The following is a 178151-nucleotide window of genomic DNA, read 5'->3' as shown; positions in this document are numbered from 1 at the left end:
GCGGCAGCAGCGGTGGCTGCGGCAGCAGCAGCATCGGCGGCGGCAGCGGCAGCATCGGCGGCGGCAGCGGTGGCAGTGGCAGTGGCAGTGGCGGCGTCCATCGCTGTGGCCACCGCGCTGCCAGCAGCCCGACCAACGACCGTCACCCCGCCAATGGCCACCGCGGTCGCGGCCGCCACCGAGCTTCCCCTTCTGCGCGATGGCGGCCGGGCATGCACGCACGCAGCTACCTGAGCCGGCTCAGCCACCACCCACTTAGCCATCACCCGGCCCGCCCCCACCCTCTCAGCGATCACCCGGCAAGTCCGCGCCCTCTCAGCGATCGCCCGCTCAGCCACCGGCCGCACAGCGAGCGCTCGGTCACGCACCAGCCGCCCAGTCAGGACCCGGGCAGTCACCAGTCGCTCGGTCGTCGCCTGCTCGGTCACCGTCCGCTGAGTCATGGCCCCTCGCACCGGATCGCAGACCGACCGCGCCCGACCCCGAGGCAGGCTGCAACGCACCTCCGCCCCCAGCCCCGGCACCGATCACCACGCGACTTGGTGAGCAATCCGGCAATCTGGCTGCTCCGACGCTCACTCGCCTGGTTCCGGTGCTGTCTGCAAGCCGGTCTCCCGCACTCGCCGTTTCCTCGGCCGCAAGCCGGGCTCCTGCTCCGGTCACCAGAATGGGCGCCACCCTGGCTGATGGCCCGGCCACAGGATTGGCGAGAGAACAGCCTCACCCACGAGTTCCTGCCATGGCCCCCGAGCCGACCGCCCATCCGCCGAACGCAGCTGGCGTTGTTGATCGCGACCGTATTGGTACTCCCACTGCCCGGTCTGATCGCGGGACCGGCTCGAGCCGCCAGCACACAGGAGGCCAGCGCCCACCTTCTCGCCACGCAGGCCAAGGCGGCCACCCCGAACGAGAGCGAGACGGCCACCCCGAACGAGAGCGAAGCGATCCTCCCAAACCCGAGTGAGGCAATCGGCTCCAACGAGGCCGAGACAGCCGCCGCACACAATGGCGCCGCACGCACCAGCGTCGCGCGTAATGACGTCGCACGCGCTGCCGTCGCGGAGCTGCCCGGGCAGGCACCCGTGGCACAGGAGGGCCGGCTGGCCTGGCCCTTGTCACCGCGGCCGCAGGTCACGCGGTACTTCGAGGCGCCCGAATCGCCGTATGGGCCGGGGCATCGAGGGGTCGACCTGGCGGCGGCGCCTGGGCAGGAGGTCCTCGCCGCGGACGTGGGCGTCGTCGTGTTCGCGGGGCAGGTCGCGGGCCACGGGGTGGTGTCCCTGGACCACGACGGTGGCCTGCGCACCACCTACCAGCCCATCACCCCGACGGTCACCACCGGCCAACAGGTCTACCGCGGACAGCCGCTGGGCACTGTCACACCGGGTCATCCGGGCTGTTCCGTCGCCGCTTGCCTGCACTGGGGCGCCCGCCGCGGCGCGGAGTACGTCGACCCCCTCGCCCTGACCGGCGCGCCCGGCCGGGTGCGCCTCAAGCCGTGGGGAGGTGGGCCCTGACTCCAGAAGCCGCAGCCTCAGCCCGGCACGCGGCAGCTAGGTGGCCGGCTGCTCGACGAGCTTGGCCCGCAGCCGCATCACCGCGCGGGTGTGGAGCTGGCTGACGCGGGACTCCGTCACGCCCAGGACCTTGCCGATCTCGGCGAGGGTGAGGCTTTCGAAGTAGTACAGGCTGACCACGATCTTGTCCCGCTCGGTCAGCTGGGCGATGGCCTCCGCGAGCTGCCTGCGGTTGTCCTGGTCGACGAGGACGGCGACCGGGTCGACGGCGCCGTCGTCGGGGAGGGTGTCGACCAGCGAGCCGCTGTCCTTGCCGGCCGAGACCAGGTCCTCGAGCGCCACGACGCTGGTGAGCTGCAGCTGCCCGTAGAAGTCGCGCAGGTCGTCGAGGCTGACGCCGAGTTCGGTGGCCAGCTCGGAGTCCGTCGGGGCGCGGTGCAGGCGCGCGCCGAGGCGCTCCAGGGCGCGCTCGGTCTCCTTGGCCTTGCTGCGCACGGCTCGCGGCACCCAGTCCTGGGCGCGCAGGTCGTCGAGGATGGCGCCGCGGATGCGCTGCATCGCGTACGTCTCGAAGCGCAGGCCACGGGCCGGCTCGAACTTCTCGATGGCGTCGACCAGGCCGAAGATGCCCGACTGCACGAGGTCGCCCACGTCGACGTGCGTCGGCAGGCCGGTGCCGACGCGGCCCGCGACGTACTTGACCAGCGGCGCGTAGTGCAGCACGAGCCGATCGCGCGAGGTCTGGTCCGGCTGGTCGGCGAACTGCTGCCACAGCGCCTGGATCCCCGCGTCGACGTCATAACCAGGACGCCCGTCGGCGGTGACGGCGTCCTCGGCGCCGGGGGTGCTCACCCCGGTTTCCGTGGCAGGAGGCGTGGAACTCATTGCACGGTCGTTCTCGGCATGCGGGTCAGTATGGTCTCCGTGCTCGTGCGGATGCGCGTGCGCCGCCGGTTCGGCCCCGGCTTTTCCGGCCGAGTCGCCACCGGCCTCGTCAGGCCCGTGGGTGGGCTCGGTCATGGATCGCCTTCAGCCGATCGACGGTCACGTGAGTGTAGAGCTGGGTCGTGGCAAGCGTAGCGTGACCGAGCAGTTCCTGAACGCTCCTGAGATCGGCACCTCCCTCCAGCAGATGTGTTGCGGCCGAATGCCGCAGTCCGTGCGGCCCCATGTCCACCGCGCCCGGCACCGCGGCGACCGCCTCGTGCACCACTCGCCGCGCGGCCCGCGGATCGAGCCGGTTGCCGCGAACGCCCAGGAAGAGCGCGTGCGCGGCCCGTTCCGAGACCAGTTCCGGGCGCCCTGCCTCGAGCCACGCGGTGAGCGCCCCGGCCGCCGGGACGCCGAACGGGACCATCCGTTCCTTGTCCCCCTTGCCGATCACGGAGACGACGCGCCGGGGGAAATCGACCGCGCCGACGTCCAGTCCGCACAGTTCCGACACCCGAATTCCAGTCGCATACAGCAGCTCGACGATCGCGCGGTCACGCAGGGCGACCGGATCACGCTGGGCGGCGCCGGCCTCGGACGCCCGCATCAGCTCGTCCGCCTGGTCCTCCCGCAGCACCCCCGGCAACGTCCGGTGCGCCCGCGGCGCGGCGAGCCGCCCGCCCGGATCCGCCTTCAGCACGCCTTGGCGGTGGGCCCAGGCCGTGAACGTGCGCGCCGACGCGGCCCGGCGGGCCAGCGTCGTCCGACCAGACCCTCCTGCGCGCTGCCTGGCGAGCCAGGCTCGCAGCAGCCCGATGTCGAGTTCGGCGAACCCGCGCACCGGGCCGTCCTCCCCCTCGGTCAGGAACGCCAGCAGGGACACGACATCGCCGACGTACGCGCGCACGGTATGCGGCGACAGGCCACGCTCCAGCGTCAGATGCCGCTCGTAGTCGGCGACGACCGACCGCACGGCCGGCGGCAACCCCTCCCGGAGCGCGTGCAGATCCACACGCGGCGGGCCCTTCCGGTGCCCGGCCGGTCGAGCGGCTGCGTCGCGGCGGACGCTCCCTGACGGCATGGCGATCACGCTGCGCGAACTCCCGCCATTGGTCAAGCATCGCCACGCGGGGCGGGCCGTTCACGACGGGTTCCCTTGCGGCGCCGAGCGGATGATCCGGCGCCACCCGGTCGCCCCGCGCATGGCGAACCCGTCGAGTTCCAGCTCCGGCAGCACCGCTCTGACCCGCGAGACCGGGATCCCCGACTCCGCGGCGACCTCGTCGGCCGACCGGCCGGCGCGCGGTACCAGCGCCTCGTAAACGCGCATGGCCTCTTTTCCGAACCCGTCCGTCGGACGCGGTTGCGGGGTGGCTTCCTTCGGCGGCGGGCCGAAGCGGCCGACGGTGTCCAGCACTTCGTCGACGTTCGCGACGAGCGTGGCCTTGCAGTCGCGGATCAGGTCGTGGCAGCCGGCCGACGTGCGTGAGTGGACCGGGCCGGGCATGGCCATCACGACTTTGCCGAGTGCGCCCGCCGTGGTCGCGGTGTTGCGCGCGCCGCTGCGGCGGCCGGCCTCGACGACCACGGTGCCGTCGGTGAGGCCCGCGATCAGCCGGTTGCGGACGAGGAATCGGTACCGCGCGGGCGGCGTGCCGGGCGGGTACTCGCTGATGACCGCGCCATCGTGGTCGGCCATCTTCTTCAGCAGTCCTTGGTGACCGGCCGGGTAGTCGACGTCCAGGGCGCACCCCAGCACCGCGACGGTCACGCCGCCGCCCGCGAGCGCTCCGCGATGGGCGGCCGCGTCGATGCCGATGGCGGCACCGGAGAAGAGCGGCACTTGTCGCGATGCCAGGCCGTAGCCGAGTTCTCCCGCGTTGTTCTGGCCGTAGTTCGAACACATCCGCGCGCCCACGACGGCCACGGCGCGATCCGCCACCAAGCCGAGCGACACCGATCCCCGCACCCACAACGCCAGCGGCGGAGCGACGTCCGCGACGCCGTCGTGAGTGGCGACCGTGAGCGAGTGCAACGGCCAGGCCGGCCAATCGTCGTCCCCGGGGATCACCAGGCGGGCACCGATCTTGGCGGCTTCCGCGAGATCCTGCTCGGCGAGTTCGACGTCTTTGCGGGCCGCGGTCTCCTTGCGCACCTTCGCTGGGCAGTCACCGGTGCGGACGCGCTCCGCGGCCTCGACGGGACCGCGCGCTGCCACGAAGGCGACCAGCGCCGGCGCGGGCGGCTCGGCGACGCGCAACAGGTACGCGCTGGCAAGGCGCTCGGCTTCGCGGGAAGTGGCCTGACCGGCTGCCCGGGGCGCGATGCTCATGCGGCGCTCCCTCTGGGTCCTGACGCGGGCTGAACGGCGAGGGGGTGCAGCGGAGCGGAGGCCAGGGCACGCACGGGGCCGAGGCGCGCGCGGACTTGGGCGGGGTCGATTTCCCGGCTTGCGGGCGGCTGCGGGACGAGGTGCAGGTGGCGCGGCTTGCGCGTGTCGGCGTGCTGGTGGCCGGCAGGGCGAGGACGGGTGGGGTGGGTCATGGGAACTCCATTCAGGGAATCGGGACTTGCAGTGAAGCGAGGTAAGCGACAGTGGGCGGTGTGCGAACGCGGGACCGCATAGCAGGGGCCGGGCGGCGAGACGGCACGGGCGACAGCGGGCGGCCCGTGAAGGCGAGCCTCGGGGCGAACACGAAGCGGAACGCACGACAGCGAGCGGCGAGCGAGCAGGAGGCGGAGCGAGCGACGGCCGGTGGCCTGCGAAGGCGAACGGCGCGCGAGCGCGAAGCGGAACGCATGACAGCGAGCGGCGCGCGAAGCCGAGCGGCGCGCGAGCCGGCGGAGGAACGCACGGCAGAGCGCGGCGAGCGAAGGCATGCGGCGAGCGAGCACGAGACGGAGCGAGCCACGGACGACAGCCCGCGAGGGTGGGAACAGCAGTGGCGGGAACAGCTGAGGTGGGCCGGCGGATCATGCGACTGCCCGTTCGCGGAAGTCGAGGGCGGCGGAGACGTGGTCGGCGGTGGGGTGGGGGGTGCCGGCCAGGTCGGCGAGGGTCCAGGCGATGCGGAGGCAGCGGTCGGCGCCGCGGGCGGTCAGGGCGCCTTTGGTGAGGGCTCTGTCCAGTAGGGCGGTGGTGGTCGGGGGCAGCAGGAACTCGCGGCGCAGGGACGGGCCCGGGACTTCCGAGTTCGACTGCCAGCCGTGGGCTTGCCAGCGGTGGGCGGCGCGGTCGCGGGCCGACTGGACGCGGGCGCGGACCGTGGCCGACGGTTCCGGGGTGGGGGTCAGGTGGGCGGACATGGCGGTCAGCGGGCGCAGGCTGACGCGGAGGTCGACGCGGTCCAGCAAAGGGCCGGAGAGGCGCGCGAAGTAGCGGCGGCGGGCGAGAGGTGAACAGGTGCAGTCGATCTCGCGCGGCTGGGCGCAGGGGCACGGGTTGGTCGCCATCACGAGCTGGAACCGCGCGGGATAACGGACCGCGCCCTTCACCCGCGCGATGCGGACCTCGCCCTCTTCGACGACGGTGCGCAGCGAGTCGAGCCGCTCGGGGCCGAATTCGCAGACCTCGTCCAGGAAGAGCACACCCCGGTGGGCCCGGCTGATCGCGCCGGGCACGGCGAGGCCGCTGCCGCCGCCGATCAGAGCCGCGACGGTGATCGAGTGGTGCGGGGCGACGAAAGGCGGGACGGTGACCAGCGGCGACGACTTCGACAACGTGCCGTCCACCGAGTGGACCGCCGTGACCTGGAGCGCCTCCTCCGGTGAGAGCGGCGGCAGCAGGCCCGGCAGCCGCTTCGCGAGCATGGTCTTCCCGACGCCGGGCGGACCGGTCAGGAGCAGGTGGTGGCCGCCCGCGGCCGCGACCTCCAGCGCCCACCGCGCCTCCGGCTGGCCGACGACGTCGATCAGGTCCGGCACCGCGGGCGGGTCCGGGAGCGCCGGTTCGGGCCGCGGCTCCAGCTCGCCCTCGTCCTTCAGCCACGCCACCAGGTCGGCCAGGCGCGAGACCCCGGCGACCTCCAGGTCCTCGACCAGCGCCGCCTCCCCCAGCGACTCCGACGGGACCAGCGCGCGCTCGTACCCCGCGGCCCGCGCCGCGAGCAGACCGGGCAGGACACCGCGGACGGGCCGGATCCGGCCGTCCAGCGCCAGCTCGCCGAGCAGGATCGTGCGCAGCAGCTTCGTGGCCGGCACGGCGCCGGTGGCCGCCAGCACCGCCGCCGCGATGCCGAGGTCGTATCCCGAGCCCACCTTGGGCAGGTTCGCCGGCGACAGCCCCAGCGTCACCTTGCCGTCGGGCCACGGCTGGCCCGAATTCCGCACCGCCGAGCGCACGCGGTCCTTCGCCTCGCGCAGGCCCGCGTCCGGCAGGCCGACCAGCGTCACGCGGCTCAGCCCGCCGCCCAGGTCCGCCTCGATCTCCACCACCCGGCCCTCGATCCCGAGCAGGGCCACCGACCACGCCTTCGCCAGCGGCATCAGAACGCCCCCGGGAGGTGCCGCACCGTCGGCTGCCCGCCGACCGGCGCGAAGACCGTGACCACGTCGTACCGCGTGCGGCACCAGCCGATCCGGAACGCCCGCAGCCACTGCTCCGCCGCCTTGCGCACGCGATCGACCTTCTCCGGCGTGACGGACTCGGCCGGGGTGCCGTAGTCGTCGCCAGAGCGGGTCTTCACCTCGCAGAACACCACCCGGTCGCCCTCGGCCAGCACCAGGTCCAGCTCGCCTTCCCGGCAGCTCCAGTTCCGGCTCAGCAGGACGAGCCCCGCCTCCTGGAGGTGCCGCGCCGCCAGGTCCTCACCCCAGCGGCCGAACTCGCGACGCCACAGCGCGCGCCGCCGAAGACTGTCCTTCATCGTGGCCCCCTCACCCGTCCCGCGACCATCACGGAACGTGTGAAACCACATTCGCAAAGTAACCAGGCCCGCCACCAGAGCCGGAAAACCAACCTGTGGACAACCGGGCCACTGTGGAAAACCCACGCGACAACCGGCACCCGAGCCCGAAACTGTCAGACCCCTGTGCTCGGGAACGCGCTGAAGGCCGCCCGGAACAGGTCCGGACGGCCTTCAGCGCGCAGGAAGAATCAGCCCGAGAACGGGCCGTCCTCGGGCAGCCGGAGGTCCGGCTTGTCGAGTTCCTCCACGTTGACGTCCTTGAACGTGATGACCCGGACGTGCTTGACGAACCGGGCCGGGCGGTACATGTCCCAGACCCACGCGTCCGACATGCGGACCTCGAAGTACACCTCGCCACCACCGTCACGCACCTGCACGTCGACGGCGTTGGCCAGGTAGAACCGACGCTCGGTCTCCACCACGTACGAGAACTGGCCGACGATGTCGCGGTACTCGCGGTACAGCGAGAGCTCCATCTCGGTCTCGTACTTCTCGAGATCCTCTGCGCTCATGAAATCCGCGCCCCTCCTCGCGTTCGTCTTGCTGCTCCGGCGGCGGAGCGTTCATTCTTACCCACCGAGCTGGCCAGGGCACGGACCGGCACGCTCGGGTTCTCCAAGGCAGCGTAGGTGAGCACGACCGGATGCGGTGGGGTGAGGCCGTGCCGGGCCGCCGCGGTGGCCACATTCGTGTAGGACCAGCGGTGCGCCGGGCTGGGCCCGTGCTCGTCCAGCGCCGCCAGGTGGTCGGCCGTGCTGTAGCCCTTGTGCACGTCGAAGCCGTAATGCGGCAGCTCGCCGTGCAGGCCCTTCATGATCCGGTCCCGGGTCACCTTCGCGAGCACCGACGCGGCCGCGATGCTGGCCACGCAGCGGTCGCCCTTGATGACGGCGACGTTGGGGGCCGGGATGCCGGGGACCGGGAAGCCGTCGGTGAGCACATACCCGGGATGGTCGCGCAGCGCGGCGACCGCCCGCCGCATGCCCTCCAGGTTCATCACCCGGATGCCGAGCAGGTCGACCTGTTCGGACGGGATGACGATCACCGCGTAGTCGACCGCGCGCTTGAGGACCTGGTCGTAGACGCGGTCGCGGGCCTTCGCCGTGAGCATCTTCGAGTCGGTCAGCTCCGGCAGCCGGGCGCCGTCGCCGGGGCGCAGCACACACGAGGCGACCACCAGCGGCCCGGCACACGCGCCGGCGCCGGCTTCGTCCACTCCGGCGACGGGCCCGAGGCCGCGACGGTCGAGCGCGCCCTGCAAGCCCCACAGCAGTTCGCCGCGCACCACGGCGCGCGGCGGCCGGAGTGGTTCGGCCGGGGGGCGGGGAACGGGAACGGTCACAGCTGCACTACCCGTCTGACGACTCTGCTCGGGCGGAGCACGCTAGCGTCTCCGGCCGGCCGCCTTGCGGATGCCCGTCTTCACACGCCGTCCGAGGAAGAGCGTGGGGACGGCTCCGGCGATGCCGACACCGAGCGGCAGGCCTTCCTGCCAGGCCGGGGCGCCGAGCGCGACCGGCTGGGCACTCGCCTGCGGGTTGTGGTCGGTGATGCCGCCCCAGCGGCTCGGCGGGAGCACGATGATCCGGGCCTTGCCGATCACGTCGTCGACCGGCACCGCGCCGTTGGGACCGCCGCCGCCCTGGTACCGCGAGTCGGCGGAGTTGTTGCGGTTGTCGCCCATCACCCACAGCGCGCCCTGGGGCACCTTCACCGGGGCGAAGCTCTCCTGGACCGCGTGGTCCGGGTTCTCCCAGTGGACGTACGGCTCGTCGAGCGCCTTGCCGTCCACGATCACGCGGTTCTGCGGATCGCAGCACTGCACGGTCTGGCCGCCGGTGGCGATCACGCGCTTGACGAAGTCGCGCTCGTCCGGCGGCGCGAAGCCGACCAGCGAGCCCAGCCCGCGCAGCGCGCGGACCACGATGTTGCCCGACTCCTGGGGCATGATCTCGTTCTCGGTCCACGCGGGCGGGCCCTTGAACACGATCACGTCGCCCGGCGACGGGTCGGTGAAGTCGTACGTGACGCGGTCGACCAGGATGCGGTCACCGGTGCAGCCGGGACAGCCGTGCAGCGTGGCCTCCATGGACCCCGAGGGGATCATGTAGACCTTGGCCAGGAACGCCTGGATCAGGATCGTGAGCACCAGTGCGATCACGATCAGGATCGGCAGCTCCTTCCAGAACGACCGCTTCTTCGAGGACTTGCCTCGCCGGTGGGAGCCCCGACGCTCCTCGGAGCGGGACAGCCGGGGCTGGTCCTCGTCCGAGCGGTCGGGGTCATCCTCAGCGGCGTTCTGGGGCACGGGTTCGACCACGTCGCCAGGCTACCGGTAACCGCTCCGCCACTCAGCGGGCAGAGGTGGTCTCGCGGTTCTCGCGGCGCTCCTTGATCTTGGCCTTCTTGCCGCGCAGGTCGCGCAGGTAGTAGAGCTTCGCGCGCCGCACGTCGCCGCGCTTGAAGACCTCGATCTCGGCCAGGTTCGGCGAGTGCACCGGGAAGGTGCGCTCGACGCCGACGCCGAACGAGACCTTGCGGACCGTGAAGGTCTCGCGGATCCCGCCGCCCTGGCGACGGATCACGACGCCCTGGAAGATCTGGTTGCGCTCGCGGTTGCCCTCGATGACGCGGACGTGAACCTTGAGCGTGTCGCCCGGGCGGAAGGCCGGGATGTCGGAACGCAGTGACTGCGCATCCAGCGCGTCCAGGGTGTTCATCGGTGGTCCGTCCTCGTCATTTCGTATGGCTTGGGTACTACGTCTCCCCGGGCGCGCAGCACTGCTGCTGCGTCTCACCCAGGGGCTGATGGCGGGCTCGTGAACGAGGCGGTCCACTCACGCCAACCGGTCAAGTATGGCAGAGGCGCGGGTGCTCGCTTCGCACGGGGTCTAGCCGAGGTCCTCGCCGAGCCCGTCGAGAACCTCGTGATCACGACGGTCCAGGCTACCCTCCGGCAACCGGGCCAGGAGATCCGGGCGGCGCCGCGCGGTCCGGACGAGCGCCTCGTCGCGTCGCCACCGGTCGATCAGCGCGTGGTTGCCCGAGCGCAGCACGTCCGGCACCGCCAGTTCGCGCCACACCTCGGGGCGGGTGTAGCTGGGGCCTTCGAGCAGCCCGTCGGAGAAGGAGTCCTCGGCCGCCGACCGCGCGTTGCCGAGCACGCCGGGCAGCAGCCGGACCACGGCCTCCACCATCACCAGCACCGCGGCCTCGCCGCCGACCAGCACGTAGTCGCCGATCGAGACCTCGTCGACGGGCATCCGCCGCGCCGCGTCGTCGACCACCCGCTGGTCGATGCCCTCGTAGCGGCCGCAGGCGAAGACCAGGTGCTCTTCTTCGGTGTACGCGTGCGCCAGCTCCTGCGTGAACGGCCGCCCGGCCGGCGTCGGCACGACCAGCCGGCTGCCCTCGCCGCAGACCTCGTCGAGCGCGGGGCCCCAGATCTGCGGCTTCATCACCATGCCGGGCCCGCCGCCGTACGGGGCGTCGTCCACGGCGCGGTGCACGTCGTGGGTCCACTCGCGCAGGTCGTGCACGCCGACCTCGATCAGGCCGCGGTCGATGGCGCGGCCGAGCAGCGCGGCGCGCAGCGGGTCGAGGTACTCGGGGAAGATCGTGACGACGTCGATGCGCACCGGGTCACCAGTTCCAGTATTCGGTGGCCTCGGCGTGCCAGGGCGACGGCACCTGCTGGTCGATCGCGAAGGCCATGCCGAGGCCCTTGGCGATCTTGATGTCCCGGCGCAGGGTCTCGCGGATCGGCGCGCCGGCGGGCAGGCCGTTGTTGTCAGACCACGATTCGCTCTGCGTGACGCAGGTCCGCGCGCCGAACCGGGCCGAGCTGCACGGCGCGGGCGCGCCCCAGGTCTGCGCGTGCCGGAACTGGAAGCTCTTGCCGCTGCTCTGCTCCGTGACGGTCCCGTTCGCGACCAGCCGGTAGTCCTCCGACGGCACGGTCCACTGGACGTAGTGCTGCCGCCCGCCGTCCGACGGGAGCGGGGTGCAGGCCGTGCCGTGGCAGAGTTCTTCGCTGGTCACGCGCTGGGTGTAGTACGTGCCGTTGCCGCCCCAGCCGTCGAGCAGCACCCAGTCGCCGTCGCGCAGGAAGTGCTCCGCGTACGACGGCGGCCAGGTTTTCGGGTCGCCCCAGGAGATCTGCGACTCGGTGGCCGACTGCGGCGACCAGGCCCACTGGAACGCCTGCTCGCCGGGCGGCGCGTACTGGCCCGCGCTGCGGCTGAACATCAGGGAGAAGTCGCCGTACACCGGCGCGGCGGCCTGGGCCGCGGGCGCGGTCAGCGACGCGCAGCCGAGCACCACGGCACCGAACACCAGAAAGCGGGACACGGCGGCGCGGGCGCGAAGGGAAAGGGTCAACTCAGTCCTCGTCCAGGAGGCCTTCCGGTGGGTCGAGGACCACCCGCCCGCCCGCGACGTCCACCGTCGGCACGATGGCCAGCACGAACGGGACCAGCACCTCGCGGCCGTCCACGTCCAGTTCCAGCAGCTCGCCCGCGGGCGAGTGCACGACCTCGACCACCTTGCCGACCACGGTGCCGTCGGCCAGCTCGGCACGCAGGCCGGTCAGCTCGTGGTCGTGGAACTCGTCCGGGTCGTCGATCGGCGGCAGGTCGGCGGTGTCGACCACCAGCAGGGCGCCGCGCAGGGTCTCCGCGACGTCCCGGGTCAGCACCTCGTCGAAACGCACCAGCAGCCGCCCGCTGTGTTCGCGGGCGGCTGCGATGGTGAGTTCCCTCTTGCTGCCGTCACGCAGCTTCGTCGTGACCGCCGAACCGACCTTGAACCGCTCTTGCGGCGAGTCCGTGCGCACGTCCACCGCGAGTTCCCCGCGGATCCCGTGCGCCTTGGCGATCCGGCCGACTACGACGTCCATCCGAATACGGCCGGGTCAGCGGTCGGTGTCGACGACGTCCACCCGGACGCCGCGGCCGCCGATGCCGCCCATGACGGTGCGCAGGGCGGTCGCGGTACGACCGCCCCGGCCGATCACCTTGCCGAGGTCATCGGGGTGCACGTGCACCTCGAGCGTCCGGCCACGGCGCGTGGTCAGCAGCTCGACCCGGACCTCGTCCGGGTTGTCGACGATCCCGCGCACCAGGTGCTCGAGGGAGTCAGCGAGAAAACTCACTCGGACTTCTCGCCCTCAGCGGCTTCCGCCTTCTCGGCCTCGGCCTTCTTCGGGGCGGACTTCTTCTTCGGCGTGGTGGCCTCGGTGGAGGGCTCCTCGCCGGCCGCGGCCAGCGCCGCGTTGAACAGGTCCTGCTTGGACGGCTTCGGCTCGGCCACCTTCAGGGTGCCCTCGGCGCCCGGCAGGCCCTTGAACTTCTGCCAGTCGCCGGTGACCTCGAGGATGCGCTGGACCGGCTCGGTCGGCAGCGCGCCGACGCCCAGCCAGTACTGCGCCCGCTCGGTGTCGACCTCGATGAAGCTCGGCTCTTCCTTCGGGTGGTACTTGCCGATCGTCTCGATGGCCTTGCCGTCCCGGCGGGTGCGCGCGTCGGCGACGATGATGCGGTAGTACGGCGCACGGATCTTGCCGAGGCGCTGCAGCTTGATCTTGACGGCCACGGGTGTGGGTACTCCTCAGTTCTCTCTGGTGCGAGTGTGAGCGCCCGTCAGCCGAGTGGGGACACGGCCGAGGGCACCCGAAGGTCAGGAGCTCCCGTGCGGTGAGAGGGTCCGACGGAAGCAGGCAAGCGAACATTCTGCCAGACGGCCGTGACGTGCCTGCACACAGGCCGGGAACAGTGCCGGGAAAAGCTCAGAACGAGGACAGCCCGAGCGCGCCGAACAGGATCGCGACGGCGGGCAGGAAGTTGTTCACCGCGTGCGCCACGACGCTGCCGGCCAGCCGTCCCGTCGCGAACCTGGCGAGGCCGATCGGCACGGCGATGACCAGCAGGAGCGTGGTGCGCAACGGCTCGAGGTGGCTGGCCGCGAACACCGCCGTGGACAGCAGGAACGCGGCGATCCGGCCCCAGCGCTCGCTGCGCCACTGGAGCCGTTCGACCGCGCCCCAGAGCAGCCCGCGGTAGATGATCTCCTCGCAGATCGGGCCGGCCAGCCACAGGTAGACGAACATCACCACGGCCGCGGACACCGACATCTTCCGGTCGTCGATCAGCGCGCTGATCGCGGACGTCGCGTCCGCGTTGCCGACCAGCTCGGTCCAGACGTAGGCGCTCAGCGAAGTGAGCACCAGCCCGAGCAGGCCGAACTTGAGGCCGGCCTTCACGTCCGACCAGCGCCAGCGCAGGCGCAGGTCGATCACCGGGCCGTTGCCCCGCAGGCTGGTGGCCAGCACGGCGACGCCGGCGGCGATCATCGTCGGCAGCATCGTGCCGAGCAGCACCGTCCGGATGGGCAGCGGCTGACCGGGCGCGGGGTCGCCGACGAGCACGCTGACGAACGCGGCCGAGGCCAGCAGCACGGCCTCGACGAGCAGGAAGGCGCCGAACCCCCAGCGGTGCGGCGGGAACTCGCGCGGCAGGCCGGCCAGTTCCTCCGCCGCGTCCGGAGTGCCCGGAAGTGGTTCCCGTGGCTGGGAAGTCGTCACGCCGGCCCTCCGGTGATCGCTCGGCTCACCGTCCGAGCCTAGCCGCCGGCAAGACTTCGCACAGTACGCAGTCGATCACAGCCGATGATCAATGCCCGACGAGCAGCAGCACGGCGGGCGGCAGGTTGTTGGCCGCGTGCGCGACCACACTCGCCCCGACCCGGCCGGAATAGTGCCGCGCCAGCCCGAGCACCAGGCCCTGGCCGAACAGCGCGATCGTGCGCGTCGCCTCGCCGTGCAGCTGCGCGAACACCAGCGCGGTCAGCACGAGCACCACCCACGACGGGACGCGGTACGCGGCCAGCGCCTTCCAGAGCGTGCCGCGGACCAGCAGCTCCTCGGTCAGCGGCGCGGCGATCACCACGATCAGCGCGGCCGGGACGAGCCACGCCGGGCTGCCGTCGGCGTTGTCGGCGAGGTCGGTGAGCGGGCTGTCGGACACCGCGTCGGCGCCGTAGACGGCGATCTCGGCGAGGTTCAGCACGTAGCCGACCACCAGCGCGAGCGCGCCGAAGGCGAGGCCGATCCGCACGTCGCGCCAGGTGGGCACCAGGCCGAAGTCACGGCGGATTCCCTCGCCGTAGCGCAGGGAGCCGAGCACGGGGCCGAGGCCCAGCATCAGGTTCGGCAGGAACGCCAGCAGGAGCAGCGGGCCGGCCGGCAGCTGCAGCGGGTCGAGTTCGCCGGTCTGGCGGTTGAGCGCGACCGTGGTGATCAGTGTGACGAGGTGGTAGCCCGCGACCCCGGCGAAAAACGCCGCGAAGCCCCAGTGGGCGCCCAGCACCCGTCTGCCACCGTCGTCGTGAGCCACGGCCGCAACGCTAAAGCCTTGAGCTGGCAAGGAAAACAGCGGGGTCAGGCGAAGACCGCGCCGCCGAGGACGATGTGGGCCGGGTGGCGCAGGACGGACAGGTCGGCCCGCGGGTCGGCCGGGTAGACGATCAGGTCGGCCGGCGCTCCGTCGGCGATGCCGGGGTGGCCCAGCCACTCGCGGGCGGCCCAGGAGGCGCTCGCGAGGGCCTGCTCACGGGACATGCCGGCGTGGTGCAGGGCCTCGACCTCGTCGGCGATCCGGCCGTGGGCCACCATGCCGCCGGCGTCGGTCCCGGCGAACACGCGCACGCCCGCCTCGACGGCCGAGGACACCATTTCGCCGACGCCCGCGTGCAGGGCCCGCATGTGCGCCGCGTAGACCGGGTACTTCTTGGCCTGGTCGGCGATGCCGGGGAAGTTCTCGATGTTGACCAGGGTCGGCACCAGCGCGACTTCGCGCCGCGCCAGCTCCGCGAGCTGGTCCGGGTTCAGCGCCGTGCCGTGCTCCAGGCAGTCGATCCCGGCGGCGATCAGGCCCGGGAGCGCGGCCTCGCCGAAGACGTGCGCCGTGACGCGCGCGCCCAGCCCGTGCGCGATCCCGATGGCCTCGGCCAGCACGTCGTCCGGCCAGAGCGGCGCGAGGTCGCCCTCGCCGCGGTCGATCCAGTCGCCGACCAGCTTCACCCAGCCGTCGCCGTCACGCGCCTGCTCGGCGACGGCCTCGGGCAGCAGCGCCGGGTCGTCCAGCTCGATGGCGAAGCCCGGCACGTACCGCTTCGGCAGCGCGAGGTGCCGTCCGCAGCGGATGATCGTGGGCAGGTCCGCGCGGGCCTGCAACGGCCGGACGTCCAGCGGGAGCCCGCAGTCGCGGATCAGCAGCGTGCCCGCTTCGCGGTCGGTCACCGCCTGTTCGGCGGCCTCGGCGACCCCGACCGGGCCACGCGGGCCGAGGCCGGGGTGACAGTGCGCGTCGACCAGGCCGGGCAGGAGGAAGCCCTCGTCCACCAGCGTCTCGGCGCCGCGCACCGGCGTGAACGAGATCCGGCCGTCCTCGATCCACAGCTCACGCGGCTCGCCGTCGGGCAGGACGGTGCCGCGCAGGTGCAGCGCGCCCACCTCAGTTGTTCTTGGGGTTCTTCGGCAGCTTGAACTTCGTCGGGTCGAAGCCCGGGACGTCGTTCATCCCGCCGAGCTGCGACAGGTCCGGCATGCCACCGCCCTGCGGCGGCATCGGCATCCCGCCCGGGGGCAGCATCGGCATGCCGCCGGGCATCCCGCCGCGGACCTTGGGCTGGGTGGGGCCGCGCCCCTTGCCCTTCTTCCCCTTCTTGCCCTTGCGGTTCTTGCTGCCGCCGCCACCGCCGCCGAAGCCGAACCGCCCGGCCATCTGCGCCATCATCTTGCGCGCCTCGAAGAACCGGTTGACCAGGTCGTTCACGTCGCGGACGGCGACGCCCGAGCCGTTCGCGATGCGCAGCCGGCGGGACCCGTTGATCAGCTTCGGGTCGTCGCGCTCGGCCGGGGTCATGCCGCGGATGATGGCCTGCAGCTTGTCCAGGTGCTTGTCGTCGACCTGGGCGAGCTGGTCCTTCATCTGCCCGGCGCCGGGCAGCATGCCGAGCAGGTTGCCGATCGGGCCCATCTTGCGGACCGCCAGCATCTGCTCGAGGAAGTCCTCCAGGGTCAGCTGGCCGCTGGACAGCTTCTCCGCGGCCTTCTCCGCCTGCTCCTGGTCGAAGTGCTGCTCGGCCTGCTCGATCAGGGTCATCACGTCGCCCATGCCCAGGATGCGCGAAGCCATCCGGTCCGGGTGGAACGTGTCGAAGTCCTCGAGCTTCTCGCCGTTGGACGCGAACAGGATCGGCTGGCCGGTGACCTCGCGGACGCTCAGCGCGGCACCACCGCGGGCGTCGCCGTCGAGCTTGGTCAGCACCACGCCGGTGAAGCCGACGCCGTCGCGGAACGCCTCGGCCGTGGTCACCGCGTCCTGGCCGATCATCGCGTCGACCACGAACAGGATCTCGTCGGGCGAGACCGCGTCGCGGATGTCGGCGGCCTGCTTCATCAGCTCTTCGTCGACGCCCAGCCGTCCGGCGGTGTCGACGACCACGATGTCGTGCTGCGCGTGCTTGGCCTCTTCGATGGCGCGGCGGGCCACGTCCACCGGGTCGCCGACGCCGTTGCCCGGCTCCGGGGCGAACGTGGTGACGCCGGCGCGCTCGCCGACCACCTGCAGCTGCGTGACGGCGTTCGGGCGCTGGAGGTCGCAGGCGACCAGCATCGGCGCGTGGCCCTGCTTCTTCAGCCACATCGCCAGCTTGCCGGCCAGCGTGGTCTTGCCCGCGCCCTGGAGGCCGGCGAGCATGATCACCGAAGGCGGGTTCTTGGCCAGGTTCAGCCGGCGGGTCTCGCCGCCGAGGATGCCCACGAGCTCCTCGTTGACGATCTTGATCACCTGCTGGGCGGGGTTCAGCGCCTGCGAGACCTCGGCGCCCTTGGCCCGCTCCTTGATCCGGGCGATGAACTCCTTGACCACCGGCAGCGCGACGTCCGCCTCCAGCAGCGCGATGCGGATCTCGCGCGCGGTGGCGTCGATGTCGGCGTCGGACAGCCTGCCCTTGCGCGAAAGCGTCTGCAGGGCAGAGGTGAGCCGATCGGAGAGGGTGTCGAACACGGGTGTGCACGCTCCAGCTGGGTCGTCGTTGCGTACCGGGCTCACGCGTGGCGGGCCCCGGCAACCTCCGAGGGTAGCCGCTCCGGCCGATCGGCCTCGCGGGTACGCGAACCTTCCCCGGAAGGTTACTACGCCCATGCGTAATAACCTGAGGACCGACTCTGAGCCAAGGCAAGAAAATTACTCGACTCCCTCGCGAAAATCGTTAAACATCTGCGTATGACTTCTTCCACGGTGCGGCGTCCGACGCTCACCGAACCGGCCGCCGACACCGACGAGAACGTGCCGTTCGGCCGCATCGCCGCGCTGTTCCGGCCGCACCGCGGGCCGATGGCGGCGCTGTTCGCCCTCCTGGTGCTCCAGGCGGGGCTCGGCGTGGTCTCGCCGTTCCTGCTGCGCGCGATCCTCGACGACGCGCTGCCGCACCGGGACACGCTGCTGATCAGCCTGCTGGCGGCCGGGATGATCGCCGCCTCGCTGGGCAGCGGCGCGCTCGGCGTGGCGACCACCGGCCTGTCCAACACGATCGGGCAGCGGGTGATGAACGAGCTGCGCGTGGCCGTCTACGGGCGGCTGCAGCGGATGTCGCTCGGCTTCTTCACCCGGACGAAGACCGGCGAAGTGCTGTCTCGGGTGTTCAACGACATCGGCGGCGTCGACAACGTGATCACGACGACCGCCGGGTCCGTGGTGCAGAACGGGACCGCCACCGTCGCCATCGCCGTGGCGCTGGTGGTGATGGACTGGCAGCTCGCCCTGCTCTCGCTGGTCGTCGTGCCGTTGTTCCTGCTGTTCACGCTGCGGCTGGGCACCAAGCGGCGGGCGCTGGCGCGCGGCCGGACCCGGCGGATGGCCCGGCTGACCACGCTGGTCGAGGAGTCCCTCTCGGTCACCGGCGTGCTGCTGGCGAAGACGATGGGCAACGAGCGGGACATGCGGGCGCGCTTCGCCGCGGAGTCGAAGGAGATCGCGAGCCTGGAGCGTGACGCCGCGCTGGCCGGGCGCTGGCAGCGGGCGTCGCGGACGATGAGCCTGACGATCATCCCCGCGCTGGTCTACTGGATCGCCGGGCTCGCGCTGGCGGGCGGCGCGACGCCGTTCTCGCTCGGCACCGTGGTCGCGTTCACCAGCATGCTGAACCGGCTGCTGGCGCCGGCCACCGCGATGCAGTCGGTGGGGCAGAACGTGGCGACGTCGAAGGCGCTGTTCGGGCGGATCTTCGAGGTGCTGGACCTGCCGGTGGAGATCGGCGACCGGCCGGGCGCGCGCGAGCTGGAGGTGGGCGGCGGCCGCGTCGCCATGCGCGGGGTGTCGTTCCGCTACGACGAAACCGGGCCGTGGACGCTGCACGACATCAACCTCGACGTGCCGGCCGGGACGACCACGGCGCTGGTCGGGTCCACCGGCTCGGGCAAGACCACGCTGGCGTATCTGGTGGCGCGGCTTTACGAGGTGACCGAGGGCTCGGTGTGCGTGGACGGCGCCGATGTCCGCGACGTCACGCTGGCTTCGCTGGCCAAGGGCGTCGGGCTGGTTTCGCAGGAGACCTATCTGTTCCACGCGACGGTGCGGGAGAACCTGCGCTTCGCGAAGCCGGACGCCACCGACGAAGAGCTGGAGAGAGCCGCGAAGGCCGCGCACATCCACGACACGCTCACGGCTCTGCCCGACGGTTACGACACGGTCGTCGGCCAGCGCGGTTACCGGTTCTCCGGCGGGGAGAAGCAGCGGATGGCGATCGCGCGGATCCTGCTGCGCAGCCCGCCCGTGCTGATCCTCGACGAGGCGACGAGCGCGCTGGACAACCGCACGGAGCGCTCCGTGCAGGCGGAGCTGGACCGCCTCGCCGCCGGGCGCACCACGCTCACCATCGCGCACCGGCTGTCCACTGTGGAGCACGCGGACCAGATCGTGGTGCTGGACGCCGGCCGGATCGCCGAGCGCGGCACGCACGCGGAGCTGCTGGCGCTCGACGGCCGGTACGCGCGGCTGGTGCGCGGGGAAATCGCCTAATGTGACCATATGACCGAACTCGATGCGCCCGCCCGCGCCGACGAGCTGGCGTCGCTGGCGCGCGTGGTCCGCGAAGGGGTCGGCCGGCTCAACTGGCGGATGCGCACCGAGGCCGACGCGCCGGCACCCGGCCCGACGGTGCTGGCCGTGCTTTCGCGGCTTTACCGCGGCGGGACCCACACCCCGGGCGAGCTGGCGGAGGCCGAACGGATCCACCCGCAGTCCCTGACGCGCGTGCTGGCGTCGCTGACTTCGCGCGAGCTGATCACGCGGGCCCCGGACCCGTCGGACGGGCGACGCTCGCTGCTGGACATCACCGCCGCCGGACGGGCCGTGCTGCGGGAGTACTCGGTGCAGCGGGAGCGGTGGCTGGCGTCGGCGATGGACCGCACGCTGAGCCCTACCGAACAGCAGCTGCTGCGGCTGGCCTCGGAGCTGCTCGTGCGTGTCGCCGAAGCCTGAAACCGTTGGCAGGCAATGAGAAACGGGGCCCCGGGAACCGACCCCTCCCCGGACCGGTCCCAGGACCCCGCGTGGCCCCCAGGGGTTCCGGGACGCGGCCGCTCCCCAACGGCCGGCCCCGGAACCTTGGCGGAAGGACTCACCTCCCCGGGAGCCTTCCGCCGCGTGCACACCGGCGGGACCTGCTCGCCCCGCTCGCCGGACCCCCAGTACCGGGCGAGTGGCTTTCCGCCGTGTGTTGGGGAGAAGCCTGCCCGAGACGGCCGCGCGTGGGCAGCGTGAAGACCCCCAAGAAGGGCTACGTAGAACTACTCAATCCCCGCCTCGACGCCGCTTTCCGCGCCGCCGCCCTGGCCCGTGCGGCCATCGCCGCAGCCGCGCGGGCCGTCTCGACCGGCGCGGGGTCCGAGTCGACTGTCCTCTGCTGCAACGCCATCAGCAAGCGGGTGACGCCTTCGTCCTGTTCGCGCCCGGTCGGTCGTTCGACGTCGCCGCCTTCCGCCTTCGCGCGGACCAGCGCCTCCAGTGCTTCGCGGTGCTCGTCGGTGTACGAGGCGAAGTCGGCACGCAGCTCTTCGATCAGGTTCACGGCGCGTCGCAGCTCGCCGCGCCGGAGATCGACGTCCTCGTGGAGGAACGGGAAGTCCAGCCGCCGCACCTCGTCGGGCCAGAGCAGGGTTTGCAGCACGATCGTCTGGTCGCGAACGCGCAACGCGCCGAGCGTCTCGCGACGCCGCAAGGCGACCTTCACGACGGCCACCCGCTGCGTCTCGAGAAGCGCCGTCGCCAGCAGCACGTACGGCTTCGTCCCCGCGGGCTCGGGCTCCAGGTAATAGCTCTTCGCGAAGCAGACCGGATCGATGTCGTCGGCCGGCACGAAGCCGTGTACGTCGATCGTGTCCGGCGAAGGCGAGGGCAGGCGCGCGAGGTCGTCTTCGGTGAGCACCACGACGTCGCCGCCCGGCACCGGGTACCCCTTGACGATCTCCGCGTCCGGCACGTCCGCGCCGTCGACCTCGCACACGCGGCGCACCCGGACGCGCCCGCCGTCCGGCTCGTGCACCTGGTGCAGCGGGACGGCGTGCTCCCCCACCGCGCTGTACGCCTTCACCGGAATGGCGTAGTCGCCGAATCCGATCGTGCCCTTCCACACCGCGCGCATCCCGACACCTCCGCAGCTCCAAGGCTAGGGAACGACGTCGTCGCGGCGACAGCTACAAACGGGTGTCAGGCCCCGCGGATTCGCTCACACATTCGAACGACGGCTCGGCCTCGGCGAGGGCCTCCGCCGAACAGCCCACCGCGCACGCCGCCGCCTGGAGCACTTCGGTGACCACCTCGACGTCCACGGTCGCGGCCGCGGCCAGCGCGCCACTGCGGGCGTCCACCCGCCCGGCGAGCCCGGCCAGCGCGTGGGCGAGCGCGTGCTGCCCGGCGACCAGCTGGGTGACGACCTCGGAGATCTCCGCGAGCGTCGCCGTCTGCCCGTCACTGCGCAACGACCCGGCCAGCTCTTCCGCACACGACCGCAGATGCGCCGCGACCACTGTCGGCGGCAGGGAAAGCCTCGGGAGATTCCGCTCGGGACCCTGCACCGCCCACCCCCGCCCTCCGCACAGCTGCTCCGGACCCGCGCCATATTGCCACCGGCGTCGGCCGGTGCAGCCACGACACCCCGAACGTGTGACGGCGGCTCTCGCGGTGGCCGGGGTTCTTGCTGTCTACGGTGACGTCATGGCTGATCACCTGCTCGTCACCACGACCACGCCCGACCGGGAATCGGCCGCGAAGATCGCCTCGTCGGCGGTCGCGGCGAAGCTGGCCGCCACGACGCAGGTGCGCGGCCCGGTGGCGTCCTACTTCTGGCACCTCGGCGAGGCCGGCGAGGTGCCAGAGTAGATCGCGACGTTCAAGACGACGGACGCGCGGTACGACGCGCACATCGTCGCCGAACACCCGTGGGACAAGCCGGAAGTGGCCGCCATCGAGCTGGCGCGGGGGTCTGCGGACTACCTGCGATGATCCGTGCGAGCGGCCGGGACGACGCCACTCCGCTGGCCAGCTCGTGCGCGCGCGAAGCGTCGCGGCGGATGCGTTCCGGCAAGAGCTCCTTCACGGGTTAAGAAGAAGCAGCGAGCACCGCTTCCTCCACCTTGGCCCGCCAGGCGGCGTCGATGCGGCCTGAGCGCGGGGTCACGGCGAAGGAGTCCACCACGGCGCCGCCGAGGGTGGCGACCTTCGCCCAGCGGACTTCGGCCTCGCAGCGGCGGAAGGCGCCCGCCACGCGGAAAAGCAGGCCGATGCGGTCCGCCGCGCGCAGTTCGAGGACCACGGTGTCCGAGCCGCTCGTCTCGTCGTCGAACCACAGCACCTTCGGCGACACCGACCGGGCCGACGGCGACGAGTAGTCGCGCTCCTTCGCCGCCAGGCGTTGCGTCAACGGCATCGTGCCCGCCACCGCGCGCGCGAACTGCTCGCGCAACAGCGCCGGGTCCGGTAGCGAACCGAACTTCGGCGACGCCGTGAAGACGCCCGCGCGGCCGCCGTCGTGGCCGCGCAGGATCGCGGCGTGCACCTCCAGCGAGTTCAGCGCCAGCACGCCCGCTGCGGGAGCCAGCAGCTCCGCGCGCGCCGGCACGGCCAGCACCACGGTGACGACCTTGCCGTGCGCGGTGATCCGGACCTCGCCGGTACCCGAGCGGACAGCCGCGGCCACCAGCTCGCGCTGCTCGGCGTCCATTGGCTCCGGCGCCGAGAAACCCTTGCCGTGCAAGACTTCCTCGCAGCCGGAGACCAGCTCGGCGAGCAGCCGGGCCTTCCAGTCCGTCCAGACGCCGGGGCCGGTGGCCAGCGAGTCCGCCTGCGTCAGCGCGTGCAGCAGGTCCAGCAGCACCACGCTGCTGTCCAGCGTCTTCACCACGCGCGAGACCGTCGCCGGGTCGCCGATGTCGCGCCGGGTCGCGGTGTGCGGCAGCAGCAGGTGGTGGCGCACCATGGCCGAAACCGTCGCGACGTCGGCGTCCGGCAGGCCGAGCCGCTTCGCGACCTGGGCGGAGATCTTGGCGCCCAGCTCGGAGTGGTCGGCGTCGCGGCCCTTGCCGATGTCGTGCAGCAGCGCGCCGATCAGCAGCAGGTCCGGGCGCGCCACCGTGGTGGTCAGCTTCGAGGCCTCGACACACGCCTGCACCAGGTGCCGGTCCACCGTCCACTGGTGCACCGGCGAGCGCGGCGGCAGGTCGCGCACCGCGCCCCACTCCGGGAACAGCCGCGCCCAGAGCCCGGTCCGGTCCAGCGCCTCGACGGCGTCGACCAGGCCCTCGCCCGCACCCAGCAGCTCCACGAGCGCGTTCAGCGCGTCCGGCGGCCACGGCGCGCGCAGCTCGGGCGCCGATTCCGCCAGCGCGCGCAAAGTGCCGTGCGCGATCGGCTTGCCGGTTCGCGCCGAAGCGGCCGCGACCCGGAGCAGCAACGCCGGGTCCTTGGCCGGCACCGCGTCCCGCGCGAGCGAGACCTCCGCGCCGTGCAGCACGACGCCCTCGGCCAGCGGCGTCCGCGAGGGACGCCGCCCGAACCGGGCCTTCGGTGGCTCCACAGTGGACCGCAGCGCCACGTCGACCGCGTACGCGATCGTCCGGCCGGCCCCGGAAAGCTTGCGCGCCAACGTGAACCGGTCGCCGAACCCGAGCTCGGACGCGACCAGCTGGGCCTCCGGGGCGCTGAGGATGTCCCGCTCCCGCCGCAGTTCCCGACGCAGCTCGGTGCGAACGTCGAGCAGCAGTTCCTTGGCCGCCAGCAGCTCCTCGCCCGGGCGGGCCGTCAGCTGCGCGGCAGCAAGCGCTTCCAGCACGGCGAAGTCACGCAGCCCGCCCCGCCCGTGTTTCAGGTCGGGCTCGGCCGACTGCGCGATCTCGCCGCTGCGCCGCCACCGCCCGCGGACGGACTCGGCCAGCTCGTCGAGCCGCTTGCGGGCCGTCCGCCGCCACTGGTCGCGCGCCGCGGACGCCAGCCGCTCGGCCAGCTCGGCGTCACCGGCGAGGTACCGGGCGTCGATCAGGCCGAGCGCCGTGCGCAGATCCTCCGAAGCGACTTTCAGCGCTTCGCCGGGAGTCCGCACCGAATGATCCAGCCCGACCCGCGCGTCCCACAGCGGGTACCACAGCGCGTCGGCTATCTCACCGACGCGCGAGTTCCCGTTGTGCACGAGCACCAGGTCGAGATCGGAGAACGGCACCAGCTCCCGCCGCCCGAGACCGCCGACGGCGACCAGCGCGACACCCGGTTCCGCGGTGTCCACGCCGGCCGCCGAGGCCCCCTTCCCGAGCCAGAATTCGTACAGGTCGACCAGGGCCGCCCGCAGTGCGGACGCCCCCAGCCGGCCGTGCCTGCCCTCGAGCAACCGCTCGGTGGCCTGAGCGAGCTCACCCCCGTGCGACATGTCCTCGCGCCTATAGCGCGTCCGTGCCGCGCTCGCCGGTCCGTACCCGGATCACGGTCTCGACCGGCGTCACCCACACCTTGCCGTCACCGATCTTGCCGGTGTGCGCGGCGGTGGTGATCGCGTCGAGGACCTTCTCCACGCCCCCGTCGTCGGTCACGACCTCGATCTTGATCTTGGCCACGAAGTCCACCGAGTACTCCGCGCCGCGGTAGACCTCGGTGTGGCCCTTCTGCCGGCCGTAGCCCTGCACCTCGGTGACGGTCATGCCGAGCACGCCCAGCTGCTCCAGCGACGAGCGGACGTCGTCGAGCGTGAACGGCTTGACGATCGCGGTGATCAGCTTCATGCCTTCGTCTCCTCGAGTTTCGTGGCCGCGTTGCCCGTGGCGGTCTTCGTCGGGATGCCCGAGCCGGCGCCGAAGCCGCCGCCCATCCCGCTGAAGTCGTAGGCGCTTTCCGCGTGCTGCGCCTCGTCGATGCCACTGACCTCGTCCTCCGTGCTGACCCGGAAGCCGCCGGCCTTCTTGATGATGAAGCCGATGATCAGGGTAAGGACGAACGAGTACGCGAGCACCGCCAGCGCGGCGACGGCCTGACGGCCCAGCTGGGTGAACCCGCCGCCGTAGAACAGGCCGTCGGCCCCGGCGGAGTTGACGCTGGTGGTGGCGAAGAAGCCGATCAGGATCGTGCCGACCAGGCCGCCGACCAGGTGCACGCCCACCACGTCGAGCGAGTCGTCGAAGCCGAAGCGGTACTTGAGCGAGACCGCCAGCGCGCACAGCAGCCCGGCGATCAGGCCGATCGCGATGGCCCCGAGCGGGCTCACGAAACCACACGCCGGGGTGATGGCGACCAGGCCGGCGACGGCGCCCGAGGCGGCGCCCAGCGTGGTCGGCTTGCCGAACTTGAGCTGCTCCACCACGAGCCAGCCGAGCACGGCGGCGGCGGTGGCGACGGTGGTGTTGGTGAACGCGACCGCGGCGAGGTCGTTCGCGGCCAGCGCGGAGCCGGCGTTGAAGCCGTACCAGCCGAACCACAGCAGGCTGGCGCCGAGCAGCACGAACGGCACGTTGTGCGGGCGCCCGGTGTCCTTCGGCCAGCCCTTGCGCTTGCCGAGCACGATCGCCAGCGCCAGTCCGGCCGCGCCGGCGTTGATGTGGACCGCGGTGCCGCCGGCGAAGTCGAGGGCCTTGAGCTGGTTGGCGATCCAGCCGCCGGCCGCGTTCGGCCCCATGAAGCCGTTGAACGAGAACACCCAGTGCGCCACCGGGAAGTACACGACGGCGACCCAGATGACCACGAACAGGGTCCAGCCCCAGAACTTCGCGCGGTCGGCGATCGCGCCGGAGATCAGCGCGGGGGTGATGATCGCGAACATCAGCTGGAACATGGCGAACGCCAGCACCGGCAGCGCGTCCGGGCCGGGCCACGGCACCGCGGGCGGGCCGCTACTGGCCAGCCCGGCCAGCTTGCCGACGGTGTCGGCCATGCCCGCCAGGTCGAAGTTGCCGACCAGGCCGCCGAACGCGTCGTTGCCGAAGGCCATCGAGAAGCCGAAGAGGACCCACAACACCCCCACGACCGCCAGCGCGATGAAGTTCATCATCAGCATGTTCAAAACGCTCTTCGCGCGGACCATCCCGCCGTAGAAGAACGCCAGTCCCGGTGTCATGAGCATGACCAGCGCGGCGCTGGCCAATACCCATGCGGTGTCTCCTGCGTTCAGCACATCGTCCTCCCGTGCCCTGGGGTTACTGCCCGGGAAGTTTTGGACTCCGGTGTTTCACGAGGCGGCAGCTGAGGTTTCGCGTGCGTGAACTGTCGGGTCGGACTTGTTACGGGCAGGTTTCCGGTCGCCTGGGCTGAAGTGTCCGGTTGCGAAACGTCGTGGTCGAATAGCCCCATGACCTCCGCCCGGCCCGGAAATGACCCACTGCCACCCCGGGTCGTGCGCGCACTGCGGTGTTCGGTGTGCGGCCGCCCGGTCGGGCTAACGGATCGCACGCTGCGTTGCGGTTCCGGCCACTCTTTTGATCTAGCCAGACAGGGTTACGTGAACCTGTTGCACGCGCGCATTCCGGCCGGCACCGCCGACACGGCGCCGATGGTCGAGGCCCGCGCCGCGTTCCTTTCTTCCGGGGCGTACGCGCCGCTCGAAAACGAGCTTTCGCGGGTGGTTTCGGGGACCGCCGGACTCGTCGTCGACGCGGGCGCCGGGCCCGGCCACTACCTCTCGCGAGTGCTCGAAGCGGCGCCCGAAGCGGCCGGGCTCGCGCTGGACGTCTCGGCCATCGCGCTCCGGCGGGCCGCGCGGGCGCACCCGCGGCTGGGCGCCGCGGTGTGGAACCTGTGGGAGCCGTGGCCGGTGGGCGACGGCGTCGCGTCGGTGGTCCTCGACGTCTTCTCCCCGCGCAACGCCGCCGAGTTCCGCCGGGTCCTCGAGCCCGGCGGGCGGCTGGTGGTGGCCGCGCCGCTGCCCGGGCACCTGGCCGAGCTGGGCGATCTGGTGCTGTCGGTGGACGAGCGGAAGGAAGAGCGCCTGGAAACGGCGCTCGGGGACCACTTCACGCGGGTCAGCCGGGCCGACGTGGTGCACACGGCGCCGTTCACCGCCCGGCAGGTGCACGACGTCGTGGCCATGGGCCCGGCCGGCTTCCACCTCGACCGTGACGACCGCCGTTCCCGCCTGCTGGCCGCCGAGGGCCGCGACGTGACGCTCGCCGTCGGCGTCAGCGTGTGGCGTAGGAAGGACGCGTGACCTCCGCTTCGCTGCTGGCTGACGCTTCGTGGGTGCGCGCCCGCGTCGACAGCGCAGCGAAGCTGTACGGCCACGCGCCGGCCGACGTGCTCGGCACGATCTGGTGGTACTCGTTGTCTTCGGTACTGGTGGCGCCGACGCTGGAATCCCTCGCCGCGGAGGTGCTCGACCCGTCGCTGGACGCCGTGGAGCTGGACCTGACGGCGGACGGCCGGTTCCTCGGCGCCAGCTCGCGACGGCCGTTGCGCGGCCCGCTCGGGCCGGCCTTCGCCGATTCACTCGGCACGGCCATCGCGACGATCGCCTCGGTCACCTCCGCGAACCCCCGGGCGTTGGGCGCCATCGCGACGGACTCGATCGCCAACCGGCTTCTCTGGGCTTCAGCGCCGGAACGCGCGGAGGAGGTCGTGGCTTCCATCGGGCTCGGCCTGCCGCGCCCCCGCTACGTGACTGTCGGACGGACGCTCGCCGTGAAGCGCGCGTCGTGCTGCCTGATCTACGAAGTGGGCAACCCGAAGTGCGTCAGCTGCCCGCGTCAGAAGCCTGAAGAACGCGAAGCCCGGCTTCGGGCGGCGCTGGGCTGACGCCAGAAAGCTCGGCCACCCTTCGGGAAAGATGGCCCCGCCCCGGCCCGGTGGGTAGCGTGGCCGGCGATGAGTGAACGCACCTGGGGCTTCCGCACCCGCGCCCTGCACGCGGGCGGCACGCCCGACCCCGCGACCGGCGCCCGCGCCGTGCCGATCTACCAGACGACCAGCTTCGTGTTCGAGGACGCGGCCGACGCCGCCAACCTGTTCGCGCTGCAGAAGTACGGGAACGTCTACAGCCGCATCGGGAATCCGACCGTGGCGGCGTTCGAGGAGCGGATCGCCAGCCTCGAGGGCGCGATCGGCGGCGTCGCGACGGCCAGCGGGCAGGCCGCGGAGTTCCTGACGTTCACCGCGCTGGCCGAGGCGGGCGAGCACATCGTTTCGGCGAGCGGGCTGTACGGCGGGACGGTCACGCAGCTGACCGGCACGCTCGCTCGGTTCGGCGTCGAGACGACCTTCGTGCGCGGCGGCATCGAGGACTACGCCGCGGCCGTCACGGACAAGACCCGGCTGATCTACACCGAGGTGATCGGCAACCCGAGCGGCGAGATCGCCGACCTCGCGGCGCTGGCGGACCTCGCGCACTCCCACGGCATCCCGCTGGTGGTCGACGCGACGCTGGCCACGCCGTACCTCTGCCGCCCGATCGAGCACGGCGCGGACATCGTGCTGCACTCGGCGACGAAATTCCTCGGCGGGCACGGCACCACCCTCGGCGGCGTGGTCGTCGAGGCGGGCACTTTCAACTGGGGCAACGGCAAGTTCCCGCGGATGACCGAGACCGTCGAGTCGTACGGCGGTCTCAAGTACTGGGAGAACTTCGGCGAGTACGCCTTCTGCACGCGGCTTCGCGCCGAGCAGCTGCGAGACATCGGCGCCGTGCTGTCGCCGCACTCCGCGTTCCTGCTGCTTCAGGGCGTCGAGACCTTGCCGCAACGGATGGACGCGCACGTGGCGAACGCGCGCGCCGTCGCCGAGTACCTGAAGGCCGACCCGCGGGTGGCGTGGGTCGGGTACGCCGGGCTGCCGGATCACCCGCAGCACGAGCTGGCCGCGAAGTACCTGCCCGCGGGCCCGGGCGCGGTGTTCTCCTTCGGCGTGAACGGCGGACGCGCGGCGGGCGAGAAGTTCGTCGAGTCGGTCGAGCTGCTGTCGCACCTGGCGAACGTCGGCGACGCGCGCACGCTGGTCATCCACCCCGCGTCCACCACGCACGCGCAGCTGTCCGACGACCAGCTCGCGGCGGCCGGCGTCGGCCCGGACCTGATCCGGCTTTCGGTGGGGCTGGAGGACGTCGACGACATCCTCTGGGACCTGGACCAGGCACTCGACAAGGCGGTGGCGTCATGACTCACGAGGTCGGTGCCGTCGAGCGGCGGCGCATCCTCGGCCGCACGCGCTCGGTGACGGTCGTGGGCGCGTCCGCGAACCCCGCGCGCCCGAGCTTCTTCGTGGCCACCTATCTGCTTTCGTCCACGCGGTACGAGGTCAACTTCGTCAACCCGCGCCTCGACACGCTGCTGGGGCGGCCCGTGTACCCGTCGCTGAAGGACGTGCCGGGCGGGGTCGACCTGATCAGCGTGTTCCGCAAGCACGACGACCTGCCGTCGGTGGCCGACGAGGCGATCGACGCCGGCGCGCGGACCCTGTGGCTCCAGCTGGGCCTCTGGCACGAGCCGGTCGCCGACCACGCCCGCGCGGCAGGCCTGGACGTCGTCATGAACCGCTGCGTGAAGATCGAGCACGCCCGCTTCGCCGGCGGCTTGCACCTCGCCGGCTTCAACACGGGCGTGATCAGCTCGCGGCGCCAGTCGGCCCCGTAACGGCGCTGGTCCGGGCCGTGAGAGGCTGGCCGTATGGCTAAACCCTCCGGGCTGCAGATCAGGAACATCATCGCCGCCGTGCTGATGGCGGCGGCGTTCGTGTGGAACCTGGTGATCGGCGGGCCGTGGTGGGTCACCGCGATCGTCGGGGTGGCCTGCCTGCTGTCTTCGTTCTCGGCCTACCTGAACCGGCCCAGTGCCCGGCCGTGAGCCGGTCCGCCCCGCTGCTTGAACGGGGCGAACCGGACCGTCCTCAGCCCGCGGTCTCCTGGAACCGCGTGGTCACCGCTTCCCGGCCGCGCTTGGTCAGCTCGCCGAACAGCCGCAGGCGCGCCAGCCCGCCGTCCGGGTGGATGTCGAGGCGGACCTCCGTCACCTGCGGCCCGTCGTCCGGCAACGCGAAGCGGTGGCGGGTGTCCGGCTGCAGGCGGGTGCGCGGCAGCAGCGGCACCCACTCCCCCTCGTCCAGGCGGCCGCTCACCGACGCCCAGCCCGGCGCGTTGCCCTTGAGGTTGCTGGTGTCCAGCTCGGCGAAGCGGACGATCCCGGCGCCGGCCAGGCGGACCGTCGCCCAGTCGTTGCCGTCGTCGCGGCGGCGCGCGGTCTCCCAGCCCTCCGCCTGGTGGGCGGCCAGCCCGGGCGAGAGCATGTTGTTCGGCGACGAGTAGAACATGTTGCTGCAGCCGGTCACGACCGCGCCGTTCTCCAGCGCCGCCAGGTCCAGCGAACGCGGGTCCAGCAGCGCCGGGTCCGGCACCGGCGAGCCGTGCACCCGCAGCCGCGCGACGCCGCCGTCCGGGTGCTGGGTCAGGCGGACGTGCGTGTACCGCCTCGGCGAGGACACCTTGTAGAAGTTCTCCGTGTGCCCCAGCGCGGGCGCCCGGTCGACGAGCGTCTCCCAGTCCGCCCCGGCCAGCTCCGCCGCGCTCGGGTAACCCGGCACCGCCGTCGCCTCCACCGAGACGAACGGCGGGTAGTTGCCCTTGAAGAACGCCGTGTCCACCACGACGCCGGACACCACCCCGCCCAGGCCGAGCCGCAGGACCGCCTGGTCGTCACCGGGCTCGCGGTGCCGCCGCGTCTCCCAGCCGTCGTAGACCTGCCCCTTCGGGCCGAAGGTCTCGGCGCTGTGCGCGGGCTTCCACGGGTTGACGAGGTTCTCCTTCTCGGCGAACAGCTCGTCACTCGCCCACATCACCGTGCCACCGAACCGGCGCGAGGCCAGGTCCGGCTGGGCGGTCCACTCAGGACGGTCGTCCGACACGTTCTCCTCCATTTCAGCAGTTCCCCCTCGTCAGCAGTGCGCCACGCGGTTCGTCGCCGGTCACCCGCGAACCACGCAGCCAGGTGCTCCGCACGACCCCGGCGAGCGGCCGCTGGTCGTAGGCGCTCACCGGGTTGCGGTGCTTGAGTTTCGCGACGTCCACGACGAACGCCTCGTCCGGCGCGAACACGCAGAAGTCCGCGTCGTAGCCGACGGCGAGGTGGCCCTTGCGAGTCATCCCCACCTGCGCCGCGGGCCGCTCGGCCATCCACCGGACGACGTCGGCGAGCGAGAAGCCCCGCTGCCGCGCCTGCGTCCAGATCGCCGGCAAGCCCAGCTGCAGGCTGGAAATCCCGCCCCAGGCGAGGCCGAAATCACCGGTGTCGAAGCGTTTCAGCTCCGGCGTGCACGGCGAGTGGTCACTGACGATCGTGTCGATCACCCCGTCGGCGAGGCCCTGCCACAGCAGCTCGCGGTTGGCCGCCTCGCGGATCGGCGGGCAGCACTTGAACTGCGTGGCGCCGTCGCGGATCTCCTCCGCGGTGAAGCTCAGGTAGTGCGGGCAGGTCTCCACCGACAGCGGCAGGCCTTCCGCGCGCGCGGACGCGATCAGCGGCAAGGCGTCCGAAGAGGACAGATGCAGCACGTGCGCGCGGGCGCCGGTCCTCCGGGCCGCCTCGATCACGTGCGTGATGGCCAGGTTCTCCGCGCCGCGCGGGCGGGAGCCGAGGAAGTCCCGGTACTTCTCGCCGTGCGGATCGGGCGCCGACTCGATCGCGTGCGAGTCCTCGGCGTGCACGATCATCAGCGCGTCGAACGTGGCCAGCTCGCGCAACGCTCCTTCCAGCCCGGCGGCGTCGAGCGGCGGGAACTCGTCGACGCCGGAGTGCAGCAGGAAGCACTTGAAGCCGAACACCCCCGCGTCGTGCAGCTCGCGCAGGTCGCCGGTGTTGCCGGGGATCGCGCCGCCCCAGAAGCCGACGTCGACGTGCACCCGCCCGCCGGCCGCCTTGCGCTTGACCTCCAGCGCGGCCGCGTCGACGGTCGGGGGCAGGCTGTTGAGCGGCATGTCCACGATCGTGGTGACCCCGCCGGCGGCGGCCGCGCGGGTCGCCGTCTCGAAGCCCTCCCACTCGGCGCGGCCGGGGTCGTTCACGTGCACGTGGGTGTCCACCAGGCCCGGGAGCAGGACCTCGTCCTCGCCCAGCTCGAGGACTGTGTCTCCGGGCAGGTCCGCCAATCCGGGCTCCACGGCGACGATCCGGCCTCCGTCGACACCGATCGTCGCGGGGCCTTCGGCTCCTTGCCCCGTCACCGCCCGTGCGGCGCGCACCACGAGGTCCATCTGCGGGCACACTCCTCACGCCCGCCGGAATCCGGCAGGCAATTTCACGCTACGGAAAGTCTGTTTCGCCAACCGAGATTAACCACGCGGTTCGTCCCTCGTCAACGTCACGCCGTCCACGTTACGGTCAGCAAGTGGAGCTAGAAGCGGAGTTCACCAGCGAACCGTTCCAGGGTGAGGGCGCCCCGCCGGAGCACGCCCTGCGCGCCCGGGACGCGGCCAGGGAAGCCGGGCTGGACACCGATTTCGGCCCGCTCGGCACCCTCGCCCGCGGTGACGCCGACCAGCTCTTCCAGGCCCTCCCGTCGATCGCGAAAGCCGCGCTGGAAGGCGGCGCCACCCGCGTGACGCTGCAACTGCGCCGCATGGACGAGCACGAGCCCCCACCCCCGGTCGAGCTGAACAGCGCGCTGTCCCGCCTGATCGCCGACGTCGAGCGCGAACTGGGCGCGAAGCTCGGCGATCTGGAGCGCCCGGACAAGCAACGAGCGGTGCGGCTATTGCGCGAGCGCGGGGCTTTCAGCCTGCGGAAATCGGTGTCCGCGGTCGCCGAAGCGCTGGGGGTCACGCGGTTCACGGTTTACAACTATCTCAACCGCGAAGTGGACTGACCAGCGCGTTCAACAAAATGTTGACGGCCGGCCACCCGCGCCGTACGGTCGGCTGACCACCTGCTCCCCCGCTGTGAGGAGATCCCGTTGCCACTCGCTCTCGCCGAGTTCAACATCGCCGGAGCCGCCGAGGTGCGGCCGGCACTGACGGCCTGCCTGGCTGTGCCGCGGTGGGTCGACGCCGTGCTCGGCGGGCGGCCGTATCCGCGCTTCGACGCGTTGCTCGAGGCTGCCGCGAGTGCCACGCCGCTGCGTCGTGACGAGGTCCGTGAGGCGATCGCCGCCCATCCGCGGATCGGGGAAAAGCCCAAGGGCACCGGGGAAGACGCCGGGTGGTCCCGCGGCGAACAGTCCGGTGTGGACAATGCGGACGAGTTCGCCGCCGCGAACGCCGATTACGAACGGCGGTTCGGCCACGTCTTCCTGGTCTGCGCCGCCGGCCGCAGCGGCGCCGAGCTGCTCGCGAACCTGCGCTCGCGGCTGGGCAACGACCCCGAGACCGAGCTGGACGTCGCCGGCGCCGAGCTGGCCAAGATCGCGCAGCTGCGCCTGCAGAAGGCAGTCACTGCATGAGCCTCGTGACCACCCACGTCCTCGACACCGCCGCCGGCAAGCCCGCCGCGGGCATCCCGGTGCGGTTCGAACGCGGCGACGGCAGCCCGATCGCCGACGGCGTGACCGACGAAGACGGCCGCATCCGCGACCTCGGCCCGGAAACCCTCGACCCCGGCGTCTACCGGCTGATCTTCGACACCGGCGCGTACCTCGGGCCGGACGCGTTCTTCCCCGACGTCACCCTCGCCTTCCGGATCACCGACGGCACCGCGCACCACCACGTGCCGGTGCTGCTGAGCCCGTTCGCCTACTCGACCTACCGTGGCAGCTGAAGGGAACCTGACGTGGGAATCTCCTTGGGCCCCAACCAGTACGGCAAAGCCGAGGTCCGGCTGGTCACCGTGCGCCGCGAAGGCGCCGTGCACCACCTGCGCGACCTCACCGTCTCCACCGCGCTGCGCGGCGAACTCGAGGCGACGCACCTGACCGGCGACAACAGCGCCGTGCTGGCCACCGACACGCAGAAGAACACCGTGTACGCGTTCGCCAAGCAGCAGGACGTCGGCGAGATCGAGGACTTCGCGCTGCGGCTGGGCCGGCATTTCGTGGACACCCAGGAGAAGATCACCACCGCCCGCATCACGATCGCCGAACACGGCTGGGAGCGCATCCCGGTCGGCGGCGCGCCGCACGATCACGCGTTCAGCCGATCCGGCGGCGAAAGCCGCACCACCACCGTCACGGTGCACGGCGACCGCGCCTGGGTGGTGTCCGGTGTGGACGGTCTGACCGTGCTCAAGTCCACCGGCTCGGAGTTCCACGGCTTCCCCCGCGAGGAATACACCACGCTGGCGGAGACCGACGACCGCATCCTCGCCACCGCCGTCACCGCGCGGTGGCGTTATCAGGGCAGTACCGACATCGATTGGGCCAAGAGCCATCAGGAGATCCGGCGGACGCTGCTCGAGGCGTTCGCCACGAAACACAGCCTTTCGTTGCAGCAGACCCTGTACACGATGGGCGAAGCCGTGCTGCTCGCGCGGCCGGAGGTCGCCGAGGTCCGGCTTTCCCTGCCGAACAAACACCATTTCCTCGTCGACCTGAGCCCGTTCGGCCTCGAGAACCACAACGAGGTGTTCTACGCCGCCGACCGACCGTACGGCCTCATCGAAGGCACCGTGGTCCGCGACGAAGCCGAAGAGCCCGGCCCGGCCTGGACCGAAGCCGTGCTCTAACCCCCGTCCCCACCGGGAGAGCGCATGTCCGAACGCCCGGATCACCCCTCAAATCATCCCGTCGACGCGCGGCCGCCGTTGCCGCAGCTCGTGCTCGGCGGCATTCAGCACGTCGCGGCCATGTACGCCGGCGTCGTGGCGCCACCGCTCGTGATCGGCGCCGCCGTCGGGCTCAGCCCGGGGCAGCTCAGCCTGCTGATCAGTGCCTCGCTGTTCACGGCGGGGCTGGCCACCCTGCTCCAAACCCTCGGCCTCTGGCGCTTCGGCGCGCGGCTGCCGCTGGTCAACGGCGTCACGTTCGCCTCCGTCGCGCCGATCCTGGCGATCGCCGAGCAGCACAAGTCCGGCGGCGCGCTGGGCGTGGTCTACGGCGCGACGCTCGTCGGCGGCCTTTTCGTGGTGCTGGCGGCGCCGTTCTTCTCGAAGCTGACGCGGTTCTTCCCGCCCGTGGTGACGGGCACGGTGATCACGCTGATCGGCGTCTCGCTGCTGCCCGTGGCCGTGCAGTGGATCTCGGCGCAGCGGCCCTCGGCGCGGCCGTCCGGGCTGCTGCTGGCGGGCGTCACCTTGCTGGCGGTGCTGGTCTTCACCCGCTTCCTGTCCGGTTTCTGGAGCCGCATCGCGCTGCTGCTCGGGCTGGTCGCGGGCACGCTCGTGGCGTGGCCGCTGGGCGAAGTCGACACCTCGACGCTGAAGCAGGCGCCGGTGTTCGGCATCGTGACGCCGTTCCACTTCGGGGCGCCGGTGTTCGACGTGGCGGCGATCGTCTCGATGGCCATCGTGATGCTCGTGGTGATGGCCGAGAGCACCGCGGACCTGCTGGCGCTGGGCGAGATCGTCGGGCGGCCGACCACCGGCCGGACGCTCGCCGACGGCCTCCGCGCGGACGGGCTGGCCACCGCGGTCAGCACGGTCTTCGGCGGCTTCGCGTGCACGGCGTTCGCGCAGAACATCGGGCTGGTTTCGCTGACGCGCATGGTGAGCCGGTACGTCGTCGCGGCCAGCGGCGTGGTGCTGGTGGTGCTCGGGGTGCTGCCGGTGACCGGCGGGGTCATCGCGCTGGTGCCACAGCCCGTGCTCGGCGGGGCGGGGCTGGTGCTGTTCGGCAGCGTCGCGGTGAGCGGGGTGCGCACGCTGGCGAAGGCGTCGTTCGAGCATCCGGCCAACGTCGCGATCGTCGCCGCTTCGCTGGGCATCGGGCTGATCCCGATCGCGCTGCCGGACTTCTACTCGGGTTTCCCGGCCGCGCTGCAGGTGGTGCTGAACTCGGGCATCAGCGCGGGCTGCCTGACCGCCGTGGTGCTCAACCTGGCCTTCGGCGAGCGCTTGATAGAACGCTCTAGCGCGAAAGAGCTATCCTCGGTTTCGTGACAGGGACGAAGGACCGCATCCTGGCCGCCGGGGCCGAGCTGTTCCGGCAGGGCGGCTACGCCGGCACCGGCGTGAAGCAGATCGTCGAGGCGGCGGGCGCGCCGTTCGGCTCGTTGTACCACTTCTTCCCCGGCGGGAAGGAGCAGCTCGGCGAAGAGGTCGTGCGCAGCTCGGGAATGCAGTACATCGCGCTGTTCGACCTCTTCGTCAAGCCGGAGGCGGGCCTGGTCGACTGCATCGAGGCGTTTTTCGCCGCCGGCGTCACCTCGCTGCTGGAGACGGACTACGTCGAGGGCTGCCCGATCGCGACCGTCGCGCTGGAAGTGGCCACCACCAACGAAACCCTCCGCCAGGCGACGGCCGACGTCTTCACCGCGTGGATCGACGCGGGCACCGAGCGGCTCGAGAAGTTCGGCCTGCCGCGCGAATCCGCCCGCACGCTGACCATCACCCTGATCACCAGCCTGGAGGGCGCCTTCGTGCTGGCCCGCTCGATGCGTTCGACCGAGCCGATGGCCGTCGCGGGCACCGCCGTGGTCGACGTCGCCCGGCGGCTGCTGGCGGAGCTGGGCTGATACTGGCTTCAGCCGCCGTCGGCCGGCGTTCGCCCCGACAGGGCGAAGACGGTTCGGAGGACGTTCGAATCGCCCCGGAACCCGCCGGCGGCGACCGCCTGCTCGACACTGATCGCTCCCGCGGCGAGACCGACGACCACGTCGGGAGCGGCAGTGAACACCGAGGCCGGCTCCCGATCGGGCAGGAATGTGCTCGGACCGTCTCGTCAATCCTCAGGACCATGCGGAAACCGTCCGTCTCGATGCCGAGTTCGACGGGCGGCGAGGCGGTCGCGCCGCGGAGGAGGGCAGGCAGCGCGAGGGTCAGCCAGCGCGGCTGGAAGGCGTCGTCGCCCTGGCCGGTCGCCAGCAGCGGCACACCCCACCGGCCGAGCGCCTCCATCGGCTCTCGCAGCCCCGCCCCCCACGAGGTGAGGGTGTAGACGACCCCCTCCTCCCCGAGACGACGTTCGACGATCCCGTTCGCCTCCATGGCTTTCAGCCGCTCGGACAGGAGATTCGTCGCGATGCCCTCGAGCGACTTCTTCAGCTCGGTGTACCGCATCGGACCCCGCGGTCCTACGAGAGGGGATTGACGTGGAGCTGAGCATCAGCTGGCCGGCCGTGGCGGCCGCGTTCGTGGTCGGAATGGCGATCGCTTGGATTTGGTACAGCGACTGGGGGCTGGCCGGCTGGGTCTGGCGGAAGCTGACCGGAGTGACCGAAGAGGACTCCGCGAGGGGCGGCAAGGGCCCGTTCGTTGTCCTGGTGGTGTCGCGCCTATCAGCTCGTGCTGTTCCTGGGCATGGCGATCCCGATCGGGTTGCTGCAGTAGTCAGCGGTATTCCGGCTTCCATCGAGACTCGCGGATCAGCTGGGCCAGTTCGTCGTCCGAACGCTCAGGCGCGACGCCGTCCTTCACTGCCTGCACGGCAACAGCCGTGGCGATGCGCGTGGCGATCTCCGGGACGTCCTCCCACGCCGGGAGCAGCGGCTCGTCGGGGTCAGACAGGGCCGGGGAAGCCTCGCCGAGGGTTTTGGCGGCGACGCGCATCATCTCGTTCGTGACGCGGGTGGCGCGGGCGGCCGTGACGGCCAGGCCGATCGCCGGGAAGATGTAGACGTTGTTGCACTGCGCGACACGCCGCTTCTTCCCGTTGCGCTCCACCGGGGCGAACGGCGAGCCGGTGGCGACGAGCGCGCGGCCGTCGGTCCATTCGTCCAGCTCGTGCGGGTGTGCCTCGGCCCGGCTGGTGGGGTTGGACAGCGGGAAGATGATCGGCCGGTCGGTCTTGCCCGCCAGCTCGCGCACGATCTCCTCGGTGAACGCGCCCGCCGCCGTCGAAAGGCCGAGCAGCACGCCGACGTCGACCTGGTGCACGACGTCCGCCAGCTGCACCCCGGCCCAGCCCTCGACGCGGGCGGCCGGCTGGGCGAAGCGGCGCTGGCCGTCGGACAGGTCGGTGCGGTCGTCGGTGAGCAAGCCCTTGATGTCGACCACCCAGATCCGCGAGGCCGCTTCGGCGTCGGAAAGGCCCTGCGACACCATTTCCTGTCGGATCATCTCCAGCACGCCGATGCCGGCCGAGCCGGCGCCGAGCATCACCACCTGCTGCTCCGACAGCGGCCGCCCGGCGGTCTGGGCCGCGCCGTGCAGCGCGCCGAGCGCGACGGCGGCGGTGCCCTGGATGTCGTCGTTGAAGGTCAGCAGCCGGTCCCGGTAACGGTCGAGGATCGGCAACGCGTGGGTGGTCGCGAAGTCCTCCCACTGTAACAGCACGTCCGGCAGCTCCTCGCGCACGGCGGCGACGAACTCCTCGACGAACGCGTAGTACTCGTCGTCCCCGATGCGCCGGTGCCGCCAGCCGAGGTACTGCGGGTCCTCGCGCCGTTCGACGTTGTCCGTGCCCACATCCAGCACGATCGGCAGCGTGCGCGCGGGGTCGATGCCGCCGATCAGCGTGTACAGCGAAAGCTTGCCGATCGGGATGCCCATGCCGCCGATGCCCTGGTCGCCGAGGCCGAGGATGCGCTGCCCGTCGGTGACCACGATGACGTCGACCTCCCGCTCCGGCCGGTTGCGCAGCACCTCCCGCAGCTCCGCGCGGTCGGGGTAGGCGACGAACAGGCCGCGCGGGCGCCGGTAGATCTCGCTGAACCGCTGGCACGCCTCGCCGACCGTGGGCGTGTAGACGATCGGCATCATCTCTTCGATGTGCTCGCTGAGCAGCCGGTAGAACAGCGTTTCGTTGCGGTCCTGCAGGGCGCGCAGGTAGATGTGCTTGTCGAGGTCGTCGCGGCGGGTGGAGAACTCGTGGTAGGTGTGCTCGACCTGCTCGTCGATGGTCTTCTCGGCGATCGGCAGCAGCCCGAGCAGGCCCAGCTCGCGCCGCTCCTCGTGGGTGAAGGCCGTCCCCTTCGTCGTCAACGCGTCGAAGAGCCTCGCTCGTCCCTTGTGCGCCATGGCTTTCCCCGTCTGCTCCACATCGGACACCGACGGTGCACGACCCTGCCACAGAACCCCGTCACGTGCCGGTGATGTGCTCCGGCCGCACCGGCACGCGTTCCAGCGCCAGCCCCGTCGCGGCGCGGATGGCGGCGGCGATGGCCGGGGTGGACGAGATGGTCGGGGGCTCGCCGACGCCGCGCAAGCCGTACGGGGCGTTCGGGTCCGGGCGCTCCAGCACGTCGATGGCCATCGGCGGCATGTCGAGCACGGTGGGGATCAGGTAGTCGGTGAACGACGGGTTGCGCACCTGGCCGTCGACCACCTGGATCTCCTCCATGACCGCCAAGCCGAGGCCCTGCGCGGAGCCGCCCTGGATCTGGCCGAGCACGGCCTGCGGGTTCAGCGCCTTGCCGACGTCCTGCGCGCAGTCCAGCGCGACCACCTTCACCAGGCCCAGCTCCACGTCCACGTCCACCACCGCCCGGTGCGCGGCGAAGCCGTACTGCACGTGCGCGTTGCCCTGGCCGGTCTCCGGGTCCAGCGGCTGCGTCGGCCGGTGGCGCCACTCGACAGTCTCGTCAAACGACGCCGAATCCAGCAGCGAAGCCAAGTCGCCGACGACCGAACCCGCGACGTCGACCAGCTTGCCACCCACCACACGCGTGCGCGCGGGCAAGGCCTGGCTCTCCAGCAGCCGGGCGCGCACCGCGGCGCAAGCGGCCTGCACGGCGCCGCCGGTCACGTAGCTCTGGCGCGACGCCGAGGTGGAGCCGCCGTTGCCGATCGAGGTGTCCATCGGCAGCACGGTGACCTGCTCGACGCCCAGCTCCGTGCGCACGATCTGCTGCATGATCGTCACGAGCCCCTGCCCGACCTCACACGCCGCCGTGTGCACGGTGGCCGCGGGCTCGCCGCCGACGAGCTGCAGCCGGACGCGCGCCGTCGAGTAGTCGTCGAAGCCCTCGGAGAAGCAGACGTTCTTGATTCCCACCGCGTAGCCGACCCCGCGCACCACCCCCTCGCCGTGCGTGGTGTTCGAGACGCCGCCGGGCATGTGCCGCAGGTCGAAGTCGCGCTCCGCCGGAAGCGGACGCGCGCGCAGGCGTTCCAGCAGCTCCGCGACCGGCGCCGCCGAGTCCACCACCTGACCGGTGGGCATCACCGAGCCCTCGCTCATCGCGTTGCGGATGCGGAGGTCCACCGGGTCCAGTCCACACGCGACGGCCAGCTTGTCCATCTGTGACTCGTACGCGAACGCCGCCTGCACCGCGCCGAAGCCACGCATCGCGCCGCACGGCGGGTTGTTCGTGTACGTGCCCCAGCAATCGACGGCGACGTTGTCCACTGTGTACGGACCGACCCCGAGCGTCGCGGCGTTCGCCACCACCGCGCCGGTCGAAGACGCGTACGCGCCGCCGTCGAGGAAGAGCCGCGCGCGGACGTACACCAGACGCCCGTCCGAAGTGGCGCCGTGCTCGTAGTACATCTTCGCGGGGTGACGGTGCACGTGGCCGTAGAACGATTCCTCGCGGTTGTACACCATCTTCACCGGCTTGTCGGTGTGCAGCGCGAGCAGGCACGCGTGCACCTGCATCGACAGATCCTCGCGCCCGCCGAACGCCCCGCCGACGCCGCCGAGCGTCAGCCGCACCTTCTCCGTTGTCAGCCCGAGCGCGGCGACGATCTGCTGCTGGTCCACGTGCAGCCACTGCGTCGCGACGTACAGGTCCACGCCGCCTTCGGTGTCCGGCACCGCGAGCCCGGACTCCGGGCCGAGAAACGCCTGGTCCTGCATGCCGACCTCGTACACGCCGGACACCACGACGTCGGCCGAAGCTTCCGAAGAGCCGCGCCGGATCCGCACGTGCCGGACGACGTTGCCGCCCGCGTGCAGCGAAGCGCCGACACCGTCGACAGCCGCTTCGGAGTCCGTGATCGGCTCCAGAACTTCGTAGCTCACCTTGATGCGCTTCATCGCCCGGCGCGCGGTCTCCGGATGGTCCGCGGCGACGAGCGCGACCGGCTCGCCCTGGTACCGGACCACGTCGTCGGCCAGCACCGGCTGATCGGCGTGCTCGAGGCCGTAACGGTTGAGGCCGGGCACGTCCTCGTGCGTGAGCACCGCGTAAACCCCGGGCACCGCAAGGGCTTCCGCGATTTCGATGCCGGTGATCCGGGCGTACGGGTGCGGGCTGCGCAACGTCGTGCCCCACACCATGTCCTCGTGCCACAGGTCCGAGGAGTAGGCGAACTCACCGCGCACCTTCACCGTGCCGTCCGGCCGCTGGGCGTTCGCGCCGACACCGTTCGAAGTGCCGGTGAGCGGCAAAGTGGTGGTCATCGGTCCCCCCGCAGCCGCGCGCTCGCGCCGGCCAGATCACGCGCGATCACGGACTCGTCCTCCTCGCGCAGCGCGCCGTTCTCCACCACGGCCTTGCCGCCGACGAACAACCGGGCCAACGGCGGCGTCGCGCCCAGCACCAGCGCCGCGACCGGGTCGGTGATGCCCGCGTAGTTCAGCCCCGACAGGTCCCACACGGCCAAGTCGGCGAGCTTGCCCACCTCCAGTGAGCCGAGGTCCGCCTCGCGGCCGAGGCACCGCGCGCCGCCCATCGTGCCCAGCCACAACGCTTCCCGCGTGGTCAGCGCCTTCGGGCCGCCACGCTGGCGAGCCTGCAACAACGCCTGGTGCAGTTCCTCGCCGAGGCCGCCGGACTCGCTGGACGCCGCCCCGTCGACGCCGAGGCCCACCGGCGCGCCCGCGTCGAGCAGGTCGCGCACCGGGGCGATGCCCGTGCCGAGGCGGCCGTTGGACGTCGGGCAGTGCGCCGAGCCGGTGCCCGTGGCGCCGAACCGGCGGATCGCGTCGGCGGAAAGGTGGACGGTGTGCGCGAGCCAGACGTCGCCGGCCAGCCAGCCGAGCTTGTCCGCGTACTCGGCCGGGGTGCAGCCGACCTCGGCGAGGCACTGCTGCTCCTCGTCGAGCGTCTCGGCCAGGTGCGTGTGCAGCCGGACGCCCTTACGCCGGGCCAATTCGGCCGCGCCGGACATCAGCCGCTCGGTGACGGAGAACGGCGAGCACGGCCCGGCGGCGATGCGCAGGTGCGCCCCGGGCGCGGGATCGTGGAACCGGTCGATGGCGGCCTCGGTGCCGAGCAGCGCGTCCTCGGTCGTCTCGACCAGGTTGTCCAGCGGAAGTCCGCCGTCGGACTCGCCGCGGTCCATCGAGCCGCGCACCAGGTGCAGCCGGACGCCGATCCGCTGCCTGGCCGAGACCAGCGCTTCGACCTGGTCACCGCCGTCACGCGGGAAGACGTAGTGGTGATCGGCGACGGTCGTGCAGCCGGTCAGGGCGAGCCGCGCCATCCCGGCCGTGCCCGCGGCATGCGTGATCTCCGCGTCGAGCCGGCCCCACACCGGGTACAACGCGACGAGCCACTCGAACAGCGTGTGGTCGGCCGCCATCCCGCGGGTCGCCCACTGGTAGAGGTGGTGGTGGGTGTTGACCAGGCCCGGGGTGACCAGGCAGCCGGACGCGTCCACGTGCTCGTCTATGTCGTCCGAGCCTGCGTAGCGGCCTTCCCCCACAACGGCGATGCGGTCGTTCTCGATCAGCACGTGACCGCTCGCGTACTCCGGGCCGCTGACGGTGGCGATGGCAGCGTTCGAGACGAGTGTCTTCACTGAGCACCGCCCGCGGCGGCCGAGCGGACAGCGTCCAGGATCTTCTCGTAACCCGTGCAGCGGCAGAGGTTCCCGGCCAGCGCCTCGCGGATCTCCTCGTCGCTGGGCTTCGCGACGCGGTTCAGCAGATCGTGCGCCGCGACGACCAGCCCCGGGGTGCAGAAGCCGCACTGCACGGCCCCGGCGTCCACAAAGGACTGCTGCACCGGGTCGAGCCGGTCGCCGTCGGCCAGGCCTTCGACGGTACGCACCGCTCGGCCCTCCACCTGCCCCGCCGCGACCAGGCACGAGCACACCGGAACGTCGTCGAGATAGACCGTGCAGGAACCGCATTCGCCCTGCTCACAGGCGTTCTTCGAGCCGGGAAGACCCAGCCGCTCACGCAGCACGTACAGCAGGCTCTCGCCCTCCCAGACGTCGTCGGCCTGGCGGCTCTCGCCGTTCACGGTCACGTTCACGCGCATTCGCGGTCACTCCCCCGGTGTTCGTCCCAGGCCCAGGTCAGCGTCCGCCGGGCGAGGACGGACAGGGCGTGCTTGCGGTATTCCGCGCTCCCGCGGACGTCGTCGATCGGCGCGGCGGCCCCGGCCACCAGCTCGCCGAACCGGCGCTTGAGTGAATCGGCCAACGGCTCCCGCGAGCCCCACGGCAACTTGGCGGCCAGGAAGTCCTCGGCCTCACGAGCCCGCCGCGGCGTCGGCGCGGCCGAGCCGACGGCGGCGCCGGCCTCGGTCTTCTCCGGGCGCAGCGACAAGGCGAACGAGCAGACGGCGATCACCATCGCGTTGCGCGTGCCGACCTTCGCGAACTGCTGCGGCCCGGCCGAAGCCGGCAGGTGGACGGCGATGATCAGCTCGTCGGGCTCCAGCGCGTTGCGCTTCACCCCGAGGTAGAACTCGTCGGCCGGGACGAACCGCGTGCCCCGGACCGAAGCGACCTCCACCCGGCCGCCGAGCGCGAGCAGCACCGGGTGCGTGTCACCGGCGGGCGAGGCGGCGCCGAGGTTGCCGCCCACCGTGCCGCGGTTGCGGATCTGCGGCGAGCCGACCGTGCGCGACGCCATGGCCAGCGCGGGCAGGGGCTCCCCCAGCTCGGTGATCACGCGCGCGTACGGCACGCCCGCGCCGAGCCGGACTTCGCCGTCGGCAATGGACCAGCCCACCAGCTCGCTCACCCGGTTCAGGTCGAGCAGCGCGGCCGGGCGGCGGTGGTCGAAGTTCAGCTCGACCATCACGTCGGTGCCGCCGGCGATGGGCACCGCGTCGGGGCGCTCGGCCTTGACGGCCAGCGCCTCGGCGAGGCTCTCGGGACGCAGGAAGTCCACGTGCGGGCTCCTCTTTTAGGCTGGACAGCCCAGTAGACGCCGAAACGCAGCGGGCGGCAACGGTGCCGCTCCATGAAAGCCAGGGCAGCGGAACACCACCCGTTTGTGCTTTCCTACAAGCCTGATGACCACCGTCAAAACGCTGCTGGCCCTGCCCGGGCTGCGGCCGCACCCGAACACCCCGGCCGCCCTGCTCGACCGGCCCGTGACCCGGATCTACGTGACCGAGCTGCCCGACCCCGGCCGGTACCTGTCGGCGGGCGAGCTGGTGCTGTCCGGGCTGCTCTGGTGGCGCACGCCGGGTGACGCGGAGCCGTTCGTGGCCGCGCTGGCCGCCGCCGGGGCCGCCGCGTTGGCCGCTTCGGGCGCCGATTCGGACGGCATCCCGGACGACGTCGTCGAGGCCTGCGCCCGGCACCGGATCCCGCTGCTGGAAGTGCCGCCCGACCTCTCGTTCGCCGTGGTCACCGAGCAGGTGGTGCTGGCGCTGGCGGCCGCCGCGGACGGGGCGCGCAAACGTTTGCTGACCGCCGCCGCGGAGGACGCGCCGCTGCCGGTGCTGCTGGAGCGCGCGGCCGTCGAGCTGGGTGCGGCGTGCTGGGTGCTCTCGGCCGTGCCCCGGGTGGTCGCGGGGACGGCGGCGCTGCCCGGCTCGCCCGCGGAGCCGGTCCGGCAGTTCGCCGCCGCGCACGGCCGCCCGACCGCCGCCGCCGGGCTGACCGTGCTGCCGGTCGAGGGTCGTCACGCCGTGCCGTGGCTGCTCGCCGTCGACGGGCCGTTGAGCGCTTCGCAGACCGAGCTGGCGGAAGAGCTGGCCGGGCTGATCGGCCTGGCACGAGCCCGTTCCCGCCTTCCCGAGGAACTGCCGGAAACCGGAACCGTGCGAGCCGTCGCGCTGAGGACGGACGGCAGCGCGGAAGCCGCCGACGTCCTGGCGGAACTGCTCGCGGAGACGACGTTCACCCTCACCGGCCCGGCTCCCGGTGAGGCCCACGCCCTCGTCGCCGAAGACGGTTCCTGGCCGGAGGACTGGGCCGCCGAGGCGACGGCCGCTCTGTCCACAGTGGAACCCCTGCTCACGGCACGGCGGCTGCTGGCCGGGTTCAGCGACCCCGGGCCCGTGGCGGAAGCCAAGGGGGTGCTGGAAGTCGCGCGTCACGCGCTTTCCGTGGCGGCGAACCGAGAAGGCCCCGTGGCGGTGGTCCCGGCCGCCGACGTCGGCGTCCACCAGCTGCTGCTGGCCGGCGTCTCCGCCGACCTGCGGGCGGCCCTGCGGCGACGGCTGCTGGGCCCGCTGCTGGACTACGACGCCGAGCAGCACTCCGACCTCGTCCGCACCGTGCGGGTGTTCCTGGAGTGCTCGGGCTCGCCGACCAAGGCGGCGAAGGCGTTGCACATCCACGTCAACACCTTGCGCTACCGGATCGGCCGGGCGGCCGAGCTGCTGGGCGTGGACCTGGGAGACTTCGTCGCGCAGGTGGACGTTTACCTCGCGCTGGTGGCCGGGAAGGACTCGTGAGTGTTCATGAACCGTCATGAACACTCACGAGTCTTTACAGCGCTTTGGCGGCCCGGTCGGCGACCAGCTTCAGGAACCGGCCCGGGTCGGCCAGCTCGCCGCCCTCGGCGAGCAGCGCCATGCCGTACAGCAGCTCGGCGGTCTCGGCCAGCGACGCGTCGTCCGGGTTCGCCGCGCGGGCCGCGCGCAGGCCGGTGACCAGCGGGTGCTCCGGGTTCAGCTCCAGGATCCGCTTGATCTGCGGCATTTCCTGGCCCATCGCGCGGTACATCTTCTCGAGCGTCGGCGTGAGGTCGTTCGTGTCGCCGACGATGCACGAGGGCGAGGTGGTCAGCCGCGAAGAGAGCCGGACCTCCTTGACGGTGTCCTCGAGTGTGGTCGTCATCCAGGACAGCAGGTCGGTGTACTCGCTCTGCTGCTCCTCGGACGCCGGGTCCAGCTCCACCTCGCCCTTGGCCACGGACTGCAGCGGCTTGCCGTCGAAGCCCGGCACCGAGTCGACCCACATCTCGTCGACCGGGTCGGTCAGGATCAGCACCTCGTAACCCTTGGCGCGGAACGCTTCCAGGTGCGGCGAGTTCTCGATCGTCGTACGCGACTCGCCGGTGATGTAGTAGATGTGCTCCTGGCCGTCCTTCATCCGCGAGACGTAATCGCGCAGCGAAGTCGGCTTCTCGGCGTCTTCGGTGGAGGCGAACGAGGAGATCTCCAGGATCGACTCGCGGTTCTCCGGGTCGTCGAGCAGGCCCTCCTTGACCGCGCGGCCGAACTCACGCCAGAAGGTCGTGTACTTGTCGGCGTCCTCGGTCATCATCGTCTTGACCGTGGCGAGCACCTTCTTCTCCAGCCGCCGCCGGATCATCCGGATCTGCCGGTCCTGCTGCAGGATCTCGCGCGAGACGTTCAGCGAAAGGTCCTGCGCGTCGACCACACCCTTCACGAAGCGCAGGTAGTTCGGCATCAGCGCTTCGCAGTCGTCCATGATGAACACGCGCTTGACGTAGAGCTGCACGCCGCGCTTGCTGTCGCGCATGAACAGGTCCGGCGGCGCCTGCGCCGGGACGAACAGCAGCGCCTGGTACTCGAACGTGCCCTCCGCCTGCATCCGGACGGTCTCGAGCGGGTTGTTCCAGTCGTGGCTGATGTGCTTGTAGAACTCGTGGTACTCGTCCTCGGAGACCTCCGAGGACGGCCGCGCCCACAGCGCCTTGCGCGAGTTGACCGTCTCCAGCTCGGGCGCCTTCTCCGCCGTGTCTTCGGCGTCGGGCTCCAGCGGGTTCTGCTTCACCATCCGGACCGGCCAGGTGATGAAGTCCGAGTAGCGCTTGACGATCTCGCGGACCTTCCACGGCGACGTGTAGTCGAAGAGGTGGTCCTCGTCGTCGGCCGGCTTCAGGTGCAGCGTGACGGCGGTGCCTTGCGGCGCGTCCTCGACCTGCGCGATCGTGTAAGTGCCCTCGCCCTCGGACTCCCAGCGGACGCCCTCGTCCGTGCCCGCGCGGCGGCTCACCAGCGTGACCTTGTCCGCGACCATGAAGCTCGAGTAGAAGCCGACGCCGAACTGGCCGATCAGGTCCTGCGAGCCGGCCGCGTCCTGCGACTCCTTGATCTTGCGCAGGAACTCCGCGGTGCCGGACTTCGCGATGGTGCCGATCAGGCCGACCACGTCGTCCCGGCTCATGCCGATCCCGTTGTCGCGCACGGTGAGCGTGCGGGCCTCGGTGTCGATCGCGATCTCGATGTGCAGGTCGTCGGTGTCCGCCTGCAGATCCTTGTCCCGGTACGACTCCAGGCGCAGCTTGTCCAGCGCGTCCGACGCGTTCGAGACCAGCTCCCGCAGGAAGATGTCCTTGTTCGAGTAGATCGAATGGATCATCAGCTGCAGCAGCTGGCGTGCCTCGGACTGGAATTCCAGCGTTTCGACCGACATGTCTTCCTTCCCACCCCTGCACAGAAAGTCCGGCGGGAATTCTACCCAGGCACGTTCAGGCGAGACGGCGGGCGTAGCGGTCCAGCGTCGCGGCGTCGAACGGCAGCTCGGACTCCTCCAGCGCGCCGCAATGCAGGCCGCCGAGCAGGTACCGCGCGAGCGCTTCGGCCGTGGCGGGCTCGTCGAGCACTCCGCCCGATGTCTGGTCGGCGTAGTCGCGAAGCCGCTTCGCCGCGTCCGGGAAGCCTTCGCGGTAGAAGGCGTACGTCGCCGCGAAGCGCGTTGGCAGCTGATGCGGGTGCAGGTCCCAGCCCTGGTAGAAGCCGTTCTCCAGCGAGCGCCGGACCAGGCGCTGGTGCTCGGCCCAGGCCGCCGGCAAGGCGTCGCCGACGGGGAGCTTGTTGGTGGAGCCGTCGGACAGCCGCACGCCGGTGCCCGCGGCCGCGACCTGCATGAGCTGCTTGGCGAAGTCCGCGGCCGGGTGCTCCATGCTCTGGTACGCGGCGGCGATGCCCAGCCCCGCGCTGTAGTCGTAGGTGCCGTAGTGCAGGCCGGAACAGCGCCCGGCCGCCGCCTGGATGATGCGCGCGACCGACACCGTGCCGTCGTGGGCGAGGATCGACTGCGCGGTCTCGATCTGCACCTCGAAGCGCAGCGCGCCCTCGGCGAGTCCGTACGCGGATTCCAGGCGCGCCAGCACATCCGCGGCCACTTCGACCTGCTCGACGGCCGTCACCTTGGGCAGCGTGACGACGAAACCCTCGGGCAGCGGGCCGTTTTCCAGCAGGCCGGAGAGGAACAGGTCGAGGGTGCGGATGCCACGCCGTCGCGTCGCGGCCTCGAAGCTCTTGAACCGGATCCCGACAAACGGTGTGCCGCCGGTGGTCGCGAGCGTCTGCCCGGCGGCCAGCGCGGCCGCGTCCTCGGCGGCGTCGCCCGGGTGGCCGTAGCCGTCCTCGAAGTCGATCCGCAGATCCTCGATCGGCTCCGTGAGCAGCTTGGCGCGCACGCGTTCGGCGACGTCCGGGGTCAGGCCGAGCCGGTCGCCCTCCTCGATGAACACCCGCATGGCCCGCTTGCCCCAGTCGGCGACCAGGCGGGTGCGGTACTGGGACGCCGGCACGTACACGGTGTGCACGGGCCGGCGACCCGGCGGCTCGCCGGGGTACAGCGCCGCGACGCGCGCGTCCGCATCCGCGAGACGCGCATCGGCGCTGGTGTAAACGTCCTCGGCGAGCCGGCCGCCCATTACTTGATGCGCTCGTAGGCCGGGAGCGTGAGGAAGTCCGGGAACTCCTCGGCCAGCGCGACCTGCTCGAACAGCTCGACCGCCGGGGCGAGCAGCTCTTCCTTGACGTCGGTGGCCAGCTCGCCGCGGACGTCGGCCAGCACGCCGCGCACCAGCTCCGCGGTCACCCGGTCGCCGGTGTCGAGCACAGTGCCGTTCTTGACCCACTGCCAGACCTGCGAACGCGAGATCTCGGCGGTGGCGGCGTCCTCCATCAGGTTGTGGATGGCCGCCGCGCCGTTGCCGCTGAGCCACGACGCGATGTAGCGGATGCCGACCTCGACGGCGGCGCGCAGGCCGGCCGCGGTGGCGCTGCCCGGCGTCGAGGCGACGTCGAGCAGCTGGTCGGCGGTCACGCTCACCTCGTCGCGGGTGCGCTCCAGCTGGTTCGGCTTCTCGCCGAGCACCTGGTCGAACTCCTCGCGGCACAGCGAAACCATGCCCGGGTGCGCGACCCACGAGCCGTCGAAACCGTCGCCGGCCTCGCGCGCCTTGTCGTCGTGGACCTTCTTGAACGCGCCCTCGTTGACGGCCGGGTCCTTGCTCGGGATGAACGCCGCCATGCCGCCGATCGCGAACGCGCCGCGCTTGTGGCAGGTGCGCACCAGCAGCTCGGTGTAGGCGCGCATGAACGGCGCGGTCATGGTGACCGAGTTGCGGTCCGGCAGCACGAACTTCTCACCGGCGTCGCGGAAGTACTTGATCACGCTGAACAGGTAGTCCCAGCGGCCCGCGTTCAGGCCCGAGGCGTGCTCGCGCAGCTCGTAGAGGATCTCTTCCATCTCGAACGCGGCCGGGATGGTCTCGATCAGCACGGTCGCGCGCACGGTGCCGTGCTCGATGCCCAGCTCCTTCTCGGCGTGGGTGAACACGTCGTTCCACAGCCGCGCCTCGAGGTGGCTCTCCATCTTCGGCAGGTAGAAGTACGGGCCCTTGCCGCGCTTGAGCAGCTCGGCGGCGTTGTGGAAGAAGTAGAGGCCGAAGTCGACCAGCGCGCCGACGCCCTTGCGTCCGCCGAAGGTCAGGTTGCGCTCGTCGAGGTGCCAGCCGCGCGGGCGGACCACGATGGTGGCGTGCTCGACGTCGTCCTTCAGCGCGTAGCTCTTGCCGCCGCTCTCCAGCGTGATGTCGCCGCGGACGGCGTCACGCAGGTTGACCTGGCCGGAAACCACGTTCGCCCAGTGCGGGGTGTTGGCGTCCTCGAAGTCGGCGAGCCACACCTTGGCGCCGGAGTTGAGGGCGTTGATGGTCATCTTGCGGTCGGTGGGGCCGGTGATCTCGACCCGCCGGTCCCGCAGCGCCGGCGGCGCCCCGGCGACCTGCCACTCGCCCTCGCGGATCGCCTGGGTCTCCGGCAGGAAGTCGAGCCGGCCGGTGGTGCGCGCCTCTTCGCGGCGCTTGCCGCGGGCGAGCAGCAGTTCGTCCCGGCGGCCCGCGAACGCGTCGTGCAGCCCCGCCAGGAAGGCGAGGGCTTCCGGCGTCAGGATCTCGTCGCCGCGCTCGACAGAGCCGCCGAGGACCTGGACTTCAGACATGCGAAACACCCCGAGTCGTTCTTTGGATAACGTCCCTACGGTTTTTACCTGACGGACTATAGTTTCTGCATAGCGGAAGCTCAAACGACAGTACCCGGACCTGTGAGGAGCACCACGGTGGCGGCTGAGAAAAGCGGGCGAGACGGCGGCGTCCAGTCCCTGCAACGCGCCTTCGAGCTGCTGGAACACCTCGCCGACACCGGCGGGGAGGCCAGCCTCTCGGAGCTCGCGACGCTCTCCGGGCTGCCGATGCCGACGATCCACCGGCTGATCCGGACGCTGGTCGACCTCGGCTACGTCCGGCAGAACACCAACCGCCGGTACGCCCTGGGCGCGCGGCTGATCCGCCTCGGCGAGAACGCCAGCATGCAGTTCGGCGCCTGGGCGCGCCCGCTGCTGGTCGAGCTGGTGGAGGAGGTCGGCGAGACGGCCAACCTCGCCGTGCTGGAACGCGACGAGGTGGTGTACGTGGCGCAGGTGCCGTCGAAGCACTCGATGCGGATGTTCACCGAGGTCGGCCGCCGGCTGCTGCCGCACGGCACCGGGGTCGGGAAGGCGATGCTCGCGCAGCTGCCCGCCGACGAGGTCACCGCACTGCTCGACCGCACCGGCATGCCCGCCTACACCGAGCACACCTTCACCGACCCGGCCGCGCTCGCCGCCGAGCTGACCCGGATCGCGGACCAGGGCTACGCACTGGACGAGGCCGAGCAGGAGCTGGGCGTCCGCTGCATCGCGGTGGCCGTGCCCGGCGCGCCCGTGCCCGCCGCGGTCTCGGTGTCCGGCCCCTCGGGACGGCTGACGGCGGACGCGGTGGCGCACATCGCGCCGGTGGTGCAGAAGATCGCGGACCGGCTCTCGCAGCAGCTGCCGCCCGCCTGAGCCGGCCCGCTACTAGGCAGGGCAATCGGCAAGGCCGTCCACGAGTTCACCGGCCAGCAGGTCCATCAGCAGCCCGTCGTGCCAGGTGCCGTCGGGGCCGCGCTCATAGGACCGCATCACGCCGACCGGCCGGAAGCCGAGCTTCTCGTACACGTGCACAGCCCGCGTGTTGGCCACCGCCGGATCGATGGTGAGCCGGTGGTGGCCCTGCGCGAACAGGTGCGCGGCGAGCACGCGGATCGCCTCGGCGCCGAAGCCCCGGCCGTGCCACCGCGGGTCGACGGCGATGTCGATGCCGGCGTGCCGGTACTGCGGTTCCAGCTCCTCGAAACTCTGGATCAAGCCGACAGTCTCGCCGTCGAACTCGATGGCATAGCTGGAAAACCCCGCTTCGGCCGCCAGCAGCCCGTCGGCCTCTTCCTCCGCGTCACCCCACCATTGGGCCACTTCCGGGGTAGCGAGAATGTCCCGCGCCCGATCGCGGTCCCGTTCGGTGAGCGGGCGCAGGCGGACGCGCGGGCCTTCGATGATCCCGGCCATCGGCAGCTCAGCTGCTGGGCTTGGGGTCCACCTGCACGTCGTACTTGGCGTTGCTGCCGTCGACCGACTTGATCGTGGCGGTGAGCCCGTACTTGGTCGACCCGGCCGCCAGCTCGCAGCGCATCTGCTCGCCCTGCTTGGCGTTGATCGGGCCCGGGCAGGTGATCGAGTCGGGACGCTGCCCCACCGACTGCTGCAACGCGTCGGCGATCCCCTTCTCCAGGTCGGCCTTGGCGATCTGGCGGTTCACTTCGACGTTGGCCGAGCAGCCGCCGAGCACGAGGCCCGCGCAGCAGAGCGCGAGCGTGACTGTCCTCATCGGACGGAACATGGAGCGTAAGCCTCCTCAGGCCCAGACGGAACGGGGGACGCGGTCGAGCAGGTCGCACCGCAGGTCGAGCGCGGGCACGAGCTCACGTGGATCGCGGTGGTCGGCGACCCGGTCGAGGAAGTCGAGTTTCCCGCCGAGCAGGGTGAACCCGCGGTGCTGCCGCTGGTCGGTCTTCAGGAACTCGATGACGGCGGGGGCGAGCACGGCCCTGGCGAACCGCTCGTCGCCGGTCCGCACCTCGTAGCGGTCGTCGAAATCCGGGTCGCCCACCCGCAGATCCCCTTGTCCCAGCCCGGCGTTCACCCGGCTCGCCAACGGGACCGCGGGGGTCACCTGCAGCGCCGGACCGGCCACCGGGGTACGCACCCAGATCGCCCGCACGTCGTTCCACCCGGAGTCCAGCGCCCGCACCTTGAACACCGCGGCCAGGAACGGCCATCCGCGATGGGTGCCGGTGATCACCTGGTGTGCCTCGTACGCGTTGAGCCGGCCGAGGAGCGGATCCCGCGGATCGGCGATCTCCTCGACCACGGTCCGCCGGACGTGGTGGTCCCCCTCGCCGAACAGCGAGCAGTACGAGTCGTTGCGCTCCTCGTACCGCCAGCCCCGCCGCTCGGCCTCCTGCCCGAGCCGCGCCATCGCCTGCTCGCCCCGCGCCTTGAGGGAACGGTTGTTCCACACGACGAACCACGTGACGGCACCGGCGATCAGCACTGTCCCCCCGATCACGATCACCAGGATCAGGGCAAGGCTCACGGGCGCGGCTCCCGGTCGCCGAACACGGTCAGCTCGTCGACGTCGTCCTCGACCGCCGCCGCCGGACGCCGTCCGGGCGGGGGCGGCACCGTGGTCACCACCACCGGCCGCGGCGAACCGAACAGCTCCTCGTCGGAAGCCAGCACGCGGTCCAGCAGTTCGGTGTCGCCGAGGTTGCGGGCCACCACCTCGGCCTGCAGCCTGGCCGCGCTCGCCTGCGCCTCGGCGATCGCCTGCAGCACGTCCGAGGAAAGCACCTCCGGCGCCGTCGCCGAGGAACGCTCGCTGAAGGTGACCGAGGTGATCCCGCCGCCCGCGCCGGCCACCACGGTGACCACGCCGTCGGCCGAAGTCGCCTCTCCCTGCACGTCCTTCAGCTGGCCGGCCATGTGCTGGTAGGCCTCGGCGCGGCTGCCGTTCTCCGCCGCCGCGGTGTCGATCGCTTCGATCCGCGCCAGTAACTGCCGGGCTGTCTCGTTCATCGGGTGGTCTTTTCCGGTTCGATGGTCGCGAGGAACTTCTGGAAATCGTCGATCACGTACTCGAACTGGTCTTCCAGCAGTGCGGACAGCACCACGTGCAACACCGCCGAGCGGTGCTGGTCGCGCTGGTCGCGCATCGCCATGAACACCTGGAACTGCACGAGATCGGCCGGGGCGCCGTTCAGCAGCACGGTGAGCTTCACCGCCTGGGTGAGGCCGGGACTCTCCGGCGAGCCGACCTCGTTGCGACGGCCCAGCTGGACGCCCTGCGCGCCGGCCACGCGCAGGTGCTCCACCGCCTCGTCGCCGATCTCCGCCAGGTCGGGGTTCTCGCGAACCTCACCGGTGATGGAGATGTTGGCGGTGAACCCGTTCTTCGCCGTCACCGGGTTCAGCGCCACGAATGCCGCGTCCGGGGTGCCGATCTCGTCAGGATCAACCGATCGCCAGCCCTCGGGCAGCGAGAACTCGATCGGCACCGGAAGGGTTGCTGCCACTGCGTTTCTCCGAATCTGAGGTTGGGATCAGCCAAAGCCGAGGGCGTGCCCGATGGCTCCGGCCGCTTTCTTGGCGCCGCCGACGGCGTCCGAGGCCACGTGGCCGACGTCGCCCGCGACGTCTTTCGCCGTGTCCACGACTTCTCCCGGATCCACGCTGACGTCGAAGCCGATCTTGCCGCCGATGCCGAGTCCGAGGCCCACCGAGGCACCGACGTGGAACTTGCCGTCGTCGCCGTAGCCGACCTGGCCGCTGGCCTCCGCGCCCACCCCGGCCCACGCCTCGCCGTGCGCACCGGCGGTCACACCGGCGACTTCCGCACTGGCGTTCGCTTCGGCCCTGGCCCCGGCGAACGCCGACCCGCTGGCCTGCGCACCCGCCCAGGTGAGCTTGCCCTCGGCCTGTGCCTCGGCGCCGACGATCGCCTGCGCGTCGCCCTTCGCGCCCACGTGGTCACCCAGGTGCAGCTCGCCTTCGGCGCTGCCCTTGGCCAGGTAGGCCTCGGCGGACGCGCCGGCACTCACGCCGAGCACGCTGGCCCCGGCATGCGCCTCGGCGGACGCGCCGAGCACCGAGCCCTCGATCTTCCCGCTGCCGCCCGCGGTGTCGGAGCCGAACGCGCCGCCCAGCGAACCGTGCGCCACGTCCACGCCCGCGGACGCCGACACGGTCTTCTCGGAGGTGTCGATGCCGAGCTTTTCGAGCAGCGGGCCGAGCTTGTCGGTGAGCAGCCCGTCGGACTGCGAACCCCACTCGCCGCGGTAGCTCTTGCCGCCCTTGCCGGACTGCCAGCCGCCGGGGTCCTCCTCGACCCACTGCTTCTTCTTCGGGTCCCACTTCTTGACCTTGGTGCGGTGCTCGGCCCCGAAGTCCTTGCCCCCGAACTTCTTCGTGTAGGTGCCGTCGGCGTTCTTCTTGAAGCCGAGTTCCTTCGCGACCGCGTCGCCGGCCCGCCCGAGACTGCTGCGCGCGGCGTCGAGGATCTGCTGGGCTTCCTTGGAGCCGGCCTGGCCGGGATCGGTGAACGGGGCCGGCACGTCACCCGACGCGGTGGCCTTCCGGACCAGGAGGCTGTGCTGCGCCGCGGCCGTGCGGGACGCCGCCTGCGCCTGCGTGTAGACCTCGATCGCCCGCTGCGCCTCGCTCTGGCTGTGGGTGAGCACGTCGCCGTAGTCGGCCAGCGCGGTGGCCCCCTTGCCGAGCACGCCGACCGCGGACTGCCAGCTCTTCGGCTCCTGGCCGAAAACCTCGCGGAACCGCGCACTCGCTTCGCCGGTCCACTGCTTCGGGTCGATCCCGCCGAGACCCTCCGAGATGCCGGACATCTTCTCCAGGTTCCCGACGAGGTCCCGCAGGTCTCCGGAGATCAGGTGCGCTTCGCCCGGGATCAGCGCCTTCGGATCCGTGGTCTGCCCGAGTTCCGCGGCCATCAGTGCACCGGCCCTTCGCCGTCGCGGTCAATGGTTTCGGCGGTTTCGGCGACGTGCGTGGGATCGGGGCCGAGCTCGTGCGCACGGACGCCGCCGGCCCAGCCACCGCCCGGGATGCCGATCTCGTTCAGCTCGTTCGGGCCGAGCCCGGCGCCGAACGGCCCGGGCCGATCATCCGGCCCGGTCCCGGACGGACGGCCCCCGATGTCGACCGGCTCCAGATCGCCGCCCGAACCGAATACCCGGCCCATCCCGCCGCCGACCGGGCCGAGCGGATCCGGCTCGAACCCGGACGGGCGGATCCCGATGTCGACCGGCTCCAAGTCGCCGCCCGAACCCAGTACCCGGCCGATCCCGCCGCCGACCGGGCCGAGCGGGCCGCCGAGGACGTCGCCGATGCGGCCCTCGACGCCCTTGCCCACCGCTTCGGCCGCCGAACCGATCGCGGTCCCGAGGCCGCCGATCTCACCGGTCGCCGATTCGTCCGCGCCGAGGTATTTCTGCGCTGCCGTGCGCAGGCCGTCGCCGTGGCCCTCGGCCTTCTTGACGAGCCCTTCGACCTCGGTCTTGACCCCGTCGATGAAGGAGCCCCACGCGCCCTGTACTCCGGGGTGCCCGTAATCGCCGCTCGGCCCCTGCCACACCAGGCCGCCCGCGCTCCCGACCACGTCCCCGATCTGATTGGCGGTCCGGAAGAGATCCCCCGGAACCGCACCGAAACCACCGGTCATCGCACCCCATTCACCGTGCCGGCCACGTTCCGCATCACGGTGACAGAGGCATCCGGACAAGCTGGCGAGATCGGGACTTAATCACCCATTCGGGTCAGTCACCTTCAGCCGAGCAGGGCGTCGACGAAGGCGCCCGGTTCGAACGGAGCCAGGTCGTCCGGCCCTTCGCCGAGGCCGACCAGTTTCACCGGCACGCCCAGCTCGCGCTGGACCTGGAAGACGATGCCGCCCTTCGCGGTGCCGTCGAGCTTGGTCAGGACGATGCCGGTGACGTCGACGACCTCGGCGAACACCCGCGCCTGCGCGAGGCCGTTCTGACCGGTGGTCGCGTCGAGGACCAGCAGCACCTCGTCGACCTTCGCCTGCTTCTCGACGACTCGCTTGACCTTGCCCAGCTCGTCCATCAGGCCGGTCTTGGTGTGCAGCCGGCCGGCGGTGTCCACCAGCACCGCGTCCACGCCGTCCTCGATGCCGCGCTTGACGGCGTCGAACGCGACCGCCGCCGGGTCCGCACCCTCCTTGCCGCGCACGACCGTCGCGCCCACCCGCTCGCCCCAGGTCTGGAGCTGGTCGGCGGCGGCGGCGCGGAAGGTGTCCGCCGCGCCGAGCACCACGGTGCTGCCCTGCGCCACGAGCACCCGCGCGAGCTTGCCGGTGGTGGTGGTCTTGCCGGTGCCGTTGACGCCGGCGACCAGCACCACGGCGGGCTGCTTCTGCCCGTCCACCTGATGCGGCAGGGCGCGGACCGCGCGGTGGCCGTCGGTCGACAGGGCGGCGGTCAGCACCTCGTGCAGCACCGCGCGCGCCTCCGCGGACGAGCGCACGGCCTTGCGGCTCAGCTCGTCGCGCAGCCGCTGGACGATCTGATCGGTCGTGGCCGCGCCGAGGTCGGCGACCAGCAGCGTGTCCTCGACCTCCTGCCAGGAGTCCTCGTCGAGGTCACCCGCGCCGAGCAGGCCCAGCAGGCTCTGCCCGAACACCGAACGCGACTTCGACAGCCGCCCGCGCAGCCGCTCCAGCCGCCCGGTGGCGGGGTCGATCTCGTCGATCTCCTCGGCCACCGTGTCCACCGTGTCCACGGCGGGTTCGGGCAGTTTGACGTCGCGCACCGTGCGCTGGCCGGAGTCGCGGGGCACGGCGGCGTCGTCGCCCACCGCGGGCTGGCCGTCGACCTCCGGCCGGTCCTCGACCGGGTGCACGGGGTCCTCGACGGATTCCGCCTCGCCGCCCGGGGCCAGCGCGATGCCCCCGGACGCGGTGTAGCTGCCGCGCTTCGGCTTCGCCTCGACCTCGCGGGCCTTGTCCAGGCTGATCCGCCGCCGGCGGGCGATGAGCAGCCCGGACACCAGCACGGCGACCAGCACGACGACGGCGACGACAACAATCCAGAACCAGGTGCTAGACACGCGTCCATCCTTTCATCCGCCCCGCCGCCGCACCGGGTACCCCACACGCGGGGCGCCCATCAAGCCAAGGGATCACCGGCCGAGTTCCGATTCGGCCAAGACTTCACGGCCCGGCTTGCGCCGCCGGGACGGCTTGGCTAGACCACTCCGGATGACTACGCGCGCCGGCCACCGGTTCCGGGTTCTCGGGCTGCTGTCCGGGACCTCGGTCGACGGCATCGACGTCGCCGTCGCGGAGCTGCGCGCCGACGGCGCCACGGTGGTGCTCACCCCACTCGGCGAACTCGACGTGCCGTACGCCGAAGAGCTGCGCGAGGGCCTGCTCGACGCCCTCCCGCCCCGGCCGAGCAGCGCCGAACAGCTGACCGTCCTCGACACTCTGGTCGGGCAGGCCTTCGCCGAAGCCGCGAGCCAGGGCATCGAGCGGTACGGGCCGGTGGACGTGATCGCCTCGCTCGGCCAGACCGTCTACCACTGGGTTTCCGGCGGCGTCGCGCTCGGCACACTGCAGCTCGGCCAGCCGGCGTGGATCGCGGAGCGGACCGGCGTCCCGGTGATCGCCGACCTTCGGATCCGCGACATCACCGCGGGCGGGCAGGGCGCTCCCCTGGCGAGCACGCTCGACGCGCTGTGGCTGCGCGGGCTCGCCGAGGAGACCGGCCGCCCGGTGGCCGCGCTGAACCTCGGCGGGATCGCGAACATCACCGTCGTCGGCCAGAGCGACGCCGCCGTGCTCGCGTACGACACCGGCCCGGCGAACGCGCTGCTGGACATCGCCGCCGCCCGCGTCACCGACGGGGCACAGCACGCGGACCTCGACGGCCGCCTCGCCCTCGCCGGCACCGTGCGCCCGGACCTGCTGGACCGGCTCGTCGCCGACCCGTACTTTGCCGCCGCAGCACCGAAATCCACCGGCAAGGAGCACTTCCACAGCGGCTATCTCGACGCGGCGCTCGACGGTCTGCCGCCGTTGTCCGCCGAAGACCTGCTCGCCACCCTCACCGAGCTGACGGCCGTCACCGTCGCCGCGGAATGCCGGCGGCACGGCGCCGCCACGGTCGTCGCGTCCGGCGGCGGGGTCGCGAACCCCGCCGTGCTGGCGGCGCTGGCCCGGCACCTGCCCGGCGTCGCGCTGCGGACCAGTGACGACCTCGGCTTGCCGGGCGCGGGCAAGGAGGCGTACCTGACCGCGTTGCTCGGCTGGCTGGGCTGGTGCGGCGTCCCGGCCTCGCTGCCGTCCGCCACGGGCGCGCGCGGGCCGCGGCTGCTCGGCGCGCTGACGCCCGGCGCCGCCCCACTCGACCTTCCGGCCCCACTGGGGGGCACCGTGACCCGGCTACGGGTCGCGGAAGTAGGCGCAGGACGGTAGGAGAACTCCATGAACCCAGTCGATCTGGTGATCGTCATCGTGTACCTGGCGGCGATGCCGATCATCGGCGTGCTGGTCGGGCGCAGGCAGAAGTCCGCGAACGACTACTTCGTCGGTGAGCGCAGCATGCCCTGGTGGGCGGTGACGCTCTCGGTGGTGGCGACCGAGACGTCCACCCTCACCGTGATCTCGACGCCCGGCCTGGTCTTCGGCAGCGCGTTCCTGTTCCTGGAGGTGGCCTTCGGCTACATCCTGGGCCGGCTGGTCGCGGCGTTCGTGCTGCTGCCCCGCTACTTCAAGGGCAACTACGTCAGCGCGTACGAATTCCTCGGCCGCCGCTTCGGGCGCGGGCTGCAGGGCACGGCGTCGGTGACGTTCGTGGTGACCCGGCTGCTGGCCGAGGGCCTGCGGCTGTTCGCGGGCGCCATCCCGATCAAGGCGATCCTCGACCACTACGGCATCCACACCGCGTACTGGCACATCGTGGTCCTGCTGACCGCGCTGACCCTGATCTACGCGTTCGTCGGCGGCATCAAGTCGGTGATCTGGGTCGACGTGATCCAGTGGTCGCTCTACATCCTCGGCGCGATCGGCGCGGTCATCTTCCTGTCCACGAAGCTGCCGGACGGCTGGACCTCGATCGCCTCGGGCCAGGGCCGCTTCCAGCTCACCGACTTCGCGTCGAACATCATCACCAGCCCGTACGCGTTCATCGGCGCGGTGGTCGGCGGCGCCTTCCTCTCGATGGCGTCGCACGGCGCGGACCAGCTGATCGTCGGACGGCTGCTGTCGACCAAGAGCCTGCGCGACGGCCAGCGCGCGCTGATCGGCTCGTCGATCGTGGTGTTCATCCAGTTCGCGCTGTTCCTGGTGGTCGGCGCGATGCTGTGGGTGTACACGGGCGGCAAGACGGGCGCGACCGCCACCGCCGTCGCGGCCGGGAAGATGTCCGGCGACGACGTATTCTCCAACTTCATCGTCAACGACCTGCCGGTCGGGCTGGCCGGGCTGCTGATCGCGGGCATCCTCGCGTCCACCATGGGCGCGCTGGCCTCGGCGCTGAACGCGCTGTCCACCTCGACCATCGCCGACCTCTACCAGCGCTTCACCCAGCGCACGGTGGCGGACTCGAAGCTGCTGCGCCACGGTCGCATGTGGACACTCATCTGGGCCGTGGTGTTCGCGATCTTCGCCTCCCTGTTCACCAACTCGAAGGACCCGGTGATCCAGCAGGGCCTCGGCATCGTCGGCTACACCTACGGCGCGCTGCTCGGCTCGTTCTTCCTCGGCCTGGTGGTCAAGAAGGCCCGGCAGTCCGACGCGGTGGTCGCGTTCGCCTGCTCGGTGGTCGGCATGGCGTTCCTGATCCTGTTCGTCAAGTTCGACAAGGCCACCACGGCGGTGCACCTCCAGTTCGGCGCGGCGACGAAGACCCTCGTCCCGCTCGCCACCTACTGGTACACCTTCGTCGGCGTGCTGATCTCGATGATCGTCGGCGGCCTGCTCGCGCTGCGCCACCGCGGGCCCGACCCGCGCGCGACCGAAGTGGACAGCCCGCCGCAGGAGGAAGTCCCCGTCTGAGGCCGTCGCGAAAGAAATCCGCTCCTCCGGTGAACCGTTCCGGGGCGGGCGCCCGTGTCTGATCACGAGCGCCCGCCTGGTGGAGGCGGGCCCGGGTCGAGGCGGGGACGATGAAGCGGATTTCGATGGCACTGGCGGTGGGCTCGATGGTTCTGCTGGGCGGCGCGACGGCGTGCGCTTCAACCGACGGCTCGACCGCGGCTGGGGCTGGGGCTGGGGTCAAGCCGGTGGCCCAGACGGCGGGGGCGCCCGAGATCGTCGAGGTGCCCGCGGCGGTCAAGGTGCCCGGCGCCGCCCGGCACCTCGGCACCTACCAGGGCAAGGGCGTGCAGATCTACGGCTGCACCAACGGCGCGTGGACCCTGGCCCAGCCCGCCGCGATCATCTCCGACGGCGGCAAGCCGATCGCGCTGCACAGCAAGGGACCGGTGTGGACGTCCACAGTGGACGGAAGCACGGTGGCCGCGACGGCGGTGCCGGGCGCGGCCGTGCCGCACCCCGACGCCGTCCCGGAGCTGCTGCTCAAGGCCGACACCACCAGCGGCAAGGGCCTGTTCGCGAACGTCACTTTCGTGCAGCGCCTCAACACCAAGGGCGGCCTGGCCCCGAAGGGCGCCTGCGCCGCGGGCGACCAGACCGCCACGCCGTACACCGCGGACTACGCCTTCTGGGCCGCGAGCTGACCTGGTGACGACAACGGCCCGGCGCCCTCGGATTCGAGGGCGCCGGGCCGTTGCCCAGTGTCGGAGCGCTCAGGGCTGGCCGTGGAACGAAAGACCCTTGCCACCGCAGCCGATCAGCCCGCTGCCGGCGGTGCCGCCGTCGTAAGCGCACTGCCAGCCGTCGACGGTCAGGACGTGCGCGGTGCCCTCGGCCTTGGTGGGGGCCTGGGCCAGGTAGTCGGAGAGCACGTCGATCGCCTCGGTGCAGCCGACCGTCCCGGCCGGCATCGCCTCGGCCACCACGTCGATCTTCCCGGTGGGACCGTCGATCTGGCCGCAGTCGACCGTCTTGCCGAGCCCGCCGCGCGGCGCCGGGCCGGAACCGTCCTGCCGTTTGCCCGCGGTGGAGCCCTGGCGCTGGGGCGCGCGGGCCTGCGGCGGCGGGGTCTTTGCGTCCGGCACAGCCTGCACGGACGACGGCGCGGCCACCGGCGCCGACGACGTAGCGGTCGGCGCGGCCGGCGTCGAACTCGCGTTCCACGAGAGCTGTCCCGCCGCGGTGCCCCCGCCACCGCAAGCGGTGAGCGTCAAGGCAACGCCGAGCAACGAGCCGGAAATCAGCGATCGGGCCACCATCGTGCGCATTTCGGATCCCCTCCTGGACTGGTTCTTCGAACGTCCAGGAAGACGCCTGCCGCACCGTCGGAGTTGACCGGTGCGGCCGAAGGCCCGCGCATCCTGCCCCTTCGGGCACGAATCCCTCACGGGGGCCAACCCCGGCTCAGGAAGCCGGGAGAGTAGCCACCGCATCCTTTCCGGACAACAAAAGAGGGCCTCCCGGCCATGGCACGGGAAGCCCTCTTCGTTGCTCAGCTCAGGAAGCCGGGACCGGCTCCTCCTCCGTGGCACGCAGCCGTTGCGAGATCACCTTCGTGATGCCGTCGCCCTGCATGCTCACGCCGTACAGGGCGTCGGCGATTTCCATGGTGGGCTTCTGGTGGGTGATGATGATCAGCTGCGAGGAGTCCCGCAGCTGCTCCAGCAGCCCGATCAGGCGGCGCATGTTGGTGTCGTCGAGCGCGGCCTCGACCTCGTCCATCACGTAGAAGGGGGACGGGCGCGCGCGGAAGATGGCGACCAGCATGCCCACCGCCACCAGTGACTTCTCGCCACCGGAGAGCAGGGAGAGCCGCTTGACCTTCTTGCCCGGCGGCCGCGCCTCGACGTCGACGCCGGTGGCCAGCAGGTCGTTCGGCTGGGTCAGCACCATCCGGCCCTCGCCGCCGGGGAACAGGACGCTGAAGACCGTCTCGAACTCGCGGGCGACGTCGGCGTAGGCCGAGGCGAAGACCTCCAGGATCTTCTCGTCCACCTGCCGGATCACCGCCTCCAGGTCCTTGCGGGTGTCCTTGAGGTCTTCGAGCTGGGTGGACAGGAACTTGTACCGCTCCTCCAGCGCCGCGAACTCCTCCAGCGCCAGCGGATTCACCTTGCCCAGCAAGGAAAGGTCCTTCTCCGCGCGCTTGGCGCGGCGGGCCTGGGTGTCGCGGTCGTACGGCATCGGGGGCGGCGGGGTGACGTCCTCGCCGCGCTCCTTCGCCGCCTCGTACTCGGCCGTCTCGCCGGCGCTCGGCGGCACCGGCACGTCCGGGCCGTACTCGGCGACCAGGTCGTCCAGGCCGATGCCGAAGTCCTCGGCGATCTTGGCCTCCAGCGTCTCCAGCCGGAGCCGCTGCTCGGCGCGCAGCACCTCGTCACGGTGCACGGCGTCGGTCAGCTTCTCCAGCTCGCCGGACAGCTCGCGGACCTTGCCCCGCACGGCGGTCAGCGCCGTCTCCCGGGTCTGACGCTGGGCCTGGGCCTCGTCGCGCTCGGCGGCCGCGCGCTGCACGGAGTGCTCGATCCGCTCCAGCGCCAGCTCACCGGCGTCGACCACGGCGTTCGCGATCTCGGCGCCACGTTCACGGGCCTCGCGCGCCTTCGCCAGCCGCTCGCGGGCCTGCTGCTCGGCGTGCGCGGCGCGGCGAAGCGATTCGGCGCGACCGGCGATGCTGCGCGCCCGCTCCTCGGAGGTGCGCTGCGCGAGCCGCGCCTCCATCTCCTCCTGCCGGACCACGGTCAGCTGCGCCACGGCCTCGTCGCGCTCGGCGGTGTCCGGATCGTCCTCCACCGGCTGCTCGGCGACGGCGGCGAGCCGCTCTTCCAGCTCGGCCAGCTGGGCGAGCGCCTGCTCCCGGCTCTGCTCGACCTTCGCGCGCTGGCCGGTGAGCCGCTCCACCTCGGCCTGCGCGGACCGCGCGGCCTGCTGCAGCCGGTTCAGCCGCTCCGACGAGCGGGCCTTGCGGACCTTCGCGTCGCCGAGGGCGTCCTTGGCCTGGCTGACCTCTTCCCGGCGGGCCTGCTGCTCGGCGCGGGCGCCTTCCAGCTCGGCGGTGAAGCGCTCCACCGCGCGCTCGGCGGTGCGCAGCCGGTCCCCCGCCTCGTCGACCGCGGCCTGGACCTCGATCACGCTCTCGCGCGCCGCGGACCCGCCGGCCACCCAGCTGGCGCCGAAAACGTCGCCCTCGGCGGTCACCGCGCGCACTTCCGGATGGCTCGCGACGAGCTGGCGCGCCTGCTCCAGCCCGTTCACCAGCGCCAGCTTGTCGAGCGCGTGCTCGACCGCGGGACGCAGCTGCTCCGGCGCGCTGACCACCTCGCGGGCCCAGCGCGCGCCGTACGGCAGCATCGGCCAGGAGCTGGTGTCCACAGTGGACGGATATCCGCCGAGCACGATGCCCGCCCGGCCGGAATCGGTGTCCTTCAAGTACTTCAGCGCCTGCAGCGCCTGCTCCCCGCCGGCGACGGCGACGGCGTCGGCCACCGGCCCGAGCGCGGCGGCCAGCGCCACCTCGTGCCCCGGCTCGACGGTCAGCAGCGCGGCGACCGAGCCCAGCAGACCAGGCAGCTCGTGGGACGCGCCGAGCAACGCGCCCGCGCCGTCCTTGCGCTTGAGGCCCATCGACAGCGCCTCGACCCGGGCGCGCTCCGAAGCGATCTCACGCTCGGCGCCGCGCTCGGCCTTGACCAGCTCTTCGACCCGCGCCTTGGCGGCGTTGTTGGCCTCGACCGCGCGGTCGTGCCGCTGCATCAGATCGGCGTCGCCGGACTCCTCGGCCCCGCCCTCGGCCTGCTCGAGCTCCAGCTCCTCGACGGCGATCTCGGCGCGCTCGGCGGACTCTTCGAGGGAGACGGTGAGGCGGTCGATCTCGTCCGCGGTGGCGCCGTTCTTACTGCGCAGCGCCTCGACCTGGCCGGTCAGCTTGGCCATGCCCTCGCGTCGGTCGGCGATCGCGCGGACCGCGGCCCAGTGCGCGCGCTCGGCGGCCTGCACCCGTTGTTCGAGTTCTTCGCGCCGCAGCACGGTTTCGGCCAGCAGTTCGCGGGCCTCCATGACGGCCTCGTTCAGCTCCTGCTCCCGCTCGGCCACCTGCTCGGCCTCGGCCAGCAGCTCTTCCGGGTCACGGCCGCCGGTCGGCGCCGAGACGTCGGAAGAAAGGTGCCGCTGGCGCTCCACGGCCAGCCGCACAGTGCCGCGCAGGCGCTCGGCCAGCGCCGAAAGCCGGTACCAGGTCTCCTGCGCGGTCTGCAGCTTCGGCGCGTCCTCGGCGAGCGAGGCCTCCAGCTCGGTCTCCTCGGCGGCGACGATCTCCAGCGCCTGCTCCACCTCGGCCCGGCGCTGACGGGCGGTGCGCTCGTCGGCCTCTTCCCTGGCGATGGAGCCGCGCTGGGTGACCAGGTCGTCGGCGAACAGGCGCAGCCGCGAGTCCCGCAGCTCCGACTGGACCCACTGCGCCTTGCGCGCGATCTCGGCCTGCTTGCCCAGCGGCTTGAGCTGGCGGCGCAGCTCCGTGGTGAGGTCGCCGAGCCGGTCGAGGTTGCCCTGCATGTTCGCGAGCTTGCGCAGGGTCTGTTCCTTGCGCTTGCGGTGTTTCAGGACGCCCGCGGCCTCTTCGATGAACGCGCGGCGCTCCTCGGGCTTCGACTCGAGGATCGCCGCCAGCTGCCCCTGCCCGACGATGACGTGCATCTCGCGGCCGATGCCGGAGTCCGACAGCAGCTCCTGCACGTCCATCAGCCGGCAGCGGTCGCCGTTGATCTCGTACTCGCTCGCGCCGTCACGGAACATCCGGCGGGTGATGGAGACCTCGCCGTATTCGATGGGCAGCGCGCCGTCGGCGTTGTCGATGGTGAGCGTGACCTCGGCCCGGCCCAGCGGGGCGCGGCCCGCGGTGCCGGCGAAGATGACGTCTTCCATCTTGCCGCCGCGCAGGTCCTTCGCGCCCTGGGTGCCCATGACCCAGCGCAGCGCGTCGAGGACGTTGGACTTGCCCGAGCCGTTCGGCCCGACCACGCAGGTGATCCCGGGCTCGAAGCGCAGCGTGGTGGCCGAGGCGAAGGACTTGAAGCCCTTCAGCGTCAAGCTTTTCAGGTGCACTTGGTGCGGACCCCTCTGGCCTCGGGTACTGGCTCTTCAATCGGACCAGGCTACCTGGGCACCCGCGGTCACCGTGGGAGGCCGCCGGGCCGGGCGCGCCTAGCACAGGACCGGCCACCACGGCAACCCCTCTGGTCCCACGAGTCACGGCCGACCGGTCTGCCCCCGGCCGGGGTCAGCGCTCGGTGAAACCCGTCAGCCCGCCCTTGGCCGGGGCCCAGCGCTCGACCACGTGATCCACGCTTCCGGGTGATTTCCCCGAACGAAGAGCGGCCAACAGCCGCTCACAGTGGTCTCGTACACCCTCCGCTACCACCTCAACACGGCCGTCGGGCAGATTGCGGGCGAAGCCGATCAGGCCGAGTTCCAGCGCGCGGCTCCGAGTCCACCAGCGGAAACCGACACCCTGGACCTGTCCGTGCACCCAGGCCGCCAGCCGGACGGGTGTTTCTTTTTCACTCACCAGGCCATTCTGCCGGAGGCCGCCGGATGCGGACAGTGACCGCCTCAGGTTGATAGCTGCGCGAATGGGGCATGGCCGGTGATAACCTCCCCGCCGAGGTCAGCGTCCAGGGCCGCCGGAGTCCAGGGAGTCCACTGCGTACGCCACAGGTGGCACGCCCGGATCGACAATGCTTCACGACTTCCAGCGTCACGTCCCGTAAGGAGCCTGCATGTCCCGTCCCGACGGGCCGGATCCGAGCACCCGAATCTCCGTCGCCCCGCCGAAGGGCGCGAGCGGCCGCGTGAACCGCGCCGGCTACGCCATCCTCGGCGTCGGCGGCCTGGTCGTGGCCACCGCGTTCGCCGCCGTCGCCGAACTGGCGGGCCCGGGCAGCACAGCGGCCGACAGCGGCAACGTCCCCGGCGGCGGCCAGGGCACCCTGCCCGGCAGCTCGCAGGTCGTGACCGGCAGCGCGGTCCCGGGCGCCCCGGCGACCGGGCCGGCCACCCCGAACGGCTCCACCACGCCGTCCACCCCGACCACGGTGGTGTCCGTCGGCGCCGACGGCGTGCCGACGACCTCGGTCGTCACCCCGCCGGCCAACCCCGGCCCCGGCAACCCGCCGCCGGGCGGCGGCCCGACGGACTCGACCACCGGGCGGAGCGACCCGCCGCCGTCGACCCATTCCGTCACCCCGACTCCGCCGACCTCGCCGACCAAATCGTCTTCGCCGACGTCGCCGTCGGAGCCGTCCAGCAGTAGCAGCAGCGGTGGCGGCGGCAGCACCAGCGGCGAGCCGCCGAGCAGCAGCGGCAACTCGTCCACTTCGGACAGTGCGCCCTCGAGTCCCGGACGCTGAACCACGCCGGAAGGCCGCCCCGCGGGGCGGCCTTCCAGGTGTCTAGACCTCGAACCGGTAGCCCATGCCGGGCTCGGTCAGCAGGTGCCGCGGCCGTGAGGGCTCCGGCTCCAGCTTCCGCCGCAGCTGCGCGAGATACACGCGCAGGTAGTGCGATTCCGTCTCGTACGACGGTCCCCACACCTCGTGCAGCAGCTGCTTCTGCGCCACCAGCCGGCCGCGGTTGCGGACCAGCAGCTCCAGCACTCCCCACTCGGTTTTGGTCAGGTGGACCTCGCGGCCGTCGCGGCGGACCTTCTTCGCCGCCAGGTCGATGGTGAACGAGCCGGTGTCCACCACCGCCTCCGCGCCGTCCGAGCCGGCGACGGCCGAGCGGCGCACGGCGGCGCGCAGCCGGGCCAGCAGCTCGTCCATGCCGAACGGCTTGGTGACGTAGTCGTCCGCGCCCGCGTCGAGCGCCTGCACCTTGTCGGCCGAGTCGCCGCGCGCGGACAGCACGATGATCGGCACCGTGGTCCAGCCGCGCAGCCCGGCGATCACCTCGGTGCCGTCGAGGTCCGGCAGGCCCAGGTCCAGCACCACGACGTCGGGCTTGGTCTCCGCGACGGCCTTGAGCGCCGCCGTGCCGTCGTGCGCGGTGATCACCTTGTAGCCGCGGGCGGTCAGGTTGATCCGCAGCGCGCGCACGATCTGCGGCTCGTCGTCCACCACCAGAACGGTGGCCGCCCGGTCCGGACTCACAATGCCTCCTGTTCCACGGCTTCGTCGATCAGCAGCAGGTCCTTGTCCGGATGCTGCCCGGTGTAGGCGGGCAGCGAGATCACCACGGTCAGCCCGCCGCCGGGCGTGTCCTCGGCGCGGATGGTGCCGCCCATCGCCTCGGTGAAGCCCTTGGCGACGGACAGGCCGAGCCCCACGCCGGGTGCCGAGTCCCGGTCGCCGCCGAGGCGTTGGAACGGCGCGAAAGCCGAGTCCGCCGTGCCCTTCCGCAGCCCGCGCCCGTGGTCGACGATCCGCAGCTCCACGTGGTCCGAATGCGCGCTCGCCCGGGCCGAGACGGGCGTGACCGGGGTGTCCGAAGCTGGGGCGACGCCGTGGCGCAGCGCGTTGTCGAGCACGTTCGCGATCACCCGTTCCAGCAGCCCGGGGTCGGCGAGCACCGACGGCAGCCGCGCGTCCACCGCGACCTTCACCCCGCGCGAGTTGTCCACATTGGACAGCGCGTGCGCGAGCACCTCGTCGTAGCCCACCGGGCGCAGGTGCGGCCGCACCGCGCCGGTGGCCAGCCGCGAGGAGTCCAGCAGGTTGTCGATCAGCCCGGCCAGCCGGTCGGCCGACTCCTCGATGGCCTCCATCAGCTCGCCGGTGTCCTCATCGGACAGTGACAGATCGGGTGCGCGCAGGCTGCCGATGGCGGCCTTGATGGAGGTCAACGGCGTGCGCAGGTCGTGCCCGACGGCCGAGAGCAGCGTGGTGCGCAGCTCGGTCGCCTCGGCCTTGCGCTCGGCGGCGGCCGCCGCGGCCGCCATCCGCTGCTGGCGCAGCGCGAGCAGCGCCTGCCCGGCCACGGCCTCCAGCACCCGCCGGTCGGACGCCGGCAGCGCCCGCCCGCGCAGCGTCAGGTGCACGTCGGCGGTCACGGCGATGTCCACGTCGGCCTCGTCCGGGTCGGCGCACGGGTGCGGGCCCGCCACGGCGACCTTCTGCCAGTCGCCGTCCTTCTTCTCCAGCAGTGTCACCGAAGTCAGGCCGAAGTTCTCCCGCACCTTCGCCAGCAGCTTCTCGATCGGGTCCACATGCGTCAGCACGGTCCGGGCGTACGACGCGAGCAGCGAAGCCTCCGTCCGCGCCCGCGCCGCCTGGCTCCCCCGCCTCGCCGCCGACGCGACGACCAGCGCCACCAGCACGGCGACCACGATCATCACGACGAGCGTGACCACGTTCTGAGGGCTGTGCACGTTCAGCGTGTACAGCGGGGGCGTGAAGAAGAAGTTCAGCAGCCCGGCCCCGAACACGGCCGCGATCAGCGCCGGGCCGAGGCCGCCGACGAGCGCGACGATCACCGTCGCCAGCACGTAGAGGATCACGTCGGTGGAGAACTCCACCGCGTCGCGCAGCACCACGCCGAGCCCGGTCGCGGCCAGCGGCAGCAGGAAACTGAGCACCCAGCCCAGCACCAGCCGGGACGGGGCCAGCGGGCTGGTGCCGAACCGCGCGCGCAGCCGCCCGCCCGCGTAGGAGTGGGTGACCATGTGCACGTCGATCGAGCCCGACTGCTGGACCACCGCGGCGCCGATGCCCTCGTCGAACAGCCGCGCCACCCGCGAGCGGCGCGAGGTGCCGATCACCAGCTGCGTCGCGTTGACGCCGCGGGCGAAGTCCAGCAGCGCGGTCGGCACGTCGTCGCCGACGACCGTGTGGAAGGTGGCGCCGACCTCGTCCGCGAGTGTGCGGGAGCGGGCCATCGCGCCCGGGCCGGTCTTGAACGAGTACCGCCCGGACAGGCCGTCGCCGCTGAGCACGTGCACGACCTGCAGCTCCGCGCCCGCGCGCGTGGCGATCCGGCTCGCGCGCCGGATCAGCGTCTCGCTCTCCGGGCCGCCGGTGACCGAGACGACCACGCGCTCGCGGGCCTCCCAGGTGTCGGTGATCTTCTGCTCGGCGCGGTACCGCTGAAGCGCGACGTCGACCTGGTCGGCGACCCACAGCAGCGCCAGCTCGCGCAGCGCGGTGAGGTTGCCGGGGCGGAAGTAGTTGCCGAGCGCGGCGTCGATCCGCTCGGCCGGGTAGACGTTGCCGTGCGCGAGCCGGCGCCGCAGCGCCTCGGGGGTGATGTCGACCAGCTCCAGCTGCTCGGCCCGGCGCACCACCTCGTCCGGCACCGTCTCCTGCTGCGCGACGCCGGTGATGCGCTCGACCACGTCGTTGAGGCTCTGCAGGTGCTGGACGTTGACCGTGGACAGCACGTCGACGCCGTGGGCGAGCAGCTCGTCGACGTCCTGCCAGCGCTTGTCGTGCCGGGCGCCCGGCACGTTGGTGTGCGCCAGCTCGTCGACGACCACGACCTCGGGCTTGCGCGCCAGGATCGCCTCGAGGTCCATCTCGGCGAATTCGTGCCCGCGGTGGGTGACGGTGCGCCGCGGCACGACCTCGAGGCCGTCGAGCAGGTCCGCGGTCTTCTTGCGGCCGTGGGTCTCGACGAGCCCGACGACCACGTCCGTGCCGCGCTCGGCCCGCCGCCTCGCCTCGCCCAGCATGGCGAAGGTCTTGCCGACGCCCGGCGCCGCGCCGAGGTAGATGCGCAGCTCTCCCCGGCGCGGCTTCGAAGGCCCCGTCTTCTCCGGCCCGGTTTCGGTGCTCACGCTGTCAGTGTGCTCCAGGCGCGGCCGAATGCACGGCCAAGTTGAGCTGGAGCACGTTCACGCCGGGCACGCCGATCCCGTCGCCCGAAGTGTTCGCCTCGACCAGCTGACGCACCCGGTCCTCGGGCAGGCCGGTGTTCCGGGCGACGCGGGCGATCTGCAGGTCCGCGTAGGCCACGCTGATCGACGGGTCCAATCCGGACGCCGAGGCGGTCACCGCGTCGGCCGGCACCTGGGCGGGGCTGACGCCCTCCCGTTTCGCGATGGCGTCCTTCCGCTCGGTGATCGTCTTCACCAGGTCCTCGTTGTACGGGCCCTTGTTGGACGCGCCCGAGGTCGACGGGTCGGCCGGGCCGAGCGCGTCCTTCGAGCCCGCCGAAGGCCGGTTGTGGAACCACGGGTCCCGCGCCGGGTCCGCCGCGACCGGGTCGATCCCGATCAGCGAGGAGCCCACCGCCTGGCCGTTCTGCGTGACGATCGAACCTTCGGCGTTCGACTCGAGACCGGGGATCCGCCCCACCGCCCACACTGCGAGCGGGTAGACCAGCCCGAGCAGCACCGTCATCGCGATGAGGACCCGCAGGCCCGCCCACGTCTGCTTCACCAGAGTGTTCACGTTCTTCACCCGATTCCCGGAATGAGCCGCACGAGCAGGTCGATCAGCCAGATCCCGAGGAACGGGCTGACGATCCCGCCGAGGCCGTAGACGAGCAGGTTGCGCCGCAGCAGCTCGGACGCCGAGGACGGCCGGTACCGCACGCCGCGCAGGGCCAGCGGGATCAGCGCGACGATGATCAGCGCGTTGAAGATGACCGCGCTCAGGATCGCCGACTTCGGCGTGGCCAGGTGCATGATGTTCAGCGCGCCCAGCTGGGCGAAGATGCCGGTGAACATCGCGGGCAGGATGGCGAAGTACTTGGCCAGGTCGTTGGCCACGCTGAAGGTGGTCAGCGCGCCGCGGGTGATCAGCAGCTGCTTGCCGATCTCCACGATCTCGATCAGCTTCGTCGGGTCGGAGTCGAGGTCGACCATGTTGCCGGCCTCCTTCGCGGCCGACGTGCCGGTGTTCATCGCGACGCCGACGTCCGACTGGGCCAGCGCGGGCGCGTCGTTCGTGCCGTCGCCGGTCATCGCGACCAGCCGGCCGCCCTCCTGCTCCTTCTTGATCAGCGCCATCTTGTCTTCGGGCTTGGCCTCGGCGAGGTAGTCGTCGACGCCCGCGTCCTCGGCGATGGCCTTGGCGGTGAGCGGGTTGTCGCCGGTGATCATCACCGTCTTGATGCCCATCGTGCGCAGCTCGGCGAACCGCTCCTTCATGCCCGGCTTGACCACATCGGACAGCCGGATCACGCCGCACACGTTCGCCCGGCCGCCGTCGGTCTCGGCGACCACCAGCGGGGTCCCGCCCTGCTGGCTGATGGCGTCGACCACCCGCTCGGTCTCGTCGGGCATGTCGCCGCCGCGCTCGCGCACCCACTGGCGCACGGCGGCGGTGGCGCCCTTGCGGACCTGGCGCCCGCCGACGTCGATGCCGCTCATCCGGGTCTGCGCCGTGAACGGCACGAACTCGGCCAGCTTCTCGTTCTCGTCGGCCTGGCCCGGCAGCCCGTGCTCGCGGGCGATCAGCTCGACGATGCTGCGGCCCTCGGGGGTGCCGTCGGCGAGGCTGGACAGCCGGGCCGCGCGAGCCAGATCGTCCTGAGTAGACTCGCCGACCGGGATCAGCTCGGTGGCCTTGCGGTTGCCGAAGGTGATGGTGCCGGTCTTGTCGAGCAGCAGGGTCGAGACGTCGCCCGCGGCTTCCACCGCGCGCCCGGACGTGGCCAGCACGTTGCGCTGCACCAGCCGGTCCATGCCCGCGATGCCGATCGCGCTCAGCAGCGCGCCGATCGTCGTCGGGATGAGGCAGACCAGCAGCGCGGTCAGCACCACCACCGACTGCTCGCTGCCCGAGTACGACGCCATCGGCTGCAGCGCCACCACGGCGAGCAGGAAGATGATCGTGAGCGTGGCGAGCAGGATCGTCAGCGCGATCTCGTTCGGTGTCTTCTGCCGCGAAGCGCCTTCCACCAACGCGATCATGCGGTCCACAAAGGACTCGCCCGGCTTGGTGGTGATCTTCACGACGACCCGGTCGGACAGTACCGTGGTGCCGCCCGTGACGGCCGAGCGGTCGCCGCCCGACTCGCGGATGACCGGGGCCGACTCGCCGGTGATGGCGGACTCGTCGACGGTCGCGATGCCCTCGACGACGTCGCCGTCACCCGGGATGACCTCCCCGGCCTCGACCACCACGAGGTCGCCGATCCGCAGGTCCACGCCCGGCACGCGCTCCTCGGAGCCGTCCTCGGTCAGCCGCCGCGCGACGGTCTCCTTTTTGGACTTCCGCAACGACTCGGCCTGCGCCTTGCCCCGCCCCTCGGCGACGGCCTCGGCCAGGTTCGCGAACAGCACCGTGAACCAGAGCCAGATCGCGATCAGGATGGTGAACACACTCGGGTCGGTGATCGCGAAGACGGTGGTCAGCGCCGAGCCGGCCCACACCACGAACATGACCGGGTTCTTCAGCTGGTGCTTGGGGTTCAGCTTGCGCAACGCGCCCGGCAGCGAGGTCCAGAGCTGGCGCGGGCTGAACACCCCCGCCCCGACGCGGCCCGCGTTCTCCGCGTGGTGCTGCTGACCCTCCAACGGGGTCCGTTCTTCCGTGACTGTCATGCCAACGCCTCCGCGATGGGCCCGAGCGCGAGCGCGGGAATGAACGTGAGAGCCGCGACGAGCACGATGGTGCCGGTGAGCATCGTCCCGAAGAGCGGCCCGGTGGTGGGCAGCGTGCCGGCGGTCTCCGGGACCTTCTTCTGCGAGGCCAGCGAACCGGCCAGGCACAGCACCGCGATGATCGGCACGAACCGGCCGAGCAGCATGGCCACCGAGAACGACGACTGGAACCAGTTGCTCGTCGCGGTCAGGCCGCCGAACGCGCTGCCGTTGTTGTTGCCGGTGGAGGCATAGCCGTAGAGCACCTCGGACAGCCCGTGCGCGCCGCTGTTTCCCAGCGCGCCCAAGGTGTCCGGCAGCATCAGCGCGATCCCCGAGCCGATCAGCACCACGGTGGGCATGGCCAGCATCGAGATCGCCGCGCAGGTGACCTCGCGTTTGCCGAGCTTCTTGCCCAGGTACTCCGGCGTGCGCCCGACCATCAGGCCGGCCAGGAACATCGCGATGATCGCCATCACCAGGATGCCGTACAGGCCGGTGCCGACGCCGCCCGGCGAGATCTCGCCGAACAGCATGTTCAGCAACGGCCCGCCGCCGCCGAGCCCGGACAGGCTGTCGTGCGCGCCGTTGACCGCGCCGGTGGACGTTCCTGTTGTGGTGTCAGCGAAAATCGAGGTCAGGCTCAGGCCGAAGCGCTGTTCCTTGCCTTCCATGTTCGCGCCCGCGGCCAGCGCCGCCGGGCTGTTCGTCAGCGCCTCGGAAAGCCAGGTCACCGCCAGCATGGCGGCCCACAGCCCGCCCATCACCGACAGCAGCACGTAACCCTGCTTCTTGTTGCCCACCAGCCGGCCGAACGCCCGGGTCAGGCTGACCGGGACGACCAGGATCAGGAACAGCTCCACCAGGTTCGACCACGCGTCGGGGTTTTCGAACGGGTGCGCGGAGTTGGCGTTGAAGATGCCGCCGCCGTTGGTGCCGAGTTCCTTGATCGCCTCCTGGCTCGCCGCCGGGGCCAGCGCGATGGTGCTGTGGCTGCCGTCCGGGTTCGTCACGGCGACGCCGGAGTGCAGGCTCTGCACCACGCCCAGCGCCATCAGCACGATCGCGAAAAGGAAGGACATCGGCAGCAGCACCCGGATGGTGCCGCGGGTCAGGTCCACCCAGAAGTTGCCCAGCCGGTCGGTCTTCGACCGGATGAAGCCACGCGTCACCGCGATCGCGACGGCCAGGCCGACGCCCGCGGAGAGGAAGTTCTGCACCGTCAGCCCGGCCATCTGCACGAAGTGGCCCATGGTCGTCTCGGGCACGTAGGACTGCCAGTTCGTGTTGGTCACGAAGCTCACCGCGGTGTTGAACGCGACCGCCGGCGAGACCGAGCCGCGCCCGAAGTTCCACGGCAGCAACGGTTGCAGCCGCTGAAGCAGGTACAGCAGGACGATCGAGGCCAGCGAGAAACCGAGGACGCCGGCGGCGTAGGTCGGCCAGCGCTGCTCGGAGCCCGGGTCGACCCGGACCAGCTTGTAGAAGCCCTTCTCGACCCGGGAGTGCTTCTCGGCCGAGAAGACCCGGGCCAGGTAGTCGCCGAGTGGTTTGTAGACCACCGCCAGCGCGACCAGCAGGAGACCGACCTGAATGAGGCCGGCCGTAGTGTCACTCATTTTTTCGGTCCCTCCACGGGAAAAAGCATGTCGGGACGCATCAGAACTTCTCCGGCCTCACGAGCGCGATGAACAGGTAGACGATCAGGCCCAGCGCCAGCAGACCGCCGACGATGTTGGCCGCGGCCGACGCGCCGCTCACAGCTTCTCCAGCCCGCGCAGCGTCAAAGCCAGCACCACGAACACGCCGATCAGCAGAACGGCGTACAGCAAGTCGGCCACTAGGCACCTCTCAAGACAGGTCACCCGAGTCGGGTGACCGGCGGACGTGCCGTCACTCTGCGGTCCCGGCCCAGGCCGGCGGGCCGCGGCTGACGGCTCCTTGACGCCGTCCATACGGCCGTTTACGCGTTCTTGACGCCGGGTGACCCCCGCCACCGCCGGGTCTTCCACCCGTGGGGAAAAACCCGCCTGTGACTACACGTGGTCACTTAGTGACACACACCACAGCAGGTAGTGGAACGACGACAGAGCGTGCAATTCGGGCAGACAAGATGTTCCAGCCGTGTTACACCTGTGTTTCAGATAGTTGTACTGGCTAAGCAAATATGGAGGCAACCAGATGTGCGGAATCGCCGGCTGGGTTTCCTACGATGCTGATCTGACCCAACACCAGGAAGTCGCCGACGCGATGACCGAGACCATGGCCTGCCGCGGCCCGGACGACCGGGGCACCTGGGTGCGCCGCAACGTCATCCTCGGCCACCGCCGGCTCGCCATCATCGACCTGCCGGGCGGGCGCCAGCCCATGAGCCTGCGCACCCCGCGCGGGGAGATCGCGATGGTCTACAGCGGGGAGGCGTACAACTTCACCGAACTCCGCGAAGAGCTCACGAAGCTCGGTCACACCTGGGAAACCGACAGCGACACCGAAGTCGTCCTCCACGGCTACCTGCAGTGGGGCGACGAGGTGGTCGACCACCTCAACGGCATGTACGCGTTCGCGATCTGGGACGAGCGCGACGAGAAGCTCGTGATGATCCGCGACCGGATGGGGATCAAGCCGTTCTACTACTACCCGACCCGAGACGGCGTGCTGTTCGGCTCGGAGCCGAAGGCCATCCTGGCCAATCCGCTGGCCAAGCGCGTGGTCGACAGCGACGGCCTGCGCGAGCTGTTCACGTTCACCAAGCGCCCGGGCTGGTCGCTGTGGAAAGACATGAGCGAGGTCGAGCCGGGCACGATCGTCACCGTCTCCCGTGAAGGCATCCGCACCCGCACGTACTGGAAGCTCGACGCGAAGCAGCACACCGACGACCAGGAGACCACGGTCGCCCGCGTGCGGGAGCTGATGACCGACATCGTCCACCGCCAGCTGATCGCCGACGTGCCGCGGTGCGTGCTGCTCTCGGGCGGCCTCGACTCCAGCGCCGTCACCGGGCTGGCCGCCGCGCGGCTGGCCGAGCAGGGCGAGCAGCTGCGGACGTTCTCCGTCGACTTCTTCGGCCAGGAGGAGAACTTCAAGCCGGACGAGATGCGCGACACCGCGGACTCGCCGTTCATCCGCGACGTCGCGAACCTGGTCGGCTCGGCGCACAAGGACGTGATGCTCAACCCGGCCGAGCTGAGCGACCCGGCCGTGCGCCGCAAGGTGATCACCGCCCGCGACATCCCGGCCGGGATGGGCGACATGGACACCTCGCTGTACCTGCTGTTCAAGGCGATCCGCGGCGAGTCGACGGTGGCGCTGTCCGGCGAGTCGGCCGACGAGGTGTTCGGCGGCTACCGCTGGTTCCACGACGAGCAGGCGGTGAACGCGGACACCTTCCCGTGGCTGGCCTTCCGCAGCAGCATGACCGAAGGCCGGGAATCGCTGCTGACCAAGCAGGTCACGACCGCGCTGGACGTCGACGCCTATGTGGCCGACCAGTACCGCACCGCGGTCGCGGGCGTCGAGCACCTCGACGGCGAGTCCGCGGTCGATGCCCGCATGCGCACGGTCTGCAACCTCCACCTGACCCGGTTCGTCCGGGCCCTGCTCGACCGCAAGGACCGCGCTTCGATGGCCGTGGGACTGGAGGTGCGCGTGCCGTTCTGCGACCACCGGCTGGTCGAGTACGTCTACAACACCCCGTGGTCGCTCAAGACCTTCGACGGCCGCGAGAAGAGCCTGCTGCGCCACGCCACCAAGCACGTGCTGCCGGACTCGGTGCGCGACCGCGTGAAGAGCCCGTATCCGTCCACTCAGGACCCGGGCTACGCCGCCGCGCTGCAGCAGCAGGCCAAGGAGGTGCTGGCGGAGCCCAGCAGCCGGGTCTTCGACCTGGTCGACCGCGAGTGGGCGCACCGGGTGTCCCAGCTGGACCCGGCGACGATGGCGATGACCGATCGCGGCGGCCTGGACCGGATGCTCGACCTGTACCACTGGCTGGACATCTACTCACCCGAGCTGCAGCTCGGGTGATCCCCGGCTGAGGCGACAGCACGGCCCGCCCTCCTTCCTCGTGAGGGCGGGCCGTGCTGTTTCTCCCGGCCTGGTCACAACTCCAGGCGGGCGTCTACTTCCTCGCCGTGCACATCGAGGTCGGCGCCGGTGCCGCTGAGCAGCCGGCGCGCGGCCGCGTTGTCCACTGTGGTCGAGGCGATGAACCGGGCGGCGCCGCCGTCGCGGGCCGCTTCCAGGAGTACTTCAGCCACTCGCTTGCCGATGCCGCGGCCGCGGCACGAACGGCCGAGCCACACCCCGGCCTCCACTTCCACGGCCGACGCGCCGTGCACCGGCTGCAGGCGCGCGGCCCCCGCGGCCCGGCCGTCGACCTCGATCAGCCAGGTGGTCTCGATCGCCGTGTCCGGGTCGAGCGAGCGCCGCCGGTGAAACGCCAGGAACGCCTCACGCCGCTCGGGGGTCCAGCCCGGCGGCCCGTCGAGCGGGGGCATCACCTCGTGCGGTTCGGCGTCGGCGACCGCGGCCTCGAGCAGCCGGGCCAGTGTCGCCTCGTCGAGCGGGGTCAGGACGATCTCGAAGTCAGAAAGTCCGGTCACCCGGGAAGCTTGGCACGCCGCTCCCGGGAATGCGACCTGGTAATGCGGCTTACCACCATGGACTGGGCCGCGCGCACCAGCCGGACGTACGCCGACCACCGCACCGGCGCGCGAACGTGGCCGGTCAGGGCCAGTTCGGCGCGGTCGAGCAGCTGCTCCAGCACGGCGTCGTGCAGCGGCCGCCAGAACAGCCGCCAGCTCAGCCCGCGGGATCGCCCGGTCAGGACGTGGCTCACTTCGCAGCCGTCCCCGGTTTCGCTCACGCGGAACTCGTGGTGCCCGCGGATCCCGCGCGGCTGGGTGAACCGGAACCGGATCGAGTGCCGGTCGAAGGACTCCACCACGTAACGCACCGGGCCGTGGCCCGCGGCGAGACCGGGCGCGAGCGGCCGGTCGAAGGCGATGGGCGGCCAGTCCTCGCCCGGCCAGAGCCGGTCATCGGGCGTGCCCAGTGTGTCGAGCAGGGCTTCCGCTTCGGCGACGGGAGCGGGAAAACGGCGGGAGTGCGCGTTGCGGATCATCTCAAGGCTCCGTTCTGGAGGGTTTCCTCTAGAACGTATTAGAGCATAGTCTCCACAACATGGGCAGGCCTCCGGCGTACAGCACCGAGCAGTTCCTCGACGCGGCCACCACGCTGTTCGCCGAAGGCGGCGCTCGCGCGGTGACGATGGCCGCCACGGCGAAGGCCGCGGGCGCCCCGAGCGGCTCGATCTACCACCGTTTCGCCGACCGCCCGGCCCTGCTGGCCGACCTGTGGACCAGCACCCTGCGCGCCTTCCAGGACAGCTACATCTCGACGCTCGGCGAAGCGGCAACGCTCGACACCGCCGTGGCCGCCGCCGCGAGCGTGGTGCACTGGTGCCGCGCCAACCCCGCGCGGGCCCGCGTACTGGACGCCGGGCTGCAGGCCTTCTCCCCGGCCCTGTGGTCAACCGCGGCGACCGCCGAACTGGCCCGAGCCGAAGACGAGCTGAAGGCCGCGCTGAAACACGCCACCGCGACCCTGCCGTCGAGCACCGGCTGCACCGCCGAGGACGTGGTGCTGGCACTGGTCGAAGTCCCGCGCGCGGTGATCCACCGCTACCTCACGGCCGGCCGCACTCCCCCACCCAAGGCCGCCGACCTGGTCACCCGGTCGGCCCGCAAACTGCTGCGGCCCTAGTGCCTGTTTCCCCAGCGGGGAGCCATTCGGCGACCGAGGCGATGGCGGCCGCCCGGCCTTCGACCGCAGGGCCGTAACGACTGCAACACCGCCCGCCACGCGTTGGCCAGGTGTGACAGCGCTCGCCTGCCCCGGCAGTGAAACCGCCCCTAACGGCGGACTTCAGCCACCTTCACCGGCCGGCGCTCGCGGCGGGAGACCTCGCAGGCTTCGGCGATGTAGAAGGCTTCCAGCGCATCCCGGGCGCTGGCCGGGCTTGGCACGCGGGCCGCGGCGACGTCCAGGAACACCTTCAGCTCCGCGACGTATGCGGGGCGGAAGCGCTCCATGAAGCCGGGGTACGGCGGTCCGGGCAGGGGAGCGAAGCCGGGCTCGGCCGAGCGGAGCGGGGCGCGGTCGTCCAGGCCCACCACCACGTTCGCGGTCGAGCCGAGGGCCTCGAAGCGCACGTCGTAGCCCGCGCCGTTGTAGCGGGTGAGGGAGACGGTGGCGAGGGTGCCGTCGTCCAAGGTCAGGGTGGCGGCGGCGGTGTCGACGTCGCCCGCTTCGGCGAAGAAGGCTTCGCCGCGGTTGGCGCCCAGCGCGTACACCTCTTCGACCTCACGGCCGGTGACCCAGCGGATGATGTCGAAATCGTGCACCCCGCAGTCGCGGAACAGGCCACCGGAATGGGCGACGTACTCCGCGGGCGGCGGCGCCGGGTCCAGCGTGGTGGCCCGCACCGTGTGCAGCCAGCCGAGCTCGCCGCCCGCCACCGCCGCGCGCGCGGCCTGGTAACCGGCGTCGAAACGGCGCTGGAAACCGATCTGCACCGGTACGTCCGAGCCCTCGATCCGGTCGAGCACGGCGAGCGTGCCGGGGATGTCCGCGGCCACCGGCTTTTCGCAGAAGACCGGGATGCCCGCGTCCACGGCCTGGAGGATCAGGCCCGGGTGCGCGTCGGTGGCCGCGGTGACCACCAGCCCGTCGAGCCCGGCGCCGAACAGCGCTTCGATGTCGTCCGCCGCCTCGACGCCGAGCTTGGCCGCCGTGGCCCGCGCCCGCGCCGTGTCGACGTCGGCGACGATCAGCGAAGAGACGTCTTCGAACCCCTTGAGCGTCTCGGCGTGCGCGGTGCCGATCCGGCCGGTCCCCGCCAGTCCCAACCTCATCCTTGAACTCCTCCTGCTGGTGCGTGGGTGAAGCACTGGGCTAGCCGTGGGCCGGGAAACCCAGGTCGACGCCGTGGGCCTGCCGCGGCCAGCGCGACGTCACCGCCTTGGCCCTGGTGTAGAAGCGGACGCCCTCGGCGCCGTGCACGTGGGTGTCGCCGAACAGCGAGTCCTTCCAGCCGCCGAAGGAGTAGTAGGCCATCGGGACCGGGATGGGCACGTTGATGCCGACCATGCCGACCGTCACGCGCCGCTCGAACTCGCGCGCGGCCAGCCCGTCGGCGGTGAAGATGGCGGTGCCGTTGCCGTACGGGTTGGCGTTGACCAGCTCCAGCGCGGCTTCGAACGAGTCCGCTCGCACCACGGCGAGCACCGGGCCGAAGATCTCGTCGGTGTACACGCTCATCTCGGGCGTCACGTGGTCGAACAGCGTGGGCCCGACCCAGAAACCGCCGTCGTGACCCTCGGACGCGAAGCCGCGGCCGTCGACGACCAGCTTCGCGCCCGCCGCCTCCCCGGCGTCCACATAGGACATAACGCGATCCCGCGCGGCCGCGGTGACGACCGGGCCCATCTGCGAGGCCTCGTCGGTGCCCGGGCCGGTCTTCAGCAGGCGGGTCCGCTCGGCGATGGCCTCGACCAGCTCGTCACCCGTATCGCCGACCGCGACGACCACGGAGATGGCCATGCAGCGTTCGCCCGCGCTGCCGTAGCCCGCGGACACGGCGGCGTCGGCCGCGCCGTCGAGGTCGGCGTCCGGCAGCACGACCATGTGGTTCTTGGCGCCGCCGAGCGCCTGCACCCGCTTGCCCGCGGCCGTCGCCGTTTCGTAGACGTGCCGCGCGATCGGGGTGGACCCGACGAACGAGACGCCCGCGACGTCCGGGTGCGCGAGCAGCGCGTTCACCGCCTCGGCGTCACCCTGGACGACGTTGAGCACCCCCGGCGGCAGGCCCGCCTCGGCGAACAGCTCCGCCAGCCGCACCGACGCCGACGGGTCGCGGTCGGAAGGCTTGAGCACAAACGTGTTCCCGCAGGCGATGGCTACCGGGAACATCCACATCGGCACCATCACCGGGAAGTTGAACGGCGTGATGCCGGCGACCACGCCCAGTGGCTGCCGCAGCGAATACGCGTCGATGCCGCGGGAAACCTGCTCGGAACGCTCGCCCTTCAGCACCTGCGCGATGCCGCACGCGAACTCCACCACCTCGAGGCCGCGCTGGACCTCGCCGGCGGCGTCGCCGAGCACCTTGCCGTGCTCGGCGGTGATCAGCCCCGCCAGCTCGTCCCGGTGGTCCGCCACCAGCTGGCGGAACGCGAACATGATCTTCGTGCGCTGCGAGAGCGAGCTTTCGGCCCAGTCACGCGAGGCCTTGACCGCGGACGCGACCGCGGCGTCCACATCGGACTGCCCGGCGAGCACCACCTGACGGGCCACCTCGCCGGTCGCGGGCTGGAAGACGTCACCGCGGCGGCGCGAGACGCCGGGGGCGCGGGCGCCGTCGATCCAGTGCTGGACGAGTTCGGTCACGGGGTTCTCCACTCCTGGAACGGATCTAGCGGCTCGCGGTGGTCGAGCGGACCACCAGGGAGGGCTGCAGCAGGTGCCGGACCGACTTGACGCGCTCGCCGCGCACGCGCTCCAGCAGGGTCTCCAGCGCCAGCCGGCCCATCTCGGTGCGCGGCTGGTCCACAGTGGTCAGTGAGATGTGCCGGAGGCTGGCCAGTGACGTGTTGTCGTAGCCGACCACGGAGACGTCGCCGGGCACCCGCAGGCCGTTTTCCTCCAGCGCCGAGATGGCGCCGACGGCGTTGAAGTCGTTGCCCGCCACCAATCCGGTCGGCAGCTCCGCCCGGTCGTAGGTGGTGAGCAGCTCCCGCACCGCCTTCTCCCCCGCGGTGTCGGTGTGCTCGCTGCGCACCACGATCGGCTCCAGCCCGTGCTCGCGCATCGCGGCCTGGAAGCCGCGCCGGCGCGCGGCGGCAGTGCTGACCGCCGGCCCGCCGTCGAGGTGCGCGATCCGCCGGTGGCCGAGGCCCACGAGGTGGTCGACGGCCAGCCGGGAGCCGACCTCGCCGTCGTCGTTGACCGTGTCGACGCCGGCCACCCGCGAAGTCCGGGAGACGAGCACGGTCGGGCACTGGAGCCCGGCCGCTTCGATGGCGGCCGTCGGCACCACCGGCGAGAGCAGCACGATTCCGGCCGGGCGGAAGGAAAGCAGGCTCCGCAACGCCGCGCTCTCCCGTGCGGGGTTGCGCCCGCCGGTGTTGAGGATCAGGTCGAACCCGGCCGCCTGCGCCGCCGCGTCGAGCCCCTCCACCACGTCGGCGAAGAAGGCGTTGCGCAGGTCGCTCACCATCACACCGAGCACAGTGGACGTGCGGCTGGCCAGCGAGCGGGCCATCACGTGCGGCGAGTAGCCCAGCTCGTCGGCCGCGGTCAGCACGGCCTGACGGCGGATCGCTGAAACCTTCGGCGATCCGCGCATCACCAGCGACACCAGTGCCCGGGAAACGCCCGCCCGCGCGGCGACGTCCTCCATGGTGGGCCTCGCCATTCGCGGACCTCCGAGCCTGGGGTGGGAGCCGATTTCCGGCCTTGACTTCGCTGTGCCGGACGTTACATGATTAGAGCGCTCCAATCAATAGAGCGCTCCAACGCCACCCGGCCGAGAGCCGCCGGGAGACCACGGAAAGGGATCCATGACAGCGAAGCCGAGCATCCGCGTCGCCGCCGCGCCGATCTCCTGGGGTGTGTGCGAAGTGCCCGGCTGGGGCCGGGTGCTCGACGCGCCGACCGTGCTGGGCGAGATGGCCGAGCTGGGCGTCACCGCCACCGAACTGGGCCCGCCCGGGTATCTGCCGCGGGAGCCCGCCGAGCTCAAAACCCTGCTGGGCGGCCACGGCCTCCGGCTCATCGGCGGCTTCCTCGCCGTGGTGCTGCACGAAAATCCCGAAGCCGCGCTCGCCGAGGCCGAGGACTCCGCCGCGCTGTTCGCCGCGTGCGGCGCCGAGGTGCTGGTGCTCGCGGCGGCGACCGGGCTCGAAGGCTACGACGAACGGCCCGCGCTCAGCGAGGCCGAATGGTCCACTTTGATCAGCACCGCCGGGAAGATCCGCGACTTGGCCGCGGCGCACGGGCTCAAAACCGTGCTGCACCCGCACGTCGGCACGCATGCCGAGACCCAGGCCGAGGTCGAGCGGTTCCTCGCCGACTCCGACCTGCCGCTGTGCCTGGACACCGGCCACCTGCTGATCGGCGGCACGGACCCGGTGGAGCTGGCCAGGAAGTTCCCCGAGCGCGTCGGGCACCTGCACCTGAAGGACGTGCGCGGCGAACTGGCCGAGGCCGTCCGCGCCGGGAAGCTCCCGTACGCCGAGGCGGTGGGCCGAGGTCTGTACGTCCCGCTCGGGGAGGGTGACGTGGACATCGAAGCCATGGTTCGCTTCGTGCACGAAGCGGGCTACGACGGCTGGTACGTCCTCGAGCAGGACACCGCGCTGGACGAGCGCAGCCCGGTGGACCTGCCGAAGCGGGACGTGGCGACCAGCCTCGCCCACCTCGGCGAGATCGTCAGCCGGCTCGGCTGACGCGTACCGAAGGAAGAAGCGAGGAGAGACGACGATGTCCCATCGCTTGAAGCGCGGCCGGCCACGACCGCGCCGGGTCAGGGCCGGGTTGGCCGCCGTGGCCGGGTTGCTGCTGCTGTCCGCGTGCACCGGGCCCGCCGCCGAGGAGAAGGCGGCACCCACGGGCGCGCCGGTGGAGAGCAGCGGCCCGCTCAAGGTCGCGGTGATCACGCACGGCACCGCGGGCGACGCGTTCTGGAACGTGGTGAAGAACGGCGCCGAACAGGCCGGCAAGGACCTGGGCGTCCAGGTCGAGTACAACTCCGACGGCGATCCCGGCGCCCAGGCCAAGCTGATCGACAATGCCGTCGCCCAGCAGATCGGCGGCCTGGTGGTGTCGATGGCCAACCCGGAGGCGCTCCAGCCCTCGATCGAGGCGGCGGTGCACGCGGGCATCCCGGTGATCACCATCAACTCCGGCGAGGACAAGAGCGCGGCGTTCGGCGCGCTGACCCACGTGGGCCAGAACGAGTCGATCGCCGGCCAGGAGGCCGGCAAGAAGTTCAAGGACCTCGGCAAGAAGAAGCTGCTCTGCGTGATCCACGAGGCCGGCAACGTCGGCCAGGCGCAGCGCTGCGACGGTGCCAAGAGCGGGTTCGGCGGCGCCGTGCAGACCCTGCAGGTGGACATCACCAACCCCACCGACGCCGAATCGCGCATCCGCGGCGCGGTGCAGACCGACCCGTCGATCGACGCCGTGCTCACGCTGAGCTCGCAGGTGGCGGCCCGCGCGGTGAGCGCGATCAAGACCGTGGGCTCGAAGGCGCAGGTCGGCACGTTCGACCTGAACTCCGACGTGGTGGCCGCGATCAAGAGCGGCGACGTGCTGTTCGCCGTCGACCAACAGCAGTACGAGCAGGGCTACCTGCCGGTGATGTTCCTGAAGCTCTACCGGGACAACGCGAACGTCGTCGGCGGCGGCAAGCCGGTGCTCACCGGACCCGACCTGGTCGACAAATCCACAGTGGACAAGGTCGGCCAGTACGTGCAGAGGGGCACCCGATGACCACCACCACGCTCGACGAGCGGTTCGTGAAACCACGGCTGCGGGACCGGCTGATCGTCCGGCCGGAGATCGGCTCGCTGCTCGGCGCCATTGTCGTGTTCCTGTTCTTCACCTTCGTCACGGACAAGTTCTTCAGCGCCAGCGGCGCCGCGACCTGGCTCGACGACGCGGCGACGCTCGGCATCATGGCCGTCGCCGTCTCCCTGCTCATGGTCGGCGGCGAGTTCGACCTGTCCGCCGGTGTGATGACGGCGTCGACCTCGCTGGTCACGGCGATCCTGGCGACCGAGGCGGGCTGGAACGTCTGGCTCGCGCTCCTGGTCTCGCTGGTCTTCGCGTTGGCAGTAGGCGCTTTCAACGGCTGGCTGGTGATGAAAACCGGCCTGCCCAGCTTCATCGTCACGCTCGGCACGTTCCTCGCGCTGCAAGGGCTGAACCTGGGCGTCACGCGGCTGGTGACCGGCACCGTGCAGGTCTCCGGCATGCGCTCGACCGACGGCTACGCCTCGGCCGGGTTCGTGTTCGCCTCCACAGTGGACATCGGGGGCACGCCGTTCCAGATCTCCATCGTGTGGTGGATCGGCGTCGCCGCGGTGGCCTCCTGGCTGCTCGTGCGGACCCGCTTCGGCAACTGGATCTTCGCGGTCGGCGGCTCCTCGCCCAGCTCCCGCGCGGTCGGCGTGCCGGTGGTGCGCACGAAGATCCTGCTGTTCATGGGCACGGCGCTCGCGGCGTGGCTGGTCGGCTCGATCAACATCCTGCGGTTCGCCACCGTGCAGGCGAACCAGGGCATCGGGCTGGAGTTCCAGTACATCATCGCGGCGGTGATCGGCGGCTGCCTGCTCACCGGCGGCTTCGGCTCGGCCGTGGGCGCGGCGATCGGCGCGCTGATCTTCGGCATGGCGCGCCAGGGCATCGTGTTCGCCGGCTGGGACAGCGACTGGTTCATGCTGTTCCTCGGCATCATGCTGCTGGCCGCGGTCCTGGTCAACAACGCCTTCCGGCGACGCGCGGAAAGGGTCCGGCGATGAACGCCCCGCTGATCGAAGTCAAGGACATCGGCAAGATGTACGGCAGCGTCGTGGCGCTGCGTGATGTGTCCACAGTGGTCAACGCGGGCGAGGTCACCTGCGTGCTCGGCGACAACGGCGCCGGCAAGTCCACGCTGATCAAGATCCTGGCCGGGGTGCACCAGCACGACCGCGGCGAGTTCCTGGTGGAGGGCGGGCCCGTGCGGTTCGCCTCGCCGCGCGAGGCGCTGGACCGCGGCATCGCCACGGTCTACCAGGACCTCGCGGTGGTGCCGCTGATGAGCGTGTGGCGCAACTTCTTCCTCGGCTCCGAGCCCACGGTCGGCTTCGGCCCGTTCCGCGCGCTGGACCGGAAGAAGGGCCGGGAGACGACCAAGAAGGCGCTGGCCGACATGGGCATCGACCTTCGTGACGTCGAACAGCCGGTGGGCACGCTGTCCGGCGGCGAGCGGCAGTGCGTCGCGATCGCGCGGGCGGTCCACTTCGGCGCCAAGGTGCTGATCCTCGACGAGCCGACCGCCGCGCTCGGCGTGAAGCAGGCCGGGGTGGTGCTCAAGTACGTCGCGCAGGCCCGTGACCGCGGGCTCGGCGTGGTGCTGATCACGCACAACCCCCACCACGCGTACCCGGTCGCGGACCGGTTCCTGCTGCTCAAGCGGGGTGCCGCGCTCGGCTCGTACGAGAAGCCGGAGATCGACATCGGCGAGCTGACGCGGCAGATGGCGGGCGGCGCCGAACTGGAAGCACTCGAACACGAGCTGCGTGCCGCGGAAACCCCGTGACACCCGTGGTCCGGCGGAGGTGACCGTGACTGTCCAAGAGATGCCGATCGAAGCGCTGACCGTCGGCCGGGTCGGGGTGGACCTCTACCCCGAGCAGAGCGGCGTGCCGCTGGCCGAAGTGGCCACCTTCGCCAAGTCGCTCGGCGGGACCGCGACCAACGTCGCGGTCGCCGCCGCCCGGCTCGGCCGCCGCACCGGGGTGCTGACGAAAGTCGGCCCGGACGGCTTCGGCGACTACGTGCGCCAGGCGCTGACCGGGTTCGGCGTCACACCGGAGCACGTCGGCACCTCGCCGGACCTCCAGACGCCGGTGGTGTTCTGCGAGCTGAACCCGCCCGCCGACCCGCCGCTGCTGTTCTACCGCTCCCCCATCGCGCCCGACCTCACGCTGACCGAGGCGGACGTGCCGTGGGACGTCGTGCGTTCGGTTCCGCTGCTGTGGGTGACCGGCACCGGTGTCTCCACGGAGCCGGCGCGGGCCACGCAACGCAAGATGCTGGAGGCGCGCGGGCGGCGCGAACACACCGTGCTGGACCTGGACTACCGGCCGATGTTCTGGCCGGACGCCGCGACGGCGCGGGCGGAGATCGGCTGGATGCTGGACCACGTGACCGTCGCGGTCGGCAACCGGGCCGAGGTGGAGGTCGCCGTCGGCACCGCCGAGCCGGACGAGGCGGCGGACCGGATGCTCGCGCGCGGCCTGCGGCTCGCCGTGATCAAGAAGGGGGCCGACGGCGTGCTGGTCGCCACCCCTGAAGGCCGCTGGACCGTGCCGCCGCAACGGATCGAGGTGGTCTGCGGCCTCGGGGCCGGTGACGGCTTCGGCGGCGCGCTGGTGCACGGGCTGCTGTCCGGCTGGGACCCGGTGCGCATCGCGGAGTACGCGAACGCGGCCGGCGCCCTGGTCGCCTCACGGCTGGCCTGCGCTGACGCCATGCCGACCGCCGCCGAAATCGAGGAGATGCTGTGACGGCCCTGCTGACCGACGAGCGCTGGAGCGAGCTGCTGCGCGTGCGGGCGACCGACCCCGGTGCGGTGCGGCGCGCGTACGCCTCGCGGCGAAGGCGCAAGAACCTGTTGTCGGACAAGGGAACGCTGTTCCTCGTGGCGGCGGATCACCCGGCCCGCGGCGCGCTCGGCGTCGGCGGCGACCCGCTGGCGATGGCCGACCGCCGCTCGCTGCTGGAGCGGCTGCTGGTGGCGCTGGCGAACCCGGCGGTGGACGGGCTGCTCGGCACCCCCGACGTCGTCGAGGAGCTGCTGCTGCTCGACGCGCTGCACGAAAAGGTCGTGATCGGCTCGATGAACCGCGGCGGGCTGGCCGGCGCCGACTGGGAGATCGACGACCGGTTCACCGGCTACCACGCGGCCTCGCTGGTCGACTCCCGGCTCGACGGCGGCAAGATGCTGCTGCGCCTGGTCGACTCCGACGCGGGCACGGTGCCGACCCTCCAGGCCTGCGCGGACGCCGTCACCGAGCTGGCCGCGTACGGCCTGATGGCCATGGTCGAGCCGCTGCCCTACACCCGCGAAGACGGGCGGCTGGTGCTGCAGAAGGACGCGACGTCGCTGGCGCGGGCCGTGACCGTGGCGTCCGGCATCGGTGTCTCGTCCGCGCACACCTGGCTGAAGCTGCCGTCCACTGAGGACGCCGCCGTGCTGGGCGCCACCACTCTGCCGGTGGTGATCCTGGGCGGCGTGCCGACCGGCGACCCCGCCGCCGACCTGGTCTCGTGGGGCCGCACGCTGCGCCACGAGGTGGTGCGCGGGCTCGTGGTGGGCCGGAGCCTGCTGTACCCGCCGGACGGCGACGTCGGCGCCGCCGTGGAAGCCGCCGCGAAGACCCTGGAGGCCGCGAAGTGAGCCAGCTGCACCGTCCACTCGGGACACTGACCGACGGCGCCGACCCGGTCCGGCTGACCCCGGAGGCGGCGGGCTGGGCCTACACCGGGCTGCAGGTGCTCAAGATCGGCACCCGGCTCCCGCGAGTGGTGGAGACCGGCGAGTTCGAGGCGTTCGTGCTGCCGCTGTCCGGCTCGCTCTCGGTCCGCGTCGACGGCGAGGAGTTCGAGCTGGACGGCCGCGATTCGGTGTTCACCCGCGTCACGGACTTCGCCTACGTGCCCCGTGACGCCGAAGTGGTGCTCACCTCCACCACCGGCGCCGAGGTCGCGCTGCCGATGGCGCGGTGCACCCTGCAGCTGGAGCCGAAGTACGGCCCGGCCGAGGACGTGCCGGTGGAGGTGCGCGGCGCCGGGCCGGCGACCCGCCAGGTGACCAATTTCGGCGTGCCGGGGGTGTGGGACCACGCGGACAAGCTGAACGCGTGCGAGCTGATCACCCCGGGCGGCAACTGGTCCTCGTACCCGCCGCACAAACACGACGAGGCCTCGGACTGCGAGGTCGTCAACGAAGAGGTCTATTACTTCCGCATCGCCGGACGGGACGGTGTCACGCCTTCGCGCGAGGGCTTCGGCCTGCACCGCACGTACACCGCGGACGGCGGGCTGGACGAAGACGTGGCGGTGCGCGACAGCGACGTTTTCCTGATCCCGCGCGGGTATCACGGCCCCTGCGTCGCGGCGCCGGGCTACCCGATGTACTACCTGAACGTGCTGGCCGGCCCGGCCGAGGAGCGGTCCATGGCGTTCTGCGACGACCCGGCGCACGGCTGGGTCCGCGACACCTGGCCGGACACCTACCTCGACCCGCGGTGCCCGGTCACGAGTTACGAGGGACGGGTCTCATGAATTCTTCCTGGGGTCCGGGGGCAGAGCCCCCGGCGGGGGTGCGGGGGCTCGGCCCCCGCAAGACACTGAAGCTCACGACGGCACAGGCGCTGGTGCGCTGGCTGCTCGCGCAGCGCTCGGAAACCCTGGACGGGCGCGAGGTCCCGCTGTTCCCCGGCGTGTTCGCGATCTTCGGGCACGGCAACGTGCTCGGCCTCGGCACCGCGCTGGAAGAGCAGCGTGACCGGATGCCGGTCTGGCGCGGGCACACCGAGCAGGGCATGGCGCTCGCGGCGGTCGGCTACGCGAAGGCGACGCAGCGGCGGCAGGTCGGCGTGGTCACGTCGTCGATCGGGCCGGGCGCGCTGAACATGGTGACCGCGGCGGGGGTGGCGCACGCGAACCGGCTGCCGGTGCTGCTGCTGCCGGGAGACACGTTCGTCAGCCGCGCGCCGGACCCGGTGCTGCAGCAGGTCGAGCCCTTCCACGACGGCACGGCGACGGTCAACGACGCCTTCCGCGCAGTCAGCCGCTACTTCGACCGGATCACCCGGCCCGAGCAACTGCTGGCGACGCTGCCGCAGGTCGCGCGGGTGCTCACCGATCCCGCGGACGCCGGGCCGGTCACGCTGGCGCTGCCCCAGGACGTCCAGGCCGAGGCCTACGACTTCCCCGAGGCGCTGTTCGAGCCGGTCACGCACCGGCTGCCGCGCCCGCGCCCGGACCGCCGCGCCCTGACCGAAGCGGCCGCCGCCCTGCGCTCGGCCCGCCGTCCGCTGCTGGTGCTGGGCGGCGGCGTCCGGTATTCGGGCGCCGGCCGCCGCGCGCTGGATTTCGCGCAACGGCACGGGATTCCGGTCACGGAGACCACTGCGGGCCGGACGCTGGTGCCGCACACCCACGAGCTGCACGCCGGGCCGCTGGGCATCACGGGCTCGACCTCGGCGAACGTCCTGGCCGCCGCGGCCGACGTGGTGCTGGCGGTCGGAACCCGGTTGCAGGACTTCACCACGGCGTCGTGGACGGTGTTCTCCCCCGACGTCCGGCTGGTCACGCTGAACGCGGCCCGGTTCGACGCGGTCAAGCACGGCGCGCTCGCCGTGGTGGGCGACGCGGACGCGGGGCTGGCCGACCTCGGCGCGCAACTGGAGAGCTGGCGCGTCGATCCACAGTGGACGGCGCGGGCGGCCGAGGAGCGGGCCCGCTGGGACGCCCACGTCGACTCACTGCGGGCCGCGCCGTCGGAGATCCCCAGCTACGCGCAGGTCGTCGGCGTGGTGAACGAGCTTTCGGAGCCACGCGATTACGTGATGACCGCGTCGGGCGGCCTGCCCGGTGAGCTGATCGGCGGCTGGCGCGGCTCCGGCGAAGTGAGCATGGACGTCGAGTACGGCTTCTCCTGCATGGGTTACGAGCTGTCCGGCGCATGGGGCGCGGCGATCGCGCACACCGAAGGCCTGGTGACCACGCTCCTCGGCGACGGCTCGTACCTGATGCTGAACTCGGACCTGTTCTCGGCCGCCTTCGCGGGCCACCCGCTCGTCGCGGTCGTCTGCGACAACGACGGCTACGCAGTCATCGCGCGGCTTCAGCAGGGGCAGGGCGGCAAGCCGTTCAACAACTTCTACGCCGACTGCCGGACTTCGCACGCTTCGCCGCCACGCGTGGACTTCGCGCGTCACGCCGAGTCTTTGGGCTGCGCGGTCTTCACCGCGACGTCGCTGGACGACGTGCGCGACGCGTACGCGAAGGCCCGCGCTGCCGCTGTCGCGGAGAGCCGCCCCGCGGTGGTTGTGGTGCGGACCCAGCCTTCGGCCTGGACGGAGGCCGGCGCGTGGTGGGAGGTCGGCGTGCCGGAGCACCTCTCCGGCCGCCCGGACTTCGACGCCGCGAAGCCCGGGCAGGTGCGCTACCTGCGTCAGTAAAGCCGTTCGAGCCAGGGCCGCAGCACCGGCAGGACCGCCTTGGCCTGCATGGCGGTCGTGTGGTCCAGCCCATCGAGCACCTCGACGGTCCAGCCGCGCTCGGCCAGCTCGGCGCGGCGGGCCGTCAACGGGGCCGCGATGTCGACCGTGACACCGCCCCAGCGTGCGCCGTACTCGATCCGGTCCGCCGAGCCCGCGAAGCACAGACGCGGGCAGGCGGGCCGGGCCGAGTGGTCGTCGAAGCCTTGCAGGGCCTCGTACAGCGTGACGAACTGCTGGGTCTGGCCGGTCGACATAGTGACTTCGACGGAGTCCCAGTCACCCTTTTCCGTGGTCTGGTGGGTTTCCGACGGCCCGGCGACGGCCATCGCGTGGGTGGCCCGCGTGACCGTCAGCATTTCGGCGTACGGCCCGTCGAGCGGAGGAAAACCGCCCATGGCCAATCCGTCGAGCCGATCGGTGCGCAGCGCCAGCTGAAGCCCGGCCAGCGCGAGCCACGAATAGCCGTAGTACGCGAACCGTGGCGCCCCCACCGCGTCCGCGACCGCCAGGAAATCGGCGGCGACGGCGGCCGGAGTGAGGCTGTCCGGCCGCGGATGCGCGAGGACGTGCCCCTCGTAATCGAAGGCGGCCACGCGGAATCCGGCCAGCCCGTCGATCAGTGACCGGCCGAGCGCCGGGTCCGCGCCCCACTGCCGTATAGCCTCGGCCTGCTCGCCTTCGACCGGCCGCGGGTTCACCGGGAGCAGCACCGCCGGACCTTCGCCGTGGACCTCGATGTCGAGCACACTGCCGTCGCTCAATGTGGTCTCAACCATGCCCCGCCCATCTCTTTACGTCGTAAAGTGTTAGCGCGATCGAGCGTAGCAGAGCCGACGGCATCTGCGGACCGTCGGCACAGCGGGGTCAAACCCTCACGCGTCGGCGAGGCGCTCCATGATCTGCGCCGCCTTCGGTCACGGAGATGAGCGTCTTGCGCCCGTCGGTGGGATCCGGACCGCGGGCGACGAGCCCCTCGCGATCGAGGGCGGCCACCGTCTCGGCCATCGACTGGGGACGGACGTGCTCCGCCGCGGCGAGGGCGCTGACCGTCGTCGGCCCTTCCTCGCCGATCCGGCTGAGGGTGGTGATCTGCGACCACGCCCAGCGCCGGTCGGCGGGCGCGGACTCGGTCCGCAGCCGAAGGAGAGCAAGTTCCGTGACCACCGAGCCGATCATCGAAGCGCGGCGGACCGCGCTGCTGCTGATGGACTTCCAGCCCGAGATCCTGAGCCACCTCGCCGGCTCGGCCGCCGTGCTGGAGAACGCCAAGATCGCGCTGGACTGGGCGCGTGAGCACCGCGTCCAGGTCGTGTTCGTGCGAGTGGCCTTCGCGCCGGAGGACTACGACGCGATCCCCCACCGCCACAAGGCGTTCGGCTTCGCCAAGCAGGGGCGCCTGTTCCCCGACGGGGACCCGTCGCTGGAAATCGATCCCGCGCTGGAAGTGCGCGAGGGGCCAGGCGGACGTGATCACGACGTCCGACCTGAAGTCACTGGTCCGCGAAGACTGACCGGCCGATGACCTCCTCCGGCACCACCGGGCGCGCGGTCGACGATCGTGAACGCGGGGCGTTCTCGTGGCGCTTCGTCACGCCGCTGTACATCAGCTCGGCGCTGAACCCGATCAACAGCTCGTTCATCGCGACCGCGCTGGTGCCGATCTCGCACGCGATGGGCGTGTCCGTCGGGGCGACCGCGGTCCTGGTGTCGGCGCTCTACCTGGCGAGCTCGGTCGCCCAGCCCACCGCGGGCAAGCTCGCCGAAGAGCTGGGCCCGCGCCGGGTGTTCCTCACCGGCATCGCGCTGGTGCTCGTGGGCGGCCTGGTCGGCGGCTTCGGCGGTGGCTTGGCAACGCTGACCGTCGCACGGGTCCTGATCGGGATCGGCGCTTCGGCCGGCTACCCGGCGGCGATGGTGCTCATCCGCCGCCGGGCGCTCGGGGCGGGGCCGAGCGATCCGCCCGGCGGGGTGCTCGGCGGCCGGTCCATCGCCGGCACGGTCACAGTCGCGGTGGGCCCGCCGATCGGCGGTCTGCTGGTGGCCGCGTTCGGCTGGCGCTCGGCGTTCCTGGTCAATCTCCCGGTAACCGTGATCGCGCTGGTGCTGGCGATCCTGTGGGTGCCGCGGGACGCGCCGCTGGAGCGCCGTCCGCTGCGGGAGCTGGCCGGGCGCATCGACGTCGGCGGCATCGTGCTGTTCGGCGGCATGATGAGCGCCCTGCTGGTGTTCCTCCTGTCTCTGCCGGCGCCGAATTGGCTTCCCCTCGGGATTTCCGTCGGGCTGGGCGCTTTGCTGGCGATGTGGGAACGGCGGTCGGCCACGCCGTTCATCGATCTGCGGCTGCTCGTGTCCAACCTCGCGCTCACCCGCACGTACCTGCGCGGGGCACTCACGCTGCTGGCGTTCTACACCGTGCTCTACGGCCTGACCCAGTGGCTGGAGGCCGCCCATGGGCTCCCGCTCCAGGAAGCCGGGCTCGTGCTGCTGCCGATGGGCATCCTCGCCGCGGCGGTGTCGCAGCCGATCTCCGCCCGCAACCTCGTACGCGGCCCGCTCATCGCCGGTGCGGCGAGTCTGATCCTCGCCTCGGCCGCCGTCCTGCTGATCACCACTCCGGTCCTGCTCATCGTCGGCGTGACGCTGCTGTTCGCGATCACGCTGGGCGCGACCACCGTCAACAACCGGACGGCCCTTTACCAGCAGGCGCCGCGGTCAGCGTGGTCGTGCTGCTCATGACGGTCTTCGACCGCGCACCCAAGGACCCGCGCCGCTAACGTCCGAGCAGCCGCCGCACCTCGTGCACGGCGGCGCGGCCCGCGCGGTTGGCGCCGACGGTGCTGGCCGACGGGCCGTAGCCGACCAGGTGCAGCCGCGGCTCGTCGACCACGCGGGTGCCGTCCATCCGGATGCCGCCGCCCGGCGTGCGCAGGCGCAGCGGCGCGAGGTGGTCGAGGGCGGCGCGGAAACCGGTCGCCCAGAGGATCATGTCGGCGGGCTCGAAGGTGCCGTCCGCCCAGACGACGCCTTCGGGCACCAGCCGCTCGAACATCGGCCTGCGGTCGAGGAAACCGGCCGCACGGGCGGCGCGCACTTCGGGCGTCACCGCCAGGTCGGTCACGCTGACCACACTTTCCGGCGGCAGGCCTTCGCGCACCCGCCGTTCGACCTTCGCGACGGCGTCACGGCCCCAGTCTTCGCTGAACGGCTCCTCGCGCCACACCGGCGGACGGCGCGTGACCCAGGTCGTCGAGCGCGCGACCGGGCCGATTTCCATCAGCAGCTGGACGGCCGACGTCCCACCGCCGACCACCACCACGCGGTGCCCGCGGAACTGCTCCGCGCCGGTGTAGTCGGCCGTGTGCACCTGCCGTCCGGCGAACGTCTCCTGGCCCGGGTAGTGCGGCCAGAACGGCCGGTCCCACGTGCCCGTCGCGCTGATCACGGCGCGCGCGGCCCACGTCTCGGCCGGGCTCTCGACGAGCAGCCGGCCGCCCTCGCGCCGAACCGCCGTGACGTCGACGGGCCGCCGCACGGGCAGCGAGAACGTCTTCTCGAACCGGCCGAAGTACTCGGACACGACTTCACTGGCCGGGCGCGTGATGTCCGGCGTGCCGAACGCCATGCCGGGCAGGTCGTAGATGCCGTGCACCTTGCCCAGCACCAGCGACGGCCAGCGGTACTGCCACGCGCCGCCCGGGCGTTTTCCGTGGTCCAGCACCACAAAACCCGACTCATCGGCGAAACCCGCGCGACGCAGGTGGTAGGCGGCCGAGAGACCGGCCTGCCCGGCCCCGATGACCACCACGTCCGGCTCGTGATCGGCACTCATACAACGTTCAACAACAATGGCGGCCCGGTATTTCGAGCCCAGGCTCACACGGCCACGCGGTTGCGCCCGGCGTCCTTCGCCCGGTACAGCGCGGCGTCGGCGGAGCGCAGCACCTGGTCGAGCGTGGCGCCGGCCGCCGGGTAACAGGCGACGCCGACGGAGACCGAAAGCCCGTCGACCCGGGCGGAACCGGAGACGATCACGGACAGCTCCCCCACCGCGACGCGGACGCGTTCGGCGATGCCCAGCACGTGCGTGTCGCCGGTGGCCGGCAACAGCACCACGAACTCCTCACCGCCGAACCGGCCGACGGTGTCGCTGGTGCGCACCGAATCCTCGATCGCCACGGCGACGGCGGCCAGCACCTCGTCGCCGGTCAAGTGGCCATAGGTGTCGTTGATGCGCTTGAAGTGGTCGAGGTCGATCATCAGCACGGCGAACTCGCTGCCCGGGCCGCGACGGCGCGCGCGGGTGTACTCGCGCGTGGCGAGATCGTGCCAGCCGGCGGTGTTCAGCAGGCCGGTCTTCTCGTCCGTGACCGCGGCGACCTGCAACTGCTGTTTCAGCAGCAGGTAACGGTGCAACAGCAGCAACGGGGCGACCACGAAGACCACCAGCACCGGCTGCGCGACGAGCGCGAGCGCCGCCAGCCCGCCGAGGCACAGGGTGGCCAGCTCGAAGGCGTTGTCCTCCCAGGTGCCGATCAGGTCCGCGGCCGCGCGGCTGGCCGTGTAGAGGTAGATCCCGACGGAGACGAGCGCGACGTTCACCAGCTCGAACACCGCCGCCGCCAGCACCAGCGCGAACACGCCGCGCCAGGTTTCGAGGCCGGCCTGGTTGAGGCCGTCGATCGTGAGTACCGCGGAAGCCGCGAAGCAGGAAAGCATGGCCCACGCCGTGCTGGCCGCGAAGCGATGCGCGGGCCTCGTACGCACGCCTCGCCAGACGCGCAGCCACAGATGCAGGTACAGCACGAGCGCGAGCAACGCGACCCACGCGGGCGGAAGCAGGAAGGCGCCGGCGAGGTACCAGACGGACGTGACGTTGATGTGCGTCTGGCCGCTCATCCACCGGCGCGCCCGCTCGATCCGCCGCGCCATCTCCGCCTGCGCGATGCCGAGCCCGACCAGCACCAGGAACGCCACCGGCTGCACCGGCCCGCCGAACTCGACCACCAGCCCGCCGATGACGGCCACCGTGGTCACCAGCTCGCACCCGACCGCGTACACGATCCAGCGTCTCCGGGCGACGGACCACATCGTCCAGCGGGACGGCCAGCCGGGCCACGCCGAAAGCGTGCCCCGGGAGACGGCTCCCTGCATCGTGACGCCCCCACTGCGAAAAGTCGGCCGGCGAGGTTGCCCAGAGTATCCGTCAGCCCCCGGTCACGTCGCCGACCCGGGGGATTTTCGCGTCAATCTGCCCGGCTGACCCTGCGCGGGGTAGAGCCGCTGGGCAAATCCGGCCTGTTCGGGTGACGGGCGGGGCTCAGCGGCGGCGCAGGAGCCGGATGAGCGCGATGGCGCCGATGAGGACCGCGGCCACCACGGCGACGGGAACCAGGCGCTTGGCGACCGACCGGCCCGCGTACTCCATGAGGTCGATGGCTTCCGCCTCGCCGGTCGCGCCGCCGGCCGGGACGCTGCGGAGGTGGGGCTTGGGCCCGGACGGCGGATTCGCCGGCCGGTCCTGGTGCTCCGGGGCGGCCTCCGCGGCTGCGGGCTGGCCCGGGTGCTCCCCACGGGCGGCCTTCTCGGCGGCGGGCTGGCCCGGGTGCTCCCCCCGGGCGGCCTTCTCCGCGACCTCCGCGGCCGCGGACTCGGCCGCGTCACCGGCGGCCTCGGTTTCCACGGTGTCCAGCGCCTTCGCCAGGTTCCCGGCGAAGGCGTCCAGGATCTTGCCGCTCACCTCGGAGATCAGGCCGCGCCCGAACTGGGCCGGGCGGCCGGTGACGGCCAAGTCGCTGGCGACGGCGCCGTGGGTGCCGCCTTCGGTCTCGGTCAAGGTCAACGTCACCGTCGCGGCCGCGGTGCCGCCCCCGCGGGCGTCCTTGCCGGAAGCCTTGATGACCACCTTGCGAGCGGCCTCGTCCTTCTCGAGGAACTCGCCACTTCCCTTGTACAGCAAGGAGATCGGCCCCAGCTTGACCTTCACCGTGCCCGTGAACGAGTCCCCCTCGACCTTGGTGAGCGCCGCCCCCGGCAAACACGGCGCGACGCGCTCCGGGTCGATGACCGCCTGCCAGACCTCACCGATCGAGGCCGGGACGGTGAATTCGTGGTCGAGCCGCACGGGCCGACCTCCTCTCTGGAGCAACTGGCCGATGAAGCCACCTTACGCACCACCGCCACCACCGGACGGGCAACGACGGCACGTAAAGCGGCCTCACCAGGGCGGATACGGCAGCCGTCACCGGCCCGGGCTGACATCTAACCTTTCAGTCACCGTCACGGCCACTGACATCTAACCTTTCAGTTCGCCCGCCCAGCCACTGACACATCTAACCTTTCAGTCGCCCATCACGGCCGCCGGCGCCCGGCCCATCACACTCAACCGGCGGCCGCTGACATCTAACCTTTCAGTTCGCCCATTCTGACCACTGACATCTAACCTTTCAGTCGCCCGGCAACTGACATCTAACCTTTCAGTCGCCACCGCGGCCGTCGGCGGCCAACCCGTCAACCGCCCACCGCGGCCGTCAACGCCCGGCCCGTCAGGACGCGCGCGAGGTGCTGGCGGTACTCGACGTCGGAGTTGCCGTCCGCGGCCGGGTCGGTGCCGTCGGCGGCGTGGGCCGCTGCGGCGCGGATGGTTTCGGGAGTGGCCGCGGCGCCGAGCAGCGCCCGCTCGACGCCGGTGGCGCGGACCGGGGTCGAGCCCATGTTCGTCAGCGCGACCTTCGCCTCCTCGATCACGCCGCCCTCGGTCCGCACGGTGGCCGCGACCGCGACCATCGACCACGCCTGCGCCACCCGGTTGAACTTCTCGTAATGCGCGCGCCAGCCGGTGTGCTTCGGCACGCGGACCGCCACGAGCAGCTCGTCCGGCGCCAGCGCGGTGGTGAAGTAGTCCTGGAAGAACTCCGCCGCGCCGACGGTCCGCCGCCCGGCCGGGCCCGCGAGCACCAGCTCGCAGTCCAGCGCGAGCACCGGGGCGAGCAGGTCCCCCGCCGGATCGGCGTGCGCGATGGCGCCGCCGAAGGTGCCGCGGTGGCGCACCTGCGGGTCGGCGACGGTGTCGGTGGCCGCCTTGACCAGCGCGGCGTGCTCGGCGACCAGCGCGTCCCGTTGCACGTCGTAGTGCGTGGTCATCGCGCCGATCACCAGCGCGTCGCCGTCCTCGCGGATGCCGCGCAGCTCCGTCACCTTCCCGAGGTCGACGAGCGTGGTCGGCGCGGCCAGCCGCATCCGCAGCACCGGCAGCAGGCTCTGCCCGCCGGCCAGCACCTTGGCGTCCTCGCCCGCTTCGGCGAGCGCCCGCACCGCTTCATCCACTGTGGACGGAGCGACGTACTCGAACGGGGCGGGGATCACAGCGCACCTCCGGAGGCGTCGATCGAGCCGAGGCCGCCGCCGGCCTGATTGCCGGTGCCGCCGGCGTCGGTGGTCCCGTGCTCGATCGCGTGCCACACGCGCATCGGGGTCATGGGCATCTCGATCTCGTCGACGCCGAGGTGGCGGACCGCGTCGATCACCGCGTTGACCACCGCCGGCGTCGAGGCGATCGTGCCGGCCTCGCCGACTCCCTTGGCGCCCAACGGGTTCGTGGTCGACGGTGTCTCGGTGCGGGCCGTGGTGAACGACGGCAGGTCGGCCGCCGACGGCAGCAGGTAGTCGGCGAAGGTGCCGGTGGTGAGCGTGCCGCTCTCGTCGTGCACGGCCTCCTCGAACAGCGCCTGCGCGATGCCCTGCGCGAGCCCGCCGTGCACCTGGCCCTCCACGATCAGCGGATTCACCACCACGCCGACGTCGTCCACGCAGACGTACGAGCGCAGCTTGACCCGGCCGGTTTCAGTGTCCACTTCGGCCGCGCACAGGTGCGTGCCGTGCGGGTAGGAGAAGTTCTCCGGGTCGAACGTGGCGTCGGAATCGAGTGACGGCTCGATTCCGTCGGGCAGGTTGTGCGCGGCGAACACGGTGAAGGCGACGTCCTGGATCGTCGTCGAGGAATCCGTGCCCTTCACGGTGAACTTGCCGCCGGCGAACTCGAGGTCGTCCTCCGAGCACTCCAGCAGGTGCGCCGCGATCGGCTTGGCCTTGGCGACCACCTTCTCCGCGGCCTTGACCACGGCGATGCCGCCGACCACCAGCGAACGCGAGCCGTAGGTGTCCATGCCCTTGTGCGACGACTGCGTGTCGCCGTGCAGGATTTCCACGTCCTCGAACGGCACCCCCAGCTGGTCGGCGACGATCTGGCTCCACGCCGTCTCGTGCCCCTGGCCGTGCGCCGAAGCGCCGGTGGTCACCTCGATCTTGCCGGTGGGCAGCACCCGCATCGACGCGTACTCCCAGCCGCCCGCCGCGTAGTCCAGCGAGCCGAGCAGCCGAGACGGGGCCAGGCCGCACATTTCGGTGAACGTCGAGATGCCGATGCCCAGCTGGACCGGGTCGTTCGCCTCACGCCGCGAAGCCTGCTCGCGGCGCAGGCTGTCGTAACCGAACAGCTCCTTGGCCTTTTCCGTGGCGGCCTCGTAATTGCCCGAGTCGTAGGTCAGCCCCGCCACCGTGGTGAACGGGAACTCCTCGTGCTTGATCCAGTTCTTCTCCCGCAGCTCCAACGGGTCCAGGCCCAGTTCGTCGGCCAGCTCGTCCATGATCCGCTCGATCGCGAACGTCGCCTCCGGCCGTCCGGCGCCGCGGTAGGCGTCGGTGAGCGTGGTCGTGGTGAACACGTTGGTGCAGGCGAAGTGGTACGCCGGGATCTTGTAGATGGCGTTGAACATGAACGCGCCGAGGATCGGCACCCCCGGCCCGACCAGGCCGTTGTACGCGCCGAGCCCGGCCAGCAGCTCGACCTTCAGCCCGGTGACGGTGCCGTCGGCGTTCGCGGCGATGGTGATGTCCTGGATCTGGTCCCGGCCGTGGTGTGCGGCGACCATCGTCTCGGACCGGGATTCGTTCCACTTCACCGGTTTCCTGAGCTTCTGCGCGATGATCAGCGTCATCATCTCTTCGGGCAGCACACCGATCTTGCCACCGAAGCCGCCGCCGACGTCGGGGGCGATCACGCGCAGCTTGTGCTCCGGGATGCCCAGCGTCAGCGCCGACATCACCCGCAGGATGTGCGGCACCTGCGTGGCCGCCCACATGGTGATCTGCGCGCCGGTCGGGTCGACCACACACGCGCGCGGCTCCATGAACGCCGGCACCAGCCGCTGCTGGCGGAACCGGCGTTTGAGCACGATTTCCGACGAGGACAGGGCTTCTTCCACCGATCCGCCGGTGCCCGCTTCGGCGGAGTCGAAGACCCAGAGCGCGTTCTTGTTGGTGCCCAGCTCCTCGTGCACGAGCGGCGCGCCCTCGGCGAGCGCGGCCTCCAGGTCGAGGACCACGGGCAGCTCGTCGTACTCGACGTCGATCTTCTCGAGTGCGTCGTGCGCCTCCGCCGCGGTGCGCGCGACGACCACGGCGACGCCCTCACCGGCGAAGTTCACCTGGTCCGCGGCGAGCACGGGACGGCGCGGCGCCTTCATGTCCGGCGTGATCGGCCACGCGCACGGCATGCCGATCGCGCTCTCGGGGTCGAGGTCACGGCCGGTGTAGACGGCGATGACCCCGGGCTCGCCCTTGGCCGCGGACGTGTCGACGGAGACGATCTTCGCGTGCGCCAGCGGGCTGCGGAGCACGGCGAGGTGCAGCAGGCCGGGCAGCACGATGTTGTCCGTCCAGCGGGTGCGGCCGGTGATCAGCCGCTCGTCTTCCTTGCGGAGACGGGACTTTCCGATTTCGGGCTCGATCGTGGCGGTCATCATTCACCACCCACGCCGACGTGCTTGATGCGCTCGGCCTCGGGCCCGGCACCGGGGCTCATCTTCCGCGCGGCGTCTTGCACGGCGCGCACGATGTTCTGGTAGCCGGTGCAGCGGCAGAGGTTGCCCTCGAGCCCCTCGCGCACGGCTTTCTCGTCCGGATCGGGGTTGTCGGCCAGCAGGTCGATCGACTGCATGATCATGCCGGGGGTGCAGAACCCGCACTGCAGCGCGTGATTGTCGTGGAACGCCTGTTGCACCGGGTGGAGCTGCCCGTCGCGGGCCAGCCCTTCGACGGTGGTGACCTCGTGCCCGTCGGCTTGGACGGCGAGCACGGAGCAGGACTTCACGCTCTGCCCGTCCAGGTGGACGGTGCAGGCCCCGCAGTTGCTGGTGTCGCAGCCGACGACGGTGCCCACTTTCCCGACCCGCTCCCGCAGGTGGTGCACCAGCAGGGTGCGCGGCTCCACGTCATCGGTGTACTCGGTGCCGTCGACAGTGACGGTGATGCGCATCAAAGGCCTCCAAGAGCGGATGCCCGCCTGACCCGGCCGGGCGGCGGGCCGGTTCGGGAACGGCCAAGGCACGACCGTGATCGGCCTCACAGCCGAGCGTGCTACGCCCTTCGCCCGCGGACAAGCCCTGCCATCGCCCGTTCGCGGGGCCGTTCCGCATCTGCATGAGGAATCCCGGGTGGACCGCCGCAGGTGCGGACTTGGCGTCCGGATGATTTTTCCGCCCAGCGGCAAAATCCCGCGTCTCTCCCAGATGGACAGACCTTCAGTTGTGGATGCGCCCCGACAGCGCGGCCAACCGGCGGCCGGTGCCGCTCCAGCGCAACGCGATGATTTCCGCCGCGATGGAGACCGCGGTCTCCTCCGGGGTGCGGGCCCCGAGGTCGAGGCCGATAGGCGAAGACAGCCGCTCCAGCGAGGCCTCGCCGATGCCCGCCTCGCGAAGACGCGCGAAACGGTCGTCGTGGGTCTTGCGGGAGCCCATCGCGCCGACGTAGCCGACGTCCAGGCCCAGCGCGACCTCCAGCAGCGGCACGTCGAACTTGGGGTCGTGGGTGAGGACCGTGATGGCCGTGCGGGCGTCGATGCGCCCGGCCTCGGCCTCCGCCTTGAGGTAGCGGTGCGGCCAGTCGACGACCACCTCGTGCGCGTCCGGGAACCGGCTGCTGGTGGCGAATACCGGCCGCGCGTCGCACACCGTCACCTGGTAACCGAGGTAGGCGCCCATGCGCGCCATCGCCGCGGCGAAGTCGATCGCGCCGAAGACGAGCAGGCGCGGCGGCGGCTCGAACGAGTTGACGAACACGGCCATGCCCTCGCCGCGGCGCTGGCCGTCCGGGCCGTAGTGCAGGGTTCCGGTGCGGCCGGTGGCCAGCAGGCCGCGCGCGTCGTCGACCACGGCGTCGTCCATGCGCGAGGAGCCGAGCGTGCCCGCGACGCGGTCCGGCCACACGATCATGCGCTCGCCCACCAGGCCCCGGCGCTCGTGCTCGATGACCGTGACCACGGCGACCGGCTCCCCGTCCCGCACCGACGCCACGACCTCGGGCAGCTCCGGCATCGACGCGCGGTCCACGTGCTCCACGTAGATGTCGATGATCCCGCCGCAGGTCAAACCCACTGCGAACGCGTCGTCGTCGCTCACGCCGTAGCGCTGCAGCACCGGCTTGCGCTCGGCGACGACCTCCTGGGCCAGCTCGTACACCGCGCCCTCGACGCAGCCGCCGGACACGCTGCCGGCCACCGTGCCGTCGGGGGCCACCACCATCGACGCGCCCGGCTCGCGCGGCGCGGACGAGAACGTGGCCACCACCGTGCCGAGTCCGACTGTTTCGCCCGCCGACCAGCGGCGGTACACGTCGTCCAGTACGTCACGCATGGGCTATCTCCCCGAGCAGTCGTTCCAACGTCGCCAGGCTGTGCCCGGCCAGCAGCCGGTCGATGTGGGGCAGGGCGGCCACAATGCCGGACTGGACCGGAGCGTACCCCTCCCGCCCCGCGTGCGGATTCACCCAGAATACGGCGTGCGCGAGCCGGCGGAGCCGCGCGAGCTGATCCCCGAGCAGGCCCGGGTCGCCGCGCTCCCACCCGTCGGAGAACACCGTGACCACGGCGCGGCGGGCGAATCCGCGCTGGCCCCAGCGGTCGAGGAACACGCGCAGCGTCTCGCCGAGGCGGGTGCCGCCGGCGAAGTCCGGCACCGCCGTGCCCGCCGCGAGCATCGCGAGCTCCGGGTCGCGCTGGCGCAGCTGCCGTGACACGCGTGTCATGCGCGTGCCCAGCGTGAACACTTCGACGCGGGCCGGGTTCGCGCGCGTGAGCACGTGCGCGAACCGCAGCAGCGCGTCGGCGTAGGGGCTCATCGAACCGGACACATCGATGAGCAACACCACCCGGCGCGCCCGTGTTCCCCGGCGGCTGCGGACGAGCCGGACGGGCTCACCGCCGTCGGCCAGCATCGCGCGCAACGTGCGTGACGGATCGAGCCGCCCGTGGTGCGCCGGCGCGCGCCGGGCCGATTTCCGTTGGGGCAGCACGGGATGCAGGGTGGCGAGCAGTTCACGCAGGTGCTCGCGCTCGGCCGTGGTCAGCTCGGCGAGGTCACGGTGACGCAGGACTTCGCGGTCGCTGGCGGCGACGCGCAGGCTGTCGGGACTCTCGCCGCCATCGGTTTCACCGCCGCTCGACGCGATGAGGGGCGCGATGCGCGCGCGTCGCTCCGCCTGGTTCGCGGACCGGCCGCGGGGAGCTGGCTCCACCTCGAACCAGCGGGCGAAGGCCTCCTCGTAACGCGGCAGGTCGTCGGGGTCGGAGCACAGCGTCAGCCGCCCGGCCCAGTACAGCTGGGTCGGCGCGGCGATGTCCACCTCGGCCACGGCCGCGAGGTACGCCTGTACCCGCCGCGCGTCGCAGGCCACCCCGGCTTCGCGCAGCGCCGCCGCGAACCCGGCGTAACCCGCGAGCGGGCCGGCGGTTTCGGTGTCCATCTCCCCATTGTGCCCCGTGTTCAGCGAGCTGAGCGGTCCGCGCCGCCGCCCCTCCCCTGGACGACGGCGCGGACCGCGGCTCCACGCAGCGACCGACCCCAGGTAGCGGGGGTGGGCGCGTAGAGCCTGCGGGAAGTGGTCAGCGGATGACGGGACCAAGCATGACCGGCCGTGCGCGGCCGGGTCAACGCAATTACCGCCGTGCACCTCGTTGAACGAGTATTTCCTTGGGGCACAACAATTCCTGCCGAAACTCGCGGCCGGTCAGGCGAACAAGGCGTCCAGTTTCGCGCGGACCCGGTCGAGGTCTTCGCTGTACTTCAGGACCGCGCCGAGCGTGCGTGCCGCCGCGGCCGCGTCCAGTTCGTCGCGCCCCAGGGCGAGCAGGGCCCGCGCCCAGTCGAGCGATTCCGCCGTTCCCGGTGGTTTCAGCAGTTCCATCGCGCGGAGCCGGTGCACCGCCTCGGCGACCTGCCCGGCCATGGCCTCGCTGACCCCGGGGATCCGGCGGCGGAGGATCCGCACCTCCCGGGGCAGGTCCGGGTGTTCCAGCCAGTGGTAGAGGCAGCGGCGTTTGAGGGCGTCGTGGACCTCGCGGGTGCGGTTGGACGTCAGGACGACCAGGGGCGCGACCTCGGCGCGGATCTCGCCGTACTCCGGGATCGTGACGGTGTATTCGTCGAGGAGCTCGAGGAGGAAGGCCTCGAACTCGTCGTCGGCGCGGTCGATCTCGTCGATGAGCAGGACGCAGGGGGCGGTGGTCAGTGCGCGCAGCAGGGGCCGGGCCAGCAGGAACCGCTCGGTGTAGAGCGACCGCTCAGCCGTCTCGGCATCAAGCCGCCCCCCTTCGGCGGCTTCGAGTGCGCGCAGGTGCAGCAGCTGACGCGGAAAGTCCCACTCGTACAACGCCTGCGCGGCGTCGATGCCCTCGTGGCACTGCAAACGCACCAGCGGCAGGTCGAGCGCGCTGGACAGCGCCAGCGCCAGCGCCGTCTTGCCAGTGCCCGGCTCGCCCTCGCAGAACAACGGCCGTTGCAGCCGCATCGCCAGGAACCCAGCCGTCGCCAGCCCCTCATCGGCAAGGTAGCCAACGCCGTCGAGCGCCACCGCGAGGTCTTCCGGAGACTCCGTCACAGTGCCGATGGTAGGGCGCTCGGGCGGGGATGCGCTGATCGCCGTTCGGCCGGAGGCGCGGTTGCGGCGAGACTTCGCCGATTGCGGCAGGTCTTCGCCGGTCGCGACCGGCCCTCGGCGTTTCCGGGCGTCCTCGCCGGTTGGCGCGGTGGCCGGTTCGCCGCGGTGTTTTAGCCGCCCAGGTCGGCGCGGTGGTCGACATCCCGGCCACTGCCGAGGTCGCCGCACTCGATCAGGCGCAGGTCGGCGCGGGTGGCCAGCCAGTCGCGGGCACCGCGGTCCCCTCGGGCGGAGCCGGCGATCTCGGCCCACCACCGACGGCCCAGCAGCACGGGGTGACCGGGCACCCCGTCGTACGCGGCGCGCGCGACGACGTCCTCGGTAGCGCCAGCCGCCACCCGCGCGATCACGTCGGTGCCCACCCACGGCAGGTCGACGAGGTGCACCAGGGCAGCTTCGGGCCCTTCGACGTCGCCGAGTGCGGTAAGGCCCGCCCGCAGCGAAGCGCCCATACCGCCTTCCCAGCCTTCGGCGTAAACGGCGAGCGCGGGATCAGGCAGCAACGCCCGGACCTCCCCGGCCGCCGCACCGACGACCACCCGGACCGGCGCACACCCCGCCTCGATGAGCGTGCGCAACGCCCGCCGGACCAGCGGCTCACCGTCCAGCTCGGCCAACGCCTTCGGCCCGCCGAACCGCCGTCCGGCCCCGGCCGCCAGCAGCAACCCGGCCACCCGCGGCCCAGGTCCACCGGACCCGGCACCCCGCTGACCGGCAGCAGCTCGCGGCCCGAACCCGGCAGCGGGCGGGGCATGGGCGGCGGGCGGCTCGGGGGCACCGCAGTCAGCCACGGGCGGCCTTGGTCGGGCCGGCGGAGGAGAGGTCGTCCGAGATGGCTGCCGCCGTGGCGAGCAGCGGTGGGACCAGGTCGGCGCGGACGGCCTCCGCTGTGGTGCGGCTGGCGTGGGTGGAGAGGTTCACGGCGGCGACGACCCGGCCGTCGCTGCCGCGGATCGGGGCGGCGACCGAGCGCAGGCCCTCCTCCAGTTCCTGGTCGACCATCGCCCAGCCCTGCTCGGCCACCCGGGCCAGTTCGGCCTTCAGCAGGCCGCGGTCGGTCAGGGTGTGGTCGGTGAGACGGTCGAGGTCCGCGACGATGAAGTACGCCGCCAGCTCGTCCCGGCTCATGTCCGCGAGCAGCACGTGGCCCATCGACGTGGCGTACGCCGGGAAACGCGTGCCCACGTTGATGCTCACGGTCATGATCCGCGACACCGCGACACGCGCGATGTACACGATGTCCGGGACTTCGAGCACCGACACCGAACTGGACTCCCGCACCGCCGCCGAGAGCCGCTCCAGGTGCGGCTGCGCCACCTCCGACAACGACAGGCTCGACAGATACGCGTAACCCAGGGCCAGCACCCGCGCGGTGAGCGTGAAGTACTTGCCGTCCGTGCGGACATAACCGAGGTCGACGAGGGTGAGCAGGAACCGCCGCGCCGCCGCGCGGGTCAGGCCCGTGGCGCGCGCGACCTCGCTGAGCGTGGGGTGCGGCGCTTCCGCGCTGAAGGCCCTGATCACCGCCAGTCCCCGCTCCAGCGACTGCACGTGGTGTGCGCCGCGTTCGGCCGGTTCGCCCTCGTCCATGCCCGGAACCCTATCCGCCTCCGGGTGGCTGGGCCGTCGGCTCACCCAGTTCGGCCAGCGTGCGCTGGGCGATCGCGATGGCCGTGTTCGCCGCCGGCACCCCCGCGTAGACCGCGGTGTGCAGCAGCACCTCGCCGATCTCGTCCGCGGTCAGTCCGTTTCGGACGGCCGCGCGGACGTGCATGGCCAGCTCGTCGTGGCAGTGCAGCGCGGTGAGCGTGGCGAGCGTGATGCAGCTGCGCGTGCGCCGGTCCAGGCCCTCGCGCGTCCACGCCGAGCCCCACGCGGCCTCGGTGATGTATTCCTGGAACGGGCGGCTGAACTCCGTGGTGCGCGCGACTGCCCGGTCGACGTGCTCGTCGCCCAGCACCTCGCGGCGCACCCTCATGCCCGCCTCGTAACGCTCGCCGGTCACTCGTCCTCCGTGGTGATGTGCTCCAGGATCAGCCGCGTGAACTCCGCCGGCTGCTCGTAACTGCCCAGATGCGCCGCCGACGCGACCACCTCGAACCGCGCGCCCGGCACCCCTTCGGCGATGAGCCGGCCGTGCGGCTCCGGCGGCGTCGCCGGGTCCTCGGCCCCCGAGATGACCAGCGTCGGCGCGCTGATCTTCGGCAGCCCGCCGAGCAGGTCCATCCGCTCGATGACGCCGCAGCAGGCCGCGTAACCCTCGCTCGGGGTGGCCGCGATCATGCCGCGCAGGAATGTGACTTCATCCGGGTTTGCCTGCGCGTACGCCGGAGTGAGCCACCGCCCGACGCCCGCCTCGGCGACAGAGCCGGTGCCCTCCGCCCGGACGTTCGCCGCCCGGTCCGCCCACATCTCGGGCGGCCCCAGTTTCGCCGACGTGCAGCACAACGTCAGGCTCGCGACCCGCTCCGGCGCGTGGATGCCCGTCCACATGCCGGTCATCCCGCCGAGCGAAAGGCCGACCAGATGCGCGCGCTGCACGCCGGCTTCGTCCAGCAACGCCAACAGGTCCGCCCCCAGGTCGTCCAGCTCGTACGGTCCTGGCGGCACCGGCGACGCGCCGTGACCGCGGGTGTCGTACCGGATCACCCGGAACCCGCGCGCCACGAGCGGGGCCACCTGCGGCGCCCACATCCGGTGGTCGCTGCCGATGGAGTTGCCGAACACCACCACCGGACCGTCGACGGGGCCTTCGGCCACCCGGTGCACCTGGACCGCGGACACGCCATTACCTCCATTGTGGACATTCACCGGGGCGGTCACACCGCGAAGAAGACTGTCTCGCCTTCGCCCTGCAGCCGCACGTCGAACCGGTAGCCGTTCTCGGCCTTCGCCGCGACCAGTGTGGTCCGCCGCTCCTCCGGCACGCTCGCCAGCACCGCGTCACCCGAGTTGTCCTGACCCTCGAAGTAGATGCGGGTGACGACGCGGCTCAGCATGCCGCGCGCGAACACCGAAACGTCGATGTGCCGGGCCTGGTCGCCGCCGTCCGCGGACGGCACGATGCCCGGCAGCAGCGTGAGGATCCCGTACTCGCCGCGCTCGTCGGTCGGGCAGCGGCCGAAGCCGCGGAACCCGGACCCGCCGCGGCCGCGCGGGTCGTCCGGATGGTCGAACCGCCCGGCCGGATCGGCCTGCCAGGTTTCGATCATCGCGTCCGGCACCGGCGCGCCCTCCCCGTCGAACACCTGGCCGCGGATCCACACCGCGCCTTCCGTGCCCTCCGGAACGACGAACGGCCCGTCCTCCCACGGCAGCCCGATCGACAGGTACGGCCCGACGGTCTGCGACGGCGTGCTCCCCAACCGGCCCATTAGTCCTCGTCCTCCTCGTCCTCGAACACGGACTGCTCGCGCCCGCGGACCACGATGTCGAACTGGAAGGCCAGCGCCCACTGCTCCTCGGTGCGCTCGAGGTCGAAGCGGGAGATCATGCGACGGCGGGCCTTCTCGTCCGGGATGGAGTTGAAGATCGGGTCCTGGCCGAACAACGGGTCGTCCGGAAAGTACATCTGGGTGACCAGCCGCTGCGTGAAAGCCGCGCCGAACACCGAAAAGTGGATGTGCGCGGGCCGCCACGCGTTGTCGTGGTTCTTCCACGGGTACGCGCCCGGCTTGATGGTGGTGAATTCGTACCGCCCGTCGCCATCGGTCAGCGCCCGGCCGAGCCCGTCGAAGTTCGGGTCGAGCGGGGACGGCCAGCGGTCGCCGGTGTGCCGGTAGCGCCCGCCCGCGTTGGCCTGCCAGATCTCCACGAGCGAGTCGCGGATCGGGCGGCCGTCGCCGTCGAGCAGCCGTCCGGTGACGATGATCCGCTGCCCCTGCGGCTCACCGGAATGCTGCCGGGTGAGGTCGTTGTCGTGCTCGCCGAGCCGGCCGGGGCCGAGCAGCGGGCCCGTCACCTCGGTGAGCATCTGCGGCAGCAGCACCAGCGGCTGGGCCGGGTGGCGCAGTTTGGTGGAGCGATAGCCCGCGAAGTCCATCGGCGGGTGCGTGCCCTCGGGGTCCTGCCGGTAGCGCGGCAGGCGGAGCCCGGTTGGTGTGGCCACGTTTTCCTCCCTGGTCTGCTTACTGGCGCTCGAGGACGATGGCGAGGCCCTGCCCGACCCCGATGCAGATCGCGGCCAGTCCCCACCGGCCGCCGGTGCGGCGGAGCTGGTGGGCGAGGGTGCCGATGATCCGGCCGCCGGACGCGCCGAGCGGGTGGCCGATCGCGATGGCGCCGCCGTTGACGTTCACGATCTCCGGGTCGAGCTTGGACCACTCCTTGAGGCAGGCCAGCGACTGCGCGGCGAAGGCCTCGTTCAGCTCCACCGCGGCGAGGTCGCCCCAGTCGATGCCGGCTCGGGCCAGCGCGATCTCGGCGGCTCGCACCGGGCCGATGCCGAACACGTCCGGGTCGACGCCCGCGGCCCCGCGGCCGGCGATCCGGGCCAGCGGCGCCCGGCCCAGCCGTTCGGCCGCGGCCGAGTCGCCGAGCAGCAGCGCCGACGCGCCGTCGTTGAGCGGCGACGCGTTGCCCGCGGTGACCGTGCCGTTTTCCTTGCGGAACACCGTCTTCAGCTTCGCGAGCTTCTCCGGGCTGGAATCGGGCCGGATGCCCTCGTCACGGGTCAGCTCGACCCCGTCCACCGGCACCACGTGATCGTCGTAGAAGCCCTCGTCCCACGCACGGGCCGCGTTCACGTGGCTGCGCGCGGCGAAGGCGTCTTGCTCCTCGCGGCTGATGCCGTAGCGCTCGGCGAGCAGCTCGGTGGACTCGCCGAGGGAGACGGTCCACTGCGACGGCATCGCCGGGTTGACCATCCGCCAGCCGAGGGCGGTGTTGTACAGCGTCTGGTTGCCGGCCGGGAAAGCCTTGTCCGGCTTGGGCATCACCAGCGGCGAGCGGCTCATCGACTCCACCCCGCCCGCCACGACCAGCGACGCGTCACCGACCTGGATCGCCCGGCTCGCCTGCATGGCCGCCTCGACCCCGGAGCCGCACAGCCGGTTCACGGTGGCGCCGGGCACCGACGTCGGCCAGCCCGCGAGCAGGGCGGCCATGCGCGCCACGTTCCGGTTGTCCTCGCCGGCGCCGTTCGCGTCGCCGAGGACCACTTCGTCCACAGTGGACGGGTCGAGCCCGTTGCGCTCCCCTAGCGCGCGCAGCACGCCCGCGGCGAGGTCGTCGGGACGCACCCCGGACAGAGCGCCGCCGTAGCGCCCGAAGGGGGTGCGGATCGCGTCGAGTAGGTAAGCGTCGCTCATTCGCCGGCCTTCTTCAGTTCGCGGAGCAGGGTCAGTTCGTGCTCGGTGGGCGCGGGCGTGGTCTTGAGGTCCGCGGCCACCTTCAGTGTCCACCCGGTCGAGGAGACGGCTTGCTCCAGCTGTACCCCGGGGTGCAGCTCGGTGAGCGTGAGCTCGGCGGTCTCCGGATCGGGCCGCAGCAGGCCCAGGTCGGTGACGACCAGGGTCGGGCCCGCCCCGCGCAGGCCGAGCCGCTCGCGGTCGCCTTTGCCGCTGCCGTGCCCGAAGGACGTCACGAAGTCGACCTTCTCCACGAACGCGCGGGAGTTCTGCCGCAGCACCACGAACACCTCCCGGCAGGACGCCGCGATCTCCGGCGCGCCGCCCGCGCCGGGCAGGCGGACCTTCGGATCGTGGTAGTCGGAGCCGATGACCGTGGTGTTGATGTTGCCGAACTTGTCCAGCTGCGCGGCGCCGAGGAAGCCGACGTCGATCCGGCCGGGCTGGAGCCAGTAGTTGAACACCTCGGGCACGCTGACCACCGCGTCGGCCGTGTCGGCCAGCTCGCCGTCGCCGATCGACAGCGGCAGCCGGGAGGGCTTGGCGCCGAGGCAGCCGGACTCGTAGATCAGCGTGAGGTTCGGCGCGTGCGTGCGGCGTGCGAGGTTGGCCGCGGTGCTGGGCAGGCCGATGCCCACGAAGCAGGACATGCCTTCGCCGAGCGCCCGCGCGGCGGCGACGCTCATCATCTCGTCGGCGGTGCACTCGCTCACGCCTTGACCCCCGTCAGATCGTTCAGCCACTTCGTGAACTCCCCGCGGTCGCGGCCGATCTCGTCCCAGGCCTGGTAAGCGGCGTTGTCCCGCTCGTAGTAGCCCGCGGCGTACGAAGGCTTCGCGCCGCCCGGCACCTCGGCGACGGCGGTGACGGCCCAGCTGGGCAGCACCACCGCGCCCGGCCGGGGTTCCAGCTCGTCGACGACCTCCTCGACGGTGACCAGCGAGCGCTTCGCCGCCAGCACCGCCTCCTTCTGCACGCCCGCGATCCCCCACAGCTGAACGTTTCCGGCCCGGTCGGCCCGCTGCGCGTGGATGATCGTGACGTCCGGGTTCAACGCGGGCACGGCGGTCAGCTGCTCGCCGGTGAACGGGCAGGTGATCGGTTTGATGGTGTCGGTCTGCGCCGGCAGGTCGGTGCCGGTGTACCCGCGCAGCACGGCGAACGGCAGCCCGGAAGCGCCCGCGACGTAGCGGTTGGCCATGCCCGCGTGGCTGTGCTCCTCGATCTCCAGCGGCACCGGCCAGGAGTGCTGCACGGCATCACGGAACCGGTGCAGCGAGCCGACTCCCGGGTTGCCGCCCCAGGAGAAGATCAGCTTGCTCGCGCAGCCGGCGCCGATCAGCTGGTCGTAGACGATGTCCGGGGTCATCCGCACCAGGGTGAGCCCCCGGCGGCCCTGCCGGATGATCTCGTGCCCGGCCACGACCGGGATGAGGTGCGTGAAGCCCTCGAGCGCGACGGTGTCCCCGTCGTGCACCAGCTCGGCGACCGCCTCGCCGAGCGACAGCACCCTTGCCATTGAGTCCCCTCATCCCGTTGTTCGCAGTGCTTGTTCGCATTGCGCACATCCGTTCTTGATGAGAACATAGCACGACGGAACGACCCGAGGCGAGTGTCCGATCGGGTGGGACTCACCGGCCGGGCGTTACTCCTTCAGGCCGCTGGCCGCGATGCCGCGCACGATGAACCGTTGCGCCACCAGGAACATCGCGACCAGCGGCGCGATCGTCACCAGTGCCCCGGCGAACAGCGCGGGCAGGTTGATCGTCTGCGCGGTGAGGAAAGTGGACAGCGCGATCTGGGCCGTCCACGAAGACGGGTCCTGCCCGATCACCAGTGGCCACAGGAAGGAGTTCCAGCTCTCGATGAACATCAGCGCGCCCAGCGAGGCGATCATGCTGCCCGAGTTGGGCAGGACCAGCCGGCGGTAGACGCCGAGGTAGCCGAGGCCGTCGAGGCGGCCCGCCTCTTCGATCTCCGCGGGGAAGCGCAGGTAGAAATTGCGGAACAGGATCACCGTGAACGCGCTGAACAGGTTCGGCGCGATGATGCCCCAGGTGGTGTTCACCCCGCCCATGGCGCCGACCACGACGAACGTCGGCACGAACGTCACCGACTGCGGGATCATCAGCGTCACCAGCACGTAGGTGAACACCGCGCGGCGTCCGGGCACGTCGATCCGCGCCAGCGCGTAGCCCGCCATCGAGCCGAACATCGTGCCGACCGGGGCGGTGATCACGGCGATCACCAGCGAGTTCAGCAGCGCGTGGCCCATCGGCACCGAGGGGTCCGCGAACAGGTCGTGGAAGTTGACCCAGGACAGCGGGTCCGGCAGCCACGACCAGTCCGGCGAAGACACCTGCGGACGGGTCATCAGGGCGTTGCGCACCATGATGTAGAAGGGCGTCAGGAAGACCAGCACCAGCACGCCGGCCAGCACGTACTTCGGCGCCCGGCCCCAGCCCCGCCGGCCGGGACCGGCCGGGCGGACGGGGGCCGGGGGCGCTTCGGGGGTGAGCACGGCCATGTCAGTCCTTCTTCCCGAAGCCCACGAACTTCCCTTGCAGCAACGTGATCACCACGATGATCAGGGTCAGCAGGAACGCGCCCGCGGAGCCGACGCCGTAGTTCTGGTCGCCCAGTGCCGAGTCGTAGAGGTACACCAGCGGCGGCTTCACCGGTGCCGTCGCCGTACCCGAAAGCCCGGTGCCGAACAGGTTGTAGAACTCGTCGAAGGCCTGGAACGCGGCGATCAGGATGAGCAGCAGCACGGCCACGGAGGTGTTCCGCAGCTGCGGCAGCGTGATGTAGCGGAAGGCCTGCCACTTGGTGGTGCCGTCCAGCTCACCCGCTTCGTACAGCGACGGCGAGATCGCCTGCAGCCCGGCGAGGAACAGGATCATGTACAGCCCGACCTGCAGCCACAGCCGCAGCGTCACCACCGCGACCCAGTACACCGGCGGGCTCGTCTCCGACAGCCACGGAACCGGGTCGGCGCCGAACAGCCCGCCGATCACGTTCGCGACCCCCGAGGGGAGGCCGTTGAACAGCGCCATCTTCCACACCAGCGCGGCGACCACGTACGACACCGCGCCCGGGATCAGGAACACCGTGCGGAAGAACGCCCGGCCGCGGCGGATCGCGTTCACGAGCACCGCCAGCGCGAGCGACGCGACGAACGTGACCGGCACGATGAACACCGTGAACAGCGCGATGACCAGCAGCGAGTCGCGGAAGGCGGAGTCGCCGAGCAGGAACGCGTAGTTGTCGAAGCCGATCCAGTGCCCGAGCGAGATCGTGCCGCGCGCGTCGTTGAACGACAGCAGGAAGCTCCACGCGATCGCCACGTACTTGAACACGCCGAGCCCGATCACCACCGGTGCCGTGAGCACCGTGAACGCGCCGACCGCGCGCCAGTCCACCTTGCGGCGGCGCCGTTTCGCCGGTGCCGCCGACGCTCGGGGCCGCGGCGGCACCGTGGTCGCCGGAGAGGAGACAGCCATGTCAGGCCAGCTGCTTGTCGACTTCGGCCTGGGCCTTCTGCTGCGCGTCGCCGAGTTCGGCGGCCGGGTCGGCCTGGCCGTTGGCGATCTTCGTGGCCGCTTGGAGGAACAGCGTCGAGGACGCCTTGTTCCACAGGCCCGCGTAGGACAGCCCGTTCTGCTGGGAGATCCTGACGGCGTCCTTGGCCGGGCCGCTGGAGAACTCCGTGGTCTGGGCCGCGACCTCCTTGCGCGCCGGGATGTGGAAGCCGTACTTGACCGACCAGTCCTTCTGCAGGTCGGCCTGCTGGATCCACAGCCAGTTCACGAACTTCTTGGCGGCGTCGATGTTCTTGCTCTTCGCGTTGACCAGCTGGTACCAGCCGCCGACGCGCGCGACCTGGCGGCCGGCGTCGCCGAACTTCGGCCACGGGACCACGCCGAAGTCGTCCCCGACGGCCTTCTTGATGTCGGGCAGCGACCACAGGCCGCCCCACTGCATCGCGGTCGCGTTGTCGGCGAAAGCGCCCGGGTCGGACCAGTCCGTCGGGTAGCCCTGCAGCAGGCCGCCGGTGGCGTGCAGCTCCTTGAGCCCGGCGATCGCGGCGATCCCCTCGGGGCTGGCGAAGGCGACCTTCTTGCCGGTGCTGTCGAAGAAGTCGCCGCCGGAGGACCACAGCAGCAGCGTCGCGGCCTCGCCGACGCCGTCGGTGCCGACGTAGAGCCCCTTCTGGTTGCCATTGGTCAGCCGCTTCGTCGCGGCGAGCAGTTCGGTGAACGTCTGCGGCGGCTGCACTCCCGCGGCCTGCAGCACGCTCTTGCGGTAGTACAGCATCATCACGTCGTCGATCGTCTTGACGCCGTAGATCTTGCCCTCGACGGTCGCGGTGTCCAGCGCGGCCTTCGAGAAGTCGCCCTTCACCGGGTCGACGAGGTCGTCGAGCGGCGCGAGGAGCCCGTTTTTCACGTTCTGGTAACGGAAGTCGCCGATCTCGAACAGGTCGGGCGCGTCCGCGGTGAGCATGGCGGAGTTGAGCTTGGTCTCGTAGTCGCCGGCGATCCAGCTGACCTTGATCGCGATGTCCGGGTTGGCCTTGGTGAACTCCTGCGCGTAACGCTGCACCGCCTGCTGCGTGCCCGATTCGCCGTACGCGTGGTACCACTGGTTGAGCGTGACCTTGGCCCCGCCCGCGGCGCCCGCGTTCTTGTTCAGCGGGTCGGAGGTGCAGGCCGCCAGCGCGGCTCCCCCGGCGAACAGCACCGAGCCGACGAGAAAGTTGCGGCGGGACAGCGATGGGGCCATGTCACTTCTCCTCACAAGCGTCACAAGCGGTCGGACACGAAAAGACTCTGAACGGCGACAGCGGCGGCGCCCCGTGCCCATTCCTCGAACGGCAGCGGCCGGATGACCAGGCCGCACCGGACGGCACTGCCGAAGGCCTGCTCCGCGAACGTGCGGCGGATCTGGTCTTCGAACAGGTCGTAGGCGGCCACGCCCTCCCCCGAGACGACGATCCGCTCGGGGCCGAAGAGGTTGGCCAGCGCACCCAGCCCGAGGCCGATGGCGTGGCCCGCGGTGGCGAAGACGTGGCGCAGCGGCTCGTCCCCGGCGCGCGCCCGCGAGACGGCGTCGTCCATGGTCAGCGCCGGGTCCGCGGCGACCCGGCGCGCGCTCGCGACGATCGCCTCGGTGGAGGCGATCGCTTCCACGCAGCCGGTGCCGCCGCAGTGGCAGCGCGGGCTGTCCGGTCCCATGGCGGCGACCGGCACGTGCCCGACCTCGCCGGCCACCCCGTGCGCGCCGCCGACGAGCCGGCCGTCGAGCACCAGCGCGCTGCCGATCCCGGTGCCGACGGTGACCAGCGCGAACGACGAGGCGCCGACGCCTTCGCCGAACCACTGCTCGGCCACGGTGAGCGCCTTGACGTCGTTCTCCAGCGTGGTGGCCAGGCCGGTGGCGTCCTCGAGCAGCTCCGCGAGCGGCACGTCGCGCCAGCCCAAGAAGGGTGAGTAACGGACCAGGCCCGAGTCGCGGTCGACGTCGCCGGAGACGGCGACGCCGAGGCAGTAGGCCCGGTCGCGGAAGTTCGTGGCGCCGTCCGGCGCGCGGCTGCCGAGCAGCTCGCCGACCAGGTCGGTCAGCGCGGCCACGACGTGGGGCGCTTCGTGGCTGGTCAGCGCGTGGTGCCGGGCGACGCGGATCTGCGCCCGCAGGTCGGTGACCACGCCGATCAGGTCGTCGCCGGTGATCTTGACGCCGATGAAGTACTCGCGGTCCGGGCGGATGGCCAGCGGGCTGGCGGGGCGGCCCGCGCCCGGCGCCGTGCGGCCGGCCGAGGCCAGCTCCTCCAGGTAGCCGGCCTCGATGAACGGCCGCGCGGCCTTGGTGACCGCGGCCGAGGACAGACCCGTGCGGCGGGCGACGTCGACCCGGCTGACCGGGCCCTGCGTCAGCACCGTGGTGAACACGGTGGCCGCGGCGGGACTCGTGATCGGCGCCCTTGCCGGTGCACTGCGTGGCATGCGCGGAACCGTACGGCGGATAAATTAACTTCGTCAAGAATTTATTTTTCAGCTGATCATCCCTACGCTCTCCGGCATGTCGTCTGTGGAATTCGATGCCGGTCACCGCCTGTGGCTGCTCCGCACCCCGCACAGCGCGTACGCGTTCCGCCTCGACGAGGCCGACCGCCCGCGGCACGTGCACTGGGGCGCTCCGCTCACGCTGGAGCAGGCCGCCGGGATCGCGCCGCGGCCCAGCCCGATGGACTCGAGTTTCGACGAGCCGGGCGACGAGCGGCTGGAGCTGCCCGCGGACGGCGGCGCGTTTTTCGGCGTCGCGGGTCTCGGTGTCCGCTTCGCTGACGGCACCCAGGCGCTGGAGTGGACGTACGCGGGTCACGAGGTCGAGGACGGCGAGCTGACCGTCCGCCTGCGCGACCGGCACTACCCGCTGGAAGCCGAGCTGCGATACCGCGCCCGCGAAGACGTCATCGAACGCCGGCTTCGCTTGCACCACACCGGAAACGACGGCCCGATCACCTTGCTCCGCACGGACTCGGCGGCGTGGACGATGCCGCACCGCGCCGGCGCCCGGCTCTCGCACACGAGCGGTTCGTGGAGCGCGGAATCGGGACTGCTGCGGGAAAACCTGCCCGTCGGGGAGACCACGCTGACCAGCCGGCGCGGGGTTTCGAGCCACCAGGCGAGCCCGTGGCTGATGCTCGACGACGGCACCGCCACCGAAACGGGCGGCGAGGTCTGGAGCACCGCGCTCGCGTGGAGCGGCAGCTGGCGGATCACCGTCGAGCGCGCGCACACCGGGCGCGTCACCTGGACCGGCGGCTTCGGCCACGAGGGCGTGCAGTGGCGGCTGAATCCGGGCGAGGCCTGGGAAACGCCGGTGTTCGCCGGGCTTTACGCGGCCGACGGCTTCGGCGGGGCCAGCCGCCGCTGGCACTCCTACGTCCGCGAGCACGTCCAGCCGCGGCCCGGAGAGTTGCGCCCGGTCGTCTACAACTCCTGGGAGGCAACGGGCTGGGACGTCGACGAGGCGGGCCAGCTGAAGCTCGCCGCGCTCGCCGCGGAGGTCGGCGCGGAGCTGTTCGTGATGGACGACGGCTGGTTCGGCGCGCGCACCGGCGACACCGCGGGCCTCGGCGACTGGACGGTGAACCGGCGGCGTTTCCCGGACGGGCTCGGCCCGCTCGCGGCCGAGGTGCACCGGCTCGGCCTGGGGTTCGGCGTGTGGGTCGAGCCCGAGATGGTCAACCCGGACAGCGATCTCTACCGCGAGCACCCGGACTGGGTGCTGAGCATGGCGCACCGCGAACGCACGACGCTGCGCAACCAGCTGGTGCTCGACTTCGGCCGGCCGGAGGTGGCCGAATGGGCCTACGAGTGGCTGCACCGGCTGGTCGGCGAGCACGGCGTCGACTACCTGAAGTGGGACATGAACCGCGCGTTCACCGAGGCCGGACGGCCCGGCGACGACGATCCCGGACGGCTGTGGGTGGACCACGTCCGCGCCGTCTACCGGGTGCTCGACCGGCTTCGCGCGGCGCACCCGGCGTTGCGGATCCAGGCCTGCTCGGGCGGCGGCGGGCGGGCGGACCTGGGCATCCTCGCGCGCACCGACGAGGTCTGGGCCTCGGACAACACCGACGCCGCGGACCGCGTGACCATCCAGCACGGCTACAGCCAGCTGCTGCCCGCGGGCACGATGGCGGCCTGGGTGACCGACAGCCCGAACCCGCTCACCGGGCGGGCGGCGCCGCTGGAGTTCCGGTTCCACGTCGCGATGGCCGGGGTGCTCGGCCTCGGCGGCGACCTGACGCGGTGGAGCGCCGCGGAGTTGCAGACCGCAGCCGAGTTCGTGGCTCTGTACAAGGAGATCCGGCCCGTTGTACAGCACGGTGAGGTATACCGGCTGGCGGATCCGGCGGTGTCGCCGCTCGTCGCCGTGCAGTACGTGCTGGGCGACGACGTCGTGGTCCTGTTCCTGCGCCGGCCGCACGACTACGGCCGCCCGGTCGTCACGCCGGTGCTGGCCGGGCTCGACCCGGGCGCGCGATTCCGCGATGTGGATACCGGCGAGGTCCACCACGGCGCGGTACTGCTGAACCACGGCCTCGGCCTGGGCTTCACGGGCAGCGGCTACGCGAGCCGGCTGATCCGGCTGCGCCGCGAACCTCGCTCCCGGTGAGGACCTCGCACTAGGCTGCCCCCATGCCCGCTCGCCCGACCATCGCCGTCACCCGCTGGATCCCGGACGAGGCGGTGAAGGTGCTCGCCGAGGCGGGCGAGGTGAAGCTTTCCGACGCCGACCGGCCGCTGACGCCCGAAGAGCTGCGGGAGTTCGTGGCGGGCGCGTCGGCGGTGGTGTCGATGCTGCACGACCGGATCGACGGGTCGGTGGCCGAAGCCGCCGGGCCGGGGCTGAAGGTCGTCGCGAACGTCGCGGTGGGGTACGACAACGTCGACGTGGCCGCGCTGGCCGCCCGCGACATCACCGTCACCAACACCCCGGGGGTGCTCACCGACGCGACGGCGGACCTGGCGTTCGGCCTGCTGCTCGCCGTCACGCGGCGGCTCGGCGAAGGCGAGCGGCTGGTCCGCGCGCGCACGCCGTGGTCGTTCCACCTCGGTTTCCTGCTCGGCTCGGGACTTCAGGGCAAGACGCTGGGCATCGTCGGGCTCGGTCAGATCGGCCGCGCGGTGGCTCACCGGGCGGCGGCGTTCGGGCTGCGGACCGTCTACTCGGGACGGTCGCCCAAGCCGGATTTCGACGGCGAGTTCGTGTCGTTCGACGAGCTGCTGCGCCGGTCGGACTTCGTCTCGCTGCACTGCCCGCTGACGCCGGAGACCCGCCACCTGATCGACGCCCGCGCGCTGCGGGCCATGAAACCCGGCGCCTGCCTGGTGAACACCACGCGCGGGCCGGTCGTCGACGAGTCCGCGCTGGCCGACGCGCTCGAGGCCGGCGAGATCGCGGGCGCGGCGCTGGACGTGTTCGAGGCCGAGCCGGACGTCGAGCCGCGGCTGCTCGGCCGGCAGGACGTGGTGCTGACCCCGCACCTGGGGTCGGCGACCGTGGAGACCAGGACCGCGATGGCCGTGCTGGCCGCGCGGAACGTGACCTCGGTGCTCGCCGGGGACGAACCGCTGACGGAGGTACGGCCTTGACCCGTGTTGTCATCGCGCCGGACAAGTTCAAGGGCAGCCTGACGGCGGTCGAAGCGGCCGACGCCATCGCGCTGGGTGTGCGCGACGCGTTGCCGGACGCCGACATCGCCGCCTGCCCGGTCGCCGACGGCGGCGAGGGCACGCTCGAAGTGCTGGAGAACGCGGGCGGCCGGATCGTGCGGCTGTCCGTGCGAGGCCCGCTGGACGCGCCGGTCGACGCTCGTTACGTGGTGCTCGACGGCACGGCGTACGTCGAGTCGGCGCGCGCGTGCGGCATCGAATTCGTGACTCCGACGCGGGAGACCTCGCTCGCCGCGCACACCTGGGGCGTCGGCGAGCTGCTGTCCGACGCGCTGGTGCACGGTGCCCGGCGGCTCGTGCTGACCGTCGGCGGCACGGCGAGCACCGACGGCGGCGCGGGCATGCTGGCGGCGCTCGGCGCGGGGGTGTGGGACGCCTTCGACTCGCCCATCGGGCTGGGCGGCGGCACGCTTTCCCGCGTCGCGAAGGTGGAACTGGACCCGGCGCGCGACCGGTTGGGGACGGTGCCGCTGGCCGTCGCCACGGACGTGACGAACCCGCTGCTCGGCCCGGACGGGGCCGCGGCGGTGTTCGGGCCGCAGAAGGGCGCCGGACCCGAGGAGGTCGCCGCACTGGACGCCGCGCTCGGACGCTGGGCGACGGCGCTGGCGAACGCGGGCGCGCCCGACGTCTCGAACCGGCCGGGCGCGGGCGCCGGCGGCGGGGTCGCGGCGGGTGCCATCGCGGGGCTGGGCGCGTCCGTGGAGTCGGGCTTCGACCTGATCGCCGAGCTGACCGGGGTGGACACGGCGCTGATCGGCGCGGACCTGGTGATCACCGGCGAGGGCTCGCTGGACGAGCAGAGCCTGGCCGGCAAGGCCCCCGCGGGGATCGCGGCCAGGGCCCGCCTCGCCGCCGCGCCGCTGATGGTGCTGGCCGGCCGGATCCAGCTGGACGCCGAACGGCTGTCCGGGCTGGGTGTGGTGGGCAGCAGCGCCCTGATTGATCACGCGCCTTCACTCGACCACGCCCGCTCGCACGCGGCCGAGCTGTTGCGCGCCCGCGCCGGGGTGCTGGTCCGCGAGTGGGCTGGGCGCCGGTGAATTTCCGCCCGCTGCCCGTTCGCCCCTGATCCCCGGGGGCCGGGCGCACCGGTGGCGGTTTCCGGCACGGCAGCTGGAGCCTGGTGGCCGAGCGGCCGGCGGGCCGTGGGATCCGTTCGGTCGCGGTCAAGCTCGAAGGGCACGCCGTCCTCGATCGGCGGAAACGGGTCCCGGCGAGCAGATCGGCCGCAGACCGTATCCGCCTGCTTCCGGTCGGATTGGCCCCTCGTCGCGCCCGAGTTCAGGCCCGGTGCCACCGGAAAGCAGTGCTACCGAACAGCGCCGTGGACAACCATCCCGGAAAGTCCGTCAAAGGGACTGCTGCGGCAGCACCGCGAAGGCGACGTCGCCCGACTCGTCCTGCTGGACGTCCAGCACCTTGTCGTCCAGGAGGGCGGCGGCCTGGGGTTCGAGGAACACCTTGGCACCGCCGTCGGTGCCCACCACGCGGTCGCCGTCTTCGGGTGCGGGGGCCACGGAGAGGGCCAGTTGCGCGCCTTCGTTCTCCATGCTCTGGAGGGCGAACCGCAGCCCGCTCTCCTCGGCGCCCTGTTGTGCCGTCAGCGCGGTGATCGCCTCGGCGGCGGCTTCGGTCACGGTCAGCATCTTTCGGCCTGCCCTTCGTCGCGGTCGGGGATTCGATGAGAACTCACGCTAAGGGCGGCCGTCCGGCGGCGCAGCGTGAGCGGCCAACCGGCGCAAGGAGCCGGGAATCCGCGTGGACCGGGTCACAAAAGCGTTTGAAAACCGGGGCCGGCGGTCAACGGGCGCGGCCTGTCGCCGGGATCACAAATCTTCATCGGGTTCATCAGGTTCACAAGTTTGTGAAGCGGAGGTAGCGTTTCCAGTATGACCACCACCAGGTGGACGCCCGGGCACCACGTAGTCGACGGCGCCCCGCACCGTCACCACGAGCTCGGCGGGCACGCGGCGTGGTACCTCCTCGCCGGTGGCATCACGACGGGGCTGCAGGCCGTCCTCTTCCTGGCTCTGCGCCCCGAATTCGGCTCCCAGTGGGCGAATCTCACGGCGATCGCGCTGACCACGGTCGGCAACACCGAGTTCCACCGCCGCGTCACCTTCGCCGGGCGGCAGAGCAACGCCGGCAAACGGCACCTGCAGGACCTGCTGACGTTCGCCTTCTACGCCGGGTACGGCTCGATCGTGCTCGCGGTCGTCGACTCGCTGGTGAACGAGCCGACAGCCTGGGAAGAGACCGGCACCCTGCTGGCCGCCAGCTTCGTCGGCGGCATCGCGCGGTTCGCCCTGCTGCGCTGGTGGGTCTTCGCCCGCCGCGAGCCGGCCGCCGCGCAGCACGACTGACCGGAACGCACGCACCCCGGCCCGCGAGACGGGCCGTCCCCCGTCTGGCCTACGCCACCGGCGGCCACGCTCTGTTGCGCTACAACAGCCTCACGGAAAGTGACAGAAGGCCTCGCGGGCCCCCGTATGTCGCGCGCCGGGACAAGCACTGCGAGTGGGTCCGGTCTCGTTTCTATCAAGACCACTCCTGCTAACGGGGTATTCGTAGTTGAAATCTGGACTGTCGGCCCCGCTCGCGCTTAGGGTTACGGAGCGTCGCAACGAAGCTGACTTCCTCTTCTCGTACGGAGTAAGCCGTTATCACAAAATCACAGAGTGTTGACCTTTCGACCTCGGTGGTCGCGGGGTCGCCGGGGAGACGACCATGACAGCACCGCCTAAGACGGCCCGCACCGCGGAGCCCGAAGTCCCGGGTTATACGAGCCCCGAGACCCTGCCACGGGCAAGCGGACGGCTCACGAAGGAAGACCTCGACCCGATGGTGCGCGCCGCGGGACGCGGTGACCAGCGCGCGATCGACGACCTGCTGCACGTGCTCCGCCCCGTCGTCGCCCGGTACTGCCGCGCGCGGATGGGCGGGCGCGACCTTTCGTACCTCTCCGCGGACGACGTGGCCCAGGACGTCTGCATGGCCGTGCTCAAGGCCCTGCCCGACTACCAGGACCGCGGCGGCTCGTTCCTCTACCTGGTGCACGCGATCGCGGCCAACAAGGTCGCCGACGCCTACCGCTCCGTCGCCCGTGACCGCTCCGACCCGGTGCCCGAGCTGCCCGAGCGGCCGCTGGTCGGCAACGAGCCCGAGTCCCACGCGCTGAACCTCGACCTCGGCGCCCGCCTCACCGAGCTGGTCACCCGGCTCACGCACCTGCAGCAGGAGATCCTCACGCTGCGCGTCATCGTCGGCCTCAGCGCCGCCGAAACCGCCGAGACGCTCGGCATCTCCCCCGGCAACGTCCGCGTCACCCAGCACCGCGCGCTGAGCAAGCTGCGCGAGATGGCCCAGGGCCAAGATCTCTGAAAGCGCGCCGGCCGCCCCAGAAACCCGGTGGCCGCCCGTTCAGGACAGCTCGTAGACGCGCTTCGCCGAGTACTCGAAGACTTCCAGCCGCTCCGGATCGGTCAGCGATCCCGTGAGCGAAACCGCCGCGTCGAGCACCACTTCGTAGGCCGCCGCCAGTTCGCACACCGGCCAGTCGGACCCGAACATCACCCGCCGCGCGCCGAAAGACTCGAAGACGTGGTCCGCGTACCGCAGCAGATGCCCGACCTGCCACTGCGCCCAGTCCGCCTCCGTGACCAGCCCGGAGAGCTTGCAGTGCACGTTCTCCCGCTCGCCGAGCGCCGTGATCCCGTCCGCCCACGGCTGCCACTCCCCCGCTGCGATCGGCGGCTTCGCGGCGTGGTCCAGCACCAGTTTCAGCTCCGGCAGCCGCTCCGCGACCTTCACCGCGGCCGGCACCTGGGCCGGCGCCACGAGCAGGTCGTAGACCAGCCCGGCGGAGCCAACGGCCGTGAGCCCGCGCAGAACGTCCTCGCGCAGCAGCCAGCCCGGGTCCGGCTCGTTCTCGACCTGGTGCCGGATGCCGGCGAGCGGGCCGAGCGACGCCAGGCGCGCCAGCCGATCGGCGACGTCGGGCGCGGTGAGGTCCACCCAGCCGACGACCCCGGCGATCACCGGCTCCGCCGCCGCGGTGGTCAGGAACTCCTCGGTCTCGCCCTCGTCGGGCACGGTCTGGACGAGCACCGTCGCGTGCACGCCCGCGGCGCGCGTCACCGCGCGGAGATCGTCCACTGTGTACGGATGGCGGATCGGGTCCAGCGCCGCGCCCGCCAGCCACGGGTAGTCGCGCCGCGCCGGGTCCCAGAGGTGGTGGTGCGCGTCGATCACTGCGGTCCTCCGGAGGTGACGGGGTCGCCGGTGACGGCGTCGGGCCGCACCAGGCCGGCGTCGGCGAGGTCGGTCCACAGTACGGCCGGGACCGGCGCGGACGCCCGCCGGACGTTGAGCGCGACCTGCTCGGGACCGTGCGCGCCGACCACCACCGAGACCACGGCGGGGTGCGCGGCGGGCAGGGCGAGCGCGGCCTGCGGCAGTTCGACGCCGTGACGCGCGCAGATCTCCGCGATCCGGCGCGCCTTTTCGACCAGCTCCGCGGGCGCGGCCGCGTAGTCGTAGATCTCCCCCGGCTCCGCGGTGGCGAGGATGCCGCCGTTGAACACCCCGCCCGCGACCACGCCGACCCCGCGGTCGAGGCAGAGCGGCAGCAGCTCGTCGAGCGCCGGCTGGTTCAGCAGGGTGTAGCGGCCGGCCATCAGCACGAGGTCGAGATCGAAGCGGCGGACGAACTCCGCCAGCATCGGCGCCTGGTTCATGCCCGCGCCGATCGCCCGGACCACGCCCTGCTCCCGCAGCTCCAGCAGCGCCGGGAAGGCGCCGTCGACGGCCTCGTCGAAGTGCTCGTCCGGATCGTGCACGTAGGCGATGTCGATGCGGTCGAGGCCGAGCCTGGCCAGGCTGTCCTCGATCGAGCGCAGGATGCCGTCGCGGCTGAAGTCCCAGCGGCGGCGGTAGGTGGCGGGCACGTCGAAGCCCTGGCCGTCGCGCTCGCCCGGCGCGGCCGCGTTCGGCTCCAGCACCCGGCCGACCTTGGTGGACAACACATATTCGTCACGCGGGTGCGCGGCGAGCGCTGCGCCCAGCCGTCGCTCCGAGAGCCCGAGCCCGTAGTGCGGCGCGGTGTCGAAGTAGCGGATGCCTTCGGCCCAGGCCCGGCTCACGGTCGCGGCGGCCGTCTCGTCGGTGATGGCGTGGTAGAGGTTGCCCAGCTGCGCGCAGCCGAGCCCGAGCGGGGAGAGCTTCACGTTCACTCCTTGACCGGCAGTTCCCAGACCTGGTGCAGCCCCGACGAAGTGTCGGCGCCGCCGTCGGCCGCGTCCAGCAGCAGGGTGATCCGGGCCTGCCAGGTGACGTCGGCCGGGTCGTCGGCGAGCGCGGCGCGCATGGCGTCGAAATCGTCGACCTCGACGAAGTGGAACAGGTCGAGCCCGTCGCGCCAGATCCGCCACGTGCGCACGCCGGCCCGGCGCAGCGCGGCGTCGAGGTCGTCCGGGATGACGGCGTGCACCGTCTCGTATTCGGCTTCTCTTCCCGGCTTGAGCCGAGTGCGGAGGGCAACTCTTTGCGGGGCACTTTGCGGGGGCGAGGCGTGGGTCATCGATCCTCCTGGCGAGTTACGTGGCACGCTGTGCTCAGCACACCGAAACATCCGAGGTCTCTGTAGGGAGGGCGGTCTGGATGCCCGTCACCGATGTCGCGATCGACAAGATCAAGGACATGATCATCTCGGGCGAGCTCGCGCCGGGCGACCGGCTGCCGAAAGAGGCGGAGCTCGCCCAGCGGCTGGGGCTCTCGCGCAGCTCCCTGCGCGAGGCCGTGAAGGCGTTGTGCCTGATCAGGGTGCTCGACGTGCGCCAGGGCGACGGCACCTACGTGACCAGCCTGGAGCCGAACCTGCTGCTCGACGCGATGACGTTCGTGGTCGACTTCCACCGCGACGACACCGTGCTCGACTTCCTCGCGGTCCGCCGGATCCTCGAGCCCGCCGCCACCGCGCTGGCCGCGCTGCACATGGGCGAGGAGGACATCGCGGAGCTCGGCGCGCTGCTGGACGAGCTCGCCGACGCGCCGACGGTGGAGGCACTCGTCGCCAACGACCTCCAGTTCCACCGCAAGATCGCCGACGGCTCCGGCAACCCCGTGCTGTGCTCGCTGCTCGACAGCCTGTCCGGCCCCACCGCGCGGGCGCGAATCTGGCGCGGGCTGACGCAGGAGGGCGCCGTCGCGCGCACGCGCGAGCAGCACACCGCGATCTACGAGGCCATCGCCGCGCGCGAGCCGGAGCTGGCGCGGTCCTGGGCGACGGTGCACATCGCCGGGGTCGAGCAGTGGCTGCGCAGCACGCTGACCCCGGCCGGGGACACCGCCGAGAACGACATCGCCGAGCCCGAGGAACCCGCCGCCGCGGCCTCGTGAGCCGCTGCCGGGATCCGGTGAGGAGTCCTTACCGGCACCGTTGTCCCTGAAGGCCACCATGAGAGACGGGGATGCCCTCATGGCGGCCTTCAGGGCGCCAGCCGAAGGTCGGATGATCACGGCCGATCAGGTCTGCGGCTTGCCGCCGGCGTAGCGGCTGATGATCAGCGCGACCAGGATGATGCCGCCGTAGATCGCCTTCAGCCACTCCGCCGGGACCTGGGCGATGCGCAGCAGGCTGTCCACCGACTGCAGCAGCAGGACGCCGGTGAGCGCGCCGACCAGCGTGCCCTTGCCGCCGTCGAGCGAGACGCCGCCGATCACCGCCGCGGCAAAGACCTGCAGGATCAGGCCGTCACCCTGGTCGGCGCCGAGCGCGCCGACGTAGCCGGTGTAGGCGAGCCCGCCGATCGCGGCCAGCACGCCGGCCACGATGAACACCGCCCACGAGATCCGGTCCACCCGGATGCCCGCGGCGCGCGCGGCCTCGCGGTTGCCGCCGATCGCGTACAGCGAGCGCCCGACGCGGTGGTAGCGCAGGCCGAGCCCGAACAGCAGGAACAGCAGCGCGGCCAGCCAGACCGACATCGGCAGCCCGGCGAGCGTGGTGGTGGCCAGCGCCGTGAACGCGTCGAGCTGGTCGAACAGCGTCTTGCCGTTGGTGGAGCCGATCTGCGTGCCGCGCAGCACCGTGAGCATCGCCAGCGTGACGATGAACGCGTTGAGCTTGAGCTTCACGATCAGGAACCCGTTGACGAAGCCGATCAGCGCGCCGACCACCGGGATCGCGATCAGGCCGAGCGCGGCGGGCCACTGCGTGCCGAAGCCGGCCGAAGCCGCCGGAATGACCAGCATCGCGCCGATCGCCGGCGCGATGCCCATGGTGGATTCGAGCGAGAGGTCGAACTTCCCGGTCAGCAGCACCAGCGATTCGCCCAGCACCACCAGCGAAAGCGCCGCGGCCGCCGAGAGGATGCTGATCACGTTGTCGAACGTGAGGAACGTGTCGCTGATCAGCCCGCCGATGACGAACACGACCACCAGCGCGGGCAGCAGCGCGAGTTCACGCAGCCACAGCGTCTTCCGGCGCCTGGGCGGCGCGGGCAGCGCCGTCTGGGGATCGCTCATCAGGTCAGTCATGGAGCCCGACTCCTTCGATGTCGGCCACGAGGTCTCCGTCGGACCAGCCGGCCTGGTGTTCGGCGGCGACGGCGCCGGCGCGCAGCACCAGCACGCGGTCCGCCAGGCGCAGATCGTCCAGCTCGTCGCTGACGATCAGCACCGCTTTCCCTTCAGCCCGCACCCGGTCCACGACCGCGAGCAGGGCTTCCTTCGATTTCACGTCCACGCCCGCGGTCGGGTTGATCAGCACGACCACCCGCGGGTCGCCCGCCAGCGCGCGGGCCAGCACGACCTTCTGCTGGTTGCCGCCGGACAGGTCCGAAACCGGCTGCTCCGGCCCGGCCGCGACGATGTCGTAGTCGCCCAGCGCGCGGGCGCCGAGTGCGTGCCGGGCCCGCGGCGAGGCGAACCCCGCCCGGCCCAGCCGGTCCAGCACCGACAGCGTGGTGTTGTCCATGATGGAGTGCTCCAGCACCAGCCCCTGGTGGTGGCGATCCCTTGGCACGCAACCGATCCCGGCGTGCAACGCGGCCGGGATGTCACCGGGCGGCAGCTTCCGTCCGTCCACCGAAACCGTGCCGGACGTCGGCGCGCGCAGCCCGTACACGGTCTCGGCCACCTGGTGCTTGCCGCTCGCGTTGCTGCCGGCCAGGCCGACCACCTCGCCGCGGTGCAGGTGGAGCGAGACGTCCTGGAAACCCTCACCGGACAAGGACTCCACCGTGAGCACCTCGGCCGCGTCCACGGCGAGCGGGTCGCGCGTCGCCGCGTCGCGGACGGACAGGCCGCCCTGGTCGCCGGTCATGGCGTCGACCAGCTGCGGCCGGGTGACCTCGGTGACCGGCGCGGTCAGCACGTGCTTCGCGTCGCGCAGCACCGTGACGGCCTGGCACACCTCGTACACCTCGTGCAGGTGGTGGGAGATGAACAGGAACGTCACGCCGCTGCGCTGCATTTCCCGCATGCGCTCGAAAAGCCGCTCGATCGCCTGGCTGTCCAGCTGCGCGGTCGGCTCGTCGAGCACGATGAAGCGGGCGCCGTAGCTCAGCGCCCGCGCGATCTCGACGAACTGCCGGTCCTCCACGGACAGCTCGCCCGCGGGGGTGTCGACGTCCACGCCGACCCCCCACGAGTCGAGCAGCTCCCGCGCCTGGCGGCGCAGCTTCGACCAGCCGATGGCGAACCCGCCCCGAGCCTGCCGGTTGAGGAACAGGTTCTCGGCCACGGTCAGCTGCGGCACCACCATGGCGTGCTGGTAGACGCACGCCACCCGCGCCTTCCAATCGTCCTGTTTGGACAACGGCGGCGCCGGCTCACCGCCGAACGAGACGCTGCCGGTGTCCGTCCTGGACAGTCCGGTGAGGATCGACACGAGCGTGGACTTGCCCGCCCCGTTGCGCCCGACCAGCGCGTGGGACTCGCCGGGGTGCACGGTGAGGCTGACGTCCTGCAACGCCACCGTGGGCCCGTAGCGTTTCCCGACGCCCTCGGCGTGCACCACCGGCACGGCCGGCTCCGAAGCGGGCGCGCTCACAGGTTGTTGCCCCACAGCGCCTTGTCGTCCACATTGTCCTTGGTGACGACCGGGGCGGGCAGCTGGTCCTCCAGGATGCCGGGGCTGACCTCGACGATCGTGCTGCCGTGGTCGGTCGGGCCGGTCTTGAACGTCTCGCCCGCCATCGCCTTCTTCAGCCAGTACAGGCCGTACTTGGCGTAAGAGTCGGCCGGCTGCGAAACGGTGGCGTCCAGCTCGCCGTTGCGGATCGCGGTCAGCTCCTGCGGGATGCCGTCGTTGCTGACCAGCACCACGTGCCGCGGGTCGCCGACCGGGAAGAACAGGTTCTTGCGCTTGAGCGCCTGCTCGGTCGGCGCGAGGTAGACGCCGCCCGCCTGCATGTAGACGCCCTTGATGTCCGGGTTCGCGGTGAGCAGGCTGTCGAGGCCGGAAGACGCCTTGTCCGCCTTCCACTCGGCCGCGATCTCCAGCACCTGCACACCCGGGTACTTCTGCTTCATGCAGTCGCGGAACGCCGCCGAGCGGTCGCGGCCGTTGACCGAGGCGAGGTCGCCCATCACCTGCACGACCTTGCCGCTCTTGACGCGCTTGCCGATCTCGTCGCACGCCTTGGTGCCGTAGGCCTTGTTGTCCGCGCGCACCACCATGGCGACCTTGCCGCCCTCGGGCGCGACGTCGACCGCCACCACCGGCACGTTCTTGTTCTCGGCCTGCTTGAGCCCGGCCACGATCGCGGCCGAGTCGAGCGGCGTCACCATCAGGCCCTTGACGCCCTGGTTGAGCAGCGTGCCGATGTCGGTGATCAGCTTGGCCGGGTCGCTGTCGGCGTTCACCGTCGGCAGCACGTCGAGGCCCTGCTGTTTCGCCATCTGCGGCACATAGTTGTTGTAGGCCTGCCAGAACGGCGAGGTCAGCAACGGCAGCGTCGCGCCGATCTTGCCGCTCGTGCCGCCGCCACCGGCGGACGCGGCCGGTTTGTCCTTGGTGGACCCGCACGCTCCGAGCACCAAACCACAGGCCGCCACCGCGGCAGCCAGCCGGATCACCTTCGTACGCACCGCATCCTCCTTGATGACAGCGTGGGCAGATCAGTTCTGCACGGGTCCCCGCGGGCGCAGGCCGTACATGCCGCCGTCCACCGCGAGCGCGGTGCCGGTGGTCGAGCTGGAAAGCGGGCTGGCGAGGTAGGCGATCGCGTTCGCCACCTCTTCGGCGGTCACGAGCCGGCCCATCGGCTGGCGCGCGGCGAGGGCGTCGCGCTCCGCCGCCGGGTCGGCCGCGGTGTCCAGCAGGCGGCCGACCCACGGGGTGTCCGCGGTGCCGGGGCACACGCAGTTGACCCGGACCCGGTCCGGCAGGTGGTCGGTCGCCATCGCCAGGGTCAGCGAAAGGACCGCGCCCTTCGTTGCCGAATACAGTGCGCGCGCGGGCAAACCGGCCCACGCGGCGATGGAGCAGGTGTTCACGACGACCGCCGAGGGCGAGGCCTTCAGGTGCGGCAGCGCCGCGCGCGTCAGGCGGACCATGCCGACCACGTTCACGTCGAACACGCGGTGCCACTCGTCGTCGCTGTTGGCCGTGACGTCGCCCTGCGCGCCGATGCCGGCGTTGTTCACCAGCACGTCGAGCCGGCCGAACCGCTCGGCCACGGCGTCGACCGCGGACCTCGCCTCGTCGTCCGAGGAGACGTCGCAGCGGAAGCCGGCGAGCGGCTCGGGCACGTCGTCGGGCTTGAGGTCGAGCACGGCCACGCGGGCGCCTTTCGCGGCGAGCAGCCGCGCCGTGGCGAGGCCGATCCCCGAGGCACCCCCGGTGACCGCGGCCACCAGGCCCTCGAATTCACTCACTGGGCGTCTCCGTCCACTCTGGACCGTCCGGGAACCGGAAGCGGCGCAGCGTCGCGTCGTGCATGCGCGCGGAGAACCCGGGGGCGGTCGGGGCGAGGTAACGGCCGCCGCGCACGACGGCCGGGTCGGTGAAGTGCTCGTGCAGGTGGTCCACCCACTCGATGGTGCGGTCGGTGTCGTCGCCGGACACGGCCACGAAGTCGAACATCGACAGGTGCCGCACCAGCTCGCAGAGCCCGACGCCGCCGGCGTGCGGGCACACCGGCACGCCGAACTTGGCCGCCAGCAACAGGATCGCGAGGTTCTCGTTGACCCCGCCGACCCGCGCGGCGTCGAGCTGGAGCACCGAGAGGCCGCCGGCCTGCAGCAGCTGCTTGAACATCACCCGGTTCTGCACGTGCTCGCCGGTGGCGACCTTGATCGGCGCGAGCGCCTTCGCGATGGCAGCGTGCCCGAGCACGTCGTCGGGCGAAGTCGGCTCCTCGATCCAGTACGGGTCGAAGGGCGCCAGCTCGGTCATCCACGCGATGGCCGCCTCGACGTCCCAGCGCTGGTTGGCGTCGACGGCGACGCGGATGTCCGGGCCCACCGTCTCCCGCGCCAGCTTCAGCCGGCGGACGTCGTCGGCGACGTCACCGCCGACCTTCAGCTTGATCATCTCGAAGCCGTCCGCCACGGCCTGCTCGGCCAGCCGCACCAGCTTCGCGTCGGAGTAGCCCAGCCAGCCGGGCGACGTGCTGTACGCGCGGTAGCCCTCGGCCTCCAGCTTCGCGATCCGCTCGACGCGGCCGGGCTCGGCGGCGCGCAGGATCCCGAGCGCTTCGGCCTCGGTCAGCGCGTCCGACAGGTAACGGAAATCGACGAGCGAGACCAGCTCTTCCGGCGTCATGCTCGCGGCGAACTTCCACAGCGGCAGCCCGGCGCGGCGCGCGGCGAGGTCCCAGGCCGCGTTGACCACGGCGCCGATCGCCATGTGCGCCACGCCCTTCTCCGGGCCCAGCCACCGGAACTGCGAGTCGCCGACCAGCTCGCGGGAAAGGTCGCCGAGCGCCTGCGCGTCCTCGGGCACGGCGCGGCCGACCACGTGCGGCGCGAGCGCGCGGATGGCGGCGGCCTGCACGTCGTTGCCGCGGCCGATGGTGAACGCGAGCCCGTAGCCGTCCGGGCCGCCGTCGGTGTGCAGCACCACGTACGCGGCCGAGTAGTCGGGGTCGGGGTTCATCGCGTCCGAGCCGTCCAGCTCCCGCGAGGTCGGGAACCGGACGTCGAGCACCTCCATGCCGACGATCGTGGCCATCTCAGGCCTGCCCCATCGTCTGGCGCTGGCGGCCGAGGCCGTCGATCTCCAGCTCGACGACGTCGCCCTCGCGCAGGTACGGCTTGGGTTCGGGCTGCCCGAGCGCGACGCCCTCGGGGGTGCCGGTGTTGATCAGGTCGCCGGGGCGCAGCACCATGAACTGGCTGAGGTAATGGACGATCTCGGCCACGGAGAAGACCATGTCGGACGTCTTCGAGTCCTGGACCAACTTGGCGTTCACCCAGGTGCGCAGGCCCAGGGCCTGCGGGTCGGGCACCTCGTCGGCGGTCACCAGCACCGGGCCGAGCGGGTTGAACGTCTCGCAGTTCTTGCCCTTGTCCCACTGGCCGCCGCGGTGGATCTGGAACTCGCGCTCGGAGACGTCGTTCGACAGCACGTATCCGGCGACGTGGGCGAGCGCGTCTTCGACACGGTCGAGGTAACGCGCCTGCTTGCCGATCACCACGCCGAGCTCCACCTCCCAGTCGGTGCTGGTGGACTCGCGCGGGATGAGCACGTCGTCGTGCGGCCCGACGATCACGTCGGGGGCCTTCATGAACAGCACCGGCTCGGACGGCACGGCCGCGCCGGTTTCCTCGGCGTGGCGCCGGTAGTTCATGCCGATGCAGACGATCTTGCCGGGCGCGGCGATCGGCGGCCCGACCCGCAGTCCGGCCGCCTCGGGGCCCGCGGCGGGCAGTTCGCCGGCGTCGAGCGCCGCGGCCGCGCGGGCCGGTCCGTCGCCCGCGAGCCAGGCGCCGGTGATGTCGGCGGTCAGCCCGGAGAGGTCGTACAGCGCACCGTCACCGGCACGGACGAACGGACGCTCATCTCCCGCTGCTCCGAGACGCACTAACTGCACGGACGTTCCCCTCTCACCACTCCATCAAGACATCCGATGTATAGCGCACGCGGCCACGCGGATCTAGAGGGTGGACGGATTTGGCTGAAAATTGATCGGATCACCCAGGTGAGACTGGTCCGCCGGTCCGGGACAATCGTGCTCCCTCCAGCCGGGGCGCGAAGCCCGGATCCGGGCATCCGGGGTGGTCCGGGCCACAACCGGAATAGCGGACAGCCGCCCGTGGGTTTGAGCGAAGGTCACGCGTCGCGCGCGTGCCCGGCGACTCTGGGGATGGGGACCACACATGAGTACTACGGCCGAAACCGCTGGCACCACCAGAGCCGAGCGGAAGACACCGAGGCGCGAGGGGACCCTCCGGTTCCTGTTGATCCTCGGCGGGCTCTCGGCGTTCGGGCCGCTTTCCATCGACATGTACCTGCCGGCGCTGCCCCGGCTGGCCGTCGATCTCGGCGCGAGTGACTCGACGGTCCAGCTCACGCTGACCGCGTTCATCGTCGGGCTCGCCCTCGGGCAGGTGGTGGTGGGGCCGCTGTCCGACGCGTACGGACGGCGCGTGCCGCTGCTGATCGGGCTGGCGCTGTACGTCGTGGGCTCGGTGGCCGCGGCCGTCAGCCCGGACATCACGCTGCTGATCATCGCCCGCGCGGTGCAGGCCTTGGGCGCCGCCGCCGGGATCGTGATCTCCCGTGCGACCGTGCGAGACCTGTTCTCCGGCAAGGCGATGACGAAGTTCTTCTCGATGCTGATGCTGGTCAACGGCCTGGCCCCGATCATCGCGCCGGTGCTCGGCGGTCAGCTGCTGAACTTCACCAGCTGGCGCGGGGTGTTCGTGGTGCTGACCGGGTTCGGCGTGCTGCTGCTGGTGGTCGTCGCGGTCGCGATGCCGGAGCCGCTGGCCCTCGGGAACCGCACGCCCGCGCGGCTGGGCGGGGTGCTGCGCACGTACGCGGGATTGCTCGCGGACCGTTCCTTCCTCGGCTACGCGCTGGCGTCCGGGCTGATGTTCGCCGGGCTGTTCGCCTACATCTCGGGCTCTTCCTTCGCGCTGCAGGGCGTGTACGGCCTCAGCCCGCAGCAGTTCAGCCTGGTGTTCGGCCTCAACGGCGTCGGCATCGTGCTCGCCGGCCAGCTCAACGGGCGGCTGGTGGGCCGGTTCTCCGAGCGGACGCTGCTGGCCGCGGGCTTGACCGTGGCGGCGGCCGGCGGCCTCGGCGTGCTGTTCGCGGTGACGGCCGGGCTGCCGCTGATCGGCCTGGTGATCCCGTTGCTGGTGGTCGTTTCCAGCATCGGGCTGGTGATGCCGAACGCGAGCTCGCTCGCGCTGGCCGAGCACGCGCGGTCGGCCGGTTCGGCGTCGGCGCTGCTCGGGGTGCTGCAGTTCGTGATCGGCGGGGTCGCGACGCCGCTGGTCGGCCTCGGCGGCCCGGGCACGGCGGTGCCGATGGCCGCCACGATGGCCGGGTTCGGCGTGCTCGCGCTGCTGGCCTTCCTCACGCTGACCCGCCCGGCGCCACAGCTCGACGCGAGTTTGGCCAAACCGTTGAAATGACCGCGCCGTTCGTGCCTTGATAGCCGGGATGCTGTCAGCCGGAATGAGGTGCGATGCCGAAGCGGATCGTGATCTGCTGCGACGGAACGTGGGACACGGCCGACCTGGCCGACGGGGCGGTGGCCGCGCCGAGCAACGTCACCCGGCTCGCGCTGTCCGTGGCCCCGATCGGCGAAGACGGCACGCCCCAGCGCGTCTACTACCACTCCGGCGTCGGCACGGTCCGCTGGAAGCTGCTGGGCGGCGCGTTCGGGCTCGGGCTGTCCGACGACATCTGTGAGGCGTACCGGTTCCTCGTGCGCACCTATGAAGAAGGCGACGAGATCTTCTTCGTCGGCTTCAGCCGGGGCGCGTACACGGTGCGCAGCATCGCCGGGCTCGTACGCAACTCCGGCCTGCTGCGACCGGAACACATCGACCTCGTGCCGCGCGCGTACGCGCTGTACCGCGACCGCCGCGACGCGAGCCACCCGCGCGAGACCGAGGCGACGCTGTTTCGCCGGACGTACTCGCGCGAGCCGCGGATCCATTTCATCGGCGTGTGGGACACCGTGGGCTCACTGGGCATCCCGCTCACCGGCGTCTGGCCGGCCGACTTGGTCAACCGCCGCTTCGAATTCCACGACACGGCGCTCAGCTCGCAGGTGGACGCGGCGTTCCAGGCCCTGTCGATCGACGAGCACCGCAGGCCGTTCGTGCCGTCGATCTGGGTGCCGCCAGCGGCCGGCAGCGAACAGCGGGTGGAGCAGGTCTGGTTCCCGGGCTACCACGCCGACGTCGGCGGGGGCGGCAAGACCGACCACGGCCTGGCCGACGTGCCGATGCGCTGGCTGGCCGGCCGGGCCCGCTCGTGCGGCCTCACCTTGACCCCCGACCCGGCCGTCATCCCCGATCCGCTGGGCCCGATGTACCAGTCCCGCAAGGGTTTCTACCTCCTGCTGCCCTCGGTGACCCGGCCGATCGGCGTCACGGACCCGGCGCACGAATCCGTCGCCTCCAGCGTCCTCGAACGCCGGGAGGTGCTGGGCTACGACCCGCCGAACCTGCGCGCGTACCTCGATCGCGAGGGCCGGTTGTCGACCGTCGACGCATGAGGTTCGCTGCGGGGCAACGTGGTCGGGGCGCGGGGTCTCAGTTCGACGGGCAGCCGTCGAGGGTCGGGACCGGGTACTTCGGGTCGTAGTAGCCAGGGGCGTCCTGGTGCTCGCCGGCCAGTGAGACGGCCGGCGGGTTGGCGTAACCGGGGGCGAGGAAGCCCTCGTCCGCCGCGGCGCAGCCGACCGAAGAATAGGCGCTCTGGCCGTTTTCGATCCAGAGCCCGTGGCCTGCGTCGGCGAAGGCCGGGCCGCTGCGGACCACGTAGGTCTCGTCCACGCGCAGGAAGCTGACGATCTCGGCCGGGTTGGTCAGGCCGGCGACGTGCACGTCGTCGAAGGCGTAGGCGATCACGTACTTCGCGTCGACCGCCAGCTCGCCCGGCTCGCCCGGCTTGCCCGGGTGCGCGGTCAGCGTGCCGAACGTCCGCGGGCCCGCGTCGAGCAGATGGTAACCGTCGGCGATTTCGGTCGGGTAGCCGGAAAAAGCGCTCTTGCCCTTTGTCGGCTTCGCGGTGAGCACCGGCATGAGCTGGTCCCGCTGGTCCGGTGCGAGCAGCGCGGCGAGCCCCTTCGCATCGTGCTGGAACAACGCGGCGGGATCGAGCCTGCCCGCGAAGATGGCGCGCCTGGCCTGCGCGTACACCTCCGCCACCGCCCCCCGTCACGGCCAGGATCGCCAGCACCGCGCCGAGAATCCACCAGCGCCGTCGCGCCGGCCTTCTCGGCCGGTCGTCGCCTGCTCATCGACGGCCGGGGCCCGGCGTTACACATTCAAAGCGAACGGGCTAGCCGATTTCCGCGAGGCTGCCGGACTTCAGGTCCTGGTCGCTCACCCGCGCGCGACTGTCGACGAGGGCCTGCAGCGCGTCCCCGTCATCCCACTGGTTGACGTTCATGGCCGCGCTCACCTCGCCGTCCGGGGTGACCCAGAACGCCGTGAAGTCCCGCGCCGCCAGGTCGCCGCGCACCACCAGGCGGTCGGTGTCCAGGTCGGCCAAGCCGCGGTACTCGCAGCCCAGGTCGTATTGATCCGTGAAGAAGTACGGCAGATCCAGGTACGGCTCGTTCTCGCCGAGCAGGTTCGCCGCCACGTGGGCGCCCTGCGTGCGCGCCGTCGCCCAGTGCTCCACGCGGACGCGGTGGCCGTAGCGCGGGTGGAAGTGCGCGGCGATGTCGCCGATGGCGTAGACGTCCGGGGCGGCCGTGCGCAGGCCCGCGTCGACGCTGATGCCGCCGTCGTCGGACAGTTCCAAGCCGGCCGTGTGCGCCAGTTCCACCCGCGGCGCCGCGCCGATGGCGATCAGCACCACGTCCGCGACGATCTCGTCGCCGCCCGCGAGCCGCACGCCGCGCACGCCGCCCGGGTCTCCGAGGACCTCCGCGACCTGCTCGCCCAGCCGCCAGTGCACGCCGTTTTCCGTGTGCAGGTCACGGAAAACGCCCGCGACCTCGGCACCGACCACGTGCGCGAGCGGCAGCCGTTCCGGCGCCACCACCGTGACGTCCGCGCCGTGGTGACGCGCCGCCGCGGCGGCCTCGGTGCCGATCCAGCCCGCGCCGACCACCACGACCCGTTCGGCATCCGCGAAGGCCGCACGCAGCCGCAGGGAATCGTCCAACGTCCTCAGCGTGTACAGGCCCGGGAGGTCGCCGCCCGGCACGGGCAGCGGGCGCGGACGTGAGCCGGTGGCCAGCACGAGCCGGTCGTACAGGTGCTCGCCGCCGGCGTCGTCGAGCACGAGCCGCGCGCCCAGCTCCAGCCGCGTCGCCGTGACGCCCGAGGAGAGCCGGATGTCGTGCTCGGCGTAGTAGCCCTCGTCGTGGACCCAGTCCGGTTCGTCGCTGTTGCCGAGCAGCACGCCCTTCGACAGCGGCGGCAGCTCGTACGGCCGGTGCGGGTCGGCGCCCATCAGCAGCACGTCACCCCCGTAGCCCCGCTCCCGCAACGCAGTGGCGGCCGACGCTCCGGCCAGTCCCGCTCCGATGATGACGATCTTCCGGGGTTCCGACACCACGACCTCCAACGCCGACCGCGACCTGCCGCCCGGACGCTACTCCCGATGCCCGCCCGCCACATCCCGTCGGACGAGGTCAGGCCCGGGTCAGTGACGGCGGCGCCTGCCGCGGATCGGCGCCCCACGCGGTGTCCGGCGTCGAGCCCATGGTCAGCCGCAGCTCGCCGCCGCGGACGATCTCCTCGTGGGTCAGCCACGCCCGCCGCAGCGAACGGCCGTTCAGCCGCGCCGAGCGCACGTACACGTTCTCCTCGGAGTTGCCGTCGGCTCGCACGGTGAACGTCGTGCCGCGGCCGGTGGCGAAGCGCACGCGGTCGAATACCGGGCTGCCCAGGATGTACACGCCGCTGGCCGGCGAAACGGGGTAGAAGCCCGCGGCCGCGAGCACGTACCAGGCCGACATCTGCCCGGCGTCGTCATTGCCGGCCAGTCCGTTCGGGCCGAGGCCGTAGGCGTACCGGCAGACGTAACGCGACCACTTCTGCGTGAGCCACGGCGCGCCCGCGTAGGTGAACATGAACGGCATCTGCTGCACGGGCTCGTTGCTGTGGTTGTAGTCCTCGTTCCACTTCATCATCAGCTCGGGCGGTGTGCGCTCGAAGATCCCGTTCAGCCGGTCCGCGAACGCCTGCCGCCCGCCCGCGAGGTCGATCAGCCCCTGGACGTCCTGCGGCACGAACCAGCCCTGCTGCTCGGGATTGCTCTCGATGCAGCCGTCCGCGGGGCCCATCCACGAGCCGTCGGCATTACGGCCGCGGAACCAGCCGGCGTCGGCGTTGAACAGGTTCCGGTAGTTCTGCGCTGTCCGGTAAAGCGCGGCCGCGTCGTCCTTCTTGCCGAGTGCCTCGGCGAAGCGTGCGAGGGCGTAATCGCTGTAGGCGTTCTCGAGTGTCGCCGACAGGCTGTACGTGACGGAGTAACCGAGCGACGTCCAGTTCGCGAAGTCCGTACGGTTGGAGCGCGCCGCCGGGCCGAGCGCCACCTCTCGACAGAACTGATACGCCTTCTCGACGTCGAAGCCGCGGATCCCTTTGAGGTAGGCCTCCGCGATCACGTTCACGGCGGCGTCGCCGAGCATCGTGTCGGTGTCCTTGCCCAGCAGCTCCCAGCGCGCGAGCCCGCGCACCAGCCCGGCGTCGGTGAGCCCGACGAGCGAGCTGATCGTGTCCTCGACCGAGCCGGGGTCGACGATCGTCAGCAGCGGGAACTGCGCGCGGAACACGTCCCAGCCGCTGAACAGCGTCCGGTGCGTGAACGCGTCGCGGGCCGGCGGGTTGTCGCCGATGCGGTACCGGCCGTCGACGTCGCCGAACACGCGCGGGTCCGTCATCGAGTGGTAGAGCGCGGTTTCGAAGATCTGCCGCTGCTCGGCCGTGCCGCCCTCGGCCGACACCTTGCCGATCGTCTCCGCCCACGCGGTCCGCGCGCCGGCCGCGGCGGCGCGGAAGTCCCAGCCCGGCAGGTCGTGGCGCAGGTTCGCCCGCGCGCCGTCGACGTCGACGAACGAGACGCCCGCCTTCACCCCGACCTGCTCGCCCGCCGCGACCGGGAACTCGGCGTAGAAGCCGAGCTGCGTGCCCGTCCGCTCGGTGACATCGGTGCGGACGTCGGCGCCGTCCCAGGTGCCGAAAACCGTGACCGGCCGCTCGAAGCGCAGCGAGAAGTACACCGTGTACGCCGGGCTCTGCGCGCCGCAGATCCAGCCGCCGCCGGTGTGGTCGCAGCGCATCCAGCCTTCGACCGTGGTGGCGTCGACCTGGCGCACGGACTGCGCGATGGAGTGCGAGCCGTCGCCGCCGATCCGGCGCGTGAGGTCGACCTTGACCCGGCCGGTGCCGGCGTCGTGGAAGGTGAAGCGCAACTGGCCCGCCCGCGTCGCCGCGGTCAGCTCCGCGCGGACGCGGTACCGATCCAGCTCCACGGTGTAATAGCCGGCATGGGCGGCCTCGGTTTCCTTGCGGTACGGGCTTTTCGCCTCGTCCCGGCCCAGCACGAGCGGGCCGGTCTGGGGCAGCACCTGGAGGTTGCCGAGGTCGCCGTAACAGCCGACGCCCGACATGTGCAGGAAGCTGAATCCCTCGATCGTGGTCATCTCGGCCGAGTAGCCGCTGCCGTTGTCGCCGCCGGAGACCGTGTCCGGGCTCAGCTGCACCAGGCCGAACGGCTTCACGGCGCCGGGATACGTCTTCCCGCACGCGGTGTCGGCGGAGGTGGTCACCGCTCCGATGAATGGGTCGATCAGATCCACCGGTGCCATACCTCCGGCGACCGGCGCCGCCCCCGTGGCCGCAGTCGCCGCCGAGGCTGCCGACGCCGTGGCGGGCAGGGCCGCCGACGCGAGCACCCCGCCGGTCACAGCCAGGAAACCGCGCCGGGAAAGGAAAGTTCCAGTGCCGTCGGGAGTGTCCATAACCGTTGTCCTCCGGGAACGCCGCTGGGCCGTGGTCCATCCACACCTAACGCGAGCCCGCTGGCGATGGTCAACCCAGACGTCGGATGTGTGGGTTTTTCTGTCCCGCCGCTGTCCGGGAAAACTCGCCGGTAGGCAATTCGGGTGAACCGGCGTAAGCAGCTCCGGAAGCCGCGGTCACACCCCCGCACAAGCGCCACACGAAGGTGAATCGGAGGGCGAGGACCGTGTCGGGTCGGGACGAGTGGTCGGTCGGTTGCCGGGATCTGGCGGGCAGGCGGAGGGACGTGACGGTGTTCGTGAGCAGCGACGACAAGATCGTGCTCGTGGCACCACCGGGCGAGGCGGCCGTGCTGGGACCGCTGGACGTCGGCCGGCTGCGGGCCGCCCTGCGTGACGCCGTGGTGGTCGTCGCGCAGCATCCCGAGTGACAACTACCGTTCCTACTCGCGAGTAGGTAGAGTCGCCGCAGACTACCGACGGAAGGTGCGGCCATGACGACCTACTTCGTGACGGGCGCGACGGGCTTCCTGGGGAAGCGCCTGGTCGCCCGGCTGCTGCGGCGGCAGGACACCACCGCCGTGCACGTCCTCGTCCGGAACACCTCCCGCGACCGCCTGGCCGGACTGGCGCGCGGCTGGGCGGGCGCCGAGAAGCTGGCGCCCGCCGTCGGCGACCTCACCGAGCCGTTGCTGGGCCTCGACCCGGCGGCGTTCGGCGGCCTCGACCACGTGGTCCACCTCGGCGCCGTCTACGACCTGACCGCGAGCGACGAGGCCAACCGCGCCGCGAACGTCGACGGCACCCGCAACGTGCTCGCCTTCGCCGCCGCCGCGCGAGCGGGACTGCTGCACCACGTGTCGTCGATCGCCGTGGCCGGCAACCACGCCGGCCGCTTCGCCGAGACCGACTTCGACCTCGGCCAGACGTTCAGTTCGCCTTATCACGCAACGAAGTTCGAGGCCGAGAAGCTGGTCCGCGCGCAGCGCGAGGTGCCCTTCCGCGTTTACCGGCCCAGCGCCGTGGTCGGCGATTCGCGCACCGGCGAGATGGACAAGATCGACGGCCCGTACTACTTCCTCCCCGCCATCTCGCGCCTCGCCGCGCTGCCGCAGCGGCTGCCGATGCCCGCGCCGGAGCTGGGCGCGACGAACCTGGTGCCGGTGGACTACGTCGTGGAGGCGATGGAGTACCTGATGCACCGCGAAGCGGCTTCGGGCAGCACGTACCACCTCGCGTCGCCGCGGCCGCAGAAGCTGGGCGAGGTCTACAACGCGTTCGCGCGGGCCGCGGGCGGGCCCCGGATCGTGGCGACGCTGCCGTCGGGCCCGCTGCGCGCGGTCGCGTCGCGCCTGGCCGCGGGCGTCGACCTGATTCCCGGTGGACGCGCCACGCGCGCCGCCGTGTTGAGCGAGCTGGGCATCCCGCTGGAAGTCCTGCCGCACCTGAGCATGGCCGTCGAGTTCGACACCGCGCGGACGACTTCGGAGCTGTACGGCAGCGGCGTCACGCTGGCCGAGCTACGGGACTACGCCGGCCCGTTGTACCGCTACTGGCGCGCGAACCTCGACCCCGACCGCGCTCGTAAGCCGGGTCTCGACGGACGCGTTGTGCTGATCACTGGGGCGTCTTCGGGCATCGGCCGCTCTTCGGCACTCGCCGTCGCGCGTCGCGGCGCGAAAGTCCTTCTCGTGGCGCGGCGCGCGGACGAGCTGGAGGAGGTGCGCGCGGAGATCACGGCCGCGGGCGGGCAGGCCGCGGCGTACCCGTGCGACCTGACCGATGGTGACGCCGTGGACGCGCTGGTGAAGCACGTCCTCGCCGACCACGGCGCCGTCGACATGCTGGCGAACAACGCGGGCCGCTCGATCCGCCGCTCGGTGCAGCTTTCGACGGAGCGGTTCCACGACTACGAGCGCACGATGGCCGTCAACTACTTCGGCCCCGTGCGGCTGACGCTGGGCCTGCTGCCGTCCATGGCGGAGCGGGGTTTCGGCCACGTGGTGAACGTGACCACGATGGGGTTGCAGACCGACACCCCGCGGTTCTCGGCTTACCTGGCGTCGAAGGCGGCGCTGGAGGAGTTCGGCCAGGCGGCCGGCCGCGAGACCCTGACGGACGGCATCACCTTCAGCTCCGTCCGCATGCCCTTGGTCCGCACGCCCATGATCGCCCCCTCCGGCTACCGCGGCCTGCCCTCCAGCTCCCCCGAACGCGCGGCGGCGCTGGTGGTCAAGGCACTGGAGGAGCGGCCGCAGATCTTGAGCCTGCCGGAGGGCCGCGCCGCCGAACTGGCCACCCTGGCCGCCCCGAACCTGACGCGTTTCGTGGTCCACCTGGCCTATCGGGTGATGCCGGAATCCGCGCCGGAGGCCAAGCACCTCCCCCGTGAGCCCGCGGTGGCCTCAGTGGCCCGAACCCTGACGCGGCTCCTCTGGCGGCGGCGGGCCTGACCTCGGGGCGGGTCCCACCCGATCCGCGTACGCCGCCTTCACGTCCTCGCCGGAAACCGACCCGGCCTCCGGCGTCCCGGATTCCGCGCGCCATCCCGGCCGGGACAGGCTTGTCCCAGTCCCGCGCAACGGCGGGCAAGGTGCGCCCGATCGGGCGCGGGCGCGGCCGTTACCATCGCTGTCCGACCCGGCCGGGGCGGGGAGACAGTGCGGAACGGGAAGGAAGAGGCCAGCGTGGACGTCGCCAGTCCGGCGCTGCCGTCGGTCGCCGCGGGGGGTCCCGGGCGGCCGCGGCGGGCGGTGGTGGTGCGGTGGGCCGTGCACGCCGCGTGGGTGGCGGGGCTCGCGTTCGTGACCGAGCTGCGCGTCGGGCGGTTCGGGTTCCACCCGACCGACCAGGGGTTCATCCTGGCGCAGGCCTGGCGGGTGCTGCAGGGCGAGGTCCCGCACGCCGACATCATCTCCGCGCGGCCGCTCGGGTCGGCGATCCTGCACGTGGCCGACTTCGCGCTGCCGGGACCGTTGTTCTTCTCCTCCAGCGTCTTCGCGATGGTCGAGATCATCTTCGCCACGATCGCGTTCGCCGCGCTGGTCATGCGGCGGCCGGTGCGCACGTGGGGAGCCGGGCGCACGGCGCTGGTCGCCGCCACCGCGCTGATCAACCTCAACGGGTTCCCGCTCATGGCCTGGCACACCGTCGACGGCATCACGCTCACCGCGTGCGGCGCCTGGGCACTGGACGCCGGCCTGCGCAGCGGCAGGGCGCTGCCCCGGCTCGGCGGGCTCGTGCTGCTCGGTTCGGCCGTGTTCATGAAGCAGAGCTTCGTGCCCGCCGCCCTGATCGGCCTGGCCTGGACGCTCAGCTACCCGGACCGCAGGCGCCGCCTGGTCCCCGACGTCCTGGCGCTCGGCGCGTTCGGCATCGGTTACCTCGCCTGGGTGACGGCCGGCGGCGGCTTCGGCGAGATGGTCGCCCAGCTGACCGGCGGCATCCCCGTGTACGGCGAGCGCCTGCTCGGCCTGTGGCTGGACGACCCCGGGGCGCTGATGCTCCCGCCGGTGCGCGAGCTGACCTTCTTCGCCGCGATCGCCGTTGTCCTGGTGCTGGTGCGCCTCACCGGCGACCGGCTCGGCGTGGCCGGGCGCGCGGCCTCGTGGCTGCTCGCGCTGGGCGGCGCGGCCGCAGTGGTCTGGACCATGGTGGACGGCCGGTTCACGGGCTCGTCGCGCTGGGCCGACGTGCTGTGGTGGATCCTCGCGATGGCCGTGGTGGTGCACGCGACCGTGTGCAAGCGGCTGCCGTGGGCCGGGCTGCTGGTGCTCGCGACCGGCTTCATGACCAGCCTCTCCTGGGGCAACGACACCCCGACGCTGCTCACCGGCTCCCTCGCGCTCACCGCGTTGCTGCTGGTCGCCGGGATCCTGCCGGAACGCGCGCTGGTACGGCGCCGCTTCGCCCGCCCGTGGGTGACGGCAACGGCCGGCCTCACCATCGTCGCGCTGTGCGGCTGGATGGTCGTCGCGCACCACGACGAAGCGGCCTACCACGACCTCTCGCACGACAAGCTCACCGCCGACCTCGGCACGGTCAGCCCGGCCATGGCGGGCATCCGCACGAACCCCGCCACGTTCGCCTACGTCGCCCAGATCCGCGACTGCCTGAACCGCTACCCGGCCGGCCGGGTGGCAGTGCTGCCGGACAACCCGTTCGCCTACCCCGCTTTCGGCCTGCGCAACCCGTTCCCGCTGGAGTGGCCGCTGCCGGCCGAGATCGTCGGCGACGCGCCCGAGCGCATGCTCGCCACGGCCGACCGCCTGAACCGCGAGGGCGACTACCTGGTGATCTTCGAAACGGTGTCGAACGAAACCCTCGCCGACGGCGGCCCGGTGCCCGCGTCGGTGCCCCCGGACACCCCGAACGTCGACTACACCGGGCTGGAGAACGCGATCCGCGCGAAACTCACCGGGCGGCCGGTGGTGTGCGGCAGTTTCGTCGGCAAGTGGTCCTCGTGAGTGTTCACGCCGGTTAGAACCGTCCTGAACACTCACGAGCTTTATTCGACGAGGGTGTCCTCCGGCGATCCGGCCGCCAGCCCGGCCAGTGCGTCCAGCGCAGCGGCCAGGGTCTCCTCCGGTGGCGCGGAAACGGCGAACCGCACGGCGTTCGGCGCGTGTCCCGGCAGCACGGCGAAAGCGGCCGCGGGCGAGAGCGCGATGCCCCGGCGCGCGGCCGCCGCCACGAACGTCTCCGCCCGCCACTGTTCCGGCAGCTCCCACCAACGGTGGTAAGCGGCCGGGTCGCCGAGCACGCGGAAGCCGGCGAGCCGCTCGTCGACGATCTTCGCGCGCTTCGCGGCGTCAGCGCGCTTCGCGTCTTCGACCTCGGCCAGCACGCCGCCGGCGATCCAGCGCGTCGCCGCCTCCATGGCGAAGCGCGACGCGGCCCAGCCGCCGGAGCGCACCGCCGCGGCGAGCCGCGAAGTCCACTGCGCGGGCGTCGCCAGAAAACCCGCCGTGAGCCCCGGGGCGACGCGCTTGGACAGGCTGTCGACGAACACCGTCCGCTCCGGCGCCAGCGCGGCGAGCGGCTCGGTGTCCGGGCGCAGGAAGGTGTAGATGCCGTCCTCGATCACCGGCAGATCGAGCCGCCGCACGGTGTCCGCCAGCTCGGCGCGCCGGGCCGCGGACATGGTCGGGCCGAGCGGGTTGTGCAGCGTCGGCTGGACGTACAGCGCGCGCACCGGCGCCGCCGCGTGGGCGGCCGCGAGCGCGGCGGGGACCAGGCCGTCGGCGTCGGTCGCGATCGGCACCAGCTCGACGCCCAGCCGTGTCGCCATCGCCTTGACCACGGGGTACGTCAGCGCCTCGACCGCCAGCCGCTCCCCCGTCGGCACGAACGCCGAGACCGCCGCCGCGATGCCTTGCCGCCCGTTGCCGGTGATCAGCACCGAGCCCGGGTCAGGCGTCCAGCCGCCGCGCGCGAGCAGTCCCGCGGCGGCTTCGCGAACGGCTTTCGTGCCCGCCGCGCCCGCCGGGTACAGCGCATCTGTGAAGACGTCGGCGCGAAGCAGCGGCTCCAGCGCGTACGCAAGCTTCGCGGATTGGCTTGGCAGCACGGCGAAGTTGAGTTCCAGGTCGACCCTCGCGTCGCCCGGCTCGGCCAGCGCGGGCTCGGGCGCCGGACGGGCGGCGCGCACGAAAGTCCCTCTGCCGACCTCGCCGACGGCCAGCCCGCGACGGGTCAGCTCGCTGTACACGCGGGCCGCGGTGGAGCCGGCGATCCCGCGGTCACGCGCGAAGCGGCGCTGCGGCGGCAGACGGTCGCCGGGACGCAGGCGCCCGGCCTCGATTTCAGCGGCGAGTTCGTCCGCGACGACTCGGTAGTCGTCCATCGTCACCTTCGCTCGCGCCGGCGGATTTTCCGCTCGCATGATGGCACCGGGCCGTCACGGTGGGCGAATGCGACCCACGGAACTCCCCGAACGAGGGTCACTAGGTTAGCCTAGCCTTTGTGGAACAGACGATCGCCGAAGCGCCGCCCCGTGCCGAGCCGCGCCTGCACGCCGAGGCACTGACCCTCGCCTACGACGGGCGCACCGTCGCCGAGCAGCTCGGCGTGGTCATCCCCGACAAGTCGTTCACGGTCATCGTCGGCCCGAACGCCTGCGGCAAGACCACCCTTCTGCGGGCGCTGGCGCGCATGCTCAAGCCGCGCCAGGGATCGGTGTACCTCGACGGCGAGGTGATCTCCAGCTACGGCGCGAAGGAGGTCGCGCGCCGGCTGGGGCTGCTGCCGCAGAGCTCGGTCGCACCGGACGGCATCACGGTGGCCGACCTCGTCGCGCGCGGCCGGTACCCGCACCAGCGCCTGCTGCGCCAGTGGTCCCGTGACGACGCCGCCGTGGTCGCGGAGTCCATGCGCGCCACCGGGGTCGACGACCTGGCCGAGCGGCTGGTGGACGAGCTGTCCGGCGGCCAGCGCCAGCGCGTCTGGATGGCGATGGCGCTGGCGCAGCAGACCGACCTGCTGCTGCTCGACGAGCCCACGACGTACCTGGACATCGCGCACCAGATGGACATCCTCGACCTGTGCGCGCAGCTGCACGCCGAGCAGGGCCGCACGCTCGTGGCCGTGCTGCACGACCTCAACCACGCCGCCCGCTACGCCACGCACATGATCGCGATGCGCGACGGCCAGGTGCTGGCCACCGGCACCCCGGCCGAGGTCGTCACGGAGGAAAACGTCGAGAAGATCTTCGAACTCCCCTGCCGCGTGATGCCCTGCCCGGAAACCGGCACCCCGCTGGTGATCCCGAAGGCCACGCGCCGCGGTGAATGAGGTTCTCCGCAGGTCGCCGGGTTGCCCTAGATTGGCCACGGAGGTGCCATGAACCGCGAACTCTGGACCGAAGTCGACAACTACCTGTCCGACGCGCTGATCCCCGCCGACCCGGTGCTCGACGCCGCGCTGGCCGACTCGGCGGCGGCCGGGCTGCCGTCCATCGCCGTCGCGCCCAACCAGGGCAAACTGCTTCACCTGCTGGCCGCGACGGCCGGCGCGCGGTCGATCCTCGAGATCGGCACGCTCGGCGGGTACAGCACGATCTGGCTGGCCCGCGCGCTCGCGCCCGGCGGCAAGCTCGTGACCTGCGAGTACGAGCCGAGGCACGCGAAGGTCGCGCGCGCGAACCTCGACCGGGCGGGCTTCGGCGAGGACGTGGTGGACATCCGCGTCGGCCCCGCGCTCGAGACGCTGCCGGGGCTGACCGGGCCGTTCGACTTCGTCTTCATCGACGCCGACAAGGTCAACCTGCCCGGGTACCTCGCCGCCGCGCTGGAACTCTCGCGGCCCGGCACGACGATCGTGGTGGACAACGTCGTGCGTGGCTGCGCCGTGCTCGAGGAATCCGGCTCCGACGCCGCCGTCTGCGGCGTGCGGGGGATGCTCGAGGCGATGCAGGGCGACGACCGGCTCGACGCCACGGCCGTGCAAACCGTCGGCAGCAAGGGTTACGACGGCTTCGTGCTCGCCCGCGTCCGCTGAGGACCGGTGGGTGGCCGGCCACTCACCACGCCTCAGGAGCCGGGGAGCCGCCGCTCGACGGGTTTGCCGGTCGCCGAGTTCCAGCGGACCGGCAGCGACTTGTGCGCCTGGGTCATGAAGGCCCGCCAGACGTCCGCGGGCACGGTCGCGCCGACCAGTTTCGCGCCCTTGGCGTCGAACAGGCGGCGGTCGTCGTCGGAGCCGATCCACACGGCCGTGGCGAGCTGCGGGGTGTAGCCGATCGCCCAGCCGTCTTGGTTGTCGGTGGAGTCGCCGTGCTGGAACTCGCCCGTGCGCAGCGCGGCGGGGCGGCCGTCGGGCAGGGCGGTCTGGAGCACGCCGGTCACGCCGTCGGCGATGCGCTTGCTCACGTCCGGGTCGGCGTCGAAGGCGGGCTTGGCCGTGTTGTCGTGCTGCCACACGACTTCGCCGTCCTGGTCGAGGACCTTCTCCACCAGGTGCGGGGTGGTGCGCAGGCCGCCGTCGGCGAAGCTCGCGTACGCGCCGGCCAAGTCCATTGGCCGCAACGGGTACCGGCCGACGGCGATGCCCGAGCCGATCAGGTAACCGTCCTTTTCCCGAAGCGTCGGTGCGCCGTCGATGGTCGCCGGGATCCCGGCGTCACGCGCCGTCGCGCTCAGTGCGTCGGGCCCGACTTTTCCGGCCAGCCCGATGAACGGGGTGTCCGCGCCCGAGGCCATGGCGCTGCGCAGCGTGCAGGGCTTGGCACAGCGTTGGGGGTAGACGAACTCCTCGCCGAGGAAGCTGACCCGCTCCGGCGCCGCCACCGGCTGGTCGGGCGAGATTCCCTGACGCAGCCCGGCGGCGAGGGTGAACGGGTAAAACGCGGAGCCCGCCGCGTGCTCCGAACCCGCGTAGTCGCGGACGCCGTTGTCGCCCCCGTCGTACGCGCGCACCGCGCCGGTCGACGGGTCGACGGACACCAGACCGCCACGGAACTCCTTGGGCTCGCCCTTCAGCCGGTCGGCCAGCGACGAGCGCGCGGCGGCCTGCGCCCCACGGTCCAGCGTCGTCTGCACGGTCAGGTTTCCTTGCTGCAGCCGGGAAAGCGGGAACCCGTCCTGCTCCAGCTCGGCGAGCACCTGCTGTTTGACGTGGTACTCGTCGTAGGTCAGCCGGCTCGCGCGCGTCTCGGAAGGCGCTTGGATCTCCGCGCCCGGGTACGCCATAGCCGCGGCGTCCGCACCCTTGACGTAACCACGCTCCACGACCTTGTCGCGCACGTAGTCCCAGCGCTTGGCCGCGTGCGCGTCGCCCGACACCGCGGGGTCGTGCACCGAGGGCGACTGGATCATCCCGGCCAGGAAAGCGGCTTCGCTCCAGGTCATGCTGTCGTCGAGGTTCCGCCCGAAGTACGCGTTCATCGCCGCGGCCGGGCCGAACGTGCCGCGGCCGAACGAGATGATGTTGACGTAGCTCTCGAAGATCTGCTCCTTGCTCTGCTGCTGGGTGATCTTCGTGGCCAGCACCAGCTCCTCGAGCTTGCGCCCGATCGTCGCGTCGTCGTCGCCGGTGGACTTCTTGATGTACTGCTGCGTGATGCCGGAGCCGCCGCCGACGCCGGTGAGGAACGCGCGGCCGATGCCGGTGGGGTCGAAGCCGGCGTTGTCCCAGAACGTCGGGTCCTCGGTCGCGATGATCGCGTCGCGCAGCTTCTCCGGGACCTTCGCATACGGCACGAACAGGCGATCGCCTTCGGCCGGCGGGACCTTGAGCAGCTCGCTGCCGTCGGAGTACTTCAGGACCACCGTTTTGTCCAGTGAGGCGAGCACGTCCTGCGGGCTGCGGACGTCCAGCAGCAGGTAAGCGATCCAGAACGCGATAAGCGGCAGCCCGACGCCGGCCCCGAAAACGCAGTAAGCGATCCGGCGGACCTTGCGCCACCTGCGGCGACGGAGCACGCGGGAATCGTCAGCGCGGTCCTCGCGGTCGGTCGGATCACTTTCGGTAGCACCATCCGTCTCTGGTTCCACGAATGGACGACGTGTGGCCGGGGGAAAAGGTTCTGCGGGGTCGGTGAAAAATTCACGCGAGGAAGGCGCGCAGCAGTGACGCGGTGCCCTCGATGTGCTCGGCCATCGCCTGGCGCGCGGCCACCGGGTCGCCCGCCAGTATCGCGTCGACGATCGCCGCGTGCTGGGCGTTCGAGTGCTCCAGGTTGGGCTCCAGCAGCGGGATCCGGTCGAGCAGCTGGTTCACGCGCATGCGGGCGTCGGCCATCGCGGTGGTCAGCGAGCCGGACGCGGTGACCTCGGCGATCGCCAGGTGCAGCCGGGAGTCCTTGCGCCGGTAGTCGGCCAGCCCGGCGGTCGCGGCCTCGCCGAGCGTGCCGGTGAGGTGACGGCGGTCGGCCGGGCTGAGCGTGCGCGCGGCGGCGGCCTCGGCGGCCCCGGTCTCCAGCACGTGACGCAGGCAGAGCGCGTCCTCGAACGCCGCGGCGTCCACGTCCCCGGCGGTGCCCTCGGCGGGTTCCGGCAGGCTCTGGTTGACGAACGTGCCGCCGTAACGCCCCCGCCGCGACTCGACGTACCCGGCGTCGGCCAGCGCACGGATCGCCTCCCGCAACGTCACCCGGCTGACCCCGAGCCGCTCGGCCAGCTCCCGCTCGGACGGCAGCCGCTCCCCCGCGCCGACCACCCCGAGCCGAATGGACTGGAGCAGCCGCTCCACGGTCTCCTCGAAGGCGTTGCCGGCGCGCACGGGCCGGAACAATGCCTCCCCCGCGCTCACCACCGACGACGACTCCACGCCCCGAGTCTAGGCCGGACGGGCGAGGCGCCCACGCTCACGCTGCGCGACGTGGCCCATCCCCAGCGGATCCGGCGGCTCGACCTGCGGGACGGCCCGGCCACGGCCACCGGTCACCGCACAGCCGTCCCCGAAATCGAGCAGCCGAGCTGCGGCCCACTGAAACCCGTTCAGGACCAGGAAATCAGCACTCGATCACGTTGACGGCCAAGCCGCCGCGCGCGGTCTCCTTGTACTTCACGCTCATGTCCGCGCCGGTCTCGCGCATGGTCTTGATCGCCTTGTCCAGGGTGACCACGTGGCTGCCGTCGCCGCGCATGGCCATGCGGGCGGCGTGGATCGCCTTGGAGGCGCCGACCGCGTTGCGCTCGATGCACGGGATCTGCACCAGGCCGCCGACCGGGTCGCAGGTCAGGCCCAGGTGGTGCTCGACGCCGATCTCGGCGGCGTTCTCCACCTGCGCCGGCGAGCCGCCCAGCACCTCGGTCAGCGCGGCCGCCGCCATGGCCGAGGCCGAGCCGACCTCACCCTGGCAGCCGACCTCGGCGCCCGAGATCGAACCGGTCTGCTTGAGGATCGAGCCGATCGCGCCCGCGGCGAGCAGGAACGTCACGATGCCGTCGTCCGACGAACCGCGGATGAAACGCTGGTAGTAGTGCAGCACGGCGGGGATGATGCCGGCGGCGCCGTTGGTCGGCGCGGTCACCACGCGGCCACCGGCAGCGTTTTCCTCGTTCACGGCCAGCGCGTACAGGCTGACCCAGTCCATCGCATACAGCGGATCGCCCACGCCGTCCTCGGCGATCAGCTTGTCGTGCAACGCTTTCGCCCGACGCGGCACCTTCAGCCCGCCAGGCAGCACACCCTCGTGGGCGCAGCCGTTCTCGACGCACTCGGCCATCACGGCCCAGATCGCCAGCAGCCCGGAGCGCACCTCTTCGCGGGAACGCCAGGACAGCTCGTTGCGCATCATGATCTCGCTGGCCGGCAGACCCGTGTCCGCGCAGTGCTTCAGCAGGTCCGCGCCGGTGCGGAACGGGTACGGCACCGGAGTCGAGTCCTCGACGAACACCGCGTCCGTCTCGTAGGACTCGTCCCGGACGAAGCCGCCCCCGACCGAGTAGTACGTGCGCTCGCGCAGCAGCCCGCCCTCGGCGTCGAAGGCGCGGAACACCATCCCGTTGGGGTGCGCCGGCAGCGACTTGCGCCGGTGCATGGTCAGATCGGTGTCCTCGACGAACACGACCTCGTGCTCACCGCGCACGAGCAGCCGGCCGGACTCGCGGATCGCGGCCACCTTCGCCGGCACCGTGTCGGTGTTGATCTCTTCCGGCCGTTCACCGGACAGCCCGAGCAGCACGGCTTTGTCGCTGCCGTGGCCGAAGCCGGTCGCGCCGAGCGAACCGAACAGCTCCGCCTGCACCCGGGCCACGCTGCCCAGGGTGCCTTCTTCGGCGAGACCGTCCACAAAGGTCCGGGCCGCGCGCATCGGGCCGACGGTGTGCGAGCTGGACGGCCCGATGCCGACGGAAAACAAGTCGAAGACGCTGATCGCCATTGATCGTGCCCCTTATCTGGTGAGCAGGGAGCTGGCCTCTTGTGCGGCCGGACCCTGCTCTGCGAGGTGGGAGAGGTGGTCCGGGAGGGTTTCGCCGCGGTGGGCCTTCGTCTGCGCGTACAGGCGTCCGGCGCGGTAGGACGAGCGGACCAGGGGACCCGCCATCACACCGGCGAACCCCAACGACTCCGCCGCCTGGGAGTGCTCCACGAACTCCTCCGGCTTCACCCACCGGTCCACCGGGTGATGCCGCGGGGACGGCCGCAGATACTGCGTGATCGTCAAGATCTCGCACCCCGCGTCGACCAGATCCCGCATCGCCGCAGTGACCTCGTCCGGGGTCTCACCCATCCCGAGGATCAGGTTCGACTTCGTCACCAACCCCGCCTCACGAGCCCGGGTGATGACCTCCAACGACCGTGCGTAACGGAACCCGGGACGGATCCGCTTGAAGATCCGCGGCACCGTCTCCACGTTGTGCGCCAACACCTCCGGACGCGAACCGAACACCTCCGCCAGTTGCGCGGGGTCGGCATTGAAGTCCGGGATCAGCAGCTCGACACCCGTGCCGGGGTTGAGTTCGTGGATCTGGCGGACAGTCTCGGCATACAGCCAGGCGCCACCGTCATCGAGGTCGTCACGGGCGACACCGGTCACTGTGGAGTAGCGCAACCCCATCGCCTGCACCGACTCTGCCACCTTGCGGGGCTCGGTGCGATCCAACGCGGACGGCTTGCCGGTGTCGATCTGGCAGAAGTCACATCGGCGGGTGCATTGGTCACCACCGATCAAGAAGGTGGCTTCCCGGTCTTCCCAGCATTCGTAAATGTTGGGACACCCCGCCTCCTCGCAAACGGTGTGGAGACCTTCCCTGCGGACCAGGCCCTTCAACTCCGTGAACTCAGGACCCATCCGCACCCGAGTCTTGATCCACGACGGCTTCTTCTCAATCGGCGTCTCACTGTTACGGACCTCCAGCCGCAACAACTTCCGCCCCTCGGGCGCCGCGGTCATCGGGCCAGGTCCGCGTACAGCGGGTGCTTCTTGGCCAGCAGTTCGACGCGGGCGCTCAGCGTCTGCCGCACGGACTCGTCGAAGTCGGGTTTGAGCGCCTCGGCGATGACGTCGGCGACCTCGGTGAAGTCTTCGGCGCCGAAGCCGCGGGTGGCCAGCGCCGGGGTGCCGATGCGCAGGCCGGAGGTGACCATCGGCGGGCGCGGGTCGAACGGCACCGCGTTGCGGTTGACCGTGATGCCCACCGAGTGCAGCCGGTCCTCGGCCTCCTGCCCGTTCAGCTCCGAGTTGACCAGGTCGACCAGCACCAGGTGCACGTCGGTGCCGCCGGTGAGCACCCGAACGCCGGCCTCGGCACAGTCCGAACGCGACAGCCGGTCGGCCAGGATCCGCGAACCGGCCAGGGTCCGCTCCTGCCGCTCGCGGAACTCGTCGGTCGCGGCGATCTTCAGCGCCACGGCCTTCGCCGCGATCACGTGCTCCAGCGGCCCGCCCTGCTGGCCGGGGAACACCGCCGAGTTGACCTTCTTCGCCAGCTCCTCGCGGCACAGGATCAGGCCGCCGCGCGGGCCGCCGAGGGTCTTGTGCGTGGTGGTGGTGACGATGTCGGCGTGCGGCACCGGCGACGGGTGCAGCCCCGCGGCCACCAGGCCGGCGAAGTGCGCCATGTCCACCATCAGCTTCGCCTCGACCAGGTCCGCGATTCGCCGGAATTCGGCGAAGTCCAGCTGACGCGGGTAGGCCGACCAGCCGGCGATGATCAGCTTCGGCCGGTGCTCGACGGCCAGCCGCTCGATCTCGGCCAGGTCGACGATCCCGGTCTCCTTGTCGACGTGGTAGGCGACCACGTTGTACAGCTTGCCGGAGAAGTTGATCTTCATCCCGTGCGTCAGGTGCCCGCCGTGCGCGAGGTCGAGCCCGAGGATCGTGTCGCCCGGCTTCAGCACGGAGACCATGGCCGCCGCGTTGGCCTGCGCGCCCGAGTGGGGCTGCACGTTCGCGTGCTCGGCGCCGAACAGCGCCTTCGCCCGGTCGATCGCCAGCTGCTCGACGACGTCGACGTGCTCGCAACCGCCGTAGTACCGGCGGCCCGGGTAACCCTCGGCGTACTTGTTGGTCAGCACCGAGCCCTGCGCCTCGAGCACGCCCAGCGGCGCGAAGTTCTCGGACGCGATCATCTCCAGCGTGGACTGCTGGCGGTCCAGCTCGGCCGCGACGGCGGCGGCGACCTCCGGGTCCACAACGGACAGCGGGGCGTCGAAAGTCGTCATCAGTCCTCCTGGGTGAGCGCGGCGTAGGCGGCGGCGTCGAGCAGCTCGGGGGTGTCCCCGGTCAGCCGCACCTTCAGGAGCCATCCTTCGGTGTAGGGGTCGGAGTTGATCACCTCGGGGGTGTCCGATGTGGTCTCGTTCACCTCGACGACCTCGCCGCTCACCGGCGAGTACAACTCGCTGACCGATTTGGTCGACTCGACCTCGCCGAACACCTCGCCCGCGGTGATCGTGGCGCCCGCCGCGGGCAGCTGCACGAACACGATGTCGCCGAGCGACTCCGCCGCGAAGGCGGTGATGCCCACGGTGGCCACGCCGTCGGTGACCGACAGCCACTCGTGTTCCTTGGTGTAGGACAGGTTCTGGGGAATGCTCACGGTTCTTCGCTCTCAGGCTCGGGAGTAGAAGGGCAGGGCGACGACCTCGACGGGCTCGATCCTGCCCCTGATGTCGACGGAAAGCTTCGTGCCGGGCTCGGTGTACGCCCGATCGACGTACGCCATGGCGATCGGGTACCCCAGCGTCGGCGACAGCGCGCCACTGGTCACCTCGCCGATTTCGGTCTCGCCGGAAAGCAACCGGTAGCCGTGGCGCGGCGCGCGTCGCCCGGCGCCACGCAGTCCGACGCGCACGCGCGGGACGTCCGCCTTGGCCAGCTCCTCCAACGCGGCGCGGCCGACGAAGTCACCCGGCTTCTCGAACTTCACCACGCGCCCGAGACCGGCCTCGAACGGGCTCAGCTGGAGGCTGAGTTCGTTGCCGTACAACGGCATTCCGGCTTCGAGGCGCAGGGTGTCGCGGCAGGCCAGCCCGGCCGGGACCAACCCGTGCGGCTCCCCCGCCTCGGTCAGGATCCGCCACACCGACGGCGCCTCTTCAGCCGGCACGTACAGCTCGAAGCCGTCTTCGCCGGTGTAGCCGGTGCGGGCCAGGAGCACGTTGTGCCCCTTCACCACGGCCGGGACGCTGGCGTAGTACTTCAGCGCGCCGAGGTCCGCGTCCGTCACCGCGCCGAGGATCTCCACGGCCTTCGGGCCCTGGACGGCGAGCAGCGCGGTCTCGGCGGAACGGTTGTCCACCACGGCGTCGAACCCGGCCACGCGCTCGGCCAGCGCCGCCGCGACCACGTCGGCGTTGCCGGCGTTCGCGACCACCAGGTACTCCTCGTCGGCGAGCCGGTAGACGACCAGGTCGTCCAGCACCCCGCCGTCGGCGTCGCAGATCATCGTGTACCGCGCCCGGCCCGGCTTGACCCCGGAGAGGTTGCCGACCAGTGCGAAGTCGAGCACGTCCGCGGCCTGCGTGCCGCGGACGTGGATCTCGGCCATGTGCGACAGGTCGAACAGGCCCGCCGCCTCGCGGACCGCCTTGTGCTCGGCCAGCTCGCTGGCGTAGCGCACGGGCATCGACCAGCCCGCGAAGTCGGTGAACAGTGCGCCGAGTCCCTTGTGGACCCCGTGCAGGGACGTCTCTTTCGACACGGATCAGCCTTCGTAAGCGTTGAGGGGCGGGCAGGAGCAGACGAGGTTGCGGTCGCCGCGCGCGCCGTCGATGCGGCGGACCGGCGGCCAGTACTTGTTCTTGCGCGACACCCCGGCCGGGTACACCGCCAGCTCACGGTCGTAGTCCGCGTCCCACTCGCCGACCAGCGCCTCCGCGGTGTGCGGGGCGCCGCGCAGCGGGCTGGTCTCGGCGGTCCACCGGCCGGCCGCGACCTGGTCGATCTCGCCGCGGATGGCGATCATCGCCGCGATGAACCGGTCGATCTCGCCCAGGTCCTCGCTCTCGGTGGGCTCCACCATCAGCGTGCCGGCGACCGGGAACGACATGGTCGGCGCGTGGAAGCCGTAGTCGATGAGCCGCTTCGCGACGTCGTCGACCGTCACGCCGGTCTCCTTGGTGATGCCGCGCAGGTCGAGGATGCACTCGTGCGCGACCAGGCCGTCCTGTCCGGTGTAGAGCACCGGGAAGTGCGGCGAGAGGCGCGAGGCGACGTAGTTCGCGGCGAGCACCGCGACCTTGGTGGCCGTGGTCAGGCCCGGCCCGCCCATCATCCGGACGTACGCCCAGGAGATCGGCAGGATCGACGCTGAGCCGTAGGGCGCGCCGCTGATCGGGCCGACGCCGGTGGCCGGGCCGGCCTGGTCCAGCAGCGGGTGGTTCGGCAGGTACGGCGCGAGGTGCGCGCGCACCGCGACCGGGCCGACGCCGGGGCCGCCGCCGCCGTGCGGGATGCAGAACGTCTTGTGCAGGTTCAGGTGCGAGACGTCGCCGCCGAACTCACCCGGCTTCGCCAGGCCCAGCAACGCGTTCAGGTTCGCGCCGTCGACGTAGACCTGGCCGCCGCCGTCGTGCACGATCTTCGCGAGCCGCTCGATGCCGTGCTCGTAAACGCCGTGCGTGGACGGGTAGGTGACCATGATCGCCGCGAGGGTTTCGCGGTGGGCGTCCACTTTGGCCTGGAGGTCGGCCAGGTCGACGTTGCCCTCGTCGGTGCACTTGACCACGACCACGCGCATGCCCGCGAGCACCGCCGAAGCGGCGTTCGTGCCGTGCGCGGAGGACGGAATCAGGCAGACGTCGCGCTCGGGCTGACCGTTCGCGTGGTGGTAACCGCGGATGGCGAGCAGGCCCGCCAGCTCGCCCTGGCTGCCCGCGTTCGGCTGCAGCGACACCCGGTCGTAGCCGGTCACCTCGGCGAGCCAGCCCGAAAGCTGCTCGACGAGCACGTGGTAGCCCTGAGCGTCCTCGGCAGGCGCGAACGGGTGGATGCCAGCGAACTCCCGCCAGCTGATCGGCTCCATCTCCGTGGTGGCGTTGAGCTTCATCGTGCACGAGCCGAGCGGGATCATGCCGCGGTCGAGCGCGTAGTCCTGATCGGACAGCCGGCGCAGGTAACGCAGCATGGCCGTCTCGGAGCGGTGAGTGCTGAACACCTCGTGGCCCATGAAGCCGCTCTCGCGCACGATGCCGTTCGGCAGCGCGGTCGCGACAGTCCACTTGGCGTCGACGCCGAACGCGCGAAGCACCTTCGCGATCGTGTCCGGGCGCGTCACCTCGTCGCAGGCGACGCGCACGTGGTCGGCGTCGACGTGGCCGAGGTTGATCCCGGCTTCGCGCGCGGCCTCGTGGACCTCCGCGGCGCGGCCCGGGACGTGCGCCACGACCGTGTCGAAGAAGGACTCGTGCACGACCTCGACCCCGCCGGCGCGCAACGCGTCCGCGAGCCCGGCGGCCAGCCCGTGCACGCGGTTCGCGATGGCCTGCAAGCCGTCCGGGCCGTGGTAGACCGCGTACATCGCGGCGAGCACGGCCGGCAGCACCTGCGCGGTGCAGATGTTGGACGTCGCCTTCTCTCGGCGAATGTGCTGCTCACGCGTCTGCAGCGCGAGCCGGTACGCGGAGTTGCCGTCGGCGTCCACCGAGACGCCCACGAGGCGGCCGGGCAGCGAGCGCTCCAGCCCGGCGCGCACGGCCATGTACCCGGCGTGCGGACCGCCGTAGCCGAGCGGCACGCCGAAACGCTGCGTCGAGCCGGCCGCCACGTCGGCGCCGAACTCGCCCGGCGAGGTGATGAGGGTGAGCGCCAGCAGGTCCGCGGCCACCGTGTACAGCGCGCCCGCGGCCTTCGCGGCCTCGGAAACGGCGTGGTAGAAACCGCGCCCCCGCAGCACACCGGACGCACCCGGGTACTGCACGACCATCCCGAAGAACTCCTCCGGCAGCCCGGTGAGCAGATCGCGCACCTGCACATCGATGCCCAGCGCCGCGGCGCGCGTGCGCACCACCGCGATCGTCTGCGGCAGGCACTCGGCGTCGAGCACGACGACGTTCGACTTGGCCTTCGAAGCCCGGCGCATCAAGGTCATGGCCTCGGCGACGGCGGTCGACTCGTCCAGCAGCGACGCGTTCGCGGTGGCCAGGCCGGTGAGGTCGGCGACCATGGTCTGGAAGTTCAGCAGCGCCTCGAGCCGTCCCTGCGAGATCTCCGGCTGGTACGGCGTGTACGCGGTGTACCAGGCCGGGTTCTCCAGCACGTTGCGGCGGATCACGCCGGGGGTGACGGTGTCGGAGTAGCCGAGGCCGATCATCTGCGTCATCGGGCGGTTGAGCGCCGCCAGCGCGCGCAGCTCCGCGGTGGCCTCTTCCTCGGTGGCGGCCGCGGGCAGGTCCAGGTCACGGGTGGCGCGGATGGCCGACGGGACCGCCGCCTCGACGAGGGAGTCCAGGCTTCCGTGCCCGGTTTCGGCGAGCATCTTGGCCCGCTCGGCCTCGGCGGGGCCGATGTGGCGGGCGTCGAAGGGGGTGGAGGTGATGGGAGCTCCTCGGGACGGGCACCGGGCGCAACGGTGCACTGGGAACTCCCCCTCTGTCATGGGCACCTGAGAGTTTCACCGTGCGGAACACGGCTTTCACCTTGGGTGAGGCGCGGGTGCGCCTGCTTTCCAGAGTGGCCTCGCGCGAAGCGGTAGTGGGTACCTGAGAGATTCCGGGGAGTTTGCTCCTTCGGTGCCCCACTGCTTGCGTGGGGCTCTCCCGCTCCGGCTCGAACGGCCCGATATGGAGTTGTAAGGACGTGCAGGTGCTGCGGTGCGGCCACCGTACCTGCCGCTTTGCGCGCGAGTCTACCTCTTCCGGCCTACGACACACCCCGAGCCATGACGACGGGGCTACCCCTTCGGGCGCTTCGCCAGCTGAGCCAGTCCTTCGACCGACAGGTCCGGCCACGGCGGACGGCGAAGCACCGCGAGCGTCGAGATGACCGCCGAGGCCAAGCCGATCACCGCGCCCAGCAACGCCAGCCGGTTCGCGTCCACGGCGGGCTCCCACTGGGCCTTGCCGCCGTGGATCACGAACACGCCGACCGGGCTGGGCGCCCCGCCGCGCACACCGGTGACGCGGACGACCGGGATGACCAGGCCACCGTCCGGCGACTCGATCGGCTCGCCGAAAACGCGCTGTGTGACGCCGCCGGACGGCAACCGGGCCAGGCTCTTCCGAAGGTTCATGACGGCCAGCATCTCACCGGGACCGGCCGTCACGCCGGTGTTTCACAGCGGCGTGACGTAGGCGCCCGAGATCCCGCCGTCCACCAGGAACTGCGAAGCGGTGATGAAGCTGGCGTCGTCGCTGGCCAGGAAGGCCACGGCGGCCGCGATCTCCTCGGGCTCGGCGAACCGGCCCACGGGCACGTGCACCAGTCGGCGGGCGGCGCGCTCCGGGTCCTTCGCGAACAGCTCCTTGAGCAGCGGGGTGTTCACCGGGCCGGGGCACAGCGCGTTGACGCGGATGTTCTCCCGCGCGAACTGCACGCCCAGCTCGCGGCTCATCGAGAGCACCCCGCCCTTCGAAGCGGTGTAGGAAATCTGCGAAGTCGCGGCGCCCATCACGGCGACGAACGACGCGGTGTTGATGATCGAGCCCTTGCCCTGGCGCTGCATGTGCGGCAGCGCGGCCTTGCAGCACAGGTACACCGAGGTCAGGTTGACCCGCTGGACCCGGTCCCAGGCCTCGATGCCGGTGGTCAGGATCGAGTCGTCCTCCGGCGGCGAGATGCCGGCGTTGTTGAACGCGACGTCGACCGAGCCGAACTGCTCCACCGCCGTCGCGAACAGGGCCTCCACCTGGTCGGCCTCGGTGACGTCGGTCGGCACGAACAGGCCGCCGACCTCGTCCGCCGCGGCCTTGCCGAGCTCCGGCGTGAGGTCGCCGATCACGATCTTCGCGCCCTCGCTCGCCAGCCGCCGCGCCGAGGCGAGGCCGATGCCGCTCGCGCCGCCGGTGATCACCGCGACGCGGCCTTCGAAACGCTGCACCATCTCTTTCCCTACTCTTCCGTGCTCAGGAAAACGTTCTTGGTCTCGGTGAACGCCGCCGCGGCGTCCGGGCCCAGCTCCCGGCCGAGGCCGGACTGCTTGAACCCGCCGAACGGCGTCCAGTACCGCACCGACGAGTGCGAGTTCACCGACAGGTTCCCGGCTTCGACCCCGCGCGCGACGCGGAACGCCCGCCCGACGTCGCGGGTCCAGATCGAGCCGGACAGGCCGTACTCGGTGTGGTTCGCCATCCGGACCGCGTCGGCCTCGTCGGTGAACGGGACCACCGCGACCACCGGGCCGAAGATCTCGTCGGCGGCCAGCGGGTCGGCCAGGTCCGGCGGGGTGACGACGGTCGGCGCGAACCAGAACCCCGGCCCGTCCGGCGCGCTGCCGCGGAAGGCGACCGGCGTTTCACCGGTGACGTAAGAAGAGACCTTCGCGTGGTGCCCGGCCGAGATCAGCGGGCCCATCTCGGTCTTCTCGTCACCCGGATCGCCGACGACCACCCCGCGCACAGCGGGTTCGAGCAGCTCCATGAACCGGTCGTACACGGTCGCTTGGACGAGGATCAGCGAACGGGCGCAGCAGTCCTGGCCGGCGTTGTCGAACACCCCGTACGGCGCGGTCGCGGCGGCCTTCTCCAGGTCGGCGTCGGCGAACACGACGTTCGCGTTCTTCCCGCCCAGCTCCAGCGTCACCCGCTTCACCTGCGCCGAGCAGCCCGCCATGATCTGCTTGCCGACCTCGGTGGAGCCGGTGAACACGACCTTGCGCACGGCCGGGTTTTCGACGAACCGCTGTCCCACCACCGAGCCCTTGCCGGGCAGCACCTGGAAGACGTCCTCGGGGATACCGGCCTCACGGGCCAGCTCGGCCAGCCGCACCGCCGTCAGCGGGGTCAGCTCCGCGGGCTTGAGCACCACGGTGTTGCCCGCGGCGAGGGCGGGCGCGAAACCCCAGCCGGCGATCGGCATCGGGAAGTTCCACGGCACGATCACGCCGACCACGCCCAGCGGCTCGTGGAAGGTGACGTTCACCCCGCCCGGCACCGGGATCTGTTGCCCGATCAGGCGTTCCGGCGTGGCGGAGTAGTAGTTCAGCACGTCGCGGACGTTGCCCGCCTCCCACCGCGCGTTGCCGATGGTGTGCCCGGAATTGGCGACCTCCAGGAGCGCGAGGTTCTCGATGTCGCCCTCGACGGCGTCGGCGAACCGCCGCAGCAGCCGCGCCCGGTCCCCCGGGGCGACGTCCCGCCAGGCCGGGAACGCCGCCTGCGCCCGGGCGATCGCCGCGTCGGTCTCCTCGGCGCTCGTCAGCGCGACCGACCGCACCACCTGCTCGGTGGCGGGGTTGATCACGTCGAACACCGCCGACGCACTCCCTCCCGCGGAGGCGGCGTCAAGCTCAGTCATGCCTTCTCCTTTGCTGCTTGGACGAGAGCCTGGAACAGTCGGATGTCGTCGGTGTCCTGCTCCGGGTGCCATTGGACCCCGAGCAGGAAGTCTTCGCCCGGCGACTCGATGGCCTCGACGGTCCCGTCGGCCGAGTGCCCGGTGGCGATCAGCCCGTCGCCGAGCCGGTCGATCGCCTGATGGTGGTAACAAAGGGTTTTCGCCTCCGGCCCGAGGATCGCGGCCGCGCGGCTGCCCTCGGTGAGCGAGACGGTGCCGGGCCCGAAGACCGCGGGCGCGGGCTGGTGCGCGGTGTCCCCGACGGTCTCCGGCAGGTGCTGGGCCAGCGTCCCGCCGAGCGCGACGCTCATCACCTGCAACCCGCGGCACACCCCGAGCACCGGCACGTGCGCACGGCGTGCGGCCGCGAGCAGGCCGAACTCGAAGGCGTCGCGGCCCGGGCGGGTGTAGGTCTTCTCGTGCGGAGCCTGGCCGTACCGGGCCGGGTCCACGTCGGCGCCGCCGGTGAGCACCAGACCGTCCACAGTGGAGACGAGCCGGTCGTACGCGTCGCTGACCGGCGGCAGCAGCACGGGAATGCCGCCCGCGGCCACCACACAGTCGAGGTACACGCGGTGCAGCAGCGCGGCTTCGGTGTCCCAGGCCAGGAACTTCGCCTGCTCCACGTACGAGGTGAGGCCGATGACCGGGGCACTGCTAGAGCCGTTCGAAGCCACGGGCCCGCTCCCAGTCGGTGACGGCCTTCTCGAACGCCTCCCGTTCGATCCTGGCGGCGTTCAAGTAGTGCTCCACCACGTCTTCGCCGAACGCAGCGCGCGCGATCTCGCTGGTCGCGAGGGTGCCGGCGGCCTCGCCCAGCGTGGTCGGCACCGTCGGCTTGGCCGAGAAGTAGGCGTTGCCGGTGAACTCCGGCTCCAGCGGCAGCTCGTTCTCGATGCCGTGCAGGCCGGCGGCGATCAGCGCGGCGACCGCCAGGTACGGGTTCACGTCGCCGCCCGGCACCCGGTTCTCCACCCGCAGCGACTCGCCGTGGCCCACCACGCGCAGCGCGCAGGTGCGGTTGTCGGTGCCCCACGCGACGGCCGTCGGCGCGAAGCTGCCGGGCACGAAACGCTTGTAGGAGTTGATGTTCGGGGCGAGGAAGTAGGTCAGCTCGCGCAGCGCGGCCAACTGCCCGGCGAGGAAGTGCTCCATCAGCGGCGAGAAGCCGTGGTCGCCGTCGCCGGCCAGCACGGCGCCGCCCTCGGCCGAGCGGAGGCTGATGTGGATGTGGCAGGAGTTGCCCTCGCGCTCGTTGTACTTCGCCATGAAGGTGAGGCTCTTGCCCTCCTGCGCGGCGATCTCCTTGGCGCCGTTCTTGTAGACGCTGTGGTTGTCGCACGTGGTGAGCGCGTCGGCGAAGCGGAACGCGATCTCCTGCTGGCCGAGGTTGCACTCGCCCTTCGCCGACTCCGGGTACAGCCCGGCGCCGGCCATCTCGTTGCGGATGCGGCGCAGCAGCGGCTCGAGGCGCGCGGTGCCGAGCATCGAGTAGTCCACGTTGTACTGGTTGGCGGGCTTGAGGTCGTGGTAACGCTTGTCCCACGCGGTCTCGTAGCTGTCGTCGAAGACGATGAACTCCAGCTCGGTGCCGACGAACGCGGCCAGCCCCCGCTCGGCGAGCCGGTCGAGCTGGCGGCGCAGGACCTGCCGCGGCGAGACGGCGACCGGGCCGCCCTGCACGCGCTCGACGTCCGCGAGCACCATCGCCGTGCCCTCCTGCCACGGCACCCGGCGCAGGGTGGCGAAGTCGGGGCGGAGCACGAAGTCGCCGTAACCGCTCTCCCACGACGAGATCGCGTACCCGTCGACGGTGTTCATGTCGACGTCCACCGCGAGCAGGTAGTTGCACGCCTCGGTGGCGTGGCCCACCACCTCTTCGAGGAAGTACTCGGCCGAGCAGCGCTTGCCCTGGAGCCTGCCCTGCATGTCGGTGATCGCCACGAGCACGGTGTCGATCGTGCCCGCCTCGACCTGCGCCCGGAGCGCGTCGAGGGTGAGGAAGCCGCGCCTGCTGACCATCGCACCGTCCAAAGGTTTGGATCCGATCCTTTGCGGGTTCTTCCTACCGGGTCAGCCCGGCCGGGTCAATCCGATCAAAGGTATTTTTCAGATCCATTGCGTACCGGTCGCGTATGTCCGGGTTGCCCGGCTGAGAAGAATCTGTGAATCGTGGTGGAATGGGACCAAACTCGCCCTCGCGTGCGTTGGACAGGGCAAGAGAGGTGAGAGGGATGACTGAAGCATTCACGCAGACCACGGCGGGCCGGGCTCAGGCGCGGCCGCAGCTCCCGACCATGCCGACGGGCTGGCCGATCGGCTCCTACGAGTCCTACGAGCAGGCACAGCGCGCGGTCGACCACCTCGCGAGCACGGACTTCCCGGTCACCGACGTGACGATCGTGGGCGTCCAGCCGATGCTCGTCGAGCGCATCGCGGGCCGGATGACCTGGGGCAAGCTGCTCGGCAGCGCGGCCATGTCCGGCGCGGTGTTCGGCCTGTTCCTCGGCCTGGTGCTGAGCCTGCTCAACCCGGCCGCGGGCCTGATTCCGATCCTGCTCGGCCTGGTCGCCGGCGTCGGGTTCAACCTGCTGTTCGGCGCACTGGGCTACGCGGCCAACCGCAACAAGCGCGGTTTCGTCTCGCAAAGCCAGCTCGTCGCGCAGCGCTACGACGTGCTTTCGCAGCCCCGTAACGCCGAGAAGGGCCGCGCTCTGCTGGCGGACCTGTCGGCTCGCTCGGGTCTGCTGCACTGACGTTCGTCCCCCCAGTCCGGGCGTCCGGGTCCTCGTGACCTGGGCGCCCGGACTGTTTTCTGCCCCCGGTCGGCTTCATCGGCGGCCGCGCCGCCCTGGAAGAGATGCAGGAAGACCTGCCTGAACTCCTGCCGCTCGCCCTCCACCGCCAGCGTCTTACTTCAGAAGGCGGCTCACGAGACCCAGTCGTTCATGACCGGGTCGGTAGCTGCTCAAGCGGCCGCTCACTCACAGCGTCGACGAGATGGTCTGGGACGAAACGACCACGCCGCGAGAGATCCTCGACGCGCAGAGTTCGGGTCGTCTTGGCGGTGTGTTTCGGCAGATTCGGCGCAAAGAGAAACGGGGGAGCGGCCCCGACCTCCGCTCCCCCGTTCCCGCGCTGCCCCACCGCACCGGCCGCGCGACCCCCGCCGCGTGACCTCGTGAGTGGAGCAAGACCCTGCACTGCCTTACCCCGCAAGCAGGGCGTGCCCCCGCCGTCGCCCAACCCGCGAGGCGAGACAGCTCCCCGCCACCGCCCAACCCGCAAGCAGGGCAGCCGCTCCACTGCCCTGCCCGCGGGCTAGGGCCAATCCACCCCTACCGCGTAGGCGGAGCGGAACTCGTCGGCACAGCAGAACTCGGCGTCGCCGGGGTCGAGCCGCTTGGTTTCGGGCTTTCCGGTGCACCGGACGGCTTGCTCGGCGGCGCGGGGACCGGCTTGGGGATGGCCGCCGCGAAGGGGACGCCGGTGACCTCGTGGCAGTAGGCGCGGTAGCCGTTGTAGCCGTCGAGGTTGCCGTTGGCGTCCTGCGTGCCCTGCACCAGCTGCGGCCGCGGGAAGCGGTTGTCCACGCCGCGCCGGGCTTCCGTTCCGGTGCTTTGCTCGCAGCCGTAACGGGTGATGGTGAGCGGGCGGCCCTGCTCGTCGTAGAGGTAGACGTCGGTGAGCGGCTTGCCGTCGGCGTCGAACGCGTAGACGTTCTTCAGCTCCTCGTCGCCGTAGCGCAGCTGCTGGTTTCCGTACTGGTCAGAGGCGTACGACGCGCTGTACGGCGTCGAGTCCGGGAAATACGGCGAGTGGCCGACCCGGTCGACCATCGCGCCGATCCCGCCGAAGCCGCCGCCGACCACGAACGCCGACACCGGCACCACGATCCACAGCAGCCGCCGGTCGCCGGACGTGCGCGGGCCCGCCCACACCACCGCGACCGCGGCCGCGATCAGGAACGGCAGCAACAGCAGCGCGTACGAGTGCCGCAGCATCAGGAACAGCCCGAACACCACCAGCACCGCCGCGCAGGCCACCCACCAGGCGGGCTTGAGCGAGCCGAGGTAGGACAGCGTCCGGTCGCCCTTGCGGTCCTCGCGGAACTTGCGCAGCGTGTCGCGGACCCGGACCGCCTCGGGCAGCGCCAGCACGGCCGCGATGCCCCGGCTGTGGAGGAACCACAGGCTCAGCGCGAACACCGGCGCCAGGAGCAACAGGCCCAGCAGTGCGTCCGGGTTGACCGACACCCCCGCGCCGAACGCGAACAGCGCCAGCCCCGCGGCGCAGAACACCAAGCCCCACAAGGCGAATCGGGCCCCGAACAGGCTGTGTTCCTTGGGTGTCTTGAGCACAGTCGTCGCGACACCGTCGGCAGGCGGCGGATAGCCCCCGGACGACCGCAGCTCGGCGGCGTAGCTCTCCGGCGTGCCCAGCCGCTCGATCAGCGCCTCGACCCGCGCCGACGGCCCCAGCTCCACCTCCATCTCGGCCAGATGCGGCCGGACGTCCTCCAGGATCTCTTCGACCTCCCCCGCGGGCAGGTCGGCGAGCGCGGTGCGGACCCTCGCCAGGTACACCCGCACGGCGGTGGGCTTCTCCGTACTCATGCTGCCTCCTGTGTCACGCGGGCCAGCGGCCCAGCGGCACGGATTCGCGTTGCCGTACAAGGGCTTTCCGCGCTCATGCCGCCTCCCCCAACAAATCGTTCATCGTCGACGCGAAGCTCTGCCAGGTCTTGGCCGACTCGGCGAGCCGTGACCGTCCCGGCTCGTTCAGGCTGTAGTACTTGCGGTGCGGGCCTTCCTCGCTCGGCACCACGTACGAGGTCAGGAGCCCGGCCTTGTACAGCCGCCGCAACGTCCCGTACACCGACGCATCGCCCACTTCCTCAAGGCCGGCCACGCGAAGTCTTCGAAGCACGTCGTAGCCGTACCCGTCGTCCTCGCGCAGCACCGCCAGCACAGCCAGATCCAGCACTCCCTTGAGCAGCTGACTGATCTCCACGGCACCCTCCAGTCTTACGTTTGGAACGGTACCACGCATAGCGCAGTAGTGCGCACGGCGGAGGGCTGTTCGGACCATCGGCCCCGCCCGGAAACCCGGCGGTCAGGCCGAAACGCCCAGCTCCCGCTGGGTTTCGCCACGAATCTGGCGCACCACGGCCGAGTGCCGCCACGCCCGGGCCACCCGGACCAGCCAAGCCGCCTCGGCGAGGACGTCCGCGTCGACGGGCTCGCCGGCCGGGCCATCGGCGTCGTCGGGCTGGTAGCGGTGGCCCGCTTCGCTCGCGACCAGGGCCGCGGCCAGTGCCGCCGCTTCGGTGGTCGCGACCACGTCCCCGGCCGGCACACCCGCGCGGCGCGCGAGCGCTTCCACTCGCGAGGGCAGGTCCGGGTCGAAGTACGGCCGCAGCGCGAGGTGCCCGTCTCGGATCTCGATCACGCGGCGGTACAACGCGAACTCCACCCCGCCCAGCCCGCGAGCCGGATCGAGGGCGATACCCGGCACGGCGTCGCGAAGGACCGTCCACAGTGGCTCGATCCGGCGGTAGCCCCGGTACGCGCGCAGCCAGCGCACCGGCGCGGCGAGCGAAGGTCCCCATGCCGACAACGTCGCGCCCGCCACCACCAGCACCACGCACGAAGCGCCCAGCGCGGCCGACGGCAGGTCGTCCGTCGCGTCGACCTGGCCGATCTGCGCGACCTGGCGAAGGTCGTCGAGGTCCCACAGCGTCCACGCCACCGCCGCGGCCACGCCGCCGAAAATCAGCCACAGCCCCAGGCGAAGCGGCCCACCCCGCGCGCGCACGGCGAAGCGCGCGAAGACCGATGCCAGCAGGATCAGGCTCGGCACGCCGTACACGACGAACATCAGCTCGTACAGGAAGTAGTACGGCCGCCCGGCCGGGGCCGCCACGGTGACGTCGCCGGACCGGTCCGGCGAGGCGAGGACGAACAGCACGGCCTCGACCAGCAGCACCAGCCACGTCACCACCGCGTGCCAGCCCAGCTTCGCGCCGTCGCCCAGGCGCATCGACCGCGCGAACGCCACCGCGAAACCGATCGCGCCGATCTTGAACGCGTCGCCGGCGAATGTCGCGAACTGCGCGTACCACTGCGTGTGCCCGGTCAGCGTGTCCATCGCCTCCGTGCCCACGGTGATCCCCAGCGCGATGCAGATGCCGAAGCCGGACAGGTACCAGAGCCGCTTCACCGGCTGGTCGTGTCCCGCCTCCAGCAGCTTGGCGCTGAAGCCGGCGAACCCGAGCACGCAGGCCAGGTACGCCAGCGTCTCGCTCACGGGTGCCGGCGGCGCGGCTTGCCGCCGAACAGGTTGTCCATCCGCGCCATCCCGCCGTCGAAGCCGCTGCTCTCGTCGGCCTCGACCGCCGGGCGGGTGCCCGAGCCGCGGGCGACGCGCTGCGCGATGAGCGACGCGACCAGCTCGGCCTCCTGCTCCTCGACAGCCGTGTACGTGGTCCGGCCGAGCACCCGGCGGACGAGTTCCGCCGAGAGGCTGGGCATCAGCTGACGGCTGGCGGCGGAGTCGATGGCCGCGCCGTCCGCGCCCGCGTCGGAGCCGACGTGGCCGCACAGCAGGTGCCCCACCTCGTGCAGCAGGATGTGCCGGCGGTGCAGCGCCGTGGTGTTCGTCGGGTAGAGGATGTAGTCGGCGCGCTCGGTGCTCATCAGCAGGCCGCAGGGCCCGCCGGACGGGGTGTTCACCGGCATCAGCTCGATGGGCCGTCCCCGGTCGGCGGCGATGCCCGCCACGAACCGCCCCGAGTCGAACGGCTCGGGCAGCGCAGCGGTCTCGGCCAGCCGGCGGCACCTTCGCCACAGCTGTTCACGCTGCCGGTCCGCCACGGCTCAGCCCTCCTTCTGCGCGCCGCCGCGGCCGGCCTCCCTCCGCGCGATCGCGTCGATCATGTCGCTGATCGTGTCGAGCCCATCGGACGAGAGGGTGACCGCGCGCAGGGCCACGTCACGGACCCCCGCGTCGCGCAGCGCGCCCAGGAGGGCCAGCTCCTCGGCGATTTTCACGCTCTGCTCGTCGTCGAAGAAGTATGCCGGAGGAACGCCGAAGAACTGAGCGAGAGCCTCGAGATGGCGCTTCGTGGGATTGTCGCGACGCCCGGTGCGCAGCTGCCAGAGGTACGTGGTGGAGAAGCTCTCCCCGGTCGCCTCACGGCAGGCGCGGGCGACCTCCTCGTGGCTGTACTGCTCGCGGTCGGGCCGGCGCACCACGTGGAACAGCTGGTCGATCTTGCCGGAAAGCGAAGTCTTGCCGGACTCCGTGGCCACCATGCGACGCCCCCTTCAGCTGCTTTTCATCCTAGTTGATGCCCTCCGGGGGCGCATCAACGCGAGCTGCGCGGCCGCGGCTGGCAGCGCGGGCAGGAGTAGGACGAGCGGTTCATGAACGGCTCCCGCCGGATCGCCGTGCCACAACGGCGGCACGGCAGCCCCTCCTGGCCATACGCGTCGAGGGAGCGCGCGAAGTAGCCCGATTGCCCGTTCACGTTGACATACAACGCATCGAACGACGTGCCGCCGGCTTGCAACGACGAATCCATCACCTCGGTGGCAGCGGCGACCAGCGCACGGCCCTGCGCGGCGGTCAGCTTCTCGGTCGGCCGCGCCCAGTGCAGCTTCGAACGCCACAACGCCTCGTCGGCGTAGATGTTGCCGACGCCGGACACCAGAGTCTGGTCCAGCAGCGCACGCTTGACCTCCGTGCGCCGCGAGCGCAACGCCCGCGCCGCCGCGGCCGCGTCGAACCTCGGGTCCATCGGGTCGCGCGCGATGTGCGCGATGGTGCCGGGCAGCTGCTCGCCGTCGGTGGTCACCAGCTCGTCGAGCGCCAGTCCGCCGAACGTGCGCTGGTCGACGAACCGCAGCTCCGGCCCGTCGTCGGCGAACCGGACGCGCACGCGCAGGTGCTTCTCGTCCGGCGCGCCCTCGGGCTGCACCAGCATCTGGCCGCTCATGCCGAGGTGCGCCAGCACCGCCTCGCCGCCGGAAAGCTCCAGCCACAGGTACTTCCCCCGGCGGCGGGCCGCGTCTACCCGCACCCCGGCGAGCCGGCCGGTGAAGTCCTCGGCCCCCAGCACATGCCGCCGGATGGCGCGCGGGTGCAGGACTTCGACCTTGCTCACGGTGCGGCCGGCGACATGGGCTTCCAGGCCGGCGCGGACGACCTCCACCTCGGGTAACTCGGGCATGGCCCCATTCTGCCCGCCGGGTACGACAGTTTCGGACGGGGCGCCGTCACTAAGGTCGTCGGCATGGGTGAGGAAAGCGGGCTGCGCGGCAAACGGGTGCTGGTGACGGGCGGGACCCGCGGGATCGGGCTGGCGGTGGTCCAGGGGTTCGCCCGGGCGGGCGCGACCGTGGTGGCCAGCGCGCGCACGGAGGCCGAACTACCCGAAGGCGTCCGGTTCGTCGCGACCGACGCCCGCGACCCCGAGGACCTGATCCGCCTGGCGCGGGAGGCGGAGCGGCTGCTCGGCGGCGTCGACGTGCTGGTCGACAACGTCGGCACGAGCAAGGGCCACCTCGAAGGCCCGCTGTCGGTGGGCGACGAGGATTGGCTGGCCATGCTCGAAACCAACCTGCTCAGCGCGGTCCGGCTGGACCGCGAGCTGGTGCCGGGCATGATCGAACGCGGCTCGGGCGTGGTGGTGCACGTGACGTCCACGGTGAACCGGTTCCCGCAGGCCGTCGGCGTGGACTACGCGGCTTCGAAGGCGGCGCTCTCCACGTACAGCAAGACCCTGGCTTCGGCGATCGCGGGCCGAGGCGTGCGGGTCAACCGCGTGTCCCCCGGCCTGACCCGGACGCCGCTGGTCGAGTCGGGGATCGAAGGCTTCGCCAAGAAGCTGGGCATCGACTACGAAACGGCGATGGCCGGCTTCGTCGAGACCATCGGCGGCATCCCCCTCGGCCGCCTGGGCGAGCCGGCGGAGATCGCCGCGATGGTGGTCTTCCTCGCCTCGGACCAGGCGAGCTACATCACCGGCAGCGAACTGATCGTCGACGGCGGCCAGCTGCGGGTGGTCTGACCCGCCCCCGGAAACCCCAAAGCCTGCTGCCGCATCCCGTGACGGGAGACGGCAGCAGGCTTTGGGGGAAATCCGGCGACGAAGTCAGCCCTCGGTCTTGGGCTGGTCCTCGCCGTCTTCGATACTGGTGTCCTCGGTGCCGAGCTCTTCGGAAAGCGCGCGCCAGGCCGTCTCGGCGGCCTTCTGCTCGGCTTCCTTCTTCGTGGTGCCGGAGCCGTGGCCCATCGGACGGCCGCCGATGAGCACCGTGGCCGTGAACTCCTTGCGGTGGTCCGGACCGGTGTCCTCGACGCGGTACTCGGGCACGCCGAGACCGGCCGACGCCGTGAGCTCCTGCAGGCTGGTCTTCCAGTCGAGGCCGGCGCCACGCCGCGGGGCCTCCGCGAGCAGGCCGTCGAACAGGTGGTGCACCAGCTTGCGGGCGATCTCGATCCCGTGCGCCAGGTACACCGCGCCGATCACGGCCTCGAGGCCGTCGGCGAGGATGCTCGCCTTGTCGCGGCCACCGGTCAGTTCCTCGCCCTTGCCCAGCAGCAGGTGCGCGCCGAGGCCGCCCTCACCGAGCGCGCGCGAAACCCCGGCCAGCGCGTGCATGTTGACCACGCTGGCGCGCAGCTTCGCGAGCTGACCCTCTGGCAGGTCGGGATGCGTGGTGTAGAGGTGGTCGGTGACGACCAGCCCCAGCACCGCGTCGCCGAGGAACTCCAGCCGCTCGTTCGGCGGCAGGCCGCCGTTCTCGTACGCGTACGAGCGGTGAGTCAAGGACAGTCGAAGCAGCTCGGGGTCGAGAACGACCCCGAGCGCTTCGAGTAAGGCTGCGGGATCCGCCGGTGCGCCACCAGCTGACTTGCCCCCCATGGCCGGCTGCCCGATCAGGCGGGCTCGACGACCTGGCGGCCGTTGTGCTGGCCGCATGCCGGGCACGCGATGTGCTGGAGCTTGGGCTGGCGGCAGGCGCGGTTGGAGCAGGGCACCAGCTGAACCGGAGCCGCCTTCCACTGGCTGCGGCGGGAGCGCGTGTTGGATCGCGACATCTTCCGCTTCGGGACGGCCACGAGTAGATCTCCTTAAAACGGTCTGCTCGCGCCTCGCGAGCGAACTTTCTTCTCCCGGATCGAGCTGGACGCTCGTCAGGCTTGCTCTCCAGAGCCGTGCGCAGGCTTTTCGCCCGCGTTCTCGTCGAAACGATCGACGAGCGCGGCCCACCGAGGATCTATCTTCTCATGCCCGTGTCCGGGCTCGAGATCGGCCCACTTGACGCCGCATTCGGTGCACAGCCCGGCGCAGTCCTCCTCGCACAGCGGCGCGAGCGGAAGCGCCAGCACCACTGCGTCACGGACCGTCGGCTCGAGGTCGATCCGGTCGTCCACCAGACGGGGGATCTCGTCCTCGTCGGTGGTCTCCTCGGTGGCCGAGCCGGGGTAGGCGAACAGCTCGGTGAGGTCGACCTCGACCTCCTCGGTCACCGGGTCGAGGCAGCGCGAGCAGGCGCCGTGCGCGGTGGCCGAAGCCGTGCCGCTGACCAGCACCCCTTCGACCACGGACTCGAGCAGCAGGTCCAGCTCGACGGCGGAGCCCGCGTCGATGGAAATCACGCCGGGCACGCCGAGCGCGACCTCGACCGGGACGCTACGACGCACGTCACGGCTCAGGCCGGCGCGGCGGCCCAGCTCACGGGTGTCGATCACCCAGGGGCTGCGGTCGTCGAGCGGCGCCGGCCGGGCTGGGTCAACAGAGTTCTCAGACATCAGTGACCAGGGTACGCAGGGTGCGCCACCCCTTTGGAGCTGGCCACACCCAAGCGAAGCCGGAGGTCAGACCTGGTAGTCGTACAGGGTCGGGCGGCCGCCGCTGCCGCCGAGGTTCGCCGGGGAGCGCAGGTGGTTGCGGCCCGAGTCGACGGTCCGCAGGGTGGTCGCCAGCAGCTCGGAGAACTCCGCCAGCTTGCCGTCCACGTAGACGTCGCACTCGCCGCGCTGGCGGTCGGCCTCGGCGTGCGCCTCGTCCACGATGCGGGCGGACTCGGCGTGCGCGGCCTGGACCACCTCGGTCTGGGAGACGAGCCGGACCTGCTCGGCGCGGCCGTCTTCGATGGCGCGCTCGTAGGCGTCGCGGCCGGCCTGGATCATCCGCTCGGACTCGGCGCGCGAGCGGTCGGTGAGGTTCTGGTACTCCGCCTGGCCGCCGGCGACCATGCGCTCGGCCTCGTTGTGCGCGTCGGCCATCATCTGCTCGGCTCGGTCGCGGGCGTCGGCCAGGATGCGCTCGGCCTCCGACGTCGCGTCGGACAGCGTGCGCTCGGCCTCCTCGTTGGCCCCGGAGACGGTCTCGCCCGCCTCCTTGCGGGCCGCGTGCAGCACGTCGTCGCGCTTGTCGAGCACGTCCTGGGCGTCGTCGACCTCACCCGGCAGGGCGTCGCGGACGTCGTCGAGCAGCTCGAGGACATCGCCACGGGGCACCACGCAGCTGGACGTCATGGGCACTCCGCGTGCCTCTTCGACGATCGTGACGAGCTCGTCGAGTGCCTCGAAAACCCGGTACACGGCCACTCCCTCAAGCAGAATTCCCCGTTCGCTGCGGTCCAGTCTGCCCGCTGCGGCTGCCGAACCGGTGAACGCGCGCCGGGCTGGGCGTGTCCCTTTCGAATCGCCACCGGGGAAACGACGCCGGGAAACGACAGTGCCGCCCCACCCGGGCGGGCAGGGCGGCACGGGCGCGCGGCCTCAGGAGTTGAGGTCGATGGCCTTGAAGGTGCTGTAGTGGTCGGGGGTGTAGACCAGCTCGCCGGCCTTGCCGGTGATCACGCGGTCGTTCGTGCCCACCGGGAACAGCTGGTAGTAGCCCGCGGCGCAGGCCGGCAGGACACCCTCGCGGTTCTCGTAGGTGGTGCCGGTCGACGCGCCGCCCTTGACGGTGTCCACGACCTTCTGCGCGGCCGCCGACAGGGTGGAGTAGCCGACCTTGGCCAGCTTCGAGAGGTCGCCACAGGCGGCGGTGCCGCCCCCGCCGCCGTTGACGTCGATCACGCTGAACGTCGCGTAGTGGTCGCCGGTGTAGAAGTACTCGCCGCCCTGGCCGGTGATGATCCGGCGGGTGCCGCGGTTGCTCGCGCCGGGCGTCGGCACGGTGTACTCGTGGTAGTACGACGAGGCGCAGGACGGGAGAATGCCCTCACGGTTGGTGAAGACGACGCCGTCGTTCTTCGGGTACGGGAAGGGTCCTCCCGACTGGATCAGGTTGTAGGTGGTCGTCGCCTCGGCGGGCAGCGAGGACAGCGCATTGTGCGAGAAGCCCGAAAGGTCGCCGCAGGAGTTCTGCAGGACCGAAGCGGGCGAGGCGGACGCGGACGGGCCGGCCGGAACGGTGCTCGCCAAGGGAGCGGCCTGCGCGGCCGTCGCGAACCCCAGGAAACCGACCAGCAGCGCAAAAAGGACACCAGCTAAACGGGAACGATGGTTGGTCATTTTCGGACCGTAACCCGATGGGATGGTCCACAGGAGACCGTCAAGTGAACAGTCGCGGCCAACGGCCGAAGTCCCGACGATGGTCGCCGCCCGATCGGGCGAATACGCCCGCTGGACTTGCCGCTGCCCTGCTCAGTCCTGTTTCGGGAAGACCTGCTTGAGCCGCTCGAACACGACCGGCGGGACGAGGCTCTCGATGTCGCCGCCGAGCGCCGCGACCTCCTTCACCAGCGAGCTGGAGACGAAGCCGTACGCCGGGTTGTTGGCCATCAGCAGCGTCTCGAGCCCGGTGAGCTCGCGGTTCATCTGCGCCATCTGCAGCTCGTAGTCGAAGTCGCTGACCGAGCGCAGCCCCTTGGCGACGGCCGAGATGTCGTTCTCGCGGCAGTAGTCGACGAGCAGGCCCTGCCACGAGTCGACGCGCACGTTGGGCAGCTTCGCGGTGATCAGGCGCAGCATCTCCATGCGCTCTTCGACCTCGAACAGGCCCTTCTTGCTCTTGTTCACCCCCACCGCGACGACGACCTCGTCGAAGAGGAGGGAGGCCCGCTCGATGATGTCGAGGTGTCCGTTGGTGGCCGGATCGTAGGAGCCGGGACAGACCGCACGCCGCATGCGGCGGACGCTACCAAGCCGCGGGGCCGCGCGCGCACCACGTGACTACTGCGTCACACCCCTGTTTCCCGTGTCGAACTCCGCCCAGTACAGGGCCGTGTCGCCGTAGCGCTTCTCACGGGTCGGCGTGAAAGCGGCGGGCCAGTCGGGCGCGCCGTCGCGAGCGGCCCGTTCGACCACCACGAGCGCCCCTTCGCCGAGCCAGCCGCCTTCGTCGAGCGCGGCCAGCACACGGCCGAGCGCGGCGGCGTCCACGGCGTACGGCGGGTCGGCCAGCACCAGGTCGAACCGCGTCGGCGCCGGAGCGGCCACCACGGCCTCGACCGGCGCGGCGCGCACAGTGCCGCCGAGGCCCACGTCGGCGACGTTCCCGCGGAGCACGTCGGCGGCCCGGCGGTCGGCCTCCACGAACCACGCGTCGGCGGCGCCGCGGGAGAGGGCTTCGAGGCCGAGCGCGCCGGAGCCCGCGTAGAGGTCCAGGACCCGCGCGCCGTCCAGCTCGCCGGCCACGTCGAGGGCGTTGAACAGGGCTTCCCGCACCCGCTCGGACGTCGGGCGGGTGCCCTTCGGCGGCACCTTCAGCCGCCGCCCGCCCGCCCTCCCGGCCACGATCCTGGTCACTCCCCCATCTTCGCCGAGGCCCGGTCTGTGGTGTTGGGCAGGACATGCTGAACCACGCGCGCGCAACGCGTAGAGTCGTTCTTCGCCCTGATGGGGCGATCGAGATTCTTCAAGGAGCGATGCGTGTCCGAACCCCGGGTCAGGCGGGCTGAGATCGCCGTGGAGCAGGCGCACGTGGACCGGGTGTACACCCAGCTCGCGGCGTTGAAGGCCCAGGCCGAGGCGATGCGCACCAAGGGCTACGAAATCGGGCAGGGCGCCCAGCGCGAGGCGATCTTCGAGCAGGCGTCGATGCTCTTCGAGCGCGACATGATGGTCCACCACGCGAACCAGACGCTGCAGACGCTGGACGCGGAGTACGAGGGCCTGGTCTTCGGCCGGCTCGACCACCGCGACGGCGAGCTGATCTACGTCGGCCGCCTCGGCATCCGCGACGCCGAGTTCGACAACCTCGTCACCGACTGGCGAGCCCCCGCGGCCGCGGCGTTCTACCAGGCGACCGCCGAGGAGCCGATGGACGTGGTGCGCCGCCGCGTGATCCGCTGCTCCGGGCCGAACGTGCTGGACGTGGACGACGACGTGCTGATCGCCGACGCCGTGCCCGAGGACATGCAGATCGTCGGCGAGGGCGCGCTGATGGCCGCGCTGGGCCGCTCGCGCGGCGAGAAGATGCGCGACATCGTCGCCACCATCCAGAAGGAGCAGGACGAGGTCATCCGCGCGCCGTGGCGCGGGGTCACCGAGATCACCGGCGGGCCGGGCACCGGCAAGACGGCCGTGGCGCTGCACCGCGCGGCGTACCTGCTCTACCGCCACCGCCGTCAGCTGGGCGGCGCCGGCGTGCTCGTGATCGGGCCGTCCGGGGTGTTCACCTCCTACATCTCGCGCGTGTTGCCGTCGATGGGCGAAACGAACGTGGAGCTGCGCGCGCTCGGCGAAGTGCTCGACGGGCTCGAGGCGACCCGCCAGGACAGCTCGCCGCTGGCCGCGGTGAAGGGCTCGCTGCGAATGCGGCGGGTGCTGCTGCGCGCGTTGCGCGACACCCCGCCGGAGGCGCCGGACGAGCTGCGGATCGTCTACCGCGGCGAGGTGCTGAAACTCACCGAGCGCGAGCTGGAGAAGGTACGGCGGAAGGCCCACACGCAGGGCGCGCCGCCGAACCGTTCGCGCGTGCGCGTCGCGGAGCTGCTGCTGGACGCGCTGGCCGCGAAGGCCGAGGGGTACGCGAAGGAGGACGGCCGTCAGATCGACCGCGCCGAGCTGATCACGGACCTCGGCGAGCGGATCGAGTTCCACCGTTTCCTGGTCGTCTGGTGGCCGGTGCTGTACCCGGCCCAGATCCTGAAGTGGCTGGGCAACGAGAAGCGGCTCGCGGCGGCGGCCAAGGGTGTGCTGAACCGCGGCGAGATCACCATGCTGGCGGCCGATCTCGCGGACCGCTCGCACGGCTGGTCGGTGGCCGACGTCGCGCTGCTCGACGAGCTGCGCGTGCTGATCGGCCCGGAGCCGAAGCGCCGCCGTCGCCAGACTGTGCTCGAAGCGGAGCCGGAGCGCCGCGGCAGCACCGGCACGACGCACCGCCCGGAGCACTACGACGAGTACTCGCACGTGGTCGTCGACGAGTCGCAGGACCTGTCGCCGATGCAGTGGCGCATGGTCGGCCGCCGCGGCAAGTACGCGAGCTGGACCGTGGTGGGCGACCCGGTGCAGAGCTCGTGGCCGGACCCGGACGAGGCCGCGGCCGCCCGTGACCAGGCTTTCGGCGCCAAAACGGCCCGGCGCCGCTACACGCTGCGCACGAACTACCGGAACTCCGCGGAGATCTTCGACCTGGCCGCGAAGGTCGTCATCGGCCACGCGGAGGCCGGCGAGCTGCCGCGCGCGGTGCGGACCACCGGCATCACGCCGGAGGTCCGCCCGGTCGAGCGCACCGGCATGGAGGCGGCGACGCAGGGCGCGGTGAAGGAGCTGCTCGGCTCCGTCGAGGGCACCGTGGGCGTGATCACGGCGATGGACCGCGTCGAGGAGGTCGCGTCCTGGTTCGCCGCCACCGCCGACGAACGCCTGAAGGTCGTCGGCAGCCTCGACTCCAAGGGCCTGGAGTACGACGCCGTGGTCCTGGTCGAGCCGATGGAGCTGGTCACGGAGTCCACCACCGGCCGCCGGGTGCTGTACGTGGCGCTGACCCGGGCCACCCAGCAGCTCATCGTGCTGGCCTCGGACCCGGACTGGCTGCCCTCGGCCTGATCGCCCGCCACCGGCGAAAAACGGAGGTTGCCTCGGGAAGGGAACAGGCCCCTCGCGCGTTACGCCGGATGTGAGTTCTCTGCCTGACGTCCCGCTGTCCGTGCTCGACCTCTCCCCCGTCTCGGAAGGGAGGGGGGTCGGCGACGCGCTGCGCAGCACCCTCGACCTCGCCCGGCACGCCGAGCGGCTGGGCTATCACCGTTATTGGCTCGCCGAGCACCACAACATGCCGGGCATCGCCAGCTCGGCCACCGTGGTGATGATCGGGCACGTGGCCGACGCCACCGAGACCATCCGCGTCGGCTCCGGCGGCATCATGCTGCCGAACCACGCGCCGCTCGTGGTGGCCGAGCAGTTCGGCACGCTGGAGGCGTTCCACCCCGGCCGGATCGACCTGGGCATCGGCCGCGCGCCGGGCACCGACCAGCGCACGGCACTGGCCCTGCGCGGGCCCGGCGGGCTGTCCGCGGAGAACTTCCCCGAGCAGCTGCTGGAGCTGAACGACTACTTCGAGCACGACCCGGCCCGCGGCGTCAACGCCGTGACCGCCGAGGGCAACAAGCCGTCGGTGTGGCTGCTCGGCTCGTCCGGCTTCAGCGCGCAGCTGGCCGGGCGCCTGGGCCTGCCGTTCTCCTTCGCGCACCACTTCGCCGCCGAGAACACGCTGCCCGCGGTGCAGCTCTACCGCGAGAACTTCCGGCCGTCCGAAGTGCTCGCCGAGCCGTACGTGATGCTCGGCGTCTCCGTCGTCGCGGCGGAGACCGACGAGCGCGCCCAGTTCCTCGCCGGCCCGAGCGGGCTGACCTTCCTCAGCCTGCGCCGCGGCCGTCCCATCGCGCTGCCGACGCCCGAGGAAGCCGCCGAGTACCCGTACACGGAGATGGACCGCGCGTTCCTCGCCGAGCGCTTCGGCTCCGGCATCATCGGCTCGCCCGAGACCGTCCGCAAGGGACTCGAGCAGTTGCTCGCCGACACCGCCGCGGACGAGCTGATGGTCACCACGATGGTCCACGGGCACGCCGACCGCGTCCGTTCCTACGAGATCGTGGCCGAACTCAAGAATTGACCCGCGGCAAAAAGATCCCGGTCCGGCCAGGGCCGGGATTTTTCTTTTCCACCTCTGACAACAAGATCAGCCACCTTTGTCAGAAAAGCACAAGAATTTCGCGGTTACCAGGCCGTGACCCCGTAACCAGCGACAAGTTCTTGTCTCCGAGCGGGCCCGTGGTTAGCGTACCGACCAGTAACGAAA

At 71.5% G+C, this 178151-nt stretch carries 170 protein-coding genes and 1 riboswitch; of the genes, 50 read left to right on the top strand and 120 right to left on the bottom strand.

Going from position 1 to position 178151, the window contains the following annotated elements; all coding sequences use genetic code 11:
* Positions 1 to 1064 precede the first annotated feature (1064 nt).
* Positions 1065 to 1517 (top strand): murein hydrolase activator EnvC family protein, encoded by a 453-nt coding sequence (locus BMY97_RS48725; RefSeq protein WP_245787595.1) that lies wholly within the window; start codon positions 1065 to 1067, stop codon positions 1515 to 1517.
* 36 nt (positions 1518 to 1553) lie between these two features.
* On the opposite strand, the gene BMY97_RS31185 is transcribed toward BMY97_RS48725, so the two are convergent.
* The 18 genes from BMY97_RS31185 to ffh all read right to left on the bottom strand — a co-directional run bounded on the left by BMY97_RS31185 (position 1554) and on the right by ffh (position 17421).
* Complete coding sequence (locus BMY97_RS31185; protein ID WP_091623702.1) at positions 1554 to 2402, bottom strand: FliA/WhiG family RNA polymerase sigma factor; 849 nt, start codon at positions 2400 to 2402, stop codon at positions 1554 to 1556.
* A gap of 109 nt (positions 2403 to 2511) precedes the next feature.
* Positions 2512 to 3528, bottom strand: coding sequence for a tyrosine recombinase XerC (locus BMY97_RS31180; protein ID WP_091623779.1), 1017 nt, complete (start codon positions 3526 to 3528; stop codon positions 2512 to 2514).
* Between the two features lie 60 nt (positions 3529 to 3588).
* The gene (dprA, locus tag BMY97_RS31175) at positions 3589 to 4779 is read right to left on the bottom strand and encodes a DNA-processing protein DprA (RefSeq protein ID WP_091623699.1); all 1191 of its coding nucleotides are present in this window, start codon (positions 4777 to 4779) and stop codon (positions 3589 to 3591) included.
* Between the two features lie 641 nt (positions 4780 to 5420).
* Entirely contained in the window at positions 5421 to 6932 is a 1512-nt protein-coding gene (locus tag BMY97_RS31165; RefSeq protein ID WP_091623694.1) for a YifB family Mg chelatase-like AAA ATPase, read from the bottom strand.
* Positions 6932 to 7312, bottom strand: a complete 381-nt coding sequence (locus BMY97_RS31160) for a YraN family protein (protein WP_091623691.1) — start codon at positions 7310 to 7312, stop codon at positions 6932 to 6934. Before BMY97_RS31160 ends, BMY97_RS31165 begins: the two co-directional genes overlap by 1 nt.
* A gap of 230 nt (positions 7313 to 7542) precedes the next feature.
* Positions 7543 to 7866 carry a DUF2469 domain-containing protein gene (locus tag BMY97_RS31155; RefSeq protein ID WP_003096226.1) on the bottom strand — a complete coding sequence of 108 codons (324 nt, stop codon included), beginning with the start codon at positions 7864 to 7866 and terminating at the stop codon, positions 7543 to 7545.
* The gene (locus tag BMY97_RS31150) at positions 7863 to 8642 is read right to left on the bottom strand and encodes a ribonuclease HII (protein ID WP_091623689.1); all 780 of its coding nucleotides are present in this window, start codon (positions 8640 to 8642) and stop codon (positions 7863 to 7865) included. Before BMY97_RS31150 ends, BMY97_RS31155 begins: the two co-directional genes overlap by 4 nt.
* 96 nt (positions 8643 to 8738) lie before the next feature.
* Positions 8739 to 9674, bottom strand: coding sequence for a signal peptidase I (gene lepB / locus BMY97_RS31145; RefSeq protein WP_091623686.1), 936 nt, complete (start codon positions 9672 to 9674; stop codon positions 8739 to 8741).
* A 31-nt stretch (positions 9675 to 9705) separates the two neighbouring features.
* Positions 9706 to 10074 (bottom strand): 50S ribosomal protein L19, encoded by a 369-nt coding sequence (rplS, locus tag BMY97_RS31140; RefSeq protein ID WP_091623683.1) that lies wholly within the window; start codon positions 10072 to 10074, stop codon positions 9706 to 9708.
* Between the two features lie 171 nt (positions 10075 to 10245).
* Positions 10246 to 10992 carry a tRNA (guanosine(37)-N1)-methyltransferase TrmD gene (gene trmD / locus BMY97_RS31135; protein WP_091623681.1) on the bottom strand — a complete coding sequence of 249 codons (747 nt, stop codon included), beginning with the start codon at positions 10990 to 10992 and terminating at the stop codon, positions 10246 to 10248.
* Positions 10993 to 10996: 4 nt separating this feature from the next.
* Entirely contained in the window at positions 10997 to 11734 is a 738-nt protein-coding gene (locus BMY97_RS31130) for a hypothetical protein (RefSeq protein WP_245787590.1), read from the bottom strand.
* A 1-nt stretch (position 11735) separates the two neighbouring features.
* Complete coding sequence (rimM, locus tag BMY97_RS31125; RefSeq protein WP_091623678.1) at positions 11736 to 12251, bottom strand: ribosome maturation factor RimM; 516 nt, start codon at positions 12249 to 12251, stop codon at positions 11736 to 11738.
* Positions 12252 to 12266: 15 nt separating this feature from the next.
* Positions 12267 to 12506: an RNA-binding protein gene (locus tag BMY97_RS31120; protein WP_003103110.1), complete on the bottom strand. Its 240-nt coding sequence runs from the start codon at positions 12504 to 12506 to the stop codon at positions 12267 to 12269.
* A complete protein-coding gene (rpsP, locus tag BMY97_RS31115) occupies positions 12503 to 12946 on the bottom strand; it encodes a 30S ribosomal protein S16 (RefSeq protein WP_091623675.1) in 444 nt (147 codons plus the stop codon). The genes BMY97_RS31120 and rpsP overlap by 4 nt, the downstream gene beginning before the upstream one ends.
* A gap of 193 nt (positions 12947 to 13139) precedes the next feature.
* Positions 13140 to 13934, bottom strand: a complete 795-nt coding sequence (locus tag BMY97_RS31110; RefSeq protein ID WP_091623673.1) for a CPBP family intramembrane glutamic endopeptidase — start codon at positions 13932 to 13934, stop codon at positions 13140 to 13142.
* 88 nt (positions 13935 to 14022) lie between these two features.
* On the bottom strand, positions 14023 to 14745 hold the full coding sequence (locus tag BMY97_RS31105; protein WP_091623670.1) for a CPBP family intramembrane glutamic endopeptidase: 723 nt from the start codon (positions 14743 to 14745) through the stop codon (positions 14023 to 14025).
* A 44-nt stretch (positions 14746 to 14789) separates the two neighbouring features.
* Positions 14790 to 15863, bottom strand: coding sequence for an amidohydrolase family protein (locus BMY97_RS31100; RefSeq protein ID WP_091623667.1), 1074 nt, complete (start codon positions 15861 to 15863; stop codon positions 14790 to 14792).
* Position 15864: 1 nt separating this feature from the next.
* Positions 15865 to 17421, bottom strand: a complete 1557-nt coding sequence (gene ffh / locus BMY97_RS31095; protein ID WP_091623664.1) for a signal recognition particle protein — start codon at positions 17419 to 17421, stop codon at positions 15865 to 15867.
* A gap of 219 nt (positions 17422 to 17640) precedes the next feature.
* Here ffh and BMY97_RS31090 point away from each other — a divergent pair, with 219 nt between their 5' ends.
* Together BMY97_RS31090 and BMY97_RS31085 are read left to right on the top strand one after the other, a co-directional pair.
* Positions 17641 to 19434 (top strand): ABC transporter ATP-binding protein, encoded by a 1794-nt coding sequence (locus BMY97_RS31090; RefSeq protein ID WP_091623662.1) that lies wholly within the window; start codon positions 17641 to 17643, stop codon positions 19432 to 19434.
* A gap of 9 nt (positions 19435 to 19443) precedes the next feature.
* Positions 19444 to 19896, top strand: coding sequence for a MarR family winged helix-turn-helix transcriptional regulator (locus tag BMY97_RS31085; protein WP_091623659.1), 453 nt, complete (start codon positions 19444 to 19446; stop codon positions 19894 to 19896).
* A 298-nt stretch (positions 19897 to 20194) separates the two neighbouring features.
* Here BMY97_RS31085 and ku read toward each other — a convergent pair whose 3' ends face one another.
* On the bottom strand, positions 20195 to 21058 hold the full coding sequence (gene ku, locus BMY97_RS31080) for a non-homologous end joining protein Ku (protein ID WP_091623656.1): 864 nt from the start codon (positions 21056 to 21058) through the stop codon (positions 20195 to 20197).
* A 52-nt stretch (positions 21059 to 21110) separates the two neighbouring features.
* Positions 21111 to 21491: a hypothetical protein gene (locus BMY97_RS31075; RefSeq protein WP_091623653.1), complete on the bottom strand. Its 381-nt coding sequence runs from the start codon at positions 21489 to 21491 to the stop codon at positions 21111 to 21113.
* A gap of 139 nt (positions 21492 to 21630) precedes the next feature.
* Between BMY97_RS31075 and cutA the strand changes: the two genes are divergently transcribed.
* On the top strand, positions 21631 to 21795 hold the full coding sequence (gene cutA / locus BMY97_RS48720; protein WP_245787589.1) for a divalent cation tolerance protein CutA: 165 nt from the start codon (positions 21631 to 21633) through the stop codon (positions 21793 to 21795).
* 220 nt (positions 21796 to 22015) lie between these two features.
* Here the strand turns inward: cutA and BMY97_RS31065 are convergent, their stop codons facing one another.
* Genes BMY97_RS31065 through BMY97_RS31055 form a run of 3 tightly spaced genes read right to left on the bottom strand, consistent with a single transcriptional unit; the run spans position 22016 to position 26062 of the window.
* On the bottom strand, positions 22016 to 24331 hold the full coding sequence (locus BMY97_RS31065; protein WP_091623650.1) for a [protein-PII] uridylyltransferase: 2316 nt from the start codon (positions 24329 to 24331) through the stop codon (positions 22016 to 22018).
* A gap of 10 nt (positions 24332 to 24341) precedes the next feature.
* The gene (locus tag BMY97_RS31060; RefSeq protein ID WP_091623647.1) at positions 24342 to 24680 is read right to left on the bottom strand and encodes a P-II family nitrogen regulator; all 339 of its coding nucleotides are present in this window, start codon (positions 24678 to 24680) and stop codon (positions 24342 to 24344) included.
* Positions 24677 to 26062 (bottom strand): ammonium transporter, encoded by a 1386-nt coding sequence (locus BMY97_RS31055; RefSeq protein ID WP_177231623.1) that lies wholly within the window; start codon positions 26060 to 26062, stop codon positions 24677 to 24679. Before BMY97_RS31055 ends, BMY97_RS31060 begins: the two co-directional genes overlap by 4 nt.
* Before the next feature lie 174 nt (positions 26063 to 26236).
* On the opposite strand from BMY97_RS31055, the gene BMY97_RS31050 reads away from it, so the two are divergent.
* From BMY97_RS31050 to BMY97_RS47300, 5 genes are all read left to right on the top strand, one after another.
* On the top strand, positions 26237 to 27091 hold the full coding sequence (locus BMY97_RS31050; RefSeq protein WP_342744065.1) for a putative RNA methyltransferase: 855 nt from the start codon (positions 26237 to 26239) through the stop codon (positions 27089 to 27091).
* On the top strand, positions 27088 to 27675 hold the full coding sequence (locus BMY97_RS31045; RefSeq protein WP_091623638.1) for a (2Fe-2S)-binding protein: 588 nt from the start codon (positions 27088 to 27090) through the stop codon (positions 27673 to 27675). The genes BMY97_RS31050 and BMY97_RS31045 overlap by 4 nt, the downstream gene beginning before the upstream one ends.
* Before the next feature lie 69 nt (positions 27676 to 27744).
* Positions 27745 to 29031 carry an O-acetylhomoserine aminocarboxypropyltransferase/cysteine synthase family protein gene (locus BMY97_RS31040; protein WP_091623636.1) on the top strand — a complete coding sequence of 429 codons (1287 nt, stop codon included), beginning with the start codon at positions 27745 to 27747 and terminating at the stop codon, positions 29029 to 29031.
* A complete protein-coding gene (locus BMY97_RS31035; protein ID WP_091623633.1) occupies positions 29028 to 29504 on the top strand; it encodes a CoA-binding protein in 477 nt (158 codons plus the stop codon). Before BMY97_RS31040 ends, BMY97_RS31035 begins: the two co-directional genes overlap by 4 nt.
* Positions 29505 to 29537: 33 nt before the next feature.
* A complete protein-coding gene (locus BMY97_RS47300; RefSeq protein ID WP_177231622.1) occupies positions 29538 to 29714 on the top strand; it encodes a hypothetical protein in 177 nt (58 codons plus the stop codon).
* A gap of 43 nt (positions 29715 to 29757) precedes the next feature.
* Here BMY97_RS47300 and alc read toward each other — a convergent pair whose 3' ends face one another.
* Both alc and allB read right to left on the bottom strand, forming a co-directional pair.
* Positions 29758 to 30780, bottom strand: a complete 1023-nt coding sequence (gene alc / locus BMY97_RS31030; protein WP_091623631.1) for an allantoicase — start codon at positions 30778 to 30780, stop codon at positions 29758 to 29760.
* Between the two features lies 1 nt (position 30781).
* Positions 30782 to 32113: an allantoinase AllB gene (gene allB / locus BMY97_RS31025; RefSeq protein ID WP_091623628.1), complete on the bottom strand. Its 1332-nt coding sequence runs from the start codon at positions 32111 to 32113 to the stop codon at positions 30782 to 30784.
* A 134-nt stretch (positions 32114 to 32247) separates the two neighbouring features.
* On the opposite strand from allB, the gene BMY97_RS31020 reads away from it, so the two are divergent.
* The 6 genes from BMY97_RS31020 to BMY97_RS30995 all read left to right on the top strand — a co-directional run bounded on the left by BMY97_RS31020 (position 32248) and on the right by BMY97_RS30995 (position 36460).
* The gene (locus tag BMY97_RS31020; RefSeq protein WP_091623625.1) at positions 32248 to 32724 is read left to right on the top strand and encodes a helix-turn-helix domain-containing protein; all 477 of its coding nucleotides are present in this window, start codon (positions 32248 to 32250) and stop codon (positions 32722 to 32724) included.
* 87 nt (positions 32725 to 32811) lie between these two features.
* Positions 32812 to 33297 carry a 2-oxo-4-hydroxy-4-carboxy-5-ureidoimidazoline decarboxylase gene (gene uraD, locus BMY97_RS31015; RefSeq protein ID WP_091623623.1) on the top strand — a complete coding sequence of 162 codons (486 nt, stop codon included), beginning with the start codon at positions 32812 to 32814 and terminating at the stop codon, positions 33295 to 33297.
* Positions 33294 to 33611: a hydroxyisourate hydrolase gene (uraH, locus tag BMY97_RS31010; RefSeq protein WP_091623620.1), complete on the top strand. Its 318-nt coding sequence runs from the start codon at positions 33294 to 33296 to the stop codon at positions 33609 to 33611. Before uraD ends, uraH begins: the two co-directional genes overlap by 4 nt.
* 12 nt (positions 33612 to 33623) lie before the next feature.
* Complete coding sequence (gene pucL / locus BMY97_RS31005; protein ID WP_091623617.1) at positions 33624 to 34514, top strand: factor-independent urate hydroxylase; 891 nt, start codon at positions 33624 to 33626, stop codon at positions 34512 to 34514.
* 24 nt (positions 34515 to 34538) lie between these two features.
* Complete coding sequence (locus BMY97_RS31000) at positions 34539 to 35885, top strand: nucleobase:cation symporter-2 family protein (protein ID WP_091623615.1); 1347 nt, start codon at positions 34539 to 34541, stop codon at positions 35883 to 35885.
* Positions 35882 to 36460: a TetR/AcrR family transcriptional regulator gene (locus BMY97_RS30995; protein ID WP_245787588.1), complete on the top strand. Its 579-nt coding sequence runs from the start codon at positions 35882 to 35884 to the stop codon at positions 36458 to 36460. The genes BMY97_RS31000 and BMY97_RS30995 overlap by 4 nt, the downstream gene beginning before the upstream one ends.
* Here BMY97_RS30995 and BMY97_RS30990 read toward each other — a convergent pair.
* The 6 genes from BMY97_RS30990 to BMY97_RS30960 all read right to left on the bottom strand — a co-directional run bounded on the left by BMY97_RS30990 (position 36342) and on the right by BMY97_RS30960 (position 43896).
* On the bottom strand, positions 36342 to 37004 hold the full coding sequence (locus tag BMY97_RS30990; protein WP_218156920.1) for a winged helix-turn-helix transcriptional regulator: 663 nt from the start codon (positions 37002 to 37004) through the stop codon (positions 36342 to 36344). The genes BMY97_RS30995 and BMY97_RS30990 overlap by 119 nt on opposite strands.
* 270 nt (positions 37005 to 37274) lie before the next feature.
* Entirely contained in the window at positions 37275 to 38933 is a 1659-nt protein-coding gene (locus tag BMY97_RS30980) for an NAD-dependent malic enzyme (RefSeq protein WP_245787587.1), read from the bottom strand.
* Between the two features lie 31 nt (positions 38934 to 38964).
* The gene (gene pucD / locus BMY97_RS30975; RefSeq protein ID WP_091623610.1) at positions 38965 to 41229 is read right to left on the bottom strand and encodes a xanthine dehydrogenase subunit D; all 2265 of its coding nucleotides are present in this window, start codon (positions 41227 to 41229) and stop codon (positions 38965 to 38967) included.
* Positions 41226 to 42572, bottom strand: coding sequence for an 8-oxoguanine deaminase (locus BMY97_RS30970; protein WP_091623607.1), 1347 nt, complete (start codon positions 42570 to 42572; stop codon positions 41226 to 41228). The genes pucD and BMY97_RS30970 overlap by 4 nt, the downstream gene beginning before the upstream one ends.
* Entirely contained in the window at positions 42569 to 43036 is a 468-nt protein-coding gene (locus BMY97_RS30965; protein ID WP_091623604.1) for a (2Fe-2S)-binding protein, read from the bottom strand. Before BMY97_RS30965 ends, BMY97_RS30970 begins: the two co-directional genes overlap by 4 nt.
* On the bottom strand, positions 43027 to 43896 hold the full coding sequence (locus BMY97_RS30960; protein ID WP_091623602.1) for an FAD binding domain-containing protein: 870 nt from the start codon (positions 43894 to 43896) through the stop codon (positions 43027 to 43029). The genes BMY97_RS30965 and BMY97_RS30960 overlap by 10 nt, the downstream gene beginning before the upstream one ends.
* A gap of 124 nt (positions 43897 to 44020) precedes the next feature.
* Here BMY97_RS30960 and BMY97_RS30955 point away from each other — a divergent pair, with 124 nt between their 5' ends.
* Positions 44021 to 45415 (top strand): helix-turn-helix domain-containing protein, encoded by a 1395-nt coding sequence (locus BMY97_RS30955; RefSeq protein WP_091623599.1) that lies wholly within the window; start codon positions 44021 to 44023, stop codon positions 45413 to 45415.
* A 34-nt stretch (positions 45416 to 45449) separates the two neighbouring features.
* On the opposite strand, the gene htpG is transcribed toward BMY97_RS30955, so the two are convergent.
* From htpG to aceB, 3 genes are read right to left on the bottom strand one after another with little or no spacing between them, the layout of a single operon-like run.
* Positions 45450 to 47345, bottom strand: coding sequence for a molecular chaperone HtpG (htpG, locus tag BMY97_RS30950; protein ID WP_091623597.1), 1896 nt, complete (start codon positions 47343 to 47345; stop codon positions 45450 to 45452).
* A gap of 55 nt (positions 47346 to 47400) precedes the next feature.
* Positions 47401 to 48594 carry a DUF6986 family protein gene (locus BMY97_RS30945; RefSeq protein ID WP_091623594.1) on the bottom strand — a complete coding sequence of 398 codons (1194 nt, stop codon included), beginning with the start codon at positions 48592 to 48594 and terminating at the stop codon, positions 47401 to 47403.
* On the bottom strand, positions 48594 to 50168 hold the full coding sequence (aceB, locus tag BMY97_RS30940; RefSeq protein WP_091623591.1) for a malate synthase A: 1575 nt from the start codon (positions 50166 to 50168) through the stop codon (positions 48594 to 48596). Before aceB ends, BMY97_RS30945 begins: the two co-directional genes overlap by 1 nt.
* A gap of 117 nt (positions 50169 to 50285) precedes the next feature.
* Between aceB and BMY97_RS30935 the strand changes: the two genes are divergently transcribed.
* Complete coding sequence (locus BMY97_RS30935; protein ID WP_091623589.1) at positions 50286 to 51050, top strand: IclR family transcriptional regulator; 765 nt, start codon at positions 50286 to 50288, stop codon at positions 51048 to 51050.
* A 12-nt stretch (positions 51051 to 51062) separates the two neighbouring features.
* Here the strand turns inward: BMY97_RS30935 and BMY97_RS30930 are convergent, their stop codons facing one another.
* The 8 genes from BMY97_RS30930 to ftsY form a co-directional block, all read right to left on the bottom strand.
* Positions 51063 to 51590, bottom strand: a complete 528-nt coding sequence (locus BMY97_RS30930; RefSeq protein WP_091623586.1) for a GNAT family N-acetyltransferase — start codon at positions 51588 to 51590, stop codon at positions 51063 to 51065.
* 7 nt (positions 51591 to 51597) lie between these two features.
* A complete protein-coding gene (locus tag BMY97_RS30925) occupies positions 51598 to 51909 on the bottom strand; it encodes a DUF4333 domain-containing protein (protein WP_177231621.1) in 312 nt (103 codons plus the stop codon).
* 27 nt (positions 51910 to 51936) lie between these two features.
* Positions 51937 to 52677, bottom strand: a complete 741-nt coding sequence (locus BMY97_RS30920; RefSeq protein ID WP_091623581.1) for a hypothetical protein — start codon at positions 52675 to 52677, stop codon at positions 51937 to 51939.
* Positions 52674 to 53159, bottom strand: a complete 486-nt coding sequence (locus BMY97_RS30915; RefSeq protein ID WP_091623578.1) for a YbaB/EbfC family nucleoid-associated protein — start codon at positions 53157 to 53159, stop codon at positions 52674 to 52676. The genes BMY97_RS30920 and BMY97_RS30915 overlap by 4 nt, the downstream gene beginning before the upstream one ends.
* A complete protein-coding gene (locus tag BMY97_RS30910; protein WP_091623575.1) occupies positions 53156 to 53656 on the bottom strand; it encodes a hypothetical protein in 501 nt (166 codons plus the stop codon). Before BMY97_RS30910 ends, BMY97_RS30915 begins: the two co-directional genes overlap by 4 nt.
* Before the next feature lie 27 nt (positions 53657 to 53683).
* The gene (locus BMY97_RS30905) at positions 53684 to 55087 is read right to left on the bottom strand and encodes a putative T7SS-secreted protein (RefSeq protein ID WP_091623572.1); all 1404 of its coding nucleotides are present in this window, start codon (positions 55085 to 55087) and stop codon (positions 53684 to 53686) included.
* Positions 55087 to 55755 carry a hypothetical protein gene (locus BMY97_RS30900; RefSeq protein ID WP_143086343.1) on the bottom strand — a complete coding sequence of 223 codons (669 nt, stop codon included), beginning with the start codon at positions 55753 to 55755 and terminating at the stop codon, positions 55087 to 55089. Before BMY97_RS30900 ends, BMY97_RS30905 begins: the two co-directional genes overlap by 1 nt.
* A 167-nt stretch (positions 55756 to 55922) precedes the next feature.
* On the bottom strand, positions 55923 to 57224 hold the full coding sequence (gene ftsY / locus BMY97_RS30895; protein WP_091623566.1) for a signal recognition particle-docking protein FtsY: 1302 nt from the start codon (positions 57222 to 57224) through the stop codon (positions 55923 to 55925).
* 151 nt (positions 57225 to 57375) lie between these two features.
* Between ftsY and BMY97_RS30890 the strand changes: the two genes are divergently transcribed.
* The 3 genes from BMY97_RS30890 to BMY97_RS30880 all read left to right on the top strand — a co-directional run bounded on the left by BMY97_RS30890 (position 57376) and on the right by BMY97_RS30880 (position 60857).
* On the top strand, positions 57376 to 58593 hold the full coding sequence (locus BMY97_RS30890; RefSeq protein WP_091623563.1) for an anhydro-N-acetylmuramic acid kinase: 1218 nt from the start codon (positions 57376 to 57378) through the stop codon (positions 58591 to 58593).
* Positions 58594 to 58602: 9 nt separating this feature from the next.
* Positions 58603 to 60174, top strand: a complete 1572-nt coding sequence (locus BMY97_RS30885) for a sodium:solute symporter (protein ID WP_091623561.1) — start codon at positions 58603 to 58605, stop codon at positions 60172 to 60174.
* A gap of 110 nt (positions 60175 to 60284) precedes the next feature.
* Complete coding sequence (locus BMY97_RS30880; RefSeq protein ID WP_091623558.1) at positions 60285 to 60857, top strand: DUF3455 domain-containing protein; 573 nt, start codon at positions 60285 to 60287, stop codon at positions 60855 to 60857.
* A gap of 69 nt (positions 60858 to 60926) precedes the next feature.
* Here the strand turns inward: BMY97_RS30880 and BMY97_RS30875 are convergent, their stop codons facing one another.
* From BMY97_RS30875 to BMY97_RS30865, 3 genes are all read right to left on the bottom strand, one after another.
* Positions 60927 to 61481, bottom strand: coding sequence for a hypothetical protein (locus BMY97_RS30875; RefSeq protein ID WP_091623556.1), 555 nt, complete (start codon positions 61479 to 61481; stop codon positions 60927 to 60929).
* A gap of 229 nt (positions 61482 to 61710) precedes the next feature.
* Positions 61711 to 65313 (bottom strand): chromosome segregation protein SMC, encoded by a 3603-nt coding sequence (smc, locus tag BMY97_RS30870; RefSeq protein ID WP_091623553.1) that lies wholly within the window; start codon positions 65311 to 65313, stop codon positions 61711 to 61713.
* Between the two features lie 175 nt (positions 65314 to 65488).
* Positions 65489 to 65776 (bottom strand): acylphosphatase, encoded by a 288-nt coding sequence (locus BMY97_RS30865; RefSeq protein ID WP_091623550.1) that lies wholly within the window; start codon positions 65774 to 65776, stop codon positions 65489 to 65491.
* Between the two features lie 211 nt (positions 65777 to 65987).
* Between BMY97_RS30865 and BMY97_RS47295 the strand changes: the two genes are divergently transcribed.
* Positions 65988 to 66617, top strand: a complete 630-nt coding sequence (locus BMY97_RS47295; RefSeq protein ID WP_177231620.1) for a hypothetical protein — start codon at positions 65988 to 65990, stop codon at positions 66615 to 66617.
* Between the two features lie 42 nt (positions 66618 to 66659).
* Here the strand turns inward: BMY97_RS47295 and BMY97_RS30855 are convergent, their stop codons facing one another.
* The 6 genes from BMY97_RS30855 to kdpF are packed head-to-tail and all read right to left on the bottom strand — an operon-like array spanning position 66660 to position 74494.
* Complete coding sequence (locus BMY97_RS30855; protein ID WP_091623547.1) at positions 66660 to 67358, bottom strand: response regulator; 699 nt, start codon at positions 67356 to 67358, stop codon at positions 66660 to 66662.
* A complete protein-coding gene (locus BMY97_RS30850) occupies positions 67355 to 69979 on the bottom strand; it encodes a sensor histidine kinase (RefSeq protein WP_091623544.1) in 2625 nt (874 codons plus the stop codon). Before BMY97_RS30850 ends, BMY97_RS30855 begins: the two co-directional genes overlap by 4 nt.
* Positions 69980 to 69983: 4 nt before the next feature.
* Positions 69984 to 70595, bottom strand: coding sequence for a potassium-transporting ATPase subunit C (locus BMY97_RS30845; RefSeq protein ID WP_091623769.1), 612 nt, complete (start codon positions 70593 to 70595; stop codon positions 69984 to 69986).
* 5 nt (positions 70596 to 70600) lie between these two features.
* Positions 70601 to 72694 carry a potassium-transporting ATPase subunit KdpB gene (gene kdpB / locus BMY97_RS30840; protein ID WP_091623541.1) on the bottom strand — a complete coding sequence of 698 codons (2094 nt, stop codon included), beginning with the start codon at positions 72692 to 72694 and terminating at the stop codon, positions 70601 to 70603.
* Entirely contained in the window at positions 72691 to 74352 is a 1662-nt protein-coding gene (kdpA, locus tag BMY97_RS30835) for a potassium-transporting ATPase subunit KdpA (protein WP_091623540.1), read from the bottom strand. The genes kdpB and kdpA overlap by 4 nt, the downstream gene beginning before the upstream one ends.
* A 40-nt stretch (positions 74353 to 74392) precedes the next feature.
* Positions 74393 to 74494 carry a K(+)-transporting ATPase subunit F gene (gene kdpF, locus BMY97_RS30830; RefSeq protein WP_091623537.1) on the bottom strand — a complete coding sequence of 34 codons (102 nt, stop codon included), beginning with the start codon at positions 74492 to 74494 and terminating at the stop codon, positions 74393 to 74395.
* A gap of 420 nt (positions 74495 to 74914) precedes the next feature.
* Here kdpF and asnB point away from each other — a divergent pair, with 420 nt between their 5' ends.
* Positions 74915 to 76756: an asparagine synthase (glutamine-hydrolyzing) gene (asnB, locus tag BMY97_RS30825; protein ID WP_091623535.1), complete on the top strand. Its 1842-nt coding sequence runs from the start codon at positions 74915 to 74917 to the stop codon at positions 76754 to 76756.
* A gap of 74 nt (positions 76757 to 76830) precedes the next feature.
* On the opposite strand, the gene BMY97_RS30820 is transcribed toward asnB, so the two are convergent.
* Both BMY97_RS30820 and BMY97_RS30815 read right to left on the bottom strand, forming a co-directional pair.
* A complete protein-coding gene (locus tag BMY97_RS30820; protein ID WP_091623531.1) occupies positions 76831 to 77334 on the bottom strand; it encodes a GNAT family N-acetyltransferase in 504 nt (167 codons plus the stop codon).
* Complete coding sequence (locus BMY97_RS30815; RefSeq protein WP_091623528.1) at positions 77331 to 77855, bottom strand: SRPBCC family protein; 525 nt, start codon at positions 77853 to 77855, stop codon at positions 77331 to 77333. Before BMY97_RS30815 ends, BMY97_RS30820 begins: the two co-directional genes overlap by 4 nt.
* A gap of 59 nt (positions 77856 to 77914) precedes the next feature.
* On the opposite strand from BMY97_RS30815, the gene BMY97_RS30810 reads away from it, so the two are divergent.
* On the top strand, positions 77915 to 78496 hold the full coding sequence (locus BMY97_RS30810; RefSeq protein ID WP_091623525.1) for a TetR family transcriptional regulator: 582 nt from the start codon (positions 77915 to 77917) through the stop codon (positions 78494 to 78496).
* Positions 78497 to 78645: 149 nt separating this feature from the next.
* On the opposite strand, the gene BMY97_RS30805 is transcribed toward BMY97_RS30810, so the two are convergent.
* Genes BMY97_RS30805 through BMY97_RS30795 form a run of 3 tightly spaced genes read right to left on the bottom strand, consistent with a single transcriptional unit; the run spans position 78646 to position 82208 of the window.
* Positions 78646 to 79647, bottom strand: coding sequence for a Gfo/Idh/MocA family protein (locus BMY97_RS30805; protein WP_177231619.1), 1002 nt, complete (start codon positions 79645 to 79647; stop codon positions 78646 to 78648).
* A gap of 40 nt (positions 79648 to 79687) precedes the next feature.
* The gene (locus BMY97_RS30800; RefSeq protein ID WP_091623523.1) at positions 79688 to 81181 is read right to left on the bottom strand and encodes a CoA-acylating methylmalonate-semialdehyde dehydrogenase; all 1494 of its coding nucleotides are present in this window, start codon (positions 81179 to 81181) and stop codon (positions 79688 to 79690) included.
* A 25-nt stretch (positions 81182 to 81206) separates the two neighbouring features.
* Positions 81207 to 82208 (bottom strand): LacI family DNA-binding transcriptional regulator, encoded by a 1002-nt coding sequence (locus BMY97_RS30795; protein WP_091623519.1) that lies wholly within the window; start codon positions 82206 to 82208, stop codon positions 81207 to 81209.
* Positions 82209 to 82353: 145 nt separating this feature from the next.
* Here BMY97_RS30795 and BMY97_RS30790 point away from each other — a divergent pair, with 145 nt between their 5' ends.
* From BMY97_RS30790 to iolD, 8 genes are all read left to right on the top strand, one after another.
* A complete protein-coding gene (locus BMY97_RS30790) occupies positions 82354 to 83241 on the top strand; it encodes a sugar phosphate isomerase/epimerase family protein (RefSeq protein ID WP_091623517.1) in 888 nt (295 codons plus the stop codon).
* A 34-nt stretch (positions 83242 to 83275) separates the two neighbouring features.
* Positions 83276 to 84286: a substrate-binding domain-containing protein gene (locus BMY97_RS30785; RefSeq protein WP_091623514.1), complete on the top strand. Its 1011-nt coding sequence runs from the start codon at positions 83276 to 83278 to the stop codon at positions 84284 to 84286.
* A complete protein-coding gene (locus BMY97_RS30780; protein ID WP_091623513.1) occupies positions 84283 to 85317 on the top strand; it encodes an ABC transporter permease in 1035 nt (344 codons plus the stop codon). Before BMY97_RS30785 ends, BMY97_RS30780 begins: the two co-directional genes overlap by 4 nt.
* Complete coding sequence (locus BMY97_RS30775; RefSeq protein ID WP_091623510.1) at positions 85314 to 86099, top strand: ATP-binding cassette domain-containing protein; 786 nt, start codon at positions 85314 to 85316, stop codon at positions 86097 to 86099. Before BMY97_RS30780 ends, BMY97_RS30775 begins: the two co-directional genes overlap by 4 nt.
* A gap of 40 nt (positions 86100 to 86139) precedes the next feature.
* Entirely contained in the window at positions 86140 to 87069 is a 930-nt protein-coding gene (iolC, locus tag BMY97_RS30770) for a 5-dehydro-2-deoxygluconokinase (RefSeq protein ID WP_091623508.1), read from the top strand.
* Positions 87066 to 87962, top strand: a complete 897-nt coding sequence (locus BMY97_RS30765) for a Cgl0159 family (beta/alpha)8-fold protein (protein WP_091623505.1) — start codon at positions 87066 to 87068, stop codon at positions 87960 to 87962. The genes iolC and BMY97_RS30765 overlap by 4 nt, the downstream gene beginning before the upstream one ends.
* A complete protein-coding gene (gene iolB, locus BMY97_RS30760) occupies positions 87959 to 88849 on the top strand; it encodes a 5-deoxy-glucuronate isomerase (RefSeq protein ID WP_091623503.1) in 891 nt (296 codons plus the stop codon). Before BMY97_RS30765 ends, iolB begins: the two co-directional genes overlap by 4 nt.
* A gap of 65 nt (positions 88850 to 88914) precedes the next feature.
* The gene (iolD, locus tag BMY97_RS30755; RefSeq protein WP_177231626.1) at positions 88915 to 90753 is read left to right on the top strand and encodes a 3D-(3,5/4)-trihydroxycyclohexane-1,2-dione acylhydrolase (decyclizing); all 1839 of its coding nucleotides are present in this window, start codon (positions 88915 to 88917) and stop codon (positions 90751 to 90753) included.
* Here iolD and BMY97_RS30750 read toward each other — a convergent pair.
* Together BMY97_RS30750 and BMY97_RS30745 are read right to left on the bottom strand one after the other, a co-directional pair.
* Positions 90747 to 91571: an alpha/beta fold hydrolase gene (locus tag BMY97_RS30750; RefSeq protein WP_091623497.1), complete on the bottom strand. Its 825-nt coding sequence runs from the start codon at positions 91569 to 91571 to the stop codon at positions 90747 to 90749. The genes iolD and BMY97_RS30750 overlap by 7 nt on opposite strands.
* An 88-nt stretch (positions 91572 to 91659) precedes the next feature.
* A complete protein-coding gene (locus BMY97_RS30745) occupies positions 91660 to 91959 on the bottom strand; it encodes a MarR family transcriptional regulator (protein WP_218156919.1) in 300 nt (99 codons plus the stop codon).
* Here BMY97_RS30745 and BMY97_RS30740 point away from each other — a divergent pair.
* Both BMY97_RS30740 and BMY97_RS30735 read left to right on the top strand, forming a co-directional pair.
* Entirely contained in the window at positions 91952 to 92317 is a 366-nt protein-coding gene (locus BMY97_RS30740) for an isochorismatase family protein (RefSeq protein ID WP_091623493.1), read from the top strand. The two genes, BMY97_RS30745 and BMY97_RS30740, sit on opposite strands and share 8 nt — an antisense overlap.
* Positions 92314 to 93531: an MFS transporter gene (locus BMY97_RS30735; protein ID WP_091623490.1), complete on the top strand. Its 1218-nt coding sequence runs from the start codon at positions 92314 to 92316 to the stop codon at positions 93529 to 93531. The genes BMY97_RS30740 and BMY97_RS30735 overlap by 4 nt, the downstream gene beginning before the upstream one ends.
* Before the next feature lie 34 nt (positions 93532 to 93565).
* On the opposite strand, the gene BMY97_RS30730 is transcribed toward BMY97_RS30735, so the two are convergent.
* The 22 genes from BMY97_RS30730 to BMY97_RS30625 form a co-directional block, all read right to left on the bottom strand.
* Complete coding sequence (locus BMY97_RS30730; RefSeq protein ID WP_091623488.1) at positions 93566 to 94624, bottom strand: NAD(P)-binding domain-containing protein; 1059 nt, start codon at positions 94622 to 94624, stop codon at positions 93566 to 93568.
* Between the two features lie 44 nt (positions 94625 to 94668).
* Positions 94669 to 95883 (bottom strand): GGDEF domain-containing protein, encoded by a 1215-nt coding sequence (locus BMY97_RS30725; RefSeq protein ID WP_091623485.1) that lies wholly within the window; start codon positions 95881 to 95883, stop codon positions 94669 to 94671.
* A gap of 229 nt (positions 95884 to 96112) precedes the next feature.
* The gene (locus BMY97_RS30720; RefSeq protein WP_091623482.1) at positions 96113 to 96916 is read right to left on the bottom strand and encodes an SRPBCC family protein; all 804 of its coding nucleotides are present in this window, start codon (positions 96914 to 96916) and stop codon (positions 96113 to 96115) included.
* A 386-nt stretch (positions 96917 to 97302) separates the two neighbouring features.
* On the bottom strand, positions 97303 to 98157 hold the full coding sequence (locus BMY97_RS30715) for an FAD binding domain-containing protein (protein ID WP_091623479.1): 855 nt from the start codon (positions 98155 to 98157) through the stop codon (positions 97303 to 97305).
* A complete protein-coding gene (locus tag BMY97_RS30710; protein WP_091623476.1) occupies positions 98154 to 100592 on the bottom strand; it encodes a xanthine dehydrogenase family protein molybdopterin-binding subunit in 2439 nt (812 codons plus the stop codon). The genes BMY97_RS30715 and BMY97_RS30710 overlap by 4 nt, the downstream gene beginning before the upstream one ends.
* Entirely contained in the window at positions 100592 to 101107 is a 516-nt protein-coding gene (locus BMY97_RS30705) for a (2Fe-2S)-binding protein (RefSeq protein ID WP_091623473.1), read from the bottom strand. The genes BMY97_RS30710 and BMY97_RS30705 overlap by 1 nt, the downstream gene beginning before the upstream one ends.
* A gap of 265 nt (positions 101108 to 101372) precedes the next feature.
* Positions 101373 to 102485, bottom strand: a complete 1113-nt coding sequence (locus tag BMY97_RS30700) for an XdhC family protein (RefSeq protein WP_091623470.1) — start codon at positions 102483 to 102485, stop codon at positions 101373 to 101375.
* A complete protein-coding gene (locus tag BMY97_RS30695) occupies positions 102478 to 103593 on the bottom strand; it encodes a vWA domain-containing protein (RefSeq protein ID WP_091623468.1) in 1116 nt (371 codons plus the stop codon). Before BMY97_RS30695 ends, BMY97_RS30700 begins: the two co-directional genes overlap by 8 nt.
* 264 nt (positions 103594 to 103857) lie before the next feature.
* On the bottom strand, positions 103858 to 104727 hold the full coding sequence (locus BMY97_RS30690) for an AAA family ATPase (RefSeq protein WP_091623465.1): 870 nt from the start codon (positions 104725 to 104727) through the stop codon (positions 103858 to 103860).
* Between the two features lie 170 nt (positions 104728 to 104897).
* Positions 104898 to 105461: a nucleotidyltransferase family protein gene (locus BMY97_RS30685; RefSeq protein WP_091623463.1), complete on the bottom strand. Its 564-nt coding sequence runs from the start codon at positions 105459 to 105461 to the stop codon at positions 104898 to 104900.
* Positions 105462 to 105570: 109 nt separating this feature from the next.
* On the bottom strand, positions 105571 to 106377 hold the full coding sequence (locus BMY97_RS30680) for an IclR family transcriptional regulator domain-containing protein (RefSeq protein WP_091623460.1): 807 nt from the start codon (positions 106375 to 106377) through the stop codon (positions 105571 to 105573).
* 10 nt (positions 106378 to 106387) lie between these two features.
* A complete protein-coding gene (gene pcaC, locus BMY97_RS30675) occupies positions 106388 to 106792 on the bottom strand; it encodes a 4-carboxymuconolactone decarboxylase (protein ID WP_177231618.1) in 405 nt (134 codons plus the stop codon).
* Positions 106789 to 107571 (bottom strand): 3-oxoadipate enol-lactonase, encoded by a 783-nt coding sequence (gene pcaD / locus BMY97_RS30670; RefSeq protein WP_091623457.1) that lies wholly within the window; start codon positions 107569 to 107571, stop codon positions 106789 to 106791. The genes pcaC and pcaD overlap by 4 nt, the downstream gene beginning before the upstream one ends.
* Positions 107572 to 107606: 35 nt before the next feature.
* On the bottom strand, positions 107607 to 108161 hold the full coding sequence (pcaG, locus tag BMY97_RS30665) for a protocatechuate 3,4-dioxygenase subunit alpha (RefSeq protein WP_091623454.1): 555 nt from the start codon (positions 108159 to 108161) through the stop codon (positions 107607 to 107609).
* Positions 108161 to 108895, bottom strand: coding sequence for a protocatechuate 3,4-dioxygenase subunit beta (gene pcaH / locus BMY97_RS30660; protein ID WP_091623452.1), 735 nt, complete (start codon positions 108893 to 108895; stop codon positions 108161 to 108163). The genes pcaG and pcaH overlap by 1 nt, the downstream gene beginning before the upstream one ends.
* Before the next feature lie 19 nt (positions 108896 to 108914).
* Positions 108915 to 110096, bottom strand: coding sequence for a thiolase family protein (locus BMY97_RS30655; protein WP_091623449.1), 1182 nt, complete (start codon positions 110094 to 110096; stop codon positions 108915 to 108917).
* Positions 110093 to 110848: a CoA-transferase subunit beta gene (locus BMY97_RS30650; protein WP_177231617.1), complete on the bottom strand. Its 756-nt coding sequence runs from the start codon at positions 110846 to 110848 to the stop codon at positions 110093 to 110095. Before BMY97_RS30650 ends, BMY97_RS30655 begins: the two co-directional genes overlap by 4 nt.
* A complete protein-coding gene (locus BMY97_RS30645; RefSeq protein WP_091623446.1) occupies positions 110845 to 111654 on the bottom strand; it encodes a CoA transferase subunit A in 810 nt (269 codons plus the stop codon). Before BMY97_RS30645 ends, BMY97_RS30650 begins: the two co-directional genes overlap by 4 nt.
* 126 nt (positions 111655 to 111780) lie before the next feature.
* Positions 111781 to 112662, bottom strand: a complete 882-nt coding sequence (locus BMY97_RS30640) for a carbohydrate ABC transporter permease (RefSeq protein ID WP_245787586.1) — start codon at positions 112660 to 112662, stop codon at positions 111781 to 111783.
* Between the two features lies 1 nt (position 112663).
* A complete protein-coding gene (locus BMY97_RS30635) occupies positions 112664 to 113638 on the bottom strand; it encodes a carbohydrate ABC transporter permease (protein ID WP_091623444.1) in 975 nt (324 codons plus the stop codon).
* Position 113639: 1 nt separating this feature from the next.
* On the bottom strand, positions 113640 to 114920 hold the full coding sequence (locus tag BMY97_RS30630) for an ABC transporter substrate-binding protein (RefSeq protein WP_245787585.1): 1281 nt from the start codon (positions 114918 to 114920) through the stop codon (positions 113640 to 113642).
* Positions 114921 to 114940: 20 nt separating this feature from the next.
* On the bottom strand, positions 114941 to 116140 hold the full coding sequence (locus BMY97_RS30625) for an ROK family protein (protein ID WP_245787584.1): 1200 nt from the start codon (positions 116138 to 116140) through the stop codon (positions 114941 to 114943).
* 76 nt (positions 116141 to 116216) lie between these two features.
* Between BMY97_RS30625 and BMY97_RS30620 the strand changes: the two genes are divergently transcribed.
* Genes BMY97_RS30620 through BMY97_RS30610 form a run of 3 tightly spaced genes read left to right on the top strand, consistent with a single transcriptional unit; the run spans position 116217 to position 120426 of the window.
* Entirely contained in the window at positions 116217 to 118322 is a 2106-nt protein-coding gene (locus BMY97_RS30620) for an alpha-galactosidase (RefSeq protein ID WP_091623439.1), read from the top strand.
* Between the two features lie 23 nt (positions 118323 to 118345).
* On the top strand, positions 118346 to 119302 hold the full coding sequence (locus BMY97_RS30615; protein WP_091623436.1) for a 2-hydroxyacid dehydrogenase: 957 nt from the start codon (positions 118346 to 118348) through the stop codon (positions 119300 to 119302).
* Positions 119299 to 120426, top strand: a complete 1128-nt coding sequence (locus tag BMY97_RS30610) for a glycerate kinase (RefSeq protein WP_091623433.1) — start codon at positions 119299 to 119301, stop codon at positions 120424 to 120426. The genes BMY97_RS30615 and BMY97_RS30610 overlap by 4 nt, the downstream gene beginning before the upstream one ends.
* A 309-nt stretch (positions 120427 to 120735) precedes the next feature.
* On the opposite strand, the gene BMY97_RS30605 is transcribed toward BMY97_RS30610, so the two are convergent.
* Positions 120736 to 121032: an iron-sulfur cluster biosynthesis protein gene (locus BMY97_RS30605; RefSeq protein ID WP_091623431.1), complete on the bottom strand. Its 297-nt coding sequence runs from the start codon at positions 121030 to 121032 to the stop codon at positions 120736 to 120738.
* A 243-nt stretch (positions 121033 to 121275) separates the two neighbouring features.
* Here BMY97_RS30605 and BMY97_RS30600 point away from each other — a divergent pair, with 243 nt between their 5' ends.
* Positions 121276 to 121749, top strand: coding sequence for a GtrA family protein (locus BMY97_RS30600; RefSeq protein ID WP_091623429.1), 474 nt, complete (start codon positions 121276 to 121278; stop codon positions 121747 to 121749).
* Positions 121750 to 122113: 364 nt separating this feature from the next.
* Positions 122114 to 122767, top strand: a complete 654-nt coding sequence (gene shbA, locus BMY97_RS30595; protein ID WP_177231616.1) for an RNA polymerase sigma factor ShbA — start codon at positions 122114 to 122116, stop codon at positions 122765 to 122767.
* Positions 122768 to 122806: 39 nt separating this feature from the next.
* On the opposite strand, the gene BMY97_RS30590 is transcribed toward shbA, so the two are convergent.
* Genes BMY97_RS30590 through BMY97_RS30580 form a run of 3 tightly spaced genes read right to left on the bottom strand, consistent with a single transcriptional unit; the run spans position 122807 to position 124964 of the window.
* Entirely contained in the window at positions 122807 to 123637 is an 831-nt protein-coding gene (locus BMY97_RS30590; RefSeq protein ID WP_091623426.1) for an amidohydrolase family protein, read from the bottom strand.
* Complete coding sequence (locus tag BMY97_RS30585; protein ID WP_091623424.1) at positions 123634 to 124617, bottom strand: aldo/keto reductase; 984 nt, start codon at positions 124615 to 124617, stop codon at positions 123634 to 123636. The genes BMY97_RS30590 and BMY97_RS30585 overlap by 4 nt, the downstream gene beginning before the upstream one ends.
* Positions 124614 to 124964 carry an L-rhamnose mutarotase gene (locus tag BMY97_RS30580; protein WP_091623421.1) on the bottom strand — a complete coding sequence of 117 codons (351 nt, stop codon included), beginning with the start codon at positions 124962 to 124964 and terminating at the stop codon, positions 124614 to 124616. The genes BMY97_RS30585 and BMY97_RS30580 overlap by 4 nt, the downstream gene beginning before the upstream one ends.
* An 80-nt stretch (positions 124965 to 125044) precedes the next feature.
* On the opposite strand from BMY97_RS30580, the gene BMY97_RS30575 reads away from it, so the two are divergent.
* Positions 125045 to 125782 carry a FadR/GntR family transcriptional regulator gene (locus BMY97_RS30575; protein ID WP_091623419.1) on the top strand — a complete coding sequence of 246 codons (738 nt, stop codon included), beginning with the start codon at positions 125045 to 125047 and terminating at the stop codon, positions 125780 to 125782.
* A 126-nt stretch (positions 125783 to 125908) separates the two neighbouring features.
* On the opposite strand, the gene BMY97_RS30570 is transcribed toward BMY97_RS30575, so the two are convergent.
* Genes BMY97_RS30570 through BMY97_RS30545 form a run of 6 tightly spaced genes read right to left on the bottom strand, consistent with a single transcriptional unit; the run spans position 125909 to position 132426 of the window.
* Positions 125909 to 126922, bottom strand: a complete 1014-nt coding sequence (locus tag BMY97_RS30570) for an ABC transporter permease (RefSeq protein ID WP_091623416.1) — start codon at positions 126920 to 126922, stop codon at positions 125909 to 125911.
* Complete coding sequence (locus BMY97_RS30565) at positions 126915 to 128438, bottom strand: sugar ABC transporter ATP-binding protein (RefSeq protein WP_091623413.1); 1524 nt, start codon at positions 128436 to 128438, stop codon at positions 126915 to 126917. Before BMY97_RS30565 ends, BMY97_RS30570 begins: the two co-directional genes overlap by 8 nt.
* A complete protein-coding gene (locus tag BMY97_RS30560; RefSeq protein WP_425425345.1) occupies positions 128435 to 129478 on the bottom strand; it encodes a sugar ABC transporter substrate-binding protein in 1044 nt (347 codons plus the stop codon). Before BMY97_RS30560 ends, BMY97_RS30565 begins: the two co-directional genes overlap by 4 nt.
* 30 nt (positions 129479 to 129508) lie before the next feature.
* Entirely contained in the window at positions 129509 to 130267 is a 759-nt protein-coding gene (locus BMY97_RS30555) for an SDR family NAD(P)-dependent oxidoreductase (RefSeq protein WP_091623411.1), read from the bottom strand.
* Positions 130260 to 131564 (bottom strand): enolase C-terminal domain-like protein, encoded by a 1305-nt coding sequence (locus BMY97_RS30550; RefSeq protein WP_091623408.1) that lies wholly within the window; start codon positions 131562 to 131564, stop codon positions 130260 to 130262. Before BMY97_RS30550 ends, BMY97_RS30555 begins: the two co-directional genes overlap by 8 nt.
* 1 nt (position 131565) lies before the next feature.
* A complete protein-coding gene (locus BMY97_RS30545) occupies positions 131566 to 132426 on the bottom strand; it encodes a fumarylacetoacetate hydrolase family protein (protein ID WP_091623406.1) in 861 nt (286 codons plus the stop codon).
* A gap of 286 nt (positions 132427 to 132712) precedes the next feature.
* Here BMY97_RS30545 and BMY97_RS30540 point away from each other — a divergent pair, with 286 nt between their 5' ends.
* Both BMY97_RS30540 and BMY97_RS30535 read left to right on the top strand, forming a co-directional pair.
* Positions 132713 to 133978, top strand: coding sequence for a Bcr/CflA family multidrug efflux MFS transporter (locus tag BMY97_RS30540; protein WP_091623403.1), 1266 nt, complete (start codon positions 132713 to 132715; stop codon positions 133976 to 133978).
* Between the two features lie 53 nt (positions 133979 to 134031).
* Positions 134032 to 135072, top strand: a complete 1041-nt coding sequence (locus BMY97_RS30535; protein ID WP_091623401.1) for a DUF2235 domain-containing protein — start codon at positions 134032 to 134034, stop codon at positions 135070 to 135072.
* Between the two features lie 37 nt (positions 135073 to 135109).
* Here the strand turns inward: BMY97_RS30535 and BMY97_RS30530 are convergent, their stop codons facing one another.
* The 3 genes from BMY97_RS30530 to BMY97_RS30520 form a co-directional block, all read right to left on the bottom strand.
* Positions 135110 to 135727 (bottom strand): hypothetical protein, encoded by a 618-nt coding sequence (locus tag BMY97_RS30530; protein WP_091623398.1) that lies wholly within the window; start codon positions 135725 to 135727, stop codon positions 135110 to 135112.
* 133 nt (positions 135728 to 135860) lie between these two features.
* On the bottom strand, positions 135861 to 137087 hold the full coding sequence (locus BMY97_RS30525) for an NAD(P)/FAD-dependent oxidoreductase (protein WP_091623748.1): 1227 nt from the start codon (positions 137085 to 137087) through the stop codon (positions 135861 to 135863).
* 79 nt (positions 137088 to 137166) lie between these two features.
* Entirely contained in the window at positions 137167 to 139500 is a 2334-nt protein-coding gene (locus BMY97_RS30520; protein ID WP_091623395.1) for a GH92 family glycosyl hydrolase, read from the bottom strand.
* A 227-nt stretch (positions 139501 to 139727) separates the two neighbouring features.
* Here BMY97_RS30520 and BMY97_RS30515 point away from each other — a divergent pair, with 227 nt between their 5' ends.
* The 3 genes from BMY97_RS30515 (at position 139728) to BMY97_RS30505 (ending at position 143966) form a co-directional block, all read left to right on the top strand.
* The gene (locus BMY97_RS30515; RefSeq protein WP_091623393.1) at positions 139728 to 139931 is read left to right on the top strand and encodes a hypothetical protein; all 204 of its coding nucleotides are present in this window, start codon (positions 139728 to 139730) and stop codon (positions 139929 to 139931) included.
* A 63-nt stretch (positions 139932 to 139994) separates the two neighbouring features.
* Positions 139995 to 141953, top strand: a complete 1959-nt coding sequence (locus BMY97_RS30510) for an SDR family oxidoreductase (RefSeq protein ID WP_091623391.1) — start codon at positions 139995 to 139997, stop codon at positions 141951 to 141953.
* 234 nt (positions 141954 to 142187) lie between these two features.
* Positions 142188 to 143966: a hypothetical protein gene (locus BMY97_RS30505; protein WP_091623388.1), complete on the top strand. Its 1779-nt coding sequence runs from the start codon at positions 142188 to 142190 to the stop codon at positions 143964 to 143966.
* Positions 143967 to 144007: 41 nt separating this feature from the next.
* On the opposite strand, the gene BMY97_RS30500 is transcribed toward BMY97_RS30505, so the two are convergent.
* A complete protein-coding gene (locus BMY97_RS30500) occupies positions 144008 to 145345 on the bottom strand; it encodes an aminotransferase-like domain-containing protein (RefSeq protein WP_177231615.1) in 1338 nt (445 codons plus the stop codon).
* Positions 145346 to 145464: 119 nt separating this feature from the next.
* Here BMY97_RS30500 and BMY97_RS30495 point away from each other — a divergent pair, with 119 nt between their 5' ends.
* Positions 145465 to 146292 carry an ABC transporter ATP-binding protein gene (locus BMY97_RS30495; protein ID WP_091623383.1) on the top strand — a complete coding sequence of 276 codons (828 nt, stop codon included), beginning with the start codon at positions 145465 to 145467 and terminating at the stop codon, positions 146290 to 146292.
* Between the two features lie 48 nt (positions 146293 to 146340).
* Complete coding sequence (locus tag BMY97_RS30490; RefSeq protein WP_091623380.1) at positions 146341 to 146997, top strand: O-methyltransferase; 657 nt, start codon at positions 146341 to 146343, stop codon at positions 146995 to 146997.
* A gap of 32 nt (positions 146998 to 147029) precedes the next feature.
* On the opposite strand, the gene BMY97_RS30485 is transcribed toward BMY97_RS30490, so the two are convergent.
* From BMY97_RS30485 to BMY97_RS30425, 13 genes are all read right to left on the bottom strand, one after another.
* Positions 147030 to 148919 (bottom strand): transglycosylase domain-containing protein, encoded by a 1890-nt coding sequence (locus BMY97_RS30485; protein ID WP_091623377.1) that lies wholly within the window; start codon positions 148917 to 148919, stop codon positions 147030 to 147032.
* Positions 148920 to 149043: 124 nt separating this feature from the next.
* A complete protein-coding gene (locus BMY97_RS30480; RefSeq protein WP_177231614.1) occupies positions 149044 to 149766 on the bottom strand; it encodes a FadR/GntR family transcriptional regulator in 723 nt (240 codons plus the stop codon).
* 184 nt (positions 149767 to 149950) lie between these two features.
* Entirely contained in the window at positions 149951 to 151324 is a 1374-nt protein-coding gene (locus BMY97_RS30475; RefSeq protein ID WP_091623375.1) for an L-serine ammonia-lyase, read from the bottom strand.
* A 12-nt stretch (positions 151325 to 151336) separates the two neighbouring features.
* A complete protein-coding gene (gene lipA / locus BMY97_RS30470) occupies positions 151337 to 152338 on the bottom strand; it encodes a lipoyl synthase (RefSeq protein WP_091623372.1) in 1002 nt (333 codons plus the stop codon).
* Positions 152335 to 153609: a serine hydroxymethyltransferase gene (gene glyA, locus BMY97_RS30465; RefSeq protein ID WP_091623369.1), complete on the bottom strand. Its 1275-nt coding sequence runs from the start codon at positions 153607 to 153609 to the stop codon at positions 152335 to 152337. The genes lipA and glyA overlap by 4 nt, the downstream gene beginning before the upstream one ends.
* Positions 153609 to 153986, bottom strand: coding sequence for a glycine cleavage system protein GcvH (gcvH, locus tag BMY97_RS30460; protein WP_091623366.1), 378 nt, complete (start codon positions 153984 to 153986; stop codon positions 153609 to 153611). Before gcvH ends, glyA begins: the two co-directional genes overlap by 1 nt.
* A 12-nt stretch (positions 153987 to 153998) precedes the next feature.
* Positions 153999 to 155090: a glycine cleavage system aminomethyltransferase GcvT gene (gcvT, locus tag BMY97_RS30455; protein WP_091623364.1), complete on the bottom strand. Its 1092-nt coding sequence runs from the start codon at positions 155088 to 155090 to the stop codon at positions 153999 to 154001.
* 3 nt (positions 155091 to 155093) lie between these two features.
* Positions 155094 to 157925 carry an aminomethyl-transferring glycine dehydrogenase gene (gene gcvP, locus BMY97_RS30450; RefSeq protein ID WP_091623743.1) on the bottom strand — a complete coding sequence of 944 codons (2832 nt, stop codon included), beginning with the start codon at positions 157923 to 157925 and terminating at the stop codon, positions 155094 to 155096.
* A 140-nt stretch (positions 157926 to 158065) separates the two neighbouring features.
* A riboswitch (glycine riboswitch) is annotated at positions 158066 to 158158 on the bottom strand.
* Between the two features lie 121 nt (positions 158159 to 158279).
* Positions 158280 to 158618: a hypothetical protein gene (locus tag BMY97_RS30445; protein ID WP_091623741.1), complete on the bottom strand. Its 339-nt coding sequence runs from the start codon at positions 158616 to 158618 to the stop codon at positions 158280 to 158282.
* A 42-nt stretch (positions 158619 to 158660) separates the two neighbouring features.
* Positions 158661 to 159428 (bottom strand): 3-oxoacyl-ACP reductase, encoded by a 768-nt coding sequence (locus tag BMY97_RS30440; protein WP_091623362.1) that lies wholly within the window; start codon positions 159426 to 159428, stop codon positions 158661 to 158663.
* A gap of 8 nt (positions 159429 to 159436) precedes the next feature.
* Entirely contained in the window at positions 159437 to 160840 is a 1404-nt protein-coding gene (locus tag BMY97_RS30435; RefSeq protein ID WP_091623360.1) for an aldehyde dehydrogenase family protein, read from the bottom strand.
* The gene (locus BMY97_RS30430; protein ID WP_091623358.1) at positions 160837 to 161556 is read right to left on the bottom strand and encodes a gamma-glutamyl-gamma-aminobutyrate hydrolase family protein; all 720 of its coding nucleotides are present in this window, start codon (positions 161554 to 161556) and stop codon (positions 160837 to 160839) included. Before BMY97_RS30430 ends, BMY97_RS30435 begins: the two co-directional genes overlap by 4 nt.
* Complete coding sequence (locus tag BMY97_RS30425; protein WP_091623355.1) at positions 161537 to 162901, bottom strand: glutamine synthetase family protein; 1365 nt, start codon at positions 162899 to 162901, stop codon at positions 161537 to 161539. Before BMY97_RS30425 ends, BMY97_RS30430 begins: the two co-directional genes overlap by 20 nt.
* Before the next feature lie 212 nt (positions 162902 to 163113).
* On the opposite strand from BMY97_RS30425, the gene BMY97_RS30420 reads away from it, so the two are divergent.
* Complete coding sequence (locus BMY97_RS30420) at positions 163114 to 163635, top strand: YflT domain-containing protein (protein WP_091623353.1); 522 nt, start codon at positions 163114 to 163116, stop codon at positions 163633 to 163635.
* A 582-nt stretch (positions 163636 to 164217) separates the two neighbouring features.
* Here the strand turns inward: BMY97_RS30420 and BMY97_RS30415 are convergent.
* The 6 genes from BMY97_RS30415 to mutM form a co-directional block, all read right to left on the bottom strand.
* On the bottom strand, positions 164218 to 165495 hold the full coding sequence (locus BMY97_RS30415) for a DUF1700 domain-containing protein (RefSeq protein ID WP_091623350.1): 1278 nt from the start codon (positions 165493 to 165495) through the stop codon (positions 164218 to 164220).
* A gap of 73 nt (positions 165496 to 165568) precedes the next feature.
* On the bottom strand, positions 165569 to 165892 hold the full coding sequence (locus BMY97_RS30410; protein WP_091623348.1) for a PadR family transcriptional regulator: 324 nt from the start codon (positions 165890 to 165892) through the stop codon (positions 165569 to 165571).
* Between the two features lie 102 nt (positions 165893 to 165994).
* Positions 165995 to 167188 (bottom strand): MAB_1171c family putative transporter, encoded by a 1194-nt coding sequence (locus BMY97_RS30405; RefSeq protein WP_091623345.1) that lies wholly within the window; start codon positions 167186 to 167188, stop codon positions 165995 to 165997.
* Positions 167185 to 167754: a PhoH family protein gene (locus BMY97_RS30400; RefSeq protein WP_177231613.1), complete on the bottom strand. Its 570-nt coding sequence runs from the start codon at positions 167752 to 167754 to the stop codon at positions 167185 to 167187. Before BMY97_RS30400 ends, BMY97_RS30405 begins: the two co-directional genes overlap by 4 nt.
* A 3-nt stretch (positions 167755 to 167757) precedes the next feature.
* Positions 167758 to 168195: a helix-turn-helix domain-containing protein gene (locus BMY97_RS30395; protein WP_177231612.1), complete on the bottom strand. Its 438-nt coding sequence runs from the start codon at positions 168193 to 168195 to the stop codon at positions 167758 to 167760.
* Between the two features lie 53 nt (positions 168196 to 168248).
* Positions 168249 to 169112, bottom strand: a complete 864-nt coding sequence (gene mutM, locus BMY97_RS30390; RefSeq protein ID WP_091623342.1) for a bifunctional DNA-formamidopyrimidine glycosylase/DNA-(apurinic or apyrimidinic site) lyase — start codon at positions 169110 to 169112, stop codon at positions 168249 to 168251.
* A 63-nt stretch (positions 169113 to 169175) separates the two neighbouring features.
* On the opposite strand from mutM, the gene BMY97_RS30385 reads away from it, so the two are divergent.
* Positions 169176 to 169952 (top strand): oxidoreductase, encoded by a 777-nt coding sequence (locus tag BMY97_RS30385; RefSeq protein ID WP_091623339.1) that lies wholly within the window; start codon positions 169176 to 169178, stop codon positions 169950 to 169952.
* 84 nt (positions 169953 to 170036) lie between these two features.
* Here BMY97_RS30385 and rnc read toward each other — a convergent pair whose 3' ends face one another.
* The 7 genes from rnc to rsmD form a co-directional block, all read right to left on the bottom strand.
* A complete protein-coding gene (rnc, locus tag BMY97_RS30380) occupies positions 170037 to 170810 on the bottom strand; it encodes a ribonuclease III (protein ID WP_091623337.1) in 774 nt (257 codons plus the stop codon).
* A gap of 14 nt (positions 170811 to 170824) precedes the next feature.
* Positions 170825 to 171007 (bottom strand): 50S ribosomal protein L32, encoded by a 183-nt coding sequence (gene rpmF / locus BMY97_RS30375; protein ID WP_020661787.1) that lies wholly within the window; start codon positions 171005 to 171007, stop codon positions 170825 to 170827.
* A gap of 75 nt (positions 171008 to 171082) precedes the next feature.
* Positions 171083 to 171700: a YceD family protein gene (locus BMY97_RS30370; protein WP_091623334.1), complete on the bottom strand. Its 618-nt coding sequence runs from the start codon at positions 171698 to 171700 to the stop codon at positions 171083 to 171085.
* 66 nt (positions 171701 to 171766) lie between these two features.
* The gene (locus BMY97_RS30365; protein WP_091623733.1) at positions 171767 to 172495 is read right to left on the bottom strand and encodes a DivIVA domain-containing protein; all 729 of its coding nucleotides are present in this window, start codon (positions 172493 to 172495) and stop codon (positions 171767 to 171769) included.
* 180 nt (positions 172496 to 172675) lie between these two features.
* Positions 172676 to 173416: a ribonuclease domain-containing protein gene (locus BMY97_RS30360; RefSeq protein ID WP_091623332.1), complete on the bottom strand. Its 741-nt coding sequence runs from the start codon at positions 173414 to 173416 to the stop codon at positions 172676 to 172678.
* A gap of 132 nt (positions 173417 to 173548) precedes the next feature.
* Positions 173549 to 174031 (bottom strand): pantetheine-phosphate adenylyltransferase, encoded by a 483-nt coding sequence (gene coaD, locus BMY97_RS30355; RefSeq protein WP_091623329.1) that lies wholly within the window; start codon positions 174029 to 174031, stop codon positions 173549 to 173551.
* A gap of 45 nt (positions 174032 to 174076) precedes the next feature.
* Positions 174077 to 174652 (bottom strand): 16S rRNA (guanine(966)-N(2))-methyltransferase RsmD, encoded by a 576-nt coding sequence (gene rsmD, locus BMY97_RS30350; protein ID WP_177231611.1) that lies wholly within the window; start codon positions 174650 to 174652, stop codon positions 174077 to 174079.
* A 123-nt stretch (positions 174653 to 174775) separates the two neighbouring features.
* Between rsmD and BMY97_RS30345 the strand changes: the two genes are divergently transcribed.
* Together BMY97_RS30345 and BMY97_RS30340 are read left to right on the top strand one after the other, a co-directional pair.
* On the top strand, positions 174776 to 176899 hold the full coding sequence (locus BMY97_RS30345; RefSeq protein ID WP_091623326.1) for a HelD family protein: 2124 nt from the start codon (positions 174776 to 174778) through the stop codon (positions 176897 to 176899).
* Between the two features lie 70 nt (positions 176900 to 176969).
* Positions 176970 to 177965 carry an LLM class flavin-dependent oxidoreductase gene (locus BMY97_RS30340; protein WP_177231610.1) on the top strand — a complete coding sequence of 332 codons (996 nt, stop codon included), beginning with the start codon at positions 176970 to 176972 and terminating at the stop codon, positions 177963 to 177965.
* Positions 177966 to 178151 lie beyond the last annotated feature (186 nt).

Origin of the sequence: Amycolatopsis saalfeldensis (assembly GCF_900110575.1) — a bacterium.
Classification (GTDB): Bacteria; Actinomycetota; Actinomycetes; order Mycobacteriales; family Pseudonocardiaceae; genus Amycolatopsis; species Amycolatopsis saalfeldensis.
The sequence above is the reverse complement of the archived record's forward strand: the minus strand, read 5'-3'. Positions and strand labels throughout refer to the sequence as shown.

Excerpts from the sequence above, each read along its gene's own strand:
- BMY97_RS31185 (WP_091623702.1), bottom strand. The coding sequence starts at position 2,402 with ATGAGTTCCACGCCTCCTGCCACGGAAACCGGGGTGAGCACCCCCGGC.
- BMY97_RS31180 (WP_091623779.1), bottom strand. The coding sequence starts at position 3,528 with ATGCCGTCAGGGAGCGTCCGCCGCGACGCAGCCGCTCGACCGGCCGGG.
- dprA (WP_091623699.1), bottom strand. The coding sequence starts at position 4,779 with ATGAGCATCGCGCCCCGGGCAGCCGGTCAGGCCACTTCCCGCGAAGCC.
- BMY97_RS31165 (WP_091623694.1), bottom strand. The coding sequence starts at position 6,932 with ATGCCGCTGGCGAAGGCGTGGTCGGTGGCCCTGCTCGGGATCGAGGGC.
- BMY97_RS31160 (WP_091623691.1), bottom strand. The coding sequence starts at position 7,312 with ATGAAGGACAGTCTTCGGCGGCGCGCGCTGTGGCGTCGCGAGTTCGGC.
- BMY97_RS31155 (WP_003096226.1), bottom strand. The coding sequence starts at position 7,866 with ATGAGCGCAGAGGATCTCGAGAAGTACGAGACCGAGATGGAGCTCTCG.
- rplS (WP_091623683.1), bottom strand. The coding sequence starts at position 10,074 with ATGAACACCCTGGACGCGCTGGATGCGCAGTCACTGCGTTCCGACATC.
- rimM (WP_091623678.1), bottom strand. The coding sequence starts at position 12,251 with ATGGACGTCGTAGTCGGCCGGATCGCCAAGGCGCACGGGATCCGCGGG.
- BMY97_RS31090 (WP_091623662.1), top strand. The coding sequence starts at position 17,641 with ATGACTTCTTCCACGGTGCGGCGTCCGACGCTCACCGAACCGGCCGCC.
- BMY97_RS31085 (WP_091623659.1), top strand. The coding sequence starts at position 19,444 with ATGACCGAACTCGATGCGCCCGCCCGCGCCGACGAGCTGGCGTCGCTG.
- ku (WP_091623656.1), bottom strand. The coding sequence starts at position 21,058 with ATGCGCGCGGTGTGGAAGGGCACGATCGGATTCGGCGACTACGCCATT.
- cutA (WP_245787589.1), top strand. The coding sequence starts at position 21,631 with ATGGCTGATCACCTGCTCGTCACCACGACCACGCCCGACCGGGAATCG.
- BMY97_RS31065 (WP_091623650.1), bottom strand. The coding sequence starts at position 24,331 with ATGTCGCACGGGGGTGAGCTCGCTCAGGCCACCGAGCGGTTGCTCGAG.
- BMY97_RS31060 (WP_091623647.1), bottom strand. The coding sequence starts at position 24,680 with ATGAAGCTGATCACCGCGATCGTCAAGCCGTTCACGCTCGACGACGTC.
- BMY97_RS31050 (WP_342744065.1), top strand. The coding sequence starts at position 26,237 with ATGACCTCCGCCCGGCCCGGAAATGACCCACTGCCACCCCGGGTCGTG.
- BMY97_RS31040 (WP_091623636.1), top strand. The coding sequence starts at position 27,745 with ATGAGTGAACGCACCTGGGGCTTCCGCACCCGCGCCCTGCACGCGGGC.
- BMY97_RS31035 (WP_091623633.1), top strand. The coding sequence starts at position 29,028 with ATGACTCACGAGGTCGGTGCCGTCGAGCGGCGGCGCATCCTCGGCCGC.
- BMY97_RS47300 (WP_177231622.1), top strand. The coding sequence starts at position 29,538 with ATGGCTAAACCCTCCGGGCTGCAGATCAGGAACATCATCGCCGCCGTG.
- alc (WP_091623631.1), bottom strand. The coding sequence starts at position 30,780 with ATGGAGGAGAACGTGTCGGACGACCGTCCTGAGTGGACCGCCCAGCCG.
- allB (WP_091623628.1), bottom strand. The coding sequence starts at position 32,113 with ATGGACCTCGTGGTGCGCGCCGCACGGGCGGTGACGGGGCAAGGAGCC.
- uraH (WP_091623620.1), top strand. The coding sequence starts at position 33,294 with ATGAGCCTCGTGACCACCCACGTCCTCGACACCGCCGCCGGCAAGCCC.
- BMY97_RS31000 (WP_091623615.1), top strand. The coding sequence starts at position 34,539 with ATGTCCGAACGCCCGGATCACCCCTCAAATCATCCCGTCGACGCGCGG.
- BMY97_RS30990 (WP_218156920.1), bottom strand. The coding sequence starts at position 37,004 with ATGCGGTACACCGAGCTGAAGAAGTCGCTCGAGGGCATCGCGACGAAT.
- pucD (WP_091623610.1), bottom strand. The coding sequence starts at position 41,229 with ATGACCACCACTTTGCCGCTCACCGGCACTTCGAACGGTGTCGGCGCG.
- BMY97_RS30965 (WP_091623604.1), bottom strand. The coding sequence starts at position 43,036 with ATGCGCGTGAACGTGACCGTGAACGGCGAGAGCCGCCAGGCCGACGAC.
- BMY97_RS30955 (WP_091623599.1), top strand. The coding sequence starts at position 44,021 with ATGACCACCGTCAAAACGCTGCTGGCCCTGCCCGGGCTGCGGCCGCAC.
- htpG (WP_091623597.1), bottom strand. The coding sequence starts at position 47,345 with ATGTCGGTCGAAACGCTGGAATTCCAGTCCGAGGCACGCCAGCTGCTG.
- BMY97_RS30945 (WP_091623594.1), bottom strand. The coding sequence starts at position 48,594 with ATGGGCGGCCGGCTCGCCGAGGACGTTTACACCAGCGCCGATGCGCGT.
- aceB (WP_091623591.1), bottom strand. The coding sequence starts at position 50,168 with ATGTCTGAAGTCCAGGTCCTCGGCGGCTCTGTCGAGCGCGGCGACGAG.
- BMY97_RS30930 (WP_091623586.1), bottom strand. The coding sequence starts at position 51,590 with ATGGCCGGGATCATCGAAGGCCCGCGCGTCCGCCTGCGCCCGCTCACC.
- BMY97_RS30925 (WP_177231621.1), bottom strand. The coding sequence starts at position 51,909 with ATGAGGACAGTCACGCTCGCGCTCTGCTGCGCGGGCCTCGTGCTCGGC.
- BMY97_RS30915 (WP_091623578.1), bottom strand. The coding sequence starts at position 53,159 with ATGAACGAGACAGCCCGGCAGTTACTGGCGCGGATCGAAGCGATCGAC.
- BMY97_RS30905 (WP_091623572.1), bottom strand. The coding sequence starts at position 55,087 with ATGGCCGCGGAACTCGGGCAGACCACGGATCCGAAGGCGCTGATCCCG.
- BMY97_RS30890 (WP_091623563.1), top strand. The coding sequence starts at position 57,376 with ATGACTACGCGCGCCGGCCACCGGTTCCGGGTTCTCGGGCTGCTGTCC.
- BMY97_RS30885 (WP_091623561.1), top strand. The coding sequence starts at position 58,603 with ATGAACCCAGTCGATCTGGTGATCGTCATCGTGTACCTGGCGGCGATG.
- BMY97_RS30880 (WP_091623558.1), top strand. The coding sequence starts at position 60,285 with ATGAAGCGGATTTCGATGGCACTGGCGGTGGGCTCGATGGTTCTGCTG.
- BMY97_RS30875 (WP_091623556.1), bottom strand. The coding sequence starts at position 61,481 with ATGCGCACGATGGTGGCCCGATCGCTGATTTCCGGCTCGTTGCTCGGC.
- BMY97_RS47295 (WP_177231620.1), top strand. The coding sequence starts at position 65,988 with ATGTCCCGTCCCGACGGGCCGGATCCGAGCACCCGAATCTCCGTCGCC.
- kdpB (WP_091623541.1), bottom strand. The coding sequence starts at position 72,694 with ATGACAGTCACGGAAGAACGGACCCCGTTGGAGGGTCAGCAGCACCAC.
- kdpA (WP_091623540.1), bottom strand. The coding sequence starts at position 74,352 with ATGAGTGACACTACGGCCGGCCTCATTCAGGTCGGTCTCCTGCTGGTC.
- asnB (WP_091623535.1), top strand. The coding sequence starts at position 74,915 with ATGTGCGGAATCGCCGGCTGGGTTTCCTACGATGCTGATCTGACCCAA.
- BMY97_RS30815 (WP_091623528.1), bottom strand. The coding sequence starts at position 77,855 with ATGATCCGCAACGCGCACTCCCGCCGTTTTCCCGCTCCCGTCGCCGAA.
- BMY97_RS30810 (WP_091623525.1), top strand. The coding sequence starts at position 77,915 with ATGGGCAGGCCTCCGGCGTACAGCACCGAGCAGTTCCTCGACGCGGCC.
- BMY97_RS30805 (WP_177231619.1), bottom strand. The coding sequence starts at position 79,647 with ATGAGGTTGGGACTGGCGGGGACCGGCCGGATCGGCACCGCGCACGCC.
- BMY97_RS30795 (WP_091623519.1), bottom strand. The coding sequence starts at position 82,208 with ATGGCGAGGCCCACCATGGAGGACGTCGCCGCGCGGGCGGGCGTTTCC.
- BMY97_RS30790 (WP_091623517.1), top strand. The coding sequence starts at position 82,354 with ATGACAGCGAAGCCGAGCATCCGCGTCGCCGCCGCGCCGATCTCCTGG.
- BMY97_RS30785 (WP_091623514.1), top strand. The coding sequence starts at position 83,276 with ATGTCCCATCGCTTGAAGCGCGGCCGGCCACGACCGCGCCGGGTCAGG.
- BMY97_RS30780 (WP_091623513.1), top strand. The coding sequence starts at position 84,283 with ATGACCACCACCACGCTCGACGAGCGGTTCGTGAAACCACGGCTGCGG.
- BMY97_RS30775 (WP_091623510.1), top strand. The coding sequence starts at position 85,314 with ATGAACGCCCCGCTGATCGAAGTCAAGGACATCGGCAAGATGTACGGC.
- iolC (WP_091623508.1), top strand. The coding sequence starts at position 86,140 with ATGCCGATCGAAGCGCTGACCGTCGGCCGGGTCGGGGTGGACCTCTAC.
- BMY97_RS30750 (WP_091623497.1), bottom strand. The coding sequence starts at position 91,571 with ATGGTTGAGACCACATTGAGCGACGGCAGTGTGCTCGACATCGAGGTC.
- BMY97_RS30735 (WP_091623490.1), top strand. The coding sequence starts at position 92,314 with ATGACCTCCTCCGGCACCACCGGGCGCGCGGTCGACGATCGTGAACGC.
- BMY97_RS30730 (WP_091623488.1), bottom strand. The coding sequence starts at position 94,624 with ATGAGTGCCGATCACGAGCCGGACGTGGTGGTCATCGGGGCCGGGCAG.
- BMY97_RS30725 (WP_091623485.1), bottom strand. The coding sequence starts at position 95,883 with ATGTGGTCCGTCGCCCGGAGACGCTGGATCGTGTACGCGGTCGGGTGC.
- BMY97_RS30710 (WP_091623476.1), bottom strand. The coding sequence starts at position 100,592 with ATGACCGCCACGATCGAGCCCGAAATCGGAAAGTCCCGTCTCCGCAAG.
- BMY97_RS30705 (WP_091623473.1), bottom strand. The coding sequence starts at position 101,107 with ATGCGCATCACCGTCACTGTCGACGGCACCGAGTACACCGATGACGTG.
- BMY97_RS30700 (WP_091623470.1), bottom strand. The coding sequence starts at position 102,485 with ATGCGTGACGTACTGGACGACGTGTACCGCCGCTGGTCGGCGGGCGAA.
- BMY97_RS30695 (WP_091623468.1), bottom strand. The coding sequence starts at position 103,593 with ATGGACACCGAAACCGCCGGCCCGCTCGCGGGTTACGCCGGGTTCGCG.
- BMY97_RS30680 (WP_091623460.1), bottom strand. The coding sequence starts at position 106,377 with ATGGACGAGGGCGAACCGGCCGAACGCGGCGCACACCACGTGCAGTCG.
- pcaG (WP_091623454.1), bottom strand. The coding sequence starts at position 108,161 with ATGGGCCGGTTGGGGAGCACGCCGTCGCAGACCGTCGGGCCGTACCTG.
- BMY97_RS30655 (WP_091623449.1), bottom strand. The coding sequence starts at position 110,096 with ATGAGCGACGCTTACCTACTCGACGCGATCCGCACCCCCTTCGGGCGC.
- BMY97_RS30645 (WP_091623446.1), bottom strand. The coding sequence starts at position 111,654 with ATGGCAAGGGTGCTGTCGCTCGGCGAGGCGGTCGCCGAGCTGGTGCAC.
- BMY97_RS30640 (WP_245787586.1), bottom strand. The coding sequence starts at position 112,662 with ATGGCCGTGCTCACCCCCGAAGCGCCCCCGGCCCCCGTCCGCCCGGCC.
- BMY97_RS30635 (WP_091623444.1), bottom strand. The coding sequence starts at position 113,638 with ATGGCTGTCTCCTCTCCGGCGACCACGGTGCCGCCGCGGCCCCGAGCG.
- BMY97_RS30630 (WP_245787585.1), bottom strand. The coding sequence starts at position 114,920 with ATGGCCCCATCGCTGTCCCGCCGCAACTTTCTCGTCGGCTCGGTGCTG.
- BMY97_RS30625 (WP_245787584.1), bottom strand. The coding sequence starts at position 116,140 with ATGCCACGCAGTGCACCGGCAAGGGCGCCGATCACGAGTCCCGCCGCG.
- BMY97_RS30620 (WP_091623439.1), top strand. The coding sequence starts at position 116,217 with ATGTCGTCTGTGGAATTCGATGCCGGTCACCGCCTGTGGCTGCTCCGC.
- BMY97_RS30615 (WP_091623436.1), top strand. The coding sequence starts at position 118,346 with ATGCCCGCTCGCCCGACCATCGCCGTCACCCGCTGGATCCCGGACGAG.
- BMY97_RS30605 (WP_091623431.1), bottom strand. The coding sequence starts at position 121,032 with ATGCTGACCGTGACCGAAGCCGCCGCCGAGGCGATCACCGCGCTGACG.
- BMY97_RS30600 (WP_091623429.1), top strand. The coding sequence starts at position 121,276 with ATGACCACCACCAGGTGGACGCCCGGGCACCACGTAGTCGACGGCGCC.
- shbA (WP_177231616.1), top strand. The coding sequence starts at position 122,114 with ATGACAGCACCGCCTAAGACGGCCCGCACCGCGGAGCCCGAAGTCCCG.
- BMY97_RS30580 (WP_091623421.1), bottom strand. The coding sequence starts at position 124,964 with ATGACCCACGCCTCGCCCCCGCAAAGTGCCCCGCAAAGAGTTGCCCTC.
- BMY97_RS30575 (WP_091623419.1), top strand. The coding sequence starts at position 125,045 with ATGCCCGTCACCGATGTCGCGATCGACAAGATCAAGGACATGATCATC.
- BMY97_RS30570 (WP_091623416.1), bottom strand. The coding sequence starts at position 126,922 with ATGACTGACCTGATGAGCGATCCCCAGACGGCGCTGCCCGCGCCGCCC.
- BMY97_RS30550 (WP_091623408.1), bottom strand. The coding sequence starts at position 131,564 with ATGGCCACGATCGTCGGCATGGAGGTGCTCGACGTCCGGTTCCCGACC.
- BMY97_RS30540 (WP_091623403.1), top strand. The coding sequence starts at position 132,713 with ATGAGTACTACGGCCGAAACCGCTGGCACCACCAGAGCCGAGCGGAAG.
- BMY97_RS30535 (WP_091623401.1), top strand. The coding sequence starts at position 134,032 with ATGCCGAAGCGGATCGTGATCTGCTGCGACGGAACGTGGGACACGGCC.
- BMY97_RS30520 (WP_091623395.1), bottom strand. The coding sequence starts at position 139,500 with ATGGACACTCCCGACGGCACTGGAACTTTCCTTTCCCGGCGCGGTTTC.
- BMY97_RS30510 (WP_091623391.1), top strand. The coding sequence starts at position 139,995 with ATGACGACCTACTTCGTGACGGGCGCGACGGGCTTCCTGGGGAAGCGC.
- BMY97_RS30500 (WP_177231615.1), bottom strand. The coding sequence starts at position 145,345 with ATGGACGACTACCGAGTCGTCGCGGACGAACTCGCCGCTGAAATCGAG.
- BMY97_RS30490 (WP_091623380.1), top strand. The coding sequence starts at position 146,341 with ATGAACCGCGAACTCTGGACCGAAGTCGACAACTACCTGTCCGACGCG.
- BMY97_RS30475 (WP_091623375.1), bottom strand. The coding sequence starts at position 151,324 with ATGGCGATCAGCGTCTTCGACTTGTTTTCCGTCGGCATCGGGCCGTCC.
- lipA (WP_091623372.1), bottom strand. The coding sequence starts at position 152,338 with ATGACCGCGGCGCCCGAGGGGCGGAAGTTGTTGCGGCTGGAGGTCCGT.
- glyA (WP_091623369.1), bottom strand. The coding sequence starts at position 153,609 with ATGACGACTTTCGACGCCCCGCTGTCCGTTGTGGACCCGGAGGTCGCC.
- BMY97_RS30445 (WP_091623741.1), bottom strand. The coding sequence starts at position 158,618 with ATGAACCTTCGGAAGAGCCTGGCCCGGTTGCCGTCCGGCGGCGTCACA.
- BMY97_RS30440 (WP_091623362.1), bottom strand. The coding sequence starts at position 159,428 with ATGGTGCAGCGTTTCGAAGGCCGCGTCGCGGTGATCACCGGCGGCGCG.
- BMY97_RS30435 (WP_091623360.1), bottom strand. The coding sequence starts at position 160,840 with ATGACTGAGCTTGACGCCGCCTCCGCGGGAGGGAGTGCGTCGGCGGTG.
- BMY97_RS30425 (WP_091623355.1), bottom strand. The coding sequence starts at position 162,901 with ATGGTCAGCAGGCGCGGCTTCCTCACCCTCGACGCGCTCCGGGCGCAG.
- BMY97_RS30420 (WP_091623353.1), top strand. The coding sequence starts at position 163,114 with ATGACTGAAGCATTCACGCAGACCACGGCGGGCCGGGCTCAGGCGCGG.
- BMY97_RS30415 (WP_091623350.1), bottom strand. The coding sequence starts at position 165,495 with ATGAGTACGGAGAAGCCCACCGCCGTGCGGGTGTACCTGGCGAGGGTC.
- BMY97_RS30395 (WP_177231612.1), bottom strand. The coding sequence starts at position 168,195 with ATGGTGGCCACGGAGTCCGGCAAGACTTCGCTTTCCGGCAAGATCGAC.
- mutM (WP_091623342.1), bottom strand. The coding sequence starts at position 169,112 with ATGCCCGAGTTACCCGAGGTGGAGGTCGTCCGCGCCGGCCTGGAAGCC.
- BMY97_RS30385 (WP_091623339.1), top strand. The coding sequence starts at position 169,176 with ATGGGTGAGGAAAGCGGGCTGCGCGGCAAACGGGTGCTGGTGACGGGC.
- rnc (WP_091623337.1), bottom strand. The coding sequence starts at position 170,810 with ATGGGGGGCAAGTCAGCTGGTGGCGCACCGGCGGATCCCGCAGCCTTA.
- BMY97_RS30370 (WP_091623334.1), bottom strand. The coding sequence starts at position 171,700 with ATGTCTGAGAACTCTGTTGACCCAGCCCGGCCGGCGCCGCTCGACGAC.
- BMY97_RS30360 (WP_091623332.1), bottom strand. The coding sequence starts at position 173,416 with ATGACCAACCATCGTTCCCGTTTAGCTGGTGTCCTTTTTGCGCTGCTG.
- coaD (WP_091623329.1), bottom strand. The coding sequence starts at position 174,031 with ATGCGGCGTGCGGTCTGTCCCGGCTCCTACGATCCGGCCACCAACGGA.